Here is a 230,686-nt window from a genome sequence, read left to right as displayed (position 1 = left end):
ATCTACGTGAAAATCAGAAGCATGAGTAGCAGCCCACTCTTTTACTTGTGCCAGTTGCGGCCGATCAATTTGTCCGTTGAGAAGACTAGTCGCTTCTGGTACATGAGTTTTCACTGCTTCTAACAAACGAATCAACTGATAGGAAAACGCGAGGAAAACCATGTCCCAGTTGGAGTTGATTCCACGAGACTTGATAAAGTTCAACACGTCATCCGAAGCAAATACTTGCTCCCGCACTCGTCTGATCTGTGCTTCTTCTGGTGCAGGTGTGAACTCCTCGCCTGGAAGCCCCAAATACTGCGGACTGTACAAAAATTCCCATACCGTCAATGCAGAAGCATCAAAGTAACGCTCTTCACTCAACATAACCCCGTCAACATCAAATAAGATCGTTTTGATCATTTCTCTCTACACTCCTATTTGTTTTTCTGTAGCATCAAGGCAATTGTAAAAGTCGTTCCCTCACCCAGCTTACTTTGCACACTGATCGTTCCACCATGTGCTTCGACAAGGTTTTTCGCGATGGCAAGACCAAGACCAGTACCACCTAAACGCCCGCGTGTGCGAGCCTTGTCGGCTTTGTAGAATCGCTCGAATACAAACGGCAGGTCTTCTTGAGGAATGCCACTGCCTGTATCGCTGATCTCAATCAACAAAGCTTTATCTCCTCGAGCGCGAATGGTCACACTTCCCTCACTCGGCGTATGTCTTAATGCATTATCAATCAGGTTCGTCAGCACTTGCTCCATGCGATCGGGGTCGATGTGAACATGCGTATGAGTCGTAGATAATTCGAGGAACAAATGGATATCGCGTTCCCTTGCCAGATTACTGAACTTCCGTTGAATACGCTCCAAATAAGGTCGCAGCTCCAGCGTTTCCTGGAACAATTCAACATGTCCTGCTTCCATCCGGGCCAAGCTGAGCAATTCATTGACCAGCTTCGTCATCCGTGCTGACTCGTCATAGATGATCTGCGCCAGTTCTTTATGCTCTTCCGGTGTTGCCACGATATCGTCCACAATCGCTTCACTGTACCCTTGCAGCATGGATAGAGGTGTACGCAGCTCGTGTGATACATTTGCCACAAAATCGTTGCGCATCTTATCCAGCTTACGCTCCTGTGTGATGTCACGCAGAACTGCGACGGCACCGCGGATTTGATCCCGATCATTCAAAGGCGCCATGACAACGGACCATATCCGCCCTTGCACAGGGATATCCTCTGTCACTTCCTGTCCGGTCAGCAACACTTGCTGATAAAACGAGAACAACGGTACAGGCTCATCCGAATGCTCAAAATCCCAATCACGCAAGAATCGCTCAGCTGGGGGATTCGTGACGGCCAGCTTGCCATTTGCATCTATCATGACGACACCATCTACCATGCTACGAAGGACACTCGCTAGCTGCTCCTTCTCTTTGGACAATGCATCGACTAATTGATTGAGCTTGCTCGCCATCGTGTTAAACGAAGCAGCCAGCTCTCCTGTCTCGTCTTGCGTCCTGATTGGGATTTCCGCATGAAAATCCCCTTCTGCAATACGATGAGCGGTTTCTTTCATCTGACGCAATGGGATTGTAATACGCGATGAGAGGAAAAACGCGAATACCGTCGTAGAGACGAATCCGATGACTCCAACCACAAAAATTAAAAATCTGACTTCGCTAACCGTATCATCAAAATCTTCAATCGCCTGATACATGACCACCGCGCCTGTTTTCCCTTTCGTAATATCTAAGGGTACAGCGACGGCAAGCATTTCGTGTGTACTGTTCGTATGTTCAGCAGAATTTCCAATATCGATATATATCGTTTTAGGTGAAGGATGCTTGCCTGCAAGCGCATCACTCAGACGCAATTCAGGATCTCGAAGCAGCTTCTCTACTGGAATGCGAGGGAGCCCAGCCCCCTCGCTCATACCAATTTGCTTTCCTTTTTCATCTAAAACGACCATACCTGTATGATGCACCAAGCCAAATTTGGATGCCATCTCCAAAGCTGCTTTCATATCCGGACTCTGCGCCAAACCGATCGCCAAACCATCTGCCAGATCGTGCAAATTCTTCGACTGACGACTGCTGTAAAAGCTGTCAAAGGATTGGACGAGCAACAGACTAAATATCGTCAACACGAGTGCGAATAAGGCAATAATGGTCATCCATAGCTTACCGACTACACTGCGAAAAATAACGTCCACTTTACTTCGGCACCTCTAGCTTGTATCCGACGCCCCACACTGTCGCAATCATATTGGCTGCTTGCGGAGAAACACGGTTCAACTTCTCACGGAGACGCTTGATATGTGTGTCTACCGTACGCAAATCGCCAAAGAACTCGTAATGCCATACATCTTTTAGCAGCTCTTCACGTGTAAATACTTTATCTGGAGACAATGCCAGGTAGTGCAACAACTCATACTCTTTTGGAGTAAGGCTCACTTCTTGTCCACTCGCGATTACTTTGTGTGCATCGTGATCAATGGTCAATTCCGGGAAAACAAGAACGGAATGGCTATTGAACGTCTCTGTCTTCAAATAGGCGGTCGCAGAAGAGCGACGAAGAATGGCTTTTACCCGGTACATGACCTCGCGCGGGCTAAACGGTTTGACGACATAATCGTCCACCCCTGCCTCAAAACCGTGAACACGATTGGTTTCTTCCCCCTTTGCCGTAAGCATAATAATTGGGGTTGCCTTGAATTCACGTACTCGCTGGCATACCTCGATCCCGTCCATTCCCGGAAGCATCAGGTCGAGCAAAATAATGTCGTAATCACTTCCCACTGCCATTTCTACTGCTTGCTCTCCATTGTCTGCTTCATCAATCAGGAAGTTTTCTCTTTCCAGGTACATTTTCAGAAGTCTACGAATGCGCTCTTCATCATCCACTACGAGAATACGTGCCATTTTTTCCATAGGAAACACCTCTTGCTCTCATAATATCGTAAAACAGTTAGATGATAGTCCAAAAAGCTGGTGGAATAACCAGCTTTTTGTGGGATTCCTACACGCCAGCGTAGGAGTGCAATCCAGCAATGACCAAATTGACCACGACTAGTGTAATCAAAATAATGACAAACCCGATGACGGACATCCAGGCTGACTTCGCACCGATCCATCCGCGGGATAGACGCAAATGCAAGTAGGCACTGTAGAAGAGCCAGACAATCAAGGCCCATACTTCCTTCGGGTCCCAGCCCCAGAATCGGCCCCATGCCTCTTCTGCCCAAATCATTGCGAAGATGAGGGCCCCAAGGGTAAATACAGGATATCCGATACTGATTGCTCGATAGCTGATCTCATCCAGCAGATCTGGGTCCACACTCTCAACGGAAGGCTTAATGGCTGCACCCAGTCGTTTGCGGAAAATGAAGCGCAATCCACCGTATAGAATCACACCTGTAATGACTGACCACAGCATTGTGTTCAATTTACGAGCGGCGTCTTTCCCTTCCATCCAAGTAGGTGCCGTAAAGAGTGGAGAGATCGGCCCTTCCTTACTAATGGTCGAATCAGCAGGTGCAACAATTGCTGGCAGGATGTACTCCACTTTCGGTTTAACCATCTGTCCTGCTGCATTCATTTCTTCCTTATTCATTTCAAATACTGTCTTTTGATCCATACGAGCAAACGTAGAATCCATCAAAATGAATCCAACGAGCATCAGGACGACAGCCAACACAATTTCCAGCCATTTCGTACTTTTCGTGGAAATATGCTGCGGTACCGTACGGATCAAGTACATGAGTCCCGCCGCAAATCCAACAGCCAAAATCCCTTCACCCAGTGCTGCGGTAGTCACGTGAATGTGCAGCCAGTAACTCTGCAAAGAAGGAATCAATGGCGTGATTTCCTTTGGGAATACGTACGAATACGCGAGCATGATAACCCCAAGCGGCAGGACGAACGCCCCAATTGCGGTCAGCTTGTAAATCCGGTAAATAATCAAATAGGCCAAGATAATACAGTAATCCAAGAATGCCATAAACTCAAACATGTTGCTCGTTGGGCTATGGCCGCCAGCAATCCAGCGTGCGATCACGTACCCTGTTTGCGCCACAAATCCGACAACGGCTAACCAATAAGCAATCCGTCCATAGCGCTCTTCATGTTGCTTTGGATCACGCCCTGCCCAGTTTTTTCCCGTCACGGCTACTGCGAAGACGATGGATGCGATTACGTAGAGCAGAAACGCGATATCCAGTAACCAGTCACTCAATTGAATGAGCTGCACGTTGTTTGTACCCCCTTTGAAGCTTTATGCCTTTGTTTTATCTTCTATCGTGACAGGGAGCTCCACTCGTTTAACCAGCCCGTCGACTTCCCTGCGAAGACCGAACCAGTTTTTATTCGTATGGGCTGCTACCAAGATACTTCCCTCTTGTGTTTGTACCCAAACCCGTCGGTGCTGCCAGAACACGCCGATCGCAACACCTACGAGGAAGATGAACGATCCGAAGTAAATCAGCGGCAACGCTTTGTCCACCCGTACATTCAGCCCCGCAATATCGATTAAATCAGGCATTTGGATGACGAGCCCGAAACGTGGATCATCCTTCTGGGTGAGGATGGTGCCTTCGAGATAGACCAATTTTTCGTTCACCTTGCCATTTTCACCGATGACCTCCAGTGCCACCATCGGATTTTTAGGCAAATTGGTTTTTGTAGCCGGCTTGCCGTCTTTTCCCATCATAAAATCCGGGAAGTAGTCCAAAATCCGAACGGTGTACCCATCCGCGATGACCTGCTCTTGTTGTGGATTGTACAGATCAATTTTGATTTGACCGAGCTCTTTCTTGCCGTTTTTCAGGTCGACCAGCCCAAAATTAAGAGCTCCAAGCTGCATCTCCTGTACGCCGCTCTGATAAATATAGAGGCTATCCTGCTCCATCGGATGATTCACGACGATTGGACCCTTCTGCACTTCTACCAGATCAGGTTTTTTCCCTGGAACGTCAGCGCTTTTATTTTCATACAAAATGGCATCTGTCTGATAGCTTTTGACGATGGCTCCGCCGTTTAGCTCCAGCTGTTCCGGCATTTCTTCTTCCGACCAATACTCTGTGGTATAGTTCTCGTTTTTAATATAGTAAGGGGTATTCGGAATCGAAACCGTTTGTCCTTCGCGCACCCAGACGTACTCGTCCAAGTAGAAACCGGGCAAACTTCGCATCAAGGTGCCGACCAAAAACAAAATTAGGCCAATGTGATTGATATAAGGACCCCAACGACTGAAACGGCCTTTTTCCGCCATAATCGCGCGTTCTGTACGGAAAATGCGATATCCTTTTTCCTTCAACGCCAGAGCGGATTCTTCCAGTATCGCTTCCTGGTTGGTATCTGGAGACAGCACTCCTTCTGCAAACAGCTTTTGCCCCTTCAAGAAGGACTTGTGCTGGTTCAATCTAGGCTTATTCAATGCTTTATAGAGCGGTACTACACGGTCCAGACTACAGATAACAAGCGAGGTACCAAGCATCACCAGGAGTGTCACAAACCACCAGGATGAATACATGTTATGAAATCCTAGTCCGTAGAAAATCGTTCCCAGTGTTCCGTATGATTCCGTGTAGAAGCGGGCAACATCTGCTTCTGTCGGTACGGGAACCGGTATGTACATTTGTTGTGGAAAGATGGTTCCAACAGCGGACGCCACTAAAATGACAATAATGATACCGATTGCAATTTTGACCGAAGAAAAAAAGTTCCAGATTCGATCGATTACTTTCGTCTTATTCGTTTGAGAACGTCTTGCCATTCCTTCATAGCGCATGTCAGGAAACGATGTCTGCTCGTGAACTTCTACATCCAGAGGCTTCCCGCAAGACTCACAGAGCAGCGTCCCAACCGGGTTGGTATGACCACATTCGCATTTTCGCTGATCCATCATTGCTCCTCACTTACGGCAAGATTTTTGTAACTTTCGACTCAATCATTGCTTCATCTAACTGTCCGATAAAAATCTCTTGCACTTCTCCATCTGGGTCGATGAAAAAGGTCGTAGGAATCGGACCGATCCGATACAGCTTTGTAATTTGCGATTGGCGATCGAGCAAAATAGGGAAATCAATCCCGAACTGCTTCACGAATGGTTCCACCGCAACAGGCGACTCTCCGATATTGACACCGAGTACAACCAGTCCCTTGTCCTTGAACTTCGTGTATTGCTCTTGCAAGGCCGGCATTTCTTCTTTACAGGGCTCACACCAAGTGCCCCAGAAATTGAGAATAACACCCTTGCCTTTCAAATCTTCCAGGGTCACCTCTGGTCCATTCAGTTGCTCCAAGCTGAAATTCGGAGCATCACTGCCTACTTTCACAGCACCCGGATCTTTCACGAAGCTGGAATAGAGTGCAAAGACCAGAGCTACAAGCAAAAGACCCAGTACTGCGATCCTGACATATGTACGATTGCTTTTGTTCATGAAGCCCATACTCCCATCTACTGCTAATAATTTGCATCCTTTTCCCATTCTATTATAGCGTTCCTAGTTTTTCCGCCAGCGCACAACTTATGAACAGATTTTGAACGAATCAATGTTTGGGCCGCGGGCTGCGTTTATTTTGAACCAATCCCCGCTTCAAGCTCTCTACTTCCTCACCTGTGAGCTTGCGATATTCGCCCGGCTTAAGCCCATCTAATGTGAGATGCCCCAAGCGGATTCTCTCCAATGTCAAAACCGGGTGGCCGATCGCATCACACATTCTGCGCACTTGACGGTTTCGCCCTTCGTGTATCGTCAGTTCTACCAATGCCTTTTGGCTGCTAGAATCAGTCTTCAGCAATCTGGATTGACCAGGAGAAGTCATGCCATCCTCCAACCGAATGCCCGTTGCGAGCTTGTGGACCTTTTCCTGACTCGGGATACCTTTTACCCATGCCCGGTACACTTTATCGATCTCGTAGCTAGGATGTGCCAGCTTGTTGGCTAGCTCCCCGTCGTTCGTTAAGAGCAGTAAGCCGGAAGTATCGTAATCCAGGCGACCTACCGGATATACGCGTTCTTTAATCCCCTTCAATAGATCGATAACCACCCGTCTTCCACGCGGGTCTGTGACGCTAGTAATCACGCCTGTCGGCTTATACAGCAGCAGATATACATGCTGCTCCAGCGCTACCTGCTGTCCATTCACCACAATCTTGTCCGTGAGAGGATCAACTTTTATCCCCTGCTCTCGTACTATCTGGCCATTTACCTGCACCTTGCCTTGCGCAATTAATTCTTCACAATGGCGACGAGAGGCGACTCCAGCATGCGCCAATACTTTTTGTAAACGTTCCATCGTTGGTTCACCTCTACAACATCATACCCATTCTTACTAGTGTGGACAAGAAAAAGGGAAAAACTTCCCCATATCCATGAGGAAGTTTCAGTTAGCAACTCTATTTGCGCTCATCAACCGAAAACATAGGAGACAATGATTAAAGAAAAGATGACACCAGCCAAGTCAGACCAAAGGCCAACCTTTAATGCATAAGCCGAATTGCGAATGCCAACTGCGCCAAAATAAACGGTGAGGACATACAGTGTCGTATCTGTGCTACCTTGCATGGTGGCAGCCAGTCTTCCCAAAAAAGAATCTGGCCCGTATTGCGCAATCAAATCCGTTGCGATCGCGAGTGAGCCTGTTCCCGTCAACGGACGAAGCAAAGCCAATGGAACCAGCTCTTCCGGAAAATGCAGCAGGTCTAGAAGCGGTTTGAGGGCGCGAAGCAATAGCTCCAATGCCCCTGACTCCCGAAACATACTGACCGCAACCATCATGGCGATCAAGTGCGGTAGCACACGAATGGTAGTGGTTAAACCGCCTTTCGCACCGTCTACAAACGTCTCGTAAACGGGGACTTGCTTACGCCACCCATACAGCAAGACAAAGGCAATCGTAACGGGAATGGCCCAAAGAGAGAGCAGGGATACCCATTGGTACATAAGGACTCCCCCTATCTATGTCTTCGAATATACCGATAACGATACATGCGATCAATAAGCAAGGCTACGATCGTCGCAGCAAAGGAAGATAACAGCGTGGTCCCTACGATCTCTACAGGATTCACGGAACCATACTGCATGCGAATCGCGATCATCGTCGTCGGAATTATGGTGATACTCGCCGTATTGATTGCCAGCAATGTACACATGGCCGTCGAAGCGTTCTGCTTGTCTGGATTCAGCTTTTGGAGTTCTTCCATGGCTTTTAGTCCCATCGGAGTTGCGGCATTACCTAGCCCGAGTAGATTCGCACTCATATTCGAGAGGATGTACCCCATAGCAGGATGACCTTTTGGAACATCGGGAAAGAGTACCTGAATGATTGGAGACAAAACACGTGCCAATAGTTCAAGCAGTCCAGACTTTTCGGCAATTCGCATGATTCCCATCCAAAATGCGAGAACACTGAGGAGCCCGAGACAAACCGTTACGCCCGTCTTGGCTCCCTCAAAAGCTGCAGCATTGATCGCTTCCATTCGCCCTGTGATCGCGGCAACGACAATACTAATGACAATGAGACCGAGCCAGATGACATTAAGCACTCCACAGCCCCCCTGACACAATGTCCCAGAACTGCTGCCACACCGAGCGAGACACTTGAGGAGCTGCTCCAGTCGGCGCATCCACACTGACTAGCAATGGAACCTGCCCAATCATTTTTTCTTTTAAATACAGTTGAAGAAACCCCGCCAGTTGACCATTCATCTTCGGTGTTACGGTTGATTCTCCCATGACAACACGCTTCTGGATCGTCTCTTCCTCTGCATTTTGCAGCGGATACTGAAATGCGTTTGTCGTCACAAGATGGGCACCTGCTTCCATCGTGACAGGCGTATCTGGCTGTACTTCCTGCCCTTTACTCACTAGCTCCTTTAGTGGAAAATTCGTGAAGCCCCAATCCATCAGCTTGGCGGAGTCATTCCAGTCATCAGAAGCATTCAGCGTAATCGTCGCCAGCTGTCTGCCATCCCGTGTGGCGGAGGAAGCCAGGCAGCGCTTTGCCAGCTTGGTGTATCCTGTTTTTACGCCATCGGCTCCGTTGTACAGGTGAAGCATCTTGTTTTTGTTAAGCAGACGTCTGTCCCACTCTTCGCCTTCCCATGAAATATCCTTGACTTTTGTTGAGACGATTTGACGAAATACTGGATTATGTAGGGCATAGGCGGACAGCTTCGCCATATCTTCTGGCGTGGAGTAATGCTGATTACTGTCATCTAAGCCGTGCGGATTCGTGAAATTCGTATGCTCCATCCCAATCATCGCGGCCTTTTCATTCATCAAATAAGTAAAGCCTTGCACGGATCCACCGATATGCGTCGCAATGGTCACTGCTGCGTCATTGCCAGATCGCAGCATCAAACCGTAAAGTAGTTCTTCAAGCTTGAGCTTCTCCCCATTTTTCAAGTAGATCGATGATCCTTCCACGCCTACCGCTTCTGGCGGTACTTTTACCTCTGCATCCAGTTTGCCCATCTCAATCGCCACGATGGCTGTCATGGTTTTCGTCAGGCTCGCAATCCTCATTTTTTTCGTTCCATTTTTGGAATAAAGAATCCTTCCACTCTCCACATCGATCAGTGCTGCACCTTCAGCTGACAAGCTTGGTGGAGCAGCAGCAGCATGTACTTCAGCTGCCGGCGTAAGTAACAGCTGTATAAAAAGAAAAACGACGAGTACGCCGGACAGAAATTTTCGTATGTTCATAAACGTCCTCCCCATTTGAAAACTTGGGCTCGCCATTGCCTATAAGGCAAGAGAAAAGCCGTCGTTATACCACGATACACAGGTTTGTACCATAGTATATGGGGACGAGTCGTATGATAGTACGAAAAACTGTCCGAGCTGTAACTAGTCGTTTGTCGGTTCTTCTGCTTTTCCGAATAGCGCTGATGCTTCCAGTCGCGCTTCTTCGATGTCGAGATTGACGGGCGGTTCTGGCAAATCCCCCAGTTCCCGCAAGCCAAAATGCTCCAAAAAGTCTTTGGTCGTTGCGTACAAAATGGGGCGACCAATCCCCTCTGCTCTCCCTGCCTCACGAATCAGCTGTTTTGACAGGAGAGTGTTTAATGCTTTTTCACATTTGACCCCACGGATTTCTTCTATCTCCGAACGGGTCAAGGGCTGCTTATAGGCAACAATGGCGAGCGTCTCCAATGCTGCTTGGGATAATGTTGACTGTCCCGGCGATGTAGCTAGTCGTTCGAAATAGGGCACGTGCTCGGGCAAAGTGGTCAGTTGATACGCTTTTGCCACTTCCACGATTTGAATACCTCGGCCAGCCCGGCGGAAGTCAGCTTTCATGTCTTCGATCAAGTCAATGACCTCTTCTTCCGATACCTCAGTGATTTCACTGATTTCCTTGGCATCGATCCCTTCATCGCCCGAGATGAACAGCAAGCCCTCGATTACGCCTTTCAGCTTGTCATAGTCCATCGGTGTGGGCTCCTTCCGTTCCGTTTTCGCATATGATGATATCTTGAAACAATTGATTTTGCACACATGTAATGTGTTTTGCCTTCATGAGCTCTAGCAAAGCGAGAAAGGTCGTCACAATTTCCGTGCGTGTCGCCCCTTGGGTAAACAACTCAGAAAACCGAACCGTCCCACCACCGCGCACGACTTGGCGTATCTCCTGCATCCGATCCTTGATGGAGATTTCGTCGCGTGACACCTTGGTCATCGGTTCTTTTTCTTTCGTTTTCTTCACCAGCTTTTCCAGGGCGTTGATCAAATCGTAGAGGGACACATTCGTCACTGTGTGATCTTCCTCACGCACATAAGGGGACAAATTTTCAGCAGGACGCGTAAATACTTGGTTACGTCCTATTTCCATTTCTCGCAGCTGTTCTGCGAGCATCTTGTAGCGCTTGTACTCCAACAGACGTGCAACCAGCTCTTCGCGCGGGTCGATCTCGTCTACTTCCATATCGAGGAACTGCTGAAAAACATGCTCCTCCTTTTTTGGTAACAGCATCTTGCTTTTAATAGAGAGCAGCGTAGCCGCCATGACTACGAACTCGCTGGCCACATCTAGTTGGAGCTCTTGCATCTTGTCAATCGTCGCGAGGTATTGCTCCGTAATTTCCGCTACCGGTATGTCGTAGATGTCCACCTCTGCCTTGTCGATCAGATGGAGCAACAGATCGAGTGGTCCCTCAAAGGAATCAAGTTTGATGCTGTAAGCCAAAAGTCGTCCCTCGTTTCCGTTAATTGAACACGTTCGCGATGTTAAATGATATCATTTCTACCCAGTTGAGTATAATACCAAGAGGAACTCCAAAAATTACATCTCTCACACCTGGGATGAAAATCAGTAAAAGTAACACCCATGGACCATAGACCTCTAAATTGTAAAACTTTCCATCCCAGCTGCGCGGAGATAAAAATCGCATAATCTTGTAACCGTCCAATGGAGGAATAGGCAAAAGGTTGAAAATGAAAAGCGCCGTATTGATTGTTACACTAAATACCAATGTTGCGGTAATCGCGAATGCAGCTTTTTCATTCATACCCGCCAATACACCGGAATCCCGGACAATAAAGTATACGATACAAAACAATATAGCGAGAATAAGGTTGATGATCGGACCTGCCACTGATACGTAAACAATCCCTAAGCGCTTATTCCCGCGAAAATGCAGCGGATTAATTGGCACGGGCTTGGCCCAACCAAATGGACCGAACAAAATGAGTATCAAACCGAACGGATCGATATGCGGAATTGGATTTAATGTTAAACGGCCTTCCGATTTAGCCGTGTTGTCACCCAGCTTCCAAGCGACAAAGGCATGCGCCCATTCATGTAAAGTGAAAGCGATGACGAACGCAATCATGCGAAACGGTACCGTTTTCCAATCAAAGTGAAAAAGATCCATTGCTTCCTCCTAGTCATGCGATTCAAAAAGTCGTCTATTCTCTAGCATACCAGCAGATAGATAGGCTTACAACCCCATTCAATCTTGATCCGCTAGGTATACCTACGAAAAAACACCGACAAGGTTTCCCTCATCGGTGTTCTTTAAACATCTATTATCCTACTTTTACTGTTCCCATTTTATCGCCTTGTTTGATTGCATCAACGTGTTCCATACCGGAAGTGACGCGACCAAATACTGTATGTACGCCATCGAGGTGAGGGAAAGAATCGTACAAGATGAAGAATTGGCTTCCGCCTGTGTCTTTTCCTGCGTGTGCCATGGACAAGTAACCGCGCAGATGCTTGTGTGGGTTTCCTTTTGTTTCACATTTGATTGTGTAGCCAGGGCCACCTGTACCTGTTCCGTAAGGGCAACCGCCTTGTGCTACGAAGCCAGGGATAACACGGTGGAAGGACAAGCCATTGTAGAAGCCTTCGTTAGCCAATTTCTCAAAGTTCCCTACTGTTCCCGGAGCTTCTTGATCGAAGAGCTCCAGCTCGATTTGGTTACCATTTTCCATGGTGATGAGCGCTTTTTTCATATGTTGAGCCTCCATACCTTGTAAAGTTAACGTACCCATTCTACCATGGAGAACGGTTGACGTCCAATTTATCCCTCGATGCTCGCCTGCTTGTCGTGAGGCAGCTCACAGTCGGTGATAAACACAGTCCCTGTCTGCGCCTTTGCCAACATTTTCACATACGCCGCTTTCTCTGCGACTTGTTCTGCACTTGTGTATTTCCCTGCATAAAGGAAGACACCCGCCATCGACATGGAGAGTTCTTGTCCGTCCCCCATTCTGCGCTTCTCATAGATGTCCGAGAAGTACGGTGTAAAGGCATCCATGATAAACAGCGCAACATCATTTGCACATTGTGCTGATGTAATGAGGATAAAATCATCTCCGCCAATATGGCCGATGAAGTCTGAACCACTTCCATACCATTTCGAGGCTTCCCGTAACAAGCTCGCTGTTCGAACGATAATCTGATCACCTACTTCGAATCCATATCGATCATTGAACCACTTGAAGCGGTCGAGATCACAATAAATGACCACGTGATGATCGCTTTGTTTCAAGCGCTGATTTAATTCCCTTTCGATCTGCACATTCCCTGGCAATCCTGTTAACGGATTGGCAGAACTCGCCATTTCCAGTTTGATAGAAGCCATTTTATCAAGCAGCTTCTGCACCGTGACGATACCGATGTACTCCCCATGCTCGTCAATAATGATGACGACATCATACAGGTGGTAAGCATCTCTCGCCATTGCACGCTTCGCGACCTCATCCAGCTTGTCATCTTTGGTTGCTTTAAGCGGGTTGGTATTCATCACTTGAGAAACAGGCCTCTCATAATACAACGCAATTCCGTACTGTCCCCCGAGAATTTGATACAAAGAAAAACGCATCACAAGTCCAATTGGTTCGCCGTTCTCCAGCACTACCACACTTTCAATCCGCTGGTTTTGCTCGAATATTTCATGGATGCGTCGTACTTTCACATGCTTTTCTACACTGATCGTCTTCGCCAAAATTTCCGTCATGGCTGGAGTGGACAGCATTGGCTCAGTTTCTTTCTCTATCCGTTTTTCCGTCATGAATCTTAGGAAGTTCATCGCTGTTCCACAAAGCTGCGCCATCCCTTTGTCCGGCTTCCCGAGATAGTAGCCTTGTCCATAGACGACCCCTACCTCCATGAGCGTTTCCAGCTCACGTACCGTCTCGATCCCTTCAGCAATGATTTTGCAGTTCACTTTATTCGCGAAGGAAACAAACGTCTCCAGCAGCGCTTGCTTAATCGGATCAACGTCAATATTGCGGATCAATGACATGTCCAGCTTTATAAAGTCCGGGTATATTTCGGTAATGGATTCCAAGCTGGAATATCCTGCTCCCGCATCATCAACTGCAATCATATAGCCCTGCTTACGGTATTCCTCAATAATTTTACGGAAGGCTGCGTAATTTGTAATCGCATGCCGCTCTGTGATTTCAAAAACGATGTTTTGTGGAGTCAGCTCATACTCCGCAAGCAACGCTTGGACTTTCCCACGGAGCAGGAAAGGATCATCAATCGCCCGCGGGTCTAAATTGATAAATAATTTCTCATGCGGCTTCAGGTACCGTACATGTTCTAATGCGCGCTTGCGACAAATATGCTCCAAGCGAAATACGGTATCCGTCTCTTGTGCATAACTGAACAAGGCAGCTGGCGTTGCAAAAAGACTATTAGCAGGCCCTCTCGCCAGTGCCTCCCATCCCAGCGCCTCGCCATTTGGCAAATGAATGATCGGCATAAAATGCATATGAACGTTTTCTTCTGCAAGCAGCTTGTGAAATTGCCTGATGTGTGCATATTTTTCGGAAGTGATTCCGTACTTGGCCATATGAACGGCATGCTTGACAGAGGTATACATTTCTTTCACGATATCTTGTCCGACGATCTGTGCGTAGCCAATATGTACACGAAGCTCCTCGCGATTAACGAAGCTCACCTGGTGATTTAACTGTCGTTCGGCAAGCTCTTGAAAATGAATCGATAGCATCTGACAGTCTTCATCGCTCATCATATTTGAAAAGGAAGCGTAGATGGCAAAATCGTCACCCCATAGCTTTTGAATAGCAATGATTCTTCCCTTAATTTCAAAGGCTTGACGAGCTACACTTGGTAAAATGCTTTCAAATATATGAAGGACTCTCTTGGCACTCGTATCGCCATAGCGTTGCTCTACCTCTGTCAGCTTGACGATATCTATGTAAAACATGACTACTTTATTGTCCCTCTCTACTTCTTGCCGAATCATCGCCTTCATCCATTGGCGCTTGTCCAATGAGAAAAAGGGTATTCGTCGAAACCGCTTTATAAGAGTCGACAACATGATGAATCGCTCCCCCTCACCTTTCCATTATGACAGGCAAACATTAAGCAATCATGAATGGCAGATGAAGGAAATACAAAACCTTCCCAATCTACCGGGAAGGTTTGTGAGTGTTTTATGAAGATTATCGCGTAAGCTGCGCGCGTTTTGGCAAAACATCGTGTCCGACTACTTCTGCGTAGGTTTCGCGTCTCACGACTACTTCTGCTTCTCCGTCCTTTACAAACACAACAGCGGGACGAGCGATCCGATTGTAGTTGTTCGCCATCGAGTAACCGTATGCCCCGGTGCTTGGAACCGCGAGAATATCGCCAGCAGCCGCTTCTGGCAGCTTCACATCCCAGATGAGCATGTCACCCGACTCGCAGCACTTTCCTGCAATGGATACGACGTCTGTCGCAGGCGCATTCATTTTGTTGGCGATCGCCGCTTCGTATTGGGCATCATACAAAGCTGGTCGCAGGTTGTCTGTCATTCCACCATCGACAGCGATGTATTTTCGTACATGAGGAATGTTCTTTTGCGATCCGATACGGTACAAGGTAGTACCCGCATCCCCCACAATACTGCGGCCTGGCTCGATCCAAATTTCAGGCAACGGAATCTCATGCGCAGTGAGCTCTTGACGAACGATATCCGTAATGGCTTTGATGTATGTTTCCGCCGGCTGTGGTGTATCGCCTTCTACATACCGAATACCGAAGCCACCACCGACGTTCAATACCTCCGGCAGGAAACCAAGCTTTCCTTTTGCTTCGCCCAACAGCTCTGTCAACCGTTTGACAGCGACGAGAAAACCTTCTGTTTCGAAAATTTGTGAGCCGATGTGGCTATGAACTCCTAATAAGTGCAGATGATTGCTTTCATGGGAGAACTGAATGGCTTCGAGCGCCTGCCCGTTTTGTACGTCAAAACCAAACTTGGAGTCGATTTGCCCTGTCGAAATGTATTCATGTGTATGAGCTTCTACACCTGGTGTGACACGCAAGAGAACAGAGATTTTTTCGTTGCGCTCCTCCGCTAATTGCGCCAGAATGTGTAGCTCATAAAAGTTATCCACTACAAAACAGCCAATTTTGGCATCAAGGGCCATGATAATCTCATCATAAGATTTGTTGTTGCCATGAAAATGGATACGCTCTACCGGAAATCCTGCTTGCAGGGCTGTATACAATTCGCCACCAGATACGACGTCGAGTGACAAGCCTTCCTCTTCGACTAGTTTGCACATTGCCATCGTGCAAAAAGCTTTGCTCGCGTAAGCTACCTGGAAGGTAAAGCCCGTATTGTTGAATGCATTTACAAACTCTCTGCATTTGGTGCGAATTTGCATCTCGTCGTACACATATAAAGGTGTTCCGTAAGTAGTAGCAAGCTGGGTCGTATCACAGCCCCCGATTTCCAGGTTTCCTTGTTCATTCACTCGACTTGTCCCGTGTAAGTACATGCTTCATTTCCTCCCCAATCATTCGCACCGACTCAAATAGATACCGCTTATTTTTGAACAACCTTTTATACAGAAAGGCAACCGACAAATAGCGTCAGTTGCCATACATAAACATTAGTTCGTAAGGCTTTCCTACAATTTACTACAAGCATGTGCGTTTGACAATGGGTGAAGCGCTCCGTTTTCAGAATATTATTGCCGAGAGGAGTTTTGTGCGCGAACGATACTTGGCCTGTTATTTTTACTTGGTACAGCCAGCCTTATCACAATATCCTTCATCCCTTTGTAGTTAAAGGGAATGAATGGCCATAAGTAAGGCGTATTGAGCGAACGAGTGGAAGCCAAGTAAACGAGGACGAGTGTAAGCCCAATCATCAGCCCTGGTGTTGAGAAAAAACCAACCATGAGAATCAAGAACAAGCGTATCAGTCGATTGGCCAAGCTCAATTCATAGCTGGGAGTCGCATACATCCCAATTGCCGCCACTGCCAAATACAAGATAACCTCCGGCGCGAGGAGTCCTACCTTGATCGCCACATCCCCTACCAGAATGGCTGCCAACAGGCCCACAGCAATCGAGAGTGGCGCGGGCGTATGGATGGCGGCCATCCGCATCAAGTCCAGCCCGACTTCAGCTATCACAAATTGTGCCAAAATAGGAATGCTGCCCATCTTTTTAATCCCAAGGAAGTGAAGCGGTTCAGGTATCATGGAAGGATTCATAACCAAGAGCAACCAGATCGGTAAGACAAAAACCGAAGAAATGATACCCAAAAAACGAACCCATCGCAGATAGGCACCGATTACCGGTGTTTGCCGATATTCTTCTGCATGCTGTACATGATGAAAATAAGTCGCTGGTGTGATCATGACACTCGGTGAGGTATCTACGTAAATCAGTACATGACCTTCCAATAAATGTACAGCCGCCACATCGGGGCGCTCTGTATATCGTACTAACGGGAATGGATTCATCGTCTTCCCAATGATGAATTCTTCGACGGTTTTTTCCGCCATCGGTATCCCGTCAATCTGGATGTTTTGCAGACGCTCCTTTAAGGTGTTGACCAACTCTTCATTCGCGACATCCTTCAAATAGGCGACTGCGACATCTGTTTTGGTGCGTTCACCAACTTGCATAATTTCAAAGCGGAGCCGTTCGTCCCGAATCCTTCGCCGCGTTAGAGCCGTATTGGTCACGAGAACTTCTGTAAAGCCGTCATGTGCCCCCCGAACGATTCGCTCCGTATCAGGCTCCTGTGGTGTACGATTCGGGAGTATTTTGGCATCCAGAATAATCGCGTGGCAGGATCGGTCAATGATGAGTCCTACTTGACCGACGAGCAATTTATCCATAAATTCGTCTGTCGTTTCCACCTTACTGAGCTGGAAGAAAGGAATAAGTTTGTGGAACAATTGGTCGAAAGCGTCTTCCGCTAAATCCCGTTCACGTACATCATTCAGCTCGCGCATGATCTGCGAAATGAGTAAGCTTTCCGCGAATCCGTTTATGTAATACAACAGCATTCGTGTATGGCCCACATAAAAATCATGGACGCCGATATCAAAGCTCTTTCCAACACCAAGTCTGTCGTTCAAATACTCCTGATTCTCTTCAAGATAAGTCGAGATGGGGTGTCGTTTTTCCGTGACCTGTGCCATGAGAGCCGCTCCTTTCCATTATCCATTGCACCGCTCTTTTGGTGATGGGACAACCGTTTTGCAAGCTATCCCTGCCTTCCATCTTTCCAATATCTCCAATACCAATGACATTCGGTACATGCAGGTCATTCAAAATATCTACGGTATCCCCATAAATATGATGCTGAAGCTGCTCGTCCGCGTACCCGTCCTTGTCCACTGCTTCGTCTACAACTTGCCCTTGGTTGTCCACGGAATAAGCGACTGTGGCTCCTTTGACCCATCGTGTATTCGAAGCGACAGCGATCGCACCAATTACTTCGATGTCTGGATGCTTCACCACGTATTCAATGGCTCGCTCGCCTCTTCCCTTGCCATAATCGCCATTATCATCAAACATGACGATGACTGGATCATAGGGTGTCATTTTAATCAGCTCGACCATCTGACTCCCTCGTAATGGAGTCGGATTGCCGGCAGACAGCGAAATGCATCGACCACCAAATTCCTTGGCGACATTCTCAATGACTTTTTGGGCGATATGATCTCCGTCTGTCACCAAAATAACTTTTCGTCGCTGTGTGTCCATGCTTGGTCACCGCCTTTTACTGCCTGTGCTCACCCTTTGGGCTTGAAGACAAGAGAGGCAAAAAAACCGAATGCAATTGCGGCTGATATTCCGGCACTCGTGACTTCAAATATTCCTGTTACTACACCGATCAAGCCATTTTGTTCTGCCTCGCTGATAGCCCCATGATACAAAGAATGTCCAAAGCTCGTGATCGGAACAGTGGCGCCTGCTCCTGCAAAATCAATAAACTTGTCATACACTCCCATAAAATCGAGAACCACCCCTGCCACAACCAACGTGCTCATAACGTGAGCAGGAGTTAGCTTGCCAACATCCAGGAGGAGCTGACCGACTACACAAACCAGTCCCCCTACGACAAAAGCTATCAGGTATTCCATTAGTTACCTCCTTCAAGTGCAACCGCATGTGCGATACACGGTATCGAATTGCCCTGCTGATAACTTACCGGGCTTAATAATGCTCCTGTGGCACAGACCAACACGTTTTTCAGCAAACCACGGTTGAGCTGGTCCAAAATGTAGCTATACGTGACCACTGCGCTGCTGGCACAACCACTCGCACCTGCAAATACATCTTGATCGGGGGAGTAAATCATGAGCCCGCAATCATTGTAGACCTGATCCATATCGTATCCTTCTGTCAACAGAAGCTCCTTCAAAATGGGGTACCCGACAGAAGCCAGATCACCAGTCACGATCAAATCATAGGACTGTGGAGATCGTCCGGTATCCTGAAAATGTGTCTGGATCGTCGAGACTGCTGCAGGAGCCATGGCCGTCCCCATGTCAAACGGGTCTTTGATCCCCATGTCCACTACTTTTCCCATCGTCGCATACGTAATCCGCGGCCCATTGCCCCCGATTCCGACCAATCCCGCACCAGCTCCTGTAACAGTCCACTGAGCGCTTGGCGGTTTCTGACCTCCGTATTCGGTGGGATAACGATACTGTCTTTCTGCTGTGGCATTGTGGCTACTGCAGGCAGCGATCGCCTTGTTTGCATAGCCTGCGTTTACCAAAGCAGCGGCATTGGCCAGTGTGAGCATTGAGGTAGAGCAGGCTCCGTACATACCGAGCAGAGGAATCGCCAGCTTCTCGGCTGTAAAGTTCGTGGTGATGTTCTGATTCAACAGATCACCAGCGAGAATGATATCGACATCCTTGCCAGTGATACCTGCCTTTTGCAGCAAGGTGTTGACTGCATCTTCCATCAACTGCCGTTCCGCGTCTTCCCACGTCTGTTGCCCGGCATACATATCGTCGTGGATCATATCAAACAAGTGTGCGAGCGGTCCCTCTCCTTCTTTTGGCCCTACAGCGACTGCCGAGCTTTGCAGACGAACATTTTGATCGAAGTGCCAGGTTTGCCGATTCACTCGTTTCACTGGTTGATTGTTAGACACCGCCAGCCCCCTCCCTTAGAAAAACATGTTGATCAGGCTCTTTAAAATTCCGGCGATGAAAGCAGCAACAACCCCAAATACAATCACCGCACCAGCGAGCTTAAACATATTTCCCCCAACTCCAAGCACAAACCCTTCGCTCCGATGTTCGATGGCAGCAGAAGCTATCGAGTTGGCAAAGCCTGTAACAGGCACGGCCGATCCTGCTCCGGCATACTGCCCGATATTGTCATACACACCTAAACCTGTCAGCAATACAGATAAAAAGATGAGCGTCGCAACGGTCGGATTACTTGCCGTTTTCTCCGTAAATCCGAAGAAGGTAATATACATGTTTTGAATGGCCTGACCCAGCAGACAAATGGTCCCTCCCACCCAAAACGCACGAAACGAGTTAAGCAGAACATTCCGTTTGGGCTGGAATTTGGAAGCCTGCTGCTGATACAGTTGCTTTGTCATCTGCATGGATCCGAGTGATTTGGATTTGGTTTTTGATTTGGTTGCCATGCACTTTCACTCCCTTTGTAAGCTTTCTTCCTATATCCTTCCTTTTTCTAAAGATGCCTATGAATAGTGGTATTTACCATTTCACAGACGAAGCAGCCATTGCAGCAAGGAGCCCGTCACTTTTCCGAAAACCACTGCCATCAATAGAAAGAGAAGACTGCCGTCCATGTGGATTCTCTTTGCTAAAATGGGGAAAACATTCAATACCTCGGTCAACCCTGCGGCGAGTGTCCCTACAAATATTCCTGCAAAAAGGCCATAAATCGAAGAGACGACGACCGGTAATCGAACACCCCAATGAAAAAAATCAATCAACGTAAAAAAAAGCGCTCCAGCCACCAAAGCCCATTCCAGAGAACGAATATACCGATGCGCATTCGTTAGTTGCGTCAACCTTGGAATGATGTCCAGCACGGTGATAAACGCGACGAGACCGCTACCTACGGCAAGACCGCCACCCAGCCCAATCAAAATCAGTAGCATGTACTTGATGACGCTCATGTCTTCGTCCGTTGGTTTTCCTTGTTTTCATTTTGTATGTAATATTGATCCAGACTTTGTTGGTACATAAACAATTCGACTTCTAACGGACTGGGTTCCTCGTTGATTTTTTTCTTGAAGATATGGTTAAAAAACAGAATCATCCCCATGCCGATCCCAATGGAGTAAGGAATTTGCAACCACAAAGGTTGGTGACTTTTTTCACCAGTTATCAGGTAATAAATCCGTTCGTGAACTTGCATCATGCTGACATCTGTATGGAAATTCATGATTGCCAATCCGGAGCCAATAAACAAAAGAAGCCAAACCATCACCACCAGAATCGGATTCGATTTCTTTCGCGGATTCAGTACTTCGACAATAATTTGTGGGGCACCCTGGACGTCCAGCTCCAAATCGGGGTACACAGAGCGCAGCCTCTTAATCACCTGCATGATATCGATAATGATCAGATTGCCATCCGTGGGCTTTGTCTGGTAAATCGGCATTCGATTTAACGCTTCCTCGCGCTCTCCATCCCAGTAAAGCTGGCAAATGTCCCCAAGCATGATCATGGCTTGTGGCTGTACGGCCAATCGCTTACGCAGGCGCAGAAACAACGCGTCTTTCATGGGATCCTCTCCTTCCATCACATACCTGATTATTCGCTAGTATGTGCCGAGCCACAAAAGCCATGCAAAAAAACACTCCAGCCACGTAGTGACCGGAGTGTTTTACCCGCTAATGCTCAATTTGCTCTTTGATGGTTTGCAAAATGCGTTTTTCCAGACGCGAAACCTGCACTTGCGAGATCCCCAGCCTCTCCGCTACTTCTGACTGTGTCTGATCCTTGTAGTAGCGCAAGTAGACAATGAGCTGTTCCCGCTCGCTCAAGCGACTGATCGCATCCTTGAGTGCAATTTTTTCAAACCATTTGTTGACCCCTTCATCTGCGATTTGGTCAATCAATGTGATGGGGTCCCCGTCATTTTCGAAGACTGTTTCATGGATGGAAGAAGGTGCCCGGTTCGCTTCCTGCGCAAACACGACTTCTTCTGGTGTAATTCCCACGGCATCCGCAACCTCAGCAATCGTGGGTGCGCGACCGAATTGCTTGTACAGTTCATCCTTTGTACGTCGTACCTTATTTGCTGTTTCTTTGAGTGATCGACTTACCTTGACAGTGCCGTCATCGCGTAAGAAGCGTTGAATTTCTCCAATAATCATCGGCACTGCATAAGTTGAGAATCGAACATCATAGGAGAGATCAAATTTGTCTACGGCTTTTAAAAGGCCAATACAACCGATCTGAAACAAATCATCCGCTTCATATCCACGGTTGATAAAGCGCTGGACGACGGACCAGACCAGCCGAATATTGCTGTTTACAAGAAGCTCGCGCGCCTCAGTATCTCCAGCTTGACTTTTGGCGATTAGCTCTTTTACTTGGTCATTGGTCAGAAATGGTTGACTCGCATTTTTGATATCGGCACCCATTGGCACTACCCCTAATTTTGCAAGGCTTTGGCAAACGCCAGGCGTTTGGTGAGACGGACGGTGGTCCCTTTACCTACAACCGTCGCCACTTCCAAAGAATCCATGAAATTCTCCATAATGGTAAAGCCCATTCCGGAACGCTCCAGCTCCGGTTTCGTCGTATAGAGAGGCTGCATAGCTTGCTCCACATCCTCTATTCCCCGGCCATTGTCTTCTACAATCAGATCAATGCTGTCCTCTTGAATTCGCACAGAGATATGTACCACACCCTCTGGATTCTCGTCATAGCCGTGAATAATTGCATTCGTCACTGCCTCGGATATAACGGTTTTGATCTCTTCTAGTTCGTCCATCGTAATATCGAGTTGCGAAATGAAGGCTGCTACCGCTACACGTGCGAATGCTTCATTTTGGCTCAACGCTGCAAACGAAACCGACATAAAGTTACGCTGTACCATCATTACGCCACCCCCAGAACATGCAAAGCATCCGCTTCGTTTTCGCGAAACTTGATCACCTTGAATAACCCGGACATCTCAAATATTCGATAGATCGTAGGATTGATCGAGCAGACGTACATCTCTCCGGATCGGGCAGAAATCTGCTTGTATCTTCCCAAAATAACTCCAATACCAGAGCTGTCCATAAACGTCAAATCGGCCAGACTCAGTACAATATGACGAATAGCAGGGGTACGTAAAAGATCATCTGCCTTCTTCCGCAGCTCCTCTGCCGTATGATGGTCCAGCTCCCCCTGCAAACGGATCACCAGCACGTCTTGGCGTGTCTCCATCGCAACACGTAAACTCATGGCTGACTCACTCCTTCTCCCTTGATAGAAACTCTCTTTCTTCGAAGACGAAACCAATTCCTGCCAGCCGACAAAAGAACAAAAAAATCGAGCAGCCGCGCCATTGCATTCGGGGCAACTCGATTCTTTTCGCGCTCATGCTGTCAGTCAGTAACTAATCAAAACGTTCTTGGTGGTTCGCTTTAGAATCTCCCACATGCTGGCTCTATCTACCTGATTCTCTGGGAACAGGTCGATTCGATTTACTTCCCTGCCATCTTTCGTGCGGATAAATATATGGCCGATTACTTGATCCTTTGCTACAGGAGCATTGATAGCAGGATGAAGTACGATTTCCTTCTGGAACGTATCTGCGGATTCTCCTTTTTTCATCAAAAGACTGACGGCATATGGTGTGACCGCATTGATCTGTGGCTTCTGACCTTTATCCACTGTAAGTGATTGCACGGATTCTCCTTTTTTGTACATCGGCATCACTTGAAAGTGAGTAAATGCGTAATTAAACATGGTAGAAACCTCATTGTTACGCGTTTTCACATCCGGTTCACCCATGACCACAGCAATGACACGCATATTGTTTCGTTTGGCCGTCGCCGTTAAACAGTATTTTGCTTCTCCTGTGTATCCTGTTTTCAGACCATCTACGCCTTCATAAAAACGTACCAGCTTGTTCGTATTCACCAGCCAGAAGGGACTAGCAGTATCTTTACGCAAATAGTCTTGGTACGTTCCGGTGAACTTCGTAATACCTTCGTGCTTTAACAACTCTCTCGACATGATCGCGATGTCTGCTGCTGATGAGTAATGATTGGCCGCAGGAAGTCCATTGGAGTTGACAAAATGCGTATTTTTCATACCGAGCTGCTGCGCCCGTTCATTCATTCGCGCGACAAAGCTCTCTTCTGTGCCTGCCAAATGCTCAGCCATCGCTACCGATGCATCATTTCCTGAAGCAATCGCAATCCCTTTGATCATGTCCTCTACAGTCATTTCTTCGCCTGGCTGTAGAAAAATTTGCGAGCCGCCCATCGAAGCTGCTCTCTCACTTGTTCGAACCTTATCGGTAAGCTTAAGCTCTCCCCGCTCCACCGCTTCCATGATCAAAAGCATGGTCATTACTTTAGTGATGCTGGCGGGTGGCATCTTTTCATTTGCGTTCTTTTCATACAAGACCGTTCCCGTATCCGCTTCGATCATTACAGCGGATGACGCTTGCGGGGCAAAATGATTGTCACCATTCTGCTGTCCAGCCTTTCCTTTGGCAACAGCCAGCGGAGAAAAGATGGTCAAGCACATGACGAAGCATAGAGCGAGGTATCCATTCCGTTTCATAGCAGTCTCTTCCCTCCATTCATGGTTTTATTCTCACCATCACGAAAGGAAAATATTCACACAAAAGAGCAAGATTATCTTCTCTGAACACATCCGGCTTCACGAAAAAATCCCTTCCACTATTAGCAGAAGGGACTCTCTCTTAGATGACGAAACGGCTCACATTTTGGGTTAGCTCATCCGCCATTTTTTTCAATTGCTCCACGTTTTCATTAATGCGTGCGATCGAATTCAATTGTTCATCGACTGTCTCCACGACACCTGCGATGGAATCACTAATTTCATCTGACATGGTAGCAAGACGCTGCATGGAATTCGTTACAACCTGATTACCCGCCGCCATCTCTTCGGAAGTCGCGGTCATCGATTCACTTTGCTCAGCAGCGGATTGAATCTCTGCTACGATGTTTTGGAAAGCGCTACCCACAGATTCTACGGACTGTAGACCACCACTCACCATCGTTACGATCTCATCCATATGCTTGCTCATGTCCATCGCCTCATCATTGATCGAATGGGCAATCGAAGCAATCCGCTCCGAGAACGAGCTGCTTTCTTCTGCGAGCTTGCGAACCTCGCTGGCTACAACCGAGAAGCCTCGGCCAGCATCTCCAGCACGTGCAGCTTCGATAGCTGCGTTCAATGCCAACAAGTTCGTCTGCGATGCAATGCTCGTAATCATTTCGACGATACTCGTAATTTCCCGAGCCCGCTCACGAAGGCTGTGCATTTGCCCAGCGGTACGTTCTACCTCGCTTGTCGCGCGTCGTACTGTATTGATTACGTTCTCCACTAATTCCATTCCGCCTTGCGCTCTCTCAAACGTACGAGTTGTTGCAACGGATGTAGATTCTGCAGCTACAGCCACCTGTTCAACACCTTCGGAAATTTCCGAAACCGTATTGGCCGTTGCTTGTACTTCACTTGTCTGTGTTGAGACGCGCTGTGCGATCGTTGAAATATTTTCAGTGATGACGCTAATGGCGCCCTTGTTTTCTTCAGCAAACAGCGTCAGCTCATCTGTTGCTACATTCAGTTGCGTAGCTTGTCCCTGTACGAGTGCGATCAGCTTGCGAAGTTCTGCCGCCATATCGTTCATTTTGCGACCCACCATAGCCAGTTCATCGTTGCCGTTTACTTGAACCTTGATATCAAAATGTCCGGCCCCGATTTGATCCATATCCCTGGCGATTGCGAACAGGGACAGGCGAATCCGCTTCGCAAACCACCAGATCGCCCATACCGAGAGTGCAATGATCGGTATGCTAAAGAGCACGAAGTACAGCCACATTCCATCCACTTCACCATACACCTCGTCGGTTCCCGTGGACAAAACGACATTCCATTTCAACATCGGCATCGGTGCAAAAGCTGCGAACGAATCGATACCATGATCGGAGTACAATAAGCTGTTGCTTGTCTCATGCTTCATCAGGGACAGCATCTCTTCATAATCTTTGTCCCCTGCCAGCACGAGCTTGTTGTTGTTATTTGGATTTTGATGGGCGACAACCAAACCATCTTGTCGAACAACAAACGCATAGCCATTTTCCATGAAAGAGATCTCAGGAATCTTTTGAATCATTTGGTCAATTGTAAAGCCAACAACGAACAACCGGCTCGTATCATCGGTCTTTTCCCCAATGGGTGTCGCAATATAAAGAAAACTCTTGTTGCTGCCTTCAACGATTTCTTCATCAGAAATGACCAAGGATTTCGTGGTTAGCGCTCTTTGGAAGTATTGCTTTTGCTTGAAGTCAATCTCATTCGTCCCGGTCAAGGAATACAGGGATTTCCCGCTAGCCGTGTCGATCAAATAGATTCTGGATACTTCTTTATGTGCTTGGCGCAATAATGTAAACTGCTCCATGATAAGTGGCTGCAGGTCAGTCATCATCACCCGTTTTGTTGCCGCCGATTTGGTGGAATTTACAATCGCCTTTAAGTCATCTTCCATGCTATTCGCATGCTGGTCAGCAAGCATTTTCGCTTGGTTAGAGGTAATGCTGAACAACGTTGATTTCGAAAAAGAAAGGGCTATGTATTGCAAAGAACCGATAATAATAAGTACAAGGATTAGACCAAACACAATCATTTTTGTTGCCAGAGATCCTTTAAGCTTCTCCGTTGCTACTTGGCTAGTTAGATTTACTTTTTGTATGAGATTCGATAGTGCCTCCTTCTTTTTCCATCGTGGCGACAAAAATTTACTCATGCTACTTGCCCCCTTTTTCTCTCCTACAATTTTCCAGTGTAAAAAATCCGAAAAAATGCCCCTGAAAAAACTTCTTATGGGTATAAGTACCCGTTTTTTTCAGAGGCGAAACCTCTCATATGAAAGGAAACGAGTTCCGGGCTGCACGAGAAGCCTCGGAACTCGTTATTTGTAGTTGATTTAGTTATACAAATGACAAGCGGCAAAGTGACCTGGCTCTACTTCTTTCCATTCCGGTACGGATGCTGCGCACTCTGGCATCGCTTTTGGGCAACGCGTACGGAAATGGCAACCACTTGGTGGATTCATTGGGCTAGGTACATCGCCTTGCAGTACGATACGCTCACGGTTACGCTCAATTTCTGGGTCTGGAATCGGAATCGCAGACAACAGCGCTTGCGTATACGGATGGAGCGGTTTCTCATACAAAGCATCACTTTCAGCCAACTCAACCATTTTTCCAAGGTACATAACCGCTACACGGTCGGAAATGTACTTAACCATGGACAGGTCATGGGCAATGAACATATAGGTCAAGCCCATTTTTTCTTGCAGCTGCTCCAGCAGGTTGACAACCTGCGCCTGAACGGATACGTCCAAAGCAGAGATCGGCTCGTCACAAACGATGAATTTTGGCTCAACAGCCAATGCACGGGCAATTCCGATACGTTGACGCTGACCGCCTGAAAACTCGTGCGGGAAACGGTTCATATGCTCAGGGTTCAAGCTAACCAAAGAAAGGAGCTCTTGAATGCGCTCTTTGCGCTTCTGACCAGTTGCCAGACCATGAATATCCAGCGCCTCGCCAATGATATCCCCAACTGTCATACGCGGATTCAAGGACGCGTACGGATCTTGGAAAATCATCTGCATGTTGCGACGCATAGCCTTCATTTCCTGATGGTTCAAATCCATGATGCTCTTTCCTTCAAAGAGGACGTCCCCCCCAGTCGCATCATACAAACGCAAAAGCGTACGACCAGCAGTGGACTTTCCACAGCCTGACTCTCCTACTACGCCCAATGTTTCTCCACGTTTAATTTCAAACGAGATATCATTCACAGCTTTCAGAGTATTGTCACCAATGGTAAAGAACTTTTTTAGATTGCGTACTTCAATTAACGTTTCACGATTATCCACTGTTACCCCTCCTACGTTCATGCACGGTTCTGAGCAAGCGGATGCTGGAGCCAACAAGCTGCTCGCTGAGTCGTGCTGATGTCGTTCAGCTCAGGATCGATCTCTTGGCACACACGCATAGCTGATTCGCAACGCGCGGTAAATCCACAGCCAACAGGCGGACGCAGAAGGTCTGGCGGCGTACCGAAAATCGGTGTCAGTGGCTCGTCACGGTTCAAGTCGAGACGTGGTACTGAGCGCAGCAAGCCTTTCGTGTAAGGGTGTTGCGGATTGTAGAAAATGTCATCAACCGTTCCTGTCTCAATCACTTTTCCTGCGTACATAACGATAACGCGGTCACACATCTCAGCAACTACGCCGAGGTCATGCGTGATCAAGATAATAGAAGTACCGGTTTTCTTCTGCAATTCTTTCATCAGGTCCAAAATTTGTGCCTGAATCGTTACATCCAAAGCTGTTGTCGGCTCATCCGCAATCAACAGCTTCGGCGAACAGGCGAGAGAAATTGCGATCATCGCACGCTGGCGCATACCGCCGGAGAACTCGTGTGGATATTGCTCCACACGTTTCTCTGGTTGCGGAATACCTACCATGGTCAACAGCTCAATGGCACGATCACGAGCTGCAGCCTTGGACATCTTTTGGTGCTTAATCAAACCCTCGGTAATTTGGCTACCGATGGTCATAGTTGGGTTCAAGGAAGTCATCGGATCCTGGAAGATCATACCGATATCTTTTCCGCGGATCGATTCCATTTCTTTTTTTGATTTCTTGACAATATCCTGGCCATTGAAAAGAATTTGCCCTTTCTTGATTTCACCAGGAGGCATAGGAATCAGCTTCATGAGGGTTTGAGCGGTTACGGATTTACCGCAACCGGACTCCCCTACAATCGCTACAGCCTCTCCGCGGTTGACGTGAAAATTCACACCGCGGACTGCTTTTACTTCCCCTGCATACGTATGGAAGGATACATGCAGGTCTTTTACATCAAGAATGCGTTCCATAACGATGATCCCTCCTATTTACGCAGGCGTGGGTCTACTGCATCGCGCAGACCGTCACCGAACAAGTTAAATGCCAAGATGGTCATGGAAATGAAGATTGCCGGGAACGTCAATCGCCATGGATAGTACTTCATGGCCGGCAAGCCCTCGTTGGACATCGTTCCCCACGATGCAATCGGCGCCGAAACCCCTAACCCGATAAAGGACAGGAAGGATTCTGCGAAAATCGCGGATGGTACAGTCAAGCTCAATGTTACGATGATTGGACCCAAAGCATTAGGAATCAAGTGTTTGAAGATCAGACGGTTGCTGTCAGCACCAAGGGAACGTGCTGCCAGTACAAACTCTTGGTTTTTCAATTGAAGGATCTGACCACGCACGATCCGGGCCATTCCTATCCATCCCGTTATCGTTAAGGCGATAATAATCGTTCCGACACCAGGCTCTAATACAACCATCAACAAAATAACAACCAGCAGGTAAGGAATCGCAAACAAGATATCTGCAAAGCGCATCATCATTTCATCAACTCTACCACCGTAGAATCCGGCAATACCGCCCCAGATTACACCGATAATCAAGTCAATAAACGCTGCAGCAAGACCTACTTGAAGGGAGATACGAGCACCGTACCAAATACGCTCAAATACATCACGACCTAGGTCATCTGTACCAAACCAATGCTCAGCAGACGGCTTTTTGTTCTTACCAGCCAAATCCGTCGTAAAATAGTCATTGGTAGTAAGCCAAGGAACAACAATCGCACATACGATCAACGCGATGATGAAGATCATAGAAGCCATCGCCACTTTATTCATTTTCAAACGACGCCAAACGTCAGACCAGAAAGAGAGACTTGGCCGTTTAATTGCTTCTGCTTGACGAAGGTCAACGGAAATGGGCTCGAAATGTTCTTTAGTCAAGTTTTGCACGTGTCATTACTCCTTTCCTGCGTCCGAAAGTTTGATCCGTGGGTCTACCAAGGTGTATGCGATGTCAACGATCAGGATCATCACAACCAGGATAATGGAGTAGAACACGGTCGTACCCATGATTACCGTATAATCGCGGTTTGTAATGGACAATACGAACTCGCGACCAAGACCAGGAACACCGAAAATACGTTCAATAACGAATGCACCTGTCAAAATACCGGCAATCAGTGGACCCAGGTAAGTAACAACTGGCAAGAGCGCATTACGGATTGCGTGCTTCACTGTAATGGTAAATGTGTGCAATCCTTTTGCTTTTGCTGTTTTGATGTAATCTTGCCCCAAAACTTCAATCATATTGGAACGCGTCAAACGCGCGATAAATGCCATCGGAGATGCGGCAAGTGCCAATGATGGAAGGATGGTGTACTCAAATCCTTCCCATTTCGCGATTGGAAACCAGCCCAATTGAATAGCGAAAATGTATTGGTAAAAGGACGCCAAAATAAAGCTCGGTACGGACAATCCCAAAACGGCAATGACCATCGCGGAAAAGTCTTGCCATTTATTATGGTTTAGCGCTGCGATAACCCCTAACGTAATCCCACCAAAAATAGCGAGCAATAATGCTTGTGCTCCCAAGTGAGCAGAAACTGGGAAACCACGATTAATCATGTCGTTAACTGTTGAAGATTTCTCCGTGAACGACGGACCGAGATCCCATGTTACTACGCCTTTCAAATATTCAAAGTATTGTTCGTGTAACGGCAGGTTCAGCTTGTATTTCGCTTCCAGAGCTGCCTTAATTTCAGGCGGGACCTGCTTCTCGGATGTAAATGGACCACCTGGTACTGCTTTCATGATGAAGAAGGTGGCCGTTACAATTAAGAAGAGCGAGATGAGCATAAAAATGATGCGCTTACCGAGATAACGGATCAACTAACTTACCCCCTTGGTAGATTTTTGATTGCTTTCACGTCCCATGTTTACACTGCGGAACGCTGCCGACACAGTGTAAAAATCGGCTGTGTAAATAACCCTTAGATCTCTTGCAGTAAAGCTTCTCTCTCTATTTTTCTTTTCGCTTGGCTATCATGCCAGCTGTTATTTATGGGAAGGGTTTGCATAGCAGAGGGTATATGCGCAACCATATACCCTCTGCTGCAAATCCCGTTTCCTTCGTTAAGTTATTACTCGATGTAAGCGCCTTTCCAATCCACGTCACCCAAGCCAGTTTGGTGAACGCCTTTCACCTCTGGCTTCTGTACCCAAGATTGCGTGTAGAAGTAAATTGGCATGATTGGCATTTCATCCATCAGGATTTGCTCTGCATCTGCCAAAATTTTCTTACGTTTCTCGAGGTCTGGCTCCTGAGCGGATTGGTTCAACAACTCTTTATATTTTGCATTTTCCCAACGTGTATCGTTGTTTCCACCCATTTTATCCTTGTAGAGCTCCAGGAAGTTAATTGGGTCATTGAAGTCACCCAGCCAGCCCATCCGTCCAATCTGGAAGTTACCTTCATGCATATCTTCGAGGTAAACTTTCCATTCTTTGTTCTCGAGCTTCACATCTACCCCGAGATTTTTCTTCCATTGGTCTTGGATGGCCTCAGCAATCTTCTTGTGAGCCTCAGATGTGTTGTAGGACAACGTAATCGCTGGCAGCTTGCTCATACCAACCTCTTTCAATCCCTCTTCCAAAAGCTTTTTCGCAGTTTCTACATCATTGTCTTTGAAATAGCCGTTTGGATTCAGCACCATGGATGGAGGTACAGCGCCTGTTGCCGGGATTTGACCCGTTTGGAGAATGTTGTCGATCAAGGCTTTGCGATCGATCGAGTAGGCAAATGCTTTTCTAACTTTAATGTTATTAAATGGCGGCTTCTCGGTATTGAACTTGTACCAGTACGTACCAGCGATTGGGTTCGTTTGAATCTTGCCTTGCTCCTTCAATGCTGGAATCGCATCTGTAGGCAAAGCACTCATAGGTGCTCCCGCCCAATCGATTTCGCCATTTTCGAACATGGAGAGCTCAGTATTTTCGTCTTCTACCATGGAGAATTCGATTTTATCGAGCTTCACATTATCTTTATCCCAGTAATTTTCGTTCTTCACGAGCACCATCTTGCTTTTGTGCTCCCAAGACTCAATTTTGAAAGGTCCGTTACCGACGTGCGAGCTTGCTTCGGCTGCCCACTTCGGATTTGCATCAATTACTTTTTTGTTAACTGGGAAGTAGGTACGGAATGCAAGCAGTTCCAGGAAGTATGGAGTAGGATTCTCCAGCTTAACTTCCAACGTCTTATCGTCAAGTGCCTTCACGCCTACTTCATCAAGCTTTGCTTCGCCCTTATTTGCTTTTTCACCATTCTTCACGTAGTACAGCTGATATGCGTAATTGGAAGCTGTTTTTGGATCAAGAGCACGCTTCCAAGCATATTCGAAGTCATGTGCGGTTACTGGATCACCATTGCTCCATTTTGCTTCTCTGATTTTAAATGTGTACGTAAGCTTATCATCAGAGACGGAGTAGCTCTCAGCGGCTGCTTCATGCGGCTTATCGTCGGTACCAATACGTGTCAGACCATCGAAGGTAGCCAAGATAATTGCGCCTGAAGTCGTGTCCTCTGCGAGTCCTGGGTCAGTAGTAGGTGGTTCTGAGTGCAGGTTCATTTTTAATACTTGTGGTTTCTTTTCAGCAGCTGGTGTAGCAGGTTGTGCAGGTGCCGGTGTAGCTGGTGTTCCTCCTGCCGGTGGAGCGGCAGCTGGTTGGCCTCCTCCGCATCCTGCCAATGCAGTTCCTAAAACAGCAATAGAGCTCACAAGTGCAAACACATTCTTTTTCAACGCAATAACCCCCAGTACGTTTTTCTTTTTTGTCTTTTTTCTGAAAATAAAGGACGAAAAAAATGAAAACTACGCGAAGCTGCTTGACTTCGGCTGGAAGGCATCAACCCCTTTCATTGCAGGGTCACCTCGTCGTCTTGAACGAAAGAGAAGGTATCTTTGTACTGCTTCAGTTCGAGTGAAACGTCCGCAGCTGCGATTCCTTCAATTTGAGAGAGTCGTTCGTTAACAAAGGTGATCAGCTCATCATTACTATGGAAACACGCTTGAATAATCAAGTCATGCTTACCGCTATAAGCGCCCACAAAACGTACCGCAGAAAATTTGCTTAATTTTTCTGCCACTTCCTTCTGTAAACCTAGCTTTGTGGTTAACCCGATGATAGCCTGCACATGTAATCCTAATTTCTCTGGATCGGGCTGAATGACGAATTGAAAGACTCCGTCTTGCAAAAGACGAGTAATGCGTGATCGGATCGTTCCCTCGCTCACACCGAGTTGGTGGGCGATTTCTGTATAAGGGATACGTCCATCTTCATGGAGGATTTGCAAAATCTGTCTGTCGACATGGTCCAGCTTTTTCATAAATACGATTTTCTGGGAACCTCCATCAATTTTTTACGAATTTCGCAATAATCTTTTACAAACAGTCTAATACAATAAAAGTAATCTGAAATGATAGCGGTGTCAACGAAATTTGACAAGTAGAATTATAAAACTTTATAAAGTCAATCCGAACAGTAAAATATATTTTATATAACAAAAAAACGACTTATATCTTACTATTGAATATGAAAAGGTAGATTTAATCAACAATATTTTTTCGAAAAACTGTATTTTTACTCATAAAACAAGGCGTGCGCATGTGCAGTCGCACGCCCCATTTTATATGATTAATCAACTAATAATCGCTGTTCTATGCTTCTATAATTTTATAGATCAACGGTTGTTCGTCATCAATTTTTGTCGAAATATGGAAGGCACCCTCCATTTCTTTCAACGCACTTTGCAGAAGACGATCTTCATTGGCATGGATCGTAACCAAAACTTCTCCAGCCTTCACTTGATCCCCGCGTTTTTTATGCAGGACAAGCCCTACTGCCAAATCAATTGGCATTTCTTTTGTCAATCTGCCTGCGCCCAAGACAACAGAAGCATGACCGATAGCTTCCGCATCAATCTCGTTCACATAGCCGTCCTGGTCAGCTGTCACGGTATGAATAATCTTTGCTTGCGGCAAACGTGTCAACTCATACACGTCCTGCTTGTTTCCACCTTGGGCCTCCACCATCTCAGCCAGCTTATCTACCGCTTTTCCGGAAGCCATCAAGTCTTCGAGCTTCTTACGTCCTTCTTCCACATCTGTAACAAGCCCACCCATCACAAGCATGCGCGAGCCAATAGCCAATACCAGCTCAGTCAAATCCCGTGGACCTTTTCCTGCGAGGGTTTCAACTGCTTCTTTGACTTCGAGAGAATTGCCCACAGCAAAGCCCAGCGGCTGGTTCATATCACTGATGACCGCCACCGTTTTACGTCCTACCTGGCTGCCGATCGCAACCATTGCATTCGCTAATGTTTCTGCCTCTTCAATGCTTTTCATGAAAGCGCCCTTGCCTACTTTTACGTCAAGCAGAATTGCATCTGCTCCAGCGGCAATCTTCTTGGACATAATGGAGCTCGCAATCAAAGGCACAGCCTCTACAGTAGCTGTCACGTCACGCAGCGCATACAGCTTTTTGTCTGCAGGAGTCAGATTGCCGGACTGCCCAATTACGGACACGCCAATATCACGCACCTGTTGCAAAAATTGCTCACGAGTGCGCTCAATCTCAAAACCAGCAAATGATTCCAGCTTGTCAAGCGTCCCCCCGGAGTAACCGAGACCACGCCCTGACATTTTCGCAACTGGAATACCTGCTGCGGCTACCAGTGGAGCAACGACGAGGGTAGTCTTGTCCCCTACTCCGCCAGTACTGTGCTTGTCAACCTTAATGCCTTGCAAGGAAGACAGGTCAAGCTGTTCGCCTGATCCTGCCATTGCCAAGGTTAGATCGCCCGTCTCTCTCGCTGTCATGCCACGGAAAAAGACAGCCATTGCCCATGCGGACATTTGGTAGTCTGGAATGCTTCCATCTGTATAGCCTGTCACCAGATACTGAATCTCTTCTGTTGTCAGTTCCCCGCCATCACGCTTCTTGGCGATCATATCGACCATACGCATAGTTAATCCCTCCGAATCCGTTAATTACATTTTGGCTACGATTCCATTGACCAGAGCCAGGAATTGCGTTTTTACCTTCTCCGTTGTTTCCATTACTTCATCATGGGACAGCGGTTGTTCCAAAATGCCTGCTGCCATGTTGCTGATGCAAGAAATACCGAGTACTTTAACGCCCATGTGTCGTGCCACGATTACTTCCGGCACAGTTGACATCCCTACAGCATCCCCACCCAACAGGCGAAGCATGCGGATTTCGGCAGGAGTTTCGTAGGTAGGACCTAACAGACCTGCATAAACGCCTTCACGCAGCTGAATTCCTTGCTCAGATGCAACTTCATGAGCCAGCTTGCGGAGCTGTTTGGAATACGCCTCGGACATATCCGGGAAGCGCTGTCCCAATTGATCATCGTTTGCACCGATCAACGGGTTGCGGAACGTCAGGTTGATGTGATCAGATATCAGCATGAGGTCACCTGGATTGTAGCCTTCGTTAATACCGCCAGCAGCATTGGTCACAATAATGGTTTCCACGCCGAGCAATTTCATAACACGAATCGGGAATACAACTGCATCCAGACCATGTCCCTCATAAAAGTGAAAACGCCCCTGCATCGCAACAACTTGCTTGCCTTGCAGTTTACCAATCACGAGCTGTCCTTTGTGACCAACAACGGTAGACACAGTGAAGCCCGGAATTTCATGATATGGAATTACAACTGGATTTTCGATTTCATCCGCCAGAACACCCAGACCTGATCCGAGTACGAGACCAATGGTAGGTTTCTCCGATAATTTTGGTTCGATATATGCTACTGCGTCATGAAAATTTGCCATTTCAATTCTCTCCTTTGTCGTGTTTCTTCTATATAAATGTTTATTTTTGCTTAACCTTTATAAACGATTTAGGAAGCTCTTCCCAATCAGTGGTGCAGCTACTTCAAAATTGTCTGCAATGGTTGCACCCAAATCCGCAAATGTCTCACGGATTCCCAAGTTTTCTCCACCTTGAATACCTTTGTGATAGACAAGCAGCGGAACGTATTCTCTCGTATGGTCACTGCCATGATGCACAGGGTCATTTCCGTGGTCAGCAGTGATAACCAACAGATCATTCTCTTGTAGCGCTTCCAAAAGCTCAGGAATGCGAGCATCGAACTCCATCAATGCCTGACCGTAGCCTTCCGGATCGCGGCGATGACCGAACTTCGCATCGAAGTCAACGAGGTTTACAAAAGAAAGACCCGTAAACGTTTGCTTCATCGTTCCCAGCATTTGATCCACACCATCCATATTATCTTTGGTACGGATCGATTGGGTAACGCCTTCTTCCGCGTAGATGTCGCCGATTTTGCCAATCGCAATGGAAGCGAGCCCTGCATCCTGCAAACGATTCATAACCGTAGGCGAGAATGGCTTCACGGAGTAATCGTGACGATTGGAAGTGCGGCTAAAATTGCCAGGTTGTCCAAGGAACGGACGAGCAATGACACGAGTGACAGCGAATTCATCACGCAACGTAAGCTCTCGAGCCACCTCGCAAATATGGTACAGCTCTTCAAGCGGAACGATCTCTTCGTGTGCTGCCACCTGAAAAACGCTGTCCGCAGATGTATAAACAATCACCGCACCGGTTTTCATGTGCTCTGCGCCTAGCTCGTCGAGAATGTCTGTCCCGGAAGCCACCTTATTTCCAACCACTTTGCGGCCAATACGCTGCTCAAACTCAGAGATCAGCTCTTGTGGGAAGCCGTCTGGATACGTATTAAAAGGCGTCGACACATGCAGACCCATGATTTCCCAATGGCCTGTCGTCGTATCTTTCCCCATGGAAATTTCCTGCATTTTGCCGTAATGGGCTAGTGGGCTTGCTGCTGGTGGTACGTTTTGAAGTGGTGCTATATTTCCTAATCCTAATTTTTGCAAGTTCGGCAACGAAAATCCCGCAACTCGTTCAGCAATATGACCTAAGGTGTTCGCTCCTGCATCATTGAACTTAGGGGCATCAGGTTGTTCGCCAATCCCTACGCTGTCCATAACGATCAAAAAAACTCGTGAATACTGCACTCGTAACGCCTCCCATTTAACAGTCATTCGATTCTATCATCAAGTCGTCAGACGTCTGACCTGATTCAGAAAATTTTTCTCCGCCCAACTAGCAGGCGGAGTCGATCGTTTTGTCATACTCATGCTCGCGGATGTGTCTTGGCATAAATGTCCTTGATCCGCGTCCTGGTCACATGTGTGTAAATCTGGGTGGTTGAAATATCAGCATGCCCAAGCATCTCCTGAACGGAGCGCAAATCTGCTCCATTTTCCAGTAAGTGAGTGGCAAAAGAGTGGCGAAGCGTATGGGGTGTAATTTCAGCACGGATGTTTGATTTTTGGGCGTAACGCTTAATTATCTTCCAAAAACCTTGCCGTGTAATTTGTTTGCCCAAGTGATTCAGAAATAATGCGGTATCGCCTGTTCCTTTTACCAGCTTAGGACGCCCTGCCTGCAAGTAGTAACGAACCATTTGAATGGCAACAGAGCCTAACGGAATGATTCGTTCTTTGGAACCTTTTCCCATGCATTTGACAAATCCCATATCCAGATTCACATCAGCACTATCCAGATTGACCAACTCAGAGACACGTATGCCTGTCGCATATAAGAGCTCCAGCATCGCCTTGTCTCGAAGTCCGGCAGGATGATTGACAGGAGGACTTTCCAACAGACGTTCCACTTCCTCAACAGAGAGCACTTTCGGTAATCGTTTCTCGATCTTCGGAGTTTCCAGATGAATCGATGGATCTTTATCTATGTATTTGTCCCGAATGAGAAACTGATAAAACGCTCGTATCGATGCCATATTGCGAGATAGCGTTGCAGTAGCACGTCCTTTTTCCCGCAAAACAAGCAAATAACCAATGATGTGCGTACGAGTAGAATCCTCTATTCGCCCGACACCTTGCTCCTGTAAATACGAGGTAAAGGCCACCATGTCCCGCTGATATGATTCCAGCGTATTGCGCGATAGCCCTTTCTCCACAGTCAGGAAATGAATAAACTGATCAATCAGACTGTCCATGAAGCTGTCCCCTTCAGCTGATAAGTATCTTGTATTGCTTTCCACAAAGAAAAGAAATCTCCTGCTTCTCCTCATAAAAAACTCAGATTCGAATTACTCTCCCGTCAAATAAAAAAGCTGCAAACGTGCAACATACCCATCAAAATCCTGCGCCTGAGATGTATTGATGACCTTTACTACCTTCACCGCATTTCCATGTGGCTCATGATAGGGATTGGCCGGAAGAAATTTATCCGCCAACAAGGTAATGATTCCATAGGACAGCAAGGTACAAGTAATGAATAGAAGCAAGAAACGAAGAACCTCCATCAAACGGCGATACGAGACCTTCATCCGTAAGCCTCCTTATCGTGCGTGTTCAACAAGTTGAACAACCTCTCATCGGGTTTCTTTCATTTATATGCACTTGTCCTTTGCTCCATGCGAATCAATCATTTTCTAGGATTCCACAGGAATGGGTCTCACATTACAAAACACCCGCGGAAAAAAGAAAAACTTCTCCGTTCCCAGAGAAGTCGACTTTATTTGAAGTCCTCCACGTTCACTTTATCCACGCAGCGATTGCAGATTCCGTAAAAGGTCAATCGATGGTCGGTAATATAAAAGTTGTAAACATTCTTGACTTTCTCTTCTGCTGTGACAAGCAGATCTTCAAAAATTTCATCCACCGTACCACAATTGTTGCAAATCAGGTGATGGTGGTGATAAGCGGCATTATCATCACGAAGATCGTAACGAGCTACGCCATCGCCAAAATTCATTTTATGAAGGATCTTTAGTTCGCTTAACAGCTCTAACGTCCTGTATACAGTAGCAAGCCCGATTTCCGGCGCTTTATCCTTCACCAGCAAGTAAACATCTTCCGCGCTCAAGTGATCTTCTTCATTCTCCAACAACACGCGAACAGTGGCTTCACGCTGTGGTGTCAGCTTGTAGTTCTGTGAATGCAACTGCTGCTTAATTTTCTCTAATTTTTCTTCCAACATTAATGCCCCTCCCCGCTCGCATGAAACCTGTTCCTATTATAGTAGAGGGGCAGCAAATAAGTCAAATGCATAAGTTCTTACCTGAGAATTATTCTTAATTAAGTACGAGCTGCATCAGCCTGGGGGAAATGAAGGTTTCAAACAAGGCTGCAATCGTCAATACCGCCAGCATACTGAGAACAAGAACTGTATAGCCCATAAAATGCGGCATGATGACGTCTCTTTTGCTTAACACTCTCGTCCGGATGAGTCGGAGTGAAAAAGAAATTCCACTGACGCCTACAATAAAAAGCGCAGGGACGACTAATAAATTTTGTGGGAGAACACCAACCATGGCGAAGGTGACGCCTTGCCATTGCAGTTGACTCACCAAAAAACCAACAGTGAAGCCAACCACTACCCCTTTTAAAAAGAGCATCAACAAAATCATTGGCAAACCAATGATTGATAGTCCTAATACCCACATAATCGCAACTGTTTTGGCATAATGACCAAACGCTTGCTGAAAATGAGCGCTGGTCTCGGGAATTCCATCACTACCCAGGCTGTTGAAAAAATATTGCAGAAATCCGTACAGCTCCTGTTTCTGCGATAATGGCAGTGAATTGACGAGGACGGCTCCGAAAATAATGCCCATCGTAAACAGGACGATCGTGAACCAGTAGAGTGACTGATGTTCTCTCGCATAGGATTGGATAGTTTGTCCGACTCGTGAACGCACGCTTCGTCGCCTCCCGCTTCGCTGATTACAATACAGCTTATGCGGACGAGTTCTTCGCTATGACAACCTACATCGGGACTACCTTTCCATAAGTACCGGCACCACCCTTTTGGACAGAAAGCCTTCCCTCTCTTGCTTGTGTGATGAGAGCCGCTATTTTTTCTCCGACAACACGGGCCAGCTCGTCTTCCTTTGCCCGATGCAAGACATTCATCTGCGTACCGAACGACTGGTATAGCTTTTCCAGCAGCTTCGGCCCGATTCCCGGAATGAATTCCAGCGGGATTTGCTCGATGTAAGGAGGACGAAAAGCCGGATGCTTCCCCGCTTCTACGTCCGCTAACTGATCAATGCGTGCAGCCACTCCTCGCACGATTCGCTGGTGTCCACATTCCGGGCATCGTCCTGAAGCGTCAGTCTCAAGTAACGACTGACAGCCTTGGCATGCAGTCTGATGATATTTTCCGAGTTCGGGGTGCAGACCATAATTCGCATGAACGCCTCTGCCTTCTATGCGCTTCATCGATTTCACCCACTCCACGAAGGAACGCTCCCGCATATGCACAGCTTGGTACTCCCGCCCGATCTTCGCCAACGAATGGGCGTCTGAATTCGTGAGAAAGGTTTTGTCATGGAGCTCGGATATGCGATCCGCCATGATGGTATTCGCACTCAACCCCAGCTCGACCGCAATAATCAGCGAAGGGTCAAGAACTTCCGCCATTGAGTCGGTACAGCTGCCATACAATCCTTTATGTGGTGTGAAAATATGAGCAGGAACCAAGATTCCATTCAGTTGATGAACACAAGCTTGTAATTCCAATAGGGATGTATAAATTCGCTGCGAGCTTAATTGCACATTTTTGCAGCGCTCTGACAGCCATCCGGTAAAAAGCTTCATGTCTTGTACCTTGGGGAGATAAACAAGAAAATGAGCGGCACCTCGTCCCGGCTCTTTGATTTCGACCTCACATCCTAATAATAGCAAGGTATCTTTGTAGGAAATTCCGCCGTCCTGATGTTCATTGGCCAGCCCCTTTTCCAAGAGATCTACCAGCTCATCCTGAACCTCAGGAGAATGTGCGTCGATAATCCCGATGACATCCATCCCTTTTTTATTTGAGGCTTCCTCCAATATTTTCGTGAGTGTCATTTGGCGCGATGCTGTTATTTTCACAGGTTTACCGCTCCACGTTCCGCCGATATGAATATGCATGTCGCAAAAAAAGGAACGAAGCATTGGATCAGCTACGTTCGCGGAGCACTTTATTTTCCCACGCAAACAATGCCACAACCGTCTTGGCATCTCGAATTTCTCCGCTTTGATGCAGGGCATGCGCTTCTTCCAGTGTCACTTCCAGCACATCGACGAACTCATCCTCGTCTGGCTTGCTCTCACCTTTTTTCAAACCGGTCGCCACAAAAACATGCAAAATTTCATCCGCGAAGCCTGGCGATGTGTAAAAAGAACTGAGTGGTGTGTACTGGCTCGCAGTATAGCCTGTCTCTTCTTCCAGCTCGCGCATCGCACATGCAAGCGGCTCTTCCCCTGGCTCCAGCTTTCCTGCGGGGATTTCCACGATGGTGCGCTCCAATGCTTTGCGGAACTGTCGTACCACAACCATTTTGTTGTCGTCTGTTAACGGTAATACTGCAACAGCACCTTGATGATTCACAATTTCTCTCTTGGCTGTATTGCCATTGGGGAGAAGTACCTCATCTACCTTCACCTTAATAATTCTTCCGTCGTAAATCGGTTGACTGGAAATTGTTTTTTCATATAAGTGATTGTACTTACTCAATGTCATCATCATCCTTTTTCCATGAAGTCGTTCTAAATCGTTGATTCCCTCCATAAGTTGGGAGCATAGAGCTTGTCTACCTTATTGTATCGGAGGAGATCATGAATGAAAACATATGTGAGCGAAAAGCAATTGCGTATGGTCGGGAAAGTTTGGGAGATCAAGGCAGCACTTCGTTCCTGGTCAAATAAAGACCTAACGCTCCAAGAGTACTTGATGAAACGTGCGAATGCAGGTCGTCGATAACCGTCCTGGCCAGATAATCCACACTTCTTGCCACAAAATCGGCAGCCACCAATGCTGTTTGAAAAGGAGCAGGGTCCGCTTGCCAATCCCGCCCCATGGTAGAAAAGGACAAGCCATACCCTTCTTCAAGCGCCGCGAGCTCTGACAATCCTGGGACTGTTCCTTTTATTAAAATATGCTTCCCCGCTTCTTCGATCGTTGTCATTTGCTGCGAGATGACATCATCTCTTTCATCACCGAAAATCGGGATTGAGACGAGAGCAGGACAAAGAGCAAATCTGCCTAAAATCGTTCTTGTATGATGACTGACACCATAATGTCTGGTACGCTGATCGCCAAAACTAATCCGCGGAATAAAAAAGGGAGTACCGCCAAGAGTAGAGACTGCATGGATAACCTCAGCCAACTGAACTCCTGAGAAACCATAAGGCGTACCCGTACCTGCTACTCCAGGTCCCAGCATACAAACGATCATATCGGCATGCTCTACATGGCGAGCTGCTAACAGTCCGCTATGAATCGTCAACGACTCGCGATCTCCCCCCCACGCATGACCAGTGGTAACTGTCGCGGCCAGGCTCCCGTTTGCTTTTAACTGATGGACATGCTGGCTCAAGGCAATGGGCAGGGAAGCACCGTCTGGCATTACATAGACGATACGCGCATTTGGACATTTGGTGTGCAATGCAAGGACGGCAACAGGTAAAAGACTGTGCAGCTCTCCGATCAAGACAGGGATAGCGTCCAATGACAAGCCTTCTTGTACAAACAAATGGTGGTACGGGCTATTCTGTTCTTCAACAGAATCGACCGCAAGCTGCCAGGGCGCATAGCGCATTTTCATAACATGTCCCCATTCATTCGGTAGAACGTCGACTTCTTCGTGCTGCGCAATCTTTCCTACCACCAAATGATACCCGCCTGTCCCCAATTGAAGACGGACAGCGGTTGTATTGATTAGCACGACATCTCCTTTTTCATACTCCTCCTGTAAGAAAGACAGGACACGATCCACTTCGGAACCAGCTGCAGATCCCGTCCGGACTTCGAGGATCTGCATTCCTGTTTGCTTTTCCAATACGTTTTGAACCGTCCCTAACGCCAAACGGAGCATTCAACATCCCCCTCAGCTTCCTATCTCGTCCCCATAGCTTCCTATTCAGTCTATGATGAACGGAGGTTGTCTCAAACATGCAAACGAGAAAGCGTTCAAAATAAAAGGTCGGAACCCCTCTTACGGAGATTCCGACCTTCTTTCTGTTATTCTTGTACTTCTGCAATAACAGCAAGCACGAGCTCAGCAGCTTTGTTCAGTTCAGCGATTGGCATGCGTTCGTTTTTCGTATGGATTTCTTCATAGCCAATGGCAAAGTTCACGCTTGGAACGTTGTATCCATTAAATACGTTACCGTCACTTCCGCCGCCACTTGCTACCAGCTCTGGATTGCGCTCGACACGTTTCACAGCAGCAATTGCTTTCTGCACAACAGGTGTTTCCTCGTTGAATTTGTAGCCATGGTACATGAAAATAACGTCATTCTCGCAAGTCGCGCCCATTTCAGCCGCAGCTTCTTCAAACGCAGTCGTCATTTTCTTCACCTGTGCTTCCAGCTTGTCCATAACCAAGCTGCGCGCCTCAGACCATATCTCTACATAATCCGTTACGATATTGTACGCTTTTCCACCTTCAAAGCGTCCGATATTCGCTGTTGTGTCTGCATCAATGCGGCCCAACGGCATACGGGAAATTGCCTTGCTAGCAACAGATATTGCACTGATACCATCCTCTGGATTCACACCTGCATGTGCTGCTTTACCGTGGATTTTGGTTACAATGCGGTATTGTCCTGCACCTGCTACGGTGATTTTTCCAACTGGACCTTCAGAGTCGAGAATGAAGCCCATTTCTGCTTTCAGCAGGCTGGAATCCATTGCACGGGAGCCTACGAGCCCAGATTCTTCTCCAACAGTCAGAACCACTTGGATGGTTGAATGCGGCAAATTTTGTTCTTTCATGCTGCGAATGCCTTCAAAGATCGCTGCGATCCCTGCTTTGTCATCCGCACCAAGGATTGTCGTTCCATCGGAATAAATATAGCCGTCGCGAATCTGTGGCTTGATGCCGTTTCCAGGCACAACCGTATCCATGTGACTGCTGAACAGAATAGTTGGGCCCTTACCAGTTCCCTCCAGGGTTGCGATCAGGTTATTGGCACCGTGACCTGTTTTGGCTGCGGCGTCATCCTCTTCTACTGTGAAGCCCATCTCCACCAGCTTTTCTTTCAGGACCTTGTTAATTTCTGCTTCATTTTTCGTTTCACTGTCAATCTGGACGAGCTCTAAAAATTCATTTAACAAACGCTCTTGGTTGATCGTACTCACACTCGTTACCTCCTGATCGTACTGCCCGATTTTGGTACTTATTCACAAGTTCCAGTATACCGCAAAAAAATTTTTTCTACTACGTAAACGCCTATGATTCTTTCGGATATTGGCACAGCTCATACAAAACGCCACCGGCTGCCTTTGGATGTAAAAATCCGATAAGGGCATCGTGTGCACCTGCTTTGGGAACCTCGTGGATGAGAGGAATACCTTGCTCTTTTAATTTGGCTAAACGAAGTGTTACATCATCTACGTCAAAAGCGATGTGATGAATGCCTTCTCCGCGCTTTTCTATAAATTTTGCAATGGGACTGCTTTCACTAAGCGGTTCTAGCAATTCAATATGACTTTCCCCGATCTTCAGAAATGCCACCTTGACTTGTTCACTCTCTACGATTTCTGTTCCAACCAGCTCTAACCCCAATTGCTCGGTATAAAAGGGAAGCGTCTTTTCCAAGCTTTTTACCGCGATGCCGATATGGGCAATTTTGTTCGGTGCGCTCACGAATCATCATCCTTTGCAAGTGGTTGTCTCATTGGCTACAATTCGGTACAATTTCAACAGGGGCAGACAATGAAAGCCAATGATTTCTTCCCTTCATTCTAGCACAGCCACTTACAGAATCACCTGATCATTTCCTCTACCTTGAAAGGAGGTGAGAATAGGATGAGACATCAATCGCTCTTTGCAAAAATACTGATCGGCATTCTAATTCTCTCACTCATCGTCCCAACGTTTTTTTACTTTCAATAAACAAGTGATGGACAAACGAATAAAGACCCCTTCCGACTTACAATCGAGAAGGGGTTTATCGTTTGTTCCAGCTTGATTTTATTTGTATACGTATACGCTGTCAGTATCGTCATCCCAGCCGACTGTGTAGCCAAGATTATCTGTAACCACACGGATTGGAACCATTGGCATTCCGTCTTTGAGAACAACAGGTGTTGGTAGTTGAACGTCTGTTCTGCCTACTTTTGCTGTTTTCGATCCAACTGTAAATTTCACTACCTTGGTTCCACTAACAACAGCAACATTTGTATTGTTCCATTGTGTAGTCAGAGCGAGAGCTTCTTTAAAAAATTGCGCTGGAACCATTGTCGTTTTATCCGTAATGTATGGAGCTACATTCAGAGGATACGTTTTTCCATGTAACGTGAATTTGGCGTTATTCACTTGAAAAGAAGCCGAATTCTTAGGAATTCCCGCTGATGGCTTTTGCTGCTGTTGCGGGGTTTTTGCTCCAGGCGTTGCAGGTTTTGCAGGTGTTGCAGGCTTCGGCTGAGCTGGGGATGGCATTCCTACACCAACTGCGCGAGCAAACAGCAAGCCTCTCTCTTCCGAAGTAAATACGCTGATGCTATATGTGTTTTTCACTGCAGGGTTGATGATGTTCGCTGCTGCATTAATCACGATATTTGCGTTAGTTGCTGCAGGGATGTCCTGAGACGGATAAATCAGAACGTTTTGTCCACGAACAGCAACGAAATTCGCAGCCACACCATTCACAGAAATGTTATTTGGCGCGATATAAGCTGGTACCTTGTAACCAACCGGGAATACGACCTCAATGAAGTCACGTTGCTTTTGCAGACCAACGCCCAGTCCTTTGATTGCTACGTTTACACCCGTTTGCTTGCCCACTGCATTTTGCGTCAATGCAATCGTTGCGGTGCTGTTGTTCGTAGCAGTATTCGGAACAGGTACAGTAGTTGTCGGGTTGGTTGGCGTCGGGTTAACAGAAGAGCCTCCGATGCTGAAGGATTTGGATTCCAAGGTTCTGCCGGAAACCGTAGCCTTCAATGTATAGCTACCAGCTGATTTTGGATTCGAAATCCATGCTCCGTACGTCACTTCAACCTTCACTTTGCTATTCGCACTGAAGTTGCTTGGCGCTACCAAAGCAATTTTATTCCCAGCTGCTGTTGCTTTCTTCGCTTGTTTCCCATTGAGCAAGAAGTCTGATGCAGTCAAAATTCCAGGTACCATGTCAGACGACGGGAATTCCAAAACCAGTTCTCCGTCTGCCTTCAACTCTTTGCTTCCGAAATCAGCATCAAACGTGTAGCTGGTGCGAGCCCCTGCACCCGGATCAGACAAGTTAACGGTAAAGCTGTCAGAAGCGCTGCTTGAGCTGGAACCGTTTTTTGTAATTTCAACATCTTCTGACTCGTATGTAGTCCCATCATATTTTACTTTAAAAACATATTTGTCTCCGGAATCAGGATTCTCGATTCCAGCAGACTTGTCAAATTCCAAGGTGATGTAATCATCAGCGTCTGCACTATTCGGAACTTTGATATCTACTGTGCTGCCACTTACACTGACAGATTTCGCAGTATATCCATTTACTTTTACATCCTCTTCATCGATGCTCGATGGAAGCATGCCTTTATCTGGGAAAGTGACTGTAATCGTGGTGTTTGACTCCAGCTCGTCACTACCTTTAAGCGAGATTTTACCTAGCTTGAGGCTTATTTTTTCTCCAGCTGCTTTGCTGCTCAACGATACGCTGTAGTCATTGCTCGACTTGCTACTGCTGCTAGAGCTGCTTTTTTTGATTTCTACATCTTCCGAATCCGAACTCTCATCGCCTGCTTCTACGCTTACACTGTAGGAACCTTTGTCGTCAGGATTCGTGATACCGCTCGTTATCTTAATCTTAATTTTATCGCCCGAATCTAAACTCTCATCCGTCTTAATTTTAATTTCGTCTCCATCAACGGTTACTTTCTTCACATCAAAGCTAGCATCAATATCGTCGCTATCAATATTATCGTCGATGTCGAAATCGGAATCGAATTCGATCGTAATCGTTTCTCCGCTATCAAGGTCTTCTTCTAGCTTGAATTCAATGGTGTAGTCACTTTCTTTCCCTGCACCATCGTTGTCTGCTTCTACAGACAATTTTTCAATAGCATGTGCTTGCTGCGGCATTGATACAAACGGTGTAGCGGCCAGCGCTGATGCTAGTACTATTGGTAGTGCTTTTTTACTTTTCTCCATGTTTTTCCTCCCATATTTACCGATAATCTGGAAAATCTCTCTAGCAGGTCGCTACCAGTCTACCACAAATGCTATTTGGTGGGAATCTCTTCTATTTTTCAAAGAGACATACTGGCTCCAATTGCTAAGACGAGGAAGTCTCCAAAAAAGTTACATGCGTAACGAGCGAATTGGAAAATTTTTTAGCCTGATAAACGAGGCGAGGAGATTTGAAAAATGGCGGCAGTTTCATTCGGAGACGTCCCATGATTCTTCATGTAATTAAGTACGTCTAGTTTAAACTGTGTGGAGTGCCTTGTATATGATGTTATAAACGCTTCTGCACCGTGTTTCTCGTATTGCATCACCCATACTCCAACCATGCTTTTGTGTGTACCGATAGACTTAGCAATAGAAGCATGAGTCTCTGCGCCGTACAAATAGCGAAGAACAGCTGATAATTTATCTGTTGCAGTAAACTTAGACAAAAAAACTGCACCGCCAACTGTTAAGTGTGTCTAACAATTGGGGTGCAGTTCATTCTGACCTGGTTTTGTTATGCGATCACTAGTACAGCTTGGTATCCGGACCTACGTTCTCAAGCTTTTGCTTGACACTTTGCAGGAATCGTCCGCAAATCAGGCCATCCAGCACGCGATGATCCAAGGACATGCAGAGATTCACCATTGAACGCACAGCGATCATGTCATTAATCACCACAGGACGTTTCACAATCGATTCGACACTAAGAATGGCCGCTTGTGGCGCATTGATAATCGGTTGGGACAAAACAGATCCAAAGGAGCCCGTGTTATTAACGGTAAAGGTCCCGCCGGTCATGTCATCCATCGTCAATTTCCCTGCACGGGTGCGCGCTGCCAGATCATCGACTGACTTCGCGATGCCTAGAATCGATTTTTGGTCAGCGTGCTTGATGACAGGAACATACAAAGCATCTTCGGTTGCTACTGCAATGGAGATGTTGATGTCTTTTTTCACGATGATTTTGTCATGCGCCCATGTGGAATTGATCATTGGGTATTCTTTCAATGCCTCGACTACCGCTTTGATAAAGAACGGCAGGAAAGTGAGATTGAGCCCTTCTTTTTTTGCAAACTCGCCTTTTGCCTGATTGCGGAAGTTAACGAGATTCGTCACGTCTACTTCAATCATCGTCCAGGCATGTGGAGCTTCATGCTTACTCTGTACCATCCGGTTCGCGATAGTACGACGAATAGACGTTACAGGCACGACTTGATCACCACTTGCAACCGGAATATCTGCTTGAACAGCCGGAGTCGAAGCTGGGACTGTCGGCGCTGGTGTTGAAACCGGCGCAGATACTTCCACTGCTGCCACGGGAGTTGTCACGACAGGCTCCTCCACTGCCTCAGCTGGCTTTTGGCCACCTGCGTCAATAATGGCTTGCACATCTTTACGTGTAATACGCCCGCCTGCTCCTGTCCCTGTGACGCGTGACAAATCGATACCGTGTGCTTGCGATAGCATCACAACAGCAGGTGAATAGCGTTGTTTTGGCCCTTCACCGCTCGGCGCTTGCTGAACGGATACAGCCGGAGCTGCTGCTTTTGGCTGTTCGCTTACTGGTGCTTGTGGAGCTGCTGCTTCTGTTGTGCTAACAGACGCTGCTGATCCACCTTCCGCACCACTTTCTTCTATATATAGAATCAATGTGCCGACAGCGACTGTTTCTCCTTCTGGCACGACGATTTCTGTTACGCGACCTGAAACAGTGGAAGGAACTTCTGCGTTTACTTTATCCGTTGTCACTTCAGCCAGGGAATCGTATTTCTTGACCGTATCGCCTACATTGACCAACCATTTGCTGATGGTGCCCTCGGTCACGCTCTCTCCGAGCTGGGGCATAAGTACTTTCGTTGCCATGATCCTTGGTCCTCCTCGCCTTAAAAGTTGGCCAACTCGCGCATTGCTTCCAATACTTTTTCCGGGTTTAGCATAAAGTATTTTTCCATCGGCGGGCTGTATGGCATAGCCGGCACATCAGGACCACAAAGGCGTTTGATCGGCGCATCCAAATCGAACAGACAATGCTCTGCTACAATCGCAGCTACCTCACCGCCGACGCCGCCTTCTTTGTTGTCCTCGTGTACGATCAATACCTTGCCAGTCTTCGAAGCCGCTTCCGCGATCGCTTCTTTGTCCAATGGATACAGTGTACGCAAATCAAGAACATGCGCGCTGATCCCTTCCTGTGCGAGCTTTTCAGCTGCTTGCAGGCAGAAGTGCAGAGTCAAGCCGTAGGAGATGACGGTAATGTCTGTCCCCTCTCTTTTAACGTCCGCTTTACCGATCGGCAGCACATAGTCGTCCTCAGGCACTTCGCCCTTGATCAAACGATAGCAGCGTTTGTGCTCGAAAAAGAGGACCGGATCTTCATCGCGAATCGCTGCTTTTAGCAAGCCTTTTGCATCGTACGGTGTCGAAGGTGCTACTACTTTCAATCCAGGGGTATTGGTGAACATCGCTTCCACTGATTGAGAGTGATAAAGTGCACCGTGAACCCCACCACCGAATGGGGCGCGAATAGTGATCGGGCAATGCCAGTCGTTGTTGGAGCGATAGCGCATTTTCGCAGCCTCACTCACAATTTGGTTCACAGCTGGCATGATGAAGTCTGCAAACTGGATTTCCGCAATCGGGCGCATACCGTATGCCGCGGCACCGATACCGACACCGACAATCGCAGATTCAGCCAGCGGTGTATCGATCACGCGCTCCTCACCAAACTCTTCAATTAAACCGTTCGTCGCACGGAAAACCCCTCCACGCACGCCAACGTCTTCTCCGAGGATAAACACATTGGAATCGCGACGCATTTCTTCGCGCATCGCCATTGTAATTGCATCAATAAAAGAAATGACTGCCATGAAAGATCCCCCCTTATTCCCCGTATACGTGTGTCATCGTCGATTCTGGTGTTGGATATGGCGCGTTTTCTGCGTACTCAGTGGCTTCGTCCACTTCTAGCTGCACGCGGGCAAGCATATCTGCTTCCGTATTTTCGTCCAAGAGACCGATTTCTCTCAAATAAGCGGCGAAAACGATTAGCGGGTCCTTTTTCTTCGCTTCTTCCACTTCTTCTCTCGTACGATACACGCGATCATCATCGTCACTGGAGTGCGGAACAAGTCGATACATCACAGCTTCGATCAGCGTCGGTCCTTGACCGCTGCGCGCACGTTCTACTGCTTCTTTCATGACTCGATATACTTCAATCGGATCGTTTCCATCTACACTGAATCCTGGGAAGCCATAGCCGATCGCACGTTCTGCTACACTTTCACATGCCAGTTGTTTTTTCAACGGAACTGAAATGGCGTATTTGTTGTTTTCACAGAAGAAAATGACCGGAAGCTTGTGAACACCTGCAAAGTTGGCGCCCTCGTGGAAATCCCCCTGGTTGCTGGAGCCTTCGCCAAATGAGGTATAGACAACAAAATCTTTTTGCTGCATTCTACCTGCCAATGCCATACCGACTGCGTGAGGCACCTGCGTCGTCACCGGGCTGGAACCCGTCAAAATATTGTACTTTCTGCCACCGAAGTGACCTGGCATCTGTCTTCCGCCACTATTCGGATCTTCTGCCTTCGCAAAAGCAGATAGCATGCAATCACGTGCAGTTTGCCCAAAGACGAGCACCAAACCAAGATCGCGATAATACGGGCACAAGTAATCTCTGTCTGTTTCCAGCGCAAAAGCAGCACCCACCTGAGCTGCTTCCTGACCCTGGCAGGAAATGACGAACGGTATTTTGCCCGCACGATTCAACAGCCATTGGCGCTCGTCAATTTTTCTGGCCAATAGCATGTAATAATACATGTCAAGGACTTGCGCATCGGTTAATCCCACTTGCTCATGCCGCTTGGTTGTCATCGTTACATACCCTCCTTGCTAATTGTGGATCGCTTTTCCGTCGACAGCCTGCGCTGCCTCCATGATCGCTTCCGATAAAGATGGATGCGGGTGAATCGTTTGACCGATTTCCCACGGGGTCGCATCCAGTACACGAGCCAAGCCCGCTTCAGAAATCATATCCGTCACATGTGTACCGATCATGTGAACCCCTAATAAATCATTCGTCTTGGCATCAACGACCAACTTCACAAAACCATCATTCTCACCGTGGATAAGTGCTTTACCCAGCGGCTTAAAGCTGAACTTCCCGATTTTGACATCGTAGCCTTGTTCTTTTGCTTCTTTTTCAGTGAGCCCGACATTTGCGACCTCTGGTCGGCTATACGTACACTTCGGAACCTTGGTGTAATCCATTGGGTGCGGATTTTGTCCTGCCATGTGTTCAACGGCAAGTATTCCTTCATGCGAAGCTACATGAGCCAGTTGCAAACCACCAATCACATCACCAATAGCATATATATGCGACTCTGCAGTCTGGAAAAATTCATTCACCACGACAACGCCGCGCTCGACTTTGATTTCTGTTGCTTCCAGTCCGATGTTTTCTACATTCGCTTGGCGTCCTACAGAGACGAGTACTTTTTGGGCTTCAAAGGTTTGGACTCCAACCTTCGTTTCGGCCTGAATAGAGACTTTGCCTTCGCCTTTTTCCAACGATTCAGGCAGCACCTTCGCTCCTGTCACGATATTGACTTTGCGCTTTTTCAAGAGACGAGCCAATTCCTTGCTCACTTCTTCATCTTCAAAAGGCAATATACGGTCGGCGTACTCCACAACGGTAACCTCTACACCAAAATCATTTAGCATAGACGCCCACTCGATCCCGATTACACCACCACCAACGATGACAACAGAAGCAGGTAATTGCTCCCACTGCAATGCTTCATCACTGGTTACCACATAGGAGCCGTCGATGACCAAGCCATGGAGTGTGCGAGGGCGAGAGCCTGTAGCAAGAAGAAGGAAACGTGGAACGATCATTTCCTGATCGCCATTCTCCTTCTCAATGCGTACAGCACCTGCCTGCGGAGAAAAAATGGATGGCCCCATCACTCTTCCAAAGCCCTCAAAGACTGTAATACTGCCTTTTTTCATCAAGTACTGAATGCCTTTGTGAAGTTGGTCGATAATGCCTTGCTTTCGTTCTTGTATTTTCGTGAAGTCATAGCCTACAGTACCAGCCGAGACACCGTATTTGTCAGCTTCCTTCAAGGTGGAGAATACTTCTGCACTGCGCAAAAGAGCCTTGGACGGGATGCAGCCACGATGCAAGCACGTACCACCTAGCTTTTCTTTTTCCACGATCGCTACCTTCATTCCCAATTGGGAAGCGCGGATTGCCGCTACATAGCCGCCGGTACCTCCACCGAGGACGACTAGATCAAACTCCTGAGACACAACGATCTCTCCTTTCATGAGGAAAGCTAGCCTACTTATTTACGAGAATATGAATATTCAAAGAAAACGGTTTATGTATCCCTTGACCGCCCTCCAGGAAAGAGCGGCCAAAGGGGTATGAAGCTTATAGAAAATGCACGATTAGCGCTTGTAAACAGTCTTGCCGTTTTGCAGGAAAGTATTACGGGATCTTGCAACACTTGCAATGCGTTCTTCAGCCATACGGTCAGCTGCCTTATAGGATGGCACGCCGTCACGTTCAGCGATTTCGTAGATTTTCAGGATGCTATCGTAGATGGTTTCTACTTTTTTCAGTGCGCGCTCGCGGTTGTAGCCTTGCAGCTCATCCGCCACGTTGATTACGCCCCCTGCATTGATTACGTAATCAGGTGCATAGATCAGACCCAATTCGTGAATTTGGTCACCGTGTCGCTCTTCTTTCAGCTGGTTGTTAGCAGCCCCTGCAATGACTTTTGCTTTGAACATCGGAATGGTGTCATCATTGATGATCGCACCCAATGCGCAAGGCGAGAAGATATCGCACTCTACGCCAAAGATTTCGTTTACACCCACAGCCTTGGCACCGAAATCGTTCACTGCACGATCTACGTTTTCTTGATTGATGTCCGTTACGATCAAATGCGCACCTTCTTCATGCAGATGGCGGCACAGATTGTACGCTACGTTTCCTACGCCCTGAACGGCTACTACGCGACCGGAGAGAGAGTCGGAACCAAAAGCCAATTTCGCAGCAGCTTTCATTCCGCGGTATACACCGTAAGCTGTTACTGGAGATGGATTGCCGCTGGAACCGAATGCAGGAGAAACACCTGTTACAAAATCTGTTTCCAAGTGGATCATATCCATGTCTGCTACCGTTGTTCCTACGTCTTCAGCAGTGATGTAACGACCATTTAGCCCTTGGATATAGCGGCCGAAAGCACGGAACAGCTCTTCGCTCTTATGCTCGCGAGGATCGCCGATGATAACTGCTTTACCGCCACCAATATTGAGACCTGCTGCGGCATTTTTGTAAGTCATTCCACGACCAAGACGCAAAACGTCTACAATCGCCTCTTCTTCTGTTTTATACGGCCACATACGCGTACCGCCAAGTGCTGGTCCTAATGTCGTATCATGAATGCAAATGATTGCTTTCAACCCGGAATTTTCGTCCTGGCAAAATACCAATTGCTCGTAATCGTACTTTTGCATGTAATCAAAGATGTTCACTGAAGAAACCTCCCTAGTATCTTTCGTTTTCCGCTTATGCAAGCTGGCTTAACAGTGGGCTCCAATTGGAGAATTTCCCGCCAAGATGTATATGCAAAAGTCATGCCAACATAACCAATCTAATGAAAGCGCTTTATTTACAAGAACGTGGAATTTGCACCCCAACGTCAAGTGTGCATTTTTTTGCATACACACGCAAGATTTTGCGTGCAAGTTTTTGCGTAGTTATGTATTATTCTTCCTGCACATCCATGATGCCCAATTTTTCCATCTTGTAGTACAAGCTCCGGATCGCGATGCCGAGGCGTTTGGCCGCAACTGTTCGATTTCCTTTCGCTGCTGCCAGTTCCCTTAAAATGTGCTGGCGTTCTGCTTTTTCCACCGCTTCTTTTAACGTGGTACCACTCGAAGCCTCATGCTGTGCCACGTCATTTTCATTCGAAACGATTCTTCTTTCCAGAGGAGGCAGATGCTCCGGCAAAATGATCCTCTCGTTGATCCGCATATGAATCATCGCCCTGCCCAGTACATTCTCCAGCTCGCGAACATTGCCCGGCCAGTGATAAGACAGGAGCATCCGCAGCGTCTCCCCATGCAATTCTTCAACATTTCGCCCGTACTCCAGATTGGCCTTGCGCAACAGGTGCAGGGCAATTGGCTTAATATCTTCCAAGCGCTGTCTGAGCGGAGGGATATGGATCGGCACGACATGGAGACGATAGTACAGGTCCTCACGAAAACGTCCCGAACCGATGGCTGCTTCCAGGTTCACATGCGTAGCTGCAATCACGCGAACATCGATGTGAATCGGCTTCGTTCCTCCGACTCTGACAACCTCCCGCTCCTGCAAAACGCGCAAAAGCATGACCTGCATGCTCATCGAAAGCTCGCCGATCTCGTCCAAAAAGATCGTACCACCGCTCGCTTCCTCAAACAGTCCGCGCTTTCCACCTCGCCGCGCCCCAGTAAACGCGCCTTCCTCATAACCAAATAGCTCACTTTCAAGCAAGCTCTCTGAAATAGCTGCGCAATTGACCCGGATGAATTGGTTGTATTTTCGTTCACTTGCATTATGTATGGCGTGGGCAAACAATTCTTTCCCCGTACCTGATTCCCCACGAAGAAGTACGGTTGCCGGTGTTAACGCAGCTTTTTTGGCTTGCTCGATCGCTTGCTGCATGGGCTCGCTATAGCCAATAATATCGGCAAAGCTATATTTTGCCTCCAAATTGCGGATGATACGTCGAGCTTTCTCCAGCTCTTCTGTCAGGCGCTTGAATTCGGAGACATCGTGAATGACACCGACGCTACCTTTCAGTTCCCCATCGACTACGACAGGTGCGACGTTGACCACGACGTCCTTGCGTTTTGGCCCCAATTTCATGGGAACGCCTCTGACTGGTCTCTTCGTCTTCAGGACCTGCATATGCATGCTGTCCCCTTCGGAGATGTCTACCGTAGCAGGTTTACCGATGATGTCATCTTGCGAAAAGCCCGTAAGTCTCGTATAGGCAGGGTTGATCAAGAGTCCATTTCCGTATTGATCGACGACAGATATCGCTTCATCCGATGATTGAATAATGGCTTGCAGCATACTCTGCAATTCCTTCAGGTTCGTCACTTCTTCGGCTAAGGCCATGATCTCCGTGATATCGCGAAAAATGGCGACTGCTCCAACAACCTCACCTCGATCATTGCGAACGGGTACACGGTTTGTAATAATCCGCGTCTGATTCTGCAGGATTTGCTCCTGATTCAATTCGGATGAGCCTGTCTCTAATACAATATGTAACCGGGTGTTCGGTATACGCTCCGAAACTTTTGTATCCAGCACTTCGCTCGCCTCGATGCCCATCAATCGTTCTGCTGCCTTATTGAACAACGTAATAATTCCTTGGCGATTGACCCCGATAATCGCGTCATGCGTGGAGTCCAGCATCGTTTCCCGCTCCCGCTGATTTTGCATCAAAACCGCAATCAGCTTGTCACGTTCCCGGATCAATTTCATGACGATTCGGGTAAACGTCCCCGGGATGAGTACTGTCTGATCCTTCTTTAACTGCCTGAGATGCTCATACTCTCCCAGGTCCCCTGTTGCTTCTAAAATAACATCCAGATCCTCATCCAAATAAGGCCGGTAATCTTGATCGACGGGAATCCCCAATGATCGGGCCAGCTGTATGCCTGGGGCGTCCGACCGTTGATCGACGACGGCAACGATTTTTAATCGGTCCATCTGGTTTAGCATACGCAGGAGTGCCGTTCCACCACGTCCAGCACCAACGATGAGCAGCTTGTGCATGCGAGAGACCCCTCACTTTACGTGCGTGTTCAATAAGTTGAACAACCTCATTACGATCTTACTCGTTACCATTGTACTCCAACAAATCGTTGATGGACAGGCGTTCTTCCCTAACGTGCGCTCGTTCATGTGCAACGGGTACGGTGGACAAGGCAGTATGCATCCGATATGATGAAAAGACCATGCTGTAGAAGTTAAGGTTGTTCAGCGTTAGAGAAAGGTGTGAACCACCCGTGGTTTTTCAGAAGATCATTGCACTCTTAATTATGGTAATCCCGGCGGCAATCGCCATGTACGGCATCAAGCTGATCCGTGACGCTTTTTTCTATTCTGCTTCTCCTGATGTTAGCTTTTTATGGGGAAAACTCATTATGGGCATACTGGCTTTTGCCATCCCTGTATGGTTTATTGCCGGATTTATTCTGCATCACGAGCGCAAAAAAAATCGCGTACAGCCCCGTTTCATGATTCCTGAACCAGATGACGAGGACTAGACCAAACCGGACGAACCCGTCTGGTTTTTTTCTTGATCAGCATCAGCAGTTCTTCCCCACTCATCAAGTCGTTGTAGCCAACTGACCCGCTCGATGACACGCGAAAAAGAATAAAATTCGGCCGCAACCTGCATGAAGATGAAAACCACGAGCATGCTCACCTGCACATACGTGGGGGTCCCCATCACAAAGGAATAACCCACTACAAATCCCAGTGCATTCGCCCCCGTGTCCCCAAGCATCATTCTGCCGCCAGCGTCATACGTAAACATGAGAATACTTGCGAGTATGACTGGTATCAAAAAAATCCAGTTTGCCACACCCGCAGTGACTTCTACTGTCCACAGACTACCAGCTCCCGCCAGTGAGATCAGAAACCAAAACACTTTAATCGCTCGTGCAGGTCGTAAATCAACCAAGTTAATGATATTGGGAGAGAGTGCAAGCAAACCAAAGGAAACAGCCCATGTCCATAACGAGTCCGATAAAAACAGCGAAATGCAAATAGCGGTGCTCGATCCTCCGATCAACTTCCATATGCCGCTCGTTACTCGCCGCTCTCGCCATAGCATGCCAAAATGTCCACGAAAGCCTTTCGCTTCAGGGTCAGATGCGCGATCGTCACGCCATCCCCAGTACGCCATTGCACTCATCCCCGCCATCAGTAAAAAACCGTGCAGAAATATCTCAGGGGTAGCGCCTGTGAGCAACAGTAACACTTCGAGAACGAGAACAGATAAGGTGGCAGAACACACGAGAATCAGACCGCAAGCGGTCAACACGGTGTCTCCACGGTAATTCAAACGATTCATCCCCAACGCTTGGAGCTTCTGTGAGACGATTTTTTGCACGGGTCGTTCAAGCAATAGAGGCATGACCATTGCAAAGAGAAGCATAAGCATCATGATCTTCGTTTCCACTCCTGCCCCTCCCACCATTTCCAGCCTAGCGCTCGGCTGATCGCAATGAACTCTTTCCCTCGATGACAGAAGCCTGCCCAATCGTTTTTCGTTTCACGGTGCGAAAAAAAGACAGGGACCTCTAGTACACGATACCCTGCCCGCAATACATCGACAGTGAGCCCCACTTCAATGCCAAATCCTTTGTCCAGACTCCCCAAACGGTCAAGAAGCTCTCTGCGTATTGCCCGTTGCCCAGATAAAGGAGCTCGTGATTCAAAGCCTGTCAGCATCCGAATACCATGATGGGCCAAGCCTTTTGCCAATCCCAGGCCTGCTTTTACTTGCGGAGGCGGAAGGACAGCCACGGCCATGTCACAGGTATCTTGTAGCACGGGCGTAAGTAAATGAGAGGCTTCTGCTGCGCTGTCTCGCAAATCTCCATCGAGCAGCATCACCACATCCCCATTGGCACGCTGCCAACCCGCTTGAACGGCAGCCCCTTTTCCTTGATTGCGTGGCGCACGAATCACGATGTCAGCCCACTTGCTGGCTAGATGAGCCGTCTCATCCTGGCTGCCATCATCAACAACGATCAGCTCATCACAAAAAAAGCGTTCGCGGATCGCTCGAAGTGTAGCGCCGATAGAAGCCGCTTCGTTGTACGCCGGGATGACGACACTAACTTTTTTCACGCGAGCCCTTCCTTTCTGTTAATCTTCTCTGCACTTTCTCCAAAACTGCCCATTGCTTTGCAGGTGAGTCAGGCACCGCTTCGATCTGTATCCAGGAATTCGACTTATCTTCCTGAAGCCAGAGTGGTGTTCGCCGGGCTACAACCAAAAGCAATCCATCTTCCCAGCTGTTTCCCTCCTGATGAGAAATCACTTCCATGCCTACCGAATGCAAGAGCCGCTTGATCTGCTCCGTAACTTTGCCATTCTCCTGCCAGACATATACCTTGCTTCCCGCCAGTTCATCCATATAGCGAATGCTCATGAGCTGGACTACCTCTTCGTTGTTGCGCTCAAATTCCTGGAGTAGTCGGTTCATTTGCTGTTTTAATTCATGGTTGCTTTTCAGGGCACGATCATATTTTACTTCCATTTTGGAAAGAATCCCTTTCGCGCCTTGCGCAAACCACGAATGTCCTGCCGTACCTCCTAGCAATATACCTACCCCAAGCGCGACAAATATGGCAGCCAGCGATATGAGATGATAGCGGAATGGTATCATGTAAACCTCCCTGCAAGTACTGTTCAAAAGACGGCTTTTTGAACTTCCCCTAAAATGTCCAGGTTCGCCACTGGGTCCAAATCATCTGTGCAGCATGACGGGCGATCGGATTGATGATGAGTGCTGCCGAGACGGGGACAAGCATAGCAATAACACACCATCCCCACAGCTTCCGCGACTCACTCGGTCGATAGAGGTGGCTGACTCCTTTGGCATCGATTAGCTTCGTGCCAATTTTTGTGCGGACCAATAGAGTACTTGCCATGCCTTTGCGCCCTTTTTCCAGAAAATCAATCATGCTCGTATGGGCACCAATCGTGACAATCAATTCTGCTTCCTTCTCGTACGCTAACAGCATCGCCACATCTTCGCTCGTACCTGGCGCTGGCAGCACATGATATGGCAAGTCGAGAGCTTTAACCCGAGCTATTCCAGGTGCTGTCCCATCAGTAAAAGCATGGACGACAATCTCTGCACCGCTGTGGAGTGCTCTGTCTGAAACGCTATCCATATCACCCACAATCAAATCCGGTCGATACCCTGCGTCTAAGAGAGCATCTGCACCACCATCGACGCCAATCAAAACAGGCCGATATTCACGAATGTAGGAGGATAGTGTCAATAAATCCTCTTTGTAATGCTTCCCGCGGACGACGACCACCACGTGTCGCTGTTCCATTTTCGTATGTAATCGCACATGGCAAACTGGTTGTAAAAACAGGTCTTTTTCCTTGCTCGCGTACAAAAGTGTATTGTCTATAAACAAAGACAGTGTGTCATCTAGCTTTTCGTGAGCTTCTTTCCATCTCATCAAAACGGATTGAACGGTAACCTGCTGCAGTCGGCAAACATGCACCCATTTCTCTTCCAAATGAACATACAGATTGCCTTCGCGTATCGTCGCATATCGTCCCTCAATCCATTCAATGAACGATTGCGAGACATCTACATCCAATACCTCATAGAGCGTGACACCGGACGTCAGAAGCCGACGAGCTCCTTCTGCCGGATATTGCCCCGTCATAAACATCGACAGATTCAGAACGACTTTTACTCCTTTTTCCAGCAAAGCCAGTGCAGCGATTTCATCAACGTCAGGGTGATCAATGATGGCGATTTGTTGGGAGTGGAGACGTTTACACAGCTGCTTCGTCTTCAGATCGGCCGCTACGACAGCCGTGTATGAATGTGCTGCAGAACCTTTTTGTTTGCCCACTTTTCCACCTCCGCCCTTAGTATGCTAAATATTTCCTAGCTGCATGCAAAAAAAAGACATGAAAAAGAGGCTGTGCAACAATCACACAGCCTCTTCAGGCAAAACATTTTTCAGTTTAATCTACGCACCCTTGACCAGGTAGTAAATGATCAAACCATCGCAAAACAGGAAAACCACCAAAGATACAAAGCCAAATAAGATTGCAAACGTGTTTTTCGCTTTGATGGAGTTCAAACAGCCCCAAGCGATAAAGAATGTGAAGATAAACATCAGGATGTCAAATAAAACGATTTTCATAAACGACAACTCCTTCACCAAGATGACGCAAACCGGAATACAATGGCAATTCTATTATATAGCTTCACGTATTATGAGACAAGCATATCCAAATTTGTGAACAAAAAGTTTCACAATTATTTACCTTTTATTGTGCCACATGTTGCTCTGCCTATCCATATACTCCAGCAATCTTGCTCTTTTATTTTTTCTTGCCCGGTTACGTGGTCACGAATGGTATGAACGAGATCTGCCAGTTCATCATCGGTCAATTCATGCAGGATCGAGCGGCCCTTTCTAGTGAGCAGATCCTCTTCCAAGTCAAACCAGGTCTCATATTCACGCCTTGTTTCCCATAAAGCTGACTTGTCCACCTGCTCAAGTCCGGCGAGCTTCATGGCGGTCTGCACTGCTCCATCTTCCGGACGGCGTGCCAGCTCTACAGTGAGCAGACGGGGGAATCGGGTAAAGAAATAGCCACGAAAATGCGTTGGTGAGGCTGGCTTTTTGACATCTTCAATCGTCCGATCTTGTATCAGGCATATTCCACCCGGTGCCAATAACCGGATTACTTCTGAAAAAAATGCTTGCAGGTCCTGTTCTGGCAAATGATGAATCAAGGCACGAGCAAATACAATGTCTGCACAATGACTGGGCAAGCCTGTAGCTCGTGCATCACCTTGGACAAATGAAAGGGCAGGATCGTCTGCGCAATGCTCCTTCGCCGCTTGTACCATTACTTGTGAAAAATCTACTCCCGTGACAGTAGCAGCACCTAGCTGCGCCCAAGCTTTACTGTATATCCCGCCGCCAGATCCTATATCCACGATGTTTTTTCCCACGGGATTGACAAGAGACAAAATGGTCTCACTCCATGAATTGTCCGCGGTTCTGCCTGTATAGCTCAACTCGTTTTTCTCTGCGTGAAAATCGATTGTCATTCCTGCTTCGCCTCCATGAACTCCAGTCGATTTCCAAATGGGTCCTCAGTGAAAAAGCGAATCAGATGCGGGATTTCTTCGTCGATCCGAATCGATACCCCATTATCCTGCAAGTGCTCCATGAGCGAGCCAATGTTTTGCACGATGAACGCAGGATGGGCTTTTTTCGCGGGTATGAATCCCTCTTCTACTCCGATATGAATCAATTGGGCGCCACACTGAAACCATGCGCCACCTCGGACGCGAAGCTTCTCTGGCTTCGGAACCTCTCTCATTCCCAAAAGCTCCCCGAAAAACCTGCGTGCTACGTCCTCCGATCCTACTGGTGCTGCTAATTGTACATGGTCAAGTCCAATCCATTCATGCTTTTTGGTCATCGTCTTCCTTGCCTCCTCTTTTATTACACAGAACCATCCATTCATCTATCTGATGGGTCAGCACTCTGCCTTCTTCAACGGTAAGTCCTAAGTATGCCTTCTGTTCGTCTGTAGCTTCCAGCAGCATCTTCTCAACGGCCGCTTCCTGCTCAGGTGATTCGGAAGTTCGCTGTACCCATGGTAAAAAGGCAAATTGTTTTTTGCGTAGTTGCTGCTTTTGCTCAAATAAATGATTGGCCTCAAACAAAGCGCGCCATTCACTTATACAGAGACAACGAACATGGCTGGGATCACGTCTCTTTTCTACTTCATTTACGAATGCACAGAGTGATGGCTCCTCAGGTGAAACGTTATCGATGAAGAGAAGCAATCCACCCGGGGTAAGCACTCGACTCACTTCACGAACAAAAGCAGCAGGATCAGGAAAATGATGAGCAGCGATACGGCACGTGACGATCTCAAACGATTCGTCTAAAAATGGCAGAGATTCTGCATCCGCCTGAACATACAGCACATTTTCTACAAGCGCTTGCCGATTGGCAGCAGAGGCAGCCATGAGCATCGGGCGAGTTAAATCCGTGGCGACGACCAAGCTCACATGTGGAGCCAATGTCCTCGCTACGTGCCCACCTCCCGTGGCGATATCCAATGCCCGCCAGTTTGCTGCTGGCTGCATCCACTGCACGATTAGTTCCAGGTCGCTGCCTGTTGCGTGAGTCTTACTTTTCACGTATTGCTCTGCATTTTTTCCGAACTGCTTTTGTACAGCTTGTTTGATCTCCTCATGACTACTCATTGGGAACACCTCCTGCGTTAATCATATTCCAATGTTTGTCATCCTTGTTATAGAATATAGATAACTAGTTATCGAGAATTCCGATAGGAGGCAGACTATCAGTGGACCTGGAAAGTCTTGAGGTATTTTTGACGATTGCTCGTCACGGATCAATTAACCGCGCTGCACAAGCATTATTTTTGGCTCAATCGACACTCACGCACCGATTGAAGCAGCTGGAGCGCCAGGTTGGATGTGCCCTTTTTGTTCGTACGGCCTCTGGAGTCAGTCTTACTGGCGAAGGACGACGTTTGTTACCCGTAGCTACGAATATCGTAGAGCAAATGCGTTCCTTTATCCAAGAGAAGGAACAGCACCAATCAATGAACATCGTTGCGGGAAAAGCTTTTGTCGCGTATGAGCTGCCGCGACTGATCGGTGAATATCGGATGAGTCATCCGGGTTTTACTTGTTATGTACGCTCTACCTTGTACGAGGAGTCTCTTAGCGCCCTACTAACAGGGACAGCTGATATTGCCTTTCTCGGAAGCGAAATGTATCACCCGCACATTCATCAGGAATTCCTCCCCAGCGATCGGCTCCTGCTCGTTATGGCCCCCGGTCATCCTTGGGCGAGTGGTTTTCCAGGCTTTCATGCGTGGGGAACGGAAGAAATGATTGTTTTCGGGAATCACACCGCTCCTTACCGCCAACGGATCGACCGCTACCTCGCGCAGCAAGGCGTTTTTCCGAATATGATTATGGAACTGGATAGCTTCAATGCTGTTAAAAAAATGGTGGAACGTAATTTGGGCATCACGATCCTACCGGAAAGAACCATTCAACAAGAGCTTTCGAGCGGAAGATTGGTTGCGTATGATTTCGCGAATGGTGAATTACTTCGCCCGACGCTCATCGCCTATCTGCATCCAAAAAAAGAGGACGATGCTTTTCAGCAATTCGTCCAATGGATTAAGGAGCACTATTAACAAAGAATCATTGCAAGGTGATAACAGTTAGCTCCGGGCGGCAAAATAAACGAACAGGCAAGATCGTCGTACCTAATCCTCTGTTGGTGTACAACGCCATGCGACCTACCTGATACAGTCCTTGCACATATTTGCGCCCGTACTGTGGCGCCAAGAGATGACCGATGAAAGGCAATCGCACCTGTCCACCATGGCTGTGACCGGACAATTGCAGATGAACGGGATGCTCTGAGGCGATATCAGCAAAATCAGGTTCGTGCGCCAACAGGATGACCGTTCCCTCCGCCGGAATATTGTTCATTGCTCGCGGAAGATCCGGTACACCGTGTAAAATGTCATCGACTCCTGCAATATATAGCTGCTGACCATTTCTATTCACGACCACGTGCCGATTGTCCAGCACTTCGAATCCAGACGCGATCAATCCTTCGCGAACACTTTGTTGTTCACCTGCTCGATAATCGTGGTTGCCCAAAACGGCGTATTTGCCTAACGGTGTCTGGAGCTGGCTGAAAAGCGAAACTGCGGCGAATAGAGGACGGGTCACTTCATCAACCATATCGCCTGTGAAGCAGATCAAATCCGGCTTTTCGCTTTGGATCACTTCTATCACTGACTGTAATTCTTTTAATGCAAAATAATGCCCCAGATGTACATCGCTGAACTGTATCAGCTTGGTTCCCTTAAAGCCCTCAGGCAAGCCAGATATCGTGATGGACACGCGTACAACGTCGAGCCACTTGCGCTCCCATCCATAACTGTACAAACCAGTCCCCATGCCCAGCCCAAGCAGTCCACCTACCCATTTCATCATTTTCCTGAGAAATGTTTTTCGTGACATAGGGACAATGTGAGGATCATTCACTGTCTTCTGTTCGGTCATACCCATTCACAACGACGTCTAATCTTCCCGTCACCGGGTCAATAAGCAGACCATGTACGTCCACATTCGGTGGGAGGAGCGGATGTTTTTTAATGGTTTCGACGCTATTTTTCACACTATCTTCTACACGATCAAATCCGTGCAGCCATTTATGCAAGTTGATGCCCGCATGTTGAAGCGTGGAAAACGTTTGAGCCGATACCCCTCTATCCAGCATCTTCTCCATCGTACGTTTGCTGTCGATCGCACTCATCCCGCAGTCATAATGACCGACAACCATCACTTCTTCTGCATTCAATTCATAGATCGCGATCAGAATACTGCGCATGATACTCCCAAAAGGATGGGACACGATCGCCCCGGCGCTTTTTACGTGCTTGATATCCCCATTGCGCATGTTCATGGCTTTCGGCAGCAGTTCAACCAAACGTGTATCCATACAAGAAAGCACGACCAGACGTTTATCAGGAAACTTGGTGGTTTGGTACTTTTCGTATTCGTGGTTGGTCACAAATTCGCGGTTATATGCAAGAATTTCATCTAAATTACGCACTTCACAGCACCTGCCTCGCTCTTAGTAGTATGATTTTCTGTCGTATGTTTTCTATTTTACATATTGGAGTCTGAATCGAGCAAGAGTATACGGCACTTTTGTTAAGACAAAAAAGAAACGTTACCAACTTCAGTAACGTTTAACACCGTTATTGCCTTTCTTTTCCGCTTCGTATGATATCCCCGTTACTCGCTATCTTTTATATTACTCTTCTTTCCGTTTAACAAGATAACTCAACATATACAGATGATAATAAAGGAAGGAAGCGATTCCTCCAAGCAAGAAAAATCCTCCAGCATCTCTCGGATTTGAAAATATCCTTCCTTCTGACAGCACAAGCAAGAAAATAAAAGTTGCCAAGAGACCAGCAATCAAGTAAACGGAAACTTCAAAAAAGTACATAAATAACGAATGTGAAATCTTTATTTTTCTTTTGATCCTTTCAATGAGGATTGAAAAAGGAACGCCTAACAAAAGATAAACAGGAGTCGCATAAACCAGATAAATCATCACCAAACTGGAGAATGAAAAATATTGAACGTTAGATTCACGTTCGGTTTCTGGCGTATAGTTTACGAAAGCGAATGACAAACAAATAATGACTGATGATACTAGCGCAATTATTATTTTTCTAATCACTTTTTCCTCCGAATCAACTGAGACTCATTGCGAATCATATTTTTTTGACTTTCTATTTATTTGTCTTCGATCGAAAAAAATGTAGATGATGCCTACTAGTGTAAAACCAATAGTTATGAGGAACCAGTAGCTGAGCAACCATGAAAGAAGATCGATCACAAGTGTTAAAAACCCGCTAGAAAATGCTACCCATAATAGACTAATTCCTGCCACGACGAATAGAACAGCTTTCATGATCAGCCCTCTTTCCACATAAGAACCAGCTTTGTAATAAAAATCACCATTCCTATTATACCTAATTTTCTCACAATACATTATAAGAATAGTATTTACTTGCACAAGCATAGTAGAGGGTCACACAAATACATGAATGTAGGCGATTACGATTACTTATGGATTTCTCAGTTCGGCGCGCAAGTATCGCCCCATACGTACAGGCACTACGGAGCCATTAAGTTGGGGACCCCATATCTTTGATGAGACTCCTTGGGCATACTTCACTGGCAATGATAGAAAAATACGTCCGTTTTACTACTGTAAACAGACGCTAACACCTCACTAAAGTCAAAGTTGATTTTTGATGCTCGGATTTTTCTGCGCCTGCTTAATTCTTTGAGCATACTTCAAATGAAAATAATCGCTTCCCAGTTAGGTGGCGCTTATTTCTTTTGCTTATTTTATTTGAACCTGCTCTCCGTAACAATCTTCACATATCCGATATTCTCCGAATTTCCTTCGAGGTCTTTAACCACACGAACCGCATAAACTCCGTCAATCCCGCCGAAGTCAAGAAAATGTGGCGCAATACTCTCCGGCTCCAGTCCGTCCTCAATCGTCAGCCCAGCCGCACGCATCGCTTTTATAGCGTCAGCCGGGTACTTGAACGTCTCAACCGGTTTTACCTCAATCCTGGCCGCGACTTCTTCGATAAACATGACGCTTATCTCGCCTACATCCGTTTTGTACGTATGACGAACGAATGGTGTTTTCTCTTCCGTCGAAAGTGACGTCCACTCTCCGGTTTCTGTCGCGATAGGCTTGCCGAGGAGTGCTGTAACATCGGCTTCTGGTTTTCCAGCGATGGACTTGATGGTGAATTCCGGCTCGGCTGGTGCATGCGCTGGTTTTGCAGGCTCGCTATTCGATGCGGGCGTTTCCGTCCCTCCCGCTTCTATGCTCTCCTTGACACTCTCCGGTAAAGATTCCAAGTTTCCGTTCGTATCTTTAAACTCACTACATCCCGTTAGTATCATGAGAGCTGTGAGTATGTACAATGACCGTTTCATGGCACGCACCTTCCGTTTTTAACTAATATTACCATAAATAACATCTCTTTCATGTGAACCGGACGAATTCGATTACACGGTGTTAGTATTTATTAAAGTCGTTTAACAGGATTAATGAAAAAATGTCGAGATATGATTATGACATCAAATGGAGAGGGAGATAAGCGTGGCTCCCCTAATTCTCGTCCTCGGACTAAGCTCGTTTTCCCAAACGTGATAACTGCGCGGGTTTGCGCGTTCCGGTCTATATAAAAAGAAACGTCACCCAATTCAGGTAACGTTTGCTTTCGAAAGTGTATTCGGTTAATGCTCTTCTCAACGATACTTCCGGTAAATTGCGTACTTTATGGAGGTGACACGAACGCATTTTTTCGTAAAGACAGTGGTTAAGTTTATCCGAACATCCCCGCAAATTGTCGCAGAATTTACGGAAACAGACCGATTAGCCACCGTTCAAAAACGCAGTAATGACGCGGCTTTAACTAATCTTCGCCTCAATCCGCAGCTTGTCCGCCACCATCGCAATAAACTCGGAGTTGGTCGGCTTCGCCTTCGTATTGGAAATCGTATAACCAAACAAGCTGGAGATGGAATCCAAATTACCACGGGACCAAGCCACTTCAATCGCATGACGGATGGCGCGCTCTACGCGGCTAGCCGTAGTATTGAACTTCTTAGCGATGTCTGGATACAGGACCTTGGTGATTGATCCGAGCAGCTCGACGTCGTTGTACACCATTGTAATCGCTTCCCGCAAATACAAATAGCCCTTGATGTGCGCAGGCACTCCGATCTCGTGAATGATACTGGTGATGCTCGCGTCCAAATTGCGTCCACGAATCTGCAAGGTAGCTTGCGGTTTCACCGAAGTAACAAAAGAAGATGCCGGCTTTGTTGTAATGATTTGACGAATGCGTTGTGCAAGCACTTCCATATCAAACGGTTTCAAAATGTAGTAAGCTGCTCCCAGCTCTACTGCTTTCTTCGTAATCTCTTCCTGCCCGAAAGCAGTCAACATGATAATTTTAGGTTGGGGACTTAAGCGCATGGCCTGAATTTGCTCCAAAACAGCCAAGCCATCCAGATGTGGCATGATGATATCCAAAATTAATACATCGGGTACACGTTCCTGCAGTAGTCGGACTACCTCATTGCCGTTGTAAGCAACACCTACAACATTCATGTCATACTGGCTACTGATGTACTCTTCTAACAGATTTACAAATTCACGGTTATCATCTGCCAACAACACTTCAATCTTGCTCAAGGTCGTTCCTCCTAACAATGGACGGTCTTTTGGAAAGAAGGTGGCGTCTAGAAGTTAACAAATCTAAAAGGATTAATCCATACCATCTTTTCTCTACTAAAAATAATTCGACAAAGCAAAATTCATTCCTGCCAATGACGAAAGATTGAATGATTTAACTGATATTTCGACAAAGGACTCCAAAAATCGAAAAAACCGCCTCGCTTCGTACGCGTGACGGCTCTCTTCTCTCTCTTCATTCAGGCAGCCTTGCTCGTATTTGTACGGGATTCAGCGGTACCGCGTACATTCACACCTGCATCCTGAAGCATCCATTCAATGTAGCACCCATATCCCGAAGTTGGATCATTGACGAACACATGTGTAACAGCACCGACGATTTTCCCTTTTTGAATGATGGGACTGCCGCTCATCCCCTGTACGATGCCGCCCGTCTTTTCCAAAAGACGTTTGTCCGTCACTTTAATGATCATCCCTTTTGTAGCAGGAAAATGCTGCTTGACCACGTTTGCGATCTCAATATCAAACTCTTCTACTTTTTGTCCCTCGACAACCGTCAAAATTTTGGCTGGCCCTTCCTCTACCTGCTCAGCTAGCGCGATCGGTAATGGTTCTTCGTAATAGCTACGTTTGGGTTCGCCCTTCATTTTACCGAAAATGCCAAAAGGGGTGTTTTTGGTTATATTCCCGAGCACTTCACTCTCATTGTAGAAGCGCGCAAACTTTTCCCCTGGATTGCCGCTTTGTCCTTTTTCAATGGACGTGACACTAGCTTGCACGATCTGGCCATCTCCTACTACAATCGCTTGACCAGTATCTACGTCGGAAATGACGTGCCCCAATGCCCCGTACGCTTTGGAATTCGGATCATAAAAGGTCAGTGTCCCTACTCCTGCTGCTGAGTCCCGAATATAGAGGCCCATTCGATATTCACTGTCTTTTTTGTCCTTAGCTGGGTTCAAAGTGAGCGTGAGCTTTTCTTTTCCGCGAACGACGAGGAGTTGCACGGAATGATTCTTTTTTCCCGTTTCATTAATCATTTTCTTCACGTCGTTCATGTCATTGATGTACATGTCATTCATTTTGATAATCATGTCACCAACGTGTACGCCTGCCTGTTCACCTGGAGAAAACTTGCTTTTACCATCGTCTACTAAATGATGACCGACAACCAAGACTCCCGCTGTTTGCAGCTTCACCCCGATTGATTGCCCACCAGGGTACAACCGCAGATCTGGCAATACATTTACTTTTACAGCAGTCAGCGGAATGTTATGCCATTTCACCTGCAATTGGGCTTCCCCAGCCCTGCGCGGTTCAACGGACATAGGTCTGCTCAAATCAACGGATACCTCACGCGCTTCTGTCCCGTTGACGTGCAAAATGTCAGGATTGCTATTGATTAGCGTGCCCATTACCGGCACAGAGACCCGCAGCTGCTCGAGGGACCCTTCCATCAAACGCAATTCACGGGGAAAGGAGGACAGATCGCGGAACGGGGTGGAACTCACGACAATCGCCGTGATGAGGAGAAGGAGACTTCCCATCCATTTTCTTTTGTTTTGTCGGATCACCAGCAATCACTCCTACCGTTCCCTACCTACACCTACAAAACGGCCAAGTCCGTTTTGACTAGAGACACCTCCACCTTGTGTACCTATAATGTTGCCCTGCGCCAAGCGGATTATGTCAGGAAAATAACCCACTCTGAACGAAAAAAAGACTGCCAACCGGATTAGTTGACAGTCTTTCGCTCACGTCCGAGAAGGATCATTTCTCGTGCGTGTTCTTCTGTTTTCGCTGTTACTTCTGCCCCGCTAAGCATGCGAGCCAGCTCCGTCACCCGCTCATCATCTGACAAGCGTTGCACCCGCGTCTCCGTCTCATTTTCGGTCATTTCCTTTTTGATCAGAAAATGGGCGTCTGCCATGGAAGCGACCTGCGGCAAATGCGTAATGCACAAGACTTGGCGCTGTCCAGCAACGCGAGCCAGCTTTTCTGCTATCGCTTGTGCTGCTCTTCCGCTTACGCCTGTATCCACTTCATCAAAAATGAGGGTCTCCACTTGATCAGTACCCGCCAAAATCGTTTTGATCGCTAGCATGACGCGAGACAGCTCTCCGCCGGAAGCAATCTTCGCCAATGGACGCAAAGGTTCACCTGGGTTAGGGGAGATTAAAAACTCGATCTGATCCATCCCGTTCGCATCCACGAAGCGCTTGATCCCATCGATCTCCACTCCGTCTTCATCTGGCGTCTGTCTGACATCAATGGCAAAACGTGCACGCTCCATATGCAGTTCTTTTAGCTGCTGCTCAATCTCTTGAGCGAGCTTCCCTGCACATTCTGACCGAATGACAGACAACTCCAATGCTTCCACGGCTAGATCAGCTGCTAGCTCCTGCAAGCGTTTTTCCACCTGCTGGAGTCGATCTTCGTAGTGATGCATGTCATCGAGCTCGTCCTGAATCGTCGCAGCGTATTCTAAAATATCATCAACGCTCTTCCCGTACTTACGTTTTAATGATTGAATCTGATCGAGTCGACGCTCGACCTCCGCTAGCTGCTCCGGTTCAAAATCCATTTGATACGAAAGCTGACGAAGGTTATGTACGACATCTTCAATTTGATAGTAAGCGGATTGGACCATTTCCAAAATCGGCGCGAGCTGTTCTTCGTAGTTCACACCACGCTCCAGCTCACCCATTGCATGCCCTAACCAATCCATGCCCTTCTGGTCACCGTGCAAGGCGCGGTATGCATCTTGAATCGTTGCATAAACTTTTTCAATGTTCATCCACTTTTTTCGCTGCTGCAAGAGCTTCTCATCTTCACCAGGCGTCAATGTCGCAGCCTCGATTTCATCCAGCTGATATTGCAATAGATCGATGCGCTGGACCAGCTCCCGGTCATTACGCGCCATACGCTCCAGATCTTGCTTGGTTTTGCGGTAAGCTGAATACAGGGTCCCGTACTCTTGCTTGGCAGATCCTAATGCATGTTCCCCATAAGCATCCAGCCAATTAATATGCTTGTCGGACTTCATCAGCATATGCGTATCGTGCTGTCCATGCACCGTGACCAGCCAAGGACCTAACTCACGCAGCATCGCCAGAGTCACGAGCTGACCATTCAAGCGAATAATGCTCTTTCCTTGATTCGATATGTCTCTGCGAACCACGAGCATACCGTCTTGCTCAATCTGGACACCTACATGCTGACAAACGGCAAGTCCAGGATGGCCAGGCGGCAGTTCAAACAGTCCTTCTACTTCTGCACGGAGCTCACCGTACCGTACGAAATCAGCCGAAGCTCTGCCTCCCAGCAAGAGGCCAAGAGCATCGATGATAATGGATTTACCGGCACCGGTTTCCCCTGTCAGGATGTTTAATCCTTTTTGAAAAGAAACCGTCACCGATTTGATGATGGCAAAATTTCGGATCGAGAGTTCCACTAGCATCGCAAGCGACCACCTTCTACAACATTTCCATTAAGCGTTTCGTCACTTCATTGGTGTTTTCTTTCGAGCGGCAAATAATCAGGATGGTGTTGTCGCCACTGATTGTTCCCATGATTTCTTCCCAAGGGAGGTTGTCAATCAGTTCCGCTACCGCATTCGCATGCCCCGAAAGTGTCTTCAGTACAATAAAATGATCGGCTTGGTCAATGCTAATAAAGGAATCCACGAGCATGCGTTTCAGCTTTTGCAGTGGATTGAATTTTTGTTCAGCAGGCATTGAATACTTATATCGTCCATCAGGGAGCGGCACTTTTACCAAATGCAGTTCCTTGATGTCTCGGGATACAGTCGCTTGGGTCACGTTAAAGCCAGCAGTCCGCAAGCGGTCCACCAGATCATCCTGTGTTTCTACCTCTTGATTGCTGATGATCTCCCGAATACGAATATGTCGTTGCCCTTTGTTCATATGGATTACTCCCATTCCCCTTGTAATTTCGTACGTATTGCTTCGAAAAAGCCGCCCTTTTTCCACTTAATCAGCGGAGTAACATACGGTGACTTTTTGATGTAAATCTGATCGCCGCCCTCGAGTCGATAGCCAAACTGACCGTCAATGGACAGCCCCATCTCTTGATGAATGGCATCCACTTCCACCCGGATCGTCTGATTCCCTGAAAGTACCATCGGCCGTGCCGTCAAGGAATGTGGGGCTACTGGCGTCAGTAATAGCATGTCCACATTGGGCGCCACTATTGGCCCTCCTGCGGAGAGTGAGTATGCCGTAGATCCGGTAGGCGTTGAGACAATTACGCCATCTCCGCTGAACGTAGCGACATACTCATCATCCAAATAAACCGCGCATTGAATGATCCGGCAAAATGAACCTTTTGCAATACCAATATCATTCATGGCCGTGTATTTCCCCAGTGTGATTCCTTTTCGCACCAGACAAGCTTCCAGCATCGCTCTCTTTTCGATGTCATACTTTCCGGAAAGGAGATTGTCTACAGCCTGAGGAAGATGCTCCGGTTCTGCTTCCGACAAAAAGCCTAACGTCCCTAAATTAATGCCGAAAATCGGGATGGAGTGACCGGCAAGCTGGCGAGCAATTCTGAGTAGCGTGCCATCGCCTCCCAGTACACACACCAGATCCGCTTGGTTGCCCATCTCTTCTACAGATGCACCCAGCTCTGGATGTCCTACATCTGATGCGACATGCTCATCCAGGAATACTTGCGCTCCTCTGTCCTCAAGTAAATACAACAGCTCCCGCGCAACGATGCGTGCTTCGGGTTTTCCTTTGTTCGCTATGATTCCAATTCTCTTCACGTGGTCCACCCCAAAACTGGTTGGTTGGAAATCCTATTAGAACAACCTCATATACAAGTATACAACTTCACATGCATAAATAAAAAGCCTCGATTGTGACAAAACTCCCGAGGCTTTGGTTTTTTATCCTATTTCAATTTCGCATGCGCAGCGGCTACAACCTCTGTCACGCATTGCAACCAAGCTTCCGAATCCATGCCGCCCTCACTTTTCTGAACATGCATAACAAATTCAATGTTCCCTTCTCCCCCTGTAATTGGAGAGAAGTCCAGGCCTTTTAGCGCGAAACCCAAGCCACTGGCAAATTGACCAATGTCAGTCAGCACGCCCTCGTGAACTTCGGGATCGCGAACGATTCCATTTTTGCCGACTCTTTCTTTGCCAGCTTCGAATTGCGGTTTCACAAGCGCAACAACGTCGCCGCCATCCTCCAGAAAACGGTACAATACGGGCAAGATCAGGCGCAAGGAAATGAACGATACATCAATCGATGCCGCGTTAGGTCGTTCATGTTCAAAAGCCTCTGGGTCCATGTGACGGAAGTTCGTCCGTTCCATGACAACCACCCGTTCATCCTGTCGCAAGCTCCACGCGAGTTGGCCGTACCCGACATCAATCGCATATACGCGTCGCGCACCGTTTTGCAGCGCACAGTCCGTAAAACCGCCAGTGGAAGCCCCGATGTCCATCATGACACGATCCTTCATGTCGATCTCAAAAACCCGCAATGCCTTTTCCAGCTTGAGGCCACCCCGACTCACATACGGGTGTACCTCGCCCTTCACCGTTATCGCAACATCCTCGGCAAATTTGGTTCCCGGCTTGTCACAGCGCTCGCCAGCTACTTGCACAAGGCCTGCCATTACTGCTGCTTTTGCTTTTTCTCTGGTCTCATAATGGCCTCTTTCGACCAAGAGAACATCTACCCGTTCTTTTCTTACACTCATGCTTCCACTACGCCCTTCGAAACAGGCATCAAGGCACGCACACGAGCAGCGATGTTTTCAGCCGTGAGCCCTACCTCTTGCCGCTGTTCTTTCACACTTCCATGCTCAACAAAATAATCAGGTACTGCGACAATCTGTACGTTCATGCCATGGTAGCCTGCCCGATTGTAGCATTCAATCACTGCGCTTCCGAAGCCGCCCATTTCACTGCCTTCTTCGATGGTAATGATATCGTAGCCTTCCTTCGCCAGACGGAACAAGAGCTCTTCGTCCAATGGCTTGCAAAAACGTGCATTGACAAGCATCGGCTTGATTCCTTCTTCTTGAAGCTGATTGACAGCCGTCTCGGCAATTTCGAACACATGACCGAACGAGAGGATCGCTACGTTTTTGCCTTCGCGTACAATTTCCGCTTTCCCGATTGGCAGCACTTGCAGTTCATCGTCCAATTTGACGCCACGAACAGGCAATCGCGGATAACGATAAGAGATCGGACCGTCCTTGTATTCCACCGCCGTTTTCATCATGTGACGCAGCTCGTTCTCATCCTTCGGTGCCATGATGACCATATTCGGAATGAAGCGCATGAACGCTACATCGTACATACCCTGATGCGTCTCTCCGTCCGCTCCAACGAGCCCAGCACGGTCAACAGCAAAAATGACATTGAGCTTTTGACGAGCGACATCGTGGATCAACTGATCGTAGGCTCTTTGCAAGAAAGTCGAGTAAATCGCAAATACCGGCTTCAAGCCTTGCGTAGCCAATCCTGCCGCGAACGTACATGCATGCTGCTCCGCAATCCCGACGTCAAATAGTCTGTCTGGGTACTTCTGTCCGAATGGAATCAAGCCTGAGCCCGCTGGCATCGCAGGCGTGACAGCAACGATCGACTTGTCTTCATCTGCGAGCTTCATCATCGTATCCGCAAAAACGGATGTATAGGTTGGTGCAGATTTCGGTGTATCACCAGATTCGATTTTATACGTACCGATGCCATGCCACTTGACTGAATCGGCTTCTGCTGGCGCATAGCCTAGTCCTTTTTTCGTGATGGCGTGGATCAGGACAGGGCCTTTTGTATGCTTGGCTGTCTTCAATGTATCGAGCAACAGCTCCATGTTATGCCCGTCAATAGGTCCAATATAAGTAAATCCGAGCTCCTCGAAAAGAACGCCGGATACGAGCAAATACTTCATGCTGTCCTTGAAGCGCTCAGCCATGTGAGCTAATTTGCCCCCTACAGCTGGAATGGATTTCAACAATCCTTCGACTTCATCCTTCGCCCATTGGTAGTTCTCCGTCGAGCGAATTTTACCCAAATAATTGTGCAACGCACCAACGTTTGGTGCGATGGACATCTCGTTATCGTTCAACACGACGATGACGTTCTTGCGTTCATGCCCGATATGGTTCAAGGCTTCCAGAGCCATACCACCTGTCAACGCACCGTCACCGATCACGGCAATGACATGGTTCTTTTCTTTTTTCAAATCTCTCGCCGTTGCCATACCCATTGCGGCAGACAAAGACGTACTGCTATGTCCGGTTTCCCAGACGTCATGCGGACTCTCTACCATTTTCGGAAAACCGCACAGCCCTTTGTATTGGCGCAAAGTCGGAAACATCTCCCGGCGTCCGGTCAGCATTTTATGTACGTATGCTTGATGTCCGACATCCCAGATCAGCTTGTCCTTGGGACTGTCAAAAACATAGTGCAACGCTAGCGTCAACTCGACGACTCCTAGGTTCGGTGCGAGATGTCCGCCCGTTTTCGAGAGCGTTTCAATAAGAAACTGTCTGATCTCAGATGCCAATGTATGTAGCTGCGGTTGCGTGCACTTTTTCAAGTCTTGAGGATCATTTATAGTAGTAAGCAGCATTGGTATTCCTCACTTTCCACTGTTCGTTCTCCGGCGATTGTGCATGCTGCATATCAATCAAGCCACTAGAAAACCCGGCTTTCACTATGACTCTAGCCGTATTCTGCTAATTTTCAGCTTGATTCATTATAACGGTTTCTTTATAAAAACACCACTTTTGATCAACATACACGAATATGAGGTTGCATTTTGAAATTTCTGGTAAGATGATATTGCATACATATTCCGAAAAAATAGGTGGACGTCCGTGAAGTTCTCACAAATTCAGTATGAGCGCATGGAGATGGACAAAGTAGAGGGACAATTCTCGCAATTGTTGGAAGCGTTTCAAAATGCCAAAAGCTTCTCTGAGCAAGATACGATCATGGCTCAATTAAACAAACTGCGACAAGAGGTGGAATCTGCGCGGAATGTCGCAACCATTCGCCACACGATCAATACAGAGGACCCTTTCTACAAAGCGGAGCAGGACTATTGGGATGAAGCAACGCCTCTGTATACTGGAATCGTTTCCCGCTACTATCAGGCGATTGTCGATTCTCCCTTCCGCGCTGAACTGGAAGGAAAATGGGGAGCACAGCTGTTTCGCATCGCCGAGAGCACACTCCGCACATTTTCTCCGGAAGTCATCACTGATTTGCAGGAAGAAAACCGCTTATCCAGTCAGTATGTCGCACTGAAAGCTTCTGCCAAAATCATGTTTGAAGGAGAAGAACGCAACCTTTCAGAGATTACGCCTTTTACCGTTTCGAAGGATAGAGACATGCGCAAGCGTGCTAATGCAGCGAAGTACGATTTTTTGAAGCAACATACAGACGAATTTGATCGCATTTACGATACTCTCGTCAAGGTCCGCACACGCATCGCCAAAAAGCTGGGCTTCAACAACTTTGTGGAGCTAGGCTATGCACGTATGAATCGCACGGATTACAACGCTGAGATGGTAGCCAGCTTCCGCCGACAAGTGCTGGAGCATATCGTTCCAGTATCGTCAAAGCTGGTTGAACGTCAGCGCCAGCGCATAGGTGTCGATACACTAGAGTATTACGATCTTTCTTTTGATTTCGCTACAGGAAATCCAAGCCCAAAAGGCCCGCCGGAATGGATTGTAGAAAACGGGAAAAAAATGTATGCCGAGTTGTCACCTGAAACGGACGAATTTTACAACTTCATGCTGGATCAGGACTGCTTAGATCTATTGAGCAAAAAAGGCAAGGCTACAGGCGGCTATTGCGAGTACATCAGCCAATACAGACTCCCATTTATTTTCGCCAATTTTAATGGTACCTCTGATGATATCGATGTACTTACACACGAGGCGGGGCATGCGTTTCAGGTGTATGTAAGCCGAGACTTTGAAGTTCCTGAATATCATTTCCCGACCGCTGAGGCGTGTGAAATTCATTCGATGAGCATGGAGTTTTTGACGTGGCCGTGGATGGAGCATTTTTTCAAGGAAGATACAGACAAATACAAATTCTCTCATCTGAGTAGTGGACTGCAATTCATTCCGTACGGCGTATCTGTTGATGAATTCCAGCATGTTGTCTACGAGAATCCGGACATGACCCCTGCAGAGCGAAAACAGGCTTGGCGTGAAATTGAGCGCAAGTACCTTCCATGGCGCAATTACTCTCAAAACGAATTCCTTGAGGAGGGTGGGTTCTGGCAACAGCAATCGCATATTTTCCAATATCCCTTCTACTACATTGACTACACGCTTGCCCAAATATGTGCGTTCCAATTTTGGAAGCGATCTCAATCAGAGCCAAAGCAGGCTTGGGAGGATTATTTGACACTTTGCCAAGAGGGAGGCAGCAAATCGTTTCTTGAGCTGGTACAGGTAGCGAAGCTGTATTCTCCATTTGAGGAAGACAGTATTCCATCCGTGATTGGTGAGATCGAGCAGTTTTTAAATAGCATTGACGACAAAAGCTTGTAACCGTTCGATAACAAAAAAGCTGGCATTTCCCGTGTGGGTGCCAGCTTTCTCTTATTTATTGCGATCACGAACGTAGTCAGCCAAAGGGCTAAGCGCAGAGTTCTCAATCCCTGCATCTGCCAGCGCTGCTTTTGCCTCCGTAATCAATTCATCAAGACGAGCCTTGGATTCAGCCAGTCCAAGCAAGGATGGGTACGTCGCCTTTTCCCGATCTGCATCGCTGCCGACTGCTTTCCCTAACGCTTCGGCATCCCCTTCAACATTCAAGATGTCATCCTGAATTTGAAAAGCAAGCCCAATGCAAACGCCATAACGCGTCAAGGCTTCCATCTGCGCTTCTGTCGCTTCCGCCAAATAACCGCCTCCGCGCAACGCAGCGATCAAGAGATCACCTGTTTTGTGTCGATGGATAAACTCCAGTTGCTCCAAGTCAAGACGCTTGCTCTCTCCTTCGATGTCAGCCATCTGCCCACCAACCATCCCGGTTGCTCCTGCTCGTTTTCCCAGCTCCGCAATCAGCTTCACGGTAGTAGCCGGTGAGACATCCGAGCGATCCATGTACGCTTCTGCAATGTATGCGAACGCTCTTGTCAAGAGGGCATCTCCCGCGAGGATCGCTGTTGCTTCACCGAATACTTTGTGATTCGTTGGTTTTCCTCGGCGCAGATCATCGTCGTCCATCGCAGGGAGGTCATCGTGAATCAAGGAGTACGTATGTATCATTTCCAGGGCTGCCGCAAATGGCACACCCCGTTCAATCGGCTTGTCCAGCGCTTCAAGAACTGCCAGTACCAGCATGGGACGAAGCCTTTTTCCCCCCGCCATGAGCGAATACTTCATGGATTCATACAAATTTTCAGGGACCCCTTGCTGCTCTAGTGCTGGCAAGAGTCGTTGTTCAATATAGGCGGTCTTCTCCACCAAATAGCTCTCGAATGTATGCACGCCGATCGTTATTCTCCTTCCACACGAAAAGCCTTCTGCTTTACCTGTCCGTCCTCTTCCACCAACTGGGTAATCTTCGCTTCGATTGCATCTAGTTTTTGGCCACAAATTCTGGAAAGAGTGACTCCTTCCTGATACAGCGTAATCGCTTCTTCGAGAGGGATGTCCCCTTCTTCGAGTCGATTGACGACTTCTTCCAGGCGTTTCATCGCGTCTTCAAACTGCATATCAGTCTCTTGCTCCGTTTTCTTTCGAGCCATTGCGCTTCTCCTCCTCCCGATTCAACTTTTCCACACGCGCAGTCGCACTGCCATCACTTAATCGTACCATGATCTCGTCACCCGGGGCAAACTGTTCCACCGATTTTACAAGTCTGTCATTCGCGTAAACGAGTGAGAACCCACGTTGCATGACCTTCAGCGGGCTGAGTGCCTCCAATGTCGCTACACGAGCCGCGAATGCCATTCTTTTTTGGTTGAGACGTCCCAGCATCCGTTCGTCCAAGGTGGCACGAATCTTGGACAGATTTTTTCTTTTGTCCCCGATTTGATCCGCTAGGCGATAGCGCTTGATCTGTTCGTCTAATCTCGTATAGCGCTCGCGTCTTCTTTCCAGCAAATGCTTCATCGACTGACGCATTCTCATATATGCACGATCCAGTCGTTCCGCTGCTTCTTCCAACCTCCGTTCAGGCTGGCGCATCGCATACGAATTGCTTAACCGATTCAAACGGTTCCTCTGTTCTGTCATGGTAGAGCGGACAGCTCTTTGCATCCTTATCTCTAGCTGACGCACTCGTTCCACCCATTCCAAATAATGCGGTACAGCCAATTCCGCTGCGGCCGTCGGTGTAGCAGCCCGGACATCTGCCACGAAATCCGCTATCGTCACATCCGTCTCGTGGCCAACAGCAGAGATGACTGGGATGAGTGATGCCGCAATCGCCCTCGCTACGTTTTCATCATTAAAAGCCCATAACTCCTCTATGGAACCCCCACCACGACCAACAATAAGAACATCAATGTCCGGTTGATCATTGATGATTCGAATAGCAGAGATGATGGAAGCTGGCGCGTCCACACCCTGTACAACTGCTGGTGATAGAACGATTTCTGCCTGAGGATACCTCCTGCGTATCGTCGTACAAATATCGCGGATCGCAGCACCTGTCGGCGAAGTCACGACACCAACCCTTTTTGGAAAACGCGGGAGTATCCGCTTTCTCTCGGCAGCAAACAAGCCTTCAGTTGCTAATTTTTCTTTTAATTGCTCAAACGCTAAATAGAGAGACCCCAGTCCATCCGGCTGCATTTCTTTGGCGTACAGCTGATAAGCACCATCCCGCTCATAGGCAGAGATCGATCCGCGGATGATTGCCTTCGTACCGTCCTTTGGCAGGAAGCGCAAAAAGCGGTTGTGGCTGGCAAACATCACAACCTTGATTCGTGACTGCTTGTCTTTTAGTGTGAAATACATATGACCGCTGGAATGGTGAGTAAAATTGGAGATTTCCCCTCTCACCCATATATCCTGCAGGTAAGGTTCCTTTTCCAGCACGAGCTTAATATAACGATTCAGATCACTGACTGACAAAATATCTTGCAATGCCATGCGGCCCCTCCTTTATAAAAACTTGGCTTCGCCATGCATTTGGCAAGGATTATGCAAAAGAATGGATAAAGCTTATGCTCTATCCATTCTATAATAAGTAGCAGATTTTCTTCTATTATTTCGCTTGCTTTTTCGCTGCTTCCACGGTATTTTTCAGCAGCATCGTAATCGTCATTGGGCCTACGCCACCAGGAACAGGCGTCAGGAAGCTTGCCACTTCTTTCACTTCGTCGAATTTGACATCTCCAACGAGCTTGCCTGTTTCGATGCGATTGACACCAACGTCAATAACGACAGCGCCTGGTTTGACATGCTCTTTGCCGATCATGTGAGCCCTGCCAGTTGCTACAACGAGGATATCTGCCTTCAGGGTGTATTCCTCGAGATTCTGCGTGCGAGAATGGCACATCGTTACCGTAGCATTTTCCTGTTGTAGAAGCAGCGATACCGGCTTACCAACGATGTTGCTGCGTCCAATCACCACGGCATGCTTGCCTGCCATCGATGTTCCTGTACGCTTGATCAATTCAATAATGCCGTGAGGGGTGCATGGAAGCATTGTATCATTACCCAATACCATGTTTCCCACGCTAATCGGATGGAAACCGTCCACATCTTTTTCAGGAGCAATTGCTTCAATTACGGCATGTTCCGAAATATGAGTGGGAAGAGGTAGCTGAACCAATATCCCATTAACGTTCGGGTTTTCGTTCAATTGCTGAATAATAGTCAGTAGCTCATCCTCTGAAATGTCAGCGTCCTTCATGATAATTTCAGAGGAAATGCCGACTTCCTCGCAGCCTTTTGCCTTACCCCGAACATATGAATGAGAAGCAGGATCGTCTCCCACAATCACAACGGTCAAGCCTGGTACGATCCCTTGTTTTTTCAATTCAGCCACTTCATTCGCCAAATCGGCCCGAATACTCTGTGCTACTTCTTTTCCCTGGAGTATGGTTGCAGCCATGGAGAAAAAGCCTCCTTTATAAACGTCGATACGTTAAGTGTACCGATTTCCCCCTCAACTGTAAAGCCGAATTATAAAAAGTTTTGATTTAATTAATGTTCGCCTTTTGCTTCATCCATCCCAGCATAGCGACTCCGTATGCGTTGTCACCGGAGTAAACGGGGTCACAGAAGTACAGCTTCGCCTTCACGGCAGGGTGTTCCAGACGCTTGATCAGTCGCTCACGTATGTAATGATTCGCAGCTACTCCCCCGACGATCAAGATGTCCTTCGGGTAGCCTTGCTCCACAGCATGACGCAATGACTTCTCCAGCGCATTGGCAATACATTGCTCTGTCGCCCTCGCAATCTCAGCAGGGCTCGTACTTCCCTTCTCCACTTCACGCAAAAGCGAAGCTTCTGGTCCAGAAAAACTAAACGAAAGTCCATCGACCGCGGAAGAAATCCGAAAAGCACCTGTCGATTCCTTGGCTAACTGCTCTAGCGCAGGACCAGCAGGAAAGGACAGACCGAGTGCCACCCCAATCCGATCCACCAGCTGTCCTGCGTGCAGATCGATCGTGCCGCCGATTTTCTCAATCGCATAACCGGCAGCATGACGCTCGCACACCAACAACTCACTTGTACCTCCAGACAAATGGACTGCCAAAAAGCGGTCTTCTGCCGGACGCACCTCAGCGGTATATTCACCCGCCGCGATATGTCCCTCTTGATGGGTCGTCAAATGCAGGGGAACGCGCAAATAAGTCGCCAACGATTTCGCCAAGCCCTCTCCTACCTTAAAGACCGGCATGTACGATCCGTCTTGCGGTCGGGGCTTCTCGCTCACGCAAATCGCTTCAATCTCGTACTCATTCCACTTCATTTGCTCGCTTAATTCCGGCAGGTTCATCACATGCTGAAAGACGGCTTCGGATTGCTGCAGTCCGCGCTTGCCCTCCTTTACTTTCAGAAGGCGTTTGGCTTCTGCGACAATTCGGCCGTCTTCCCCAGCCAAGCACAGTGATGTCCGGTAATTGCTCGTATCGATGCCCAACATTACCTTACTCATGCTTGTATCTCCTACCTGTTACGCCTGTTGCGTTTCACGTGATTGCAAGAAGCTCGACAACACACCGTTAATGTATCGGTGGGACTGCTCGTCGCTAAAGAGCTTAGCAATCTCGATTGCTTCGTTCATGACGACTTTGTCAGGAGTGTCTTGCTCGAACATGATCTCGTAAAATGCCAGACGAAGAATAGCGCGATCTACATTGGCGATGCGTTCCAATTGCCATCCACGCAAAAACTTCTTAATTTCTGCATCAATCTCAGTCAAGTTATTCAATACACCGTCGAGGAGATAACGCAAATACTGTGCATTTTCCTCGGATTCCTCCATGACGAGGGCAACCGCATCTGTTAGCGGTACTTCTGCCATATCAATTTGAAAAAGACATTGGACTACTTTTTCTCGTGCTGTTCTTCGTTTCATTCCATTCACCTACTAATTAAAATGAGCTTTTGCCCCAAACCATTTGTTACCGAAACTTGCCTGGCAAAATCTTATCGAGTATCTCACGCAAGTCTTCTTTATGATCGAGCTTACGACCGATATAATAACCGGTCCCGACAAACACAACAAAAACCAGTGTATCCCAAAATCCGACGAGAAGGTAGATGATACCGAAAAAAAGTCCGGCCAATATCCCCATTAGCTTCCCCTTGTGTTCCCACAATAACTCCCACACCATGGACTTCACCTTCTATTCCACCCGTTTACGAGCCGCGTAGTTTTCCTGCTGAGCTACTTCCGTCACGACAATCGCCACCTCGGAAATGACAACACCAGCAATTCCTTCGACTTGCTCCTTCACGTCAGACTGTAGCTTTTGTGTCAGCTCTGGCAATGGCGTTTCTCCATCTACCGATACACGCAGGGTGATAATATTGCCACTCTCGAGTGCCTTGACCGTCGTTTTCATGTCGCGCACGCCTTTGACTCGGCGGGCTGCACGCTCTGCGATAGTCGTGATTGTCTGGATCGTAATGTTGACCTCACCCAGATCACTACGCTGACGGATTCCCCGTTCTACTTTAGGCTTGTTAGAGCGGAAAGAACTGAAAAAGAAGCGAAGGCTGACTACGAGGAAAATAATCGCGACGATGAGATAGGTGATATTCGTTCCTGCCAGCATCTGATCTACATACGGACGAAATAATTCTTGGGGAACTAATCCGCTGGTAGCTGCAATCGCGACGCAGGACAAGATAATGAGCGCAAAGCTATAAATCGTCAAGATAAAGCGGTCAAACAAGTTCACAAGCATCTCTCCTTTAAGCCATGTTTGAGAAAAGGAGACAAACACGGCACGCTCAGGGAAAACTTCACGTATTACGCTGAAAGCCTCAACAAAATCACGTTTTCTAATGAGGAAAATGCCCCCTGTTCGTAGGGGGCATCCATCCGCTGCCTGTTAGCGCACGCGCTGGTGATCTTCGACCGGTGCTGGTGCTGGTGCTTTTTCTTCAGCTTTCAGCTCAACATCTACGATATGTACGTTCACTTCTACTACTGAAAGACCTGTCATGCTCTCAATCCCATTGCGTACACTATCTTGAATATTTCGTGCGACTTCCGGGATACGATGTCCGTATTTGACAATGATCGAGACATCAACCGCAGCTTCTTTGGAGCCAACCTCCACACGAACGCCGCGAGCTATATTTTTACGGCCTAAACGTTCAGCTATTTCTCCTACGAAACCGCCGCTCATTTGCGCTACGCCTTCTACTTCGGACGCAGCCATGCCGGCGATCACTTCCAACACTTCGGGAGCGATCTGGACCTTACCAAGCTCTGTTCTATCTAAATCTGGAGTAAACTCTTCCATGCTTCGCACCTCCCTTTAGATTTGTATTTCATTATACCAAGCACACCGTATTTTTACAAATCAGCCCTACTTACTCTTCATCGAGGTTCAAGTCGTAGGTTTCCAGGAATTTGGTATCAAAATGCCCGCTGACAAATACTTCGTGCTCCAATACCTTCAAGTGGAACGGAATCGTAGTCGTAATGCCCTCTACGACGAATTCGCTCAAGGCGCGTTTCATGCGATCAATCGCTTCGTTCCGGTCCTTGCCCCACACAATTAGTTTGGCAATCATAGAATCGTAGTATGGTGGAATGGAATATCCCGCATACGCCGCACTATCTACACGCACTCCAAATCCACCTGGCGCCAAATATTCTGTGATACGCCCTGGGGATGGCATGAAGTTTTTCGCAGGATTCTCTGCATTAATGCGGCATTCAATTGCCCAGCCATCCATTTGGATATCCTCTTGCGTAAAGGACAATGGTTGGCCTGCCGCTACGGTCAGCTGCTCCTTGATCAAGTCAAAGCCAGTAACCAGCTCTGTTACAGGATGCTCTACCTGAATACGTGTATTCATTTCCATGAAGTAGAATTTCCCGTGTTTGTCCAGCAAAAACTCTACAGTGCCCGCTCCGTGATAGGAAACCGCTTTTGCAGCCGCAACGGCAGCAGCACCCATTTCGGCACGCAGCTCTTCACTCAATGCTGGTGATGGCGCTTCCTCAATCAGCTTTTGGTGACGACGTTGGATGGAGCAGTCACGCTCGCCCAAGTAAACGGCATTGCCGTGCTTGTCAGCCATGATTTGAATTTCCACATGTCGTGGTCCTTCCACGAACTTCTCCAAGTAAACCCCTGGGTTGCCAAAAGCCGTTTTCGCTTCATTTTGTGCCTGACGAATCGCTTTTTCCAGATCTTCGTCGTTAACGGCTACACGCATTCCGCGTCCGCCGCCACCCGCCGTTGCTTTGACCATCACTGGATAGCCGATCTCGTTCGCTGTAACAATAGCATCTGCTACGTCTTCGATCAGCCCTTCCGTACCTGGTACAGTAGGTACGTTTGCTGCTTTCATCGTATCCTTGGCTGTAGACTTGTCACCCATCTTCACAATCGCTTCAGGGTCTGGACCAATAAAGGTAATATTGCAGGCAGCACAAATCTCGGCAAAGTCGGCGTTTTCCGCCAAGAAGCCGTATCCTGGATGGATGGCGTCTGCTCCTACCTTGGTCGCTACGCTCATGATGTTTGCTATATTCAAATAGCTTTCCTTGGATGCCTTTGGACCAATACAGTAGGCTTCGTCGGCCAACTTCACATGAAGCGCTTCACGATCCGCTTCGGAGTAGACGGCGACCGTACGAATGCCCAACTCGCGGCATGCCCGGATAATACGCACGGCAATCTCCCCGCGATTGGCAATCAATACTTTTTGAAACATTCCGCTCTCCCCCACCTTATTCTGGCTTCACCAAAAACAATGCTTGGCCATACTCAACCAATTGGCCGTCTTCTACGAGCACCTTCACGATTTCGCCGCTTACTTCTGCTTCGATTTCGTTAAAGAGTTTCATTGCTTCCACGATGCAAACGACTTTGCTCGCAGTCACTTTGTCACCCGCTTGAACATAGGCCGGCTTGCCAGGTTCTGGTGAGCTATAGAAAGTCCCTACCATTGGAGATACAATCTTGTGGAGATTTGCTTCATCCGATGCTTGTACATCTGCCGCTTTTGGAGCTTCTGTTACAACTGGCGCTGCTGCCATAGCTGGCTGAGCCGGGATATGTGCTACTGGTGCCGCGACAGGAGCTTGAACCGCTGGTTGCGTTACGACAATCGTTTCTGTACCAGTGGATTTCTTCAGAGACACCTTGGCACCTTCTGTGTCCAAGTTAAATTCTTGAATGGATGATTGATCAATTAACTTAATAATTTCGCGGATTTCATGCATTTTCATTACGAACAAGCACTCCTTCTTTTGTTTCAATAGAGGTTCGTGGAGTCCATTATGTATCCTTTTGGCAAACCATAAATCCATGGTAGCCTGTTGCCTATACCACGTCAAGAAAGGATTTCCCCGCTTCTTTTCCAACAGAAGCGAGAAAATCCTTACCATCATGCCCGTTTCTTATGTCCCTTATAACGGGAAGCTCAATCTAGTTTTCTTAGGATGACTTGTATTGAACATTGATGTTAGTCGCTGGAATATTTAAGTGCTGCTTCACATTAGCAATGATCTCTACGACTTCATTGGCAGTTAATTTCTCTTTTTGTACAATGACTGTCGCCTTGTCATTTTGGACGGTAACAACCGCATCCTGATAGCCGCTCGCTTTGAGCATTTCTTCAGCAGTCATCGTCGCACTTTCCTGATTCGACAGCTCTTCAAATTTTGCCATCGCCTCTGCTACTGCCTGCGGAGAGGAATCTGTGCTGTTTACGATTGCGAGCTGCTCGTCTTTTTGTTGCTGCAACATGGCTTCTCTTTTCATTTTGTAGCCTTGGAAGATTTCGCTTGCTGTCTCTGCAACCGGAACAACTGTATTTGTTGCTGCCGGCTTCGCTTCTGGTGCAGCCGGGGTTTTTGCTTCCTGTGTTCCATTTTGACCATCTGTCGGTGTCGCCTTCGGAGTTTTATCAACAGGAGTTGCCTGTGGTGCGTGATCAACCTGCTTGGACTCAACAACAACACCAGAAATTTGTTCCTGTTTTTGGACGGCTTGCTGTTGTCCTGAAGTTGGGACCTGATCTTGCGGTCCCTTCACCAAATAATACCCGGAGAGCACAACCATGACAGCAAGCATTGTCAACAACCATACTGTTTGCTTTCGCAAAATCATTCGTCATTACCTCCTACCCTTTTTTGGGCAAAATGGATATTTTATAAGCGGGAACATCCAAAACCTTTTGAACAGCTTCGGTGATCCACGCTTTAACCTGGATGTTATCGGCCCCATTGGCCACTACCAGCACCCCACGGACACGCGGCTTCAACGTCTTGACAACGACAGGTGCGTCTTGCTTGCCGCCTTGGATGATGACGACCTGTGAATCTCGCGACTGATCATTTTGATTGCGTGTCGCCTTTTCTTTGTCCATTTCCTGATTGACAGAAGAACGTACATTGGTGTTCTTTTCTACGACGAGCTCTGGTGTTGATTCCAGATTGACCATGACTTCAACTCCACCCACGCCGACAACATTGACGAGGATATCTCGAAGCTGCGTTTCGTATATGTTTTCGTAGTCTGCGATGATATCAGGAGCCGGCGATCCGCCAAGCACCGGGGACGTTGCGTCTCCTCCAGATGGACCTGGCGCCTCACCCACCGTGTCGCCAAACCCGAGCGGCTGATCCGGCTCCACACGAAGGAAATCCGTCAAAATCATGACCGCTATCCCTATTCCCAAAATCACGATAAAGTAATGCAGCGGCTTCAGTTTTTGGTTTTTGCCACTGCCTTCCCACAGCTTCTTCAGCTTCTCCAGCATTCATCTCACCTCGCTTCGCCGACAGTTCCACTACTGTTTTTCTTTTTCCCTGGACTCGTCCCTAATCACGACTTGACTCTTCGGGAGTCCCCACTCTTTGGCTACATCGTTTGTAATCTGCGCGTAGAGTGGATTGTCATGATGGGCGGTTGCAGCAATATCCGGCTTGGGGTCTGGCTTTACTTCGACTGGTTCGCCAATCGTTATCTCCACAGGCTGGACCGGCTTAATGGGTTCGATAGTGCTCTGCCCTTTTTGCTCTTTCTTGTTCGTGTCCCCTACCACGAGCTCGATACGCTCAATGGTTGGCTGCTCTGGATTTTGGTGATTGACTAAGATCGTGACATCCTGGACGTTCACCCCGTACTGTTCTTTGACACTGGCTTTTACCGAGGACGCTACCTGAGACTGGACATAAGTCGTCATCTGTTCATTTTGCTGTCCCAGCAGCTTGTCAGTGATGCGCTTCCACTCGGCGGATGCTGGCTTGTTCAGCTCTTGTTGATAGCGATCCAAACGAAAGGCCAGCTCTTCCTGCGAGAGGCTGAACAGACTGAATACGGGAGAGATGATCGTCAGCAACAAGATCAAGCCCATCACCATTTTTACGTAGCGTTGCAATGTCGTATTGGGCAGGATCAGATCGAGAAAGGCAGCCAAAAGGACGAGCAGGATAATTTTTTTCAACCACAGTGTTAACCACGTCATCTCATCACCTACCGAACCATCATGGAGATGTTGCCCGCCGCAATAATGATTGTTATCGCCAGAAAGAACATCAATCCAACCGTTGCCAATGCTGCGAAGACGAACAGAAGGCTTTTACCAATGGTACCCAATGCACTGATGATCGGACTGTTCCCCAAGGGTTGCAGTACAGCAGATGACAGGTTGTAGATCAGAGCCAGGACCAGTATCTTCAGAGCTGGAAACGCACACAGCATGATCAAGATCAACACGCCTGCCAAGCCGACGGCATTTTTGACCAATAGCGAAGCATTGAGGACAGTATCTGCTGCATCGGAGAACACCCGCCCTACAATCGGGATGAAGTTCCCCGTGATGTACTTCGCTGTTCTCAGGGTAACCCCGTCCGCAACAGCTGAAGTCGCACCCTGTATGGAAATCACGGCCAGAAAAATCGTCAGGAACGAACCGAGGACACCCATCGCAATATTGCGCAGCAAGGTCGCTAATTGGGTTACTTTGTACCGCTCCGAAAACAGACTGACGATCGAGATCATTGCGGAGAGAAACAAAAGCGGAAACACGACGTAAGAGATCATCATGCCGCTGGTGTTGATCATGAAGATAATCAGGGGGTGAAACATGGTCGCTGACGCCAAATTCCCTACTGAAGCAAGCAGCGCAATCACGAGCGGGATCATGGCAAGCATGAAATCAGACATGCTCTCTATCGCATCTTTTGCGTAGGTAATGGCGACATGAAAACTGTTGATCGCAAGCACCATCAAGACGAGATAAGCAATCGAGTAAGCAACCGTCGACACCGCGTTTCGTTCAAAGGCGTTCTGCATTGTTTCGAGGATCATCGCGAAAACTGTAATGATAATAATCGAGCTAAGCAGCTTGCCATTCATCAAAATCTCATGAAAGATGAATTTGCCCATCCCTTGCAAGACACCTGAAATACTGAAGTCTCCTTGCTGCATGAGAATTTGGATAAAGCCTTGCGATTTCAAGTCTGGCAAGTAGCCTTTGTAATCACGCTGCAGTTGTTGCCAATACTGCTCGACTCGCTCTAACTGCAAGTGATCGACCTGTTGTTGCACCATCTGATTGATCGGACCGGCTGCGGGTGTCACAGCAGCAGACACTGCATCTGGGAACAAGATAAGGAGCAGGAACAAGAACAGGATCAGCTTGCGAGTGTGTGCCATGGACATCCCACCTCCCTTACGCCGGCAACAAGTCGATCACTGTTTCGATAATGATTTGGATAATCGGTACGGCCATGACCAGAATGAGGACTTTTCCAGCGAGCTCGATCTTGGAAGCGATCGCTCCTTGTCCAGCATCTCGGGTCATTTGCGCACCGAATTCTGCGATGTAGGCAATTCCGATGATTTTTAGAATCGTTTCCAGAAACACAAGGTTCAAATCCGCTTGAACTGCCAATCTTTCCAAAATGCGAATGACATCTGCTATTTTTCCGACGAGAAAATAAAAGATGATGACTCCGCTCGCGATCGCCAGCAAAAAGGCGAACATCGGCTTCTGTTCCTTTATGACCAGCGCGAGAATCGTAGCCACCAGTCCGAGTCCGACAATTTGTACAATCTCCATCTGGAGCCCCTCCTCAGTTGAACAGGAAGACGCGTTTTACCTCGGAGAACAGATCGCCGATGTAGTGGGACACCATGTACAGGACGATGATGAATCCGACCAGAGTTGCCCAATGCGCAATATCTTCCTTGCCCGCCTGCTTCAGGACTGTATGCAGGATGGCTGTAATGAACCCTACTGCTCCTATCTGGAAAACAGGTGTCAAATCAAAATCCACTGTGAACACCTCGCCTTTAGAACATCAGGATGACGACCAAGAGTCCACCTAAAAAGCCCAAACTCTTGTACATTCTTTCGTACTTTTCCTGTTCGGCTCGAGCCTCCTCTTCCAGCCCTCGCAGGTGAGTGACCGCTAGACGCAAATGCTTTTGCTGGTCTTCGCGATCAGAGGAACCGAGTACTTGCCCTAGACTCTCAAGCACTTCTCGCTCTTGTCTGCGCAAGGCCGTTTGCGTCCATAGCCTGCTCATCGCTTGCTGCAGGGCTTCCTCTGCTGAATGCGCTTTTTCTGTATGGAGAAGTTCAGCTGCCAGGAGAAATACTTTCCCCACGTCTTCAGAAACGCGATGACCGACCTTCACAAACGCCCGCTGTAATGGAGTCATACCGTACACGATTTCTGTTTCCAGCATTTGCAGAGCTACGAGCAGAGCGCGAAGCTGAACGGGACGATTCGCGTAGTACTTGCCGATCTGCCAACCAACCATCGACGCCGAAAATAGGATGAGCACGGCTCCCATCAGCTTGATCATCCAACCTTCTCCCTTTCAATCAAATTCATGCTTTGATCGTAGATGGCCTGGATCGTTCCGACGCCTTTTGTCCGGCTGAGTACGATATAGCGAGAAAAGGCTCCATACCGTATCAGTTTGCCAAGCATGGGGCGCTCGGCCACCTCCTTGACGCTAGCACCATGCGCGGAGCAGATGACGGCTACACCCGCATGGATGGCTTCCCAGACGGCTTCACCATCCTCGGCTCTTCCCACCTCGTCCACAATCAGTACATCAGGAGACATGGAACGGATCAGCATCATCATCCCTGCTGCTTTCGGGCAAGCATCCAGCACATCCGTTCGCGGACCGACATCTCGTTGTGGAACTCCTTGTAGGCATCCTGCCAATTCAGAACGCTCGTCCACAATCCCTACCTTGCGGCTCGAAGACCACTCGCTTCCGTAGCTGATTGATCGGGCCATATCACGTAGCAAGGTTGTCTTCCCGCACTGCGGAGGGGAGATGAGCAGCGTATTCTGCAATTTGCCGCCTTCAAACAAATACGGCATGACCTTCTTGGCCGCACCTTTTTTCTCGCGGGCAATCCGGATGTTGAAGCTGGTCACATCTCTGATTCCTTTCACTTCTCCTTTGTCCAGCACCACTTTCCCCGCTATGCCAATACGATGACCACCAACCACTGTGATATAGCCCCGTTTCAACTCTTCTTCCAAGGCATAGAGAGAATGCTGACTGACCTGGTTCAAGAGCTTTACTGCCTCTTCTGCAGGAAACAGCCACCCTTGAGCGGGTATGGAGGTGATTTGCCCCGATGCCGTCACATAGCTAGATTGTTGGCCAAACCGGACTTCTAGCGGCTGATTTTGCCGAAGCCGAATCTCTTCCAGATTCTCTCTTACCGCGATAGGAAGGGCCGTCAAAATCGTGCGTACTGTTGCTGGCAAAATCGCCAAGATCTCATTCATCGGGTACCCTCCTTTTGCAGCTTTCTGCCTTTGTCCACTTTGACTTACCTCCATCCTATGCAGAGATGGACGAGATTTATGCAAAAAAAATAGCTTGCCCTCGTGCTAGAAAACGAGTAACAAGCTTTTCATATTTTTGATCATCGATTGTGAGATTGATTGGTTTCCACCGGCTCGATGATGTAATGCTTGAAGCCTTCTTCATCTTTACCCTCATGCAGATAGATTTCTTCCTGGCAGTTAGGGCACGCGAACTCGTAGGTCGTATCGAGATGGGGATCTACTTGTCCTTCAAACTGATGCGCGTCTTCATCATCATCCAGGTCATAGTAAGCGGCATACTCGTCGTCATCGTCCTCGCAATCGACTACTGTTTCGTACAAGTCATCATCATCTTCAAACAGGTAGAGCTCGATGTCCTCCAGGTCATCATCTAATGCCTCCACATAGTCCTCTGCTTCTTCCACACGCGCGTGAAGCTCTCTTAGCTGACCCTGCACTTCACTTAGAATCTCAATCATCTCTACCAGTATTTTTCCTTCAGAGCTCTTCTCACCCACTTCCAGCCCATCTGCCAAGCCTTGCAAATATGCGATTCGATTCGCCAATGTTTCTGGCATCCACATTCCCTCCCATCCAATCTCTCCCACTATCGTTCCCCATAATGAGTAGAATTACCAATGGAAGGAAATGGGTGACTACTTCTTGACACCAATCAAAATGCAGGAGACACCCACCAGTATCCACGCAATTTTGGCAAAGCTTATTCGATCCGACATCCCTAACAGCCCGATAGCTGTAGTGGTGATCAAGATGACGGGCCCTACGATCGCAAGTCCTGAATTAATGAGCAGTGCTTTTTCCACCTGGTTCACTTTCAAAATGAGCAAAGCCGCAATGATCTCGATGCTGCCTGAGAACACCCTGAGTGCTGCCATACCCATAATTGCTTTTTCCCACATACCGTCTCGTCCTCCCCTCCTTTCACTCTATGCCTGTACCACATCATTTCAGCACTGCTCTTGGGCAATCGCCTATAAGCTCTCACTCCTCTCCTCCACTAGGCATACACTGAACTATACGCCTAGAAGAAATGAGGAACTTGCCGATGGTAGAGTGTGATCATTTGTTTTTGCCTGACCGCTGGGCAAATCCGTCCGGGCAAAAACGAGAGAAGCCCCGTACGAAGGGCTTAACCATGGTCATTGACAAAGGTCTCGGGCTAACTGCTTATTCCGATTTGTTAGAACTGGCTTCTCCTTATATCGATATATACAAACTCGGCTTTGGCACCACAGCTCTGTATCCGTTAGAAATACTCAAGCAAAAGCTGACCCTTGCGACACAAAATGGCCTACACATCATGCCAGGAGGAACTTTTTTTGAAATCGCGATTCGTCACAGTACGATTGCCGATTACATGAAGCAAATTCGTGTGCTTGGATTTACTGCTGTGGAAATATCCGATGGGACGTTCCCTTTGTCCTTCGCCAAGCGTCAGGAAGCCATCAATTACGCATTAGACAATGATCTGGTGGTCTATACAGAGGTCGGAAAAAAAGCAGCAGATTATCGCGCTTGTCGAGAAGATTTGCTGGAGACACTCAGCTTTGACCTCCACTATGGTGCCCATCACGTCATTGTGGAAGCGAGAGAAAGTGGTACCGTCGGCGTTTTTGACTGTGACGGCAGGATTGACGATTCCTTCGTTTGCGACATTGTCACGTCGGCAAAAGAAAAAGCCTCCCGCCTGATCTGGGAAGCACCACAAAAAGATCAGCAGGTCGACTTCATCAAAACACTTGGCAGCGACGTTAATCTCGGAAATATTGCTCATACGGATGTATTCTCGGTAGAGACACTACGGCGAGGATTGCGCGGCGATACTGCTCTGATCATGGATAGAGAGGGGTGCAATCCTTGCGAATAGAAGTGGTGCCGACTGTGGAAGAAATTCGTTTTGAACAGATCAGTAATCATGTAGTGATCGTCATTGACGTGCTCCGGGCCTCCAGTACGATTGTCACTGCATTGGGCAATGGATTTCGCTGCGTCATTCCGGTCGAGACAATTGGGCAAGCAAACTCCCTGCGCGCCAATGATTGCATTTTGGCTGGTGAGCGGCACTGCAAGAAGATCCCGGAATTCGACTGCAACAACTCGCCCACGGAAATCGCCGCCTTGAACAAACCGGGTTGCCAGCTGATTCTCACCACAACAAACGGGACTCGCGCGATCCAAAAAGCAGAACGCGCCGCTGCTCTATTGATTGGCTGTTTTTTGAATGCCACTGCATGCATCAAGCACGCCCTCACGTATCATCTCGACATTACCCTGTACTGTGCAGGTACCCGCTCGGAATTTGCGCTGGAGGACGGTCTGGCTGCCGGCTTGATGATCGCACAGGCACAGCAATCGCTGCCAAGCATCCAAATTTGTGATCTGGGTGAAGTTTTGAAGGCGAGCTATCTTTACTATGCCGGTAAGCTAAGCGAGCTACTTCCCCACACGACAACAGGAAAAAGGCTCATCCAGCATCATCTTGCCAACGATTTACGGTACTGCTCTCAAGTCGATCAGTATCAAATCGTTCCTTACATCAAGGAGAAACGCATACTCCCACACCTTGTCTCATAATGTGAAAGGAGAACAGGGACAGGGGTTTTGATGCCAATGATGTCTGGAGAAGTGATGCTTGTCATCCTGATCGTTATCGGTCTAATTGGGCGCTCACCGATTATTGCGACTGCCGCGAGTATATTGTTGGTGCTGAAGCTAACGGCACTGGAGCGCTTTTTTCCAACGGTAGAACGACGCGGATTAGAGCTCGGTCTGCTCTTTTTGACCATTTCCGTTCTGGTTCCATTCGCCAGCGAAAAAATATCATGGAAGGACGTCACCCCTCTCTTTACTACGGTCGTCGGCCTAACCGCACTCGCTGGTGGAGCCATTGCCACCTGGATGAATGGGAAAGGACTTGATTTGCTTCGGTCTGAGCCACATATGATTGTCGGTCTGGTGATTGGCTCCATTATTGGGATTGTATTTTTCCGAGGGATTCCGGTTGGACCGTTGATGGCTGCGGGGATTACCGCCTTTGTGCTGAAGCTGTGGGAGTGGTTTGGAAGCAAATAGAAAGCGAAATCCCCCTCTTTTATGCGTTGGAGGGGGATTTGTCTATGTTGTTTTTAGCGTTTGGCGTTGTTTGTTGTCTCAAACGGAACTTCCCAGTTGAGGTCTTGGTATTGGCGTTGTTGAACAGCATAAGACAGCTTTAATTCTTGCGGTTGTTTCTCAAGGTCACGGATGAAGAATGTTCCTTCCATGTGTACGCGTCCATCCTTGCCTCTCGTATATTTTGCTTTGCGGGAAACCTTGTATTTTTGTTGAGACTCATCCTGGGCAGACCATTCGCTCGTGTAAATGACACCTTCTGGAAGAACAGCAGAGAACGAAATCAGCGCACCTTTACCAAGATAGGTTTCGTTCCCGATTTTTTCTTCTCCTTCGGTTGTTTTCAAGGAAAAGCCCGTCAAGGTATAGGTGCTACCACTGTTCGTCACGGTCACCTTATCCTTCAATAAGGTAGTAACCGGGATGGTTGCCTGAAACTTCACTGGCTCATACAGGTACAGAGAGTGCATTTTAAATTTATACTTCTGGTCCTTTGCCAATGGAGTTATTCCATTCCATTTTGCAATTTTTTTACCTCCATCAAACACTTTTCCTCCGTACGCATTCTTGACACTGTTTGTTCCGATTTGGTTGAGTTCCTTGCCGACTATCGCATCATCATATCCCACTACCACATTTCCTTTTTCATCTATGATTTGATACGCCAATCCGACGTCGAGAATATACCTTTCCATCATCTCTGCTTCCGTGTATACACCTTTTTTATGCTCTTTTACAATCCAGCCATTTTGCTCCTTCAATTTTTGAATTTGCTCTGTTCTTTCTTTTGTCCAGACTGTTTCCAATTCCAGCAGGCTAGCACTTGGTACCGTTAAGATGTTTTGCAGATTGATCTCAATTCCTTGCGGGGTCGTGTATGACTGTCCAATTTCTGTATAGTGTGCCACTTCCCTGGCCTTCTTCATATCGACTGGAAACTCAACCTTCCAACTTCCTTCTTTCCCACCTAATATCGTTGCATCGACGCTAACGATCATCTCATCTGGTAGCGTCTTTCTGTCTTTTAGTAATTGGAAGATATCATGTTTGATGTAAAGATATTCTCCCTCTTCGCCCAAGTGATAGCCTCCTCCCCCAGGGTTCAGATCTTCTCCTGTCTTGGTTTTATAGGTAAGGGAAAAATCGTCGTTTTCCATATCTAACCGGATAGGCTTTCCATTTTGATCCACGAGATTGGCAACGATCGCCATCCGCACCGGGTCCGCAACGACTTCTTTGACAACTAGCGTAATCCCTTGATCCGTCGCACTTTTATTGATTGCTTGGGCATAGCCATTCTCTGCTGCCTGCTTCATTCCTTGATCGACACCTTTTATCGACTGGATGACACTGTTTACATAGCTCGCAAAAGTCGGAGACACCATGGACCCAAATGTTATGATTGCCGTGACACTCGCTACGGCTAACGCGGTTTTCTTCAAAATGTTTACACTCCTTTTTTTCCAATTGATTTTTAGTTTTGGCTGTGGCAGTTGCTCTAGCGCCATCATCACTTGGGCAGTAAAATCTGTGGGTAACGCGCTTGGAACTTGCAGGCTCGGGAACTCCTCACTGCTATCCTCTTCCTCCATCATCTGGCTCTGGCAGCGCAGGCACTCTTCAACATGTCGTTCCAGCAGTCTAGCTTCGCCTGCAGATAGCTCACCAGTCAAATACTTGCGCAACTCTTCAGTTTTGGAGCAATTCATAGATAGCAGCACCTCCTGACATTTCTTGCGCGATACTAGCCCGGAGCTTTTTCTTGGCGTGATGGATTCGCATTTGTACGGTGGTGACCGGAACATGCAAAATCTCGCTAATTTCCTTGTAGCTCAGCTGCTCCATGTATTTCAGCAAAAACACAACACGGTATTCTTCACCCAACGCCATGATTTGCTGCTGCAAGGAGTCTTGCTTTTCCTTTTGCAAATAAGCTTTTTCGGGTGTATCGGATTCAATCAGTCGTGTCTCTTCCAAAGGTGTTTTGACATAGCGCTTGTTCTTTCGCCATGCGTCTATGCACAAGTTGGACGCAATCCGATACAGCCAGGCCAAAAAAGCATCTGTCGGCCGATATTTATCCAGTTGACAGTACGCTTTGATAAAAGCCTCTTGTGTCAGGTCTTGGGCATCCTGCTGTTGTCCCGTCATTCGATAAAGATAGCTGTATAATCGATCTTTGTACTTGTCCACCAGGTGCGCGAAAGCCTCCCGATTCCCTGTTTGTACCTGTTGTATGAGCAACCAATCATCCTGCAAAGGAAATCCTCCCATTTCAAAAAAGTTCGCTGCGCAGCGTTCGTTTTGGCAGGTTCATATGGATTAACGAATCATTTTGTATTTTCTTTCCATGAATGAGTATTTTTTTAAAAAAAGTTTGAGTCAACATAGGGGAGGAGAAGAAAAAGCACAGTTCTCTTCGACTCTGACACGCCAGCAGGGGTGATTCACTGGTCGTCTTTACTTCCAAAAGGGGACCGTCGAGCCAAAGCCACCCTATGGGCGGAAGGTTCTCAGGGAAGAAGTGTTCGACAAGCGTGGTCCCCTTGCCGGGATTACCGCTGTGGGAATGGTTTGGAAGCAGATAGAAAATGAAATCCCCCTCTTATCGTCGGAGGGGGATTTGTCTGCTTGCTTACTGTTTCGGTTTACTGGATGTCTCAAATGGAACTTCCCAATTGAGGTCTTGGTATTGGCGGCGTTGAACAGAATGGGACAGCGTTATTTCTTTTGGCTGTTTCAGAAGGCCTGGGATGAAGAATGTTCCATTCACATGCACTCGTCCGTCCTTGCCTCGGGAATAGTTTTCTTTGCGGTAGGCTTTGTATTTTTGCTTGGATTCATCTAGTGCTGACCATTCATTCGTGTAAACGATCCCTTCTGGCAGAGTAGCCGAGAATGAGATCAGGGCACCTTTACCACGATAGGTCTCATTCCCGATTTTTTCTTCTCCCTCGGTTGTTTTTAAGGTAAAGCCTGTAAAGGTGTAGGTACTGTCACTGTTTGTCACTGTCACTTTGTCCTTTAACAGGTTATCAACCGGGATGGTTGCTTGAAACTTCGTTGGCTCATACAGGTACAGAGAGTGCATTTTAAATTTGTACTTCTGGTCTTTGGCTAATGGCGTTATTCCATTCCATTTTATTGCTCGTTTACCTTCATCATGCACTTGGCCTCTGTACGAATTCCTTACATTGTTCTTTTGAATTTGGTTGATTTCCTCCCCAAATAAAGCATCATCCCATCCCGCTACCACATTTCCTTTTTCATCGAGAATTTGATAGGCCAATCCAATGTCGACAAAATACCTCTCCATCATGTCTGCTGCTGTGTATTCAGTCGGATTCGTGCCTTTCACATTCCATCCATTTTGCTCTTTCAATTTTTGAATTTGGTCTGCTCTTTCTTTTGTCCAAACAGTTGAAAGCTCCAACATGCTTGCACTCGGTACCGTCATGATGTTTTGCAGATTGATGGCAATTCCATGTGGAGTCGTGTAACTTTGTCCGATCTCAGTATAGTTTGCTACTTCCCTTGCCTTTTTCATATCGACTGGAAACTCAACCTTCCAGCTTCCTTCTTTTCCACCCAATATGGTTGCCTCGACGCTGACGATCATCTCATCTGGCAGCGTCTTTCTGTCTTTCAGGAATTGGAAGATATCATGGTTGATGACAAGGTACCCATCCTCTTCACCAAAAGAAAAGCCACCGCCACCAGGATTCAGGTCTTCACCTGTCTTAGTTTTATAAGTAAGGGACAAATCGTCGTTTTCCACATCAAACTGGATGCGCTTGCCATTTTGATCCACGAGATCAGCAACGATTGCCATCCGCACCGGATCTGCCACCACTTCTTTTACGGTAAAAGTAATTCCTTGATCTGTAACAGTTTTATTAATTGTTTGGAGATACCCGTTCTCTGCTGCTTGCTTCATTCCTTTGTCAATACCTTGAATTGACTGGATGACACTGTTTACATAGCTCGCAAACGTCGGGGACACCATCGATCCAAATGTTATGATTGCTGTGACACTCGCTACTGCTAACGCGGTTTTCTTCAAAATGTTTACACTCCTTTTTTTCCAATTGATTTTTGGTTTTGGCTGTGGCAGTTGCTCTAGCGCCATCATCACTTGGGCAGTAAAATCTGTGGGCAACGCGCTTGGAACTTGCAGGCTCGGGAACTCCTCACTGCTATCCTCTTCCTCCATCATCTGGCTCTGGCAGCGCAGGCACTCTTCAACATGTCGTTCCAGCAGTCTAGCTTCGCCTGCAGATAGCTCACCAGTCAAATACTTGCGCAACTCTTCAGTTTTGGAGCAATTCATAGATAGCAGCACCTCCTGACATTTCTTGCGCGATACTAGCCCGGAGCTTTTTCTTGGCGTGATGGATTCGCATTTGTACGGTGGTGACCGGAACATGCAAAATCTCGCTAATTTCCTTGTAGCTCAGCTGCTCCATGTATTTCAGCAAAAACACAACACGGTATTCCTCACTCAACGCCATGATTTGCTGCTGCAAGGAGTCTTGCTTTTCCTTTTCCAAATAAGCTTTTTCGGGTGTATCGGATTCAATCAGTCGAGTCTCTTCTAATGGTGTTTTGACATAGCGCTTGTTCTTTCGCCACGCGTCTATGCACAAGTTGGACGCAATCCGATACAGCCAGGCCAAAAAAGCATCTGTCGGCCTATACTTATCGAGTTGACAGTACGCTTTGATAAAAGCCTCTTGTGTCAGGTCTTGGGCATCCTGCTGCTGTCCGGTCATTCGATAAAGATAGCTGTATAATCGATCTTTGTACTTGTCCACCAGGTGCGCGAAAGCCTCCCGATTCCCTGTTTGTACCTGTTGTATGAGCAACCAATCATCCTGCAAAGGAAATCCTCCCATTTCAAAAAAGTTCGCTGCGCAGCGTTCGTTTTGGCAGGTTCATATGGATTAACGAATCATTTTGTATTTTCTTTCCATGAATGAGTATTTTTTTAAAAAAAGTTTGAGTCAACATAGGGGAGGAGAAGAAAAAGCACAGTTCTCTTCGACTCTGACACGCCAGCAGGGGTGATTCACTGGTCGTCTCCACTTCCAAAAGGGGACCGTCGAGCCAAAGCCACCCTATGGGCGGAAGGTTCTCAGGGAAGAAGTGTTCGACAAGCGTGGTCCCCTTTTGGAAGTTCCGACTGGGTAGGCGTTGTCAAGTCGATTGATATTTTCCGACACCACAAGAAAACCGCCCTGGATAAAGGCGGTCGAATGGCGTCCATCACCTCCATGATTGGTATATATTTTCCGCATACTTCGTAATAGCTTCATCGTAATCCGGATACGGATATCCGAGACTTTCTGCCACTGCTTTGGAGTACTTTCGAAATAGCTCATAGCAAGTGAATAACGATTCCCACATCTGCGGGTAGCCGTTTTCGCGATAAGTGGATAGTAGCGCTTCCCAATCTTCTATTGGAAGATAGTGATCAATAAATTTGTAATTTTTCCCTACACTAAAGGTAAAGCCTTTCTCACATCCGATTTGCCAAGCCATCATCCGAAGCAAATTTGGTCGGGCAATCTCGTTCAGGTGGTCAATGGCAAACAGGATTTCTTTTCTGGCTAGTCCTTTTGCGACGTAAGTGGAAACCATCCAAAATTCATTACAGCAATCATCAAACTCTCTGGCGGTTGGCTTCTTGGTCCAATATTGATGATCGGAAGCGAGCACCTCATGTTTGATAAGCTCGTCCTTATCGAGCAAAACCTCAACCAGGCCGTCGCTATCTGCAAAATACTGCTCTGTCTCCTCTAGCGGAATCAGTGTCAAATCTACTTTATTTCCATCCTCAAATAGCATGAGATAAGAAAACCAATTCCCTAACTCGGACGGAAAAAGCTCCATATCTTCGGGCTTTTGCATCATGATCCGGTTCCCGAAAATATCAAGCCATTGGTCATTTTCTTTGAAAGAATCCATCTCTGTCACAAAATACGAAATGTCATAATCCTGGAATGGATCAGCGGGAATATTTTTGTTTGTACGCGACCCTTCCAAGGTTACCAACCGGATTCGATCATCATTTTTTGCGAAGCCGATCAGCATGCTCATCATTTCTTCTACCCTTCTCAATGCAATCCCCCTCCGCCCCTACCAATTTTTACACCTTATTAATGTAGAGTAATTGCATAATTTTTACAATAGAGCTTCGATTTCGCAGAGCGAAATAAAAAAAGCTGCACCCGTTTGGGCACAGCCTTTTTATCCGTTCATGATCGTTACGCGCGGGAAACGTATGCTTCCGTACGAGTATCGATGATCAGACGCTCTCCTTCTTCTACGAAGAGAGGAACGTTTACTACGAAGCCAGTTTCCAAGGTTGCTTTCTTTGTTACGTTGGAAGCAGTGTCACCTTTTACACCTGGCTCACATTCTGTAACAACGAGCTCAACTGTGTTCGGCAATTGAATACCGATAGTCTCTCCGTTGTACTGCATGATTTGCACGTTCATGTTTTCCTTGAGGAAACGCAGTTCACGCTCGATTTGGCTACGAGTGAACGTCATTTGCTCGTATGTTTCAGTATTCATGAAAGTGTATTCATCGCCACTAGCATACAGGTACTGCATCGTGCTGGATTCAATCCGGGCAGGGTTAACTTTTTCGCCGCCACGGAAAGTCATTTCCGTTGTATTGCCGCTGCGAAGGTTGCGCAGTTTGGAGCGAACGAATGCCGCACCTTTACCTGGTTTTACGTGTTGGAATTCAAGCACGGTATAAATATTGCCATCCACTTCGATTGTCAAACCGGTACGAAAATCGTTTACAGAGATCATGGTAGTCCTCCCAAATCAATCAATAACAGAATAAGTATAAATTACACAGGCAAAATGAGCAACTCTTTCGTCGTCTTGTTCAGGTTCTCATGTCCATCCGCTGTAATCCACACATCGTCTTCGATCCGCACGCCGCCAAGGCCTGTTACATAGATGCCCGGCTCCATCGTCACGAGCATCCCTGGCTCCAAAACGAAGGTGCTAACTGTCGACAGCCCTGGCAGCTCATGAACCTCCAGTCCAAGACCATGCCCTGCACTGTGGCCATATGCGTCGCCATAGCCTGCTGCTGTGATGATGTCTCTCGTAGTTGCGTCAGCCTCTTTTGCGGATACACCTGGCTTCAGTGCTTCTAAACCTGCCAGCTGTGCACGCAAAACGATCTCGTAGATTTCTTTCATTTTCGGGTCTGGCTCTCCCACTGACAAGGTACGGGTGATGTCGGAATTGTAGCCCTGATAAGCGGCACCAAAATCGAGCGTAACCATCTCCCCTGCTTGAATCACTTTTTCAGTCGCACGTCCATGTGGCAGAGCGCCACGTGCACCCGAAGCTACGATCATATCAAAAGCAGAGCCGGTCGCGCCTTGTTTACGCATGAAGTACTCCAATTCCAATGCTACATCGGATTCACGCACGCCTGGCTTGATGTAGCCTTGAATATGCGTAAAAGCCGCTTCCGCGATGCGCACAGCCTCACGAATGATGACCATCTCGGATTCGTCTTTGAACATGCGGATTTTTTCAAGCAAACCGCTTGTTGCTACCAGCTCTACGCCGTCAAATCCTTTGTTCCATTCCTGATAGGTGTTAAAGGATACGCTGCTCTCGAATGCCAAGCGCTTGATTCCTTTTTCTTTGAGTAGATTCGCAATGGCCTCAACGGCTTTTCTCTCGTTATTCACTACCGTAAAATCAGGTGCTTGCTCTTGCGCTTGATCTACATAGCGGAAGTCTGTGACAAGAAACGCCTCTGTTTCGGTGACAATCACCCAGCCTGTTGAACCGGTGAAACCACTCAGGTAGAAGCGGTTTTCTGTTTTTTCGGTAATAAACGCCTCTGCTCCAACTTGGTTGAGTGCCTCGCGTAATTTATGCAGACGTTGTTTCATAGCAACCTTTCCCCTTTCATCTTTTGAAAGCTTTTTATTTTTTCTCGATTTTACGAACGAGTGCTCTAAGCGCCCATTCATATCCGTCGATTCCCAATCCGACTACTTGTCCAATCGCGATAGGAGCGATGACCGAGTGATGACGAAATGATTCCCGTGCATGAATATTAGAAATATGTACTTCAATCGTTGGTAGAGCTACGCTGGCCAATGCATCCCGGATTGCGTAGCTGTAATGTGTGAATGCTCCCGGATTAATCAAGATGCCGTCATGAACACCTCTCGCCTGATGAATCGCATCGATGAGGACACCTTCGTGATTCGTTTGGAGATGCGCAAGCTTACCTCCCAGCTCATCCATGACTCCAGTCAGGATTGTCACCACATCCTCCAGCGTTTCCTTTCCGTATACATCCGGCTCTCTCGTCCCCAATAAATTCAGGTTGGGCCCATTCAGTAACAAGATGGAAGTCATCGACCATCCCTCCCCCCTATAAAAGTTTTTTTACTAATGAAACATTTTACCACAAGCCATACTGATTCAATAGTAGGCAAACATCCATGCAACATTTTGAACAGTGTAACAACCATTTTGACAAGGAACGGAGATTTCCTCCTACCTTGTGGCACCATCCCATGCATGAGTATCATCAGACTGCTCGAGCATGAGTGTCATCCCGATGAACAAGCCAAATGTCAAATACCAAGCGCCTTCCGTGCTCAATGTGGCTACTTCCCAATTCCCTATATGAAAGAAGAATCCTGCTACCAGCAACAAGACTGCTCCATATACGAGCCCCAACCACCATGCATGGATCCGGCTAAAAAGAAAAGCGAATACAAAGGATGCAACGACTGTTTCTACGAACAGCACAATGGCACCGAGGCACATACTCGAGAACGTATTTTCATCCTCAATGTTAATAAGAGGTCGAGCAAAAGCTCCTATTCCGTACGGTGTCAGGTTCAAAAAGTGACCGATCAAGCGAATGAGCCCCCAAATGATCGTTCCCCAGAATGCGACCTCCAAAATCTTCGACGTGGAAATACGGTTACTTGCTTGTTTGCCTTCCTCCGTATGGGATACTCGCGCCTGTTTTTGCCGCCGTCCCGTTTTACTTGCTTCCATTTCCATCACCTCTGCTTATTAGTATGCTCTTCCTCTAAGCTTTTCACTTTCGCTTTACATATGTTGGAAAAGTGCGAACTCCTTGTAGCTTCAAGCCGCTATATCCGTTAAAATAGTCGTAAGGATGGTGATTGTATTGTCGCAACAAAACGTACCCAGCTACGGTGGTCAGGCCGTCATCGAAGGAGTCATGTTCGGTGGCAAAACCATGACTGTTACGGCTGTTCGCAAAAAAAATCATGAAATTGAGTATTTTGAATCCCCCCGGACGGAATATAAATGGGTAAGCATGCTGAAAAAGATTCCGTTTGTGCGTGGTATCGTTGGCTTGGTTGAAGCCAGCGCAAATGGGGCCAAACATCTCAACTTCGCCTCTGAACAATACAGTCTGGAGTCTGGAGAAGAAGTTTCTGAAAGCCCATCGAAGCTCACCATGATCCTGGGTGTCGCTGTCGTCGGGGTACTTTCCTTCCTATTTGGCAAATTTGTATTTACGCTCGTCCCCGTTTTCCTGGCAGACTTTTTACTTGGAAAATGGGTACCGGATGGCGTTCCGCAAACGTTGGCAGAAGGAGGATTTAAAATTTTGCTCCTTCTCGGCTATATCACTGCCATCGCACAAGCTCCGCTGATCAAAAGGCTTTTCCAATACCACGGAGCCGAGCATAAAGTGATTAACGCATTCGAATCCGGGGTAGAATTAACAGTATCTAATGTGCAAAAATTTTCCGCCCTGCATTACCGTTGCGGTAGCAGCTTTCTCATTTTCTCTGTGCTCGTCGGTGTTGTGATTTACTCGTTGTTCAGTTATGACTCCCTGACGGAGAGGGTCGTACAACGCATTGTTCTTTTGCCACTGGTAATCGGGGTCTCATATGAGGTTTTGCAGTGGACAAACAAGCTCCGTGATGTACCAGTCCTACGTTACCTTGGTTATCCAGGATTGTGGTTGCAAAAGATCACGACTCGTGAGCCAGATGACAGCCAAGTCGAGGTAGCCATCGCTTCGTTCCAAAAGATGCGGGAGCTTGATCAGAAGCACGTGCAGGAGAGAATGGTTACGACCGGATAACGTGAGGCATTTTTATTCCCATAGAGGTGAGGCCCTATGTTACGCCGCATACCACCAGTGATTCTGATTGTGATGATATTGGCGATTTACGGATTTTTGATCACGCTTATCAATGATCCTGTCAGTACGATTATTATCTTGGGATTATCCATTGTTCTTTTCTTGGTCGTGCGCAACTATTTACAAACCGGCTCTTTCTTTTCACAAGGGGCAGGCTCAGGTAAACCCAGACAACCAAAGGTCAAGGTAAAGCCTAAGCCTTCCGTCGCTCGACAAGCTGTGAAGAAGCAGTCGTCTTCACCTAGAAAAGATCATCCGTTTCGTGTGATTGAAGGAAGTAAAGGAAAATCCAAAGAGAAACAGGACGAAAAATCGCAAAATAACATCTCCCACTAAACACAAAAAACAGGTTGCCCTAATTCGGCGACCTGTTTTTTTATTAGACCAGCATTTTCGGAGCGCTATTGCGAAACACCTTGACGTAATCTTCGAAATCCCATTGAACCAAAAATTTACGCGCTGCTGCCTCTCCCGATTCAAACAGTTGTTGCCTCAGTTCTTTCGTCATCTGAAATTGGGTGGTCCTTACGCCTAATGTGTGAATGAAAATGGTCCGAACAGCTTTTGCCTTTTCTACATACAAGCGGTCATGTGCATCAAGCATGGTCGCCAGCAATCCACGAGAGAAAGAAAACAGGCCTTTGATGCTGGTCTCTTCACGCTTGTCTTGATCATCGCTCAGTCGAAAACCGATCGTCGGCCATCTAGGCGTACCAGGTACATCAAATAACCACACCGGATAGTTACTCAATAATGCGCCATCTACGATGTAGTGGACATGCCCAGCAGCTGTCAGCTTGGCAGGCTGAAAAAAGAATGGAATCGAGGAGGACATGCGAACTGCTCGCGCAATAGGAAAATGTTCTGGTTCTACATCATACCGTGCCAAATCTTCAGGAAACACGAGCATCTTTCCGTCAGTGACATCGGATGCGACAATCTTCAGTTTACCAGGAGGGAGATCTCCGAATGTTCGGACTCCTTTTCGCCGTAACAAATCCTCTATGAACAATTCAATCCGGTCTGCACGAAAAATACCTTCCCGAACAACTAGTTCATAGATTGGCCCAAGGAAAGGGAGCCTGCCTATTCCTGAGCGCTTGAGAAAGTGAAGGTAATCCAGCTCTTCAAAGATCGGTTTCAATTCATGGCTGGAATATCCTGCGCCGAGCAAGGCCGCTACAATGGAGCCAGCCGAAGTACCAGCGAGCCTCTCCCATGTATATCCATTCTCCTCCATGACTTGCAAGGCACCGATAAAAGCGATTCCTTTTACGCCACCACCTTCAAAGACTGCATCCGCTCTCACTTTGTTTCCCTCCCTAAAAATGCGTGTTCAATAGTCAACGACGACTTTTTGAACAGCCTTGAGCGCACCTCCCTCTTCTCCATGTATAAGTCGACAGCTTTTCCGTTACGACAAAGAAAAACGCAAGCCTGGTCGGCTTGCGCTTAAATACGATAAAGATATAGACTATTCCTCTTTTTGCTCATCTATCAATCGAATGTTACGAAGCTCTTCTATTCGCACTGGATCTGCCTGGAAGTACTGAACCAGATACTCCAGACATGAAATCGATTCCCAACTAAGATGGTGCTCGATTCCTTCCACATCCTGATAAATATGCTCTTCATCCAAGCCAATGATCCGCATAAATTCTTCCAGAAGGCTGTGACGATCCACCAGTCGTTTTCCGATTTTCTTCCCTTTAGGCGTCAAAACAAGTCCACGGTATTTTTCATAGACGAGATACTTATCTTTGTCCAGCTTCTGAACCATTTTCGTAACAGAAGAGGGATGGACTTCCAACGCTTCAGCAATATCGGAGACACGAGCATAGCCCTTTTCTTCAATTAAGTTGTAAATACGTTCCAAATAGTCTTCCATACTCGGCGTCGGCGGCATTGTAACCCCTCATTTCCAAACCGTTATTTCATCAGGCCAAAAAAGGCACGTAGAAATATGATACCGTGTAATGAGAACCATTTGCAAGAGAAAAGTACCTATTGCAGTTGTTTTTCTGGCGTTTGGTTCATCAATTGGACAAATTGTACAAGCTGTTTGCCTAATTGTTCCATGCGTGCTTGCAAGCGTTCATCCTTTAGCTTGCCCTCTTCTGTAAATGCATTATAGGCACTTGGGACAGTCGGGCTTGATGGCAAAGGCCAAGCATGTAGATTGCGCAAGATCAGCTGCAGTGTATTTACCGTATTGGTTGCCCCCATACTTCCTCCAGCGACGCCCACAATCGCGACTTGCTTGTCACGCAATTGGCGTCCCTCCAGGAAATCAATGGCATTTTTCAAGGCGCCAGTCATTGTTCCATGGTATTCAGGCGAGCCAATCACAAGCCCGTCTGCTTCGGAAACGGCTTTCACAAAACGATGGACAATTTCTGGATAGGTACTTGTATCTTCACGATCATCATACAGCGGCAGCTTCCACTCTGCGAGATGAATCATTTCAACTTCGGCACCTGCGGCCTTTGCTGCTTCGAGTACAATGTGAATCGCTTGTTTTGTTGTAGAATTGGCATTCATGCTTCCGGCTATTCCTACGATCTTCATGGTTTCACCTCATCGATTAAACTAAATACTGGTATGTTGCTTATTATATTCCAATAAGTATATTTTGTAAACATAAATGTTTATTTATTATCGTCTGTTCTGAACATACCTGTTTGTCTCATACACTTGTACCAAGTTGCAAGTGAGGATGATGCCTATGGACAAAATCGCTTGGCATATCGCCGTGCTTTTTGCAGGCTCCGCGTTAGGCGGATACTATTTGGGTGGATATGAGTGGTTGCGTTTTTTTACTTTTTTCGGTTCCTGGGGGACGATTGGCATCGCTCTTTCTGCTCTTGGCCTCGGATGGTTCGGTGTCCAGCTCTTGACCTTTTGCCACCGCAAGCAAATTCGCTCCCTTTACGAGCTGTACTATGTATTGTGCGGTGAGGCGTTCGCTTCTAGCCTGTCCGTGATTACCCACATTCTGCTATTGGGCTATGCAGGCGTCATGCTTGGCCAACAGGCAGAGTTCCTCTTGGAGGGAGTCTCGCCTTTATGGTTCATCCTTCTGTCCATTGCTGTCATCTTCTTTATCATAAATCGTTGGAGATGGATTGTCACTGCAACAGCCCTATCTCTTTCAGTCGGTTTGTTATTTTTCGGAGTGATCTTCGGCTCACAATCGCATGTCCCTATACCCAATTTGGGTTATCAGATGAATTTGAACTGGATCATTCACGCTGTTTTTTTCCTAGCCTTGCATTTCCTCATCAGCTTGGCTACCACTCTCCCCTTGGCAGTACGTGCGGCGAGTGAGCGAACCGTTCAGCTCGGGGCTGTAATCGGAGCCACCCTCTTCTTTTTGTTCACGATGTTAGGTCAAGCTATCCTGCTTGCCCACTGGCATGATGCACACGCCTCGGTGCTACCTGTCAAACAAATCCTAATGCTGATGATGACTGGTGGAGATTGGCTTCTGGCCATACTCTCGCTCGCTCAGGGCGGAGTCATCCTGGCAGCCCTACTGTACTCACTGGCACATCCAATTGCGACACGACAGCATTTACAGATGCTACCACTAATTGTCGTCATGCTGCTCACCGTCTTCGTATTCGCTATCACCCCACTGGTAATCCCATGGAGTGTTTCGGTAGTTGCGAGTGGAGCCACCTATTGTGGCATGTTCTTAATGGGCTGGTATGTTTGGAAGCGTCAAGTTTAATCGAAAAAGAAGCAGATAAGCTCCGGTGGTCAAGAAAACCTTGTCCACCTTTTCGCGTGAATGCGCTCTTATTTTCCATAAATAAAAACGTCCCCCGAAGGAGACGTTCACTGCACAGCTTCACCCTCTGCCTTCTGCTGCCCTCCACCAGGAGATCGCAGCTGATAAGCCGGAGTTGTGTAATCTGTCATTTTGTTTATCGCTGAAAGGATCGCCTTCGTTGCCGTTGCGATTTGTTCCCGATCGATGCGTGCTACAGAGTCATCAGTTGCTTGTTCAGTGCCAGCACTTGCCATTTCCCTCGTCACTAGAGCCACAGATATACCCGCTGCTGACAAAGAGCCCGCTGCGTTGTTTGGATCTCTCGTCCAGCCCTTGTCAGAATGAGACACTCCGGCTGCACTCAGTAATTGGACAGACAAATTCTCGCTGCCCGTAGCTGTAGTTGCATGCAACTCTCCCTTTTGACTGCCGACTCCATTCACATAATAGGCTGCTATGATGGCTTGTTTGTCTTTTGCTGATAAGGAATTCGCATAAGCAATCGGTCCTCTGCTCCCAGAAGTAACGGCACCGAAGCTGACGAACCTCACTTCCGTATCGATCGGCTTGTCTGCCATATTACGCGCGATCTCGAGTAAGGATGCTACCCCTGAAGCATTGTGATTCGCTCCTGTCGATAATCCGGCGGAGTCATGATGAGCGGATACGATGACGACTTGACCTGTGTCGTTTTGATTGGGCTTCCTGCTTGCCACAATATTATACGAGGTTTGCTTGCTCGATACGGCCCCCTCTACCTTTACGGTTCCTTTTACCTGTTGCTTGTCCATGATTCGTTTTTGGAGCTTCCTGCCGTCTGCCATCGACAGGGAAATCACGGGAACAGCCATGTCCAGCGGTTCACCCAGCGTAGCGTTCCACACTTCATCTCGATCGTTCCAAATGATAATCGCCACAGCTCCGGCAGCCGCTGCTTGGCGTACTTTTTCTCCGAACGGAATCTCGCCTCGCTTGACCAACGCAATCTTACCCCGCGCTGCATCATTCACGAAATCTACCGCACGTCCGAAGCCAGCATCCACCACTTCGGCTGTCGCTGCACCATTGATCCCAAAGGTAAATCCGCTCACTGTCCATTTTTGACCTGACCATTCTTCCATGGTCAGCGATAAGGTCGTAGGCTTTCGATACGTATAATACGAAAAGGGATGCAGCTTCGTCTGATACCCGTAGGAACGAAGGGTATTTTCGACATAGACAGCAGCGGCAAATTCCGTCTCGGTAGCAGGAGGGCGAGCTGTTTTCGCCAGCTGCTCGACATGACTGTACAGGAGTTCAGTGTCAATCCACTCTTGATTCTCCTCTGCATGAGCACCATCTGGAAGGAAAGGTAATGGCAATATTGTTCCACATACAAGCAGGGCACATAGCGCATAATGACGGACAGATCGCATGGCATTCTCCCTCTCCTTCGCTCTTTGCATTTATTATGGGCTGTTGCGACAAAAAGCGTCTAGTCAGAATAGTTAGTCAAATATCATCACGCAACGCCACCGCTGGACAGCTTTCGTTGTTCTTCTGCCCAAATCTCTGCTGGATTCCACACACGGTTACATCACGTCGATTTTTCAAGAGATTCGCCTCCATATGAAATCTTAATAGAAACGTGCTTCTTACCGTAAAATTATTGATAACGAAAAGGCGACTTTCAAATTGACCTTAGTCCTGCGATTTTGCTAATGTTGAATCAACAAAAAAACCGTTGGTAAGAAACGGGTTGGAATGAATAGAGGGGGACGTAGCATGCTTTATGTAGATGGAAAATGGGTAGAAGACGGGCAAGTCGCGGTTAATCCAGAAGACCGTGGTTACAACTTCGGAGATGGGATCTATGAGGTCGTTCGCATTTATAAAGGGCGCATGTACCAATGGGATGGTCACCTTACCCGGTTGTTTCGAAGTGCCAAAGAAATTAAAATGGAGCTTCCTTGGAGTGCAGACGAGCTGACGGACTTAGCTAATCAATTAATCGAGAAGAACAATATCACTGAGAATGACGACGCAAGCCTGTACCTGCAAGTGTCTCGTGGCGCCTCTCCGCGTGTACATGATATTCCGGCTGGCATCAAGCCTGTGATCATGGGCTTTGTCCGTCGCAAGGATCGCCCTGTCGCAGATATGAAAAAAGGCTGGACAGCACAGCTCATAGAAGATATTCGCTGGCTACGCTGCGATATTAAAACGCTCAATCTGTTAGGCGCCGTTCTTGTTAAACAATATGCAAAGGATGCGGGTGCCCAAGAATCCATTTTGCATCGCAATGGCGTCATTACAGAATGCAGCGCCTCCAATTTGTTTGTCGTAAAAAATGGCGAGCTGTATACGCATCAGGCTGATAACTTGATTCTGCACGGGATTACACGCCAAGTGGTTATTGATTTGGCAAAGGAAAATGGCATCATTGTACATGAGGAGGATTTTGACATCGCCTTCTTGCAGCAAGCAGATGAAGTGTTCCTCACTAGTACAACCGCAGAAATCATGCCGCTAATTTCAGTCGATGGCGTTGCAGTTGGCAACGGACAGCCAGGACCTGTCGTGCTCAAGCTACAAGACTTGTTTGAACAGCATATCAACACAAGTGTCCTTGTGTAAGAAAAGAAGCTCTCCCGGTATGTGCTTACATCCGAGAGAGCTTCTCTTTATTATCGACGCAGATTCCATTCGTCTGTGGCATAGCGTGTCTGGACGAGTTCTTCTGCCAAAGCGAGTTCTTCATCCGTTAGCGTAGAAGGAATCAGTTCCACTTCCAAGCCGGAAGCAAAGCCCTTCGAAAACGCCTCGATTGATTCTTGGAGACTGATTGGACGAGGGCTTACTTCGTTGATCGTCACCGCTTTTTGACGGAAGCTATCGATCATCCGTTGCTTGACCCGCTCTGATGGGAAATGCAAGAGCGAGAATAGCAAATCTACGTCCATATCAAGCAAAATAGAGCCGTGCTGAAGAATCACACCTTTTTGTCGCGTTTGGGCGCTTCCTGCTACTTTTTTCCCCTCTACGACAAGCTCATACCAGGAGGGAGAATCAAAGCAAGCAGATGACCCTGGAGAATTATACTTCTCTTTCTCCTCTTCACTCGCCAAGGAGACCATTTCTGCTGAGAGCCCAAGGTTTTGGAAGCCGTGCAACAGTCCCAAGCTAATGATTTTGTAAGCTTCCGTCACACTCGAAGGCATTTTCGGATGATCTTCGGATACGATCACACTGTACGTCAGCTCCTGATCGTGAAGAACGGCCCGCCCCCCAGTCGCTCTGCGGACAAAGCCCAGTCCTCTCTTTTGCACTTCCTCCAGATTGATTTCCTTGATCGCCTTTTGGAAGTAACCAATTGATAGCGTAGCCGGGTCCCATGTGTAAAAACGTACAGTCGGGGGTACCTTTCCTTCACTGTGCATCTGTAAAATTGCTTCATCTACTGCCATATTCATCGCAGGTGACATTGCTTCTGTCACGATATAGCGCCACTGTTCCATGTATGTACCTCCTCATTCACAACGCCTTCATTGTACGACCTGACACGAAGGACGGCAAGCCTCTGATAGGCTAACCAGGGCGAGCTGTCTCCTGTAAAATAGCTATGACCTGTGCCAATGCATCTGCCGTCTTTTCGTTTTCTTCGCGCATTCGCTGTAAGATGGACTTGCTGTTCTTTTGCAAATGAAGCACCGCTTGATAGAAGCGATCATCCGTCAGCTCTTCTTCCAGCAGCACATGACACAAGCCCTGCTTTTCAAAGGACTGTGCATTTAAAATCTGATCGCCCCGACTTGCTTCACGAGACAACGGGATCAAGAGCATCGGCTTTTGCAGGGCTAAAAACTCATAAATCGCATTGGAGCCTGCACGTGACACGACAAGATCAGCCATCGCCAGCAGGTCTGGCAATTGTTCCTGTACGTACTCGAATTGCCTGTAGCCTGCCATCTGAATCGTATCATCCACCTGATTTTTGCCGCAAATATGTACAATAGAAAAATGTTCGAGCAAAGAAGTGAGCATATGGCGTACCGCCTCGTTGATTCTCCGTGCTCCCAAGCTTCCACCCACAACAAGCAGGACAGGCTTCTGTGCAGAAAAGGAGCAGAATGACAGACCCGCTTCTCTTCGTCCCTGCTTAAGCTCCTCTCGCACAACTGCGCCTACGTGAATCCCTTTGTTTTTCGGCACATGAGATAGCGTATCTGGGAATGTGACGCACACCTTGCTGGAAAAAGGAACAGCTAGTTTATTCGCGAGCCCTGGCGTCAGATCGGATTCATGGATGACGACAGGAAGACGATTTAGCCATCCCCCAAACACGACCGGCACGGAAACGAAGCCCCCTTTGGAGAAAATCACATCTGGCTTCCACTTCCCTAGAAAACGAAAAGCTTGCCAGACGCCTTTTAGGACTCGCAATGGGTCACTCACGTTTTTCCAATCAAAATAACGTCTCAGTTTTCCCGAAGATATCCCGATATAGCGAACCTCGGGTAAGCTTGCGACCAGCTCTCGTTCGATCCCCGTCACAGAACCAATGTAGGCCACTTCCCAGCCCATCTTGATAAAGTAGGGCATGAGTGCAAGATTCACGGTAACATGACCTGCCGAGCCTCCACCTGTAAAGGCAATCCTTTTCTTCATTCGGCTCGAATCCTCCCCTGCTACTTCTTACCCCATGATAGCATCAATCGGAAAGAAAAGCCGCCCGTAACAACAGGCGACTTTTGCTGGGAAATATGATTATGCTTGTGGTTGATAGCGAAGAATCGGCTTTCTCGCTGCTGTCGCTTCATCCAGACGTTTGACCACAGTCGTATGAGGAGCTTCCTGAACGATTTCTGGTGTTTCCTCGCATTCGCGGGCAATTTGCAGCATGACGTCGATGAACTCGTCGAGCGTTTCTTTCGTCTCGGTTTCGGTCGGTTCGATCATGAGGCACTCGTCTACGATCAATGGGAAGTAGATCGTTGGCGGGTGGTAGCCGAAGTCGAGCAAGCGTTTTGCAATATCGAGTGTGCGTACGCCCAGCTTCTTCTGGATCACGCCGGACAGGACGAACTCGTGCTTGCAGACGCGGTCAAATGGCAGATGATAAGCCGTTGCCAGACGGCGCATCATGTAGTTGGCGGAGAGCACCGCATTTTGCGATACCTGCAGCAAGCCTTCTGGACCCATTGTACGGATGTAGCTGTACGCACGAACGAGGATACCGAAGTTTCCGTTGTAGCCTTTTACGCGGCCGATGGAAGCCGGGCGATTGCTGTCCCAGTAGAAGCTACCGTCTTCCTTCTTCGCTACGATTGGTGTAGGCAGGAACGGCTCGAGCACTTTCTTCACGCCGACCGGACCAGCACCTGGACCGCCACCGCCGTGAGGACCTGTAAACGTTTTGTGCAAATTCAGATGCACGACGTCGAAGCCCATGTCTCCCGGACGTGCAATTCCCAAAATCGCGTTCGCATTCGCACCATCGTAGTACAACAGACCGCCAGCTTCATGGACGATTTTCGCCATTTCCACGATATCTTCTTCAAACAATCCCAGTGTATTCGGGTTTGTCAGCATCAAGGCAGCTGTGTCAGGACCAACCGCATCACGCAGCGCCTGAATGTCGACCAATCCACGCTCGTCAGAAGCAATGGTTACGGTATCCAAGCCAGCTACAGCAGCAGATGCCGGGTTCGTACCGTGTGCAGAGTTCGGCACGATTACTTTGGTACGATGGGCTTCTCCACGGCTCTCGTGGTAGGCACGAATCATCATCAGACCTGTCCACTCACCCGCAGCACCAGCGGCTGGTTGCAGCGTAACCGCGTCCATCCCTGTGATTTCAGCCAGTTCTTCTTGCAGGTTGTACAACAGCTCCAATGCGCCCTGTACAGTTTCTTCTGGTTGGTACGGATGTGTCTGTGCGAAGCCTGCGTAACGGGCAACGTCTTCGTTGATTTTCGGGTTGTATTTCATCGTGCAAGAACCGAGCGGATAGAAGCCATTGTCTACCCCGTGGTTGCGACGAGACAGTTCTGTGTAGTGACGAACCAATTGCAGCTCAGACACCTCTGGCAGCTCAGCCGGTGTTTCGCGGATCAGGTGCTTCGGCAAAAGGCTTGCTACTTCTACTTCTGGTACATCCAATGCCGGCAAATTGTAGCCCACACGGCCTGGTTTGCTCATTTCAAAGATCAGTGCTTTTTCCTGGTCGTTACGCACGTGTGATCGCCTCCAATTCAGCCGCCAATGTGTCGATTTCTTCTTTGGTACGTAGCTCTGTTACCGCAAGCAGGGTGTGATTCGCAAACTCCGGATAGTCGAGGCCGAGGTCATAGCCACCGATGATTCCTGCCGCGAGCAGCCCTTTGTTCACTTCGGCCACTGGCTTGTTCAGCTTCACCACAAACTCGTTGAAGAACGGTGATGTGAATACGATTTCCAAGCCCTTTGCTTGCAGAGCATTCTTGGCGTAATGAGCTTTTTGCAGGTTCATCATTGCCATCTCTTGTACACCTTGCTTGCCGAGTCCTGTCATGGTGATCGAAGCAGCCAAAGCCAGCAGCGCTTGGTTCGAGCAGATGTTAGATGTCGCTTTTTCACGACGAATGTGCTGTTCACGCGCTTGCAGCGTCAGTACGAAGCCACGCTTGCCATTTTCGTCCTTTGTTTGACCGACGATACGACCTGGCATTTTGCGCATCAGCTTGGTTGTCGTCGCAAAGTATCCGCAATGCGGTCCGCCAAAGGATGCTGGGATACCGAATGGCTGCATGTCGCCCACTACGATGTCTGCGCCCAATTTGCCCGGCGCTTCCAGTACGCCAAGAGCAAGCGGGTTGGAGGATGTAATGAACAATGCACCTTTTCCGTGTGCAATTGGTTCAATCGCTGCCAAATCCTCTACGTTTCCGAAGAAGTTCGGATACTGCACGATGACCGCAGCTGTATTTTCATCTACGAGTGCTTCCAGTGCTGCCGTATCCGTAACGCCATCGCTGTTGATACCTACTTCAACCAGCTCAACGTTTTGTCCGTAAGCATATGTTTTCAAAACACCACGCGCTTCTGGATGTACAGCACGGGAAACGATGACGCGCTTTTTGCCAGTGTGACCCGCAGCCATCATCGCTGCCTCTGCCAAAGAAGTCGCGCCGTCATACATCGAGGAGTTTGCTACCTCCATGCCAGTCAGCTCGCATACCATGGTCTGGAATTCAAAAATAGCTTGTAGCTCACCTTGGCTGATCTCTGGCTGGTAAGGTGTATAAGCGGTAAAAAATTCACCGCGAAGCAGCATGTGATTGACTGTGCTCGGAGCGTAATGCTGATAAACACCCGCACCAAGGAAGTTGACATGCGTGCTGAAGTTCACGTTTTTATTTGCGAGGCGTGTAAAATACTTCACCAAATCTGGCTCGGATAGTGCTTCTGGAATATTCAAAGCACCTTTGAAGCGCACTTCTTCCGGAATATCAGCAAACAATTCTTCTACGCTCGAAATGCCGAGGGTTTCCAGCATTTCGCGCTTGTCCTGATCAGTTTGGGGCAGGTAGCGGTATTTCACGGACGTTGTCCTCCTCTAAAAGGATGTATGGTGTGTAGCTTAGTTTTTTGGACGTTTATAAAATGGAGCGGCAACGACTTCTGCTTTGAGACGTTTTCCGCGAATTTCTACTTCTACTTGTGTACCTAACGCAGCATGCTCGGTTTTTACGAGAGCAAGACCGACGTTCTTCTTCAAGGTTGGAGATTGTGTTCCCGTCGTCACTTCACCGACGAGCTCTTCCCCCACATAGACTGGGTAATGCGTGCGCGGAATCCCACGGTCGATCATCTCGATCCCTACAAGCTTGCGTGGAGCACCGTTTTCTTTTTGTGCCTTCAATACTTCTTGACCGATGAACGGCACTTCTTTGTCAACCTTGACAGCAAAGCCAATGCCCGCTTCGATCGGCGTAATGTCTTTGCTGAGCTCTTGGCCGTACAGTGGCAGCTTGGCTTCAAAACGAAGCGTATCACGCGCACCGAGACCACACGGCAAGAGACCTTCTTCTTTTCCCGCGTCGAGCAAGATGTCCCACAGCTCAGCGGCACGATCTGCAGCCAAATAAATCTCGAAGCCATCCTCGCCTGTGTAGCCAGTGCGAGAAACCAATGCCGGAATGCCGCTCACTAGCACATCACGCTCAAAGCGGAAAAAGCCGATTTGAGACAAGTCCGTGGTCGTCAACTTCTGAAGGATGGATTCTGCCAAAGGACCTTGAATCGCGATTTGTGCTGTCTGTGGCGAAATATTCTCAATTGTTACGCCTGGAATCAAATGTTCTTCTAGCCACGCATAGTCTTTGTCGATATTCCCCGCGTTGATGACGAGCAGGTAATGATCATCTGCATACTTGTACACAAGCAGATCATCCACTGTACCGCCATCCGGGTAGCAAAGCACGCTGTACTGCGCTTGCCCGATTGCCAGCTTGGACACGTCATTGGTTGTCACACGCTGGAGGTAAGAAAGAGCGTTTTCCCCTTTTACGTCCACTTCTCCCATATGGGAAACATCAAATAGACCAGCTTTTGTCCGAACGGCTTCATGCTCTTGACCAATGCTTGTAAACTGCACCGGCAGATCCCAACCACCGAAGTCGATGGTTTTCGCGCCATACTTTGCATAAGAATCAAATAGTGGCGTACGTTTCAAATTGGACATGTGGCACCTCCTGTGAACATTTTCCAAAACAAAACAGAGGAGGAAAAACGGGTACACCAAAATAATGGTGCCCATTTCTCCTCCTCTGTCCTTGGTACCTGAGAGTTACCTTGCCAATCACGTGAGGCGTAAACAATCCCCACTTGCAAGTTTCCCCTTTGGTGGCTCGTTTGTGAGCTCTCTCCAGAGTTGCGTCCAGTAGAGGTACTTTTGCCTGAGAGATTCACCGTTACCGGCTTGCTCCTTCGGCGCTGCTGTGCTTCTAGCAGTCTCTCCCTACTACCTTCATTCGCGGTGGTTTCATGGTCATACATAAGTTTTTGCTATCATTTCCATACTAATGGATGAACTACCTCTTTATCCTACCATGAGAGTCCGAAGTTGAAAATATACAAATTAACAGTCAGATTCATAAAAACTTAACAAAATGAATTGACAATAGAAGAACGTTCAGTTTTTCTGCACTCCACATGAAAGTTATGGCAGAGCTATGTAAAGGAGTATCATATATGCCGAATGTTCCCGTTTCATTTGATACGAGTTGGATCAATCCGCTGACAGAACGTATGCAAGAAGATGGCCCTTGGGATAAATGGGAGCTGTTCAAGCTTACCCTGGAAGCCGAAGAAGCCATGGCTGTTCGTGAATTTGATCAGCTACAGTGCCTGAAATACCTTCCTCTCCTGTCCCCATTTCCCCATCAGTTAGAGACCGCTAAGCGTGTCCTGTTAGAAATGCGCGGACGTGCCATCCTCGCTGATGAAGTCGGTCTGGGAAAAACGATTGAAGCAGGCCTAATCATGAAAGAGTACATGGTTCGCGGTTTGGCTAAAAAAATTCTCGTTCTGGTTCCGGCTTCGCTCGTCATTCAATGGACAAAAGAGCTGCATCAAAAATTCGGCATTTCTGCTGTGGCACAAAAGAAAGAATATATGTGGCGGCAGCACGACGTCGTTGTTGCTTCAATTGATACAGCAAAAAGAGATCCTCACAGGCGTCACGTTCTCGACATCGACTACGACATGCTGATCATTGACGAGGCTCATAAGCTCAAAAATAAACGGACACGCAACTATCAGTTCGTCAAGGAGATTCGCAAAAAATATTGCCTGCTGCTAACAGCAACGCCCATACAAAACGAAATGGACGAGCTGTACAACTTGATCAATTTGCTGAAGCCAGGTCACCTTGGTCATAATTCCACCTTCTCAACCAATTACGTAGAAGGCAAACGCCAATCCAAAAACAGCGAGAAATTACGGGAAGAAATTGAAAAGGTCATGATTCGGAATAAGCGAAGCGATGGTGGCATTCAATTCACCAGTCGTCGTGTTCAGTCGATTCCGATTGACCTGTCTTCGGAAGAGATGACCTTGTACGAAGGCGTGACTCGCTTTGTTCGCGAGCAATATCAGACAGGGCTTGGCGTGGGCGGATTCAACTCTCTTGCCCTGATCACCTTGCAGCGTGAGGTCTGTTCGAGTAAGGAAGCCGCGTTTATGACGTTGTACAACATGCATCAACGTACAGGCGAGGATTCTCCGTTGCGCTCGCAGATTCTCGAGCTAGTCGAATTGATCAAGCAAATTGAGACGCATTCCAAAGCAGCGAAGACGGTTGAGCTCATACAACAAATCAACGACAAAGTGATCATTTTCACGGAGTACCGGGCAACACAAAACTACCTGCAAAAGTATTTACACGACCATGGCATCACTTCTGTCCCCTTCCGCGGTGGCTTTAAACGCAGTAAAAAGGACTGGATGACAGATCTTTTCCAAAATCGTGCGCAAGTGTTGATCGCGACAGAAGCAGGCGGAGAAGGCATCAATTTGCAGTTCTGTAATCAGGTGATCAATTACGACATGCCTTGGAATCCGATGCGGGTGGAGCAAAGAATCGGTCGCGTCCATCGTCTGGGACAAAAAAGAGATGTGCATATTTACAACTTATCAACGGTAGGCACCATCGAGGAGCATATTCTCAAGCTGCTTTATGAAAAAATCGACCTATTTGAAATGGTCATCGGTGAACTCGACGATATTGTCGAACGCCTGAATCTGAGTCATTCCTTGGAGGATAATTTGATTCAAATCATTATGGATTCCCGCTCCTCCAAAGAAATGGCATTGAAGCTGGATAATATGGGACATGCCATTCGGGCAAGCAAAATAACCAAAGCAGAGGTCCCGCTTTCTGAGGCAGCTGACCAATAGTTCCATGCTGGAAACGAAAAAAGAAAAGAGGTCTCCTGATGCAGCAACAACAGGTCAGACAATTTGTCGAGCGCTATATGGCGACGTTTTCTGCCCATATCGTCGAAGCACACCCGGAATATTTGACAGTCAAGCTCCCTGTCGAGGTGGACAAGGATATTGGCAATCGCCCTTTTTACTGGAGCTGGGTGGACAAGATGAATTTAGCATATCAGCCGTTAGTGCTCACCTTTGCTTTTCATCCGGACCGTATGCCTGAAGGGTTGCGGTCGGAGCATCTGCATCTAGGAGCAGCACGCATGCAGCAAATTTTCGCTTCAGCCAAGAAGCATGGCAGCTTTGTCTGTATGTACGAACAACAAGCAGGCATTCTTGGCAATGCCGGAAAGCGTCGCTCTACTCCTCTCGTCCCTTGGCTCGGGATTAACTTGAAGGTTTCGCTGCTTTGTGACAAGCGTCGTGACATTCTTTTGTACGTGGGGATCAATTTGCACCAGCCACGGATTGTGACTGATTTTCCTTCGTTTTTATTTCAGCTTTCCTTGACCCCGGCGATCCCCGATTACTATTACACACTGGATCGAAAAGTAACGATCCAGGAAGCACTCCAGATGGCCCAACAGGAAGTCGAGCGTACCTTGGAACAAGAAGATCAACAATGGGCGCAGGAGGCTCGTACACGTTTGACGGAAGAGTTGGCCATTTTGGAAGCGTACTATGAAGAATTGGCACGACGCGAACCACAAAATGAGCAAACCGATGAAGGTGAGGAGGAAGCACCTCTTCCTGAGCCTCTTCCTGAGCCTGATCCTGAACCAGCTGCTCCAGCTCCTGTCGAACAGACTATGACTTTTGACGAATATCGGTCTACTGGCGGGCGAATCCTCGACTTTTTACGTGCAAACGGGATTCAGGTCACCCCACGCGAAGAAATCAATCTAGCGGAATGGAAAAAAAGCACGCCAGACGAGGAAAGACAACGGCGCAAAGACGAGCTGGCTTGGCAATACGAGCCGCGAATCGAGGTTCAGTTCATCAACGGCGGCTTGTTTTATTTATCTTCCACTCCCCCACTCGTACGGTCGTCTAAATCGAAAAGCATGCGGCATCTCCCCGCATCCGGGCGAATCATGTAAAAGATCAACGAGAAAATGTGAGAGGGAAAAGACATGTTGCAACAAATCTTTTTGTCATAGCTGGTTACAATAGGAATAGGTTAAGCCTTTACAAAAGGTGGTGCATAATTGTGACCAGACGTATTCTTCCTTTATTCGCAGCTCTTCTGTCCATAATGCTGCTTTCTTTACCCGTTTCTGCGCAGGACGAAGCCAGCTGGGACCAACAATTCCAAGCACAAATTCGAGAATGGATGGATGCCATCTCAAGCCGAGACCCTCAATTCAAGCAGTGGCAGGACGCAAAGACGGACGTGCAAACGCTTGGAGCAGGTCAGCATCAATGGCTGGTGAGTATAAAAAAAGCGGACAAGCAAGTAGGCTATTTGGTCATTGGTGGGTCACCTGACTCTTCTTCGCATGAGAAGTTTGTTCTGCTTGAATATGGTGTGGGTGAATATATCTTGTTCGATGACGCCTTTGCTCCAAAAGAAATCGCAGCGGAGCCTGTCTATGACGGATTCGCTTCCCACTGGCTGATCACCCAGAAGCCAGACTCACAAATGGTCAATGCAAAAACGGGAGAGATGTATCCCACATCCTTTGAAGTTAGTCAGCCTGCCATTAACACATACGCAGGTGAAAAGCTCATACAAAATGGACAACGCCTCACACAGATGCGTATCCTAAACGCAACCGAGGCTGATCCTTTCGATCATATTGGATGGGTAAGCCAAATGAGTACACCTGGTACTGACGTATCCTGGAACCAATTGTGGCAGCAAGAGAGCAGCTCGCCAGTAACTTTGGCCGTTCCCATTCATCAGTCGCAAGTATTGGCTCCTTTTGTTGTTGGGTCCCTGCATTTGTGGAATGACCAGAATGCGTACGTTGGTGTATGGGATGAAGGCCTGCGTTTTGTCCCGTACTCGTATGCTCATCGGGTCGGACGTTTTTTCGTAAACGAAACAAGCTCTCCTGCCGAGTAACCGGTTGGAGAGCTTGTTTTTTATTCAGCGATGGTTCGTTGGAGACAGACGTTCATGTACGGCATGAAAAACTTCATTAACCGTCATTCCCTCAGCATTGATGACGGGAGCACCTGTTATCGTTTTGTTTTGATTACCCAGTACGTTGATATCCTGACCTGTAATGACAATCGCATCTACTACTTGCTGCCAGTTGCCCAGATCAACGACATCGTAACCATTTTGACGAAGCATGTTGCTCACTTCAGACAGGGAATTTTCTACCGCTACTCTCGCCATATGCACCCTCCGTCTTCGTTCATGGTAGGTTGAAGGACCGTTTATTTACGCCACAATAGTCGAATCGACATAGGAATGGCTCCAAACCAGCGAGACGACCAGGACTCTCGTGGCGTCTTACGCAAACGGCGTTCATCTTTTGGTGTATCCATGTACTGAACAAACAGTTTTGTCAGGTACTTTAAATATTCCTGAAAGGACATCGCACTTGACCTCCTTCGTACTCGCGGATTCACACCACGGCGCAAGCGCTGTCCCCACTATTGTTCCCCGCCTTGTGTTCTTTCAACCACCTGGTTCGTAATTTCCATTACGATATCCGAAAGGCTCTTTCCCGTTGTATCCACTTGAATTGGGGCGAAATCATACACGCCAGCCCGCTCTGCCATGAGTGTTCGTACCCTTGCCGCTACTCCTCCTGCAAGTAAAGGGCGGCCAGAATCATTTTCCAAACGCTTGATGAGCTCCTCTTCCGTGGCATGCAGTGCGATCACAATGCCATGGGCAAGCATCATCTCTACGTTTTGCTGCCGTAATACGGCTCCACCCCCGGTAGTTAATACCTGAGGATCTTCGTCGAGTAATTGCGCGAGGCACTTGGTCTCGACACCTCGGAAATACGCTTCTCCTTGATCAGCGAAGATGTCTGGTATGCTGCGGCCTTCACTCTCCACAATCGCATGATCCAAATCCTTGTGCTTCATTCCTAAAGAAGCAGCGAGTGCGGCTCCCACCGTGGTTTTTCCTGTTCCCATAAATCCGACCAACACCAGATTCATCATTTTGTTTCTGCCGCCTTTCCAATCGTACTGGTATTAATCTTCACTGTTTTTTGCTGCTGATTGTACTGGGTCTCATATCCCAAGGCTTTTTCAAAAAAGGAAAGTGGAACCATCGTACGTTCTTTGATTTCGATTAACGGGCTGCCTAAATCCATTCGCTTCCCATCTACAACAGCAAAGCGTTCTCGTTCCTTTATAAATACCTCGCGTCCATTTCCTTTCACGCGGATCATTTGTTTTTCTTCATCCCAGCCAATGGCTAAGCCCATTTTCTCACCGAGCTCTCGAAGCGGAATGTACACCGTATTCTGGGTTACCCGTGCCGGAATCGATGGATAAAAGCTCATGTTGTTAATGATCGTTGTGATATAGGGCTCCAATTGAACTTCGCCAAATCCAGTTTTATTCGGATTGTTTGTATGCAGGGTGAAGTATTTTGCTTCTCCTTGCAAGGTTTGTCCCAACGCCTGATCGAGATGCTCTGCGCCAATGACACTGCCATGATAATTTTGCTGGACACGCTGCAAGAAGCGTTTATAGGCATCGTCACCGATTTTGCGGCGAAGATTGTCAAACAGGAGTGCTCCTCGTGAATACCACGTCAGCTTAAACTCCTCTTCCGTAGCAAATTTCTGCAGCGGCTTGTCCAGCTTGCCATTCGGATAGCGCTCCTGCAATCTTTTGACATCACGATTGTATTCATCTAACAGCGTCGTAGCTGACTGTGCACCATATCGCTTCTGCATGTAGTGATACACGCCGAGCTCCACCAGCCCCTCATCCAGCCATCCATGAGAGGACTCCAATGTAGCCACGCTGTTGTACCACCAAAGATGTCCAACCTCGTGCGGAAGCCAATGATCGATCAGATTGTTATGATGCATATCTCTTTTGAAAATGGCGAGGTTGGCGTATTCCATCGCATACGTCGTTCCTGTACTTGTTTCTGCAATCGCGACGTGTGGATACGGCAACGGTCCATACATGTCGATGAAAGTAGGGAATACCGATTGTGCAATGGTCTTGATTCGTTCAATGTTTCCTTTATCAACCGAAGCAATATCTACTGATAAGTTCGGCGCGAATTGAATCGTTTCAATGTGATAAAGCGGACTGCCCACCAATGCAAAATTCAGCAGATTATTTGCTTGATAATGGACTTGCTGCTTACTGCCACCGACTGTCTTCGCTTGCCCTCTGCCCCATGAGCTGACCCATTGGTAGCCTTGTGGCGAGGTAAAGGACACATCGTAATCCGCATAGTGGTAGACGAATGGATCACCAAAATCTACTCGTTGCGGCGGTTCATACCAAACACCCTTTTGATTTTGGGCACCGAGCATCGGGTACCATGTAGTCAGCGTCCAGATATCGTCTTTCACTCCAAAACGTGTGCCTCTACGCGGAACCGGGTTCTCAAACTCAATAGTCAAGGCGCCACGAAGCTCGCTCCCCAATGGATTTGCCAGCTTCACGAGCGATTGTCCACGTTCAAAAGATAGTGGCTTGTCTTTGTAGCGAATAGACTTCACCGTCATTTTGTTCCACAGATAGTCGTAAATATACAGTCGCACATCTGGTGTTTTCGGGTTGTCAAACTCCAGGGTCATTTTTCCGGTTATTTTTGCTTCAGACGTATGTAATTCAGCTTGAATCTTATATACAGGGTTCAAGTCCTTTACATAGGAAGCCAACGGAGGATCGTACGAAAATGGATCGACGAACGCTGGTTCCTCCTTAGGGGTTGTATTCATTGCAATAATTTGTGAAATTGCTGGCCAATACGCGATAACCCCAACAGATCCAAAAAAAACGAGGATGGTTACACATACGAGCAAGCTTGTTTTATGTAGTGATTTCATTGACAGCCCCCATATAATCAATCGCCCGGCGGCAGGCGCAATCTATTTTTTCATTGTAGCAAATATATGTCAAACTGAGTAGAAATTCAGGAGATTCGGTAGAGAAAACGAAAAAAAGCCGCCACTCATTTTATCGTAATGATTGGCAGCTTTCTTTAGCTATTACCACGTTTCGTACATAATTTTTCCGGTCTGGCTAAGATCATAGCCCCCAACTGCTTCCAATTCCTTTTGAAAAGGCTGCGATCCGAGCACTTCAAGAACAGCTTGAATGAGTGGTTCGTTTTCCTTGTTTTTCAACAGGACGAGGTCATAGCGCTCGCGAACAGTTGGCACAAACTCTACGCCTACGAGTGAGGCTGCCTTTTCAATCCCAACTCCGACGTCTGCCTCGCGTCGTGCCACTACCCCTGCTACTGCAAGGTGATTCGACTCTTCCCGATCGTATCCTATCACTTGGCTCCCCACAATTCCTGCCAGTCGAAACTGCTCCTCAATTAACGTACGTGCACCCGATCCTTTTTCCCGATTGACCATTCGAATGCCCGGCTTGGTAAAATCTCCCCATGCTTTGATCTGCTTCGGATTACCTGCCTGAACGTAGAATCCAGCCCACCGCGACAGCATGTTCACGACAACAAAGCGATGCCCGCACATAATACGGCGAATATACGGGATGTTGTATTCGTTCGTATCGCCATCGTACAAATGCGTACTGACAATATCCGCCTTACCCATATACATGGCCACGAGGCTATTCAGAGAACCTACATAGGAGCGTAGCGGTCTATATGCTTGATCCTTTTTCTCCAAATGACCAGAGAGCAAATCCAGGCTGACATCCTGTCCACTGATAATAATAGTACGACCTGTACCAGCTGGCTCATGTCCTTCGGGCTGCTGAGCTTGTCCTGTCGGCGGAATACTAACCGCTGAGGCTTGTCTATACTCGCCCTTCGCCTTTGCCTTGTAGGCTTCGAGATCGCTTTCGTCGACACGCATTTGCCGACCAACGCGATAGGCAGGCAGCTCTCCTTTTTTAATCAGATCGTATACCGTCAGCTTGGAAATACGTAAAATTTTTGCTATCTCTTCGGTCGTATAAGAATTTTGTTGACTCATGTCCCGCCTCCGTTATCTCCTTTGCTATATTTTCAATCAAGTTTCGTAAAATCGCAATTGATTATTCATTATGAATCAATATAATCTAGTTATATCCAGTTATATTTAATTATAACTAAACATAATCATGGAGGTCTTTTTTATGAAGAAGCACTGGTTTGCTCTATGGGCAGCATTTTGCTTGATACTCACCGCGTGCTCGACTACGCAAACGGCTCCGCAGGCAAGTGTGCCTACAGTAACAGCAGCAGCTAAGATTGATCTCACGATTTCTGCAGCTGCCAGTTTGACTGATGCCTTGAATGAATTAAAAACCCAATACGAAGCTGACAACCCGGGAATTGACCTCACCTTTAACTTCGGAGGCTCCGGCAAACTCGCGACACAAATTACGCAAGGCGCTCCCTCTGACGTATTCTTGTCTGCAAGTAAAAAAGATATGGATGGTCTCGAGGAAAAGCAGCTGATCGTCAAGGACACACGTCAGGATTTCACCGGAAACTCCCTCGTTCTCGTTACTGGAAGCACGAGCCCTGTTGCCATCACTTCTTTTGAAGAGCTAAACAACACCGCTATCAAGCATATTGCCGTTGGTGAACCGGAGACAGTTCCAGCAGGACGATATGCCAAGGAAACATTGGATTCACTGAAAATGTGGGAGTCGTTGTCGACACAAATGGTGTTTGGGAGCGACGTCCGTCAAGTATTGACCTTCGTGGAATCAGGTAACGCTGAAGTAGGTATCGTTTATTCCAGTGATGCTGCTGCCTCAAAAAAGGTAAAGATATTGGCGACAGCCAAGCCGGAATGGCACAAGCCCATTGTTTATCCAGGTGCAGTGGTTAGCGCATCGAAGAATCCAGATGCTGCAAAAGCTTTCCTTACCTACTTGACAAGCGACAAAGGAAAAGTGATCTTACAGAAGTACGGATTTCAATAATCATTACCCACCGAACCGAAGCTAACGCTCGTTTTCGGTGAGCCCAATCATGATCAAAGCGGAGGTGGCAAGCGTGATCGAAACAAATCTTACTCCTTTGATGCTCTCTCTAAAAGTAGCTGCGCTCTCCACCTCCTTTGTATTCGTCCTCGGGATGGTTGCAGCCAGATGGATGACACAAAAGGATTTTTGGGGGAAAAATGTGCTGGAGTCCTTTTTTTTGCTTCCGCTTGTTCTCCCGCCCACCGTTGTCGGCTTTGGATTGTTGATGCTTTTCGGAAAGAACGGGTTTCTCGGCAAGCTATTGCAAGAATGGTTTAACATTACCGTCGTCTTTACGCTGACAGGAGCGGTCATTGCCTCTATTGTCGTTTCGTTTCCGTTGATGTATCAGAGCGCAGTGGCAGCCTTCACAGGAGTTGATCGTCGTTTGGAGAATGCCGCCCGTACGATGGGCGCTTCCGAATGGCGACTATTCTGGACCGTTAGCTTTCCGTTGGCTTGGCCTGGCCTATTGGCTGGGTTTGTTCTTTCTTTTGCCCGTGGTTTAGGGGAGTTCGGTGCCACCCTCATGCTGGCAGGCTACATCCCTGGAAAAACCGATACGATTCCCGTTGCCATTTATTTTGCCGTCGAGGCTGGTCAAATGGACAAGGCACTGTTCTGGGTTATCATCATAGTTTCCTTGGGTATGGGAACGACTCTTTGGCTGAATTGGTGGAGTCGTCGTAATGTGCGCAGGTACGCCAATCAAAAATAAGGCAGGTGAATAGTAAATGCTCACAGTTGACATTCAGAAGCGTTTGCCTGATTTTTTATTGGATGTTTCCTTTTCGGTACAAAAAGAAATTGTTGTGTTGTTCGGACCTTCCGGCTCTGGCAAAACAACGATATTAAACAGTATTGCAGGTCTCATCCATCCTGATACTGGTGTCATCCAGCTAAACGAGCACGTCTTTTATCGGGAGGGACAGAAACCACTCCCTGTGCAAAAGCGCAACATCGGATACTTGTTCCAGGATTATGCGCTCTTTCCTCACATGACGGTCGAACAAAATATTCGCTATGGCTTAAAAAAGGGTCATGAGCTGAATTTGGAACCATTGCTGTCCACGGTAGGAATCGATCAACATCTGCAAAAATACCCTCACCAATTATCTGGGGGACAAAAGCAAAGGGTCGCTCTCGTGCGTGCGCTCGCAACAGAGCCTGCGATCATGCTTTTAGACGAGCCTTTGTCTGCGTTGGATGCTGATACGAGGATGCAATGCCAGGATGAAATACTTCGCCTTCACGCTATGTGGAATATTCCTTTTCTCTTGGTCACACACGATCGAGAAGAGGCAGAGAAGCTGGCTGATGTGATTCTGATGATAGAAAACGGCAGAATCATGGAGCGAAAACACGAAAAAAGCCATACAGCAACGTCCATTTCCCGTTAAAAGGGATGGCATTGCTGTATGGCTTTATTATTATCGAGCGGTAATTGGTTCGATTTTTACATCATTTTGCTTTGCCCATTTATGCACTTCGCCCAGGAACTGCAATACGTCATGGCTCTCGTGATGGACGCATAGCGTATCGGCAGCCAAGTCGATGTGCTCTCCGTTGACCGTCTTCACTCGTTGTTTTAAAACGAGCTGGCGCGTCTGCTCCATGCGCTCTTCCTTGCTGATCAGCACGCTTCCTTCCAGATCACGTGGGGCTAAGCGACCATTTGGCAGGTAGGCACGCTCTGCAAATACTTCTTCTGCTACTTGCAAGCCATGTTCCAAGCCTGCCTCAACGAGCTTGCTGCCAGACAGTGCATAGAGAATCAGCTCTTCATCAATGTCCGCAATCGCCTGAACTACCGCTTCGGCAAGCTCTGGTCGCTCTGCTGCTTCGTTATAGAGGGCACCATGCAATTTCACGTGGTGGAGCTCCCCTCCTAGTGCCTTTGTCGTACCAGCCAATGCTGCTACTTGATACAGCACCAGCTCATACACTTCATTGACAGACAGATTCATCGAGCGACGTCCGAAGCCTTGAATGTCTGCATAACCGGGATGTGCCCCTATTTTCACATTGTGCTTAAGTGCGGCTTCGATCGTTCTGCAAATAATATGTGGATCACCTGCATGCAATCCGCAAGCAATGTTGACGGAGGTGATCCATTTCATAATCCCCAAGTCCTCTGATTGTCGGCCTCTGCTGAAGCCCTCTGCCATGTCGCAGTTAATATCCAGCTGAATCATGTATGCCCACCTTTCCTTCACCATCTATCGTCATTTGAAAACGCATTCATACGCGTGGCTTCTCGTTTTCTTCATTTTAGCATACCATGTACACAAGTCTAACAAAAGGAAAAAAGCTGCCGAAAAATGGCAGCTTGATAACAACTTATGTCGAACCAACGGTCGCTTGGCTTCCTTCTTCTGTCATCATCGTCTCTGCTAGTGCCATTACCTGGTTCTTTTCTTGTTTATAATCGTATTCCTTCGCCTTATCTGGTCGCGCATTGTTGTACTCTACCGGGATCTCATGGCGATGAGAACGTTCGATTTTCGTTACGAAATGCAGCTTTTCCATTATGCGAATCGTTTCGTCCAATAAATTGGCATCCACATACATCGAAACGTAATTTAACCGCTTGGAGATGTAATGAATGGTGCCAAATTTGCGTAAATTTTTGGCGGCACGCGTGTTTTTTACCCACACGGCGACCCCAAGACGTCGCTCTCTCATGTTTTGCCGTTGGTCTCCTTCCCAATCATGGTATACTTACTAATGAAAGGCTATTACAGAAAGGAATCGTGGTCTAATGCTGGCTACGTTTTATCATCAATTCGAGGAAGCGCTTCACCGAGAAAAAATCGTGACCAATAGCAGTTGGCGAACATATGCAGGCCAGCGCTTTTTCTATGTATGCAGTACGCTCCCTGCCCCTTTGCTGACTAAGCAGCTCATGGAGACAGGAGAGCGCCTGACCACTGACACCAAATTAAAACCAGAATGCATTTACGTGCGTTCTGATGATACGCAGCATGTGTATCGCTTCCGCTTTCGCGTACCTGACGAAAAGCAATTTTGCTGTGGCAACCTTTGCGAAGACTGTTTTCTGCTGCGTGAAAAGTCGTCTTGATTAGGCGTGAATTACGATGGCTTTTTCGTACTGCATCCGCAGCTTCCACCTGTTCCGCAGCCACTTCCCTGCGCCTCTAAAAATGGATTATTGCTCGGTACCTTGATCGTATTCGATACGGAATGAGCAATCGTTCTGCTCACCTGGTACAAGAGTTCATCCAAGGCATCCTCTGCACGCTTGAAAGCCTGTACGGAATCCCGTAGTTCAATGTTTCGCTTCAGTTCCCGTACTTCTTTGGATATATGATTGTAATCCGGGTGATACTTCCCGAACCGTTGCACATCTTCGTACTGTTCCTTCTTAGCCTCGAATACGACGAGCAGACGCTGTACTTCCTCATCTGCCTCCATTTGGCGTTTGGCCTCCAAATATTGCGAGACCTCGCGCGACTGGTTAATCATCGTAGAGAGCTCATGAGACTCCATTATCAACTGCGTCATATCCACAGCTTCCAATGTTTCCATAGAGCGAGACCTCCTTTCGCCGTAAAGCTTTAAAAGCTTGCGTCCTTCCTGATTGTATCACGATGCACACCCTTAGTACAGATATTCGGGCACTACAATGCGCACTCGCTCGATATTGTCTAGTCGGTAACACTGTTTTCCACCTTGACCAGCAAGCGTAACCATCCAGTACCCCATTTCCAGCCGTACCTCTGTCGGCAGCCCCCGCTGCTTTTCATTACCACTTTGCTGAATCTCAACCTCGAGCTTTAACTCCATTGCTCGCTTGAACAAATCCCGCATCGATTGCGGATGATACGATTGGAAATGCTTCGTCCACATTTTGGGTAGTGCCGCGATTTGCGGCATAGCTTCACTTTGCTCGGGGAACGTGTTTTCAATGGCATATCCGTCCCATGGCCGTTCAATAAGAAGCAGCCCTTTATTCCCCGCCTGACTGTTTTTTTGCTGTCCGAGCTCTTTACCCGAGCTAGCAACATGTGACAGTACTTGCGGCTCGTAGCCAAAGTGACGGAGTAAATTGACCAACTCTTTTTCCTGCGAGAACGAAATCAAAAACGCAGTCGGCGATATGACTTGTGTAAGAAATGGAAGAAAGTCTGGAATATCACGCCATTCCTCCAGAAACCCAGCATGTGCCGTCCGCACGAGGAAGTACGGCTCCAATTGAATCTGCTTGGCTGTTTTGGCCCATTGGCTTACGACCTCAATCAAGCCCTCAGGCAACGGATGAGCACAGGAGGCTCGCAGCTTTTCCACGATCTGCTCTTCTGTCCCTCCTTGCGCCAAATACGTTTGCAAGAGCCGTGCTTGCAATTCCCCGCGAATCAATTGCCCATCGAATTGAAGCTGGCAAAATCTGCTGATTTCCCATACATCCTGAAGCGGCACGAGTGGAGGGATCGTGATCGCACCTGTCGGATCAACAAACCAGCCTTCCTCCGATGATAATCGCGGCAAGCTGCTCCACCGCCAATAAAGCTCTTGCTCTTCATCCATTCCGAGCTGAACCCAGCCCAAGCCTAACAGCAAATGCAGCCATTGCTCTACGATCACCGCGTCCGCATTTTCGGGTAAAATGAATCCCACATCTTTTAGCATGCTCAATTGCTCACGAATGGAACACCACTGCTCTAATGGAGCCTGTCTCATCAGCTGAACAAAAAACTCCCACCAGTCCCCATGAGGCAAAAACTGTTCAATCACGAGCTGATACATCTCTTCCCACCGTACGTGTTGCGGCTGCTGCAGCCATTGCTTGGTTCGATACGGGTCGATCACAAGTTCGCGCTCGTCCCTGTGTACCAAGCCCAGCCGCAGCGCGATATCAAGAGCAATAGTCAAGGATAAGCCCTCTCTACGTTCCTGACCGAGGGGAGGGATCACGATTCCTTTCACATGCTCGTCAGTCAGGGATAGCTGCGGCAGCATTTTTTGCGACATCCTGCGATGGATACTTCCTTTTTGCGTAATCGGAATCTGGTTGTCTCGAACAAACAACAAAAGCCCAAAAAGATCCAGATGTATCCCTCTGCCTGCTGATATATAATAAGGGAGCGTTTTTGAAAGAGTAACAAAAGCTCGGGAGTCTTCCGGGAGCAATTGATTCGTCAGCTGCTCACGAACCTCTTGCGGCATCAAATAGCCAATTTCACTCCACATTTTACGTACAGTCAAAATCAGTCCAAGTCGCCGCAATTTCGTCAAGCCGACCGACAGATGTCTGTGCTCTTTCGCAGTTTCACGTTCCCAAGCTCGCTTGCTAAAAAAGCCTCTCGTCGCACTGGTTACGAAAAGCCGGATAACGGCTCGTTCCAAGTCATCTGCCTGTTCCCATACTTGATCGATGAAATCAGGGTCCAATAATCTCGATGATAATTCTTGCTCTTCGGCAATCTTATATCGTTTGGTTTGTTCTTGTAGAATCGCTTGTCGCGTTGATTCGGACAGGTATTCCAGCGAATCCTTCACACGCACGCCTGTCACCTCGGTTTATATGTTGTTCGATTCATTACTTTTACAATTGGGAGGGGTATACATGATACAAGTATTTCCTGGTTTGCTGTTGTCTGCAACCTTGGCATTAACGGGTACGCAAGTCTTGTCACCTCAACATCCTACCGTATCTGCGCCTGTGGCGAAAGAGGCTGTACAGACAGACGCTTCCTACGAGGCAGTGGCAGCTCCTTATCCTCCTGCCGTGCAGGAAGCATTAAAGAAGGTTCGTAAAAATGGCGGACACACCATTGTTCGTGCCAATGGAAAATCATATGTAGTCGTAGGTGCTGGACAGCGCCCTACAGGAGGATATCGTTTAGTAGCGGATCAAGTCAAGCGGACAGGCCCTCATGCCTTCGCCGTCCACGTTCGTGTACAAGCACCAGCTGCCGGTTCGATGAAAACCCAAGTGATCAGCTATCCGACACTGGTCATCGCCCTGCCAGACCAGCAAGCAAAAGTTAGTGTGCATATGCGCTAGCCTACAAAAAAGCCGACAGTTCGAATGCCACAAGGCGTTTCGAAGTCGGCTTTTTTCCTTCTTACCAACAGGTAACCTCGTTTGTCAGGGCTTTACCTCTATGGAAAAGCTCTCTGAAACGCCATACGAATCGTGGTTATTATGAGCCAATTCTACCTTGACCTCATGCTTGCCAGTCGGGATGTCCTTCATGACATAGCTAGACTCAAATACTTTCGCTATCTTTTTGCCGTCGAGGTAGAGATGAACATGACCTTCTCCGTGTTTGTTTTCCTTCCCCATATTTTCAAGGGAAAAAGAGAAGTTCGTGACGGCGATTTTGAGCTGCAAATCATCTTTTTCAAGGGTATGCGTCACAGCCAGTGTCGGCGCTGCTTGATGAGCGTGTGACTCTTCTGCTGCCACTTCGGTTTGTGCCTGTTGATTCGCGTACACAAACCATTCCACACCAGCCGCAATCGCAATCAACAGAAACAATCGGAAAAGAAATTTTTTTGTTTTCACCGGAGCTACTCCCTTCCAAAATGAGTCTTACCCCAGTGTGCCCGACTCCTGATTGGTTCATTCATCCAGTTTCCTACCTGATAGAACCTTCACGCCATACATAATCAGCTTTTCCATCGGTAAGATTAACCACAAGATCCTGTAGGGAGGTCATTGGCTACATATGAATACACGGAATGAGACTCTTTCTATCTTTGCATTAGGAGGCGTATATGAAATCGGCAAAAACATGTACGGGATTCAATACGGGGATGATATTGTTCTCATTGATTGTGGCTCGAAGTTCCCGGATGAAAGTTATTTAGGAATTGATCTGATCATACCGGACATTAGTTATCTATTAGAAAATCAGGAAAAAGTCCGAGCCTTGATCGTCACGCACGGTCATGAGGATCACATCGGGGGCATTCCGTATTTTTTACGACAATTGAACGTCCCTGTTTACGGTACCCGGTTAACCTTGGGCCTTATTGAACTAAAGCTGAAGGAGCATGATCTGCTGCATCAAACAACGCTCATCTCCATCGATCGTCACTCTACCATTTCATTAGGATCACTCACGATCAGCTTTTTTCAAACGAATCATAGCATTCCGGATTGCTTGGGTGTCGTATTTGAGACAAAAGCAGGTTCTATTGTCCATACCGGAGATTTTAAATTTGATTTAACTCCTGTCCATAAGCAATCACCCGATTTGCACAGGATGGCTGAAATCGGCCAGAAGGGTGTATTAGCGTTATTGTCGGAGAGTACGAATGCCGAGCGTCCGGGTTTTACGCCATCGGAAAAACATGTCGGCGATCGTCTGTTGGAGGCCTTTGGAAAAGCACAGCAGAAAATTTTTGTCTCCACGTTCGCTTCCAATGTATACCGCTTGCAGCAAGTCATTGATGCCGTACAAGCGACGAATCGAAAGCTTGCTTTACTGGGCCGAAGTATGGTCAATGTGGTCAAAATCGCATCGGAGCAAGGCTATTTACATATCCCGGAAGACATGCTGGTGGAGATAGAAGAAGTGAACGAGCTCGACCCATCTCGTGTCGCTGTCCTCTGCACCGGAAGTCAAGGCGAACCCATGGCCGCTTTATCTCGATTGTCGACCTCCGGGTATCGGCACGTGAAAGTAGAACGCGGCGATACGGTCATCCTCTCTTCTTCTCCCATTCCAGGGAACGAACGGAATGTAGCACGCATCGTCGACAACTTGTTTATCATGGGTGCAAACGTTATCTATGGCTCTGGGACAGGCATGCATGTGTCCGGTCATGGCTTCCAAGAAGAGTTGAAGCTCATGCTCACTCTCATGAAACCGCAATTCTTTATCCCCATTCACGGTGAGTATCGGATGCTCCATCAACATCGCCTGTTGGCTGAGTCCATCGGCGTTGATTTCGAATCCATTTTTATTGTGAATAACGGTGATGTCGTGGATATTCAGGATGGTGTAGCGGTGCAGGAAAGAAAAATCCCTGCTGGAAATACCTTGGTGGATGGATTAGGCATTGGTGATGTCGGGAATGGAATATTACGGGATCGAAAGCATCTTTCCGAAGATGGGATTCTCGTGGTTGTGGTGACGCGAAGCAAAACCGACGGCAAGATTTTATCAGGGCCAGACCTGATTTCCCGCGGCTTCATCCATGCTCCCGAATCAGAGGGTCTGTTGGAAGAAGCGACTCGCATTGCTTCCGAAGTGATCACCAATTTGCAGGAAGCCAATGTGAGTCAGTGGAACCGCTTGAAGCAAGGAATCAGGGAATCGATTGGGAAATTTGTGTATGCCAAAACAAAGCGCAGACCCATGATCCTGCCGATTATTATGGATGTGTGAAAGAAAAAAAGAGAGCTTACCGGCTCTCTTTTTGCTATCAAAATATTTTCTTCGCATCCCGCTCTTCCTTCAATATCTCTACAGCCTCTCGAAAACGCATGGAGTGAACGACTTCCCGCTCCCGCAAAAACTTCAAGCTATCCTGCAAATCAACATCATCCGTCATGTCGATAAGCCATTGATACGTAGCGCGAGCTTTTTCTTCGGCGGCGATATCCTCGTACAGGTCGGCGATTGGATCGCCCTTGGCAGCGATATAGGCAGCCGTCCATGGCACACCACTGGCATTGTTGTAAAAGAGAGCCCGATCATGATTGGCGTAATGGTCACCCAGTCCCGCTTCCTTCAGCTCTTCGACCGTCGCGTCTTTGGTCAGCTTATACACCATGGTGGCAATCATCTCGAGATGCGCGAACTCTTCGGTAGCGATATCTGTCAACAATCCGACCACTTTATTCGGGATCGTATATCGCTGGTTCATATAGCGCAGAGCGGCGGCCAGCTCTCCATCTGCCCCTCCGTATTGCTCGATTAAATATTTCGCCATTCTTACATCACACTTACTGACACGAACCGGATACTGCAGTTTTTTTTCATAGATCCACATCGGTTTCGTTATCCCTCTCTTCTACACTTGCCAAGGCCATGGATCATCATTCCACTGCCACGGATAGCCTGAATAGCTGCGGCCAAGATTTTGCAGAGGCCCGTACAATTTCTCATATTCATTTGCTAAAACCCAACGCTGCTCGGTTAAATCGTTAAACTGTTGGAGCGCATTCTGATCGGTCGGATGCGTATCTAAATAGAGGCTGAGCTCTACCAGCACAAAATCGATCGCTTGGAGCTGTTCAAGCAACGCGTAATATTGCTTGTCGCCAAATCTATTTTCAGCTGTCATGAGAGCCCCTCCTCCCTAAATGACTCAGTCTGGGATCATAGGGACTAAAAAGTGCCGGCCATAATGTACCTAATTTCAACGCTTCCATCGGGCTGTATTGCGGCAAGTTCTCCGGCTGAAATGTCATGAACAATTGAGGGGGCACCTGGTACGTCTTTACCCGAATCGGCGGACAAGGATCGAAGGGACCAACGTAGGGATAATAGTCGCGTGTTTGCGAATGCAATGCCAATATCCTCCTCCATCTTGCAATTTCGCTTCTTCATGACTACTTTATGCTGCCCACCCAGTAGGCGTGATTGATGCCCCCAAATAAAGAAAACCGCTCTCCCTAAAGGAAAGCGGTCAATCATTATCTTTACGATTCCACCTGTCCAGACCATTTTGCCATGCCACCATCCAGGTTCGCTACGTCTTTGTAGCCATTATCAAGAAGAAGATTCCCGCTCTCCACTCCCATTCTTCCGGTATGACAGACGAATACGACTTTCTTGTCTTTGGGGATCGTCATATATTTCTCATTGATTTCTGCAAAAGGAATATTGATGGCATTGGGTACTCTGCCTTTTTCGAACAATTCAGGCTCGCGCAGGTCCACAATCACCATGTCTTTTTCATCCGTCATCCATTGTGTCAACTGGTTTGAATCAATGATTTGCAAAGTCTTCGGGTTCCAAAATACAAAGGCAACAACAGCTAGTACGACTAACAGCGAGCTCGCTATCCATATCTTCCTCATTTTCTTCACCTCTATGTTTTGTATCTAGTTGCTTACTTACCAAAAAGCCAAAAAGTCTGAAATACCGAGAAGGACAAATACGATCCCTGCTAATTTTTGCGTTGCTGCACCTAATTTCCTCGTTTTCTTCATGATAGAGGGGCTATCACTTACTACAGCTACCAGTAACAAAACGATGAGCAGCGGCAGCGCAGTACCAAGAGCAAACACAGTCGGAACAACAGGTCCGAAAGAGCTGGCGAACATCAAGGGCATTGTCAGCCCAAAGAAGAGCCAAAACATCGTCGGACAAAAACCGAGTGAAAAGGCAACGCCCAGCAAAAAGGACTGCGTCTTCCCTTCAAATCGCTCTGAAAACCGCTTCATCTTTTCCTCGATTGATTGTGTATGTAAAAAGGGCAGGCGAATCCACCCGATTAAGAACAATCCAATTAGAATAAACATTGGCGCTAATAATTTTCTCGCCCATTGAAATAAGGGAATCGCTTGTGTAGAGAGCTGTTCGCCAAAAGCAAATACGATTGCACCTAAAGCGGAATAAACGACTGCTTTGCCAAGGATGAACATCCACACATGACCACGCAATCCACCTTTGACGACGACATTTTTCCCGAACACTGTAAAAGCAGCTACATTCCCTGATAGCTGGCACGGTGCAAATGCCCCAACGATACCAAGCAACAATGCCCCAATCAACGGTGCTTGCTCGCCCATTCCATAATACATATCGGAAAACGGCTTACTGATCCATGCTCCATATTGATACAAATACGAATACCAATCCATGCTTCTCCTCCGAATTGTCCTTCCTTTTCATTTATTTTACAGGAAGGATGTGAGGAAAATATGAAGAAAGTTATCCCGTCACTTGCAAGGTCCCCATCATGCCACTTTCTTTGTGGCCAGGGATCGTACAATAAAACTCATAGGTGCCTTCCTCTAATGCCTTCCACACCGTTTGCACGGACTCTCCTGGTTTGGCGTGCAAATGAACGACGCCCTCCGTCTTGGCTCCATGTTGATGCTCCGTGGTTGATTCCGAAACGGTCACGATTTTTCCATGTGATACAACCTCGATATCGTGCTCCACATTGCCGTCATTTTGAAAGACGACTTTGATCTCGGTATTTTTTTTCACCGTAAATTGATTCGGTTTATAGGAAAAGTCGACGGCTGTGAGACTTATGGCTGACGTCCGATCACCTGCCGAAAGCGACGAGGCAGGAAACGGTAATGATTGAAACCAGAAGAATACGGCCAGCAGCAAAACAGCTGGTGTACCCGGATGATGGAAGTACTGCGACCACTTCGTATCTTTTTGGTTCGAATCAATCAGCTTGGCTACGAGAAGCATACATACGGTATAAAGCATAACGAAAACAAACAGGAGCGGCTCTACTTTTTCACCGGGAACCATCTCGCCTAGCATGGCACCCATCATCCCCCCCATGACGCCCGATAAGATTCCTTCCACAATACTCAGAATCGACAAAGGAATTCCGATCAGAAAACCAGATAGCCCACCTGCCAGCATTCCCCACATCGTTGATACATACAGGTCTCCTCTATAAACGTCTCCCAGGATCAATCCACCGATCAGACCAATCATCATGCTGACAGACATCGTGCTCATCATGCCTTGCATATGATCGATTCGATCCCTTCGCCGCCAAATAAACCAAGTGAAGCAAACGTATGCGAAAACGACGTAGATCAGGACCTGATACACCGCGCTCAAGATACCACCCCCGAGTATATTTCCTCATTTGTAAAGTATGTCCCACGTAAGAAAAATAGGACAAATCAAATGATAAAACCCCCTGACTTCTGTCGAGAGGGCTCACTAATACTCTAGTTTGCATGCCTATTTGCAGCCGCTGAGCTCTCATTTTCCCCGTGGTGATGGATACAAGACACATAGTGGTCTGACGAGATTCGCTCTAGCATGGGTACAGTCTTCTGGCAGTTGTCAACCTGGTGCGGACAACGGACAAGAAAAGGACATCCCGTTTGTATTCCTTCGTTCTGTACTTCCCCGTCTAAGATCAACTCTTGTCTATGTTTGAGGAAATGATTAAGATCGGAAACTACGGCAACGAGCGCGCGTGTATAAGGGTGAGACGGATTATATAGAATCTCATGCGTCGGTCCGATTTCGACGATATTTCCTTGATACATAACCGCGATTCGATCACACATGTAGGCAGCTGTCGAGAGGTCATGGGTGATGAACAGCATCGTCAGACCCATTTCCTCTTTCAACGATTTTAAAAGCTGTAAAACACCCATTCTGACAGACACATCCAGCATGGAAGTCGGCTCGTCGGCAGCTACGAATTTCGGCTTTAAAATGAGCGCACGAGCAATGGCGATCCTTTGCCGCTGTCCCCCGCTCAGCTGATGCGGATATCGCTGCAGGAAGCTTTCGGCTGGTCGTAGCTCGATATGATTGAGAATTTGAATGACCTGTTCTCTCTTCGCTTCAAATGTACTTTCTTTGTTATGTGCATGGAGTGGCTCCATCAAAATCTCAAGAATGGTCATACCCGGATTTAATGAATCGTACGGGTCTTGAAAAATCATTTGCATTTCTTTTCGAATTCCTCGTACTGCCCGCTCCCCCAATTGACATAGGTCTTGCCCATCAAAAAGAATCTTGCCTGAGGACTCTTTGGTGAGTCGCATAACCATTCGGGCGGTCGTTGTTTTTCCACACCCGCTCTCCCCAATGATCCCGAGAATCTCCCCTTTTTTAATCGAGAAATTCACATTGTTTACCGCATAGACCGTCGTCTTTTTGCTACGAAAAAACGCTCCCTGCTTCTTTTCGAAGCGTTTGACCAGGTTTTGCACCGTCACCAAATCATCGTTCGATTGAGACTTTTGTGTATAGGCCATGTACTACCCTCCTACAAAACAGGATACAAAATGCCCCTCTTCCACTTCTCGTGGTGGAGGTAACTCTACCTTGCATCTTTCTTGCGCATGCTGGCATCTCGTATGAAATCTGCACCCTTTTGGCGGGTTAATGAGTAACGGCACTGTCCCCGGAATCGACGTGCACTCTTTGTTTGGGTCATTAATATCTGGCGTGGCAGCGAGTAAGCCTTGTGAGTAAGGATGCCTTGGGTTGCGAAGCAATTGCTCGGTTGTCCCCCATTCCACTATCTTGCCCGCGTACATAATGGCGATCCGTTCACAGATCGCTGTAACCATCGGCAAGTCGTGAGAAATGAGGATAATCGACAGGTCCATCGATCGTTGCAAATCCTTGATAATCGCAATGACTTGTGCTTGGGTCAAAACATCCAGCCCGGTCGTCGATTCATCTGAGATGACGACCTGCGGATTACAGGCTAACGCCATCGCAATCGCTACACGCTGCTTCATTCCTCCGCTGAATTCATGCGGATACGATTTGCGCCTTTGCTTTGGAATCCCGACCATTTCCAACAGTTTCTCCGTTCGTTGGATCGCCTCTTCCATCGATATTTTTTCATGTAACAAGATCGCCTCAATGATTTGTTCCCCGACCGTAAACACTGGATTTAATGCATTCATCGCGCTTTGGGGAATGACGGAAATCGCTTTCCAGCGAAGCTTTTCAATTTGCTCTACGGGTGCCTGCAATAAATCGACGCCACCCAGCATGGCTTTCCCACTTATGACCTTACCTGGGTACTCGAGCAATCGCAGAATGGATTGAATTACGGTGGACTTCCCGCAGCCAGACTCCCCGATCAGCCCCAGCATTTCGCCCTTCTCCAGGTGAAAGCTGACATCCTCAACCGCTTCTACCACACCATTTGCCGTAAAAAAGTGTGTGTGCAAATTTTCTACGACGAGTACTTTATTCATGGAGAGTCACCCTTTCCGCAGTCGAGGATTAAAGATTTGTTCCAGAGAGTAGCCGGCAAAAGCAAAGCCGATCACGAGTGCAGTGATTAATACGCCTGGGGGCAGGATCCACCATAGCCATGCATCCGTTAAAAATGCGCTTCTCGCCTGCGCATAATACAGAGTCGTACCCCAGCTCTTATTCAAGGGATCGCCCAACCCCAAGAAACTGAGGGAAGCCTCCAGCAAGATGGCATTGCTCGCAGCCATAATGAATTGCGATAAAGCGATGGGAACGACCCCCGGCAAAATGTGCCGAAACATCACAGTAGGAACACTGCTGCCAATCGATCGAGCAGCCTCCACGAACCCTTTCGTTTTTATCGTCAGGACCTGTGAGCGAACCACCCTGGCAGGAGATGCCCAGGTCAATACGGTAATGACGAATATGAGATTCCAAAAGCTCGGACCGATAAACGCCGCAAGCAAGATCATCAAAGGTAAAAAAGGCACAACAAGGACTAAATCTACCAGCCTCATTAAGGCAGAGTCGATCTTTCCCCCGAAGTAACCGGCAACGATCCCCACAAGAGAGCCAAGCAAGATAGAAAGTAACGCCGCCAAAATACCAATCGTTAATGAGATTCGCGAGCCGTATATGAGTTCGCTAAAGATGTCTTGTCCGACATCATTGGTACCGAGTAAATAATCTCCGCCTGGCGGAAGAAATGGCGCGGCGACACGTTCATCCGGGTCAAAAGGTGCTACGAAAGGTGCTGCTAGTGCCACGATCACAAACAGGAGAAGGATGATGGTACCAATTGCCCCGAGGCGACTCGATTGAAAGATGGTCCAGTACTGCAGCCATTTGCCTTTATCCATTGTTCCTTCCCACCTTTGGATCGAGAATCGGGTATACGATGTCTGCCAGGAAGTTGGCGATGACGACGCTCAGCGTAATAATAAGAAATGCAGCCTGTATCACGGGATAGTCCCTGCTTAAGACGGCCTCAAACATCAGTCTGCCGATACCGGGATAGGCAAACACAGTCTCGATCACAGTCGCCCCTCCAAAAATATTACCCAGACTGAGCATAAAGACTGTAGCTACAGGGAGTAACGCATTTCGCATGGCATGCCGGTATTTGATCATTTTTTCTTTGACGCCTTTGGCTCTTGCCATCATAATGTAATCCTCGCCCAGCACGTTCAGCATCGAATAACGCATCGTCATATAGGTCGTCGTAACGGTAATCAATACGAGCGTTACCAGCGGCAATACGAGATGATGGGCAATGTCCGTAATCCTGTCGATGCCGGTCAGATTGCTCCATGCCGTCTGCGCCCCAAAGATTGGGAAGAGTCCCCATTGTGCTGCAAAAATCGCTACGAGAATCATGCCCAGCCAAAAGGACGGCATCGCGCTTAAAAACATAAAGATAGTCAGAAGACTGACGTCACTTCTTTTTCCCCACTTCCACGCAGATATCGTTCCGAAAATGACTCCTAGCAAAGTGGAAATCACTAAATTCATTCCTGTTAAAAGAAGTGTCCAGGGCAACCGTTCCGAGATCAACTGCGTAATCGGCATCTTTTGCTGATAGGAGTAGCCAAAATCCATCGTCGCCATATTCCCCAAATAGATGAAGTATTGCTCCAAGAGTGACTTATTCAAACCGTGTGCCTCTAAAATAGCCTCCTTCTCTTCCGTTGTCATAAGCATGATGTCTTCCCCAGCTATATACGCGAGGGGACTCCCTGGCATCAGGCGAGGAAGGAGGAAGTTCAATGTCAGCATAATAAAAATAACGAAAATGTATTGCGTGACCTTGCCTGTTAGAAATCGGGTCATACGTGCACCTCTTCTTTCGATAATCAACAGGAACGAATGGTTCCCCCGCAATAATCTGAAAAGAGCATTGCTGCAGGGGAAGCATCACCATCGGCAAACTTAGCTCTTCGTTTTTCTTCTGCTGAGCAAATACCATCCACCGGCTACGGCGACGATGATGATGAGAATGGTTATGATGGAGGTCGTTCCTTTTCCTGTATTTGCATTCGGTTGTTCTTGCGTAGCTTTTGGTGTGGCACTTTCTATGGCAGGGGCTGGTGTTGTACTCGCAGGTGTTGCTGCTGGTTGTTCCGTTGTTGTGGCGGCTTTTTCGCTATTGGAAACGAATGAGAGCTTGTTGATGATGCCTTTTCCATCCTGGAATACCCAGCCGGAGTACTTATTAGGATTGTAGGCACTGATTTCTTCCGCATAGTACAGGGGAATGATCGGATAATCCTTGGCCACCTGCTCTTGCATCTGATCGATAATCTGCTGGCGTTTTTCCGGTTCCAATGTGGCATCCAGCTGTTCAGCCAGCTTGTCAAACTCTGCACTTTTAAACCCGCCAATATTGGTTCCCCCTTTACCGGCTAGATCGGAGTGGAACAAATCGATCAATCTGGCAGGGAACAGCTGCATGGTAGTCGACCAGCCAAACATCGTCATGTCATAATTCCGGCCTTTTGTGACATCATATTCGGGCCAGACAAGACTAATCACGGTATCCGGGTCCATGGGACGCACTTTCATATTGATTCCGATCGTTTTCATCCATCCGGCAATGATTTCGGCGGAGCGAATGCTAGAAGGGTTATTCGATTGGACCAGGTTGACCAGCTCGAGCTTTTTGCCATCCGGTGCCTCTCGCAACCCGTCATTATCGGTATCTTTATAGCCTGCTTGTTCAAGGATTGATTTTGCTTGCTCTACGTCGGTCTTATGTATGACTGACTTGTTGTAAGAAGAAGTAGCTGGATGAATAAAGCCTGGACTTCCTTTCGTGCCAAAACCGAGCAAAACGGTATCTACCAAGTATTGCGGGTCGATGGCAAGACTCACAGCTTGGCGAAATTTCTGATCAGACATCGGAAACTTTTCCGCGTTGAATTGGAGAAAGGTTGTAGCAAAACCCGGGCCTCGCTCCACCTTAATAGACGGATTGCTTTCGAACTGTTTTACGAGTTCAGGCTGGACTCTACGACTGATGACATCCAGCTGCCCTGCTGTGAGCGCTGTAAACATGGCGTTCGCTTCTGCAATGATCGGGACTACCAAAGTATCGATTTCCGGTTTTCCTTTAAAGTACTGCGGGTTCGCTTTCAGCTTGTAAAACTGATCCTTTTTGTAATCCTCCAATATGAAGGGACCACTTCCCAAGGAATTGTTGAAATTATCCGGATCAGTGACAGAGCTCCAAACATGCTTTGGAAGAATCGGCAAGTCTGCGAGAGGTTGAATGAAGAAGTCTGGCTCTGCTTTCCCAAGCTCCATGATCACGGTTGTTGGGTCGGGTGTTTGGATGCTTTTCACGAGTGAAGCTGGAGTTGTAAAACGAGATTTTTTATATGTCAGCACGTATTCGTAGGTGAACTTCACATCCTCTGAGGTTAACGGCTTTCCGTCATGCCACAGGATCTGGTCATGCAAGATCATTTTGTATTGCTTGCCGTCTTCGGATACCGTAAATTCTTTGACCAGCCAAGGAATAGGTTTGTTGTTTTTATCAAGGATAAAGAGCGGGTCGTACAAAAGATTAACCAGTTCTAGTCCAGGAAAGCCTGTATTGTACGTGTACGGATTCAAGGAGCGTTCATCCTGTGTGATCCCCAGCTTCACCTCCTTGTGATTCTGTGCACCTGCTGGAAAAGCGAACAATGTGGACAACAGAGCGATGAGCAGTAATATGACCCCGATTCGATTACGCTTCATCCGACATCTCTCTCCTTCTAGTTGATCAGTTCTTTTAAGTGAAAATTCCCATCCCGCTTATACGCTTCCGCCAACGCGAAGTGGCCGTGTGTTGCCAATCCATGATAGACGTGAACCGCTTGATCAAGTACCTTGTGTACCGCTCTCCCCTTTTCGTAATCAGTAGAGAAGGAGGAAAATCCGGGAACGATTGCCTCCATTGCCTTCGAATCGACCGCTTCCTCAAAATGACGGCCACTGAATTCCATCTGACTATGCAACACATCCATCGCTTTATTTTTTTGTTCCCACACAGATGAGATATCGACGACACAGTTAGGATGATGTGGAGTCATGTAATAGATCGTCGGGATCGGATGAGCTTCCAATCCTGGCATTTCATCTAAAGCAAACTCCCTGCTAGCCAATGCGATACTTTCCAAGATCAAAATCATGGCCTGTCTACGGTCTGGGTCTAAGTCATGGAAGGAGTGTTCAGGGTCCTGCGTGATGATAACATCTGGCTTCACTTCCCGAATAATCCGTACAAGCTTTTTCTTCGATTCCGGGCTGACATCTACATAACCGGATTGAAAGCCAGGAAAATACATCTGAACGCCCAATACTTCTGCCGCCTCTGTAACCTGTGGACGCGACTTTTCACTGGACAGCATAATCGAAGCGTATGATTCTCCTCCGTTGTTCACGTTAATCGCGAGAGCACCCCCACACTCTACTACTTCCATGCCGTACACACCCAAGAGCAGCATTTTCTTACCCATTTTTTCATCTCCCTTTTCATCCTGTTAGATTAGTATTTTCTGTATTATGAAAATATTCTGACTTGAAAATACTATACCCCACTAACCTATATTTCGCAATAAAAAAAAAGCTTCATTTCTGAAGCTTTTTATTTCATAAGCTTATTCATCGTGGTCAAGAGCTCGTCGATGACTGCGCTGTCCCCTTCTTGGATGCGTTCAATCACACAAGATTTCATATGTCCTTCCAAAAGGATACGTCCCACTGAATTTAAGGCAGACTGTACAGCAGCGATTTGATTCAAGACATCATCACAATAAGCATCCTTGTCGACCATGCCTTTAATCCCGCGAATCTGTCCCTCAATCCGATTAAGGCGGGCCTGCAAGTTTTGCTTGGTTTTTTCTGAATGATGACTGTTCCGATCAGATGTATGACAAGACTGAACAACGTTCAATTCTGCGCTTGACAATGAGATTCCTCCTCAAAAAATGCAATTAACGAACACTCGCTTCGATTATAATTGAAATTTTCCAACTTCATCAAGACTAATCTTAACATACCCCTACAGGGTATTCAAGCCCGCATTTCGATAGCTGGAGCTCGCTCATCCTTCAACCAGCACGATGCGCTATGCTGTAAGGTCATGGCATATTCGGGTGGCTCGGCGTCTTGACATACTTCCATCGTATACGGACAACGGGCTGCAAAAGCACATCCCTTTGGCGGATTCAACAAGTCGGCTGGTGTACCGACAATCGATTTCAGCTTCTCCCCCTTCGTTGCATTCATTCTCGGCAATGACTCTAGTAATCCCCACGTATAAGGGTGCTGCGGATTCGAAAATATTTCCGCAACCGTCCCACTCTCTACGATTTTTCCTGCATACATCACGATGACGCGGTGTGCCATATTCGCAACGACACCTAAATCATGCGTAATGAGTAGAATCGCCATGCTTGTTCTTTCTTGCAGCTCCTTCAATAATTCGAGGATTTGGGATTGAACAGTGACATCCAAGGCCGTGGTCGGCTCGTCAGCGATCAATAGATCGGGCTTCATTGCCAGTGCCATTGCCACCAGTACACGCTGCCTCATCCCCCCGCTGAACTGATGCGGGTATTGCTTTGCTCTTTCCCTCGGACTCGGAATCCCTACCAGCTGCAGCAATTCAATCGCCTTCTCCTTGGCCACCTTCTCCGGTAGTCCGAGATGAACAATGAATGTCTCGGCAACCTGCTCGCCTACTGTCATCGTCGGATTCAGCGAGGTCATCGGATCTTGAAAAATCATCCCGACTCTTGCACCTCTTACTTTCCTCATTTGTTTGTCCGGAAACGACAATAAATCATCTCCCTCTAATAAAATCGAGCCCGCTGTCTCCACGTTTTGTTTTGGCAAGAGACCGAGGATGGTCTGAGCCGTTGCACTCTTGCCGCATCCGGACTCCCCTACAATCGCTACTACCTCTCTTTCTGCCACCTGGAAAGAAATATCTCTTACCGCCTGAACTCTCCCATATTTCGTATGGAACGATACACGCAATTGATTGACATCCAGCAATGTGCTCATATGCATCCCTACTTTCGTTGACGTGGGTCTAGTGCATCACGCAATCCGTCACCCAAGACGTTAAAGGCAAACATTGTCAAGGAGATCAAAAATGCAGGAAAGAAAATACGCCACGGCTGACCCGTCAAAATTCCAACCAATCCATCCGAAGTCATCGTCCCCCAGCTCGCTAAAGGCACGGGAACCCCCAGTCCCAAAAAGCTTAATGTTGCCTCAGAAAAAATGGCTCCGGGAATGGTAAGCGTCATGGCCACAATGATCGGCCCTACCGTATTGGGGATCAAATGCTTGAACAAGATTCGCGGAAAGCCAGAACCGAGAGCTTTTGCAGCCACAACGTATTCCATCTCTTTTAGTTGCAGGACTTGCCCTCTCACAAGCCGAGCCATCCCAATCCAGCCTGTAGCCGTCATGGCAATAATGATCGTCAATAATCCCGGTTTTAAGATCACCATCAGTAAGATCGTGACAAGCAAATGCGGAAGACTGTACAGCAAGTCGGCAATGCGCATCATGACTTCCTCTGTTTTTCCTCCGACATACCCCGCTACGGCTCCATAAATAACCCCAATCACTAAATCGATGAGGGCTGCTGTAATGCCAATAAACAGCGATATGCGTGCACCTACCCAAACACGGGCAAAAATGTCACGCCCTAAATCATCCGTACCAAACCAATGCTGAAGATTCGGTGCCACGTCCGCATCCAGTAGATTTTGCTCGGAATAAGTATACGGCGTCAGGAAGGGTCCGATAATCGCCATCACTATGACAACCCCTATGATGATGAGGCCAACCTTTGCCAACGTATTTTGGAATAGCCTCTCTTTCGCTTCCTGAAAAGCAGAGCGATTCGCACCGAGTAGCGGCTCCTGGGGAATGTCTTGTTCCATTCGATCGACAAATCGAAACTGTTTGTCTGATACAGTCGGCTCCATTACGATTTCCTCCCAGTCACACGTATTCGAGGATCGATGAACCCATAGGCAATGTCCACGAGGAACACAAGGATGACGAGGATGGAACTGAAAAATACAGCTGTCCCCATGATGACGGGATAATCTCGGTCCACAATACTGGATACAAAATATTTCCCCAGACCAGGTATCCCAAATATTTGTTCAATCACAAAGCTTCCTGTCAAAATGCCCGCTGTAATCGGACCTAATACCGTAATGACTGGGAGAATGGCATTTCGGAGCACATGCTTCATAATGAGGCGTCTGCCAAAAACACCTTTGGCAATCGCTGTTTTTAAATAGTCCTGTCCCAGCACCTCTAATACACTCGACCGCATAAGACGAGCGATGTACGCTAACGGAGCCATTGCCAATGCGATAGACGGTAAAATCGTATGCTCCCAGTCTCCCCAGCTCGCTACAGGGAAGATGCGCCAATTCACCGCAAAATAATGAATGAGCAGGGTAGCAAAAATAAAGCTAGGAACCGAAATACCAATCACCGCCAAAACCATGGAAAGATAATCGATCAAGCCATTTTGTTTCAGAGCTGCTACAATTCCTAACGTAATCCCGAAAACGACTGCGATTAAAATCGCTTGGAGTCCGAGCCTGGCCGACACCGGAAACCCATCCGCAATGATGTCCATGACTTGACGTGTCTCGGATTTTATGGAAGGTCCAAAATCAAGCGTCACGATGCCTTTCATGTACTGCAAATACTGAACATAAAGTGGTTTGTCCAGCCCGTAATACTCGTACAAGTTCTTTAAGACGGCTTCTGGAATCCGCTGTTCACTCGTAAAAGGATCGCCTGGAATCGCATGCATAAGTAAAAAAGTAAAGGTAGTAATGGTTAGCAACGTCAAGATAATTCCCACTACACGTCGTACGATAAACGCAGCCATCGATATCCCGCCTCTGCACCAATCAAGTTAGAAGGGGCTTTTCACTCGCCCCCTTCCGCATGTCATTTCGTACTGCTTATTCCACGAATGCTTCTCGTAAATCAATGGCAGAAACGGCAAATCGGAACACGTCTTTTACCCGTTCATTTTCTAAAACCACCAGCTTATCGTAGTAAAGCGGATTTATTGCCATATCCTCCATGAGAACCTTCTCCGCTTCAATCATCGCTTGCGCCCGCTTCGCGGGATCGGTCTCCATAAAAGCCGTTTTTACATTCTGATCATAGGCTGGATTGCTATACTTGCTGTAGTTGTAACCATCCCCGGTCGTAAATTGTCCAAAAAGGTTGTAGGAATCATCATAGTCAGCCCCGGTGCTGTATAAGGCAAACTGGTATTCTCCCGCCTTAACGCTTTGCACAAATACTTTTCTTTCCATGCTTTTGATTTCTACGTCGACACCGAGATTACGCTTCCACATCTCCTGAAGAGCCTGTGATATTTTACTTCGCAGGTCGTTATTATCCGTGAGAAACGTCACTTTCGGAAAAGCAGTCAGGTTTAACTCCTGTAATCCTTCCGCTAATAGCTTTTGTGCTTCTTCCACGGAGTACGTCACAAATTGGTCGTTGCCAGCCAGCGTTCGGAAGTCTCCATTGCCACTGGATAACCCCTCTGGAATCAATGCCGTTGCAGGTGTCTGACCTCCCTGCACCACTTTATCGACGAGCATCTTGCGGTCGATGGAGTAGGCAAATGCTTTTCGTATCTTCTGATTGGCAAAGAGACTGTCTTGATGGTTATAGCGAACGTAAGCCGTTCTTGCCACAGGAACCGCTTTTGCACTCCCCTCACCCAACAGTTTTGCCGTAGTGCTCGTCGGAGGAAAGGCGATATCGAGTTCACCTGTTTGGTACATCTGGTACTCCGTATTTTGATCGTTAACCATTTTCCATACCATGCGTTGTAGTTTCACCGTGTTTTTGGCCCAATAATTCGGATTCGGTTCCATGATGATTTCTTGATCATGCTTCCATTCTTTCATCAGGAACGGTCCGTTTGAGACAAAGCTGGCAGCTTCTCCAGACCATTTTGGGTTGCTCTCATCCAGCTTTTTGTTGATAGGAAGTACGGAGAAGAAGGAGGTAAGTCGGAGGAAAAAGGGCGTTGGTCTCTCCAATGTGACTTGGAGTGTCTGTGGGTTGATCGCCTTGATACCCAGCTCTTTCGGATCGGTGATTTCGCCAGCTAAATACTTGCTTCCATTTTTAATAAAGCTCAAATTATCTGCAAGCGGTGCACCTGTGTCTGGACGCAAAGCTTTTTCCCAAGAGTAAACGAAATCGTCAGCGGTGACCGGTTCACCGTTTGACCACTTCGCATCTGATCGGATATGAAATGTGTACACGGTATTATCATCAGAAATATCCCATTTTTCTGCGACACCGGGTACCACTTCATTGTTTTTGTTGACTCTGACCAAGCCTTCGAATAGCTGATTGGCAATATCACCGGCGGACTGATTGTCAATCAAAGCAGGATTCAGACTGGTCGGTTCTGTTCTTGCATTCACCTTGATGACTTGCTCCACTTCCTTGTTGCTTGAGGGATTGCTCTTCTGCTCTTGAACGGCTCCGGGCTGACTACAGGCAGACAAAATCAATGAAAATGAAAAAAGACAATACATGATGACCTTCTTAACCATTTATATGCCCCCTTTCAAAACATACCTTGCATGGGTATAGTATAATACAAGAAGATCGCTGTTTGTCAATTATTAAACCGAATTTTTATAATATTCATTCTATTATTCAAAATAAAAAAGGAAAGGTCATTTGAACCTCTCCTTTGCTCCCCCTTCAGGAAGTCAGCCCTAATTGTTTTCGGATATTTTCCAATCCGTATCGTTCGACAAACTTGAAAAACTTCTCTCTCTTTTTCCCTTGCTCCTGATACAACGTAATGACGCTTTGAACGATGGAGGATAATTGCTCTTCCTTCACTTGCTCGACCAACAGCTCTGCTGTCTTGGCCTCCATCGTTTTCGACTGTCCACCGACGTATATTTCAAACGTTTCCTTTCGTTTTACGATTCCAATATCTTTGACCAAAGGCTCTCCACAGGCATTCGGGCATCCAGTATAGCCTACTCTCATCGTAAATGGGACCGTCATCCCTGCAATCGTATCATTCAAATTTCTCGCTGCCTGCAGTCCCTCGACTTCCGCTCCTTTACAGAAAGAACAAACAGACAAATTCTTTACCACAGAGCCGGTCTCGTAGACACATAAGCCTTTTTCACGCAGCGCTTTTTTGGCATCCTCCGCTTTGTCTTCGTCCATATCGATAATGAGCTGCTGAAAGGTCGATAGCTCAATTTGTGCATCATCTCCGACAATTTGAGCGATCACCACCATATCCTTTGGCGAAAAAATGGAGCCTCCGACGCGAATTTCTGGACTTACGGCAAACTGTACACGATTCAAAAAGCATTCCTCCTACAACACTTTGATTTATAATATTCAGTCAACTGAATCCACTAAGAAAGGCTGCAATCGTACAATCACAGCCTTTCCGAAAAATACTTGCTTAGACGACATCGTATCCTTGATCTTCGATGGTCTCTTTCACATTTGCAAGAGATACAACCGCTTCATCAAAAGTAACGCTTACCTGATTGTCAGCAAGACTTACCGTGGCTTTGCTTACTCCGTCCAATTTTTGAAGAGCACCTTCTATGGAGATTACGCAGTGATTGCAGGACATTCCTTGTACATGTAACGTAACATTCATTTTACATCCTCCTTTGGTTTTGGGAGCTTTCTTTGATTTTATTTTACGATACCCCTGTAGGGTATGCAATACCCAATTTACATTTCCTCAGCCATGTACATGGACAAGAAAAACTCCCAGCCTATACGACTGGGAGTTCTCCATTATGAATCTTGACTGGCAACCTTCCTCGACGGAACAAAAAACACTTGCTCCACCTCATCAGCAGATAATGGGCGGCTATAATAGTACCCTTGAATTTCATGGCAATGATTTTCTGTTAAAATGTCTAGCTGATCCTTCGTTTCTATGCCTTCTGCAATTACATCTAATTTAAGATGCTGAGCCATCGAAATAATGGTGGCCACAATGGCTTTATCGTTATCGTTGCGAGATAAATCCGTAATGAAGGAGCGGTCAATTTTTAATTTGTGAATCGGGAACTTTTTCAAATAGCTCAATGAGCTGTAACCTGTTCCGAAGTCATCCAGACTGATTCTCGTCCCAATTTTGTTTAACTCATGCAGGATACTGATCGAAACTGCCGGGTCCATCATCATGCTCTCCGTTATTTCCAGCTCCAAATAATGCGGTGCAAGCTCGGTTTCCTTCAGGATATTCTTGATGTAGTCGACCAGGTTTCTCTGGTGAAATTGATGGGAAGACAAGTTCACGGATACAGGTATCAACGGTCCCCCTGCTTCATGCCATTGCTTCATTTGCCTGCACGCTTCGCGAAGCACCCATGTACCTATCTCATAAATCATCCCTGTCTCTTCTGCAATGGGGATAAATACACCCGGAGAGAGCATCCCTTTGGTCGGATGGTTCCACCGCACGAGCGCTTCCACTCCAATCATACGATTGCTTTGTGCATGAAATTGCGGTTGGTAGTAGACCACCAGCTCATTTCGTTCAATGGCTTTTCTGAGATCACTTTCTAATTCGATATTCTCCAGCAATTGGACGTCAAAATCAGGCGTATAGAACAGGTGGCCATTTTTCCCCTGCTTTTTCACCTCGTACATAGCCGTATCTGCTTTTTTTAGCAGCTCCACCGCATCGGTTCCGTGGTCTGGGTATAATGCCGTACCAATACTCGCTGATATGTAGAATTCACTGTCCTTTAGCGAAAATGGCTGTTTCAATGCTTCAATAATTTTATCGGCTAAGCTCGCCGCTTCCCTGCCATCCGTTCCGGTTTCACAGAGGATCGTAAATTCATCCCCACCCATCCGAGCAATCGTCGCGTTGTACCCTGTGGCGCTCTTTACGATTCGATTGCCGACACCTTGTAAAAATAAGTCTCCATAGGTGTGACCCAACGAATCGTTAATCATCTTGAAGCGATCGATGTCGATGACCATCACAGCAAAGCTCGAAGAATCTTGTGCACTCTTCTCGATCGATTCATTTAGAACTTGATTAAACCTTCTTCGGTTCGGCAAGTCTGTGAGCTCATCGTGATAAGCCAGATATTTGATTCGCTCCTTCACGAGATTCTCTTCGGTAATATCCTTCACAATGATGTGATTCCCTACCACTTCGCCTTCAATCTCGACAGGGACATTGAGAACGCTCAGCTCAACACGGTTGCCGTTCGGATGAAGGATGGTCGTCTCAAAATTACTACGAACCGGCTCAAATGACTGGGTAAAGGAATCCTTAGTGATTTCTCTTTTTTCCTCAACAATGTGCAAACCTATTTTGGATACGTGTTGATTGATGAATTCCTCTTCACGTAATCCGCCAATCTTCGTGACAGCCGGGTTCATTTTGATGATGCAGCCACCTGTATTTAAGGAAATAATGCCGTATTCATTATTTTTATAAAGGGAACGATACCAGCTTTCATTTTCCTGAATGACTGAGTCTTTTTGGACGAGTCGTTTATTAATGAACAAACCAAACAATGTAATTCCAATCAGTAAAAAGGTGGCCAAGACAATGATATAAGCAAGGGTGTCTGGCTCAATCTGCGTTTCGACATCATTAGTCGGTATCTCGCTTACATAGAAATGAGCTGCGACCATCCCTGTATAATGCATCCCCGCGATTGCCGCTCCCATAATGACTGAGCTCCCCAATTTGTAAAGGTACGCGTATTTGGACTGATCACGGCGAAAGTAAAACAAAAGCCATAGTGCGGCAGCAGAAGCAGTCGCTGCGATGATAACGGATAAAACAACGAGCCACGTATCGTATGTTATTTCGATGATCATCGCGGCCATCCCGATGTAGTGCATCCCAGATATTCCGCCTGCCATAAGAATACCCGCGATACCTAGCTGTCGTGCATGTAGATTGCTTTTCGTTACCGTATACAAGGCGATACTTGAGACGAAAATAGCAAGGATGACCGATAGAATGACATAATCCATGTGATACAAAACCTTGATTGGGAGCGTGAGTGCCAGCATTCCGACAAAATGCATGGACCATATCCCGAGCCCCATCGTCGTCGCACCAAATATCAACCAGAGTAGCTGATGCATTCCCTTGCTTGTACTCACTCTGGATGCCAGGTTAAGAGCAGAAAAAGAAGCTGCAACAGCGATTAAATAAGATAGTATCACGAGGAAACTGTCGTACGTCCCATGTAACTGATGATCCAAGCTTCTTCACCGCTTTCTTTCTTATCGTTTATCTGGATGTTCTCGCATGAACCAGACTGCCTGCTTCTCCATATCGATTTTCCTTTAAAAAAGAACCGATATCGTTAGCCGGCAGCGGCTTGCTGTAGAAGTACCCTTGGACTTCATTACACATTTGTTCCTTTAGAAAATCAACATGTTCTTGTGTTTCGACTCCCTCTGCGATAACAGCAATTTTCATGTTGTGTGCCATATCGATGATCGTCTTTACAATCGCTTGATTTTGTTGATTCAAGTTACGGACAAACGATTGGTCAATTTTTAGACGGTCGATCGGAAATTGGCTTAAATAGCTCAAGGAACTGTAGCCAGTCCCAAAATCATCAATACTGATACTAATCCCGAGACTTTTCAAGCGATTCAAAATCCGTATCGTATAGTCGACGTCTAGCGCCATGCTTTCCGTGATTTCCAGCTCTAAATATTGGGGAGACAACCCGGTCTCATCAAGGATGGAGGTAATCATCTCGATCAGGTTGTTTTGCATAAATTGACGTAACGATATATTCACAGCAACCGCCAGCTGTGTATTTCCGGCTTCCTGCCACAATTTTGTCTGCTGACATGCCGTTCGCATCACCCATTCCCCTAGCGGCACGATTAAGCCTGTTTCTTCGGCAATCGGAATAAACTGAATGGGTGGAATGAGGCCAAGCTCTGGATGCTCCCAACGAATTAACGCCTCCATCCCGATGATCTGCCCCGACTGCAATTGGATCTTCGGTTGGTAGTATAGCGTAAATTGTTTCTCTTCCAAAGCCTTGCGCAGCTCGCTTTCCAGCTGTAGCTTTTTGGCGAGAACCTGATGTAAATCCTCCGAGAAAAATTGATAGTTATTTTTTCCTTGCTCTTTTGCGAGATACATAGCAGCGTCTGCGTTTTTCAGCAGGGCTTCAATATCCTCGCCATCATCTGGAAAAATGCTAATCCCGATACTTGGCGTAATGAAAATTTCGATATGCTCTAACGTTATCGATTCTGACATGTTCGAGATGATTCTCTGGGCAATTTCACCAACCTCCTTACGTGTGATACCCGTGAGAAAGATGGCAAATTCATCTCCACCCAGTCGAGAAACAGAGTCTCCTTTACGTAAACTACCGATAAGACGGTTTGCTACCGCTTTTAGCAGTACATCCCCTATCGAATGTCCGAGCGTATCATTTATATTTTTGAATCGATCCAAATCGATGAACATCACGCCGATTTTCTCATCTTTTTGTTTTGCCTTTAGCATGGCACCTGCCAATGTTTGGTGAAATAGCGTTCGATTAGGCAGATTGGTCAAGGAGTCGTAATGAGCCATGTAGCGAATCGTTTCTTCCGCTTTTTTTCTCTCGGTAATGTCAATCATGGAGCCTACCATCTCCACGATCTCTCCGTTTTCCTCAATCGGTGACAACGTAATATAATAATCATTTCCGGATAATTTCAGCTCGAAAGTTACGGGCTCCCCAGCAAATGCTCGGCGAAAATTGCTTTCCAATTGCTCGGCTACCTCAGGAGGGAAAATTTCATACGACGTTTTTCTCTGCATTCGCTCTGACGTTAAGCCCAGCTCTTCCGCTATTTTCCCCTCACATAGCGTATAGGTGATGTTCCCCTTCGGATCTGTCACGATCTTGAACACACAGTTTTGCAAATTCTGGACTGTCCTGCGAAAATCATTTTGCAATGCCTCTGCCAGAGCTGCTTCCGCTTCAATTCGGTCGGTAATGTCTGTTCGAATCGAAACATACTGATAAGGAATTCCTCGATCGTCCAAAAACGGCACGATCGTCGTATTCATCCAGTACTCATTACCGTTTTTGGCGCGATTCTTTACTTCGCCCTTCCAGACGCGCCCTTGCTTGATCGTCTCCCACATCAGCTTAAAAAACGATTTGGAATGATAGCTAGAGTTGATGACCCGATGTGTACTCCCGACTAATTCATCCATGTCGTATCTGGAGATTTCACAGAACTTGTCATTGACATACGTAATGACACCTTTGTCGTCCGTAATCGCTACAATCGAGGATTCATCGAGGGCATTCTTGATATCGTGCAAGTCCTTCATCGTCTTTGCAAGAGACTCTTCCATCTGCTTTCGTTTCGTGATCTCTGTGCCAATAGCCACGTACTGATACAGGAAGCCACTGTCGTTCATGAATGGTACAAGCGTCATGCTTAACCAATATTCTGTGCCATCCTTCGCCCGGTTTTTCATTTCCCCTTTCCACACTTTTCCTTGGCCGATTGTTTCCCATAGCTCTTTAAAGTAGCTTTGGGGATGGTAACCGGAATCGACTATGTTGTGGTTATGTCCAATCAGTTCTTCTCTATGAAACTTGGATATTTGACAAAAGTTGTGATTGACGTAGGTGATGATTCCTTTTTCATCTGTGATAGAAATGACAGATGATTCTTCCAACGCAGATAATGCATATTTTACATCTCTGATTTGATTAAACACATGACACCCCCGCCTGTTTTCGCTACTACAATTGAAACTTGCGAATGGATTGCTGCAGCTCTTCTGCCATTTCGGAGAGTGTACCAGAAGCAGTTGTTATCTGTTCCATAGAAGCCGTTTGTTCTTGTACAGAAGCAACTACGCTTTGCGTATTTTCAGCTGCCATTCTTGAAACCTGCGCAATTCCCTCTATAAATTCCACTACGGAAACCGTTCCGTTATTGGCTTCATTCATTTGTTCAGACATTTGTTGTGTTCGATTCGCGACTTCGTCTACGACTCCCATTATTTTCTGGAAGGCGATCCCTGCTTGCTGGATCATGATGACTCCTTCTTTTACTGCTACGTCACCTTGGCTCATGACCTGAGTCGCCTTTTCTGTGTCCCTCTGAATATCCCCGATGATAGCTGCGATCTGAGAAGCTGCCTGCCCGGATTGCTCTGCCAATTTGCGCACTTCATCCGCTACGACTGCGAATCCTCTTCCCTGATCTCCTGCTCTCGCCGCTTCTATCGCTGCGTTTAAGGCAAGCAAATTCGTTTGACTGGCAATTTCCGTAATAATCGATACGATTGATCCGACTTCCTTCGATTTTTCGCCGAGCAGGTTCACCACTTCGGTAGAAGAGCTCACTCTGAGATTAATCTCATTCATCTGTTCAATCGATTTGGCTATCACTTCATTGCCTTCTGTCGCTGTTTTGTTTGCTTCAACCGATGACCCGATCGCATGCTCCATACTCACCGAGACTTGCTGCATGACATGGGAAATGGTCACTGCGATCTTTGTGGCATTCTCCGCATCATTTACTTGTTGCTCTGCACCAGCTGCAATAGCTTGAATCGATTGCGATACTTGCCCTGCAGTCTGACGTGTTTGTTCAGAGCTTGCTGTCAGTTGTTCGGAGGAGGCAGCTACTTGCTCTGAATGGAAGGAGACTCTTTCCAGCAAATCTTGCAGATTGCGCTTCATCTGGGAAAAATGTCGTGCCAACTCACCAATTTCGTCGCGACTCTTGATTTGAATATCTGCTGTGGCCAAGTTCCCCGCAGCAATTTGCTCTGCTGCATTCGTGATCAAGATGACGGGACGAGAAATGGCACGTCCAATCAAAATCGCGATACCGCCTCCAATAAGCAGCGCCAGTAAGCTAAGCACGACAACGAGGAGCTTCGTTGATTGAATACTGCTATCCAGTTCGGCGATTTCTTGTTCCAGCAGTGTCTGTTCGAGCGCAACGAATTCTTTGGCTTTCTGAATAAACAATTCGCCCACTGGTGTACACTCATCTCTGACTAAGCTCGTGTACTCATCTACTTTGTTTTGTTGTTTTAAGGCGACGACTCTATCGATAATTTTCTCGTGTTGGGCATGCAGTTCGTTCATCTCTGCTACGAGCTTTTGTCCTTCAGCTATCATGCCCATTTTGGATAGTTCAGAAGTAAGCTCTTTATAGCTGTCATTTGCTTTTGTATACCCGGCCAGGTAGCTATCATCGCCTACAATTACGTATCCTCGTGCATACTTTTGGCGCTCACTCACACTTGCGATAATGTCCTTGGACAACATCTCCTTGTTGACACGATCTTGAATCATCGTACGATACCTGGAATCGATGGAAGAAATTTGATCATAACCAATACCCGCGACAGTTACCAAAAGTAATAACACTGCCAAAAAACCCAAAAAAAGCTTTTTTCTTACTGTCATCTTCATAATAGTTGTTTCCTCCATCGTAATTCTACGAATTATTACTTCTTTCTGTGAAATATGTAAGTTATTTAAGAGAAACGCTTGGTTAGCCAAGCTCTGGACATGCTCCAATATAAGGGGGTATACGAATCAGTTCCGAATGCTAGCTGGGGAAGGAACAAATAGCCGTAATATGTTGGGTCGCGAACACGATCGTCTTCAAGGTGATCAATCGGATGCTTTCATAGTAGGCTGCTGCGGCAATAGTCATAAAAAAACGCACCCTTTCACTTACATATCGACATTATCCATAGGTCTTTTGACCTTTTTTATCATACAACATCGTTCTGAAAGATTTTTGAAACTCTTTTCGACAGAGAAAAACCCCGACTGCATAAGCAGCCGAGGTAATTGTAAACATTCATTAGCCATTCCTGTTCCAATCCGTGTACCATTCAATCACGAATGAATGGGGCTCTGCATCAAATTCTTGGAGAAGCATCGTTTTTAACAGCTCGTATTGTTTTTCAACCGAGAATCGGTCTTCTCGTAGATCATAGAGTCGCATCAGCTCAAAATAAACACTTTCCTCCATCGGCAGTACCTTTTGTACATACAAGTAATGCGTAATCGCTTCAGAAGTCTTGTTATTTTCCATATAGCAGCGGGCAATCAGATGAACGTGATGGAGCCATTTTCCCCGCAGCCTGCTTTTTTCGGACTCTGCCCATATATAATGATGATCCGCCAAATAATCGCCGCGATATTGCTGGACGAGGCGCTGATGCCACTCCACTGTCGCAAGCGATAAGCCCGGAGCTTCCTCCAGCTTGTTTTCCCATTCCTCTACATCTAGCTTCATTCCGTTCAGCTCGAGCATATATCCTTCATCACAATTGAGGATTCGGGTACTGATCCCTTCCTCACCCAGGATTTTTCGAATTTGATAAATCGCAGTGTATAGTTGGGTAATTCCTCTTTTCCACTCAATATCTGGCCACAATTGATCGAGAAGCGTCTGTTTTTTAACAGGGGTTCCGCGAAATTGCAGCAGATAGGAAAACAGCTCCTGTGCTTTCAACGTTTTCCAGCGTGGTGTGATCGGTTCCTTGCCTGGCTGTTCGAACTGTATAGCTCGGAAACAATGAATGACCCCAGGCTTATCAGGCTGTATGTGATCACTCTGGTTATGGACACTCGCCAAACGGGAGATTGTTTTGCACAAACGCTCGTGCTGGACCGGTTTCAGGAGGTAATCCAGTGCACTTAGCTCAAATGCTTTTACCGCATATTCATCATACGCCGTAATAAAGACGATTCGCGTCTCTGGCAAGTGCTGGAGAATGCGCTCTGCCATTTCAATTCCATTCATTTCTGGCATCTGGATATCCAAAAACACGACTTGTGGACGTTCTTTGTATATCATCTCAAGCGCCATGCTTGGTTGACGAAATTTGCCAATGATGTCTATACCGCCAATTCGTAATAGCTCGTCAGCCAAATTGCGCAATGCTAACGGTTCATCGTCAACGATGATCGTTTTCATGTACAACCGCCACTCCCTCCAATGGCAAGCGAATTAGAATCTTCGTCCCCACTCCTATTTCGCTTGTGATGTTCAATCCATGTCCAAATAATTGATTTAAGCGTCTTTCAATATTTTTGATGCCGATTCCTCCTGAAGGTCTCTCTTCAAAAATGCACTTCAAGAAATCAGCATCAATCCCCACACCATCATCCTCGATCGTAATGCGTACTTCCGGTCCTTCTCGGTAGACGCGAATCCCAATGTGCCCACCTTCTGCTCGTTGCATAATACCATGTCGTATGGCATTCTCCACCAAAGGCTGCAGCGTCAAGGGAGGGATGAAGAAATCCGTCGTGCACGTTAGCTCAATGTCATACGTAAGCCAGTCTTCAAATCGTACTTTTTCAATATGCAAGTACGACTTGACCAATAATAGCTCTCTCTCAAACGGAATCAACGGCTCCGAGTTCTCAAATCGAAAGCTCTCCCGCAAATAATGACCGAACTCCGTCAACAGCGTTGCCATCCGATCAGGCTCGCTTTTACTTAGGGATGCAATGGAGTTTAACGTGTTGAACAAAAAATGCGGCTTGATTTGTGCCTGCAAGAATGCAAGCTCCATGCGTATACGCTCGCCAATCGAGCGCTTCAATTGCAGCAAAGTGCGCACGCGTACTCGTAATTCCGCAGACTCAATCGGCTTGGTCAGAAAATCGTTGGCACCTGCTTGGCTTGCCGTGATTGCGTGATCAGCATAGCCGCCAGATGTCAGGAGCAGAATAGGCAGCTCAAATAAGGAATAATGCTCTCTGATTCTGCGACTTACTTCTAATCCCGACATTCCGCGCAAGGTCCGGTCAATAATGACGAGGTCGACATTTCTTCTTTTTCCGAGGAGCTCCAAGGCTTCCAGACCGTCCCGAGCTACTGTTACCCGATACTGATCAAGTGAGAGCTGCTTGACCAGAACACTTAAGTTCAGGGCATCATCGTCGACGATCAATATTTCTGCGTCATGCATTTCTTCGTCCCATCTTAATTGCTGCCGCCTGTAGCTGCCGTTTTCCTTCCCTTTCACATCCGGCACGTATTCTGTCGCAGCAATGTCCAAGCCTGCATGACTGACTTCCAAATGTCCACGATGTGCAAAAGGGAAGGAAAGCAGATAAATAATAGAGTCAGAAGCATCCTTACAAACACTGACTCGCCCCCCGTGCATTTCAACCAACGTTCTCACGAGCATCAGGCTCATCACGGCGTTATCTGTTGGCATGGTTTGGTATAACGGCTTGTCCTGACTCCACAAAGCGATAATCTCCGCCAGATTTTCTTTTGTAACCCCGCTTCCCTGCATGTTGATCTGTACTTCAGCAAATTCCCCGTTATGGAAAGCTTCTATGTTGATTTGCCCATTTCTCGTCTTTTTCCTGGCATACTGGATCATGCTAAACAAAATTTGATTCAATCGCTGCTCATCCGCCAATATCGGAGGAAATCCTGATGTAATCTTATTGACGAACAAAATGCTCTCATCAAAATCGAGGTAATGAAATCGCTCAATCACTTCTTCCATGACGGAGATCAAGTCGATCGGTCTTATTTGCAGCACCATATCCTTATTGCGGAGACGAGAAAAATCAAGTAAATCGTTGACCAGGCTTCTCATCGACCAGCCAATGGAGGTGACAATACGCAAATCATGAATTTGATCGGGAGCCAATCTGTCATCTGAATGAAGCCTTGCATCTGCGATACTGATCATGGCATTCAAAGGCGTCGTCATCTGCTCCGAAATACTCGCCATGAACTCGTTCTTGAGTCCATCCATCTGTTGCATTTCCGAAGACAGCTGTTTCGATTTTCGAAAGGCTAGAAAGAATTGCTGTAAAAAAAGAAAAGATGCCACAATCAAAAAAATCATCGCTTGCACAAAGTACCATTTTTCTGACTCACTGAAGCCAAAAAGTAGAATCAGATTCAGCCCTGCGTGAAACGCAAACAGACAAATCGCCAAAAAATCGTACCATGCGCCTTGCTCTTTACGCCGAATACTACGCAGTAGCATAACGAGTACATGCAAATAAATAAGCACGATCACCAGGTTCCATAAAAGCAATATTTTCGTAGCCATCGGGGTGGGAAAAAACAGAGCTACTGCAGCACCTATTGCGCAAAACGCAAGCACAAATGCTTTCACGATTCCACGTCCGTTTTTTTCATGCCGGCTGTGTACAAACATGTACAGACAGACGGTTACTCCAATCGACCCTACCCAGTACACAGCTACAACGTAATGAAAAGACAGCATCGGCAATACATCCAGCAACCACTTCGTTCCATTCACGCCGGCAACGAGCGTACTAAACAAGAAGAGCAATGATAAGTGAATCCAGCCTTTCTGCCGATCCAGGAAATGAATGAGTCCAAAATAGAATGAAAACAATACATAAACGACCATGATCGAAAAATCAAATGCGCTGATCAATTGCTGTTCTTTGTTTATTTGCTCGGCTGTCCCCATACTGATGGATTGAATAATACCTCCGCTCGTTCCATGATCAAAATTCGTGACTTGTACGATCACGTCTACGCTTTGTCCGTGTATCTCTTTAAAAGCCACATATGGAACAACCTCGGCTACTGATTTTGCTTGGTCACTCGATGTAACACCAAGTGAACCAATCTCTTCCTGTCCCACAATCAAGCGATGCGCGGATCGAATAAGCGGTACACGAAACCCAAACATTTCGTTTTGATCATGATCAAACAAGATTTTCAATCGATAGGTTCCATTGCCAAGCGAACCTGCTTGATGATCATTTCCGAGGCCTTCCCGCCAATTTCCAGGTGTTCGTATGTAGGTTGGGCTGACTTGCCTCTTCTCTACAGGGCCTTCGACCAGCTGGTAAGGATAAAACTCCCACTCGCCCTTCAGCTTTATGACTTCTTTCCCGACTCCTTCCCAGCCGCGAAGGTCGAGAACGCCATTTTTCGCAACTGGTTGATCAGTCCACTCAAAAAATGAAAGGATGTTTGCACAAGCCAGAAACATCACGATTGCACTAATAATCGTTACTCGTTTGATGTTCATACGGTTATCTCCATTTTTTTGCCCATACATAAATGAGGCTAAAAACAGGAGGGTTCTCCCTTTTTAGCCTCTTCCTTGCTGTTGTTTATTTGAGCAATATTTTACCACATAACCTATCGTTTTGGCGCCCGGAAGCCTGCCTGCTGCGCTTCCTCCTCTGTCGCAAACCACATTTCCGCTTTTGTCTGGTCGTAGCTGGCAGAGCCGGGAACATGATAAATTTTCTCGCCTTTGCTGTTTATATTGCCTTTAATGGTCTTGCCTTCTGGTTGCGTGGTGTCGGCCGTCGTATTTTTCTTCGATTCCTTAGGCTTCGCTTCTTCCTTTGGAGCCTCTGTCTGCTGCCCCTCTAGCGCCCATAACCCTCGATTTTGTTCGCGAGCCTCCCGCTCTGCTGCCAGAAACAGCTCGGCTTGGGCAACATTCGGTGGAATCGTCATGATCCGGGCGTAGCCGTCACGAATAAGCTTTTCATTGACGAAAGTGCCGTCTGCCAAATATACATAAGCAAGCAAGCGCTTGTACTTGTCATAGGGCTCGACATCGAACTTCAGCTTGACCTGTTTTCCGGTCAAAAGCTCCTTGGAGTAGTTGCTCGCTTCCTTTCCGTACGGTTCCACTGGATGGTTGGGTTTGACTGTCTCCGGCGTATCCACCCCAATCATGCGGACCTTTTCCCCGCTGTCCAGCTCGAACGTATCGCCATCCACCACTCGTTTGATCACAGCATCCATCTCTCCGTTTGCCTCTGGCTGACCGGAGGATGCACAGGCAGTCAACAAAGCCATCAGTGCGAGCAGATAAATGGTAAATCGCTTCATAGACTTCCTTCCCCTCTTCTTGGTTGCATTGTTTTCCAGCGTAGTGGATTAACAAGCGCAGGTCAATAGGAGAGAAAAAAGTCCGTTTTCCCTAACGAAAAAAACGACCTTCGCGCAAGGTCGTTTTGTCTATACGTCCAGACTTTAGTCACGATCGGCACTAAACAAGAACAACAGGACGACCACGACAATAATAATCCAAATGAATTCCTCGTTATCACGATCAAAAAAACCGTCGAACAGACCCATGGCGGAGTCCTCCTTTCCTTCTCGCTACAGCCTATGCAAGAGGCTAGATGCGTGCCAGTACTTGGAAGAGCCCAAAAGTGATATGCGTGTTCTATTTGCAGGTAGACAAGATCAAATGCGTATAAGTCCCCAGCTGTTTGACTTCGTTCGTAAAGCCAAGATGCGCAAGCTCCCGCAGCAATCGAGAGCGATCTGCATAACAACGATCATGTATATCTTCAATCACTTTCGTTTGGCCTGCATCCTCTAATGCCTGGAGATGGGCAAGTCTATGAGCCTCATCCACAAACATCAAATCCGCAATGACCAATCGTCCCCCTGGCTTCAGTACGCGACGACATTCGGTCAAGGCGAGCTGCTTCTGATCATCCGTCAAATGGTGCAAGGCGTAGCTCGTAGCCACAAAATCAAACCGATTTTCTAAAAACGGAAAGGCGAAAAAGGTACCCAGCTTCGTCTCCACCTCTGGATGCTTCGCCCTGCATTGCTTCAGCATCTGTGGCGATTGGTCGAACCCGCTCATCTTGGCTCCTTGCTTCACGAGGCGCCCTGCGAGGTTACCTGTACCCGTTCCGGCATCCAGACCGCACTCTCCCGGTTTCACGACGATTGTCGCTACGACTTCATCCAGAACTTTTTCGTACGACTCATGCCCATGCCCGCCATGTACCCATTCGTCGTAACGGTCAGCCCAATCATTAAAATTCCATCGATCCACCCAGTTGTCCCGCGTCTGCTTCAATCGCTTGTTCGCCTCTGCAAGTGTAAAAAGCTCAGCAGGATCAATGGCCTCTCTGCTCTTTATACGCTCTATCATCGCTTCTGTCGTCTGAATGACCTTGCTCATTTCTACCCACCTTGTATACATAAAAGAACGTTGGAGCTCCAGGTAATGGAGTAGACTGCCCTCCTGATCTTGCATTTGAATCAGGAGCTCCCGAATGTCTTCTACTCCCATCCCGACCTCGCGCAGCGTAATGATCGTTTGCAGCCGCCACACATCTTCCTCCGTAAACTGGCGATACCCGGACTCATCTGCTTTCGAAGGCTTGATCAGCCCTTTTTCTTCATAGTACCGAATCGCACGCGGAGTTATTTGCAACCGATGGGCCATGTCTTTTATTTGCATGGAACTCTCTCCCTGTCTCATTCTCCCCCTATCATAAACCTTAACGCAGCGAGAATGTACAGAAGGAAACGAAAAAAGCTGCCGGATCGCTCCCGACAGCTTACTCATTCCGTTTAGTGGGTCGCCGGCTCCGAAATTTGCTGGAGAGCGTCACTAGCTTCATCGTGGTGAACTTGACGAACAGCCATATCTGCCAATGCCACAATGCCTACTAGCTTGCCATGCTCAACAACGGGAAGTCTACGAATTTGATGCTGAGCCATGATCTTGGCCGCATCATCGACGGTCATCCCCGGTTGGCCGAGAACAATGTCGCGTGTCATGACAACCTCGGTGGCTGACGAGCCCTCATGCTTTTCTGCCAAACCACGAATCACAATGTCGCGGTCTGTAATGACACCGATCACATCACTTTTCTCATCCACAACAGGAATGACTCCAACATTCCAGTCGCGCATTTTGCAAGCCACTTCGTACACATTATCCTTAAGCGTCACGGTAGCGACATCTTTTGTCATAATTTCGCGCAGTGTGCGATTTTCCAACTTCGCCATCTCGTTCTCCTCCTTTTTGCTCATCAACGATTGTAGTTTGTCCGCTCCCCTATCGTTTCATGCGCAAGAAAGAGTATGATATATTGCGCTTCTTCCAAAAACAGACTATCATTAAGAAGTGAATATCTCACCCATTTTTAGGAGGAAAAAGAATGGTCATTAAGGACACTGGGATTGGCACGAAAGAAGTCTTTTTCGCCGATCTGGAGCACTACATGAGCGACCTCGGTTTTGATCGCGGAGCTTGGGATTACAAACATGCTACATACGATTATAAAATCCAAGATAAAGGCAACGTCTTCTACCTGCGTATCGAAGCGAACGTGACAGAAGGCAAACTAGAGGATACGCACGCTGTCCTGAAACTCGAAGATCCTTACATGGGCAAACATCTTTTCCCACACGGTCTGGATTACGATTTCCCAATGCCAGACTCCGTTGTGAAAACAGCGAAATTGAAGCTGCAAATGCTCAATGAAAAGCTGTCCTCGCACTAATTAAAAATGAAAATGCACGGTGGTACAGAGAGGAATCCCCTCTCTGTTTCACGTAGAGGGGGGTATTTTTATGAAGACGAGGGGCGTACCTGACTTCTTGCTCCTGTTTTTGACCGCCCTACTTGTTGGGTTTGGCATAACCATGGTGCTTAGTTCCAGCTCCATTTTCGCTTTGACCAGCTTTTCAATCAACGGTTGCGGATACTGCGGGGGAGACGAGCTGTATTTCGTAAAACGCCAGTCTCTGTTCTTGCTGATTGGGATAGTTGGGATGCTTGTCGCAATGAACATCCCCTTCTCCTTTTATAAAAAGAATTTCTTGTTGATTGCGTTGGTCAGCTTTTTTTCCTTGCTCTTGGTACTCATTCCAGGGATCGGTGAGGCAAAAAACGGTGCACGCTCCTGGTTTGAACTCGGTTCAGTCAACATCCAGCCTGCTGAGTTTGCCAAGCTGGGACTGATTCTGTACCTGGCAGCCATCCTCTCCAAAAAAGGAGTCGGTGTACAAAAGCTCAAGTCTGGCTTGATTCCCCCACTGATGGTAACGGGTCTATTCTTTATGCTGATCGTTGTTCAGCCCGATCTCGGTTCTGCCGCCATCTTGCTGGGCTGCGCTTTGATTGTCATGATCTGCGGCGGTGCCAAAATCCGTCACCTGATTGGTCTCGGTGCCCCTGTCGTTACCGTAGCTCTGCTGGGATACATAACAGCGAAGCCGCATGCATTGAATCGGATATACTCTTATCTGGACCCGTGGAGTGATCCGGATGGGACTGGCTACAACATTATTCAATCCTGGATTGCAATCGCCCACGGTGGACTGTCTGGGACAGGCTTTGGCAAAAGCATTCAAAAGTATTTGTATCTGCCGGAGCGGCATACTGACTTCATTTTCTCGATCCTTACAGAGGAGCTGGGCTTTATCGGTGCGTCTCTGTTCCTCTTGATCTACTTGCTGTTCCTGCTGCGCGGCATTCATATTTGTCTGCGAGTAAAAGACACCTTTGCCAGTCTTGCAGGAATTGGCGTCATCAGTATGTTCGCCCTACAGGCTACCTTAAATATTGGTGGAGTAACTGGCCTGATTCCCTTGACGGGCGTGCCGCTGCCGTTTGTTAGCTATGGAGGATCTTCGTTACTCGTATGTATGCTCTCCACAGGCTTCTTGCTCAGCATATCAAGGGAAGTCAGTCGCCAGAAGGTAGAGGAGCAAATACAAAAACAGCCATATGCCATGTAAGAAACAAACGTAAGGGATACCGGATGCGTCCAGTATCCCTTTTTCCTTACTCATTTCGAGTGAGCTCTATCGTTTCGACTCGCACATTAATGGCTTCCACATAAAGACCTGTCAAAGTTTCCACCGCTTCTTTGACTTTTTCCTGCAGGACGTGACAGACGTGATGGATCTGTGCACCGTAACGGACGGACACGCGCATGTCGATGGTGACTCTGTCGTCAATGACCGATACCGTAATACCTTTCGCGCCGCCATTCAGTTTTTTCGCCAAATCCTGGTATAGTCCACCTGAACGGATTGTCACATCCAAAACATCTTCTACAGCAACGCCAGCAATAATCGCGATCACCTGATCTGCCACTCTGATTTCTCCAAGCCTGTCAGCCATCAGGACGCCCTCCTCTTCGCCCGATTCGAACTTCTCCCACTGGTTTCATTTTCCTTTTTTTCATTATAAACAAATCATGCTTGGGCTTGGAAGGAAATTTGTTTTTTTCTCTCTGTTAATGTCGGAGAAGTGCAATGGATGTCAACAAGTGTCAACTCATCAGCATCCAATGCCTCCTGCAAAACTGGCGCCAATGAAGACACAGCTTCCACGACCCTCCCTCTCATTTTGCAAGCACTCGCCAATTGCTCAAAATCAGGGTTGTGCAGCTTCACTCCAAACGGTGTCAATCCAGCCTGACTCATCTTGGCCTCTTCTAAGCCTAGCGTACCATTGTTTACAACGAAGATCGCAATCGAAACCTGCTGCTCTACAGCTGTCAGGAGCTCTGCAAGATTCATTTGCAAGCCTCCATCTCCTGTCACACAGACGACCTGCTTCTCTGGATATGTCAGCTTTGCCGCAATAGCAGCAGGCAACCCAAATCCCATGGTGCGCCACTTGCCAGAAAAGAGTGGTGTCTGGTTTTTCCCGCGAAAGGCACGATTAAACCAGATCGTATGCTCTCCTGTATCCAAAACGACAATCGCATCATCATCTACGAGCTGCCCTAGTGTATGCATCAAGGTCTGTGGCTTCACAGGCTCACTTTCTTCCTGGATGACTGCCTGCTGTGTCTCCTCGCCAAACCTTTCATGCCAATAGGCAATCCTCTCACGCCACGCCTGGTCCTGCCTGCGCGATTGCAGGCGCCTCATCCATATGGGCAGTACATCTTCGAGATCAGCTGTGACCGATTGGAGATAGGGATGAGCATGAATCGAACCAGGCTGATGTTCCACCTGTATGACGGATAGATCCTTTGGCAAAAACGAGCGGGGGAACCAGCTCGCTCCCAAGATCAGCAACAAATCTGCTTCTGCTAATGCTTGTAGAGCTGTTTCGCTCCCCCCCTCTCCCCATCCTCCCAATACAAGTGGATGGGATTCATCTACAGCGCCTTTTGCTCCTAGCGACAGCAACACTCCTGCCCCTAACTGCTCAGCTAGCTGCAAACACATCTCCGCAGACTTGCGAGCCCCAATACCGAGCAGGATGAGGGGCTTTTGTGCCTTCATTACCTGTTCAGCGGCAAGCTCGATCTCCATCCGATCAGGATAAATGGCTTGTGGAATGCGTGGCAGTGCCGCAATGACTGCATCTGATGTCGTTTGCGTAAAGACGTCCTTGCAAATGGCGATATGTGTCACGCCCCTTTGCTGCATAGCGGTGACAAACGCTTTATGCAGGACACTTTGGATCGCGTCGGGATGCGTAATCGTCGCCGAATAATGACTGATGGGACGCACCATATCTTCTTGAGAAATAAACTGCTTGTACGCACCTCCCAGCTTGTATGTCTCGACTTGGCCTGTAATCGCAATGACAGGCACGTGATCTGTATGCGCATCAGCAAGGCCATTCAGCAGATTGACGAACCCCGGCCCCATCGTCGCCGTACAAACAGCTGGACGCCCTGTCAGCTTTGCCTCCGCACTCGCCATCATCGCGGCAGCAGATTCATGCTTGCAGGCTACGTATTGGATGTCCGTTTGCTGGGCGATCTGATCCAACCAGGCAAATATCCCGTCTCCTGCTACACCGTATATTCGTTTTACTCCCCATCTGATCAATTGCTCTTTGAGATATTGCGCGACTAGCATGCTAAAGCCCCCCATTATGTAACGATGTGCAAATACATTACTGGTAGTCTACGCATTCTCCATCATTTTACTAAGACCAAAATGACGGAAGTTGGAGAACCTAACAATAATCAACTGATATTCAAATTCACACCCGAAGGAGGGTAATTAATGAAACAGCCTGTCAAATGGCTGCTAGCCGTAGTAGTATTCGCGCTCCTGGTCACGACTGCGGTTATGGTTTCCCCATTACGCTCGGATGCATTCAGCAAACAGATCGTCAAAGTAGGGTCAGAAGGCCAAGACGTACGGGAGATGCAATATCGCTTGAAGCACCTCGGTTTTTATACCGGAAAAGTAGACGGCGTATTCGGATGGAGCTCTTATTGGGCGCTGCGCAACTTTCAGTACGAGTTTGGTATAACAGTAGACGGTGTACTCGGTGCCGATACAAAAGTAAAGCTGTACAATGCGACGAAAAATTATAAGCCCACTGCTTCCGATCTAGGTGTGCCCCAAACTGCTGCTCCCGCACCTTCGAAGCCCTCTAAGCCTACCTATCACGCTGCCGGTATATCGGCGAACGACCTGCGCTTAATGGCGAATGCCGTGTACGGAGAGGCGCGTGGAGAGCCTTACATTGGCCAAGTGGCAGTCGCTGCGGTTATTTTGAACCGGACGAAAAACCCGTCCTTTCCGAATACACCAGCAGGCGTTATTTTCGAACCACGTGCGTTCACCGCTGTTGCGGATGGACAGATTTGGCTGACACCGAACGAACAAGCGACAAAAGCAGTGAATGATGCGCTAAAGGGATGGGACCCATCAGACGGAGCCATTTATTATTTCAATCCTGATACAGCGACTTCCGGTTGGATTTGGAGCCGTCCGCAAATCAAAAAGATCGGCAGACATATTTTCTGCCGCTAGCACGTATGAAAAAAACAGGCTCGACAGTCATTGACTGCCGGCCTGTTTTCCTTTTCTGAAGTCAGTTCGAACGTTGGGATTGCATATGCTGCGCCATTTTGACGAATCTCTCTTCCGGTTCTGTGGTTCCGCAAACTCCGCATTGTATCATGTAGCTCTCACCTTTGTACGGTTGATGAAAAAGATCGAGCTGCTCTTGATTTAGTTCTGCTACAACTTCGCCTGACTGTGGGTCCAGTCTTATATAGCGAGGGGTCTGCTCGATGACAGTGAACCTCATTCGATTCGATTTACATGTGGGGCACAACAAAGGCTGGGTCATAAAAAAAACACCTCTCTTTTCTTGTTCATGGTTAGTTTTGTCCAGAACAGGAACTCTATACCTATGAGCTACTAGGTGTGAAGGAAAAACTGCTGAGGTGATGACATGAACCTGAAACTCTTTTTCTCATTAGTTGGTGGAAACATGCTGCTAGCTCTCTACGCCCACTATTTTTCTGGCAATGAAATGTTCCAATTCGTCACTTCTTCACTCGCCATCATTTTTTTGGCGGCTTGGTTAGGAAAATCGACAGAGAGTGTCGCCCATTATGCTGGGGATCGAATCGGAGGCTTTCTCAATGCCACCTTCGGGAATGCCGCTGAACTCATTATTGCTTTTTTTCTTGTGAAAGAAGGCTTGTTCGATATGGTCAAAGCCTCCATTACGGGTGCGATCATTGGAAATATGCTGCTAGTGCTAGGCTTAAGCACGCTGCTGGGTGGTCTCAAGTACAAAGAACAAACCTTTAATAGCAGGCTGGCCAGCCACAATGCCTCTCTGATGACACTCGCGATCGTCGCTTTGTTCATACCAGCGGTCTTCATGTTTGATCTGCCTGTGATCAAGGTGGAGATCATCAGTATTGTCATCGCGAGCCTTCTCATTATTGCTTATATTTTGTGGCTCATCTTTTCCATGATTACCCACAGCGATTTTTTATCGGACATCGAACCACATGGAACGGAAGCCGTATGGTCCAAGGGAGTCTCCCTCCTGATGCTTGCTGTCTCTACGTTTTTCGTAGCCGTTGTTTCTGAATGGCTGGTGGAGGGAGTTCAGCATGTTTCCCGCTCGTTAGGCTGGTCAGAGCTATTCGTTGGTGCTTTTGTTATTGCGATTATTGGTAATGCCGCAGAGCATAGTGCTGCCTTGCTATTGGCTCTAAAAGGACGCATCGGAGCAGCGGTCGAAATCGCGATCGGCTCCAGCTTGCAGATTGCGTTGTTCGTTGCCCCCACTCTCGTTATCATCAGCCTCCTGCTCGGGAATCCGATGGACATTGTGTTCACTACCTTTGAACTTGCTGCGATTGGTGTAGCTACCTTTATTACCATCTCCATCACAAGGGATGGCGCCACCAACTGGTTCGAAGGCGTATTACTCTTAACGGTTTATATTATTTTGGGTACGGTCTTTTTCTTCGCATAGGTTCTCAGTCCAAAGCAAAGGCTCCGCCAATTATCATGGCGAAGCCTTTCGTTGTTTTACCATATACCCAGCATTTGCAGGAAGACCGCGAGAATCGCGACTGGGGCTACATATTTGATCAAGAGAAGCCAGACGATAAACAGTCGTTTGCCGTAAGAAGAATGCGCCCCCAGCTCGTTTATCAATGTCTCACGCTTCATTTTCAAAGGAACGAAGATCGCAATGAGCAACGCCCCAAGCGGCATCAAGATATTGCTAACCAAAAAGTCCATAGCATCAAAGATCGATTTGCCAAACAGCGTTACCTCGCTCCAGACGCCGAAGGACAAAGCCGACGGAACACCTACGATAAAAATCAACAGACCAATCAGCCAAGAGAGTCGCTTGCGTTTTGATTCGTCCCCTTGAGACAGAGATGCAACGATAATTTCTAACATCGAGAAAGCCGAAGTTAACGTAGCAAAAAGGAAAAGTGCCAAAAAGATTAACAGAAAAATTCCACCAAAGGCAATCTGTTCAAACACGGATGGCAGTACGATAAACAGCAATCCAGGTCCAGCAGTTGGCTCTACTCCGAGTGAAAAGACCGCTGGGAAAATCGCCAAACCAGCAAACAGCGATACGAGCAAATTCAAACTAACAATGGAACCAGCAGAACGCACCAGACTTTCGTTTTTGGCAAGATACGAGCTGTACGTGACCATGACCGACACCCCGACGCTCAGTGCGAAAAAGGATTGGCCCAACGCGTACAGAATCGACTCTGCACTCAGCTTCGAAAAGTCAGGACGCAGAAAGAAGGAAACACCCTCCATCGCCCCATCCAGCGTCAAGGAACGAACCATCAATACCATGAATAAAAGAAACAAACCGGGCATCATGTACTTGCTAGCGGACTCAATCCCGCTCTGTACGCCTCTTGCTACAACCCATGCGGTAATGAGCATGAAAACAAACTGAGCGACTACGGCACCAACAGGATCACCGATCACGTCACCAAACACTTTATCATAAGCTGGTCCTTGCAATTGACCAGTAAACCCGCGAAGAAGATAACTTAGAATCCAGCCCCCTACCACACTGTAAAAGGACAAGAGCAAGAAGCAGGTTACCACTCCAAGGCGCCCGATCCAATGCCAGAGTGATCCTGGCGCAATTGTTCGGTATGCACTGATCGCCTCTTTTTGCGTACTGCGTCCGATTGTGAATTCTCCTAGCAACAAAGGAAGACCAATCGCTATGGTAAAGATGATGAATAGCAGAAAGAACGCTCCACCACCGCTCGTTCCGACCATATAAGGAAATTTCCAAATGGCCCCCAGTCCGATCGCTGAGCCTGCTGCTGCCAAAATGAAGCCGAGCCTGCTCGTCCATTGTTCAGCTTGTTTCATATGCACCCAACCTCCAATGATGTTTCTTATGCCCTAAAATGGATACAAAAAAACCCGCCCCCAAAAAGGGACGAGTTACTGTTTTTCTCGCGGTACCACCCTACTTAGACATCCCCATTATGGCGATGCCTCGCTTCGTCATTGATAACGGGTATGACCCGGACTCTCCTACTGGCGGCGCCTGCGTTCAGAGGTCAGCTCAAGAGTGAATTCCACGGGGCTGGCATTGGGCTGCTCTCAGTCTATGGCAGCCTTCCCTGTCATGCAGCTAGTCCGTTTACTAGTCTCTGTCCTTGCTTTTCTTCGTATGAATGAGGGTTCACCAAAATAAAAAAACCCGTCCAAAAAAGGGACGAGTTATTCGCGGTACCACCCTGATTAAGTGCACGGGATCACCAAAACCCCTTAGGCACTTCTCTCGACCATTGATAACGGGAATGACCCGATGCCTCCTACTAGGCAAAAGCCATTAAGAGGGCTGCTCAGGAGGGAATTCTACGGGGCGCGCTTCAAAGCTGCTTACAGTCTATGGCAGCTTCTCCCTGACAAGCGGTGATTCCGCATACTAGTCTCCGTCATCGCATTTCACAATTAATAAAAAATTATAGAATTTAATTTAATATAAATACAACAAATAGGCAAGTACTTTTTCTACAAAATGAAAAGCGAGGATAATCACCGCTCTCCTCGCCTTACTTTTGATTATACAGTTCATGAAGATGGGCCAATTTACGTTCTAATGAACCCATAATTTCCCGACCAATTTCTTCACCGATCAGTCCAAGTCGGACCGCGTACTCTACTTCACGAGAAAGACCGAACATTTGGGTATCCAGCACTTCTTCATACAGCGGGCACTGCGGCATGGTCAGGTTTTCCATCTGTACGTCGATCAGCTTATAAATTTTGTCGGCGTCTGCTTGAAGCAACGCTAGCGCTTTTTGTTCCAGATCGGGAACCTTAATTTCTGTCAAAACCTATCCCTCCGTTTGCCTCCATCCTTATCATACATAGTACGCGATTCTGGGCCATTTGAAAAGGGGAGAAGACAGATCAACTGCAAGAAGCTAAAAGATACCAAGTTTCCACTCTTTTGAGAGTAGCTCCAACAGCTTGACACCAGCCACCGAATTTCCTTTTTCATCCAAAGCAGGACCGAATACACCGATACCCATTCGCTGTGGGACCGTCGCCATTATACCGCCAGCAACACCGCTTTTTGCAGGGATTCCTACGTCAATGGCGAACTCACCAGAGGCATTGTACATTCCACAAGTAACCATGAAAGTCTTGCAGATTCGCGCTACGTCTTCCGGAATGATTCTCTCACCTGTTTGGACAAGAATGCCATCTGCAGCAAGCACCATGCCGAGAGTAGCCACTTCCTTCGCAGTCACTTCAATCGAGCAATGTCGGAAATACAGATCAAGCGTCTCTTCCACATCGGTATCGAGTATTCCACTGTCCTTAAGAAACCACGCGAGAGCACGATTGCGATCGGCTGTTTTCTTTTCGGAACAATAAACAGCTTCATTGATAGATAAATGGGGATTCCCCGTCATTTTACGCATCAGAGTAAGCACTGCATCCAGCCGTTCGTCCACGTTGTTACCGCGAATCATCCCCGCAACTGCTATGGCCCCTGCGTTGATCATCGGATTCAATGGTTTATGAGATTCGGTCGTCTCCAGCTTAATGATGGAATTAAACGGGTCTCCAGTTGGTTCTTTGCCCACATGTCGAAATACGTGTTCCTTCCCGTTCTGACATAAGGCGACGATCAGGGAGAAAATCTTGGAGATGCTTTGCATCGAGAAAGACACATCGGCATCTCCAGCTGAAAGAATCGTTCCATCGGGCAAGCATACTGCCACTCCCAATTGGTGTGAATCGACTTTTGCCAGCTCAGGGATGTAAGACGCTACCCTACCCTTGTTTGTATACTCAAGTGCCTGATTACGTATTTGCGCCAGTTGTTCCATTGCACGCTTCAATTCCATCGAATAACCCCTCAGACTATACTTAGACGTATATAAACTAGATTGTAGATTTCTAACTCACCTATGTCAAATTATGGTTTGAGGCTAACCCCTACTTCTTGATGGCGCGCTCCAATCTATCCATTGCTTCGACCAGAATCGATCTCGGGCATGCAAAATTGATTCGCATGAACCCTGCTCCATCCCGCCCAAACGTCGTGCCGTCGTGCAAACCGAGCTTTGCCTCTTCTCGAATGAGCTTGTTCAGCTCTGCTTGACTAAGCCCTAACCTTCTAAAATCGATCCATCCCAAATAAGTCGCTTCCGGGATCGCCATAGAGACCTCAGGAATACGCGTAGCTAAAAACTCATTTAGATAAGCTGCATTACCTTGTAAGTAGATCAATAATTCCTCCAGCCACGCTTCTCCGTTTTGGTAAGCAGCAATCGTCGCTTCCATCCCAAACAGATTCAGATTCTCATAACCCATTTTTGACGCCGTGCTGGAGAAATCTCGCAGCAGCTGTTGATTTTGCGTCATCAAATAGGAAGTGTACAGACCAGCCAAGTTAAAGGTTTTGGCGGCTGATAGAAACGTGACGCTTTGGTTGGCCAGCTGTGGTGATAGCGAATAATACGGAGTATGAATGTTTGGCTCATAGACCAAATCCGAATGAATTTCGTCCGCAACCACAATCACGCCATTCTCTACACACAGCTCACCCAAACGCTCCAGCTCTTGCCTTGTCCATACCCGACCAAGTGGATTATGCGGCGTGCAGAGCAGCATCAGCTTCACTCTCGGATCGCTCAGCTTTTGTGTGAGATCATCCCAATCCATTTCATAGCGGCTGTTACGTTCTACTAGCGGGCTTGTAACGACATGGCGTCCACGATTTTCGACTGCATGGTAAAACGGATGGTACACAGGCGTCTGTATCAAGACACCGTCTCCTGGGGCTGTAAAAGCCTCTACAGCTACGTGAATGCCCGGAACGACTCCTGGTATCCCTGTCATCCAGCTCTCCTCTACTGCGACACCAAATCGCTTCTGTATCCACTCCTTCAAGCTGTGATAAAGGGCGTGCGATTTCAAGGTGTATCCGTAAATCGGATGACTTGCTCGTTTCACTAGTGCTTCGGTGATTTCAGGTGCGCAGGCAAAATCCATGTCTGCTACCCACAAGGGAAGCATCCCTTCACCGTTCACTTTGGGATTCTGAATCTCCCATTTGACACTATCTGTCCCTTTGCGTTCGATCACCTGGTCAAAATCGTACAAGTCCATTCCCTCCCGTATTTCGCGTCACGTGCATAATACCTTCAGCATAAACGGTCTTTTTCCAATTGTCCAAGCATCCTTGGCGAATATAAAAAGAGCCGCATCGATGAGCGGCTCTCTTCTTTATTGATTTTATTGATTGAATTAACGAGCGTATACGCCAGGACCAAATGGGAGATCCAGGAAGTACCAAGCTGTCAATTGCAAGATCCATACTACCAGGAAAACGATTGCAAATGGAGTCATCGTAGAGAAAATCGTTCCCATTCCTGCATTCTTATTATACTTCTGATAGAAAGCCAGGAAGAGTGGAATATACGGATTCACAGGTGAGATCGTATTGGTTGCAGAGTCCGCAATTCGATATGCGACCTGGATAAACGCTGGGTTATAATCCAGCAGCATCAGCATCGGCATGAATACTGGGGCGAGGATCGCCCACAGCGCAGAACCACTCGTGATAAACAAGCTACAAATACCCGTGAAGAGTGTAAAGGCAATAATGATCGGCAAGCCAGTCAATCCCATGCTCGTCATGAATTCTGCACCGTTGACTGCCATCAAGATACCGATGTTGCTCCAGTTAAAGAAAGCGATGAACTGAGCTGCTGTAAACGCTAACACAATAAAGCCGGACATATCCTTAATTGCTTCGGACATGTAATGCGGAATGTCCTTCGACGTTTTAATCAGACCCATTGCTCTACCGTACACTAACGATACAGTCACGAAGAACAGGAGGATGATCGGAATGATCCCTTTCAAAAACGGTGATGTCAAGAATGCACCTGTTTTCGGATCACGCAACAGAGAACCTTCCGGAACGACCAGCAATGCTACAATCGCTACGAAAATCAACGCTGCAATACCTGCTTTACGCAGAGCTTTATTCTCTTGAGGTGTTACCTCTTCGAATTGTACATTTCGATCGCCGTTATAAGTACCAAGACGAGGCTCGATAATTTTATCTGTAATCCATCCTCCAAAGAACGCGAGGATAAGAACGGAGGCAGACATGAAGAACCAGTTATCTACTGGAGTGACCATTGCATTCGGATCAATCGTTTTTGCTACTTCGGTACTAATCCCTGCCAAGAGTGCATCTGTACCGGCAATAAAGAAGTTCGCTGTAAAGCCGGAGGATACGCCAGCCATACCAGCTGCAAACCCTGCAATCGGGTGACGACCCATCGCCAAGAACACGAGACCGCCAAGCGGAGGAATAATAACCATGGCTGCATCAGAAGCAAGATTTCCTAGAATACCGACGAAAACAATTGCGTAACTAACAACCGACGCCGGAATACCTGCCATCATTTTGCGTAGGACAGTAGTCAGAAGACCAATTTTTTCAGCCAGTCCAATTCCGAGCGTCATCGCCAGAACAAGACCAAGTGCTGGAAATTCAATAAAGTTTTTCAGCATGCTCGTTAAAATCCAGTGAATCCCTTCAACGCTGAGCAAGCTCTTCACTGCTACCTCTTCACCCTTTGCAGGATGCATAACCGAAAAGTCCATGGCTGCGAGGATTGCAGAGACTACCATCAGTACTCCACACAATATAATGAACAACACAAATGGATGCGGGAGTTTATTCCCTACCCTTTCAATCCATTTCAAAATTCCTTTTTGCTCCATCAGATTTGCTTGCACGTTCGTGCCTTTCGCCATAGTTTCGCCCCCTAAGTCGTTTGAATTCCCTAAATGTTCTTGCGGCTTGGCAACCATCCTCGGGATGAATGATGTGGATCTCCTTCTCTCTAGCTATCATCGCCGTTGATGGTTCAGCGGGAGAAAGACGAAGTGAGCTTCCCTTTTTCGTGAAAGCCTTTCCAAGAATCGAAAGGCTTGTACGCAATGCCTTTTTCCTAACCAAAATTTTTAGTCAGAGTTAAAATATCCAAGGCAAAGTTCACTCTCACATAATTACTTTCTAATATGATTATATAATCTATAAAACTCATGTCAATAATTTTTAGACTATTTTATGAAATTTTCGCTTTTTGCATAAATTGCTGTCATTTACAGGTCTATAGTAAAATGAAAATTGATTACGAATGATCACGGAGGAATGACGCATGTCTGATGTTATCGTGTTCAAAGGTGCAATTGCTTTCCCTATTACATTGGATCCAACCGTCTGGGTGTTCGATGAACGAAAATTCGATCTAAAAACATACACAGGCGAAGACGACAGCTCGCTGGCTACTCAGGCGAAGTATTTGCATGGTACGGGTACACAATGGGATAAGGAGTTACGCGAGGGCGCCACGCTTCCTTCCGAGCGAAAAAGCTTGGCTGAAGAACGTAAAGTGCTAGAAGGCGAATATGGCATTCGCCTTGATCCCTTCATTTCAAATGCTGAGCCCCTTCCCGAGGTGACTCATGTCCGCCTTCACCGTGAGGATCATGAAGCGATCGTTCTTCCACTTGCAGAGGCAAGAAGAGCCATCCTGCAATTCTCCAAAGACGGCAGGCCTATTAAAGAAGATGGTCCTGTGTACTTTTATTTGCCGGAAGTATTGCTCGCGAATGAATCTCCCATCAAAGGAATTACCGCTTTGGAGTTTATGACCGAGCAAGCATAAACAAAAGCCATCCTCCGATGATAAAGAGGATGGCTTTTGCCATATGTTACGTATGTGTGATGATCTTGCTCTTAGGCGCTGAACTGTGTAATCCGGATATTCCGAAGCTGTAGTTCTTCGCGAAGCAATTCGATAAAAGCTGCATCTAGTTGAAGGTCGACAGCGCGATGATATACTTCTATCAACATTTGGTCACTTAAGTATTTCACCTTTGCTCACCTCCATCTCAGTTATGTGCCCATTGTAACAGAAGCATCCACATCGAACAACCGTTCGGATATCCACAAGCAATGTGGACATCTTGTTAGTAACATGTGGGCAAGTTGTGTGTAACCTATCAGCATCCAAGTATTTCCTTTGTGGATGTTTTTTTACTTTTATCCACAGTTAGTCGAATTATGTCGAACGAATGATGTGACTATTCTGTCATAATTTCCTGCCACGGAAAAAGCCACCCTGCACAGGATGGCTTTCTCGTATGGTTTATGCGTTTGCGGCTTCTGTTACCTGCAGAACCTGCTTGATTCGATCGATTGCCCAATCCAGATCTTCTCTGCTGATGACGAGTGGCGGTGCGAAGCGAATCGTTGTCTCATGTGTTTCTTTGCACAGGAGGCCGAGTTCTTTCAGTTTTTCGCAATATGGACGTGCAGCAGTTGTCAGCTCCAACCCAATGAACAGACCGCGTCCGCGAATTTCCTTGATGATCGGGTTATTGATTTCTTTCAATTTCTCCATGAAGTATGCACCCATTTCCAGGGAGCGCTGTACAAGACCTTCGTCAGCCAATACGTCCATTGCTGCTACGGCAACTGCACAACCCAGTGGGTTTCCGCCAAAGGTAGAACCATGGGAGCCTGGTTCGAATACGCTCAAGATTGCCTTGTCAGCTGCTACTGCGGAGATCGGGAACACGCCACCACCAAGAGCTTTACCCATGATGTACATATCTGGCACTACATCTTCCCAATCGCTGGCAAACATTTTACCTGTACGACCAAACCCAGTCTGGATCTCATCGCTGACCAAGAGAACGTTGTTTGCTTTACATACCTCTTGTGCCTGCTTCAAGTAGCCATCTTGCGGAATGATAATCCCTGCTTCACCTTGGATCGGCTCTAGCATGAATGCAGCTGTGTTCGGTGTAATCGCTTGCTTAAGTGCTTCGATATCGCCGTAAGGAATAATTTTGAAGCCAGGTGTGAATGGTCCGAAGCCGCGTCTGTACTCTTCTGCAGAGGAGAAGGAAGTCACTGTTACGGTACGGCCATGGAAGTTACCTTCACACACGATGATTTCTGCTTGATTTTCCGGTACTTTTTTCACGTCGTAAGCCCAACGGCGAACAGCTTTGATTGCTGTTTCTACTGCTTCTGCCCCCGTGTTCATTGGCAGGATCATTTCTTTCCCTGTCACAGCAGAGAGCTTCTCGTAAAATTCACCCAGCTGGTCATTGTAAAAAGCACGGGAAGTGAGTGTTACTTTGTCTGCTTGATCTTTCAGGGCTTGGATGATACGTGGATGACGATGCCCTTGGTTCAGAGCGGAATAGGCACTCAGCATATCGAGATATTTATTGCCTTCCGGATCGTGTACCCATACGCCTTCTGCTTTGGAAATAACGATCGGGAGTGGATGATAGTTGTGTGCACCGTATTTTTCAGTTTGTTCAATAACCACGTTAGTTTTACTCATGTCGTTAGCCTCCTTCAAGATCACTTGCTAAAATTATCTAGCAAGATTGATGCCAAATCCAACCCCCTCACGAAATCAAGGGTGCCAAATCAGTTGAGCAAAAATATTTTGCACATGAAATCCATAATCTTTTGCAGTGCATAATGTTTTTGCACTCCCTCGTTTTATGATATGATACCTTCACGAGGAAAGGCTGGTGACCATGGTGTCTGACACGTTGTTACGCATTTATGAACATATTTTGGACAGAATGAATGAAGGTGTACATGTCATCGATTCGAACGGGACTACCATTGTCTACAATCACAAAATGACCGAGCTGGAATCAATGACCAGACATGATGTTTTGCACAAACCACTCTCTGAGGTGTTTCAGTTTCCGAACGGGCAGGAAAGTACCTTACTCACATGCTTGCGTACCGGAAATAGCATTCGCAATACACGTCAAACGTATTTCAACGACAAGCAAAAAGAAATTTCAACTATTAACAACACGTACCCCATCATCGAAAACGGCAAGATCATTGGCGCGATGGAAATCGCAAACGATGTAACAAAAATGGAACGATTGATCAGAGAAAACCTGCTGCAGAAAAATGGGTCTCGCTACACATTCGAGCAAATCATTGGGAGAAGCGGGCCTATTCTCGATGTGATTGAAAACGCCAAGCGCGCAGCACGCACCTCCTCATCCGTCTTGGTTGTCGGTGAAACCGGGGTTGGTAAAGAGCTGTTCGTACAAAGCATTCACAATGCCAGTCTGCGAGCATCTGGTCCACTCATTTCACAAAACTGCGCTGCACTCCCAGATAGCCTGATTGAAGGATTACTGTTTGGTACTGCTCGTGGAGCTTTTACCGGCGCGATTGAGAGACCTGGCCTGTTCGAGCAAGCAGAAGGCGGAACACTTTTTCTCGACGAAATCAACTCGCTTAGTATGCCTCTACAGGCCAAATTGTTGCGTGCCCTGCAAGAGAAGTCCATCAGACGCATTGGGGACACGAAGGATCGCTCGATCGATGTGCGAATCATTGCCGCCATCAATGAAGATCCTGTCGAGGCAATCGCGAACTCTCATTTGCGAAAAGACCTATACTACCGCCTCGGTGTGGTTACGTTATTTCTTCCTCCACTTCGCGAACGCAAGGAAGATATTTTGATGCTGGTCAGCCATTTTATCGAAAAGTACAACGAGCTGTTTCAAATGGAAGTAAAAGGAATCAGTGACGAAGTTCTGCAATTTTTTATCCAGCATGATTGGCCTGGCAATGTTCGTGAGCTCCAACACTTAATTGAGGGTGCAATGAATCTGATGTTTGATGAATCAACAATTGGCTACGAACATTTACCACTCCACTTTTTGCGCCGCTCTCCTGCGGGTTCCGTGTCGGTCGAACCAAGTTCCCCTCACACGTTGCCCTTTGTAGACGAAGGAAAACCACTGAAGGAAACCATGCTAGAATTTGAAACAGCATATATTCACCATGTAGTGGAACGCTATAACGGAAACATTTCGCGAGCAGCAAAGGAATTGCAAATCAGTCGTCAGAGTCTGCAATATAGACTACGCAAGCTGGGAATAAAAGGATGAAGGGATCTTGTTTCTCAGAGAGGTAGTGTTCGACAACCGTGGTCCCCTTTTTAAAGTTCCGACTCGGTAGACGCTGTCAAGGTCTACGAGCCCTGCGCTTTTTCTTCTCACTAGCTTTGTTTGTTCATCGGTACCTTTTAAAAAACTTGCACAGTCCAGTTTCCTCCCCGCCAAATTCAATAAACGCCAAGATTTTTGGCGTTTTTTTAATTATTTTGCACTTGATTGCCCAGGATTTTTGCACTCTTTACCAGTATATGCCTCAAAAATATTATTTTCATAAATTATTTCATTTGGTATCATTCTTGCAGAGCATATATCGCGCCTGAAAACGCATACATCCATTCAACATTTTCTCGCGTGAAGGAGAGGGTTATATGACAACCAGCAACCACGAACAGCAAAATGAATTAAAACGCAGTATGAACAGTAGGCACCTCTTCATGATTTCTCTTGGCGGCGTAATCGGAACCGGGTTATTTCTCGGATCAGGTTATACAATTAGTCAGGCAGGCCCCGTTGGAGCCATTCTCTCGTATTTAGTAGGCGGTTTTATCATGTACCTCACGATGTTGTGTTTGGGCGAACTGACCGTTGCCATGCCAGTTGCTGGTTCGTTCCAAACGTACATGACCCGCTTTGTTAGCCCAGCACTTGGGTTTGGTGTAGGCTGGCTGTATTGGTTCGGCTGGGCCGTCACCGTTGCTCTGGAATTGTTGTCATCAGGGCTTTTGATGCAAAGATGGTTCCCTGATTCCCCTGTTTGGATGTGGTGCGCCATTTTCGGTGCTGTGCTCTTCCTGTTAAATGCCTTGTCGGCTCGTTCGTTCGGTGAATCGGAGTTCTGGTTTTCCAGCATTAAAGTAAGCGCTATCATTCTGTTCATCATCCTTGGTGGAGCCGCGATGTTTGGTTTGATCGACCTGAAAAATGGTCAACCAGCGCCGATGTTCTCCAACTTTACAGAAAGCCCGCTCCTTCCCTTTGGGATTACTGGCTTGCTGATGACGATGATAACCGTAAACTTCTCCTTCCAAGGAACTGAGCTGATCGGGATTGCTGCCGGAGAAAGTGAGAATCCGGAGAAGACGATCCCGAAAGCGATTCGCGCGACCGTATGGCGCACACTCGTGTTCTTCATTTTGGCGATTGCGATTGTGGCAGCACTCATTCCACATCAACAAGCAGGTGTCATTGAAAGTCCGTTTGTCGCTGTATTTGACAGTATTGGGATTCCATACGCGGCTGACATTATGAACTTCGTTGTCCTGACTGCTCTTCTGTCTGTCGGCAACTCCGGTTTGTACGCAGCTACTCGTATGCTTTACTCCCTTTCCAAGGAAGGTATGGCTTCGAAAAAGCTTGGAGCCGTCAATAGAAAAGGCATTCCGATGAACGCCTTGTTGATTACTTTCGCGATTGCACTCTTGTCTCTTCTGTCCGGCTTTTTTGCAGAGGATACGGTATTTATGGTGCTGTTGTCGATTGCTGGTCTCGGGGCACAGGTAGGCTGGATCTCCATTTCTGCTTCTCAGCTTGCATTCCGTCGCCATTACTTGAAAAATGGGGGCAAGCTGGAAGATCTGAAGTTCCGTACACCTTTGTACCCGATCTTGCCTTTGATTTCCTTGAGCTTGAACCTGCTCGTTCTCGTGAGTCTGGCATTCGATCCAGAGCAGCGTATCGCCTTGTACTGCGGAGTTCCGTTCATGATCATTGCGATCTGCGTGTACCAATTCCATTTCAAAAAGAAAATCGAAGCATAATACAAAAGAAAAGCTTGCAGCTCCCTTCGACGGGATGCTGCAAGCTTTTACTCTTTATATGCTATAGGCTTGGCATTACTATGCTACAAGGAGATTCGTACAATTTCCGTAACGACTACCATGGCAAAGACTGCAAATCCAAGGGAACTCGTCACTAGCAGCATACGCTTCAGTTTTTTCATATCTTCCATAACATTCCCTCACTTTCTTGCGCCAATCACTCTATCGTTATATACGTATCAACAATGGAAAATGTTTCAATTCGCCCAAAAAAAATTATGAACGAGCTATTTTCTTTAAGTCGTTTCCGATCTGACCGGTTTGTTGTTCCATTCGATGGAGCAACCAAGCCACCCAGAGTCCAATGACGAGACAGATCGTCCAAGGAAGCCAAGGCGCTTGCAAACGCAGGCCAACATCGTATACCCATCCCCCCGCAATCTGCCCGAGAGAGCCTCCTATTGCGATGGAATACCCGTTGAAGCCGTAATAGGCGCCCACCAAATCCTTGGGTGCAAAACGTGGAACGACATCCACAAGATTCGGTACCGCAATCATGCTACCTAGCGCAAACAAGAAAATATCAAGAAGAATGAGCCACAGCGAATCGGCAAACGTAAACAGGAACAGACCGACACTCATAAATAACGTACCGATGCCAATCAAGGTAAGCCTTTGCTGATAGCCCTCCAGCCATTGTGTTACCTTCATCTGGAACAGGATCACAAACAAGGAGAGAGCGGACAGCACAATCCCTACATTTGCCTTGCTATGCGTGACATTTTCAACAAAGAGCGGGATCGTTAAAAACACCTGCATATTCAAATAATAATACCCCATCAAAATAAAGGTAAATCGTACAAACAGCTTGTCCTTCACTACCGTGGACATACTTTCCCATATACTATGCCGTGTGTTAGTGGCGCGAATCGGTGGGAATAAAAAGAAGATCAAGATTGCATTCACGCCGAAGACGGCCCCTGCGAACAATGAAATATAAGTAAAATCAATCGCCGAGAGTGCCGTCCCCACGATTTGGGAACCGACAACGGCAATATTTCCAAGTACATTGCGTAGGGAGAATACTTCTTTTCGGATGGATTCAGGTGTAATAATCGCATAGGCAGCAGAACAAGCAGGCTCAAACAGTGCCCCACCCAAACCGGATAAAATGGCGGCAACAAAGAAATGCCACGTCTCGGTACAGAAAGCGAACATTGCAAAGCCAACGGCACGTACGCCCAATCCGATGAACATCGCCCCTTTATATCCAAAGGCATCTGCCATCACTCCGCCTAAAAAGGCAAGGCCTTGCTGGGAGAACTGTCTGACACTGAGGACAATTCCTGCCATCGCCAATGTCCAACCAATGCTTCCCGTCAAATACAAAGTGAGATACGGGATTAATGCATAAAAGCCCATATTCATCATAAAGGAAGTTCCCAAAAGCAGCTTTACCGAAAAGGGCGTTTCTCTCCATAGTTCCCACTTCATCCAAATACCCCTCGCTCTCCCGATACCTTATCAAAATAAGGATATCCCCAGCTTAGCGAACAGGGTATAATTTGGGAAACGAACTTTTTTGTATATGGTAATCAAATATTTAGATAAGAGGGAATCCCACTGTATGGACTTCGAACAATTACGCGCTTTCTACACATTGGCCCAAACGAAAAACTTCACCAAGGCTGCGGAAATGCTCCACTTAGTCCAGTCTACGGTGACCATGCGAATCAAGCAACTCGAAGAAAAAGTTGGCAAGCCTCTTTTCGTTCGTGATAAAAGAAGTGTTGAGATTACCCAAGCGGGCTTAACCCTTTTACCGTATGCAGAGAGAATCCTCAAATTGTCCCATGAAGCATTGAATGAAGTTGCATCACTCCAGCCCTATGAAGACTATTTATCCATCGGCAGCTTAAACGCGATCTGGACCTCCACCTTAGAGCCGATCTTAAAAGAGTACCACTATCGGTATCCACAAATTGCGATCAGTACAAAAACAGGTCACTCCTCCGATGTCATCCAGTATTTGCTGGACAATGTGATTCAAATCGGAATCGTTTATGTTCCACCATCTTTACCGAACTTTGATGTGATCCCTACGTGGGATGATGAAATTGTCCTGGTCTGCTGTCCGGACAGCCCTATCGCTTCTTCTACACACGTCGATTCACGCGAGCTGCGTAATCTTCCGCTGCTGTACATGAACTGGGGACCTCCTTTTAATGAATGGATCAGACAAACATTACCACGTAATTATGTACCCAAGCTGACAGTAGACAAAGCTGAGCTCGCCATTGATTTGATCAAAGAAGGGCTAGGCGTGAGCTTGTTAACACGATCTACGGTCAAAGCCGAGCTGGCTGCAGGTACTTTGAAGGAACTGATCATAACAGGCAATAAGCCTCCCAAACGCTCGGCGTACATCGTATTGCCGAAGGACAAAAAAAATAAACCCAGCGTAGAAAAATGGCTGAGTTTAATGAAAGAATTAGGGTATTCCACCTAGCTTGCTCTAATTACCGAGAATGCGGTATGGGGTCGACGACGGTGCTTCGTCTCCCCTTCCAGCCTTCATAGCCAAGACGAAGGAGAAAATACCAGCTCATCGACAGGAAAAAGCCAGTAAGCACATCACTTAAATAATGGACGCCCAAATACACACGACTCAACGCAAGCAATGCCACGAAAATAAAAACGAACGGCTGCACGAGCGACACCCATTTTTTCTCCGCAAACCATTGTGTGATCCAAAGGGCAACCATGCAGTAAAAGGCTGGCCCAATCATCGCATGACCGCTCGGAAACGAAAAGGATTCCGGCAGCTCAATCAGATTGATCCCACTCGGTCTTGGTCTGGAAAAATACAATTTTAACAACTCATTGATCACTTCACTGACACCAAGTGAAATGAGGACAATCATTGCCTCCATACGATATTTCTTTATGTACAAGACAATGAACATAATCGCAGCTAAGGGTGTAAGGAACATTCCGCCACCAAGATTCGTTACAAAACGGAAAAATGCAGTCCCAGCATCCGAACGAATCGACTCCGCAAACGCAATTGCAGCCTGATCCATACGTTCTACTTTCCCTGCCGTATAGAGTGCAAACATGATGGTGGCAAGAACTGCAAACATCAGTGCACCGAGTACATAACCATTTTTTCTAATTGTTAGGTTCATCTTGATCCCCTCTTTTCATCAAAAAGCGCAGAGACTCGGCAAAACGCTGATCGTCTTCACGCGTGCGAGCAGCTGGTCCCTTCGTGCGACCTCCCCCGCGACGATACCTTGCTTTTTCATTACGTTCCTCCAAGTGAAACGTTATCCGCTCCGGATCAAAAATCATGCCGTGCGGTGTCAGTGCATGTGCTCTTTTCCCTAGAATCAGCGCTGCCAGACCGATATCTTGTGTTACCACGACATCCCCTGCGCTCGTTTCGTTCGCCAGCTTCATATCTACCGCTTGTGGGCCAGCATCTACTGTAACATGATTTTCATTGCCGATTTGATGATTATAACTGGCAAAGGTCAAACAGCTCCAGCCGAGCTCCTTGCACAATGCTTGAGCATTCAAGAGAGCCTGGCGCGGACAAGCATCCGCATCGATAAGAACACGTCCTTTTGACATGGGTTCCCCTTTCGCGTGTATTTCTCTCCCCCAAGCGATTCATTTTTGGTATGATGGAGGAGGAGAGGAGTGAGTTCACCTTTGCGCTATCAATTTATACGTGATGAACGACTAGGTATTCGACTTCCACAGCTGCAGCTAGACTGGGAAGACTATTCGAATACAGAAAGAGCGGACATTTTGCTGGAATGGGAAGAAATCCGTGCGACCATTCCGGATCAAATACACCGGGTAGAGAAGGTCATCATCGAGAAAACCAAGCAAATGTCTGAAGAAGATAATTTCATGCGGTCCTGCGAATTAAACAGTGAGATCCACGAATTGGCCAGTGTTATTAATGATCTTAATATATGGTTCCGTGTCCAGCAAGACCATGACACCAAAGTCCATCAATAATTCATTATGATAAAAATGGAAACAGCTCCTTGGCTTCGTTGGCCGTGGAGCTGTTTTTTTCGTGTAACCGCTATGCTTTCTTTCGCTTGCGGGCTATTTCTAATGCCTTCAGTCCAGACACATGCGGAGCGGCCATCGACGTGCCATTCAGCTTTTTAAACTGATTGCCAGGCCAGGTAGACAAAATCTCAACTCCGGGCGCCTTCATATTTACACCCTTGCCTCGTGCGCTGAACGATGCCAATCTTCCTGTTTGATCAATCGCACTGACTCCTAAAACGCCTTTATACCGTGCTGGATACTCCGCTTCTCCCCCACCGTTTCCTGCAGAAGCTACCAATACGATCCCTTGCTCACTTGCTCGCTCGACAGCTCTCGCCAGTGCTTCACTATACTGTGGCATACCAAAGCTCATGTTTATGACGTCCATCTTATTGGCAATCGACCACTGCAACGCCTGCAAAATGGTAGACAAAGATGATTTGCCTTCTTGATCAAAAGCACGAACGTCATACAAATGGGCTTCTGGTGAGACTCCGACGATTCCTCTTTGATTCATCTCGGCTACTATGATCCCTGCTACATGCGTACCGTGTCCGTTTTGTTTGCCACCCACCAGCTGGACGCCACCTTTTATTTGATCCTTCAAGTCAAAATGCTCACGGGAGATCCCCGTATCAATGACGGCGACCTTTACGCCCTCTCCTCGCCCTCTTCGCCACAATTTCTGTGCCCCTACATATCGCACGCCCCATGGGATTTCATCCTCACCTTCCGCATGGACGCTTACCGTAATGTTCTCTTCCACCATCGCCTGATACCTTCGAAAAAGCTCCTCATGCTGCTCGAAAATCTTTTGCTTGATACATAGACAAGATAGGTCATCATAGCAACGCCATGGGAGTCTCTCTGTTTTGGTCAGAACTTTCGTTTTCAAATCAGACAGTATCTCGGTAAACGGCTTATCCCGATGAAAGCTGACAATTTTCAACCCACTAGCCTCCTGTCATGCGTCGTTCTGACTCATCCTATGTTGGGTCTCCCCCTGTAGGTTTGGGCCCTTGCACAGCGTCAGCCAAAATAGGCGAATTGCCGCGTGAATCTGTCCAAGCGAATTCCCTTGCTTTTCCATATAACTGCATAGGGCAGACGTATTCCTTTGAAAGGAGCGAAGCATCATGACCAAAGCAAAAGGGAAAGCAAAAGCGAGAGTGAAATTGAAGACGAAGGGCAGCCCGAGTGACCTTTTGAAAACCATCAACAAGAAAAGCAAGAAGAAATGGAGTATGGGCGACATTAAATCGCTGGCTAAAAACTTCTCCAAGAAAGATTTAAAAAACGACAAGAAATTAAGCGAGCTGATTAAAAAAGTAAGCAAAGCTGTCGGTGTTCAATTATCCGACCAGCAAATGTCCAGTGTAAAAAAGCAAGTCCATGATCGACTCGGATAAGAGGATGCGTCTCAAAGACAAAAGCGGCAGCCTAGGACGAGAAATAACGTCCTTGGCTACCGCTGCGCTTTCAACTATCGATACCAATTACAACTCACCTGGCGTTTTCTGCCCGATGGGGGGGATATGCCGAAGCTTGATCACGGTGAGTATGGCGATAGCGATCATGAGCCAGCCGCTGACGGCCACAACAGCATGCATACCCTCGTTAAATGCTGTCTGGGCGCCATGAAGAAGTGTCGAAGCAATAGGTTCGGGCAAAGCTTTTGCCGCCGAGACTGCCCCAGCAAGACTTTCGCGGAAGGCTCCGTTTGTTAACGTCGTAGCCTCTCTTGGTAGGAAACCCGCAATTTGAGTGCGATACACGTATGTACCGATGCTGCCTAATACGGCGATACCAAGTGCGAATGCGAATTCACCACTCGTCTGTAGCAAGGACGCCGCCGAACCCGCTTTCGCCGGCGGTGCAGAGCCGACAATTAGATCGCTGGACAAGCTCGCAAACGGTGCTGCTCCCAGATTAAAAAAGAGATAACCGACGATCAGGGTAGAGAGTCCGGATCCCGCCCCTACCTGGGACAGTAGAATACAACCAGTCGCCGAGACGGCAAGTCCTGCCCCGATAAGGAGCGACGGTCGGATCCGCCTGGCAATGAGCGGCGACAACAACATGCCTGCCATCGACGCAACCACTCCCGGGAGCATGCACATCGCTGCCGCAAGCGGCGATAGTCCTTCCACGAATTGAAGATGCTGTGCGATGAAGAGCATGGAAGCACCTGTCATAGTGATGCCGAACATACCGCCCAGCGCCGTGCTGAAGGCGGGGTTTGCGAATAGGCGCAAGTCCAGTAGCGGACTGTCCAACCGTTGCTGTCGTCTTACGAATAACGTCCCGAAACCAATTCCAGCCGCGATGGCAATGAGCGGCAAGGTCTGTAAGCCTTGCTTAGCGATTTCCTTAAAGCCGTATATTGCCGAGAGAATGGTGCACATCGACAGCATGACGCTAGTCATATCCAAACGACCAGGTGCGGGATCCCGATAATCGGGCAGAAGCTTGGGCCCAGTCAACAACAGCAGTGCCATGACTGGAACGCCAAGTAGAAAAATCGACCCCCATGAATAATGCTCCAGCATCATCCCGCCGACTACTGGGCCAAGCGCCATGCCTCCCATGGAGCACATAAACCATATGCCTATGGCGAGGGAGCGCTGCTTATGATCGCGGAACATATTGCTGATTAAAGCCAGGGACGAAGGTGATATCGTCGCCCCGGCTATGCCGAGCAGCGCCCGTGCTGCAATCAGCATTCCGGAGGTGTTGGAAAAAGCGGCCAACACCGAAGCCAAACCGAATACCGCGGCTCCGATCATCAGCAGTTTACGGCGGCCGAGCCGATCTCCGAGCGAGCCCATCGTGATCAGAAACCCTGAAAGCATGAAGCCGTATATGTCCATGATCCATAGCTGCTCTGTACTGTCAGCTCCGATAGAGATGCTTATGTGAGGAAGTGCGAGAATCATTACGGACAAGTCTATCGATACGAGCAAGGCAGGCAATGAAAGCACGGCAAGCCCAATCCATTCGTTCAAACCAGCCCGGTTATTCGATTCAATCGCAGCAGCTTTCATTGGCCGTCCAAAGCCTCTCCGAGCCGATCCAGCATTACTTTTGTTCCGTGCTCACGCTGTTCAGGCGTATCGAGACCGTCCAGATAAACGCCCTGCTCGGTATAGATCAAGCGCGTGCCGCCATCTACGGAATCGAATTCCACCGTCGTGACGGAGACAGACATCCGCTTGTCTTCCATGTCCAACGTGTATGAGTATACAATTCGCCTATTCTGAACGATCTCCTGATAGCAGGCATCGAATGTGTAAACGGGTCCCCCTGGCGGACCACCACGATTGAATTCGCGTCCGCCGACGCGGAAGTCGAACTCTTCGGCTTTAGGAAACCAGCCCGCTTTGGCGGCTTGACCCGCCCATGCAGCGAATACACGGGCAGGAGAATGTTTATAGTTCCTTTCGATGACAAATGTGGAATGTTTGGCAGATCTTTCACTCACAGTCGTAACCTCCTTATCCGGGATCTTCCGGATGCTCGTCTAAATATTCACCAAGTCGGTCGAGATGGAGATCCATACTCGATTTTCTCTCGGCGAAAAATTTCTCATGATTCATTCTCATCGTCCGTATGATGTTCATGAAATGCTCAACGGTAAACGGTTCGTTCCTTTGCATTCGACTCGATACATTCTCAAGCTCGTGCAAGAGCTTCTGCTGCATGCGGATACTTTCTTTCAGGCTATCTATTTGAATGGAAACAATGTCTGACAGGCTGAGTTGATCGCCGGCCATAACGGCTTTAATCTGCTCCAGCGATAGACCCAACTCCTTCAAGGACAAGATTTGCTGCAGGCGTGAAATGTCCCCTTCGGTGTAGAGTCTGTATCCGGATGGCGAATAGCCGGATGGTGAAAACAAACCGATCTGATCATAAAAACGCAAAGTTCGTATCGTAATTCCCGCCATTTTTGCAAGTTCTCCGACTTTCCACTGTCGCTTCATGATCAGCCCCTTTCTTGGTCGCTAGCGTTTCACCGGTAACTTCACTATAAACCGTTACGTTACGTAACGGTCAAGGACCCATAAGAATTTTTTTCCAATACGGAATACGAGTGCCAAACTCACTTTTTTATATAGCAAAAAAGAGAGCGAATCATCGCTCTCCCTTTTGCCAAGCAAGTTCCCGGTGTTTTCGTTAGTCGCAAGCGCAAGCAACGATAACCAGCAATACGAACAACACCAGTATTAAAGCAAAGTCGTCAAATCCTCCGTTGAACAGACTCATTCGCTTTCCCTCCTTTGCCAGCAACTAGTCATACTGTATGTGCGAATGCTCAAGGATGATTGGACCATTGCCTATACACGACTCTTTTTCCCGTTTTTTACACAGTTACTGGCAAAGAGAAAGGAGCTTAAGTCGCTTGTCTTTCAACTGGTTCTGGCAACCCATACTGCTTTTTCATGACATGACGCCAAAACGGAATCGTTCGCTGAATCATCGGTCCCGTCAAGAGCGCAATCAATACGGTGCCGATTGACACAGGTCCACCCAAGGCTGCCCCCGCAAGCAGTACGGTTACCTCAATGATGAGCCGGACTCGCTGAATGCTCCAGCCAAGGCGCTCATTCATCGCCAGCATGAAGCTGTCACGCGGTCCTGCCCCAAGCGAAGGAGATAAATACATCCCGATTCCAACAGCCAAAACGATCACACCGATGATAAACAGCAAGAGTCTCGCCCAAATAGATTGGAGCTCAGGAATGATATCTACCCATAAAATAAGATCGAGAAAAACTCCAAAGCAAATCATATTTAAGAACATTCCAAAATTAGGCCTCATTTTTGCCACGAAGTAAGTGGCGAAAATGACAACGACTCCTACGATCTGAGACCATATGCCAATCGTTAATCCAAATGTTTTTTGCAGGCCGATGTGAAAGGTTTCCCAAGGTGCTACGCCGAGGTTTGCTTTAATAGCCAGTACCGTACCGAATGCACCAACGAACAAACCCAGAACAAACATCATGTAGCGAACTGCGATCGACCTGTTGAACCGTCTGCCAGACACGTATGCTCATCTCCTGACGATGTGTATTACTTCCAGTCTGCAATGACTTCGTAAAATAGCCCGTCCTTTCGGTAATACGCTTCGGATTTGGAGAAGTTCAGGTACGTCTGTGCCTCTGCAAGCTGCTCTCCCGTCAAAATGACCTGGCGTTGCTTGTTCGCTTCGTCTCGATATTCGACGACAAGGCTGACTTCTTCCGATTGACAATGTTGAATTAGTTCTTCTGGTGTAGCAAAGGTAATCCGCTTCATGCTCCCCCACCTCCTCCATCGTGATCATTCATTATACCAAGGATTATTGCTTTCTCCCATTGTTTCTCTCTCGCTTTACAGGAATGCTGCCGAGATCATCAGCCAATTGGGTCGCCGGGAAAATTTGCTGCGCTTCTGCCAGAAGATCCTCCATCGAAAAATCTCCGTCTTCATCTTCATAGCGCGGACTGAAGTGAGTCAGACACAGCTCTTTCACACCCGCTTCTTTGGCAATTTGAGCAGCCTCGCGTGCTGTGGAGTGTCCGCTTCTTGTCGCCAGCTCCTTATCGTGATGGGCGTAGGTAGCTTCGTGGACGAGCAAATCTGCCCCTTGTGCCAGCTCCATCACCGCTTGGCTCGGCTCTGTATCTCCACTGAAGACGATTTTGCGTCCTGGCTGCGGCTCCCCGACGAATTCCTTCCCGTCCAGAACCCGACCATCCTCGAGTGTGACCTGTTCTCCTCTTTTCAAGGCGCCAAATAACGGCCCTGATGGTACCCCGGCCTGCTTAGCCAGCTCTACTTGGAAGGCTCCCGTCTTCTCCTTTTCCATCACGGCATACGCAAACGAAGGCACTCTGTGCTTCGCCATCCTGCAGCTCACCACGATTTCTTCGTCCTCATAGATTACGCCTTCGCTGACTATTTTCAATTCCAATGGGTATTGCAAATGAACGGGACTTGCCTCCATGACAGCTCGAAAATAACGGTCAAGTCCTGGTGGTCCGTACAGCTCAAGCGGTGTCGGTTCTGTATTGCGCAATGACCTACTCGCCAATAAACCGATCAGACCGTACAGATGATCGCCATGCAGATGTGTAATGAAGATTTTATCCAATTGACTGATTTTCATGGGTGCACGCAGCAGCTGATGCTGTGTCCCCTCTCCGCAATCAAACAACCACCACTTCCCTGCCTGCAAAAATCGCAAGCCAATCCCACTCACGTTTCGTCGCGTAGTGGGTGCACCTGATCCCGTGCCTAAAAATGTAACGATCATGTTATATCCATCTCCTTCGTGGAATCCCCCTCCATGTGCCTGTCTATATCTCTAGGCATTCACCCTTTTTTGTCTGGGCGCATAGCCTACAACATACAAAGCCTAGCAAGGAGGGACTCCTAATCATGAAACGATTTTTTGCGCTGGGGCTGGCCGCTTTTTTTGCTCTGACGGCCGTATTGACTGGCTGCTCCAGCACTCCTGAAAAAATACGAATTGGTGAAGTGACCAGGTCTTTGTTTTATGCTCCGCAATATGTAGCACTTGAAAAAGGATTCTTTAAGGAAGAAGGCCTCGAAGTTGAGCTGTCAACCATTCCCGGCGGAGATAAAGTGATGTCGGCTCTGTTATCCGGCGGCATCGAAGTCGCGCTTGTCGGCTCCGAGACCAGCATCTACGTCTCGCAGCAGGGGGCTGCCGATCCGGTTGTCAATTTCGCTCAGCTTACTCAAACGGACGGTACCTTCCTCGTCTCCCGCAATAAAATGGATAACTTTTCTTTTGACCAGCTAAAAGGCAGCGTCTTCTTGGGTCAGCGCAAAGGCGGCATGCCGCAAATGGTCGGTGAGTACGTACTCAAAAAACACAAGATCAATCCGCAAGGCGACCTCGAATTGATTCAGAATATCGAATTCAAAAATATTGCGTCTTCCTTCGCATCTGGAACCGGACAATATGTACAGTTGTTTGAGCCGGAAGCCTCACGTTTTGAACAGGAGGGAATCGGTCATGTCGTCGCCTCTTTTGGCAAAGAGAGCGGAACGGTTCCTTACACCGTGTTCATGACAAAGCAAAGCTATATTGACTCGAACGCGACTGCTATCCAAAAGTTTACCAATGCTGTCTACAAAGGGCAACAGTGGGTTGCCAGCCACAGTGCAAAAGAAACGGCTGATGTCATAGCCAAGTACTTCCCGCAAATCGATCCAAAGATTCTGGAAAACGCAGTCCAACGCTATTTGGAACAGGGCTCCTATGCAACTGACCCCATTCTGGACGAAAAAGAATGGAACCAACTCCAAGATATTATGGACGCAGCCGGTGAATTAAAGCAGCGCGCTGACTACGCCAAGCTGGTAAACACCACGTTTGCGACACAATCCAAGGAAGGGAAATAGGCCGTCATGAAGCAGATTTCTTCTACGCCGGCAAAAATAGAACTCGGCCACGTGACCCATCTCTATTTAACCACGACCAGGGCGTTCATGGCGGTCCAAGACATTAACCTGCGCGTGGAGGAAGGCGAATTCATTTGTCTGGTTGGTCCCAGCGGTTGTGGCAAGACGACACTGCTCTCACTCATTGCAGGGCTGGAGAAGCCTACAGCAGGCAAGGTATGGATCGACGGGAAGCAGGTCAACGGAACGTCTCGTCAAGTTGGCTACATGCTACAGCAAGACTATTTGTTCAACTGGCGCTCCATCGAGGAGAACGTGTTTCTCGGGCTCGACATCCAAGGTATACGTACCAAGGAAACAGAAGAGTACGCGCTGCATTTGTTAGATGAAATGGAACTGTCTGATGTGCGTAAATCCTCTCCCGTTCAGCTATCAGGTGGCATGAGGCAACGGGTTGCACTCGTACGGACACTCGCCTGTCAGCCTGATGTGCTGTTGCTTGACGAACCATTCTCGGCATTGGATTATCAGACAAAGCTAAAGCTCGAAGACCTGATCTTTTCGACCCTGCGTCGGCACAAGAAAACGGCAGTCCTTGTGACACATGACCTCTCTGAATCGATTGCAATGGGAGATCGCGTCTATATCTTTTCACGCAACCCAGGACGTATCAACAGTGAGATTGTCGTACCTGGTCCGATCCGTGACGCGCTACCTTTTCACGCAAGAAATGAAGATGGATTCCAAGAACTATTCCATCGCGTGTGGAAAGAGATGGAGGTAGTATCTGATGCAGCCAAGGGAAATTGAATCGGCCCATCGTCGCTACTTACAGCTAGAAAAGAGAATGAGCTATACCGTACTTTCCACACAACTGATCCTCTTTCTTATCTTTCTCGGGCTCTGGGAACTACTTGCTCGAACAAACACCATCAATGCGCTCATCTTCAGCTACCCATCCAAGATTTGGGCTCAATTTTGGATGCAGCTGCTGGATGGCAGTCTTCTCCCGCATGTTGGTTTGACGGTATGGGAAACGATCATCGGCTTTCTTTTGGGAACGATTCTGGGAACTGTCATCGCAACCGTCATTTGGTGGTCCCCCTTCCTCTCCCGTGTGCTAGAGCCGTATCTGGTTATTGCCAACAGTATGCCCAAGGTTGCACTCGGGCCTCTCTTCATCGTCGGCTTCGGACCTGGTTTGCTTTCAGTGATCGCCATGGGATTAGCGATTTCTGTCATTATTACCACGATTAACGTCTACACCAGCTTCAGGGAAGTCAATCAAAACTACATCAAAGTCGTGCAAACACTCGGCGGCAGCAAACGGCAAATCTTCACGCTTGTGATCTTGCCAGCTACCATTCCAACGCTTCTCGCTACCCTGAAGGTGAACGTTGGTCTTTCGTGGGTCGGAGTAATTGTCGGGGAGTTTCTTGTATCCCAGCAAGGCTTGGGGTATTTGATCATATACGGTTTCCAAGTTTTTAATTTTACCCTGGTCATGATGAGTCTCGCTATTATCGCTGTTATCGCTACCCTGATGTATCAAGGCGTGGCATATATAGAGCGGCGACTCACCAGCCAGTTTAAATAGATGGCTTCGAAAAAACGGTGCAAATCATCTACCGGGGATGATCGCACCGTTTTTCCACGCATCACTATATTTTTGTGCTAGGTTATGGAGCTACAATTTCGACCTTGATTCTATCCGGATCCTCGAAGAACAAAGCGTAATGCCCCTCGCCTCCAGCATACGGATGCCGATCGTGATAGAGCAAGGGAATCCCTCGCCGAGCTACTTCTTCCCGCAATTCATCGACATGCTCGCGATCCCTTGCGTAAAATGCCAGATGATTCAGACCGACTCGGCAACGATGATACGGGATATCGAGGAAACGCTCTTCTGCCTGTACAAACACCAAATACGTCCCGTTTTGCTTCCAACTGATTCCGCTTGCCCATTCCTGAAATCTCTCATAGCCCAGTTCACGCTCCAATAACCATCCCCAAAAATTCTTGGACCGCTCCAAATCCGATACATATATTTCGAGATGATGTAACACTCTGCTCCCCGCCTTTCCGATAGAAAAACGCCCGACTGCAAAACGCCGGGCGCTATCTTTATTCATGGTTCACGTCTCTTACTTCCAGAACTTCCACCGGCTCTTCTTTGTCTCGGTGTCGCCTGATTGGGTCTCGACAACCTTTTGCTTAGTGGCTGCTTCAACCTCCAGAGCACCCGGTACCCGATTCAGGAAGTGATCGACCATTGGCTTGTAGTTGTCTGGCAAATGCTCTTGCATGTCACGCAGGATCACAATCGCTTTTTCCATTTGATCCGTAGCCAACAGAGCGTTTGCATAATTGAATCCAGCATAAGGGTAAGGGAAATGCGGCGTCCAAAACTTCTCGCAAATCTGGATCAACTGATAAACATACCCTCTTTGCCCCAATTCGCCTGTCACCGTCATAACGACCTCAAAGCGATCTTTCGCACCTTCAATCGCAGCGGTGTACCACTTCATAGTATGAAGCAAATCCTCCTCAGACAGCGCAAGACGTGCTAGCTGAAGCTGTGGTCTCCATGCACCCTCTTTGCCTGCCAGGCCTTCAAGCTGTTCTCTCAGCTCATCCTTTTTCCCTCTTTGCAAAAAGCTCTCGATAAACATCGTTAAACCATTTTCCTGATTCGGGTCTTTGTGCAGACCTGTATGTAGGGTCTCAAATGCTTTTGCCTCATCACCCTCAAACGCGAAGATTTTTGCCAAATTCGTGCAAGCCGTACCTGACGATGGAAATCGTTCCAGACAATCTGTCAAGATTTTTTTAGCGCTTTCAAATTCTCTCGCCTGCATATGAACGACTGCACGGAAAATGAGAGCAGACTCGATTGGACCATATAATTCGAGAAGCCTGTCGGCAGCGACCGCAGCTTGCTCATGAAATTGATCCTTCACCAACTCCATCGCAAAATCGCGAAGCTTTTCTTTTTCATCCCAGTACTTATCCAGATTTTGTGGAATAATTTTTTTCTGGTAATCCTCTCGGGACATATCGATGGTCTGACCAAACTCATTGGTAAACGTCACAAATTCAGACATGAAACAGCCTCGCTTTCATTTCCTCACAAAAGTTTCAAATTCCCCACATAAGGAAAACCGCCAATTAGATCCATGCTTTGATATTTACTTTACGGATAAATTCCTCCATTGATTCCTTCGCGGGTTCGTCATTTGCCTCTTCTGCAGCTTCCATGCCCATCAGTTGTCGAAACAGTGCTTCGTTCCTGGTCGCCAGAGCATAGTCGAGCAAAGCCTCATGCGAGACGCGGTTTGCTTCTTCCGCAAGCAATTGCTCCTCAAGGGCGATGTCATCTTCTACCACGGCGATATGCTTATCAATTTTAGGAATGCGGATGACCCAGGAAAATGCGCTGTCTGGATTACGGTCGCGAGCAATCAGGTATCCGTATTCACCCAAAGGCAAACCTTGCTCGAAGGAGTCGGCAACAATGACGACGCGTTGTCCAAGCTTGAACATGAGCGTCAACTCCCAATAAAGATTAATTCTAATCATACTAAATTGTATGTGTTCTTGTGAAGTGCAAACCCCAAGGATAGGCAAACGCACAAAAAGTTTGTTGCCCGAACCAAAATAAGGTACAATTTTTACTAGTGAATGGATATTGGTAATGAGGTGTACTAGGTATGGGTGAAATGTCGACAGGGTTTTCCCTGTTTATTGTTGGCTGGACGATTGTTCTCGTGAGTCTCATGGCGATTGGCGGGTATTTCATGTTCCGCAAATTCCTCAAGTCTATGCCCAAGCAAGACGGAAAGTCGGATTTGGATTGGCAAGATCATTACATTGATCAGACACGTGCTCTCTGGACAGACGAGGGTCTGACCTTGCTCAATGAATTGGTTGAACCGGTACCACAGCTGTTTCGTGACGTTGCAAGACGATCCATCGCAGCTAGAATCGGTCAGATCGCGCTGGAAGAGAAAGCAACCACCATTACGACTGATTTAATTGTAAAGGGATACATTGTAGCAACCCCAAAACGTGACCACAAATGGCTCATTGCCCACCTGAAATCCAAACAGATCGACTACACGCCCTATGAGAAATATTTGAACGCCGAAGGGTAATTGAAACTTCTTGTGGACTGATCCGTAAAAGAAGTAAGACCTTTTTGGCAAGGAGACGATGTGGATGTCAGTCCTATTGACGATTTTGGGAATCGGCTTGGTTTTATTGATTATTGCAGTTGTAATTGTTGCGGTCATCTTTAAAAAAGGCGCTAAGTTCTTATGGAAAATGACTGGACGTGGCTATCGCAAGTACAGCAGCAGTGATTACCGATACCGGCCTTTCTGGAAGATGGGACATCGAACGTACGGTCATCGTCGCTATCGTCGCAAATATTCCAGCCATAGTGGATTTTTTAGCAGTTAATAAAAAGAAGGCCCTCTGATTCGAGGGTCTTCTCTTTTTTAGGCATCGCTGCTTTTTTTATTCACGTTTTGCGGCCCTCCAGATACTCCGCCTGATACGAGGAACGCCATGACTTCTGAGCTTTCTGTTTCTAACAGCTGTACCTGATCACTCGGAAACAGCAAGAGATTTCCTGCAAAATTGTACGACTGCGGCAGGTAGACCGCTACGTGGTCTGTGAGACCGAATGAATCGAGGCTTTCCTTTGTGATAAATCCAATTGCCTTCGCATTCCCATCCTTCGATAGTGTCACGAGTACAGGCTTGTCAAAGCTCTTCTTCTCCCCTACAAACGCACCGATCAAATCCTTGATGGAAGTATAAATGAGCTTGATAAACGGCACTTTTTCAAAAACCGTCGACACGAGCGATAACACTCCGCGAGTCAGCACGTTGGATGCAAGGAAGCCTACAATCGTGATACCTAGAATGGTCAAGAGGAAGCCAAGCCCAGGGATTTGGAGATTAAACCAATGATTAACGAGCAGATAGAACCAGTTATCTACTGTCGTGAAAATCCAGTACAAAATATAAATCGTAACTGCCAAAGGAATGACAAACAATAACCCCTCTAGAAAATATCGAATGAAGCGCTTCATCTCTCTTCTCCTCTCTCCTAACCTTACCGTAATTATTGTACCTGATTGGATGGTCATCTGCTATGATGAAGGAAAAAAATGAAAGTAGGGAGATTCATGCAAGCACTCGTCACTCCTCAATGGCTCAAGGATCATTTGAACGATGAAAATATCGTAATCGTCGATTGTCGTTTTGCATTAAGTGCTTCTGAAGCAGGTGCAGAGGAATACGAAAAGGATCATATCCCGGGGGCCCTCTACTTTCACCTGAACCGAGATCTTTCCGGTCCTAAAGGCGAGCATGGCGGACGACATCCCCTACCAGATACGGATGTACTGGCTGCTCATTTTTCCAAAGCGGGAATCGATGCATCCACGACGGTCATTGCCTACGATGATCAGGAGATGGCGATGGCAGGACGTCTCTGGTGGCTGCTGCGATACCTCGGGCACGATCAGGTAGCTGTACTCGATGGCGGTTATGCAGCTTGGAAAAGGGCGGGCTATGAGACAACAGCAGAAGTACCTGCTGTACAAGCTCGCGAGTTCATCCCCCATGTCCGCCATGACATGCTGGTTGACATTGAGGGAGTCCGCAACCGTGCCGAGCAAACCATCTTGCTTGATTCTCGTGCACCCGAGCGATACCGCGGTGAGAACGAGCCAATCGATGCAAAAGCAGGACACATACCAGGAGCGCATAATTTCTTTTACAAAGAGAACCTCGCTTCTGATCAGACGATGCTTCCGGCAGACGAGCTGCAAAAGCGTCTTGCCCCATATGCGGACAAGGAATTGATCGTGTATTGCGGCTCGGGAGTGACGGCTTGCTCCAATCTGCTTGCCTTCCATGCTGCTGGTCGAACAGATGTCAAATTGTATTTGGGAAGCTGGAGTGACTGGAGCTCGTATCAGGATAATCCCGTAGCTACGGGCGAAGAGTAAAAGCCGAGAGGCCGCATCATACAAGGGTCAGAGGGCAGTGACAGGTTATGAGCAAGGAGACTGTTGCGGCCCTCTTTGGGTTTTCCGTTCAGCAACTTGAAAAAGACGGAGAAAGCAGTTGAATGAACACCGGAGCCAATAGCATTAAGGGAGTTGGGGAAATCAATCGTTAAATCACGTAATACTCGAAAATATCAGTAAATTTCACAGCGTAATTATTCTGGCTTTAACTCATCTTCTCTACGCCTTATGCTACCTGCCACTATCGTGACAAACGGTGATAGTCACCCTACAATGGATGCACAAGTTACGGCTACAAATTATAATGATGTACGATGTAACAAAAAGTTAACGGTCCTCTTTATTTTTAGTATTATTCTCTTGAATCGCTCGCTATAATCGGTTTTATTGATGCTTCTCAACCTACCTAGAAAGAATCGAGTAAAACAAATAAGTCAGTATCAGAAATATCCATATTGTCAATAGTACTAAAAGTTATCAATCCTAACTTCCCTCGATTCAGACTGTACCCCTCCCAGTTCAATTTTTTGCGGGTCGTAAGTTTTTATACTAATAAATATTGTAAAGCCGTAACGAATTTCATTAGTTCGCGCGTTGCTGTTGCTAGGGAATGCGAAAACGCTCCTCTCAATATGGAACACGAAAAGCCACCATAACTTAGGCGGCTGGTTTACTGAGTCCTTTTGTATTATTGTCTCTGAAGTAACATTAATAAGATTAACTTTGACTGACAGTCACTTTACCTTCAAATATAAAAATTACTTCCATGTGTGTACTGTATGTAGTGGAATGATTTTCCCGGGAGTCTCTCTATGCACCGTTATGCGATAGTGGTCAAAAAGTTCGTTTTTACTACCAAGACAACAGAATTTATACTTTTTTCCAGAGTCACAAGGACATGGCTTATTTCTTCCCACTCCAATAAATTCTTGCTTTCGTTCTTTTACTATATCCAGATCCCAGTCAGCGTAAGGTTCAGATATTTGACTTATCAGATTATCCAGCATCGAATAATTATACTGCTTACCTTGAGGGAAAAGTACGGTGTACTTGTCGAATGGGTTTGTCACTATTGCAATACCTAGTAATTCGGCCTCCTGAATACTACGACCGCATGCTTCACCGTTGTAGATTTCCCCCACCCGATGACCACAAGGGTTTCTAATAGAAATGGTCTCCCCACATATCGAACAGCTAGCCTTTTTTACAACCATCTCACGACTCATGAAATATCGATATGGAAACAGCTTCTGAAATTGATATATCATCCTATCATAGAATTGCAAATGGTATTGATTTTCCTGAAAATCCAGATGCCTTTTAAGAGAGGATATTCCTATATCTGCAAGATCAAATTCTCTCCACGCGTTATAATATTTCTTTTCTTGCAAATTTCGAAAGGCAGATAGGTATTTTTGAATTACCATATATACTTGTTCTAAGCACCAAATTTCTTTTGCAGTGGATTGATTGTTTTGGGAAACTTCATTTGCTTTCAGTGATTTAAGATGATCGAGAATATCTTTCTTAAGGACTGTACCCCGAAAAGCATGCAAGTAGTTTTTAATGGCTGATATATCCATAATTTCAACCTACTCATCCAAGAGATTAATTGCTTTAATAGTTGCTTCAAACTTGTCAGCATCGCCTTCATATGATATTTTCTTCGACTTTCCCTTTGTTTCCACTACTAGGTCTATTTTAACTTTTAGTCCAGTTCGTCGTGACTTCATCTTTTCGTACAGATAGTTTGTTATCAGTCCTGTAACAACAGGAAAAACAACAACTGTCATAATAATATTAGGAATATTAATTAGGTCATCATGGAGTTGAAGCTCCTGAAACTGTTCATCCGAGGCACAAATATCAAAGGTAGCTTCAGTACCTGATGAAGCCTCCTTAACGTATTGAAAAAACACCCCAGATTGTTCGGGAAAGAGTGGGTTCTTATGATCACGAAATCCCTCTTCATATGGTATGATCAGAGCGTTTGCACGCTGTATTTCTTCGGCATGCTTCTTGGGAAAGTATGATTTTTCATAAATGTCATTGAAAGTTAGTTCTATATCGGTTACTTCAATTTTAGATACTTCTTTACTTTCATGAATCACAACAACGTCAGCCCCTTTCCACAATTTAGATACTTTATTATACGATTACCTATTAATTTGTTTCAATATAGATGTGAGCCCTACAAACAGCAGAATTACAACTTACACTCCCCACTTTCACCTTTGAGGTAATACCTTGCTTCTCTTCTACTTGGCTCTGGCGCAGGTGGTTTTTTGCCGTGCTTCAAATTATACTGCCTCCTCAGTCCCTGTACGTGCACGCCTCGGGTGACTCCGGAAATGCTCGTGTACATTCTCATGCCGTATAACAGAGAAGTCCGGAGAAGGTGCTGCTGAATTCTCGAGAGGGTGAGCGCTATCTCGGAAACAGGAGCAGTTCGGTCCTCAGGCAAAAAACATCACGGGGAGTGGTCGCCTTATTTTTTTCTTCCTCTATCATTTTCGTTACCGTTCATAGATAATAATTATCATTATCATGTAAGGTACTTACCTTACAGCAATTGCCTGAAAAGGTGGATGGTCACATGAAGCATAACGAAGAGTACGAGCCACGACATCCAATGTCGCTTAGTGAGGTTCGTGACTATATGATCTGTAACTTCGATCGTCCGTTAAACGTAACTACGTTGGCAGCGATGGCAAACTTAAGTCCGAGTTATTTTGGGGATTCGTTCAAGAAGGCTTACGGACAAAGTGTCATGGACTATGTAACTGGGCTGCGTATGAATCACGCCAAGCGACTGCTGCGTGAAACAAATATGAGGTTAAGGGACATTGCCAAAACAGTCGGGTATAGCGATGAGTTTTACTTTAGCCGGAAGTTCAAGAAGGAAGTGGGTGTGTCCCCCTCCGCTTATGAAAGAACGTGCGAGAGAAAAGTAGCCGTCTACTCCCCTACCCTGCTGGGACATCTTGTTGTACTGGGGATCATACCCGTCGCTGCACCTCTGGATGCAAAGTGGACTCCTTATTATTATCAGCAGTACCAACATCGCATTGCCGTTCATCTGAAAGCGGTCGAAACACAATGGGATGAGGATGAGCAGGAATTCAAGCTTCTCCAAGCTAAGCCGGATGTCGTTATTAGCCACATGCAGCTTCCTGAGAGCATGAGGCAACGATTATCCGCACATTGCATAGAAGTATTGACCCTAAATTCTTCTGATTGGCGAGAGCAATTACGTGAGATTGCCAGATGCACTGAAAGAGAAGCAGCATGTGATTCCTGGATCGGTTATTACGAGGCGAAGGCTGCTGCTGTTCGCGTGGCGCTTCAGTCTGAGGTCAAACAAGATGAATTTGCGATCATTCGCCTATACCGTGACGGCATTCATCTCTACAACAACAAGGGGATGAAGGAGCTTCTCCGAGATGATTTGCAGCTTGCTCTCATTGCTGAGGAGGCAGAACCCTGCAATCAGCCAATCACACTCGAGCAGCTTGCAATTTTGGACCCAGATCGAATCCTGTTGTTTGTTTGTCTGGATGAGCCTACTCGCATAAACTGGCTGTCGCTTCAGCATCATTCGCTATGGAGAGGACTTCGCGCCGTTCAAAATGGGCACCTCTACCCCTTGCCCTCTAATCCGTGGTACGAGTATTCACCCGTTGCCATGAACCGTATGCTGGATGAGATGCTGCTTATGCTAACGGGGAAAAGTCCAAATGCGATTCAAGGTGTTGTCCATGGAGCCCCCTTCTTTCGTGGCTTATAATGTTTTTCAGTGAGAAACATTATCAACGAGAGGGGATTCCAGCTGTAATGGAATATAAAGAAAAGCTTCGTAGCACGAAGAAAACAAAACTGGCGCTGCTGCTGACCACAACCATGCTATTTGCAGGACTTCAAGCAGGCTGCGGGAACATGGCGAGCAATGAGACGAAGACGCGAAAAGTCGATTCGTCTGCTTCTAAAGGTACAGGAGAAAAAGGAAATACTCCTGCCGATCCGACTGCTTACCCGCGAATGTTAAAGGACGAGATGGGGAATGAAGTGACATTGCCTGCTTCACCTGCCAAAATATTCGCGCCAAACCTCGAAGATACACTGGTTGCTCTTGGCGTAGCACCTGTCATGCAATGGTCAACTGGTTCGAGACCAAAAGAGTATCTGCAAGATCAGTTAAAAGATGTGCCAACGATAACTTTTGCAGGTGGATTACCGCCTGAGCCGGAAGCAGTTATGGCCTTTGAGCCAGATCTCATCCTTTTGCATAACTCCTATCATATGGATAGTGGCGTGTACGATAAATACAAGAAAATTGCTCCGACTTACGTGTTCAAGCATGCTAATGCGGATCTGGAGTCTTCCGTACGGATCGTTGGCGATCTGCTGGGCAAGTCCGCGGAGGCAGAACAAGCATTGCAGAATTACAAAGCATATGTCGAGACAGCCAAGAAGGAGCTTGCCCCTCATATCCAGGGTAAAAAAGCGGCGATCATTCGTTTCAATGGCAAAGGAATGTTCTTCATCAAATATGATTTCTTCAGCGGCTACGTGCTCACACATGAACTGGGCTTCACCCCAAGTCAGGTAGTAACAGGTGGCGACGTCAATTTGTCACTTGAGAGCTTGCCTGATTTGGATGCAGACTACATTTTCCTCATCAACGACGCTGGTACTGGAGATGCTCACGAGAAAGAAATGACAGAGAGTCCCGTATGGAAGGGCATGGACGCTGTGAAGAACGGGCGTACCTTTAAGGTAGAGGGAGATCACTGGCTCAGCGGTGGCCTTATCGCTCATATGAAAGTCATTGACGATGTGAAAGGACTGATTGCAAAATGAGAATCAAAGAGAAAAGCTCTTATGCACCTGCTAATTGTGTGGAATGGTCCCTGCAATCACTCAAAGGTCGTGACTATCGAATTATGATTGCGGTTCCTGAGGCTGAGGCTCCTCCTGAAGGGTATGCGGTTATTTATGCAGTGGATGGCGATGCGATGTTCGGTACGCTTGCGGAGACAGTGAAGGTGCAGACACGCAAGCCGAAGGGCTTCAACCCGGCTATTGTCGTAGGAATAGGCTATCCATCGCGATTGCCCTTCGACATGGATCGCCGATGCTATGATCTGACCATGCCTGTTGATGCGGCTACGCTTCCAGAGCGACCGAACGGACACCCTTGGCCAGAGCATGGCGGAGTTGATTCGTTCCTGGATTTCCTTGAGGAGCAGCTAATGCCAGCCATTGCATCCGAGTGGCAGATTAACCCGAACAAACAGGCAATTTTCGGACACTCCTTGGGTGGTCATTTTACACTGTATACGATGTTTGCGCGTCCGAAGCTATTCTCTCACGTCGTAGCAGGCAGCCCTTCTGTTTGGTGGGGCAATGACGAGGTACTGAGGGAGCAGGAGCGCTTCATCGCACAATGGAAAGGCGACTATGAACGGAAGCTCCTTGTCATCGTGGGCGCTGATGAACTCCCCTTCATGGTCGAGGGAGCACAACGGGTCGTCGAACGCATGGAACCACTCGCTACGAGAGGCGTTCAAACGAGCTATATCAAATTCGAAGATGAGGGCCACGTAAGCGTACTGCCTTCAGCCATTAATAGACTTGTGAGGTTTGTGCTTACGGATTAGTCCTCTGAAACTACTTTCAGAACGTAAAGGACAACCAAATGATACGTTATATAAGGTTATTACTCCATTTTGGCTATCAGCAAGCCATGTCTTGCCTATTTCCTGTGTTCATCTTTGCATCACTGGCCTTGTCCAAGCTAGTCACCATCCCTGGTTTGCCTAGGTATGACTTATTGCTTTTGCTCTGCCTAATATTCCAGATCTTCATGGTGAAAAGCGGCTTGGAGTCACGCGACGAGCTAAAGGTGATCTCGGTCTTTCACGTGATCGGTCTGTGCCTAGAAATTTTCAAGGTACATATGGGATCGTGGAGCTATCCTGAGGAAGCGTACAGCAAGGTGTTTGGTGTCCCGCTTTACAGTGGATTCATGTACGCCAGTGTCGCGAGCTACTTGTGTCAGGCTTGGCGCCGACTGGAGGTCTCTCTCTCGGGCTGGCCGAATCAGATCATCGCCACCATTATGGGCGCAATGATTTATCTGAACTTTTTCACCCACCATTATATATGGGATTTGCGTTGGGTGCTGATGGCAGCTATTTTCATTGTCTTTTGGAAAACGCGTGTTTATTTTAGCGTCGCGGGCGAGCGATTTTTCATGCCCATCCCACTTAGTTACTTTTTGATCGGGTTTTTCATTTGGATTGCTGAGAATATCGCTACCTTTCTCGGCGCCTGGAATTATCCCAATCAAAAAGCGGGCTGGGAGCTCGTTCATCTCAGCAAAATCAGCTCGTGGTTTTTACTCGTCATTGTGAGCTTTATTATCGTGGCAGAATTGAAGCACGTAAAGGCAAGAAGGTCCACTATGATTGCCGGAAAAAAACACAAGTAAAAAGCCTATCCACTCTTTCAATTGCAACGGAAAGGGTGGATAGGCTTTTCTATTATTTCATGACGTTGCTCAATACATTCTCAATCATTTGGCGGTTTGCAATGACACCTGTGTAGAGCCAGCTTGAATCTTTTGCAAACGAATAGGTATGTCCATTCTTAACAGCCGGGATATTCGCCCATACTGGCTCCTTCAGCATCTGTTCCGTAGTGGTGGGATTACTGTTTACGATGAACAAGTAGTCGGCATCCAGCTCAGCCAATTTCTCCATGGAAATCGCGTTCCAGTTTGCTTCTCCAGATTTGGAGATTTCCTGTACGATGGAAGGAACCGCAAACCCGAGGTCTTTGTAGAGCACATCTCCGCTAGACAAGTCCTGGCGTGCTACATACACATTTTTTCCAGTTGCCCACAGTGCTGCCGCTGATTTATCACCGATTGCTTGCTTCAGCTTCTGTTTAGACTCTGACGCAAATGTTTCATAATCCGCTAGCACTTTTTTCGCTTCTTCACTCTTGTTGAGGACTTCCCCTACCGTCAAGAGCTCTTTGCGCCAATCGCTGTTTTTTTCCTTCCCAATCGTATAGGTTGGAGCAATTTTTTCGTATTGACTATACTTATCGCCTTGGATCAAGGTCGCGCTGTCCAAAATAATCAGGTCAGGGCTATGACTCATCACGACTTCCGGCGGCAGATCAAAAGGAATCGCTGGAATACCCGCCAGCTCTTTTTGCAGGTAGCCTTGCACGTCGCTGTTTCCTACTGACCATTGTGCGACTGGCTTCACACCCAATGCAACCAAATGATCCTCCAGATAAGAAGCAATTACACGCTGCGGTTGGGCTGGCACCTTTACCTCATTTCCCATCGCATCCTTCAGTACCCGTGTCGCATCAGCAGCTGGAGTCGACGTTTGGCTATCACCCGTTTGCGTCTCAGGAGTTGCAGCGTTCGGTGAACCAGAGCATGCGCTCACGATGAGCACTACGCTTGCTAATACCATGCTTGCTATTGAATGTTTCGCTATTTTTTTCATTCGATACTCCTCCATCTGCACTATGTATCAAGCTACCTTCTCCAGCTTGACCACACTCTCATTGAGAATAATTATCAAAATCATAATGGGTATTATAGCGGATTATGCGGTAATGCTCAACTTTTTGTTTATGGAAACGAAAAAAGACCTCCTACCTGTGAACCCAAAGCAGAAAGTCCTTCTTCTATCCGTCTTGCAGCTTTATCGTGTGACCCCGCTTAACAAGAATCGATGCAGTCCTCCGATCAAGCACACACCTGCTGTCACGAAAAACGCAATGAAGTAGGAATGGTGCCAATTCCCCAGCAAGCCAGCCAGTACAGGACTCAATACCGCTCCGATTGACAGCACGGCAGAATAAATACTGAACACACTCCCGTATAGCTCTCGCGGTGAGTGTACCGTCAAAATCGTCGCAAAAGCCGGGAATAACATCCCGAAGCACGCACCGAAGAAAAACATCATCAGATGAATCGGAATCGCCATGCCAATCGCCAGGGCGTACAGCAAAAGGCTTAGAACACCCAACCCCGCAAACGTTCTCGTCTCAACCGGGACGCGATGTAGCCAAAACTGGCACAGAATCGCAAGTGCCCCCAATCCTTTTAAGCTGAACAATATACCCGTGACTGCTGGTGACAGTCCTTGTTTTTGGATGAGCAAAGGCACTTCATAGATGATGGTTCCCTGCGCGTAAATGATTGCAAATCCCCCTAGAAATGCGGGGTACAGCATCCGATTTTCCAGGATTGCCGAGAGACTTTGTTTACCTCCTGTTTTTACCCGCGTCGTGGGCGGCGCACTTCCCTCCACACTTTCCGGCAGCATCATCCAAGCAAAAACGCCTGCAATGATCATAATGTAACCGAGGATCACGAACGACTGTCCATAGCCAAATTGCACCGCTAAAAAACTACCGACTGCCGGCGAGACGATGCCTGCCGAGGTAAGGACCAGTCCCTTTTTCCCCATGATCTCGCCCTGCTCCAGTGCCGTCTTTCCTGTTTCTCCGAGCAAGGCGGAACAGGCTGGAGATACGAACGCCATCAGGAACCCGAGCATCAGGCGAAAGGCAAAAAAGCCTGCGGTAGTTTGCACGATGCCTTGACCGATCAGCATCACTCCCGCCAGTATCAATCCGCCAGCAATGAACCATTTTTTCGGATAGCGATCGAGAAATGGGCCTGCGATCAGGTTGCCTGTCAAGTTACTGATCGCATACCCTCCGAGTACGAAGCCAATCATCGCAGCGGATACACCCAATACGTTTAAATACGGCGCAAGAAGAGGCGTCTGCGCGTGCATGTCAAAGGAAACGAGGAACAATACCACTAACAGAAGAACCCTCAAAGCCTTCCCTTCCTCTCTAACGGCCTGTCTTTGTCCCAGTATATGAAGGGAGTTGTACAAGTAGGATAAGAAAAAGAGATAGAAGATTCAGAATAAATGTAGCATTTATTTTTGTATTACCGTAATATTTACTGTAATACCGTAATTGTTTTTGGTCAGGAGGTGACTTTTTGGAGAACGTTACCAAAAAAATACGAGCGCTTCGTGTGCAGCAAGAGCTTACTTTAAAGGATTTAAGCGAGAAATCAGGATTCTCCGTCAGTTTCTTATCACAAGTAGAGCGTGGTAACAGCTCGCTCGCTATTACCTCTCTGCAAAAAATTGCGGAATGTCTGGGTGTCCCCATTACGTACTTCTTTGAAGTTGAAAAAGAAGTGATGTACCACACGCCAATTGATAAGCGGCAAACGTTGCAGATTGAAGGGTCACTTGTGAAGTACGTTCGAATCGGCGGGAATTTCCCCGACAGGGCGCTTGAGCCCCTCCTCAACGTGCTGCCACCCGGCCAGATGAAGCATGTCGCCTTTCAGCATCCCGGTGAAGAGTTTTACTACGTCGTAAAAGGACGTGTCACTATCGTTGTCGACGGAACAGAATACCATCTCGAACAAGGAGACACGATCCACTTCCCTTCCTCTCTCCTTCATACGTGGTACAATCCTTCCGCTGTTGAAGAAGCTGAGATTCTGTCCGTTTTGACGCCTGTCATTTTTAGAAGCTAAAAAGGGGTGATCTGGATGCAAGAAAGACTGGGAAAGCTCCACGCGTACATGGAAAGCAACAAACTGGACGCATTGCTGATTACACATCCCAAAAACGTGTACTATTTTACCGGATTTTTGTCGGAGCCGCATGAACGCTTTATGGGCCTCGTCTTGGTGAGAGGCGAGTCCCCCTTCCTCTTCGTTCCCCTACTAGACGGTGATAAAGCACAGGAGGCGTGTCAATCCCAATCCCTTCCGATTTACACCCATGACGATTCACAGGATGCGTTAACCGTGCTTCAGCACTTGCTGCCGACTCCCCTCTCTCATATTGGTGTGGAGAAGAACCATTTGACAGCGAAAACGTATGAGGCGCTCGTAGCGATGGTGCACGCTACAGAAGCAGTGGATGTCGGAGAATTGCTGTGCAATATTCGCGTTGAGAAAGATGAAACGGAAATCGCTACCATCAAGCGTGCCATTTGGGTGATGGAGGAATCTCTACGCCGTACACTCCCTCTGATCTGTGTAGGGATGACAGAATTGGACGTCGTCGCAGAGCTGGAATACCAGATGAAGAAGCTAAAAGCTCAAGGTCCTTCTTTTTCCACGATTGTGCTGGCTGGAGAAAGAGCAGCACTCCCCCATGGAGACCCGGGGAATCGTGTGATTCAGGCAGGAGAAGTTTTGTTGATTGACGCAGGGGTCTACGTCGATGGGTATGTATCGGACCTGACTCGTACGTTTGCTGTCGGTCAACTGCGTGCAGACTTGCTGGACATGTACGATACGGTCTTGCAAGCGAATCTGGCCGGGATACAGGCCGTTCGACCAGGGGCTCCTATCGCAGATGTTGACCTAGCTGCACGAGCTGTCATTGCGGACCGGGGTTATGGAGAATTTTTTATCAACCGTGTAGGACACGGGATCGGATTGGAGCTTCATGAAGCCCCGTACGTTCACAGCCAGGCAGCAGGAGAACTCATCCCCGGCATGGTCTTCACAATTGAACCGGGCATTTACAACAAGAAGATCGGTGGCATCCGCATTGAAGACAACGTGCTCGTCACGAAGGATGGCGTAGAAGTATTGACCTCTTTCCCCAAAGAGCTGCAAACAATCGGTGAATAAATGACAAAAGAAAAGGCTGGTGTCGTTCCCTTGAAAGTACTTGAAACAGATCGCCTCATCCTCCGCTGGCAAACTGCCGAAGACGCTGATTTTGTTTTGAAACTGATGAATGAGCCTTCCTGGATTCGATTTATTGGCGATCGTGGTCTACGTACGACGGAAGACGCCCGCAACTATATTTTGAAAGGTGCTGTCGCGATGTATGAGAGTCATGGCTTCGGCCTGTATTTGGCGGAGCTGAAGGAAGGAAATGTTCCGATCGGCTTATGTGGGCTGATCAAGAGAGATTCGCTGGAAGATGTCGATATCGGCTTTGCCTATCTGCCCGCATACTGGGGCAAAGGCTACGCGTATGAGGCAGCCTCTGCCGTTCTTGCCCACGGAAAAGAAGTTGTCGGCTTAAAGCGCATCGTAGCAATCACCGACCTCGATAATGCATCCTCAGGCAAGCTGCTGAAGAAAATCGGTCTGCAAGAAAAAGGGATGATTACCCTTCCAAACGAGACGAAGGAGGTCAAGTTTTTTGCCATCGAGTTCTAGTTCATACTGTCCAAGTGAGTCGTGGAATTGGTGAAACGGATGAGACGGCCGAGATCGTTATACTCCAACAAGTGGATACCTGTGTCACCAGTCGCAAAGTAAATATCGTGTAAAACAGGCAATTGCAAGAAGCTTTCGATGATTCTTGTGATCATGCCACCGTGGGAAACAATCGCAATTCTATTATAAGAAGCGCTGAGATGTCTGATCGCGGAGTAGATTTGCTCCCCGCGTGCGCGAAATTCGATCTTGCTCTCGCCATCTCCGCCCAGCTTTTCGTGCGGCAAGATTCCCCACGGGAACGGGACTTCCTCTAAGGGCTTGCCTGCCAGCTCTCCATTATTGTGCTCTTGCAGCTCGGGTATGTACTGAACTGGACAGCCTACTTTCTCAGCCAAAATAGAAGCGGTCTCACTGGCTCTCTTGAGTGTGCTCGCCCAAATAAAGTCTGGCGGAAACTGCTCCAGTACGCGCGCTGCCATTCGCCGTGCCTGCTCACGCCCTTCTTCTGTCAAAGGAAAATCTGCCTTGCCTTCATGCACATTCAAAATGTCTGCTTCGGATTGACCATGTCGTATTAACAAAATTTGCATAAGATTGCCTCCTTAAGGGATAAAGAGGGCCTCACCATGTCTGGGAGGCCCTTCCATCTCATCGTCATTTAATTGTGAACAGATTTCAATCCAAGCGAGCTCTCGTGGAATTTGATATTCGAGTATTTATCCATCGCGACACGTAGCTGGTACTCGCTCTCAAACAGCATAACCGGGCGGCCATAACGGTCGGAAACGGTTCTGTTCTTCACAGCATCGAGGTCTGCTTTTTCCCCTTCGAGCCAGCGAGCGATTTGATACGGCATACGAGTCAGCATGATGTCTACCCCGTACTCGGCTTTCAAACGGTATTCCAGCACCTCGAACTGCAGCACACCTACAACGCCCAGGATCAGCTCTTCCATCGGATGGGTACGGAATAGCTGTACCGTTCCTTCTTCTGTCAGCTGCATGATGCCTTTTTGGAATTGCTTGTGCTTCATCGCGTCCTTCACCATTACCTTGGAAAAAAACTCTGGCGAGAAGTGTGGCATTTCTTCGTACTCGAACGATTTTCCGACACAGAGCGTATCTCCGATCTGGAAAATACCCGGGTCGAACAAACCGATGACATCACCTGCGAAAGACTCGTCTACGATTTCACGATCCTGCGCCATAAATTGTACCGGCTGCGCCAATTTGATGTCTTTGCCAAGACGGACGTGCTTGACTGCCATCCCCCGCTCAAACTTTCCGGAGCAAATACGCAGGAAAGCGATACGATCTCGGTGAGCTGGATTCATATTGGCCTGGATTTTGAAAATGAAGCCGGAGAATGCGTTCGTATACGGATCGATCAAGCCTTCCGTGCTCTTCTTCGCAGAAGGTGCTGGAGCCATTTGCAGGAAGTTGTCCAAGAATGTCTGTACACCGAAGTTGTTGATCGCACTACCGAAGAAAACAGGTGTCAGTTGTCCTTTATTGATCAGCTCAGGATCGTACTCGTCTCCCGCAACATCCAACAGGGAGATTTCGTCCTGCAATTGCTGCCACAATTCTTGACCGACACGCTCGCCGATCAACGGGTCTTCTGCTCCCTCTACAGGGAAAAAGGAGATTTCTTCGTGCTGCGTGTTGTTTTGATACAGCTCGACACGAGACTTCATCCGGTCGAATACACCGCTAAAGTAGCTGCCCATCCCAATCGGCCAGTTCATCGGATAAGAACGAATGCCCAATACGCGCTCAATTTCTTCCAAGAGCTCGAATGGATCTTTTCCGTGACGGTCCAGCTTGTTAACAAACGTAAAGATCGGAATACCACGCATGCGACAGACCTTGAACAGTTTGATCGTCTGCGCCTCTACCCCTTTTGCTACGTCGATAATCATCACAGCAGCGTCAGCAGCAGTCAGCGTGCGGTACGTATCCTCACTGAAGTCCTGGTGACCAGGTGTGTCCAAAATGTTGATGTGGTGCCCATTGTATTCGAAATCCATCGCACTGGACGTAACGGAGATTCCGCGCTTCTTCTCGATTTCCATCCAGTCGGAGGTGGCATGCTTGGAATTTTTGCGCCCCTTGACCATCCCTGCTTCACGGATGGCTCCGCCGTAATAGAGCAGCTTTTCGGTCATCGTCGTTTTACCCGCGTCCGGGTGGGAGATGATCGCGAAGGTACGGCGTTTTGCTATCTCATTTTCCCATTGGGGATTGGTTTGACTCATCTTCATTCTCCTGTCATCGCGAATAAGTAACCACATTCGTTTCCTCTACGATTATACCGACAAATGCTTGCTTCATCCACCTCGTAATTTTTCATACACTAGAAGGGTAACTAAGGCCATGTAAAAGGCTTTGCATAGCCAAGTTTCCTAAGAAACGATATAATATTCAGTAGTAAAAATTTTTTGACTGCATGACTTACATATTGATTACCAGTATATAACAAACCTACAGGAGGAACCTTATGACAACAACTGTTGAAACACGTGCGGCCGAATTTCGCGACTACGTGAAGAAAATCACCAGCTACACACAAGCACTGAACGTTCTTTACTGGGACAAAGCTACGCAAGCTCCGCGTAAAGGAATGGATGCCCGCTCCGAAATCATCGGGACATTGGCAGGCGAGCAGTTCAAACTGGCGACGTCCAAAGAAATGGAAGCGTTTTTGACGGAGTTGAGTGAACCAGCTGTTCTCGAAACATTGGATGAAATCACGCGCTATAGTGTTTTGGAAAGCAAAAAGGAATTTGACCGCAACAAGAAAATTCCGGCTGACAGACATCAAGAGTTCGTCGTGCTGACCTCCAAAGCAGAAACCGTGTGGGAAGAAGCACGTGCGAACAACGACTTTTCGATGTTCCAGCCGTACTTGGAGAAAATCGTGAACTTCCAGCTCGAATTCATCGAGTACTGGGGCCACGACGGCAAAAACAAGTACAACACCCTCTTGGACCTGTATGAGCCTGGGATGACTGTCGATCAGCTCGATCCGATCTTCGCTACCTTGCGCGAGAAAACCGTCAAGCTGGTAAAGGCGATTGCCGACTCCCCTAACAAGCCGGACACATCGTTCTTGACGAAAAACTTCCCGGTAGCAGTCCAAGAAGCCTTCAGCCGTTTCATCCTGGAGAAAATCGGCTACGACTTCAAGGCTGGCCGCATGGATCGCAGTGCGCATCCGTTCTGCACCACCTTCAATCCTGGTGATGTCCGCATTACGACGCGCTATGACGAGAATGATTTCAATTCCGCGCTCTTCAGCTGCATTCACGAGGCAGGTCACGCCATGTACGAGCAGAACATCAATCCAGACCTGCTGTTTACCCCACTGTGCGACGGTACCTCTATGGGGATTCACGAGTCTCAATCTCGCTACTGGGAAAACATGGTCGGACGCAGCCTGCCGTTCTGGAATCACTTTTTCGCTGACCTGCAAAAAGCGTTCCCGACTCAATTCGAAGGCGTGTCTGTAGAAGATCTGTATCGTGCGGTTAACGCAGTCACTCCTTCCTTTATCCGAACAGAAGCAGATGAGTTGACATACAACCTGCACGTCATGATCCGTTACGAGATCGAGAAGGGCTTGATCAATCAAACCATTCAAGTAGCCGATCTGCCAAAAATCTGGAACGAAAAAATGAAAGAGTACTTGGGTATCGAGCCACCAACAGATGCACTTGGAGTTCTCCAGGATGTACACTGGTCCGGAGGAAGCTTCGGCTACTTCCCTACTTACTCGCTGGGTAATGTGTATGCTGCACAATTCGTTGACGTCATGGAAAAAGAGATCAACGGCTACGAAGAGTTGATCGCAAATGGCGACTTCGCTCCCATTCGCGACTGGCTCAAGGAAAAAATTCATCAATACGGCAAAATGAAGAGTCCTCGTGAACTCGTTCAAGCGATTACAGGTGAAGGTACAAATGCGACCTACTTGATGAATTACCTTGAGAAAAAATACACAGATGTTTACAAGCTGTAAGGAATTGTACGCACGCTATCAAATGTTCTCCCTGATCAGGGGGAACATTTTTATTCCCTGCTACTTTAGCGTCAGTTACCTTTTGTAACCTACGTACATAAAAGTGCACCCTTCCCCCTACGGATAATTACTAGTACACTGCACAATATACATGAGATTCCTATTGTCTCGAAAAAGGAGTGTTATCGATTGGCTATCGATCTAAAAGGAAAAACAGCAATCATTACAGGTGCGGGTAAAGGTATTGGTCGCGCTACCGCAATTGCTTTGGCAAAAGAAGGCGTGAATCTCGGACTCTTGGCTCGCTCTGAGGAAAATTTGAAGCAAGTAGCCAAAGAAGTAGAAGCATACGGCGTGAAGGTCGCAATTGCGACAGCAGACGTCTCCAACTATGACGATGTCACGACAGCCGTTACCTCTATCAAAAATGAACTGGGTCAAATTGATATCCTGCTCAACAATGCAGGCGTCGCGAAATTCGGCAAGTTCATGGAGCTGGAAACGAGCGAATGGGAGCAAATCATCCAAGTCAATTTGATGGGTGTGTACTACGTAACTCGCGCTGTGCTCCCTGGCATGATTGATCAAAACTCCGGTGACATTATCAACATCTCCTCCACTGCTGGACAAAAAGGAGCTCCTGTCACTAGCGCGTACAGTGCGTCCAAATTTGGTGTTCTTGGCTTGACTGAATCGTTGGCTCTCGAAGTTCGTAAACACAACATTCGCGTAACGGCACTGACACCTAGCACAGTAGCAACCGATATGGCAATTGACTTGGGTCTGACCGACGGTAACCCAGAGAAGACCATGCAGCCTGAGGATATTGCGGAGTTCGTAGTCAGCCAGCTGAAGCTGAACAAACGTATTTTTGTGAAATCCGCTGGACTGTGGTCCACCAATCCATAGAAATAGCTCTTACAAAAAAAGCGAAAAGATTCCGTTCGTACGGGCGGATTACTTTTCGCTTTTTTCATAGGAAGAAAGGAAATAGACAGCGAACACAGAATTTTGTAAATATTACTGTTTCGTTAGTTTAAAAAGGAGGGTTTAGCATGTGGATCAATCCATTTCCCCAAATCGCAACGGACGGAGACGTCATAACAACCACTTCCTTTCAAGATGCACAAGCCTATGTCAATTTTGTTATCCTGGAACCAACTATCCTTCCATTCGGCACCAAGCTATCTGAAATGACTGTTAGAAAAGAAACGCCAACAACACGCTCATCCATTCGTTTTGAAGTGACAGGAACGGATCGATCCTTTCGCATCAAGCAATTTTTTTACGATTGGTCTATTCCGGGAATTCATGCCGACACCAATTTGGTAGGTCAAGGTGAACCCTTTGTTTTGCCCGATATCGCGGGCTTTATTGGCACCGATTACAAGGGAAATGTGGCAGCCGCTCATGCCCGATGGTTCACGCAAATAGAATTGTCTGTAATAGAGGGACACTTTGAGGTTGAGGAGCTACTTTCTTTTTTGGGAGGCTTAGTTCCATCTGTACAAGAATCCGTTACAGAAATTGGTCAAAAGGCTTTTGCGTTAACAAGCCATACGGCCAGATTCCATATTCCTCGCTGGACTGAAAATGATCCGATCAATCGCGTACATTGGCAAAGCTCATATTTTCTCGATGGCAAAGATCATTTTCAATCATTTATTTGTGATTCCGTAGGAAATTACCAGCATGCTGATGGGATGGAGTACCAATTCTTGTTCCGAGATTGTCGTAATCTAACCGATTGTATATGGATTTGGCAGGCTCCCAAATCTCTGGCAAGCCCTTTTCCCAAGGCAATAGGCAAAAATATGGGAACACGCACAAAATGGAATATCGAGAAGAGAAGCGTTTCAACTGTGGAAGTCATTTTATGTGAGCAAGCAACATCCGTTCCAGCCTGGCAGATGCACTGGACACACTCGCAATATGACTATCACATACATGTAAGAGCCAATGACAGACTGAAAAAAGCGCAAGTTTTGGATTTCGTGGATTTCGCCCATCACCTTCTCCATAACGTGAAGTAATTGACGTACATACTGAAATCGCTTCCTTTTTGTTCACGTTCTATCCACGATTTCTTCACGCGTTATTCACACCTCCCCAACCAAAAATGCCCTCAACAGGAGTATGATGAACATGTAAAACATTTCCACAAAGTGGAGGGTATCCTTATGATACAAATGCTGTCAAGTTGGTTGTGGGGTAATGAAGAGCAAGAAGTCGTTCCATTCGAGACGAAAAAATACGTCCGGAATGAAATGGAGCAGTTCACCTTCAATGAGCCACAGCAAGTGCTGCCGTATCCTCATCCTCAGTTATAAGAGCGATTTCTTGAGCGAATATACCCTGAAGCTGCCGAATTGGGCAGCTTTTTTTGATCCTTTCTGAAAGCGCTCACTGATGTGCTACAATGTGGGAAACAGGAGGGGTTCGCTTTGGCTGAGTTCACGGAAAAATGGTTACCTACATACATTCGCCGCGATTTGGCGGTCTTATTTTGCGGGATCAATCCAGGGCGCATATCGGCTACAACGGGATTCCACTACGCCAATCCGGCCAACCTGTTTTGGCGCGGCTTGTACGAAGGCGGCTTGACCCCTCACAAGCTCTTGCCGGAAGAAACGGCTACCCTACTTGACTACAACTACGGCATTACCGATCTCGTTTCGCGCCCTACTCGCTCTTCAACAGACCTTCGCAGCGAGGATTACGCTACAGGTTCCGAGATGTTTGTCCAGATGATCCAACAATATCGTCCCCGTGTTATTTGCTTTAATGGCATCACTGCATTTCGTCATGCCACTGGACAAAAAAAGGAACCGGTTTCCCTTGGCTTACAGCCTGAACGTTTTTTTGGGACAGAAGATTGGCCCGGCAGCTATGTGTTTGTCATCCCGTCTACAAGTGGGGCCAACGCCTCCTTTACACGTGAGGAACGTATCACCAAGTTTGCAGAACTGAGTCAATTTTTACGCCAGATGAATTGGCACCCTCTCCCCCTGCCTCCTCCATAGATTCCTCTGTGTCAACCACGCCTCTCCTTCCGTACAATAATGGGTAGGCTCAGTACGTAAGGAGGGGCAGCAGCAATGGACGACCTCATCCGAACGATCCAGAAAAAGTACGACATGACTGTCCTGCATCACAAGGTCATCCGGAATACACCCAAATCACTTGTCGTTTACTTAGAAACCCCCAATGGCAAGTTCATCGGAAAAGCATCCTTTCTGCCAAAGGAACGTCAACATTTCATTCTGAATGCGGAAGCACATTTACGCAAAAATGGCATCCTCATCCCCGCGTTACAACGTACCAAGAGTAATAAGCGATATATGAGCTACAAGGAAAATTATTTCGTGCTCCACCAATGGCTATCCTGGCCGAATATTGCGTATAACTCCCCAAATCGCATGGAACGTGTGGGTATCGTGTTAGGCAAATTTCATGCCAGCTCGCTTGGCTTTTCCTCGAAGCACGGCCAGCTTTACCATGGTGCAGAAAAATGGTCGGATGAATACATGACCGATTTGGCTGTTCTTGAGAAGTGGGAGCTTCGCAACGCCGGGAAGAAGGATCAGAAATACTCTGCTATCGCGGAATACCTTCCTTTTTTTCGACAAGCAGGAGCGACAGCCAAGGAACAGTTGAAAGCATCTGGATTCTTTTCCAAATGGAAAAGGGAGCCGCTGACCAACCACTTTCTCTGTCACGGAGATTTTAACAATGGTAACTTGCTGGTCAGCAATCAGAGGATCGCGATCATAGACTGGGAAGACGTTCGTTACGATTACCCTTCCAAAGATATTGCTCGTGTGCTATCCCTAGCGATGCGAAAAGATGGCCAGTGGAACGAGGAATTGTTCTCTCATTTATTGAGAGGCTATCTCCAAGAAAACCCGCTATCTGTCCCACAGTTGCATTTGCTCTTCGTCGATCTCGCATTCCCGCATATTATCGAACGTTTTTTGCGGAAGAAGCTGTATGCGCAGATGGACATCGCCGAGATTCAACAGTTTTGCAATCGAGAAGCGCTCAAGACCGCCTATATGCTGGACGAAATGAAGACCCATGTGCAATAGACGCAAGGCAGAAGCCTGTCTATCCACATGGGCCTTTGACATTTGACGAGAGAATACAGTTAGACCTGAGCCTGTTTTACCAATGAGCTTTGCTGGCGTGTATATTGTATGAGCTCTGCCGCCATCTCGTAATAATTGAACGGTGTAATCAGGTAGATTCCATTGAAGTAACGGACTGCTGTATCGACCAATTCCTTGGCAATCGCGATTCCTTCTTGTCTAGCAGCTTCTCCCTGAACTTTTTTCATCCGCTCGAGTGCTTCTGCGGACAGCTTGATGCCTGGCACCTCATTATGCAGAAACTCCGCATTGCGCGAGCTGGTTAGCGGCATGATACCAATAAAGACAGGAATGCCAATATGCTTTGTGGCTTCGTACACATTCCGTATGGATTCGGCATCGTACACAGGCTGCGTCATAATGTAATCCGCGCCTGCCTCGACCTTCTTTTCCAAACGGGCAACAGCAGCATCCATATTTCGAACATTCGGGTTAAACGCAGCACCCACGATGAACTGTGCTTTTTGTTTTAACGGTCGTCCCGAGAACGAAACGCCTTCGTTCAACTGCTTCACCATGCGAATCAGATCAAATGACGTCACATCAAATACCGAGCTGGCACCCGGCAAATCACCAAAGCGCGAGGGGTCACCTGTAATCACCAATATTTGGTCGATCCCCAATGCATGCAGCCCCATCAAGTGCGATTGTTGTCCGATCAGGTTGCGGTCGCGGCAAGCGATATGCAAAAGCGGATCGATTCCGTGCCTGCCCTTCATGAGTGCCCCCAGAGCCATATTGCTCATCCGCACTGTTGCCAGCGAGTTGTCCGCAAGCGTAATGGCATCTGCTCCGGCCTTGTGAAGCTCGCAGCATCCATGGAGAAACTGATCAGCATCCAAATCACGCGGCGGATCAAATTCAACGATGATCGTCGTTGCGGTTTTTACCCGTTCGACAATGCTCGGTTTATCCCTCTCACGCGTATTCTGCACAGAAATCAACGGACGATCTCCTGGTACGATGGTCGGATTCACACGCGCTTGCGGCTCGAGTGACTCGAGTGCATCCGCAATCGCCTTCACGTGTGCTGGAGTGGTTCCGCAGCATCCACCAATCAGTCGTACGCCCTGCTCACGCAAGCGAAGCGCACTCTGGCCGAAATATTCAGCTGATGATTTAAAGGCGTATTCTCCGTCAGTCATTCCCAATCGACCTGCATTCGGGAAAACAGACAAGAGTGTATCTTCTGGAATCACCGTATTTTCAAACGAACGGAGTAATTCCGCAGGACCTAGGCGACAGTTTAGTCCGATTACATCAGCACCTGCGGCTTTCAGTTCGGAAAAAGCATCTGTCAATGCGTAGCCATCACGCGTACGCCCTACTTCCAAGGTAGCTAACTGGGCGATTACCGGTACATCTGTTAATGGACGAATCACTTCGATAGCCAGAAGCAGCTCCTCCAAGTCCAGGAACGTCTCCAGAATAATGCCGTCTACACCAGCGTGTAACAAAGCAATTGCCTGTTCCTCATACTGATCACGGTACTCATCCAAAACCTTTTTCTTCACCCGTCCAGCCAAAATCGAGCCGATGCTTCCTGCTACATATGCATCATCCTGCGCTGCTTCTCGTGCAATGGCTACTGCGAGTCGGTTAATTCGCGCTACCTTATGCTCCAAGCCGTATCTGCTCAAGGCTTCTCGGTTAGCAGAATACGTATTTGTCTCCAAAAAACGCGCACCGGCCTGATAGTACGATGTATGAACTTCATGAACCAATCGAGGATTGGACAAGCACAGCTCCTCAAAACTGACACCAACCGGGACGCCCAGCCCGTGCAGCTGGGTCGCCATCGCTCCATCTCCGACTAGCAGGTGGTCTTTCAAATACGCTCGTAAATCTTTCTTGCTCGTCGTCAACTCAATCCCTTCTCTCCCGTTTACATTTATCTTTAGACTTCAAAAATAGATGGACCTGCATTGAAGTACCGCGCTTCTGGGTGAGCAAATACCATTGCCGATACGGAAGCCTCTGGCTCCATCATGAAGCCCTCTGTCAACTGAACACCGATATCCTCCGGACGAAGCAGACGGAACAACTGCGCCTGATCCTCCAGGTTCGGGCAAGCAGGATAACCGAAGGATACACGAATCCCCTGATATCTGGCACCGAAGCGTTCCAGCATCGTCATCTCGACCGGGTCCGGTATTCCCCACACGTCACGCATGACGTGGTGAATGCGCTCAGCGAATGCCTCTGCAAGCTCAAGAGCCAAAGCTTGGAGGACGTGAGAGCGCAAGTAATCGCCACGCTCTTTTAGCTCTGTAGACTTTTCACGAATCCCTCCACCAGCTGTTACGGTGAGGAATCCAACATAATCCATTTCGTTGCTCTCCACTGGTCGTAAGAAATCGGAGAGGCATAGATGTGGTTCTTCCAGCTGACGCGGGAACGAGAAGCGCTCCAGCAGCTTGCTGTGGTCTTTTGGATCATAAACCAAAATGTCGTTGCCATCTGACTGTGCCGGGAAGAACTGATACACACCGTGTGTCGTAATGGTTCCTTTTTGCTTCGCTTCATTTAATAGTTCTTCTACGATGCCATACAGCTCCAGTACTTTCTCGTCGCCTGCTTCTATCAATCTATCCACATTTCCACGTACACCGAGATGCTTTCCGAGAAGCATCCGCAGATTCAAGTACGGCTGAAGGTGGCTGATCGGATATTGTCGCAGGACATGGCGATCACAATCTGGCGGCAGATGAATCGGGACTGTTCTGCTAATGGCTGAGCGAGCTGGCAAAGGTGCTTTTGTCTCCTCCACAACAGGCTGCTCTGTTGCGACTGCTTCTAACAAATGCTGCTGTTCCTCTACCAAGCGATCACGCTCTTCCGGATTTTGCAGACGATTGACGAGCTCCAGACCGTCCATGGCATCTTTTGCGTATAAAACGATACCGCGATATTCCGGTGCAATCCGGTTCGAGGTGAACTTGCGGGTTAAAGCCGCACCGCCAACCATCATCGGGACATCAATTCCTGCATCACGCAGGTCCTGTGCGGTAATGACCATTTGCTGTGCGGATTTTACCAAGAGCCCCGATAATCCGATTGCATCGGGCTTTTCTTCTCTGCATGCGGCAATCAATTGCTCTGGCGGTACCTTGATTCCTAGATTGACGACATTGTAGCCATTGTTCGATAAGATGATTTCCACCAGGTTTTTCCCGATGTCATGTACATCGCCCTTGACTGTCGCCAACAAGATTTTTCCCTTCGCAGCGGCATCGCTCTTTTCCATGAATGGCTCCAGAAACGAAACGGATGCTTTCATAACTTCCGCGCTTTGCAAAACCTCTGCGACGATAAGTTGATTGCCGTTGAACAGGCGACCGACCTCTTCCATCCCTGTCATCAATGGTCCGTTGATGATCTCCAGCGGTGCATATTTTTCCAAAGCCAGCTTCAGGTCTTCCACCAGACCATCTTTTGAACCCTCGACCACATAGCGGGCCAAGCGCTCCTCGACAGTCAACGAAGAGACTTCCACACTGACTTCCTTTTTCTTTTGGCGATAAAATTCTGTAAATGCCGCCAGCGTCTCATCATTCGTCTCGAAAAGCAGTGCTTCTGCCAGCCTTCTCTCGTCTTCTGGAATCGATGCGTAGCGCTCCAGCTTTTCCGTGTTCACGATGGCGTAATCGAGACCTGCGAGTGTCGTGTGGTACAAGAAGACCGCATTCAGTACCTCCCGTCCCGCTGCAGGCAAACCGAAGGAAACGTTACTGACACCAAGGATCGTCTTGCACGCAGGCATGGCCTGTTTGATCAAACGAATACCTTCAACTGTTTCTTTCGCAGAACCGATGTATTGTTCATCCCCTGTTCCTACTGGGAAAACGAGTGGATCGAAAATAATATCCTGCGGCTTTATTCCATACTGGTTCACGAGAAGGTCGTAGGAGCGTTGTGCAACCTCCAGCTTCTTTTCGCGTGTGACAGCCATACCCGCTTCCTCGATCGTACCAACGACAACAGCTGCACCAAACTTGTGAATGAGCGGCACCACTTCCTCAAAACGCTCCAGTCCGTCTTCCAGGTTGATCGAGTTGAGAATAGCCTTTCCTTGCGAATAGCGAAGTCCCAGCTCCATGACCTTGGCATCTGTCGAATCTATCATGAGAGGAGCCTTTACTTTTTTCACGATGAACTGTAGGAATTTTTCCATATCTTCGTATTCATCGCGATCCGGGTCAGCCAAGCATATATCGATGACGTGTGCTCCACGCTTCACTTGGGCTCGGGCAATATCAGATGCTTCTTCATAGTGGCCACCCGCGATCAGATCACGGAACTTTTTGGAGCCGATGACATTGGTTCTCTCCCCTACAAGTAGAGGACGATTGTCATCCTCGACATAAACAACATCGATCCCGGAGACGACACTCAGCGGGTCTACAGCTGCGCTGCGCGGCTTGCAGTCTTTCAATGTTTCCGCCATGGCTCTGATATGGTCTGGCGTCGTTCCGCAGCAACCACCCGCAACATTTATCCAGCCCTGTTCAGCGAATGCGCGCATTTTGGAAGCCAGTCCTTGGGGCGTTTCATGGTAATGACCGTTCTCGTCAGGCAATCCTGCGTTCGGATAGCAGCTGACTGCACAGTGGGCGAGCCCCGACAGCGTCCGCAAATGATCACGCATGAATTCCGGTCCCGTCGCACAGTTCAGACCAATCGAAACTGGCTGTAAATGCTCCAAGGAGAAATAGAAGGCCTCGATGTTCTGACCCGCCAGCGTCGTGCCCATCGGTTCAATTGTCCCTGACAGCATCACCGGGATTTCTGTCTCGAGCTCTGCAAAAGCCTTGCGAATACCGATTCCTCCAGCCTTGACGTTTAGCGTATCCTGTGAGGTTTCCAAAAGCAGAACATCAGAGCCGCCGAGAATCAAGCCTTTTGCCTGACGATAGTACGCCTCGACCAGCTCATCGAAAGTGACACCGCCTGTTAACGCAAGAGTTTTGGTCGTAGGTCCCATCGCTCCTGCGACAAAACGCGGCCACTCCTCCGTAGAATAGGCATCCACCGCTTCTCTGGCCAAGCGGGCAGCCGCTATATTGATTTCAAGGTCTTTATCAGCCACATCGTACTCAGCTAATACGATCGAAGCAGCACCAAACGTATTCGTCTCAACGATGTCTGCGCCCGCCTCCAAATATTTCTCATGGATCGAACGGATCACATCTGGTCTGGTCAGGTTCAGGAGTTCATTACAGCCATCATAGGCCTCACCGCCAAAATCATCTGCTGTCAGATTTGCCTGTTGAAGCATGGTGCCCATCGCACCATCCAGAATCAGAATTTTCCGGGAAAGCTGTTCGCGAAAAGTTGGTTTCATTGACGTGCCCCTTTTCTCCCTTGCATCGGCTTATTTCTCAGTAGTTCGGTACATAAAAAAATCCTCTTCTTTGAAAGAAGAGGATTTGTCAGCAGATACGAAAACGCCTGAGACATCCTCTTATCTTTCAAAGCACGTAGCTTTGCTGGAATTGGCACCGGATTTTTACCGGTTGCCGAGGCTTCATCAGGCCAGTCCCTCTGCCTCTCTGGATAAGAGTCGTACATTTGTCATTTAGTTGTTTTACGAATTGTCTTGAATGTTTGCAAGTATCTTAACACCCCCTTTGTCTCCCCGTCAATTGTGAATTGTCTATTTTTTACTGAGCCACTCCACTTACGCGCCCATTTTTGCATCAGTGGGCATCCGCCCAATCCAATATCGGCATTCGTGTATAGACTGGAGTATAACGGAAAGGAGGGGAAAGCAAGATGAGTACATCATTCTGCGGTAACGGATTTTTCGGTGACTGCTTCGCAATCGTGCTCGTGCTGTTTATCCTGTTGGTAATTATTGGGTGTTCGTGTGACGACTGTTAGATAAGTGATAAAAAAGGCTATCCCAAAAGCCATCAGGAATGGCTGCGGGATAGCCTTTTTTTCGTTTTTAGTTGGTAATGATCTCACCTGTCACAGCATCGATCGTCATTCTTTTATTCGCCAGTTTTTCGTCACTCCACGGCACATAAGCCAGCTTAGGCTGCGTTAATTGCTTCTGATCCACATCTTTTATCAAATAGACCAGCTTTAAAGGCATGACACGTAAATACTCCTCTACAGCCTTGTCCTTCGAGACGATGTTGCCTGCGGCAGGCAGCTCCACCAGTTCATGCGTCTCTCTAAAATTATGGAACTTCGTCACTTTGCCCGTCGAGGGATCGACCGTTACCGAATAGGCCGAATTTGGATTATCGTCGTCCAGTACAGGAATGCCGTCTTTGCTTATGAAATACTCGAATCCCCATTCTCCTGATGACACCGGATTCGCTTCGCCTGCATCCAAGACCTGCGCCAATTGTACTTCTGTTACGCCTGGATCGACGTATTTATGCAGGAAAGCCAGTGCTGCTGCTTCCGCTTGTTCGCGTTTGACTGTGACTTTCGTATCCGATCGCGGTGTTCCCAGTCCTACGACACTGCCTGTTTCTGCAATAACTTCTACACCGATATATTTGTCGTTTTTATCATTCCACACATATTCCTTGCGTCCATCGCGATCAATCGTACTCTCTCTGTAGGTCGAGTCATCTACCTGTATGCCAAATTCGGCTTGCAGCAGTGCTTTTGCCTCCTCCTTGGAGCGAACCTTGACGTAATCCTTCGGAGTTGAAATCGCATGGGCTTTCTTTGTATTCAACTGATCGTATGCGAGACCGTTGTTTCCCGTACCATACACAATTTTGCCGGTTGTCGCATCAATGTTCCACTCCGTTCCATCCTCTCGTCCCGCCAGCATGAAGGAAACACCAGGCGTGTACTCCAAGACAGGCTTGCCTTTTTCTACTTTTTCTCCGGAGCTGGTATCAAGCATTTGTACGTATCGAAGCTTCATGTGCTCACTCAGCTCTTCGATGGCGACCTTTTCAGAAACCGCAGTAGACACATCCGGGTACTGCGAAGCGTCGAATGTGACGGGCTCCTTATTGAAAAACAGGAGGTTACCAGCTTCATCTGTAGATATGCGTATCACATCAGATAATACCGGCAATCCGTTATGATAACGTTGGTACAAGCCTGGCTTGCTCTCGTCCGCCAGTCGATAATTCTCGCTATCTGCTCCGAGCAGCTTGCTCAGGAACTGACGCTCTTGCTCTTTGGCTTTTTCTCCTTCTGCTTTCTTTTCATCCTTCTTCTCAACGGAGTAGAATTCCAGGGCTTGCCCATTCCCAACGATACGAAGAGAAGCCTGGTGCCCTACCTTATTGACTTTCCCTACGTCCAGTGACATGCCATCGCTGTTCTTTGCTTTATCAAAAAGAAGAAGCGAATGGTTCATATCAGGCATAGCATCTGTCAGCTTGGTGAAAAAGGCTTGTTCACTCTTGTTTATACGCCCAAAAAACGCGACCTGCTCTTTGCTATTAACGCGAACAGACGTGATATCGAACGGAACAGGATGGCCATTTTCCATTCGTTGATAGTTAACGCTCATCCACTCGCCTTCTGCCCAATAGTCGTTGCGATAGACCTCTGTTCCTATGTGCCGATAGGCCTTGCTTTCCTCCCCCAAGAAATCTTGAAGGAATACACTCGCTACACTCTCAGCAGTCTTGGCTGAAGGTAATGTTACTGCCTGTTGTTCTTCCCGATCATCCGGATCTGGGTCCAGTCTCTCACTTTCAATCATAAAGCTCTCGATTTGTCCAGTTTGTGTATCATAAGCAACCGTGGCACGAGCGTTATCACCTTCCAATAGCGTTACGTCAGTAATCGAATGTCGGGTACTATCCACTCTTATTGTCATCTTGCTCAAAGCTGGAAGCGCCTTTTTCAATGGCAAAATGGCCTCTTCTGGCGCCACCTTTACACTGTTCTGATTTGCCTCTGTATTCTTTTTATCCGTTCCATTCGCTGCAACTGCGTTCGCCAAATTTTTGCCACTTGGCATTTGTGGAGGAAACCAGCCTTGTTGCTGCATGCCCACTGCTGTTACTGCCAGGCAAGCTGCCAGCGATCCTGCCATGAATATTCTGTTTCGATTCTTGTGTTTATCCTTTGCAATCGCGCCTCTGATCCGTAATTCCATTTCTTTTGTAAACCTCACTTCTTCTATAGATTCTTGGCTTCCATCCCGTACCGCTTCACGAATTTGCTTATCTACGTCCATTCCAATCCCTCCTTTTCACACAATGCCTTAAAATGTTTCCGGGCCCGGGACAATTGGGTTCGTACGGCATCTTCTGAAATATCCAACACTTGTGCAATCTCTTTTATCGACAAATCTTCATAGTAATGAAGTACCATGACTTTTCGGTAGAGTGGCGAGAGCTTCATCACCTGCTCCGCTACTTCTACCTTGCTCATTCGTCTAATGACTGCCGATTCAACATTTGCGGTGTCCACTCTGTCCGGTGGTGCTTCATCCTTGGAGAGGTATGTAGAAAAAATCTGGCGAAATGACCACGAACGCAAATATTTACGGGACTCGTTGATCGCGATTCGGTAAAGCCACGTTTTCACGCTACTCTGGTGCCGGAATTGATCTAGCCCCCGATACGCCTTCAGAAACACTTCCTGTGTGATGTCTTCCGCGATTCCCCTATCCTTGACGATCAAGTAGGCGAGCTGCACGATGTTATCTCCGTACTCGCTCATGAGTCTCGTCAGCTTCTCCTCGTTGGTCAGTTTCAGCGTCCAGTCCGCTTTGCTACTTTTGGCACTTGCATTCACGTGCTGTTCACCTCCTCTTTCGTGAAAAACGACTAGCCGTTTTTCATCAATTAGATAAGACCGCTTGCGGTCAGCAAAGACGGCCATGACTGTTTTTGCGTGTTGATATGTATTTGATCCAGCTGGCTCATTTTTGTGACAAGATTATCTGCTGCACTCCATTACGTTGCTTTCATTGTCAGAGCACATTCCATTTGCTATCATGAGGCTGAATGCGTAAACGAAAGGAACGATATGAAAATGGACGCCTTGCAAGCGCGTGAAAAAGATAAATTTCTGTCCTGTTTGGAGACAATCAAAGAATTATCGAAATCCGATTTTGAAACATATTCCATCGTTAAGAATACCGAAACAGGGGAACATTATCTCCATTATTTTTTGTCCCACATAAACTTATCGGAGGGAGGCAGAAGAGACGATTACGATCATTTCCTGCCGATTGAATCCGACGATATTTTAGGGATTATGTTCGGTGATCAGCCTTACCACTATCCTGATAACTGGCGCTCCTCTTTCTTGCGTAGTGGTAATGACAATCGATTGATCCCCTTCGATCCATCGGAAAATCATGATCTGGAAGAGGCTGCAGCTGCCGAGCTGGCCATGCTCGAAAAGCTGGAACAGTACAAAGAGCAAATGATGAACGCGGATAACCTCAGCGCGGCAGAAAAGGAAGAGCTGACCAAGCAATATTTCGCGGAATTAGATAAGATTTTGAAAAAACCCGAACAGTGAGTTGCATCCTGACGGACAAAACAGCTATAATTCTAGAGAAACTAATGAATCGTTGATGAGGAAAGTACTCCTTGTGTATGGCTATAGCGAGTCGGGGACGGTGTGAGCCCGATGCCAAACCATGTGAGGAAGCGCCCCTCGGAGATGCGGCCTGAACATCCTACGCCAGCCATCATGGACAGCGGATCGTGTAGGGCTATGCCGGGACTGCCCGTTACAGCAGATCAAGCGGTTTTTGCCTACCTGTTCTATAGGAGGTAAAAACAACAAGAGTGGCACCGCGGGAGTATAACCTCTCGTCTCTTTTTCACAGGAGACGTAGAGGTTTTTTTTATTGATGGAAAGGGGAATATTCAAATGAGCTACAAACACCAAGTCGCTGAAAAGATTGCTTCTGCGCTCTCCTCTATGGGCGTAGACACGCTGACAAAAGAAGCCGTATACGGCATGCTGGAAACACCACCGAACCCTGCTATGGGCGATGTTGCTTTCCCTTGCTTCCAATTGGCAAAAGCATTGCGCAAAGCTCCACCGATGATTGCAGCAGAGCTGGCTGGTCAACTCTCCGGTGCACCCTTGCGCGAATCACAAGCGGTTGG

Annotated in this window: 234 protein-coding genes, 1 pseudogene, 3 riboswitches and 3 other annotated features (2 of these 241 cut by a window edge); of the genes and pseudogenes, 52 read left to right on the top strand and 183 right to left on the bottom strand. The window is 47.5% G+C overall.

What is annotated here, in order from left to right:
- The 43 genes from AB1L17_RS05490 to AB1L17_RS05280 all read right to left on the bottom strand — a co-directional run.
- Window positions 1-402, bottom strand: partial view of an HAD family hydrolase gene (locus AB1L17_RS05490; protein ID WP_412843617.1) — the 5' end (the start) only. Its footprint begins 729 nt before the window's first position; 402 of the gene's 1,131 nt are visible here — the first part of the coding sequence; its start codon is at window positions 400-402; the stop codon falls past the left edge of the window.
- Between the two features lie 14 nt (window positions 403-416).
- A complete protein-coding gene (locus tag AB1L17_RS05485) occupies window positions 417-2,201 on the bottom strand; it encodes an ATP-binding protein (protein WP_412843616.1) in 1,785 nt (594 codons plus the stop codon).
- Window position 2,202: 1 nt separating this feature from the next.
- Window positions 2,203-2,919, bottom strand: coding sequence for a response regulator transcription factor (locus tag AB1L17_RS05480; protein WP_012686105.1), 717 nt, complete (start codon window positions 2,917-2,919; stop codon window positions 2,203-2,205).
- Between the two features lie 88 nt (window positions 2,920-3,007).
- Window positions 3,008-4,237, bottom strand: coding sequence for a c-type cytochrome biogenesis protein CcsB (ccsB, locus tag AB1L17_RS05475; RefSeq protein ID WP_412843615.1), 1,230 nt, complete (start codon window positions 4,235-4,237; stop codon window positions 3,008-3,010).
- Window positions 4,238-4,261: 24 nt separating this feature from the next.
- Window positions 4,262-5,890 carry a cytochrome c biogenesis protein ResB gene (gene resB / locus AB1L17_RS05470; protein ID WP_412843614.1) on the bottom strand — a complete coding sequence of 543 codons (1,629 nt, stop codon included), beginning with the start codon at window positions 5,888-5,890 and terminating at the stop codon, window positions 4,262-4,264.
- Between the two features lie 13 nt (window positions 5,891-5,903).
- A complete protein-coding gene (gene resA / locus AB1L17_RS05465) occupies window positions 5,904-6,428 on the bottom strand; it encodes a thiol-disulfide oxidoreductase ResA (protein WP_412843613.1) in 525 nt (174 codons plus the stop codon).
- 109 nt (window positions 6,429-6,537) lie between these two features.
- Window positions 6,538-7,287, bottom strand: a complete 750-nt coding sequence (locus AB1L17_RS05460; RefSeq protein ID WP_412843612.1) for a pseudouridine synthase — start codon at window positions 7,285-7,287, stop codon at window positions 6,538-6,540.
- Window positions 7,288-7,400: 113 nt separating this feature from the next.
- Complete coding sequence (locus AB1L17_RS05455) at window positions 7,401-7,934, bottom strand: spore maturation protein (protein WP_412843611.1); 534 nt, start codon at window positions 7,932-7,934, stop codon at window positions 7,401-7,403.
- An 11-nt stretch (window positions 7,935-7,945) separates the two neighbouring features.
- Window positions 7,946-8,536, bottom strand: coding sequence for a nucleoside recognition domain-containing protein (locus AB1L17_RS05450; RefSeq protein ID WP_412843610.1), 591 nt, complete (start codon window positions 8,534-8,536; stop codon window positions 7,946-7,948).
- Window positions 8,529-9,698, bottom strand: coding sequence for a D-alanyl-D-alanine carboxypeptidase family protein (locus AB1L17_RS05445; RefSeq protein WP_412843609.1), 1,170 nt, complete (start codon window positions 9,696-9,698; stop codon window positions 8,529-8,531). The genes AB1L17_RS05450 and AB1L17_RS05445 overlap by 8 nt, the downstream gene beginning before the upstream one ends.
- Before the next feature lie 144 nt (window positions 9,699-9,842).
- Window positions 9,843-10,427: an SMC-Scp complex subunit ScpB gene (gene scpB / locus AB1L17_RS05440; RefSeq protein WP_412843608.1), complete on the bottom strand. Its 585-nt coding sequence runs from the start codon at window positions 10,425-10,427 to the stop codon at window positions 9,843-9,845.
- Window positions 10,417-11,181 (bottom strand): segregation/condensation protein A, encoded by a 765-nt coding sequence (locus AB1L17_RS05435; protein WP_412843607.1) that lies wholly within the window; start codon window positions 11,179-11,181, stop codon window positions 10,417-10,419. The genes scpB and AB1L17_RS05435 overlap by 11 nt, the downstream gene beginning before the upstream one ends.
- Window positions 11,182-11,200: 19 nt before the next feature.
- Window positions 11,201-11,869 (bottom strand): site-2 protease family protein, encoded by a 669-nt coding sequence (locus AB1L17_RS05430; RefSeq protein ID WP_412843606.1) that lies wholly within the window; start codon window positions 11,867-11,869, stop codon window positions 11,201-11,203.
- Window positions 11,870-12,023: 154 nt separating this feature from the next.
- The gene (locus tag AB1L17_RS05425; protein WP_412843605.1) at window positions 12,024-12,452 is read right to left on the bottom strand and encodes a peptidylprolyl isomerase; all 429 of its coding nucleotides are present in this window, start codon (window positions 12,450-12,452) and stop codon (window positions 12,024-12,026) included.
- A 68-nt stretch (window positions 12,453-12,520) separates the two neighbouring features.
- A complete protein-coding gene (locus AB1L17_RS05420; RefSeq protein ID WP_412843604.1) occupies window positions 12,521-14,794 on the bottom strand; it encodes a GGDEF domain-containing protein in 2,274 nt (757 codons plus the stop codon).
- A 124-nt stretch (window positions 14,795-14,918) separates the two neighbouring features.
- On the bottom strand, window positions 14,919-16,241 hold the full coding sequence (gene lysA / locus AB1L17_RS05415; protein WP_412843603.1) for a diaminopimelate decarboxylase: 1,323 nt from the start codon (window positions 16,239-16,241) through the stop codon (window positions 14,919-14,921).
- Between the two features lie 192 nt (window positions 16,242-16,433).
- Window positions 16,434-17,903, bottom strand: a complete 1,470-nt coding sequence (locus AB1L17_RS05410) for a spore germination protein (protein ID WP_412843602.1) — start codon at window positions 17,901-17,903, stop codon at window positions 16,434-16,436.
- The gene (gene spoVAEA, locus AB1L17_RS05405; protein ID WP_412843601.1) at window positions 17,857-18,471 is read right to left on the bottom strand and encodes a stage V sporulation protein SpoVABEA; all 615 of its coding nucleotides are present in this window, start codon (window positions 18,469-18,471) and stop codon (window positions 17,857-17,859) included. The genes AB1L17_RS05410 and spoVAEA overlap by 47 nt, the downstream gene beginning before the upstream one ends.
- 29 nt (window positions 18,472-18,500) lie before the next feature.
- Window positions 18,501-18,851, bottom strand: a complete 351-nt coding sequence (gene spoVAE, locus AB1L17_RS05400; protein WP_412843600.1) for a stage V sporulation protein AE — start codon at window positions 18,849-18,851, stop codon at window positions 18,501-18,503.
- A complete protein-coding gene (gene spoVAD / locus AB1L17_RS05395; protein WP_412843599.1) occupies window positions 18,851-19,876 on the bottom strand; it encodes a stage V sporulation protein AD in 1,026 nt (341 codons plus the stop codon). Before spoVAD ends, spoVAE begins: the two co-directional genes overlap by 1 nt.
- 15 nt (window positions 19,877-19,891) lie before the next feature.
- Window positions 19,892-20,383 carry a stage V sporulation protein AC gene (gene spoVAC / locus AB1L17_RS05390; protein WP_412843598.1) on the bottom strand — a complete coding sequence of 164 codons (492 nt, stop codon included), beginning with the start codon at window positions 20,381-20,383 and terminating at the stop codon, window positions 19,892-19,894.
- 81 nt (window positions 20,384-20,464) lie between these two features.
- Window positions 20,465-20,884: a stage V sporulation protein AB gene (locus tag AB1L17_RS05385; RefSeq protein ID WP_412843597.1), complete on the bottom strand. Its 420-nt coding sequence runs from the start codon at window positions 20,882-20,884 to the stop codon at window positions 20,465-20,467.
- The gene (locus AB1L17_RS05380) at window positions 20,881-21,495 is read right to left on the bottom strand and encodes a stage V sporulation protein AA (protein WP_412843596.1); all 615 of its coding nucleotides are present in this window, start codon (window positions 21,493-21,495) and stop codon (window positions 20,881-20,883) included. The genes AB1L17_RS05385 and AB1L17_RS05380 overlap by 4 nt, the downstream gene beginning before the upstream one ends.
- A gap of 109 nt (window positions 21,496-21,604) precedes the next feature.
- Complete coding sequence (gene sigF, locus AB1L17_RS05375) at window positions 21,605-22,360, bottom strand: RNA polymerase sporulation sigma factor SigF (protein ID WP_007724105.1); 756 nt, start codon at window positions 22,358-22,360, stop codon at window positions 21,605-21,607.
- Between the two features lie 11 nt (window positions 22,361-22,371).
- Window positions 22,372-22,821, bottom strand: coding sequence for an anti-sigma F factor (gene spoIIAB / locus AB1L17_RS05370; RefSeq protein WP_412843595.1), 450 nt, complete (start codon window positions 22,819-22,821; stop codon window positions 22,372-22,374).
- Window positions 22,821-23,171, bottom strand: a complete 351-nt coding sequence (gene spoIIAA, locus AB1L17_RS05365; RefSeq protein ID WP_412843594.1) for an anti-sigma F factor antagonist — start codon at window positions 23,169-23,171, stop codon at window positions 22,821-22,823. Before spoIIAA ends, spoIIAB begins: the two co-directional genes overlap by 1 nt.
- A 147-nt stretch (window positions 23,172-23,318) precedes the next feature.
- On the bottom strand, window positions 23,319-24,503 hold the full coding sequence (locus AB1L17_RS05360) for a D-alanyl-D-alanine carboxypeptidase family protein (protein ID WP_412843593.1): 1,185 nt from the start codon (window positions 24,501-24,503) through the stop codon (window positions 23,319-23,321).
- A 142-nt stretch (window positions 24,504-24,645) separates the two neighbouring features.
- A complete protein-coding gene (locus tag AB1L17_RS05355) occupies window positions 24,646-26,718 on the bottom strand; it encodes a methyl-accepting chemotaxis protein (RefSeq protein ID WP_412843592.1) in 2,073 nt (690 codons plus the stop codon).
- Between the two features lie 180 nt (window positions 26,719-26,898).
- Entirely contained in the window at window positions 26,899-27,858 is a 960-nt protein-coding gene (locus tag AB1L17_RS05350) for an ABC transporter ATP-binding protein (protein ID WP_412843591.1), read from the bottom strand.
- Window positions 27,859-27,875: 17 nt separating this feature from the next.
- Window positions 27,876-28,865, bottom strand: coding sequence for an ABC transporter ATP-binding protein (locus AB1L17_RS05345; RefSeq protein WP_412843590.1), 990 nt, complete (start codon window positions 28,863-28,865; stop codon window positions 27,876-27,878).
- A 14-nt stretch (window positions 28,866-28,879) separates the two neighbouring features.
- Window positions 28,880-29,797: an ABC transporter permease gene (locus AB1L17_RS05340; RefSeq protein WP_412843589.1), complete on the bottom strand. Its 918-nt coding sequence runs from the start codon at window positions 29,795-29,797 to the stop codon at window positions 28,880-28,882.
- A gap of 6 nt (window positions 29,798-29,803) precedes the next feature.
- Window positions 29,804-30,736: an ABC transporter permease gene (locus tag AB1L17_RS05335; RefSeq protein WP_412843588.1), complete on the bottom strand. Its 933-nt coding sequence runs from the start codon at window positions 30,734-30,736 to the stop codon at window positions 29,804-29,806.
- Window positions 30,737-30,987: 251 nt separating this feature from the next.
- On the bottom strand, window positions 30,988-32,646 hold the full coding sequence (locus AB1L17_RS05330; protein WP_412843587.1) for a peptide ABC transporter substrate-binding protein: 1,659 nt from the start codon (window positions 32,644-32,646) through the stop codon (window positions 30,988-30,990).
- Window positions 32,647-32,759: 113 nt separating this feature from the next.
- Window positions 32,760-33,230, bottom strand: a complete 471-nt coding sequence (locus AB1L17_RS05325) for an Lrp/AsnC family transcriptional regulator (RefSeq protein WP_012686077.1) — start codon at window positions 33,228-33,230, stop codon at window positions 32,760-32,762.
- 331 nt (window positions 33,231-33,561) lie between these two features.
- The gene (locus AB1L17_RS05320; protein WP_412843586.1) at window positions 33,562-34,869 is read right to left on the bottom strand and encodes a pyrimidine-nucleoside phosphorylase; all 1,308 of its coding nucleotides are present in this window, start codon (window positions 34,867-34,869) and stop codon (window positions 33,562-33,564) included.
- 24 nt (window positions 34,870-34,893) lie between these two features.
- On the bottom strand, window positions 34,894-35,703 hold the full coding sequence (locus AB1L17_RS05315; RefSeq protein ID WP_412843585.1) for a purine-nucleoside phosphorylase: 810 nt from the start codon (window positions 35,701-35,703) through the stop codon (window positions 34,894-34,896).
- Window positions 35,704-35,760: 57 nt separating this feature from the next.
- On the bottom strand, window positions 35,761-36,933 hold the full coding sequence (gene deoB, locus AB1L17_RS05310) for a phosphopentomutase (RefSeq protein WP_412843584.1): 1,173 nt from the start codon (window positions 36,931-36,933) through the stop codon (window positions 35,761-35,763).
- A gap of 119 nt (window positions 36,934-37,052) precedes the next feature.
- Window positions 37,053-37,940 (bottom strand): site-specific tyrosine recombinase XerD, encoded by an 888-nt coding sequence (gene xerD, locus AB1L17_RS05305; RefSeq protein WP_412843583.1) that lies wholly within the window; start codon window positions 37,938-37,940, stop codon window positions 37,053-37,055.
- 93 nt (window positions 37,941-38,033) lie between these two features.
- Window positions 38,034-38,273, bottom strand: coding sequence for a YqzK family protein (locus AB1L17_RS05300; protein WP_412843582.1), 240 nt, complete (start codon window positions 38,271-38,273; stop codon window positions 38,034-38,036).
- A 188-nt stretch (window positions 38,274-38,461) separates the two neighbouring features.
- Window positions 38,462-38,926 carry a ferric iron uptake transcriptional regulator gene (gene fur / locus AB1L17_RS05295; RefSeq protein ID WP_412843581.1) on the bottom strand — a complete coding sequence of 155 codons (465 nt, stop codon included), beginning with the start codon at window positions 38,924-38,926 and terminating at the stop codon, window positions 38,462-38,464.
- A gap of 94 nt (window positions 38,927-39,020) precedes the next feature.
- Window positions 39,021-39,647, bottom strand: a complete 627-nt coding sequence (spoIIM, locus tag AB1L17_RS05290; RefSeq protein WP_412843580.1) for a stage II sporulation protein M — start codon at window positions 39,645-39,647, stop codon at window positions 39,021-39,023.
- A 67-nt stretch (window positions 39,648-39,714) separates the two neighbouring features.
- Entirely contained in the window at window positions 39,715-40,887 is a 1,173-nt protein-coding gene (locus tag AB1L17_RS05285; RefSeq protein WP_412843627.1) for an endonuclease Q family protein, read from the bottom strand.
- Between the two features lie 4 nt (window positions 40,888-40,891).
- Window positions 40,892-41,449 (bottom strand): NUDIX domain-containing protein, encoded by a 558-nt coding sequence (locus AB1L17_RS05280; protein ID WP_412843579.1) that lies wholly within the window; start codon window positions 41,447-41,449, stop codon window positions 40,892-40,894.
- Window positions 41,450-41,554: 105 nt separating this feature from the next.
- Here AB1L17_RS05280 and AB1L17_RS05275 point away from each other — a divergent pair.
- Window positions 41,555-41,608 (top strand): annotated as a pseudogene (locus AB1L17_RS05275) (Z-ring formation inhibitor MciZ); the annotation flags it as partial.
- A 1-nt stretch (window position 41,609) separates the two neighbouring features.
- On the opposite strand, the gene AB1L17_RS05270 reads toward AB1L17_RS05275, so the two are convergent.
- From AB1L17_RS05270 to AB1L17_RS05225, 10 genes are all read right to left on the bottom strand, one after another.
- Entirely contained in the window at window positions 41,610-42,809 is a 1,200-nt protein-coding gene (locus AB1L17_RS05270; protein ID WP_412843578.1) for a DUF3866 family protein, read from the bottom strand.
- Between the two features lie 146 nt (window positions 42,810-42,955).
- Window positions 42,956-44,077 (bottom strand): M20/M25/M40 family metallo-hydrolase, encoded by a 1,122-nt coding sequence (locus AB1L17_RS05265; RefSeq protein ID WP_412843577.1) that lies wholly within the window; start codon window positions 44,075-44,077, stop codon window positions 42,956-42,958.
- 91 nt (window positions 44,078-44,168) lie between these two features.
- Window positions 44,169-44,585, bottom strand: a complete 417-nt coding sequence (gene mce / locus AB1L17_RS05260) for a methylmalonyl-CoA epimerase (RefSeq protein ID WP_412843576.1) — start codon at window positions 44,583-44,585, stop codon at window positions 44,169-44,171.
- 327 nt (window positions 44,586-44,912) lie between these two features.
- Complete coding sequence (locus tag AB1L17_RS05255) at window positions 44,913-47,087, bottom strand: stalk domain-containing protein (RefSeq protein WP_412843575.1); 2,175 nt, start codon at window positions 47,085-47,087, stop codon at window positions 44,913-44,915.
- 546 nt (window positions 47,088-47,633) lie between these two features.
- Complete coding sequence (locus tag AB1L17_RS05250; RefSeq protein WP_412843574.1) at window positions 47,634-48,971, bottom strand: dihydrolipoamide acetyltransferase family protein; 1,338 nt, start codon at window positions 48,969-48,971, stop codon at window positions 47,634-47,636.
- Window positions 48,972-48,991: 20 nt separating this feature from the next.
- Window positions 48,992-49,975 carry an alpha-ketoacid dehydrogenase subunit beta gene (locus tag AB1L17_RS05245; protein WP_106652951.1) on the bottom strand — a complete coding sequence of 328 codons (984 nt, stop codon included), beginning with the start codon at window positions 49,973-49,975 and terminating at the stop codon, window positions 48,992-48,994.
- A 13-nt stretch (window positions 49,976-49,988) separates the two neighbouring features.
- Complete coding sequence (locus tag AB1L17_RS05240; protein WP_412843573.1) at window positions 49,989-50,981, bottom strand: thiamine pyrophosphate-dependent dehydrogenase E1 component subunit alpha; 993 nt, start codon at window positions 50,979-50,981, stop codon at window positions 49,989-49,991.
- A gap of 18 nt (window positions 50,982-50,999) precedes the next feature.
- Entirely contained in the window at window positions 51,000-52,421 is a 1,422-nt protein-coding gene (gene lpdA / locus AB1L17_RS05235) for a dihydrolipoyl dehydrogenase (protein WP_412843572.1), read from the bottom strand.
- A 141-nt stretch (window positions 52,422-52,562) separates the two neighbouring features.
- Window positions 52,563-53,654 (bottom strand): Glu/Leu/Phe/Val dehydrogenase dimerization domain-containing protein, encoded by a 1,092-nt coding sequence (locus AB1L17_RS05230; RefSeq protein ID WP_412843571.1) that lies wholly within the window; start codon window positions 53,652-53,654, stop codon window positions 52,563-52,565.
- Window positions 53,655-53,886: 232 nt separating this feature from the next.
- Window positions 53,887-55,956 (bottom strand): sigma 54-interacting transcriptional regulator, encoded by a 2,070-nt coding sequence (locus AB1L17_RS05225; protein WP_412843570.1) that lies wholly within the window; start codon window positions 55,954-55,956, stop codon window positions 53,887-53,889.
- Window positions 55,957-56,189: 233 nt separating this feature from the next.
- On the opposite strand from AB1L17_RS05225, the gene AB1L17_RS05220 reads away from it, so the two are divergent.
- Window positions 56,190-56,450, top strand: a complete 261-nt coding sequence (locus AB1L17_RS05220) for a DUF2627 domain-containing protein (RefSeq protein WP_412843569.1) — start codon at window positions 56,190-56,192, stop codon at window positions 56,448-56,450.
- Here the strand turns inward: AB1L17_RS05220 and AB1L17_RS05215 are convergent.
- From AB1L17_RS05215 to AB1L17_RS05180, 8 genes are all read right to left on the bottom strand, one after another.
- Window positions 56,447-57,370 (bottom strand): UDP-N-acetylmuramyl pentapeptide phosphotransferase, encoded by a 924-nt coding sequence (locus AB1L17_RS05215; protein WP_412843568.1) that lies wholly within the window; start codon window positions 57,368-57,370, stop codon window positions 56,447-56,449. The genes AB1L17_RS05220 and AB1L17_RS05215 overlap by 4 nt on opposite strands.
- A complete protein-coding gene (locus tag AB1L17_RS05210) occupies window positions 57,352-58,044 on the bottom strand; it encodes a glycosyltransferase family 2 protein (protein WP_412843567.1) in 693 nt (230 codons plus the stop codon). The genes AB1L17_RS05215 and AB1L17_RS05210 overlap by 19 nt, the downstream gene beginning before the upstream one ends.
- Entirely contained in the window at window positions 58,031-58,585 is a 555-nt protein-coding gene (locus AB1L17_RS05205) for a copper transporter (RefSeq protein ID WP_412843566.1), read from the bottom strand. Before AB1L17_RS05205 ends, AB1L17_RS05210 begins: the two co-directional genes overlap by 14 nt.
- Window positions 58,586-58,634: 49 nt before the next feature.
- Window positions 58,635-59,801 carry a putative cytokinetic ring protein SteA gene (gene steA / locus AB1L17_RS05200; protein WP_412843565.1) on the bottom strand — a complete coding sequence of 389 codons (1,167 nt, stop codon included), beginning with the start codon at window positions 59,799-59,801 and terminating at the stop codon, window positions 58,635-58,637.
- Between the two features lie 120 nt (window positions 59,802-59,921).
- Window positions 59,922-60,098 carry a DUF2759 family protein gene (locus AB1L17_RS05195; RefSeq protein ID WP_412843564.1) on the bottom strand — a complete coding sequence of 59 codons (177 nt, stop codon included), beginning with the start codon at window positions 60,096-60,098 and terminating at the stop codon, window positions 59,922-59,924.
- A gap of 116 nt (window positions 60,099-60,214) precedes the next feature.
- Complete coding sequence (locus AB1L17_RS05190) at window positions 60,215-61,018, bottom strand: class I SAM-dependent methyltransferase (RefSeq protein WP_412843563.1); 804 nt, start codon at window positions 61,016-61,018, stop codon at window positions 60,215-60,217.
- Window positions 61,015-61,395, bottom strand: a complete 381-nt coding sequence (locus AB1L17_RS05185) for a VOC family protein (RefSeq protein ID WP_412843562.1) — start codon at window positions 61,393-61,395, stop codon at window positions 61,015-61,017. Before AB1L17_RS05185 ends, AB1L17_RS05190 begins: the two co-directional genes overlap by 4 nt.
- Window positions 61,379-62,191, bottom strand: coding sequence for a class I SAM-dependent methyltransferase (locus AB1L17_RS05180; protein ID WP_412843561.1), 813 nt, complete (start codon window positions 62,189-62,191; stop codon window positions 61,379-61,381). Before AB1L17_RS05180 ends, AB1L17_RS05185 begins: the two co-directional genes overlap by 17 nt.
- A gap of 101 nt (window positions 62,192-62,292) precedes the next feature.
- Here AB1L17_RS05180 and AB1L17_RS05175 point away from each other — a divergent pair, with 101 nt between their 5' ends.
- Window positions 62,293-63,159 (top strand): LysR family transcriptional regulator, encoded by an 867-nt coding sequence (locus AB1L17_RS05175; protein ID WP_412843560.1) that lies wholly within the window; start codon window positions 62,293-62,295, stop codon window positions 63,157-63,159.
- 7 nt (window positions 63,160-63,166) lie between these two features.
- On the opposite strand, the gene AB1L17_RS05170 is transcribed toward AB1L17_RS05175, so the two are convergent.
- From AB1L17_RS05170 to dxs, 11 genes are all read right to left on the bottom strand, one after another.
- A complete protein-coding gene (locus tag AB1L17_RS05170; protein ID WP_412843559.1) occupies window positions 63,167-64,042 on the bottom strand; it encodes a metallophosphoesterase in 876 nt (291 codons plus the stop codon).
- Window positions 64,017-64,595: a beta-class carbonic anhydrase gene (locus AB1L17_RS05165; RefSeq protein WP_412843558.1), complete on the bottom strand. Its 579-nt coding sequence runs from the start codon at window positions 64,593-64,595 to the stop codon at window positions 64,017-64,019. Before AB1L17_RS05165 ends, AB1L17_RS05170 begins: the two co-directional genes overlap by 26 nt.
- A gap of 204 nt (window positions 64,596-64,799) precedes the next feature.
- On the bottom strand, window positions 64,800-65,234 hold the full coding sequence (locus AB1L17_RS05160) for a hypothetical protein (RefSeq protein ID WP_412843557.1): 435 nt from the start codon (window positions 65,232-65,234) through the stop codon (window positions 64,800-64,802).
- 677 nt (window positions 65,235-65,911) lie between these two features.
- The gene (locus AB1L17_RS05155) at window positions 65,912-66,520 is read right to left on the bottom strand and encodes a lipoprotein (RefSeq protein ID WP_412843556.1); all 609 of its coding nucleotides are present in this window, start codon (window positions 66,518-66,520) and stop codon (window positions 65,912-65,914) included.
- Window positions 66,521-66,998: 478 nt separating this feature from the next.
- Window positions 66,999-67,787: a sporulation transcription factor Spo0A gene (spo0A, locus tag AB1L17_RS05150; protein ID WP_412843555.1), complete on the bottom strand. Its 789-nt coding sequence runs from the start codon at window positions 67,785-67,787 to the stop codon at window positions 66,999-67,001.
- Between the two features lie 239 nt (window positions 67,788-68,026).
- Window positions 68,027-69,361, bottom strand: a complete 1,335-nt coding sequence (gene spoIVB / locus AB1L17_RS05145; RefSeq protein WP_412843554.1) for a SpoIVB peptidase — start codon at window positions 69,359-69,361, stop codon at window positions 68,027-68,029.
- A gap of 161 nt (window positions 69,362-69,522) precedes the next feature.
- Window positions 69,523-71,247, bottom strand: a complete 1,725-nt coding sequence (gene recN / locus AB1L17_RS05140; RefSeq protein ID WP_412843553.1) for a DNA repair protein RecN — start codon at window positions 71,245-71,247, stop codon at window positions 69,523-69,525.
- 16 nt (window positions 71,248-71,263) lie between these two features.
- The gene (ahrC, locus tag AB1L17_RS05135; protein WP_047068862.1) at window positions 71,264-71,713 is read right to left on the bottom strand and encodes a transcriptional regulator AhrC/ArgR; all 450 of its coding nucleotides are present in this window, start codon (window positions 71,711-71,713) and stop codon (window positions 71,264-71,266) included.
- Window positions 71,714-71,718: 5 nt separating this feature from the next.
- Window positions 71,719-72,576 carry an NAD(+)/NADH kinase gene (locus tag AB1L17_RS05130; RefSeq protein ID WP_412843552.1) on the bottom strand — a complete coding sequence of 286 codons (858 nt, stop codon included), beginning with the start codon at window positions 72,574-72,576 and terminating at the stop codon, window positions 71,719-71,721.
- Window positions 72,577-72,704: 128 nt separating this feature from the next.
- Window positions 72,705-73,523, bottom strand: a complete 819-nt coding sequence (locus tag AB1L17_RS05125; protein WP_412843551.1) for a TlyA family RNA methyltransferase — start codon at window positions 73,521-73,523, stop codon at window positions 72,705-72,707.
- On the bottom strand, window positions 73,520-75,406 hold the full coding sequence (gene dxs, locus AB1L17_RS05120; RefSeq protein WP_412843550.1) for a 1-deoxy-D-xylulose-5-phosphate synthase: 1,887 nt from the start codon (window positions 75,404-75,406) through the stop codon (window positions 73,520-73,522). The genes AB1L17_RS05125 and dxs overlap by 4 nt, the downstream gene beginning before the upstream one ends.
- A 247-nt stretch (window positions 75,407-75,653) precedes the next feature.
- Here dxs and AB1L17_RS05115 point away from each other — a divergent pair, with 247 nt between their 5' ends.
- The gene (locus tag AB1L17_RS05115; RefSeq protein WP_412843549.1) at window positions 75,654-77,348 is read left to right on the top strand and encodes a M3 family oligoendopeptidase; all 1,695 of its coding nucleotides are present in this window, start codon (window positions 75,654-75,656) and stop codon (window positions 77,346-77,348) included.
- 51 nt (window positions 77,349-77,399) lie between these two features.
- Here AB1L17_RS05115 and AB1L17_RS05110 read toward each other — a convergent pair whose 3' ends face one another.
- From AB1L17_RS05110 to AB1L17_RS05010, 21 genes are all read right to left on the bottom strand, one after another.
- On the bottom strand, window positions 77,400-78,293 hold the full coding sequence (locus AB1L17_RS05110; RefSeq protein WP_412843548.1) for a polyprenyl synthetase family protein: 894 nt from the start codon (window positions 78,291-78,293) through the stop codon (window positions 77,400-77,402).
- Between the two features lie 8 nt (window positions 78,294-78,301).
- On the bottom strand, window positions 78,302-78,553 hold the full coding sequence (xseB, locus tag AB1L17_RS05105; protein WP_007725705.1) for an exodeoxyribonuclease VII small subunit: 252 nt from the start codon (window positions 78,551-78,553) through the stop codon (window positions 78,302-78,304).
- Window positions 78,522-79,904, bottom strand: coding sequence for an exodeoxyribonuclease VII large subunit (xseA, locus tag AB1L17_RS05100; protein WP_412843547.1), 1,383 nt, complete (start codon window positions 79,902-79,904; stop codon window positions 78,522-78,524). The genes xseB and xseA overlap by 32 nt, the downstream gene beginning before the upstream one ends.
- Before the next feature lie 115 nt (window positions 79,905-80,019).
- Entirely contained in the window at window positions 80,020-80,871 is an 852-nt protein-coding gene (folD, locus tag AB1L17_RS05095) for a bifunctional methylenetetrahydrofolate dehydrogenase/methenyltetrahydrofolate cyclohydrolase FolD (RefSeq protein ID WP_412843546.1), read from the bottom strand.
- A gap of 88 nt (window positions 80,872-80,959) precedes the next feature.
- The gene (locus AB1L17_RS05090) at window positions 80,960-81,922 is read right to left on the bottom strand and encodes a tRNA (adenosine(37)-N6)-threonylcarbamoyltransferase complex transferase subunit TsaD (RefSeq protein ID WP_412843545.1); all 963 of its coding nucleotides are present in this window, start codon (window positions 81,920-81,922) and stop codon (window positions 80,960-80,962) included.
- A gap of 18 nt (window positions 81,923-81,940) precedes the next feature.
- Window positions 81,941-82,345, bottom strand: coding sequence for a transcription antitermination factor NusB (gene nusB, locus AB1L17_RS05085; RefSeq protein ID WP_412843544.1), 405 nt, complete (start codon window positions 82,343-82,345; stop codon window positions 81,941-81,943).
- A gap of 46 nt (window positions 82,346-82,391) precedes the next feature.
- On the bottom strand, window positions 82,392-82,604 hold the full coding sequence (locus AB1L17_RS05080) for a DUF2273 domain-containing protein (RefSeq protein WP_048032535.1): 213 nt from the start codon (window positions 82,602-82,604) through the stop codon (window positions 82,392-82,394).
- Between the two features lie 12 nt (window positions 82,605-82,616).
- On the bottom strand, window positions 82,617-83,174 hold the full coding sequence (gene amaP / locus AB1L17_RS05075) for an alkaline shock response membrane anchor protein AmaP (RefSeq protein ID WP_412843543.1): 558 nt from the start codon (window positions 83,172-83,174) through the stop codon (window positions 82,617-82,619).
- Between the two features lie 153 nt (window positions 83,175-83,327).
- On the bottom strand, window positions 83,328-83,744 hold the full coding sequence (locus AB1L17_RS05070; protein WP_412843542.1) for an Asp23/Gls24 family envelope stress response protein: 417 nt from the start codon (window positions 83,742-83,744) through the stop codon (window positions 83,328-83,330).
- Between the two features lie 70 nt (window positions 83,745-83,814).
- Entirely contained in the window at window positions 83,815-85,170 is a 1,356-nt protein-coding gene (gene accC, locus AB1L17_RS05065) for an acetyl-CoA carboxylase biotin carboxylase subunit (RefSeq protein ID WP_412843541.1), read from the bottom strand.
- Between the two features lie 16 nt (window positions 85,171-85,186).
- Window positions 85,187-85,687 (bottom strand): acetyl-CoA carboxylase biotin carboxyl carrier protein, encoded by a 501-nt coding sequence (gene accB / locus AB1L17_RS05060; protein ID WP_412843540.1) that lies wholly within the window; start codon window positions 85,685-85,687, stop codon window positions 85,187-85,189.
- 208 nt (window positions 85,688-85,895) lie between these two features.
- Window positions 85,896-86,570, bottom strand: a complete 675-nt coding sequence (locus AB1L17_RS05055) for a SpoIIIAH-like family protein (protein WP_412843539.1) — start codon at window positions 86,568-86,570, stop codon at window positions 85,896-85,898.
- A 13-nt stretch (window positions 86,571-86,583) separates the two neighbouring features.
- On the bottom strand, window positions 86,584-87,222 hold the full coding sequence (spoIIIAG, locus tag AB1L17_RS05050) for a stage III sporulation protein AG (RefSeq protein ID WP_412843538.1): 639 nt from the start codon (window positions 87,220-87,222) through the stop codon (window positions 86,584-86,586).
- 30 nt (window positions 87,223-87,252) lie between these two features.
- Window positions 87,253-87,930 carry a stage III sporulation protein AF gene (spoIIIAF, locus tag AB1L17_RS05045; protein ID WP_412843537.1) on the bottom strand — a complete coding sequence of 226 codons (678 nt, stop codon included), beginning with the start codon at window positions 87,928-87,930 and terminating at the stop codon, window positions 87,253-87,255.
- Window positions 87,931-87,938: 8 nt separating this feature from the next.
- Window positions 87,939-89,123, bottom strand: coding sequence for a stage III sporulation protein AE (spoIIIAE, locus tag AB1L17_RS05040; RefSeq protein WP_412843536.1), 1,185 nt, complete (start codon window positions 89,121-89,123; stop codon window positions 87,939-87,941).
- A gap of 16 nt (window positions 89,124-89,139) precedes the next feature.
- The gene (gene spoIIIAD, locus AB1L17_RS05035) at window positions 89,140-89,529 is read right to left on the bottom strand and encodes a stage III sporulation protein AD (RefSeq protein WP_016739903.1); all 390 of its coding nucleotides are present in this window, start codon (window positions 89,527-89,529) and stop codon (window positions 89,140-89,142) included.
- Between the two features lie 13 nt (window positions 89,530-89,542).
- Entirely contained in the window at window positions 89,543-89,746 is a 204-nt protein-coding gene (spoIIIAC, locus tag AB1L17_RS05030) for a stage III sporulation protein AC (protein WP_007725726.1), read from the bottom strand.
- 16 nt (window positions 89,747-89,762) lie between these two features.
- Complete coding sequence (gene spoIIIAB, locus AB1L17_RS05025) at window positions 89,763-90,281, bottom strand: stage III sporulation protein SpoIIIAB (protein ID WP_412843535.1); 519 nt, start codon at window positions 90,279-90,281, stop codon at window positions 89,763-89,765.
- Window positions 90,278-91,231: a stage III sporulation protein AA gene (gene spoIIIAA / locus AB1L17_RS05020; RefSeq protein WP_412843534.1), complete on the bottom strand. Its 954-nt coding sequence runs from the start codon at window positions 91,229-91,231 to the stop codon at window positions 90,278-90,280. Before spoIIIAA ends, spoIIIAB begins: the two co-directional genes overlap by 4 nt.
- Before the next feature lie 140 nt (window positions 91,232-91,371).
- The gene (locus tag AB1L17_RS05015; protein ID WP_412843533.1) at window positions 91,372-91,851 is read right to left on the bottom strand and encodes a CD1247 N-terminal domain-containing protein; all 480 of its coding nucleotides are present in this window, start codon (window positions 91,849-91,851) and stop codon (window positions 91,372-91,374) included.
- A gap of 78 nt (window positions 91,852-91,929) precedes the next feature.
- Window positions 91,930-92,193 carry a YqhV family protein gene (locus AB1L17_RS05010; RefSeq protein WP_412843532.1) on the bottom strand — a complete coding sequence of 88 codons (264 nt, stop codon included), beginning with the start codon at window positions 92,191-92,193 and terminating at the stop codon, window positions 91,930-91,932.
- Between the two features lie 146 nt (window positions 92,194-92,339).
- On the opposite strand from AB1L17_RS05010, the gene comA reads away from it, so the two are divergent.
- Genes comA through AB1L17_RS04995 form a run of 3 tightly spaced genes read left to right on the top strand, consistent with a single transcriptional unit; the run spans window position 92,340 to window position 94,366 of the window.
- Entirely contained in the window at window positions 92,340-93,161 is an 822-nt protein-coding gene (comA, locus tag AB1L17_RS05005) for a phosphosulfolactate synthase (RefSeq protein ID WP_412843531.1), read from the top strand.
- Window positions 93,152-93,868, top strand: coding sequence for a 2-phosphosulfolactate phosphatase (locus tag AB1L17_RS05000; protein WP_412843530.1), 717 nt, complete (start codon window positions 93,152-93,154; stop codon window positions 93,866-93,868). Before comA ends, AB1L17_RS05000 begins: the two co-directional genes overlap by 10 nt.
- A gap of 36 nt (window positions 93,869-93,904) precedes the next feature.
- Entirely contained in the window at window positions 93,905-94,366 is a 462-nt protein-coding gene (locus tag AB1L17_RS04995) for a DUF441 domain-containing protein (protein WP_047068835.1), read from the top strand.
- 53 nt (window positions 94,367-94,419) lie between these two features.
- Here AB1L17_RS04995 and AB1L17_RS04990 read toward each other — a convergent pair whose 3' ends face one another.
- The 9 genes from AB1L17_RS04990 to AB1L17_RS04950 all read right to left on the bottom strand — a co-directional run bounded on the left by AB1L17_RS04990 (window position 94,420) and on the right by AB1L17_RS04950 (window position 103,470).
- Window positions 94,420-96,114 (bottom strand): DUF4179 domain-containing protein, encoded by a 1,695-nt coding sequence (locus AB1L17_RS04990; protein WP_412843529.1) that lies wholly within the window; start codon window positions 96,112-96,114, stop codon window positions 94,420-94,422.
- Window positions 96,095-96,664, bottom strand: coding sequence for an RNA polymerase sigma factor (locus AB1L17_RS04985; RefSeq protein ID WP_412843528.1), 570 nt, complete (start codon window positions 96,662-96,664; stop codon window positions 96,095-96,097). Before AB1L17_RS04985 ends, AB1L17_RS04990 begins: the two co-directional genes overlap by 20 nt.
- A 376-nt stretch (window positions 96,665-97,040) precedes the next feature.
- Window positions 97,041-98,735, bottom strand: coding sequence for a DUF4179 domain-containing protein (locus AB1L17_RS04980; RefSeq protein WP_412843527.1), 1,695 nt, complete (start codon window positions 98,733-98,735; stop codon window positions 97,041-97,043).
- The gene (locus AB1L17_RS04975) at window positions 98,716-99,285 is read right to left on the bottom strand and encodes an RNA polymerase sigma factor (protein ID WP_412843526.1); all 570 of its coding nucleotides are present in this window, start codon (window positions 99,283-99,285) and stop codon (window positions 98,716-98,718) included. The genes AB1L17_RS04980 and AB1L17_RS04975 overlap by 20 nt, the downstream gene beginning before the upstream one ends.
- Window positions 99,286-99,670: 385 nt before the next feature.
- Window positions 99,671-100,525 carry an aminoglycoside 6-adenylyltransferase gene (gene ant(6) / locus AB1L17_RS04970; protein WP_412843525.1) on the bottom strand — a complete coding sequence of 285 codons (855 nt, stop codon included), beginning with the start codon at window positions 100,523-100,525 and terminating at the stop codon, window positions 99,671-99,673.
- A 146-nt stretch (window positions 100,526-100,671) separates the two neighbouring features.
- Complete coding sequence (efp, locus tag AB1L17_RS04965; protein ID WP_412843524.1) at window positions 100,672-101,229, bottom strand: elongation factor P; 558 nt, start codon at window positions 101,227-101,229, stop codon at window positions 100,672-100,674.
- Window positions 101,230-101,270: 41 nt separating this feature from the next.
- Window positions 101,271-102,341, bottom strand: coding sequence for a M24 family metallopeptidase (locus AB1L17_RS04960; protein WP_412843523.1), 1,071 nt, complete (start codon window positions 102,339-102,341; stop codon window positions 101,271-101,273).
- Between the two features lie 34 nt (window positions 102,342-102,375).
- Entirely contained in the window at window positions 102,376-102,816 is a 441-nt protein-coding gene (aroQ, locus tag AB1L17_RS04955) for a type II 3-dehydroquinate dehydratase (protein ID WP_412843522.1), read from the bottom strand.
- A gap of 141 nt (window positions 102,817-102,957) precedes the next feature.
- Window positions 102,958-103,470: a YqhR family membrane protein gene (locus AB1L17_RS04950; RefSeq protein WP_412843521.1), complete on the bottom strand. Its 513-nt coding sequence runs from the start codon at window positions 103,468-103,470 to the stop codon at window positions 102,958-102,960.
- A 136-nt stretch (window positions 103,471-103,606) separates the two neighbouring features.
- Between AB1L17_RS04950 and AB1L17_RS04945 the strand changes: the two genes are divergently transcribed.
- Together AB1L17_RS04945 and AB1L17_RS04940 are read left to right on the top strand one after the other, a co-directional pair.
- Window positions 103,607-104,542, top strand: a complete 936-nt coding sequence (locus AB1L17_RS04945; RefSeq protein WP_412843520.1) for a DUF1385 domain-containing protein — start codon at window positions 103,607-103,609, stop codon at window positions 104,540-104,542.
- Between the two features lie 36 nt (window positions 104,543-104,578).
- Window positions 104,579-104,938: a hypothetical protein gene (locus tag AB1L17_RS04940; protein WP_412843519.1), complete on the top strand. Its 360-nt coding sequence runs from the start codon at window positions 104,579-104,581 to the stop codon at window positions 104,936-104,938.
- A gap of 43 nt (window positions 104,939-104,981) precedes the next feature.
- Here the strand turns inward: AB1L17_RS04940 and AB1L17_RS04935 are convergent, their stop codons facing one another.
- The 3 genes from AB1L17_RS04935 to AB1L17_RS04925 all read right to left on the bottom strand — a co-directional run bounded on the left by AB1L17_RS04935 (window position 104,982) and on the right by AB1L17_RS04925 (window position 107,170).
- Window positions 104,982-105,911, bottom strand: a complete 930-nt coding sequence (locus tag AB1L17_RS04935; RefSeq protein ID WP_412843518.1) for a patatin-like phospholipase family protein — start codon at window positions 105,909-105,911, stop codon at window positions 104,982-104,984.
- A gap of 165 nt (window positions 105,912-106,076) precedes the next feature.
- Window positions 106,077-106,508, bottom strand: coding sequence for a transcriptional regulator MntR (mntR, locus tag AB1L17_RS04930; RefSeq protein WP_412843517.1), 432 nt, complete (start codon window positions 106,506-106,508; stop codon window positions 106,077-106,079).
- A 98-nt stretch (window positions 106,509-106,606) separates the two neighbouring features.
- The gene (locus AB1L17_RS04925) at window positions 106,607-107,170 is read right to left on the bottom strand and encodes an NADPH-dependent FMN reductase (RefSeq protein WP_412843516.1); all 564 of its coding nucleotides are present in this window, start codon (window positions 107,168-107,170) and stop codon (window positions 106,607-106,609) included.
- A 157-nt stretch (window positions 107,171-107,327) separates the two neighbouring features.
- Between AB1L17_RS04925 and AB1L17_RS04920 the strand changes: the two genes are divergently transcribed.
- The gene (locus AB1L17_RS04920; RefSeq protein WP_412843515.1) at window positions 107,328-108,335 is read left to right on the top strand and encodes a YkvI family membrane protein; all 1,008 of its coding nucleotides are present in this window, start codon (window positions 107,328-107,330) and stop codon (window positions 108,333-108,335) included.
- Window positions 108,336-108,442: 107 nt separating this feature from the next.
- Here AB1L17_RS04920 and AB1L17_RS04915 read toward each other — a convergent pair whose 3' ends face one another.
- Complete coding sequence (locus tag AB1L17_RS04915; RefSeq protein ID WP_412843514.1) at window positions 108,443-109,792, bottom strand: M28 family peptidase; 1,350 nt, start codon at window positions 109,790-109,792, stop codon at window positions 108,443-108,445.
- A gap of 349 nt (window positions 109,793-110,141) precedes the next feature.
- Here AB1L17_RS04915 and dat point away from each other — a divergent pair, with 349 nt between their 5' ends.
- Entirely contained in the window at window positions 110,142-110,993 is an 852-nt protein-coding gene (gene dat / locus AB1L17_RS04910; protein WP_412843513.1) for a D-amino-acid transaminase, read from the top strand.
- Between the two features lie 50 nt (window positions 110,994-111,043).
- On the opposite strand, the gene AB1L17_RS04905 is transcribed toward dat, so the two are convergent.
- From AB1L17_RS04905 to gcvT, 5 genes are all read right to left on the bottom strand, one after another.
- Entirely contained in the window at window positions 111,044-111,874 is an 831-nt protein-coding gene (locus AB1L17_RS04905) for an octanoyltransferase LipM (protein ID WP_412843512.1), read from the bottom strand.
- A gap of 70 nt (window positions 111,875-111,944) precedes the next feature.
- The gene (murG, locus tag AB1L17_RS04900) at window positions 111,945-113,024 is read right to left on the bottom strand and encodes an undecaprenyldiphospho-muramoylpentapeptide beta-N-acetylglucosaminyltransferase (protein ID WP_412843511.1); all 1,080 of its coding nucleotides are present in this window, start codon (window positions 113,022-113,024) and stop codon (window positions 111,945-111,947) included.
- 99 nt (window positions 113,025-113,123) lie between these two features.
- A complete protein-coding gene (gene gcvPB / locus AB1L17_RS04895) occupies window positions 113,124-114,593 on the bottom strand; it encodes an aminomethyl-transferring glycine dehydrogenase subunit GcvPB (protein WP_412843510.1) in 1,470 nt (489 codons plus the stop codon).
- Window positions 114,586-115,938, bottom strand: a complete 1,353-nt coding sequence (gene gcvPA, locus AB1L17_RS04890; RefSeq protein ID WP_412843509.1) for an aminomethyl-transferring glycine dehydrogenase subunit GcvPA — start codon at window positions 115,936-115,938, stop codon at window positions 114,586-114,588. Before gcvPA ends, gcvPB begins: the two co-directional genes overlap by 8 nt.
- Window positions 115,939-115,977: 39 nt before the next feature.
- Window positions 115,978-117,081 (bottom strand): glycine cleavage system aminomethyltransferase GcvT, encoded by a 1,104-nt coding sequence (gene gcvT / locus AB1L17_RS04885; protein WP_412843508.1) that lies wholly within the window; start codon window positions 117,079-117,081, stop codon window positions 115,978-115,980.
- A 75-nt stretch (window positions 117,082-117,156) separates the two neighbouring features.
- Window positions 117,157-117,273: riboswitch (glycine riboswitch) on the bottom strand.
- 1 nt (window position 117,274) lies between these two features.
- Window positions 117,275-117,369, bottom strand: a riboswitch (glycine riboswitch).
- A 221-nt stretch (window positions 117,370-117,590) separates the two neighbouring features.
- Between gcvT and AB1L17_RS04880 the strand changes: the two genes are divergently transcribed.
- From AB1L17_RS04880 to AB1L17_RS04870, 3 genes are all read left to right on the top strand, one after another.
- Window positions 117,591-119,297, top strand: coding sequence for a DEAD/DEAH box helicase (locus AB1L17_RS04880; RefSeq protein WP_412843507.1), 1,707 nt, complete (start codon window positions 117,591-117,593; stop codon window positions 119,295-119,297).
- Window positions 119,298-119,335: 38 nt separating this feature from the next.
- On the top strand, window positions 119,336-120,433 hold the full coding sequence (locus AB1L17_RS04875; protein WP_412843506.1) for a YqhG family protein: 1,098 nt from the start codon (window positions 119,336-119,338) through the stop codon (window positions 120,431-120,433).
- A gap of 110 nt (window positions 120,434-120,543) precedes the next feature.
- Window positions 120,544-121,401 carry a hypothetical protein gene (locus AB1L17_RS04870; protein WP_412843505.1) on the top strand — a complete coding sequence of 286 codons (858 nt, stop codon included), beginning with the start codon at window positions 120,544-120,546 and terminating at the stop codon, window positions 121,399-121,401.
- A gap of 24 nt (window positions 121,402-121,425) precedes the next feature.
- On the opposite strand, the gene AB1L17_RS04865 is transcribed toward AB1L17_RS04870, so the two are convergent.
- The 5 genes from AB1L17_RS04865 to AB1L17_RS04845 form a co-directional block, all read right to left on the bottom strand.
- Entirely contained in the window at window positions 121,426-121,680 is a 255-nt protein-coding gene (locus tag AB1L17_RS04865) for a YkuS family protein (protein ID WP_412843504.1), read from the bottom strand.
- Between the two features lie 41 nt (window positions 121,681-121,721).
- Complete coding sequence (locus AB1L17_RS04860) at window positions 121,722-121,883, bottom strand: YqzE family protein (protein ID WP_007725773.1); 162 nt, start codon at window positions 121,881-121,883, stop codon at window positions 121,722-121,724.
- Between the two features lie 57 nt (window positions 121,884-121,940).
- Window positions 121,941-122,462, bottom strand: coding sequence for a shikimate kinase (locus AB1L17_RS04855; RefSeq protein WP_412843503.1), 522 nt, complete (start codon window positions 122,460-122,462; stop codon window positions 121,941-121,943).
- On the bottom strand, window positions 122,459-124,324 hold the full coding sequence (locus tag AB1L17_RS04850; protein WP_412843502.1) for a stalk domain-containing protein: 1,866 nt from the start codon (window positions 124,322-124,324) through the stop codon (window positions 122,459-122,461). Before AB1L17_RS04850 ends, AB1L17_RS04855 begins: the two co-directional genes overlap by 4 nt.
- Before the next feature lie 162 nt (window positions 124,325-124,486).
- Complete coding sequence (locus tag AB1L17_RS04845; protein ID WP_412843501.1) at window positions 124,487-125,446, bottom strand: substrate-binding domain-containing protein; 960 nt, start codon at window positions 125,444-125,446, stop codon at window positions 124,487-124,489.
- A gap of 142 nt (window positions 125,447-125,588) precedes the next feature.
- Between AB1L17_RS04845 and modA the strand changes: the two genes are divergently transcribed.
- Genes modA through AB1L17_RS04830 form a run of 3 tightly spaced genes read left to right on the top strand, consistent with a single transcriptional unit; the run spans window position 125,589 to window position 127,828 of the window.
- Window positions 125,589-126,386: a molybdate ABC transporter substrate-binding protein gene (modA, locus tag AB1L17_RS04840; protein WP_412843500.1), complete on the top strand. Its 798-nt coding sequence runs from the start codon at window positions 125,589-125,591 to the stop codon at window positions 126,384-126,386.
- A gap of 49 nt (window positions 126,387-126,435) precedes the next feature.
- On the top strand, window positions 126,436-127,146 hold the full coding sequence (gene modB / locus AB1L17_RS04835) for a molybdate ABC transporter permease subunit (protein WP_412843499.1): 711 nt from the start codon (window positions 126,436-126,438) through the stop codon (window positions 127,144-127,146).
- Between the two features lie 16 nt (window positions 127,147-127,162).
- Complete coding sequence (locus tag AB1L17_RS04830; protein ID WP_412843498.1) at window positions 127,163-127,828, top strand: ABC transporter ATP-binding protein; 666 nt, start codon at window positions 127,163-127,165, stop codon at window positions 127,826-127,828.
- Between the two features lie 30 nt (window positions 127,829-127,858).
- Here the strand turns inward: AB1L17_RS04830 and AB1L17_RS04825 are convergent, their stop codons facing one another.
- On the bottom strand, window positions 127,859-128,623 hold the full coding sequence (locus AB1L17_RS04825) for a 5-oxoprolinase subunit PxpA (RefSeq protein WP_412843497.1): 765 nt from the start codon (window positions 128,621-128,623) through the stop codon (window positions 127,859-127,861).
- A 145-nt stretch (window positions 128,624-128,768) separates the two neighbouring features.
- The gene (locus tag AB1L17_RS04820) at window positions 128,769-129,113 is read right to left on the bottom strand and encodes a YlbG family protein (RefSeq protein ID WP_412843496.1); all 345 of its coding nucleotides are present in this window, start codon (window positions 129,111-129,113) and stop codon (window positions 128,769-128,771) included.
- A gap of 76 nt (window positions 129,114-129,189) precedes the next feature.
- Here AB1L17_RS04820 and AB1L17_RS04815 point away from each other — a divergent pair, with 76 nt between their 5' ends.
- The gene (locus AB1L17_RS04815; protein WP_412843495.1) at window positions 129,190-129,510 is read left to right on the top strand and encodes a hypothetical protein; all 321 of its coding nucleotides are present in this window, start codon (window positions 129,190-129,192) and stop codon (window positions 129,508-129,510) included.
- An 11-nt stretch (window positions 129,511-129,521) separates the two neighbouring features.
- Here the strand turns inward: AB1L17_RS04815 and AB1L17_RS04810 are convergent, their stop codons facing one another.
- Together AB1L17_RS04810 and AB1L17_RS04805 are read right to left on the bottom strand one after the other, a co-directional pair.
- The gene (locus AB1L17_RS04810; protein ID WP_412843494.1) at window positions 129,522-129,977 is read right to left on the bottom strand and encodes a YlbF/YmcA family competence regulator; all 456 of its coding nucleotides are present in this window, start codon (window positions 129,975-129,977) and stop codon (window positions 129,522-129,524) included.
- A gap of 72 nt (window positions 129,978-130,049) precedes the next feature.
- A complete protein-coding gene (locus tag AB1L17_RS04805) occupies window positions 130,050-131,954 on the bottom strand; it encodes a hypothetical protein (protein ID WP_412843493.1) in 1,905 nt (634 codons plus the stop codon).
- A 61-nt stretch (window positions 131,955-132,015) separates the two neighbouring features.
- On the opposite strand from AB1L17_RS04805, the gene AB1L17_RS04800 reads away from it, so the two are divergent.
- Window positions 132,016-132,456 (top strand): protease complex subunit PrcB family protein, encoded by a 441-nt coding sequence (locus AB1L17_RS04800; RefSeq protein ID WP_412843492.1) that lies wholly within the window; start codon window positions 132,016-132,018, stop codon window positions 132,454-132,456.
- 84 nt (window positions 132,457-132,540) lie between these two features.
- Here the strand turns inward: AB1L17_RS04800 and AB1L17_RS04795 are convergent, their stop codons facing one another.
- A complete protein-coding gene (locus AB1L17_RS04795) occupies window positions 132,541-132,960 on the bottom strand; it encodes a thioredoxin domain-containing protein (RefSeq protein ID WP_412843491.1) in 420 nt (139 codons plus the stop codon).
- 163 nt (window positions 132,961-133,123) lie between these two features.
- Here AB1L17_RS04795 and AB1L17_RS04790 point away from each other — a divergent pair, with 163 nt between their 5' ends.
- Window positions 133,124-134,791 carry a ribonuclease J gene (locus AB1L17_RS04790; protein ID WP_412843490.1) on the top strand — a complete coding sequence of 556 codons (1,668 nt, stop codon included), beginning with the start codon at window positions 133,124-133,126 and terminating at the stop codon, window positions 134,789-134,791.
- Window positions 134,792-134,828: 37 nt separating this feature from the next.
- On the opposite strand, the gene AB1L17_RS04785 is transcribed toward AB1L17_RS04790, so the two are convergent.
- From AB1L17_RS04785 to AB1L17_RS04655, 27 genes are all read right to left on the bottom strand, one after another.
- The gene (locus AB1L17_RS04785) at window positions 134,829-135,398 is read right to left on the bottom strand and encodes a manganese catalase family protein (RefSeq protein WP_007725798.1); all 570 of its coding nucleotides are present in this window, start codon (window positions 135,396-135,398) and stop codon (window positions 134,829-134,831) included.
- Between the two features lie 21 nt (window positions 135,399-135,419).
- Window positions 135,420-135,692 carry a spore coat protein CotJB gene (locus AB1L17_RS04780; RefSeq protein WP_412843489.1) on the bottom strand — a complete coding sequence of 91 codons (273 nt, stop codon included), beginning with the start codon at window positions 135,690-135,692 and terminating at the stop codon, window positions 135,420-135,422.
- Window positions 135,682-135,918, bottom strand: coding sequence for a spore coat associated protein CotJA (locus AB1L17_RS04775; protein WP_412843488.1), 237 nt, complete (start codon window positions 135,916-135,918; stop codon window positions 135,682-135,684). The genes AB1L17_RS04780 and AB1L17_RS04775 overlap by 11 nt, the downstream gene beginning before the upstream one ends.
- 132 nt (window positions 135,919-136,050) lie before the next feature.
- Window positions 136,051-136,431 (bottom strand): rhodanese-like domain-containing protein, encoded by a 381-nt coding sequence (locus AB1L17_RS04770; protein WP_412843487.1) that lies wholly within the window; start codon window positions 136,429-136,431, stop codon window positions 136,051-136,053.
- Between the two features lie 36 nt (window positions 136,432-136,467).
- The gene (locus tag AB1L17_RS04765; RefSeq protein ID WP_412843486.1) at window positions 136,468-137,217 is read right to left on the bottom strand and encodes a cytochrome c biogenesis CcdA family protein; all 750 of its coding nucleotides are present in this window, start codon (window positions 137,215-137,217) and stop codon (window positions 136,468-136,470) included.
- A 70-nt stretch (window positions 137,218-137,287) separates the two neighbouring features.
- Window positions 137,288-138,160, bottom strand: a complete 873-nt coding sequence (locus tag AB1L17_RS04760) for a cupredoxin domain-containing protein (RefSeq protein ID WP_412843626.1) — start codon at window positions 138,158-138,160, stop codon at window positions 137,288-137,290.
- 122 nt (window positions 138,161-138,282) lie between these two features.
- Window positions 138,283-139,329, bottom strand: a complete 1,047-nt coding sequence (locus AB1L17_RS04755; protein WP_412843485.1) for an ABC transporter ATP-binding protein — start codon at window positions 139,327-139,329, stop codon at window positions 138,283-138,285.
- A gap of 3 nt (window positions 139,330-139,332) precedes the next feature.
- Window positions 139,333-140,289 (bottom strand): ABC transporter ATP-binding protein, encoded by a 957-nt coding sequence (locus AB1L17_RS04750; protein WP_412843484.1) that lies wholly within the window; start codon window positions 140,287-140,289, stop codon window positions 139,333-139,335.
- A 6-nt stretch (window positions 140,290-140,295) separates the two neighbouring features.
- Entirely contained in the window at window positions 140,296-141,150 is an 855-nt protein-coding gene (locus AB1L17_RS04745) for an ABC transporter permease (RefSeq protein WP_412843483.1), read from the bottom strand.
- Complete coding sequence (locus AB1L17_RS04740; RefSeq protein ID WP_412843482.1) at window positions 141,143-142,120, bottom strand: ABC transporter permease; 978 nt, start codon at window positions 142,118-142,120, stop codon at window positions 141,143-141,145. The genes AB1L17_RS04745 and AB1L17_RS04740 overlap by 8 nt, the downstream gene beginning before the upstream one ends.
- Before the next feature lie 99 nt (window positions 142,121-142,219).
- A complete protein-coding gene (locus AB1L17_RS04735) occupies window positions 142,220-144,031 on the bottom strand; it encodes an ABC transporter substrate-binding protein (protein ID WP_412843481.1) in 1,812 nt (603 codons plus the stop codon).
- A 17-nt stretch (window positions 144,032-144,048) separates the two neighbouring features.
- Window positions 144,049-144,792 carry a PIG-L deacetylase family protein gene (locus AB1L17_RS04730; RefSeq protein WP_412843480.1) on the bottom strand — a complete coding sequence of 248 codons (744 nt, stop codon included), beginning with the start codon at window positions 144,790-144,792 and terminating at the stop codon, window positions 144,049-144,051.
- Between the two features lie 128 nt (window positions 144,793-144,920).
- Entirely contained in the window at window positions 144,921-145,244 is a 324-nt protein-coding gene (locus tag AB1L17_RS04725; RefSeq protein ID WP_412843479.1) for a metal-sensitive transcriptional regulator, read from the bottom strand.
- A 104-nt stretch (window positions 145,245-145,348) separates the two neighbouring features.
- Window positions 145,349-146,344 (bottom strand): ABC transporter ATP-binding protein, encoded by a 996-nt coding sequence (locus tag AB1L17_RS04720; RefSeq protein ID WP_412843478.1) that lies wholly within the window; start codon window positions 146,342-146,344, stop codon window positions 145,349-145,351.
- 8 nt (window positions 146,345-146,352) lie between these two features.
- A complete protein-coding gene (locus AB1L17_RS04715) occupies window positions 146,353-147,282 on the bottom strand; it encodes an ABC transporter permease (RefSeq protein ID WP_412843477.1) in 930 nt (309 codons plus the stop codon).
- Complete coding sequence (locus tag AB1L17_RS04710; protein ID WP_412843476.1) at window positions 147,282-148,211, bottom strand: ABC transporter permease; 930 nt, start codon at window positions 148,209-148,211, stop codon at window positions 147,282-147,284. Before AB1L17_RS04710 ends, AB1L17_RS04715 begins: the two co-directional genes overlap by 1 nt.
- 76 nt (window positions 148,212-148,287) lie before the next feature.
- Window positions 148,288-149,916, bottom strand: coding sequence for a peptide ABC transporter substrate-binding protein (locus AB1L17_RS04705; RefSeq protein WP_412843475.1), 1,629 nt, complete (start codon window positions 149,914-149,916; stop codon window positions 148,288-148,290).
- Between the two features lie 154 nt (window positions 149,917-150,070).
- Complete coding sequence (locus AB1L17_RS04700) at window positions 150,071-150,697, bottom strand: nitrite reductase (protein WP_412843474.1); 627 nt, start codon at window positions 150,695-150,697, stop codon at window positions 150,071-150,073.
- A gap of 103 nt (window positions 150,698-150,800) precedes the next feature.
- Window positions 150,801-151,004 (bottom strand): copper chaperone CopZ, encoded by a 204-nt coding sequence (gene copZ, locus AB1L17_RS04695; RefSeq protein WP_412843473.1) that lies wholly within the window; start codon window positions 151,002-151,004, stop codon window positions 150,801-150,803.
- Between the two features lie 143 nt (window positions 151,005-151,147).
- Complete coding sequence (locus tag AB1L17_RS04690) at window positions 151,148-153,598, bottom strand: bifunctional diguanylate cyclase/phosphodiesterase (RefSeq protein ID WP_412843472.1); 2,451 nt, start codon at window positions 153,596-153,598, stop codon at window positions 151,148-151,150.
- Window positions 153,599-153,626: 28 nt separating this feature from the next.
- Window positions 153,627-156,092: an EAL domain-containing protein gene (locus AB1L17_RS04685; RefSeq protein WP_412843471.1), complete on the bottom strand. Its 2,466-nt coding sequence runs from the start codon at window positions 156,090-156,092 to the stop codon at window positions 153,627-153,629.
- 25 nt (window positions 156,093-156,117) lie between these two features.
- Window positions 156,118-157,809 carry a methyl-accepting chemotaxis protein gene (locus AB1L17_RS04680; RefSeq protein ID WP_412843470.1) on the bottom strand — a complete coding sequence of 564 codons (1,692 nt, stop codon included), beginning with the start codon at window positions 157,807-157,809 and terminating at the stop codon, window positions 156,118-156,120.
- 400 nt (window positions 157,810-158,209) lie between these two features.
- Window positions 158,210-159,331 carry a response regulator gene (locus AB1L17_RS04675; RefSeq protein ID WP_412843469.1) on the bottom strand — a complete coding sequence of 374 codons (1,122 nt, stop codon included), beginning with the start codon at window positions 159,329-159,331 and terminating at the stop codon, window positions 158,210-158,212.
- A complete protein-coding gene (locus tag AB1L17_RS04670) occupies window positions 159,312-162,404 on the bottom strand; it encodes a response regulator (RefSeq protein WP_412843468.1) in 3,093 nt (1,030 codons plus the stop codon). Before AB1L17_RS04670 ends, AB1L17_RS04675 begins: the two co-directional genes overlap by 20 nt.
- Before the next feature lie 113 nt (window positions 162,405-162,517).
- Window positions 162,518-163,225, bottom strand: coding sequence for a thermonuclease family protein (locus AB1L17_RS04665; protein ID WP_412843467.1), 708 nt, complete (start codon window positions 163,223-163,225; stop codon window positions 162,518-162,520).
- A gap of 340 nt (window positions 163,226-163,565) precedes the next feature.
- Window positions 163,566-164,603, bottom strand: a complete 1,038-nt coding sequence (locus tag AB1L17_RS04660; protein WP_412843466.1) for a MerR family transcriptional regulator — start codon at window positions 164,601-164,603, stop codon at window positions 163,566-163,568.
- Window positions 164,604-164,716: 113 nt separating this feature from the next.
- On the bottom strand, window positions 164,717-165,157 hold the full coding sequence (locus AB1L17_RS04655) for a CBS domain-containing protein (protein ID WP_412843465.1): 441 nt from the start codon (window positions 165,155-165,157) through the stop codon (window positions 164,717-164,719).
- Window positions 165,158-165,309: 152 nt separating this feature from the next.
- Between AB1L17_RS04655 and AB1L17_RS04650 the strand changes: the two genes are divergently transcribed.
- Window positions 165,310-165,654 carry a YugN family protein gene (locus AB1L17_RS04650; RefSeq protein WP_412843464.1) on the top strand — a complete coding sequence of 115 codons (345 nt, stop codon included), beginning with the start codon at window positions 165,310-165,312 and terminating at the stop codon, window positions 165,652-165,654.
- Window positions 165,655-165,724: 70 nt separating this feature from the next.
- Window positions 165,725-166,894 carry a putative lipid II flippase FtsW gene (gene ftsW, locus AB1L17_RS04645; protein ID WP_412843463.1) on the top strand — a complete coding sequence of 390 codons (1,170 nt, stop codon included), beginning with the start codon at window positions 165,725-165,727 and terminating at the stop codon, window positions 166,892-166,894.
- Between the two features lie 46 nt (window positions 166,895-166,940).
- Here the strand turns inward: ftsW and AB1L17_RS04640 are convergent, their stop codons facing one another.
- Window positions 166,941-167,282: an Asp23/Gls24 family envelope stress response protein gene (locus AB1L17_RS04640; RefSeq protein WP_412843462.1), complete on the bottom strand. Its 342-nt coding sequence runs from the start codon at window positions 167,280-167,282 to the stop codon at window positions 166,941-166,943.
- A 74-nt stretch (window positions 167,283-167,356) separates the two neighbouring features.
- Window positions 167,357-168,985 carry a thiamine pyrophosphate-binding protein gene (locus tag AB1L17_RS04635; protein WP_412843461.1) on the bottom strand — a complete coding sequence of 543 codons (1,629 nt, stop codon included), beginning with the start codon at window positions 168,983-168,985 and terminating at the stop codon, window positions 167,357-167,359.
- A 150-nt stretch (window positions 168,986-169,135) separates the two neighbouring features.
- Between AB1L17_RS04635 and sleB the strand changes: the two genes are divergently transcribed.
- Window positions 169,136-169,894 (top strand): spore cortex-lytic enzyme, encoded by a 759-nt coding sequence (gene sleB / locus AB1L17_RS04630; RefSeq protein WP_412843460.1) that lies wholly within the window; start codon window positions 169,136-169,138, stop codon window positions 169,892-169,894.
- A gap of 61 nt (window positions 169,895-169,955) precedes the next feature.
- Here the strand turns inward: sleB and AB1L17_RS04625 are convergent, their stop codons facing one another.
- Window positions 169,956-170,216: a hypothetical protein gene (locus AB1L17_RS04625; protein ID WP_412843459.1), complete on the bottom strand. Its 261-nt coding sequence runs from the start codon at window positions 170,214-170,216 to the stop codon at window positions 169,956-169,958.
- Window positions 170,217-170,321: 105 nt separating this feature from the next.
- Here AB1L17_RS04625 and cax point away from each other — a divergent pair, with 105 nt between their 5' ends.
- Window positions 170,322-171,365: a calcium/proton exchanger gene (gene cax, locus AB1L17_RS04620; RefSeq protein WP_412843458.1), complete on the top strand. Its 1,044-nt coding sequence runs from the start codon at window positions 170,322-170,324 to the stop codon at window positions 171,363-171,365.
- 56 nt (window positions 171,366-171,421) lie between these two features.
- Here the strand turns inward: cax and AB1L17_RS04615 are convergent, their stop codons facing one another.
- The 5 genes from AB1L17_RS04615 to AB1L17_RS04595 form a co-directional block, all read right to left on the bottom strand.
- On the bottom strand, window positions 171,422-172,756 hold the full coding sequence (locus AB1L17_RS04615) for a sodium-dependent transporter (RefSeq protein ID WP_412843457.1): 1,335 nt from the start codon (window positions 172,754-172,756) through the stop codon (window positions 171,422-171,424).
- Between the two features lie 63 nt (window positions 172,757-172,819).
- Window positions 172,820-173,059 (bottom strand) — a binding site (T-box leader).
- Window positions 173,060-173,101: 42 nt separating this feature from the next.
- Window positions 173,102-173,344 (bottom strand) — a binding site (T-box leader).
- Between the two features lie 104 nt (window positions 173,345-173,448).
- A complete protein-coding gene (locus tag AB1L17_RS04610) occupies window positions 173,449-173,730 on the bottom strand; it encodes an Fpa/YlaN family protein (RefSeq protein ID WP_049740307.1) in 282 nt (93 codons plus the stop codon).
- A 93-nt stretch (window positions 173,731-173,823) separates the two neighbouring features.
- Entirely contained in the window at window positions 173,824-174,756 is a 933-nt protein-coding gene (gene glsA, locus AB1L17_RS04605; protein WP_412843456.1) for a glutaminase A, read from the bottom strand.
- A 91-nt stretch (window positions 174,757-174,847) separates the two neighbouring features.
- Window positions 174,848-176,023, bottom strand: coding sequence for a MalY/PatB family protein (locus tag AB1L17_RS04600; RefSeq protein WP_412843455.1), 1,176 nt, complete (start codon window positions 176,021-176,023; stop codon window positions 174,848-174,850).
- Window positions 176,024-176,161: 138 nt separating this feature from the next.
- Window positions 176,162-177,688 carry an AbgT family transporter gene (locus AB1L17_RS04595; protein WP_412843454.1) on the bottom strand — a complete coding sequence of 509 codons (1,527 nt, stop codon included), beginning with the start codon at window positions 177,686-177,688 and terminating at the stop codon, window positions 176,162-176,164.
- Window positions 177,689-178,095: 407 nt separating this feature from the next.
- On the opposite strand from AB1L17_RS04595, the gene AB1L17_RS04590 reads away from it, so the two are divergent.
- Window positions 178,096-178,605 (top strand): molybdopterin-binding protein, encoded by a 510-nt coding sequence (locus tag AB1L17_RS04590; RefSeq protein WP_412843453.1) that lies wholly within the window; start codon window positions 178,096-178,098, stop codon window positions 178,603-178,605.
- Window positions 178,606-178,676: 71 nt separating this feature from the next.
- Here the strand turns inward: AB1L17_RS04590 and AB1L17_RS04585 are convergent, their stop codons facing one another.
- Window positions 178,677-178,814, bottom strand: a complete 138-nt coding sequence (locus tag AB1L17_RS04585) for a sporulation histidine kinase inhibitor Sda (RefSeq protein WP_412843452.1) — start codon at window positions 178,812-178,814, stop codon at window positions 178,677-178,679.
- Window positions 178,815-179,088: 274 nt separating this feature from the next.
- Window positions 179,089-180,300, bottom strand: coding sequence for an ornithine--oxo-acid transaminase (locus AB1L17_RS04580; protein WP_412843451.1), 1,212 nt, complete (start codon window positions 180,298-180,300; stop codon window positions 179,089-179,091).
- A gap of 202 nt (window positions 180,301-180,502) precedes the next feature.
- Here AB1L17_RS04580 and AB1L17_RS04575 point away from each other — a divergent pair, with 202 nt between their 5' ends.
- A complete protein-coding gene (locus AB1L17_RS04575) occupies window positions 180,503-181,891 on the top strand; it encodes a sigma-54 interaction domain-containing protein (RefSeq protein WP_412843625.1) in 1,389 nt (462 codons plus the stop codon).
- A gap of 377 nt (window positions 181,892-182,268) precedes the next feature.
- Complete coding sequence (locus AB1L17_RS04570) at window positions 182,269-183,657, top strand: amino acid permease (protein ID WP_412843450.1); 1,389 nt, start codon at window positions 182,269-182,271, stop codon at window positions 183,655-183,657.
- 276 nt (window positions 183,658-183,933) lie between these two features.
- On the opposite strand, the gene AB1L17_RS04565 is transcribed toward AB1L17_RS04570, so the two are convergent.
- Complete coding sequence (locus AB1L17_RS04565) at window positions 183,934-185,151, bottom strand: MDR family MFS transporter (protein WP_412843449.1); 1,218 nt, start codon at window positions 185,149-185,151, stop codon at window positions 183,934-183,936.
- Between the two features lie 133 nt (window positions 185,152-185,284).
- Between AB1L17_RS04565 and AB1L17_RS04560 the strand changes: the two genes are divergently transcribed.
- Window positions 185,285-186,166 (top strand): LysR family transcriptional regulator, encoded by an 882-nt coding sequence (locus tag AB1L17_RS04560; protein ID WP_412843448.1) that lies wholly within the window; start codon window positions 185,285-185,287, stop codon window positions 186,164-186,166.
- 10 nt (window positions 186,167-186,176) lie between these two features.
- Here AB1L17_RS04560 and AB1L17_RS04555 read toward each other — a convergent pair whose 3' ends face one another.
- Both AB1L17_RS04555 and AB1L17_RS04550 read right to left on the bottom strand, forming a co-directional pair.
- The gene (locus tag AB1L17_RS04555; RefSeq protein ID WP_412843447.1) at window positions 186,177-186,845 is read right to left on the bottom strand and encodes a phosphatase PAP2 family protein; all 669 of its coding nucleotides are present in this window, start codon (window positions 186,843-186,845) and stop codon (window positions 186,177-186,179) included.
- Complete coding sequence (locus AB1L17_RS04550) at window positions 186,829-187,293, bottom strand: YaiI/YqxD family protein (protein WP_412843446.1); 465 nt, start codon at window positions 187,291-187,293, stop codon at window positions 186,829-186,831. Before AB1L17_RS04550 ends, AB1L17_RS04555 begins: the two co-directional genes overlap by 17 nt.
- Before the next feature lie 69 nt (window positions 187,294-187,362).
- On the opposite strand from AB1L17_RS04550, the gene AB1L17_RS04545 reads away from it, so the two are divergent.
- A complete protein-coding gene (locus tag AB1L17_RS04545) occupies window positions 187,363-187,689 on the top strand; it encodes a hypothetical protein (protein WP_412843445.1) in 327 nt (108 codons plus the stop codon).
- A 70-nt stretch (window positions 187,690-187,759) separates the two neighbouring features.
- Here the strand turns inward: AB1L17_RS04545 and AB1L17_RS04540 are convergent, their stop codons facing one another.
- Window positions 187,760-188,680 carry a S8 family peptidase gene (locus AB1L17_RS04540; protein WP_412843444.1) on the bottom strand — a complete coding sequence of 307 codons (921 nt, stop codon included), beginning with the start codon at window positions 188,678-188,680 and terminating at the stop codon, window positions 187,760-187,762.
- A 187-nt stretch (window positions 188,681-188,867) separates the two neighbouring features.
- Here AB1L17_RS04540 and AB1L17_RS04535 point away from each other — a divergent pair, with 187 nt between their 5' ends.
- Window positions 188,868-189,140, top strand: a complete 273-nt coding sequence (locus tag AB1L17_RS04535) for a stage VI sporulation protein F (RefSeq protein WP_412843443.1) — start codon at window positions 188,868-188,870, stop codon at window positions 189,138-189,140.
- 87 nt (window positions 189,141-189,227) lie between these two features.
- Here AB1L17_RS04535 and AB1L17_RS04530 read toward each other — a convergent pair whose 3' ends face one another.
- From AB1L17_RS04530 to rnz, 7 genes are all read right to left on the bottom strand, one after another.
- Window positions 189,228-190,775: an MFS transporter gene (locus AB1L17_RS04530; RefSeq protein WP_412843442.1), complete on the bottom strand. Its 1,548-nt coding sequence runs from the start codon at window positions 190,773-190,775 to the stop codon at window positions 189,228-189,230.
- Window positions 190,772-191,212 carry an SRPBCC family protein gene (locus AB1L17_RS04525; RefSeq protein ID WP_412843441.1) on the bottom strand — a complete coding sequence of 147 codons (441 nt, stop codon included), beginning with the start codon at window positions 191,210-191,212 and terminating at the stop codon, window positions 190,772-190,774. The genes AB1L17_RS04530 and AB1L17_RS04525 overlap by 4 nt, the downstream gene beginning before the upstream one ends.
- Window positions 191,213-191,225: 13 nt before the next feature.
- Window positions 191,226-191,714, bottom strand: coding sequence for a MerR family transcriptional regulator (locus tag AB1L17_RS04520; RefSeq protein ID WP_412843440.1), 489 nt, complete (start codon window positions 191,712-191,714; stop codon window positions 191,226-191,228).
- A gap of 193 nt (window positions 191,715-191,907) precedes the next feature.
- The gene (locus tag AB1L17_RS04515) at window positions 191,908-191,997 is read right to left on the bottom strand and encodes a YjcZ family sporulation protein (protein WP_106652846.1); all 90 of its coding nucleotides are present in this window, start codon (window positions 191,995-191,997) and stop codon (window positions 191,908-191,910) included.
- A 127-nt stretch (window positions 191,998-192,124) separates the two neighbouring features.
- Window positions 192,125-192,781, bottom strand: coding sequence for a YczE/YyaS/YitT family protein (locus AB1L17_RS04510; RefSeq protein WP_412843439.1), 657 nt, complete (start codon window positions 192,779-192,781; stop codon window positions 192,125-192,127).
- A gap of 26 nt (window positions 192,782-192,807) precedes the next feature.
- Entirely contained in the window at window positions 192,808-193,032 is a 225-nt protein-coding gene (locus AB1L17_RS04505) for a hypothetical protein (RefSeq protein WP_412843438.1), read from the bottom strand.
- Window positions 193,033-193,075: 43 nt separating this feature from the next.
- Complete coding sequence (gene rnz / locus AB1L17_RS04500) at window positions 193,076-194,032, bottom strand: ribonuclease Z (protein ID WP_412843437.1); 957 nt, start codon at window positions 194,030-194,032, stop codon at window positions 193,076-193,078.
- Window positions 194,033-194,157: 125 nt separating this feature from the next.
- Here rnz and AB1L17_RS04495 point away from each other — a divergent pair, with 125 nt between their 5' ends.
- Genes AB1L17_RS04495 through AB1L17_RS04485 form a run of 3 tightly spaced genes read left to right on the top strand, consistent with a single transcriptional unit; the run spans window position 194,158 to window position 196,747 of the window.
- The gene (locus AB1L17_RS04495; RefSeq protein ID WP_412843436.1) at window positions 194,158-195,150 is read left to right on the top strand and encodes an ABC transporter substrate-binding protein; all 993 of its coding nucleotides are present in this window, start codon (window positions 194,158-194,160) and stop codon (window positions 195,148-195,150) included.
- 6 nt (window positions 195,151-195,156) lie between these two features.
- Entirely contained in the window at window positions 195,157-195,960 is an 804-nt protein-coding gene (locus AB1L17_RS04490; protein ID WP_412843435.1) for an ABC transporter ATP-binding protein, read from the top strand.
- Window positions 195,941-196,747, top strand: a complete 807-nt coding sequence (locus AB1L17_RS04485) for an ABC transporter permease (protein ID WP_412843434.1) — start codon at window positions 195,941-195,943, stop codon at window positions 196,745-196,747. The genes AB1L17_RS04490 and AB1L17_RS04485 overlap by 20 nt, the downstream gene beginning before the upstream one ends.
- Window positions 196,748-196,829: 82 nt before the next feature.
- Here the strand turns inward: AB1L17_RS04485 and AB1L17_RS04480 are convergent, their stop codons facing one another.
- From AB1L17_RS04480 to AB1L17_RS04470, 3 genes are all read right to left on the bottom strand, one after another.
- Window positions 196,830-197,216 carry a VOC family protein gene (locus AB1L17_RS04480; protein ID WP_412843624.1) on the bottom strand — a complete coding sequence of 129 codons (387 nt, stop codon included), beginning with the start codon at window positions 197,214-197,216 and terminating at the stop codon, window positions 196,830-196,832.
- A gap of 78 nt (window positions 197,217-197,294) precedes the next feature.
- Window positions 197,295-198,254, bottom strand: coding sequence for a tetratricopeptide repeat protein (locus AB1L17_RS04475; RefSeq protein ID WP_412843433.1), 960 nt, complete (start codon window positions 198,252-198,254; stop codon window positions 197,295-197,297).
- Window positions 198,255-198,318: 64 nt separating this feature from the next.
- Window positions 198,319-198,693: an ATPase gene (locus AB1L17_RS04470; protein WP_412843432.1), complete on the bottom strand. Its 375-nt coding sequence runs from the start codon at window positions 198,691-198,693 to the stop codon at window positions 198,319-198,321.
- A 167-nt stretch (window positions 198,694-198,860) separates the two neighbouring features.
- Between AB1L17_RS04470 and AB1L17_RS04465 the strand changes: the two genes are divergently transcribed.
- Both AB1L17_RS04465 and AB1L17_RS04460 read left to right on the top strand, forming a co-directional pair.
- Window positions 198,861-199,304 (top strand): DUF2621 domain-containing protein, encoded by a 444-nt coding sequence (locus AB1L17_RS04465; protein WP_412843431.1) that lies wholly within the window; start codon window positions 198,861-198,863, stop codon window positions 199,302-199,304.
- A gap of 64 nt (window positions 199,305-199,368) precedes the next feature.
- Window positions 199,369-199,611: a hypothetical protein gene (locus AB1L17_RS04460; protein ID WP_412843430.1), complete on the top strand. Its 243-nt coding sequence runs from the start codon at window positions 199,369-199,371 to the stop codon at window positions 199,609-199,611.
- 38 nt (window positions 199,612-199,649) lie between these two features.
- Here AB1L17_RS04460 and AB1L17_RS04455 read toward each other — a convergent pair whose 3' ends face one another.
- On the bottom strand, window positions 199,650-200,249 hold the full coding sequence (locus AB1L17_RS04455; RefSeq protein WP_412843429.1) for a DUF502 domain-containing protein: 600 nt from the start codon (window positions 200,247-200,249) through the stop codon (window positions 199,650-199,652).
- Window positions 200,250-200,345: 96 nt separating this feature from the next.
- On the opposite strand from AB1L17_RS04455, the gene AB1L17_RS04450 reads away from it, so the two are divergent.
- Entirely contained in the window at window positions 200,346-201,173 is an 828-nt protein-coding gene (locus AB1L17_RS04450; protein ID WP_412843623.1) for a sulfurtransferase, read from the top strand.
- Between the two features lie 779 nt (window positions 201,174-201,952).
- Here AB1L17_RS04450 and AB1L17_RS04445 read toward each other — a convergent pair.
- Together AB1L17_RS04445 and AB1L17_RS04440 are read right to left on the bottom strand one after the other, a co-directional pair.
- Complete coding sequence (locus AB1L17_RS04445; protein ID WP_412843428.1) at window positions 201,953-202,777, bottom strand: YecA family protein; 825 nt, start codon at window positions 202,775-202,777, stop codon at window positions 201,953-201,955.
- A gap of 9 nt (window positions 202,778-202,786) precedes the next feature.
- Entirely contained in the window at window positions 202,787-203,305 is a 519-nt protein-coding gene (locus AB1L17_RS04440; RefSeq protein WP_412843427.1) for a hypothetical protein, read from the bottom strand.
- 485 nt (window positions 203,306-203,790) lie between these two features.
- On the opposite strand from AB1L17_RS04440, the gene AB1L17_RS04435 reads away from it, so the two are divergent.
- The 4 genes from AB1L17_RS04435 to AB1L17_RS04420 are packed head-to-tail and all read left to right on the top strand — an operon-like array spanning window position 203,791 to window position 207,687.
- Window positions 203,791-204,981, top strand: a complete 1,191-nt coding sequence (locus AB1L17_RS04435) for a helix-turn-helix domain-containing protein (RefSeq protein WP_412843426.1) — start codon at window positions 203,791-203,793, stop codon at window positions 204,979-204,981.
- A gap of 47 nt (window positions 204,982-205,028) precedes the next feature.
- Window positions 205,029-206,054, top strand: a complete 1,026-nt coding sequence (locus AB1L17_RS04430) for an ABC transporter substrate-binding protein (protein WP_412843425.1) — start codon at window positions 205,029-205,031, stop codon at window positions 206,052-206,054.
- Window positions 206,051-206,854, top strand: coding sequence for an alpha/beta hydrolase (locus AB1L17_RS04425; RefSeq protein WP_412843424.1), 804 nt, complete (start codon window positions 206,051-206,053; stop codon window positions 206,852-206,854). The genes AB1L17_RS04430 and AB1L17_RS04425 overlap by 4 nt, the downstream gene beginning before the upstream one ends.
- A 38-nt stretch (window positions 206,855-206,892) precedes the next feature.
- The gene (locus AB1L17_RS04420; RefSeq protein WP_412843423.1) at window positions 206,893-207,687 is read left to right on the top strand and encodes a DUF817 domain-containing protein; all 795 of its coding nucleotides are present in this window, start codon (window positions 206,893-206,895) and stop codon (window positions 207,685-207,687) included.
- A 52-nt stretch (window positions 207,688-207,739) separates the two neighbouring features.
- Here the strand turns inward: AB1L17_RS04420 and AB1L17_RS04415 are convergent, their stop codons facing one another.
- Together AB1L17_RS04415 and AB1L17_RS04410 are read right to left on the bottom strand one after the other, a co-directional pair.
- The gene (locus AB1L17_RS04415; protein ID WP_412843422.1) at window positions 207,740-208,723 is read right to left on the bottom strand and encodes an ABC transporter substrate-binding protein; all 984 of its coding nucleotides are present in this window, start codon (window positions 208,721-208,723) and stop codon (window positions 207,740-207,742) included.
- A gap of 201 nt (window positions 208,724-208,924) precedes the next feature.
- On the bottom strand, window positions 208,925-210,073 hold the full coding sequence (locus AB1L17_RS04410) for an MFS transporter (protein WP_412843421.1): 1,149 nt from the start codon (window positions 210,071-210,073) through the stop codon (window positions 208,925-208,927).
- A 170-nt stretch (window positions 210,074-210,243) separates the two neighbouring features.
- On the opposite strand from AB1L17_RS04410, the gene AB1L17_RS04405 reads away from it, so the two are divergent.
- From AB1L17_RS04405 to AB1L17_RS04395, 3 genes are read left to right on the top strand one after another with little or no spacing between them, the layout of a single operon-like run.
- On the top strand, window positions 210,244-210,795 hold the full coding sequence (locus tag AB1L17_RS04405) for a helix-turn-helix domain-containing protein (RefSeq protein WP_412843420.1): 552 nt from the start codon (window positions 210,244-210,246) through the stop codon (window positions 210,793-210,795).
- 15 nt (window positions 210,796-210,810) lie between these two features.
- A complete protein-coding gene (locus AB1L17_RS04400; protein ID WP_412843419.1) occupies window positions 210,811-211,908 on the top strand; it encodes a M24 family metallopeptidase in 1,098 nt (365 codons plus the stop codon).
- The gene (locus AB1L17_RS04395; protein WP_412843418.1) at window positions 211,909-212,448 is read left to right on the top strand and encodes a GNAT family N-acetyltransferase; all 540 of its coding nucleotides are present in this window, start codon (window positions 211,909-211,911) and stop codon (window positions 212,446-212,448) included.
- Here AB1L17_RS04395 and AB1L17_RS04390 read toward each other — a convergent pair.
- Both AB1L17_RS04390 and AB1L17_RS04385 read right to left on the bottom strand, forming a co-directional pair.
- On the bottom strand, window positions 212,445-213,041 hold the full coding sequence (locus AB1L17_RS04390; RefSeq protein WP_412843417.1) for a histidine phosphatase family protein: 597 nt from the start codon (window positions 213,039-213,041) through the stop codon (window positions 212,445-212,447). The two genes, AB1L17_RS04395 and AB1L17_RS04390, sit on opposite strands and share 4 nt — an antisense overlap.
- 68 nt (window positions 213,042-213,109) lie before the next feature.
- Window positions 213,110-214,708, bottom strand: a complete 1,599-nt coding sequence (locus AB1L17_RS04385; RefSeq protein ID WP_412843416.1) for a peptide chain release factor 3 — start codon at window positions 214,706-214,708, stop codon at window positions 213,110-213,112.
- Window positions 214,709-214,950: 242 nt separating this feature from the next.
- Here AB1L17_RS04385 and AB1L17_RS04380 point away from each other — a divergent pair, with 242 nt between their 5' ends.
- The 6 genes from AB1L17_RS04380 (at window position 214,951) to AB1L17_RS04355 (ending at window position 220,559) form a co-directional block, all read left to right on the top strand.
- Window positions 214,951-216,471 (top strand): carboxypeptidase M32, encoded by a 1,521-nt coding sequence (locus AB1L17_RS04380; RefSeq protein WP_412843415.1) that lies wholly within the window; start codon window positions 214,951-214,953, stop codon window positions 216,469-216,471.
- A gap of 189 nt (window positions 216,472-216,660) precedes the next feature.
- Window positions 216,661-217,380 (top strand): 3-ketoacyl-ACP reductase, encoded by a 720-nt coding sequence (locus AB1L17_RS04375; protein ID WP_412843414.1) that lies wholly within the window; start codon window positions 216,661-216,663, stop codon window positions 217,378-217,380.
- A 146-nt stretch (window positions 217,381-217,526) separates the two neighbouring features.
- The gene (locus AB1L17_RS04370; protein WP_412843413.1) at window positions 217,527-218,504 is read left to right on the top strand and encodes a hypothetical protein; all 978 of its coding nucleotides are present in this window, start codon (window positions 217,527-217,529) and stop codon (window positions 218,502-218,504) included.
- Window positions 218,505-218,651: 147 nt separating this feature from the next.
- Window positions 218,652-218,801, top strand: a complete 150-nt coding sequence (locus AB1L17_RS04365) for a hypothetical protein (RefSeq protein ID WP_412843412.1) — start codon at window positions 218,652-218,654, stop codon at window positions 218,799-218,801.
- A 114-nt stretch (window positions 218,802-218,915) separates the two neighbouring features.
- Complete coding sequence (locus AB1L17_RS04360; RefSeq protein WP_412843411.1) at window positions 218,916-219,494, top strand: mismatch-specific DNA-glycosylase; 579 nt, start codon at window positions 218,916-218,918, stop codon at window positions 219,492-219,494.
- A gap of 75 nt (window positions 219,495-219,569) precedes the next feature.
- Entirely contained in the window at window positions 219,570-220,559 is a 990-nt protein-coding gene (locus tag AB1L17_RS04355) for a YutH/CotS family kinase-like spore coat protein (RefSeq protein ID WP_412843410.1), read from the top strand.
- A 59-nt stretch (window positions 220,560-220,618) separates the two neighbouring features.
- Here AB1L17_RS04355 and AB1L17_RS04350 read toward each other — a convergent pair whose 3' ends face one another.
- Together AB1L17_RS04350 and metH are read right to left on the bottom strand one after the other, a co-directional pair.
- Window positions 220,619-222,484 carry a bifunctional homocysteine S-methyltransferase/methylenetetrahydrofolate reductase gene (locus AB1L17_RS04350; RefSeq protein ID WP_412843409.1) on the bottom strand — a complete coding sequence of 622 codons (1,866 nt, stop codon included), beginning with the start codon at window positions 222,482-222,484 and terminating at the stop codon, window positions 220,619-220,621.
- A 32-nt stretch (window positions 222,485-222,516) separates the two neighbouring features.
- Window positions 222,517-225,963, bottom strand: a complete 3,447-nt coding sequence (metH, locus tag AB1L17_RS04345) for a methionine synthase (RefSeq protein WP_412843408.1) — start codon at window positions 225,961-225,963, stop codon at window positions 222,517-222,519.
- A 117-nt stretch (window positions 225,964-226,080) separates the two neighbouring features.
- Window positions 226,081-226,182: riboswitch (SAM riboswitch) on the bottom strand.
- 212 nt (window positions 226,183-226,394) lie between these two features.
- Here metH and AB1L17_RS04340 point away from each other — a divergent pair.
- Window positions 226,395-226,502 (top strand): YjcZ family sporulation protein, encoded by a 108-nt coding sequence (locus AB1L17_RS04340; RefSeq protein ID WP_007724452.1) that lies wholly within the window; start codon window positions 226,395-226,397, stop codon window positions 226,500-226,502.
- A gap of 67 nt (window positions 226,503-226,569) precedes the next feature.
- On the opposite strand, the gene AB1L17_RS04335 is transcribed toward AB1L17_RS04340, so the two are convergent.
- Window positions 226,570-228,789, bottom strand: a complete 2,220-nt coding sequence (locus AB1L17_RS04335) for a YcdB/YcdC domain-containing protein (protein WP_412843407.1) — start codon at window positions 228,787-228,789, stop codon at window positions 226,570-226,572.
- Window positions 228,780-229,352 (bottom strand): sigma-70 family RNA polymerase sigma factor, encoded by a 573-nt coding sequence (locus AB1L17_RS04330; protein WP_412843406.1) that lies wholly within the window; start codon window positions 229,350-229,352, stop codon window positions 228,780-228,782. Before AB1L17_RS04330 ends, AB1L17_RS04335 begins: the two co-directional genes overlap by 10 nt.
- 240 nt (window positions 229,353-229,592) lie before the next feature.
- On the opposite strand from AB1L17_RS04330, the gene AB1L17_RS04325 reads away from it, so the two are divergent.
- Together AB1L17_RS04325 and argS are read left to right on the top strand one after the other, a co-directional pair.
- Window positions 229,593-230,087, top strand: coding sequence for a hypothetical protein (locus AB1L17_RS04325; RefSeq protein ID WP_412843622.1), 495 nt, complete (start codon window positions 229,593-229,595; stop codon window positions 230,085-230,087).
- A gap of 43 nt (window positions 230,088-230,130) precedes the next feature.
- Window positions 230,131-230,394 (top strand) — a binding site (T-box leader).
- Window positions 230,395-230,444: 50 nt separating this feature from the next.
- Window positions 230,445-230,686, top strand: partial view of an arginine--tRNA ligase gene (argS, locus tag AB1L17_RS04320; protein ID WP_412843405.1) — the 5' end (the start) only. It continues 1,474 nt past the right edge of the window; 242 of the gene's 1,716 nt are visible here — the first part of the coding sequence; its start codon is at window positions 230,445-230,447; the stop codon falls past the right edge of the window.

The sequence above is a fragment of the Brevibacillus jepli genome, from assembly GCF_047229145.1.
GTDB lineage: Bacteria > Bacillota > Bacilli > Brevibacillales > Brevibacillaceae > Brevibacillus.
This window is presented reverse-complemented; position numbering and strand designations above follow the sequence as displayed.

What these genes read in the sequence shown, in the direction of transcription:
- metH (WP_412843408.1), bottom strand. Translation starts at nt 225,963, where the DNA reads ATGAAACCAACTTTTCGCGAACAGCTTTCCCGGAAAATTCTGATTCTG.
- copZ (WP_412843473.1), bottom strand. Translation starts at nt 151,004, where the DNA reads ATGAATGTTACGTTACATGTACAAGGAATGTCCTGCAATCACTGCGTA.
- spoIIAB (WP_412843595.1), bottom strand. Translation starts at nt 22,821, where the DNA reads ATGATGGTACAGCGTAACTTTATGTCGGTTTCGTTTGCAGCGTTGAGC.
- AB1L17_RS05080 (WP_048032535.1), bottom strand. Translation starts at nt 82,604, where the DNA reads ATGGTGTGGGAGTTATTGTGGGAACACAAGGGGAAGCTAATGGGGATA.
- AB1L17_RS04800 (WP_412843492.1), top strand. Translation starts at nt 132,016, where the DNA reads ATGATACAAGTATTTCCTGGTTTGCTGTTGTCTGCAACCTTGGCATTA.
- AB1L17_RS04790 (WP_412843490.1), top strand. Translation starts at nt 133,124, where the DNA reads ATGAATACACGGAATGAGACTCTTTCTATCTTTGCATTAGGAGGCGTA.
- AB1L17_RS05430 (WP_412843606.1), bottom strand. Translation starts at nt 11,869, where the DNA reads ATGGATCTTTTTCACTTTGATTGGAAAACGGTACCGTTTCGCATGATT.
- spoIIAA (WP_412843594.1), bottom strand. Translation starts at nt 23,171, where the DNA reads ATGAGTTTACGTGTTGCGATGGAGACACGCCAAGACGTGCTGGTGATC.
- AB1L17_RS04595 (WP_412843454.1), bottom strand. Translation starts at nt 177,688, where the DNA reads ATGGCGAAAGGCACGAACGTGCAAGCAAATCTGATGGAGCAAAAAGGA.
- AB1L17_RS04860 (WP_007725773.1), bottom strand. Translation starts at nt 121,883, where the DNA reads ATGTCCTTTCAGGAATATTTAAAGTACCTGACAAAACTGTTTGTTCAG.
- AB1L17_RS04370 (WP_412843413.1), top strand. Translation starts at nt 217,527, where the DNA reads ATGTGGATCAATCCATTTCCCCAAATCGCAACGGACGGAGACGTCATA.
- AB1L17_RS04415 (WP_412843422.1), bottom strand. Translation starts at nt 208,723, where the DNA reads ATGAAAAAAATAGCGAAACATTCAATAGCAAGCATGGTATTAGCAAGC.
- folD (WP_412843546.1), bottom strand. Translation starts at nt 80,871, where the DNA reads ATGGCTGCAACCATACTCCAGGGAAAAGAAGTAGCACAGAGTATTCGG.
- AB1L17_RS05410 (WP_412843602.1), bottom strand. Translation starts at nt 17,903, where the DNA reads ATGGCACAGGTCACGGAAAAACGACACCCCATCTCGACTTATCTTGAA.
- dxs (WP_412843550.1), bottom strand. Translation starts at nt 75,406, where the DNA reads ATGCTGCTTACTACTATAAATGATCCTCAAGACTTGAAAAAGTGCACG.
- aroQ (WP_412843522.1), bottom strand. Translation starts at nt 102,816, where the DNA reads ATGACTTCCATCTTGTTACTGAATGGGCCCAACCTGAATTTATTGGGG.
- AB1L17_RS04420 (WP_412843423.1), top strand. Translation starts at nt 206,893, where the DNA reads ATGATACGTTATATAAGGTTATTACTCCATTTTGGCTATCAGCAAGCC.
- AB1L17_RS04940 (WP_412843519.1), top strand. Translation starts at nt 104,579, where the DNA reads ATGTTACGCCGCATACCACCAGTGATTCTGATTGTGATGATATTGGCG.
- accC (WP_412843541.1), bottom strand. Translation starts at nt 85,170, where the DNA reads ATGTTTCAAAAAGTATTGATTGCCAATCGCGGGGAGATTGCCGTGCGT.
- AB1L17_RS04670 (WP_412843468.1), bottom strand. Translation starts at nt 162,404, where the DNA reads ATGAACATCAAACGAGTAACGATTATTAGTGCAATCGTGATGTTTCTG.
- AB1L17_RS04615 (WP_412843457.1), bottom strand. Translation starts at nt 172,756, where the DNA reads ATGAAACAAGCTGAACAATGGACGAGCAGGCTCGGCTTCATTTTGGCA.
- AB1L17_RS04505 (WP_412843438.1), bottom strand. Translation starts at nt 193,032, where the DNA reads ATGAAGCGGATTACCTTTGCTACACCAGAAGAACTAATTCAACATTGT.
- AB1L17_RS04515 (WP_106652846.1), bottom strand. Translation starts at nt 191,997, where the DNA reads ATGAGTCTGTTCAACGGAGGATTTGACGACTTTGCTTTAATACTGGTG.
- AB1L17_RS05445 (WP_412843609.1), bottom strand. Translation starts at nt 9,698, where the DNA reads ATGAACATACGAAAATTTCTGTCCGGCGTACTCGTCGTTTTTCTTTTT.
- AB1L17_RS04560 (WP_412843448.1), top strand. Translation starts at nt 185,285, where the DNA reads ATGGACTTCGAACAATTACGCGCTTTCTACACATTGGCCCAAACGAAA.
- spoIIIAF (WP_412843537.1), bottom strand. Translation starts at nt 87,930, where the DNA reads ATGACGTGGTTAACACTGTGGTTGAAAAAAATTATCCTGCTCGTCCTT.
- AB1L17_RS04765 (WP_412843486.1), bottom strand. Translation starts at nt 137,217, where the DNA reads ATGGATTGGTATTCGTATTTGTATCAATATGGAGCATGGATCAGTAAG.
- modB (WP_412843499.1), top strand. Translation starts at nt 126,436, where the DNA reads ATGATCAAAGCGGAGGTGGCAAGCGTGATCGAAACAAATCTTACTCCT.
- AB1L17_RS04400 (WP_412843419.1), top strand. Translation starts at nt 210,811, where the DNA reads ATGCAAGAAAGACTGGGAAAGCTCCACGCGTACATGGAAAGCAACAAA.
- AB1L17_RS04635 (WP_412843461.1), bottom strand. Translation starts at nt 168,985, where the DNA reads ATGCTAGTCGCGCAATATCTCAAAGAGCAATTGATCAGATGGGGAGTA.
- AB1L17_RS04715 (WP_412843477.1), bottom strand. Translation starts at nt 147,282, where the DNA reads ATGGAGCCGACTGTATCAGACAAACAGTTTCGATTTGTCGATCGAATG.
- AB1L17_RS04455 (WP_412843429.1), bottom strand. Translation starts at nt 200,249, where the DNA reads ATGAAGCGCTTCATTCGATATTTTCTAGAGGGGTTATTGTTTGTCATT.
- AB1L17_RS04570 (WP_412843450.1), top strand. Translation starts at nt 182,269, where the DNA reads ATGACAACCAGCAACCACGAACAGCAAAATGAATTAAAACGCAGTATG.
- spoIIIAE (WP_412843536.1), bottom strand. Translation starts at nt 89,123, where the DNA reads ATGGCACACACTCGCAAGCTGATCCTGTTCTTGTTCCTGCTCCTTATC.
- mntR (WP_412843517.1), bottom strand. Translation starts at nt 106,508, where the DNA reads ATGCCGCCGACGCCGAGTATGGAAGACTATTTGGAACGTATTTACAAC.
- AB1L17_RS05355 (WP_412843592.1), bottom strand. Translation starts at nt 26,718, where the DNA reads ATGAGTAAATTTTTGTCGCCACGATGGAAAAAGAAGGAGGCACTATCG.
- AB1L17_RS04650 (WP_412843464.1), top strand. Translation starts at nt 165,310, where the DNA reads ATGGTCATTAAGGACACTGGGATTGGCACGAAAGAAGTCTTTTTCGCC.
- AB1L17_RS04390 (WP_412843417.1), bottom strand. Translation starts at nt 213,041, where the DNA reads ATGCAAATTTTGTTAATACGACATGGTCAATCCGAAGCAGACATTTTG.
- ftsW (WP_412843463.1), top strand. Translation starts at nt 165,725, where the DNA reads ATGAAGACGAGGGGCGTACCTGACTTCTTGCTCCTGTTTTTGACCGCC.
- AB1L17_RS05205 (WP_412843566.1), bottom strand. Translation starts at nt 58,585, where the DNA reads ATGATACCATTCCGCTATCATCTCATATCGCTGGCTGCCATATTTGTC.
- AB1L17_RS05270 (WP_412843578.1), bottom strand. Translation starts at nt 42,809, where the DNA reads ATGCTCCGTTTGGCGTTAGGGACGGTTCAAAACGTATTGGAAAAGCAA.
- AB1L17_RS05055 (WP_412843539.1), bottom strand. Translation starts at nt 86,570, where the DNA reads ATGATTTTGCGAAAGCAAACAGTATGGTTGTTGACAATGCTTGCTGTC.
- AB1L17_RS04580 (WP_412843451.1), bottom strand. Translation starts at nt 180,300, where the DNA reads ATGAGTAAAACTAACGTGGTTATTGAACAAACTGAAAAATACGGTGCA.
- efp (WP_412843524.1), bottom strand. Translation starts at nt 101,229, where the DNA reads ATGATCTCTGTAAACGATTTTCGTACCGGTTTGACAATCGAAGTGGAT.
- AB1L17_RS04740 (WP_412843482.1), bottom strand. Translation starts at nt 142,120, where the DNA reads ATGACCCGATTTCTAACAGGCAAGGTCACGCAATACATTTTCGTTATT.
- AB1L17_RS04815 (WP_412843495.1), top strand. Translation starts at nt 129,190, where the DNA reads ATGCTGGCTACGTTTTATCATCAATTCGAGGAAGCGCTTCACCGAGAA.
- spoVAE (WP_412843600.1), bottom strand. Translation starts at nt 18,851, where the DNA reads ATGGAATACCTGATAGCTTTTGTCGTAGGGGGACTGGTTTGTGTAGTC.
- murG (WP_412843511.1), bottom strand. Translation starts at nt 113,024, where the DNA reads ATGAAGAAAAGGATTGCCTTTACAGGTGGAGGCTCGGCAGGTCATGTT.
- AB1L17_RS04425 (WP_412843424.1), top strand. Translation starts at nt 206,051, where the DNA reads ATGAGAATCAAAGAGAAAAGCTCTTATGCACCTGCTAATTGTGTGGAA.
- AB1L17_RS04470 (WP_412843432.1), bottom strand. Translation starts at nt 198,693, where the DNA reads ATGTTCAAGCTTGGACAACGCGTCGTCATTGTTGCCGACTCCTTCGAG.
- AB1L17_RS04640 (WP_412843462.1), bottom strand. Translation starts at nt 167,282, where the DNA reads ATGGCTGACAGGCTTGGAGAAATCAGAGTGGCAGATCAGGTGATCGCG.
- AB1L17_RS05190 (WP_412843563.1), bottom strand. Translation starts at nt 61,018, where the DNA reads ATGACAATCGATTTTCACGCAGAGAAAAACGAGTTGAGCTATACAGGC.
- AB1L17_RS04675 (WP_412843469.1), bottom strand. Translation starts at nt 159,331, where the DNA reads ATGAAAACGATCATCGTTGACGATGAACCGTTAGCATTGCGCAATTTG.
- AB1L17_RS05180 (WP_412843561.1), bottom strand. Translation starts at nt 62,191, where the DNA reads ATGAGTAGTCATGAGGAGATCAAACAAGCTGTACAAAAGCAGTTCGGA.
- AB1L17_RS05480 (WP_012686105.1), bottom strand. Translation starts at nt 2,919, where the DNA reads ATGGAAAAAATGGCACGTATTCTCGTAGTGGATGATGAAGAGCGCATT.
- AB1L17_RS05010 (WP_412843532.1), bottom strand. Translation starts at nt 92,193, where the DNA reads ATGTGGGAAAAAGCAATTATGGGTATGGCAGCACTCAGGGTGTTCTCA.
- AB1L17_RS04995 (WP_047068835.1), top strand. Translation starts at nt 93,905, where the DNA reads ATGATGTCTGGAGAAGTGATGCTTGTCATCCTGATCGTTATCGGTCTA.
- AB1L17_RS04785 (WP_007725798.1), bottom strand. Translation starts at nt 135,398, where the DNA reads ATGTGGATCTATGAAAAAAAACTGCAGTATCCGGTTCGTGTCAGTAAG.
- AB1L17_RS04875 (WP_412843506.1), top strand. Translation starts at nt 119,336, where the DNA reads ATGCAGCAACAACAGGTCAGACAATTTGTCGAGCGCTATATGGCGACG.
- recN (WP_412843553.1), bottom strand. Translation starts at nt 71,247, where the DNA reads ATGCTAGTGGAACTCTCGATCCGAAATTTTGCCATCATCAAATCGGTG.
- spoVAEA (WP_412843601.1), bottom strand. Translation starts at nt 18,471, where the DNA reads ATGGACACACAGCGACGAAAAGTTATTTTGGTGACAGACGGAGATCAT.
- AB1L17_RS05285 (WP_412843627.1), bottom strand. Translation starts at nt 40,887, where the DNA reads ATGCTTCGTTCCTTTTTTTGCGACATGCATATTCATATCGGCGGAACG.
- AB1L17_RS04755 (WP_412843485.1), bottom strand. Translation starts at nt 139,329, where the DNA reads ATGGCCTATACACAAAAGTCTCAATCGAACGATGATTTGGTGACGGTG.
- fur (WP_412843581.1), bottom strand. Translation starts at nt 38,926, where the DNA reads ATGTTGGAAGAAAAATTAGAGAAAATTAAGCAGCAGTTGCATTCACAG.
- AB1L17_RS05425 (WP_412843605.1), bottom strand. Translation starts at nt 12,452, where the DNA reads ATGAAAAAAGCGCTCATCACCATGGAAAATGGTAACCAAATCGAGCTG.
- xerD (WP_412843583.1), bottom strand. Translation starts at nt 37,940, where the DNA reads ATGGACAGTCTGATTGATCAGTTTATTCATTTCCTGACTGTGGAGAAA.
- AB1L17_RS04590 (WP_412843453.1), top strand. Translation starts at nt 178,096, where the DNA reads ATGTCTGATGTTATCGTGTTCAAAGGTGCAATTGCTTTCCCTATTACA.
- AB1L17_RS04450 (WP_412843623.1), top strand. Translation starts at nt 200,346, where the DNA reads ATGCAAGCACTCGTCACTCCTCAATGGCTCAAGGATCATTTGAACGAT.
- AB1L17_RS05455 (WP_412843611.1), bottom strand. Translation starts at nt 7,934, where the DNA reads ATGTACCAATGGGTATCCCTGCTCTCTCTTTGGGCCATTCCCGTTACG.
- AB1L17_RS05360 (WP_412843593.1), bottom strand. Translation starts at nt 24,503, where the DNA reads ATGAAACGGAATGGATACCTCGCTCTATGCTTCGTCATGTGCTTGACC.
- AB1L17_RS04915 (WP_412843514.1), bottom strand. Translation starts at nt 109,792, where the DNA reads ATGCGATCTGTCCGTCATTATGCGCTATGTGCCCTGCTTGTATGTGGA.
- spoIIIAG (WP_412843538.1), bottom strand. Translation starts at nt 87,222, where the DNA reads ATGCTGGAGAAGCTGAAGAAGCTGTGGGAAGGCAGTGGCAAAAACCAA.
- AB1L17_RS05300 (WP_412843582.1), bottom strand. Translation starts at nt 38,273, where the DNA reads ATGAAGGTCTCGTATCGCCGTTTGATGGAGGTTCTTCGTTTCTTGCTT.
- nusB (WP_412843544.1), bottom strand. Translation starts at nt 82,345, where the DNA reads ATGAAACGAAGAACAGCACGAGAAAAAGTAGTCCAATGTCTTTTTCAA.
- AB1L17_RS04575 (WP_412843625.1), top strand. Translation starts at nt 180,503, where the DNA reads ATGGTGTCTGACACGTTGTTACGCATTTATGAACATATTTTGGACAGA.
- AB1L17_RS04680 (WP_412843470.1), bottom strand. Translation starts at nt 157,809, where the DNA reads ATGAAGATGACAGTAAGAAAAAAGCTTTTTTTGGGTTTTTTGGCAGTG.
- AB1L17_RS04810 (WP_412843494.1), bottom strand. Translation starts at nt 129,977, where the DNA reads ATGGAAACATTGGAAGCTGTGGATATGACGCAGTTGATAATGGAGTCT.
- AB1L17_RS04865 (WP_412843504.1), bottom strand. Translation starts at nt 121,680, where the DNA reads ATGGCGAGAGTAGCGGTAGAAAATTCCCTGTCTGAAGTGAGCAACATG.
- AB1L17_RS04550 (WP_412843446.1), bottom strand. Translation starts at nt 187,293, where the DNA reads ATGTCAAAAGGACGTGTTCTTATCGATGCGGATGCTTGTCCGCGCCAG.
- AB1L17_RS05245 (WP_106652951.1), bottom strand. Translation starts at nt 49,975, where the DNA reads ATGGCAGTCATTTCTTTTATTGATGCAATTACAATGGCGATGCGCGAA.
- AB1L17_RS04340 (WP_007724452.1), top strand. Translation starts at nt 226,395, where the DNA reads ATGAGTACATCATTCTGCGGTAACGGATTTTTCGGTGACTGCTTCGCA.
- AB1L17_RS04530 (WP_412843442.1), bottom strand. Translation starts at nt 190,775, where the DNA reads ATGAAAGCTGCTGCGATTGAATCGAATAACCGGGCTGGTTTGAACGAA.
- AB1L17_RS04730 (WP_412843480.1), bottom strand. Translation starts at nt 144,792, where the DNA reads ATGGGTAAGAAAATGCTGCTCTTGGGTGTGTACGGCATGGAAGTAGTA.
- AB1L17_RS04820 (WP_412843496.1), bottom strand. Translation starts at nt 129,113, where the DNA reads ATGAGAGAGCGACGTCTTGGGGTCGCCGTGTGGGTAAAAAACACGCGT.
- AB1L17_RS05320 (WP_412843586.1), bottom strand. Translation starts at nt 34,869, where the DNA reads ATGCGTATGGTCGATATGATCGCCAAGAAGCGTGATGGCGGGGAACTG.
- ahrC (WP_047068862.1), bottom strand. Translation starts at nt 71,713, where the DNA reads ATGAACAAAGGGCAACGACATATTCGTATTCGGGAGATCATCAGCAAT.
- AB1L17_RS04735 (WP_412843481.1), bottom strand. Translation starts at nt 144,031, where the DNA reads ATGAAGCGTAATCGAATCGGGGTCATATTACTGCTCATCGCTCTGTTG.
- AB1L17_RS04665 (WP_412843467.1), bottom strand. Translation starts at nt 163,225, where the DNA reads ATGAAGCGATTTACCATTTATCTGCTCGCACTGATGGCTTTGTTGACT.
- AB1L17_RS04495 (WP_412843436.1), top strand. Translation starts at nt 194,158, where the DNA reads ATGAAACGATTTTTTGCGCTGGGGCTGGCCGCTTTTTTTGCTCTGACG.
- AB1L17_RS04325 (WP_412843622.1), top strand. Translation starts at nt 229,593, where the DNA reads ATGGACGCCTTGCAAGCGCGTGAAAAAGATAAATTTCTGTCCTGTTTG.
- AB1L17_RS04395 (WP_412843418.1), top strand. Translation starts at nt 211,909, where the DNA reads ATGACAAAAGAAAAGGCTGGTGTCGTTCCCTTGAAAGTACTTGAAACA.
- spoIIIAD (WP_016739903.1), bottom strand. Translation starts at nt 89,529, where the DNA reads ATGGAGATTGTACAAATTGTCGGACTCGGACTGGTGGCTACGATTCTC.
- AB1L17_RS05240 (WP_412843573.1), bottom strand. Translation starts at nt 50,981, where the DNA reads ATGACAACCAAGCGGCATGAGCAAGTGGGATTAACCGATGCGCAAGTC.
- AB1L17_RS04960 (WP_412843523.1), bottom strand. Translation starts at nt 102,341, where the DNA reads ATGAAACAACGTCTGCATAAATTACGCGAGGCACTCAACCAAGTTGGA.
- AB1L17_RS04430 (WP_412843425.1), top strand. Translation starts at nt 205,029, where the DNA reads ATGGAATATAAAGAAAAGCTTCGTAGCACGAAGAAAACAAAACTGGCG.
- AB1L17_RS04435 (WP_412843426.1), top strand. Translation starts at nt 203,791, where the DNA reads ATGAAGCATAACGAAGAGTACGAGCCACGACATCCAATGTCGCTTAGT.
- AB1L17_RS04855 (WP_412843503.1), bottom strand. Translation starts at nt 122,462, where the DNA reads ATGATGAATCTGGTGTTGGTCGGATTTATGGGAACAGGAAAAACCACG.
- AB1L17_RS04880 (WP_412843507.1), top strand. Translation starts at nt 117,591, where the DNA reads ATGCCGAATGTTCCCGTTTCATTTGATACGAGTTGGATCAATCCGCTG.
- xseA (WP_412843547.1), bottom strand. Translation starts at nt 79,904, where the DNA reads ATGGCATTGCAAGATATTTTGTCAGTCAGTGATCTGAATCGTTATATT.
- AB1L17_RS04980 (WP_412843527.1), bottom strand. Translation starts at nt 98,735, where the DNA reads ATGAATTGCTCCAAAACTGAAGAGTTGCGCAAGTATTTGACTGGTGAG.
- AB1L17_RS04520 (WP_412843440.1), bottom strand. Translation starts at nt 191,714, where the DNA reads ATGAAGCGACAGTGGAAAGTCGGAGAACTTGCAAAAATGGCGGGAATT.
- AB1L17_RS04385 (WP_412843416.1), bottom strand. Translation starts at nt 214,708, where the DNA reads ATGAGTCAAACCAATCCCCAATGGGAAAATGAGATAGCAAAACGCCGT.
- AB1L17_RS05255 (WP_412843575.1), bottom strand. Translation starts at nt 47,087, where the DNA reads ATGGAGAAAAGTAAAAAAGCACTACCAATAGTACTAGCATCAGCGCTG.
- AB1L17_RS04335 (WP_412843407.1), bottom strand. Translation starts at nt 228,789, where the DNA reads ATGGACGTAGATAAGCAAATTCGTGAAGCGGTACGGGATGGAAGCCAA.
- scpB (WP_412843608.1), bottom strand. Translation starts at nt 10,427, where the DNA reads ATGGACTATGACAAGCTGAAAGGCGTAATCGAGGGCTTGCTGTTCATC.
- AB1L17_RS05345 (WP_412843590.1), bottom strand. Translation starts at nt 28,865, where the DNA reads ATGGAACGCATTCTTGATGTAAAAGACCTGCATGTATCCTTCCATACG.
- AB1L17_RS04565 (WP_412843449.1), bottom strand. Translation starts at nt 185,151, where the DNA reads ATGAAGTGGGAACTATGGAGAGAAACGCCCTTTTCGGTAAAGCTGCTT.
- AB1L17_RS04465 (WP_412843431.1), top strand. Translation starts at nt 198,861, where the DNA reads ATGGGTGAAATGTCGACAGGGTTTTCCCTGTTTATTGTTGGCTGGACG.
- resA (WP_412843613.1), bottom strand. Translation starts at nt 6,428, where the DNA reads ATGAACAAAAGCAATCGTACATATGTCAGGATCGCAGTACTGGGTCTT.
- rnz (WP_412843437.1), bottom strand. Translation starts at nt 194,032, where the DNA reads ATGATCGTTACATTTTTAGGCACGGGATCAGGTGCACCCACTACGCGA.
- AB1L17_RS04845 (WP_412843501.1), bottom strand. Translation starts at nt 125,446, where the DNA reads ATGAGTCAACAAAATTCTTATACGACCGAAGAGATAGCAAAAATTTTA.
- AB1L17_RS04905 (WP_412843512.1), bottom strand. Translation starts at nt 111,874, where the DNA reads ATGGAACAGTGGCGCTATATCGTGACAGAAGCAATGTCACCTGCGATG.
- AB1L17_RS04475 (WP_412843433.1), bottom strand. Translation starts at nt 198,254, where the DNA reads ATGTCTGAATTTGTGACGTTTACCAATGAGTTTGGTCAGACCATCGAT.
- spoIIIAA (WP_412843534.1), bottom strand. Translation starts at nt 91,231, where the DNA reads ATGAATGAGATCTTGGCGATTTTGCCAGCAACAGTACGCACGATTTTG.
- AB1L17_RS05380 (WP_412843596.1), bottom strand. Translation starts at nt 21,495, where the DNA reads ATGAAAGACGCGTTGTTTCTGCGCCTGCGTAAGCGATTGGCCGTACAG.
- AB1L17_RS05015 (WP_412843533.1), bottom strand. Translation starts at nt 91,851, where the DNA reads ATGCCAGAAACATTGGCGAATCGAATCGCATATTTGCAAGGCTTGGCA.
- AB1L17_RS04365 (WP_412843412.1), top strand. Translation starts at nt 218,652, where the DNA reads ATGATACAAATGCTGTCAAGTTGGTTGTGGGGTAATGAAGAGCAAGAA.
- sigF (WP_007724105.1), bottom strand. Translation starts at nt 22,360, where the DNA reads ATGGGTGCCGATATCAAAAATGCGAGTCAACCATTTCTGACCAATGAC.
- AB1L17_RS04830 (WP_412843498.1), top strand. Translation starts at nt 127,163, where the DNA reads ATGCTCACAGTTGACATTCAGAAGCGTTTGCCTGATTTTTTATTGGAT.
- AB1L17_RS04535 (WP_412843443.1), top strand. Translation starts at nt 188,868, where the DNA reads ATGACCAAAGCAAAAGGGAAAGCAAAAGCGAGAGTGAAATTGAAGACG.
- glsA (WP_412843456.1), bottom strand. Translation starts at nt 174,756, where the DNA reads ATGGAATTGAAGCGTGCAATGGAACAACTGGCGCAAATACGTAATCAG.
- AB1L17_RS05225 (WP_412843570.1), bottom strand. Translation starts at nt 55,956, where the DNA reads ATGCACAAGCTGCTCATCGTTGGTGCTGGACGTGGTGGAACGGCACTC.
- gcvT (WP_412843508.1), bottom strand. Translation starts at nt 117,081, where the DNA reads ATGTCCAATTTGAAACGTACGCCACTATTTGATTCTTATGCAAAGTAT.
- AB1L17_RS05315 (WP_412843585.1), bottom strand. Translation starts at nt 35,703, where the DNA reads ATGGCAAATTTTCATGACGCAGTAGCATATATCGAACCAAAATTATCG.
- AB1L17_RS04660 (WP_412843466.1), bottom strand. Translation starts at nt 164,603, where the DNA reads ATGCAAATAAAAGACATGGCCCATCGGTTGCAAATAACTCCGCGTGCG.
- AB1L17_RS04555 (WP_412843447.1), bottom strand. Translation starts at nt 186,845, where the DNA reads ATGAACCTAACAATTAGAAAAAATGGTTATGTACTCGGTGCACTGATG.
- resB (WP_412843614.1), bottom strand. Translation starts at nt 5,890, where the DNA reads ATGGATCAGCGAAAATGCGAATGTGGTCATACCAACCCGGTTGGGACG.
- modA (WP_412843500.1), top strand. Translation starts at nt 125,589, where the DNA reads ATGAAGAAGCACTGGTTTGCTCTATGGGCAGCATTTTGCTTGATACTC.
- dat (WP_412843513.1), top strand. Translation starts at nt 110,142, where the DNA reads ATGCTTTATGTAGATGGAAAATGGGTAGAAGACGGGCAAGTCGCGGTT.
- AB1L17_RS04850 (WP_412843502.1), bottom strand. Translation starts at nt 124,324, where the DNA reads ATGAAATCACTACATAAAACAAGCTTGCTCGTATGTGTAACCATCCTC.
- AB1L17_RS05070 (WP_412843542.1), bottom strand. Translation starts at nt 83,744, where the DNA reads ATGGAAGAGTTTACTCCAGATTTAGATAGAACAGAGCTTGGTAAGGTC.
- accB (WP_412843540.1), bottom strand. Translation starts at nt 85,687, where the DNA reads ATGAAAATGCATGAAATCCGCGAAATTATTAAGTTAATTGATCAATCA.
- AB1L17_RS05195 (WP_412843564.1), bottom strand. Translation starts at nt 60,098, where the DNA reads ATGAAAATCGTTTTATTTGACATCCTGATGTTTATCTTCACATTCTTT.
- AB1L17_RS05090 (WP_412843545.1), bottom strand. Translation starts at nt 81,922, where the DNA reads ATGAGTAAGGTAATGTTGGGCATCGATACGAGCAATTACCGGACATCA.
- AB1L17_RS05460 (WP_412843612.1), bottom strand. Translation starts at nt 7,287, where the DNA reads ATGGAACGTTTACAAAAAGTATTGGCGCATGCTGGAGTCGCCTCTCGT.
- xseB (WP_007725705.1), bottom strand. Translation starts at nt 78,553, where the DNA reads ATGGCTCGAAAGAAAACGGAGCAAGAGACTGATATGCAGTTTGAAGAC.
- AB1L17_RS05385 (WP_412843597.1), bottom strand. Translation starts at nt 20,884, where the DNA reads ATGAGCGTCATCAAGTACATGCTACTGATTTTGATTGGGCTGGGTGGC.
- AB1L17_RS04825 (WP_412843497.1), bottom strand. Translation starts at nt 128,623, where the DNA reads ATGATTCAGCTGGATATTAACTGCGACATGGCAGAGGGCTTCAGCAGA.
- AB1L17_RS04990 (WP_412843529.1), bottom strand. Translation starts at nt 96,114, where the DNA reads ATGAATTGCTCCAAAACTGAAGAGTTGCGCAAGTATTTGACTGGTGAG.
- AB1L17_RS04780 (WP_412843489.1), bottom strand. Translation starts at nt 135,692, where the DNA reads ATGACAGCTGAAAATAGATTTGGCGACAAGCAATATTACGCGTTGCTT.
- sleB (WP_412843460.1), top strand. Translation starts at nt 169,136, where the DNA reads ATGAAACAGCCTGTCAAATGGCTGCTAGCCGTAGTAGTATTCGCGCTC.
- AB1L17_RS04770 (WP_412843487.1), bottom strand. Translation starts at nt 136,431, where the DNA reads ATGAGGAAGATATGGATAGCGAGCTCGCTGTTAGTCGTACTAGCTGTT.
- AB1L17_RS04355 (WP_412843410.1), top strand. Translation starts at nt 219,570, where the DNA reads ATGGACGACCTCATCCGAACGATCCAGAAAAAGTACGACATGACTGTC.
- AB1L17_RS04600 (WP_412843455.1), bottom strand. Translation starts at nt 176,023, where the DNA reads ATGGACTTGTACGATTTTGACCAGGTGATCGAACGCAAAGGGACAGAT.
- AB1L17_RS04655 (WP_412843465.1), bottom strand. Translation starts at nt 165,157, where the DNA reads ATGGCGAAGTTGGAAAATCGCACACTGCGCGAAATTATGACAAAAGAT.
- AB1L17_RS05325 (WP_012686077.1), bottom strand. Translation starts at nt 33,230, where the DNA reads ATGAAAAAGCTGGACCATGTCGACAGACAGATTTTGCAAATCCTCCAT.
- AB1L17_RS05250 (WP_412843574.1), bottom strand. Translation starts at nt 48,971, where the DNA reads ATGGCAACGAAAGTACTTATGCCCCAGCTCGGAGAGAGCGTGACCGAG.
- AB1L17_RS04490 (WP_412843435.1), top strand. Translation starts at nt 195,157, where the DNA reads ATGAAGCAGATTTCTTCTACGCCGGCAAAAATAGAACTCGGCCACGTG.
- comA (WP_412843531.1), top strand. Translation starts at nt 92,340, where the DNA reads ATGGTAGAGTGTGATCATTTGTTTTTGCCTGACCGCTGGGCAAATCCG.
- AB1L17_RS04750 (WP_412843484.1), bottom strand. Translation starts at nt 140,289, where the DNA reads ATGAATAAAGTACTCGTCGTAGAAAATTTGCACACACACTTTTTTACG.
- AB1L17_RS04745 (WP_412843483.1), bottom strand. Translation starts at nt 141,150, where the DNA reads ATGGATAAAGGCAAATGGCTGCAGTACTGGACCATCTTTCAATCGAGT.
- AB1L17_RS05185 (WP_412843562.1), bottom strand. Translation starts at nt 61,395, where the DNA reads ATGACCAAAAAGCATGAATGGATTGGACTTGACCATGTACAATTAGCA.
- AB1L17_RS04950 (WP_412843521.1), bottom strand. Translation starts at nt 103,470, where the DNA reads ATGGAAGCAAGTAAAACGGGACGGCGGCAAAAACAGGCGCGAGTATCC.
- AB1L17_RS04460 (WP_412843430.1), top strand. Translation starts at nt 199,369, where the DNA reads ATGTCAGTCCTATTGACGATTTTGGGAATCGGCTTGGTTTTATTGATT.
- AB1L17_RS04445 (WP_412843428.1), bottom strand. Translation starts at nt 202,777, where the DNA reads ATGGATATATCAGCCATTAAAAACTACTTGCATGCTTTTCGGGGTACA.
- AB1L17_RS05420 (WP_412843604.1), bottom strand. Translation starts at nt 14,794, where the DNA reads ATGTTGTCGACTCTTATAAAGCGGTTTCGACGAATACCCTTTTTCTCA.
- AB1L17_RS04710 (WP_412843476.1), bottom strand. Translation starts at nt 148,211, where the DNA reads ATGGCTGCGTTTATCGTACGACGTGTAGTGGGAATTATCTTGACGTTG.
- AB1L17_RS04705 (WP_412843475.1), bottom strand. Translation starts at nt 149,916, where the DNA reads ATGGTTAAGAAGGTCATCATGTATTGTCTTTTTTCATTTTCATTGATT.
- AB1L17_RS04925 (WP_412843516.1), bottom strand. Translation starts at nt 107,170, where the DNA reads ATGAAGATCGTAGGAATAGCCGGAAGCATGAATGCCAATTCTACAACA.
- AB1L17_RS04380 (WP_412843415.1), top strand. Translation starts at nt 214,951, where the DNA reads ATGACAACAACTGTTGAAACACGTGCGGCCGAATTTCGCGACTACGTG.
- spoIIIAB (WP_412843535.1), bottom strand. Translation starts at nt 90,281, where the DNA reads ATGATCAAGCTGATGGGAGCCGTGCTCATCCTATTTTCGGCGTCGATG.
- AB1L17_RS04485 (WP_412843434.1), top strand. Translation starts at nt 195,941, where the DNA reads ATGCAGCCAAGGGAAATTGAATCGGCCCATCGTCGCTACTTACAGCTA.
- spoVAC (WP_412843598.1), bottom strand. Translation starts at nt 20,383, where the DNA reads ATGGCAACCAAATCAAAAACCAAATCCAAATCACTCGGATCCATGCAG.
- AB1L17_RS04720 (WP_412843478.1), bottom strand. Translation starts at nt 146,344, where the DNA reads ATGAGCACATTGCTGGATGTCAATCAATTGCGTGTATCGTTCCATACG.
- lysA (WP_412843603.1), bottom strand. Translation starts at nt 16,241, where the DNA reads ATGTACTTACACGGGACAAGTCGAGTGAATGAACAAGGAAACCTGGAA.
- cax (WP_412843458.1), top strand. Translation starts at nt 170,322, where the DNA reads ATGAACCTGAAACTCTTTTTCTCATTAGTTGGTGGAAACATGCTGCTA.
- AB1L17_RS04920 (WP_412843515.1), top strand. Translation starts at nt 107,328, where the DNA reads ATGGACAAAATCGCTTGGCATATCGCCGTGCTTTTTGCAGGCTCCGCG.
- AB1L17_RS05125 (WP_412843551.1), bottom strand. Translation starts at nt 73,523, where the DNA reads ATGAGTGTAAGAAAAGAACGGGTAGATGTTCTCTTGGTCGAAAGAGGC.
- AB1L17_RS04625 (WP_412843459.1), bottom strand. Translation starts at nt 170,216, where the DNA reads ATGACCCAGCCTTTGTTGTGCCCCACATGTAAATCGAATCGAATGAGG.
- AB1L17_RS05155 (WP_412843556.1), bottom strand. Translation starts at nt 66,520, where the DNA reads ATGAAACGGTCATTGTACATACTCACAGCTCTCATGATACTAACGGGA.
- AB1L17_RS05170 (WP_412843559.1), bottom strand. Translation starts at nt 64,042, where the DNA reads ATGACCGAACAGAAGACAGTGAATGATCCTCACATTGTCCCTATGTCA.